Source organism: Marinobacterium sp. YM272 (genome assembly GCF_050908845.1).
Lineage (GTDB): Bacteria > Pseudomonadota > Gammaproteobacteria > Pseudomonadales > Balneatricaceae > Marinobacterium_D.
This window is the reverse complement of record NZ_CP194171.1, coordinates 3,401,673-3,632,358: the sequence shown is the minus strand read 5'-3', so window position 1 is coordinate 3,632,358 and position 230,686 is coordinate 3,401,673. Positions and strand designations below refer to the sequence as shown.

The following is a 230,686-nucleotide window of genomic DNA, read 5'->3' as shown; positions in this document are numbered from 1 at the left end:
CCGGGATTCCTTTCCCGCTGCATTGCAACTTTTCAGAACTGTTTGTCAGTGAGCAGGACACCAGTGCCCTTTCGGGCCAGCAATGGCCCCTTTTTTTCCGGCAAACAGCAGAAGGATAAAAATAATATGTTTAACGGTCAGGCAGTTAGCCTAAAACCTCTTGAAGACGGCCTGGTTGAGCTGGTGCTCGATCTGCAGGGTGAGGCGGTCAACAAACTGAACACGCTGACGATGGCTGAACTCGACGCCGCGGTCACCGAACTGGAACAGGCTGAAACTGTACGCGGTCTCTTGATCAGCAGCGCCAAGGACGCCTTTGTTGTCGGTGCCGATATCACCGAGTTTCAGCAGATGTTCTCGCTGCCGGAAGCGCAGCTGGAGCAGCTGATCAGTCGCTCCCATGCGCTCTATTCCCGCATTGAATCCCTGCCTTTTCCGACCCTGTCCGCGGTCAACGGCATGGCGCTCGGCGGTGGCTGTGAACTGGCGTTGAGCACCGATTTCCGTGTGCTCGATAAAACCGCGCGCATAGGCCTGCCGGAAGTGACACTGGGTATCTGCCCGGGCTGGGGCGGCACCGTACGCCTGAGTCGTCTGATCGATGCCGGTACGGCGCTGCAGTGGATGATGACCGGCAAACCGCAGAAGGCCGCTGTAGCACTGGCCACCGGTCTGGCAGACCAGGTGGTCGATAGCGCTGAACTGCGCAGCGCAGCACTGGAGCTGCTGCAGCAGGCGGTGCAGGGTAAGCAGGATTATCGTGCCAAACGGGCGCAGAAACAGAATGCCCTGGAGGATACAACGGCGCTGGAGGCGGTTGCCGAGCAGGCTGGCTGCAAGCTGGATCCCAACTACCCGGCGCCCGGCACGATCCTGGAGCTGGTTCGGCGACACGCCAAGCTGCCGTTTGAGCAGGCACTCGCCGCCGAGGTGGATACCTTTGTGAAGCTGGCAAGTTCCGATGTGGTGAAAAGCCTGGTCGGGCTGTTCCTGAACGATCAGCTGCTGAAGAAAAAAGCGCGTGGCCTGGGCAAGCAGGCGACCCCGGTAACCAAAAGCGCGGTTCTGGGCGCCGGTATTATGGGCGGCGGTGTTGCCTTCCAGTCTGCGTCTACCGGTACACCGATCCTGATGAAGGATATCCGTGATGAGGCGCTGGAGCTGGGCATCAAGACAGCCTCTGGCCTGCTCAATAAACAGATCGAAAAAGGGCGTCTGGACGAGGCCGGCAAACAGGCGGTTCTCGCCGGTATCACGCCGACGCTGGACTATGACGCCTTCGGCGGCGTCGACATCGTGGTTGAAGCGGTGGTGGAAAACCCGGCGGTCAAGGCCGCGGTACTGGCGGATGTTGAGCAAAAGGTGGCTGATAACACGGTGCTGGCCTCCAACACCTCCACCATCTCCATCGACCAGCTGGCGAAAAGCGTCAGCCGTCCGGAAAACTTCTGCGGCATGCATTTCTTCAACCCGGTGCATCTGATGCCGCTGGTGGAAGTGATTCGCGGCAGCCAGACCAGCGATGCCACCATCGCCCGTACCGTCGCCTATGCCACGGCCATGGGCAAAACCCCGATCGTTGTTAACGACTGCCCGGGCTTCCTCGTTAACCGCATTCTTTTCCCTTACTTCAACGCGTTTAACCGGCTACTGCTGGATGGCGTTGAATTTGAGCGCATTGACCGTGTCATGGAAGCCTTTGGCTGGCCGATGGGCCCGGCCTACCTGGCCGATGTGGTCGGTATCGATACCCTGGTACACGCCGACCATGTGATGCAGGAAGGCTTTCCGCAGCGCATGGGACATGACGGCGAAGTGATCGCCGAAGCACTGCTTGGCGCGGACCACCTGGGGCAGAAAAACGGCAAGGGCTTTTACGAATACGGTGTCGATGAAAACGGCCGCCGCTTCAAGAAGGCGCATGAAACCGCCCAGCAGTTGATCAGCAACCGGGTCAAGGTGGATGTGGAGATGAGCGATCAGGAGATTATCGATCGCATGATGATCCCCCTGTGTCTGGAAGCCGCGCTTTGTCTGGAAGAGGGCATTGTCGAGTCCCCGGCCGAAGTGGATATGGGGCTGATTCTGGGCCTTGGCTTCCCGCGTTTCCGCGGTGGCGCGCTGCGCTACATCGACACCCTGGGTCTGCAGGAGTTTGCAGACCGTGCTGAATCCCACCAGTCGCAGGGGCCTCTGTACCAGCTCACCCCTGGCTTCAGGGCACGCCTGGCCGAAGGCCGCACTTACTACTGATATCAACTGCTGACAAACGGATTCCGACCGCCGCTGTGGCCGGAGCCGCCAATAACAAAAAAGGTTGCAGCCCCGGGCTGAAACCGAGGAGTAGATGAGAATGAGCGAATACAAACACCCGCAGGTCGATGCCGAGTTTATCCTCAACGAAGTGGTCGGGTTCGACGAACTCTGTACTGACCACGGCTTCGATGAAGCCAATAGCGAACTGGCCTCCGTTATCCTGACGGAAGCGGGCAAGCTGGGTTCCGGTGTGCTGTCACCCCTCAATGTGATCGGTGATACCCAGGGCGTAAAACTGACCGACAAGGGTGTCGAAGAGACGGCGGGTTTCAAGGAAGCCTACCAGCAGTTCGCTGAAGGCGGCTGGAGTTCACTGATCGCCGAGGAGGAGTTTGGCGGCCAGGCTCTGCCCAACGTGCTGGGCACCGCCGTTAACGAAATCTGGCAATCCGCCAACATGGCGTTTGCCCTGTGCCCGCTGCTGACCCAGGGCGCGGTGGAAGCGATCGCTCATCACGGCAGCGAGGAACTGAAACAGACCTACCTGCCGAAGATGGTGTCCGGCGAGTGGACCGGCACCATGAACCTGACCGAGCCGGATGCGGGTACCGACCTGGCAGCGGTAAAAACCAGGGCGATTCCCAACGGCGATCACTACCTGATCACCGGCCAGAAGATCTTTATCACCTGGGGCGATCATCAGATGACCGACAACACCATTCACCTGGTGCTGGCCCGTCTGCCGGATGCACCGGCCGGTGTGAAGGGCATCTCCCTGTTCGTGGTACCCAAGTTCCTGCTCGATGCCGATGGCAATCCGGCTGTGCGAAACGATGTGAACTGTGTCTCTGTGGAGCACAAGCTGGGTATCCATGCCAGCCCGACCTGCGTCATGAGCTACGGCGATAAGGAAGGGGCTATCGGCTACCTGGTGGGCGAGGCCAACAAGGGTCTGGCCTACATGTTCACCATGATGAACTGCGCCCGTCAGGCGGTGGGTTTGCAGGGCGTGGCCATTGCCGAGCGCTCCTACCAGCAGGCACTGGAGTATGCCAAGGAGCGTCTGCAGGGCACTAACAAGGACGGCAGTCGCTTTGCCATCATCAAGTTCCCGGATGTGCGCCGCATGCTGATGCAGATGAAGTCCGCCACCGAAGCGATGCGTGCTCTGGCCTTTGTCGGCGCCGCAGAAGTGGACCGCGCCGGCCGCGCGCCAGATGAAGCGAGCCAGCGTAAACATCAGGCACGCCTGGAGCTGCTGACGCCGATTGTCAAGGGCTGGATCACCGAACTCTCCCAGGAGATCACTTACCTCGGCACCCAGGTCAACGGCGGCATGGGCTTTATCGAAGAGACCGGCTCGGCGCAGCACTACCGCGACGCCCGCATCCTGACCATCTACGAGGGCACGACCGGTATCCAGGCGCTGGACCTGGTTGGTCGTAAAACCCTGCTCAACAAGGGCGAGTCGCTGGCGGAGCTGCTGGTCGAGATCGAAGAAACCGTGATCGCACTGGAAGGCCAGTCCGCCTTTGCCGAACAGGGCAAGGCACTGCGCGAGGCGCTGGAAGCCGGGCAGGCCGCGCGCACCTGGCTGCTTGAAAATGGCGCCTCGGATCCTGCGGCCGCGGGCAGCGTCAGTGTTCACTTCATGATGCTGTTTGGCTACCTCTGTGGCGGCTGGCTGATGGGTAAATCAGCACTGCGCGCCCAGGCGCAGCTCGACGTCGGCAACGGTGACCCGGAATACCTGAAGGCGAAGCTGGTGACAGCACAGTTCTTCTCCGAACACCTGCTGCCGCGTGCCAAGGCCAGCCTGGAAACCGTGCAGAAGGGCAGTGCCAGCATCATGGCGCTGAGCGAAGAGCAGTTCTGAACGCCGCAGTAAGCATCAGCGACCCGGGCCTGGCCCGGGCGCTGTTCCCGAAAAGAGCAGGCCTCAGGTTCGATACCAAGGCCACACAATAACAAGAGAGACAATGCCGGATTCGATCAGCGCATCGCCGGCATAAAAGAGGTTAACCATGAAAGTACTCGTCGCCGTAAAGCGCGTGATCGACTACAACGTCAAAGTGCGCGTTAAAGCCGATAACTCCGACCTTGACCTGGCCAATGTAAAGATGGCCCTGAATCCCTTCTGTGAGATTGCCGTTGAAGAAGCCGTGCGCCTGAAAGAGGCCGGTACCGCGTCCGAAGTGGTGGTCGTCTCCATCGGTCCCAAGGCGTGCCAGGAGCAGATTCGTACCGCCCTGGCGCTGGGCGCTGACCGCGGTATCCAGATCGATACCGAAGCGATGCCGGAATCCCTCTCCGTGGCCAAACTGCTGGCCAAAGTGGTTGAGGCGGAACAGCCGGGCCTGGTGATTCTCGGCAAGCAGTCGATCGACTCCGACAACAACCAGACCGGTCAGATGCTGGGCGCGCTGACCAACATGCCTCAGGGCACCTTCGCCTCGGCGGTCAAGGTGGACGCGGAGCAGGTTGAGGTGACCCGCGAAGTGGACGGCGGGCTGCAGACCGTTGCGCTGAAGCTGCCGGCGATCGTGACCACCGACCTGCGTCTGAACGAGCCGCGCTATGCCAAGCTGCCGGACATCATGAAGGCGAAGAAAAAGCCGCTGGAGGTCCAGACCCCGGCCGACCTGGGTGTGGAGGTTAAAGCCCACACCCGCCTGCTGAAGGTCACACCGCCGGCCGAGCGCCAGGGCGGCATCCGCGTAGCCAGCGTGGATGAGCTGATCGAGAAACTGAAAAACGAAGCCAAGGTCGTGTAAGGGGAGATATCTGATGGCTATTCTGATTATTGCAGAACATGACAACAGCACCCTCAAGGGTGCAACCCTGAACGCCGTGACTGCGGCCGCTCAGATGGGAACTGAACTCCACCTGCTGGTGGCCGGTGAGAACTGCGCCAGCGTGGCAGAGGCTGCGTCCCAGATCCCCGGTTTGAGCAAGGTGCTGGTGGCTGATGATGCGGCCTATGCATATCAGCTGGCGGAGAACCTGGGCAAGCTGGTATCGGAGCTGGGCAAGGACTACAGCCATGTGGTGGCGCCTGCGACCACCACCGGCAAGAACGTGATGCCGCGGGTGGCGGCGCTGCTGGATGTGGCGCAGGTGTCCGATATCACCGCGGTGGAATCCGCTGATGTTTTCCAACGCCCGATCTACGCCGGCAACGCGATCGCCACCGTCGAGTCTCTGGACCCGATCAAGGTGATCACCGTGCGCGGTACCGCCTTTGATGCGGCCGCCACCACCGGTGGCAGTGCCAGCGTTGAAGCGGTGGCGGCCGTGCATGATGCCGGGCTGTCGAAACTTGTCAGTGAAGAGATCGCGCAGTCCGACCGTCCCGACCTGACCGCCGCCCAGGTGGTTGTCTCCGGCGGTCGTGCCCTGGGCAACAGTGAAAACTTCGCCCTGCTGGAGAAACTGGCTGACAAGCTCGGTGGTGCTGTGGGTGCGTCCCGCGCCGCGGTCGACGCGGGCTTTGTGCCTAACGACATGCAGGTCGGACAGACCGGCAAGATCGTGGCGCCCGACCTGTACATCGCGGCAGGTATCTCCGGGGCGATCCAGCACCTGGCCGGCATGAAAGAGTCCAAGGTGATCGTGGCGATCAACAAGGACGAGGAGGCACCGATCTTCCAGGTGGCCGACTACGGCCTGGTCGCTGACCTGTTTGAAGCGATTCCCGAGCTGGAATCCAAACTCTGAGCAGGAGTGTTTGCCATCCACCCCGCCTCCTGACGTGAATCCCGCACAGTGCCCCGATCCCTGATCGGGACGGGGCACCTGCTAAAGCATCCCTTCAAAGCCGCATCAGGTTTTTACCTTTGCCAATGGCTGGCCCTAGGGTTGGTTTCACGATCAGGGCGCCGGGTTAAGGCTAAGAGAGGTTTATATGCGTGAATCGATGGAGTTTGATGTCGTCATTGTCGGTGCCGGGCCTGCGGGTCTTTCCACCGCCTGTCGTCTGATGCAGCAGGCGCAGACACATGAGCAGGAACTGACGGTGTGTGTGGTGGAGAAGGGTTCCGAGGTTGGTGCTCATATCCTCTCCGGCGCGGTGCTGGAAACCCGCGCCCTGGATGAGCTGTTCCCCGATTGGAAAGAACAGGGCGCACCGCTGAACACCCCGGTCACCGAAGACCAGGTGTATCTGCTCAAGAATGCAGAGAAGGGCAGCCGTATTCCCAATGCGCTGGTACCCAGGACCATGCACAACCAGGGTAACTATATCGTCAGCCTGGGTAATCTGTGCCGCTGGCTGGCGGAGCAGGCGGAAGCGCTGGGCGTCGATATCTTTCCGGGCTTTGCCGCCGCGGAGCTGCTCTATGATGACCAGGGCCGGGTCAAGGGGATCGCCACCGGCGACATGGGTGTCACAGCGGACGGTGAGCAGGGGCCCAACTACACCCCCGGTATGGAGCTGCACGCAAAATACACGATCTTTTCCGAAGGCTGCCGCGGTCATCTCGGTAAGGAACTGAGCCAGCGTTATAACCTGCAGGCCGAGGCCGACAGTCAGCATTACGGCTTGGGTATCAAGGAGTTGTGGGATATCCCCGCGGAGCAGCATCAGCCGGGTCTGGTGGTTCACGGTTCCGGCTGGCCGCTGGAGGCCGACACCAGTGGCGGCTTTTTCCTCTACCACACCGACAACACCCAGGTGGTGGTCGGATTGATCGTTGATCTGAACTATACCAACCCTTACCTGAGTCCCTATGACGAGTTTCAACGCCTCAAGCACCACCCGGTCCTCAAGCGTCACCTGGAGGGCGGCAAGCGCGTCTCCTACGGCGCCCGTGCCATCACCAAGGGTGGCTATAACTCGCTGCCGAAAATGACCTTCCCCGGCGGCCTGCTGGTGGGCTGTGATGCCGGTACCCTGAACTTCAGCAAGATCAAGGGAAGCCACACCGCGATGAAGTCCGGCATGCTGGCGGCAGAGGCGGTGTTCGAAGCGCTGCAAAGCGGCGATCAGGGAGGCAGCGAACTGCACCGCTACAGCGAGCTGTTCAAGCAGTCCTGGCTGTATGACGAGCTGTACCGCTCGCGCAATTTCGGCCCCGCGATGCACAGGTTTGGTCAGATGCTCGGCGGTGCCTTCAACTATATCGACCAGAACTGGTTTGCTGGTCGTATCCCGCTGACGCTGCATGATAATCATCCCGATCATGGGCGCATGAAACCGGCCAGCGAATGCCAGCCGATCGAGTACCCCAAACCGGATGGCAAACTCAGCTTCGACAAGCTGTCCTCGGTGTTTCTGTCAAACACCAACCATGAAGAGGATCAGCCCTGTCACCTGAAGCTGAGCAACGCGCAGATTCCGCTGCAGCAAAACCTGACCAGGTTCGCCGAACCGGCGCAGCGCTACTGTCCTGCCGGCGTCTACGAGGTGATCGACGAGAGTGCCGGTCCACGCTTCCAGATCAACGCGCAGAACTGTTTGCACTGCAAAACCTGCGATATCAAAGACCCGGCACAAAACATCACCTGGGTTACACCTGAAGGTATGGGCGGGCCCAACTACCCCAACATGTGATCCCTGCGCAGTGATTGAAAACGGTTAACTGAGAACTCTTATATCCAGGGGATAGCGATGTCGGAACAGGCGCAACGCAAACTTCTGCATACGCGCAGCGTGGAGTGCAGGGGCTACCAGCTTGATGGCGGTTTGTGGGAAATAGAGGGAAGAATGCGGGATCTGAAAAGTTTCCCCATGGAAAACGAGGATCGCGGCGGCATAGCAGTGGGAGAACCCCTGCATGATATAGCGCTGACACTGACGCTGGATCGTACGCTGCTGATCCACAGGGTCGAAGCGACAATCGATGCCTCACCCTTCCGCCAGTGCCCGCGCATTACCGGCGCATTCAAGGTGCTGGAGGGGATGCGGCTGAAATCCGGTTTTACCCGCGAGGCCCGCGATAAACTCGGCGGCGTGAATGGCTGTACCCATCTGCTGGAGCTGCTCGGGCCGATCGCGACAACGGCATTCCAGACGCTGTGGCAGTCCGAAAATGGATACAGCGGTGATGATCCCGGGGTCATTAACGCCATCGTCGATACCTGTCATACGCTGGCGCGTGATGGCGAGGTGATGCAGCGCGTGCTGCCGCAGTCTGCAGGGGGTGACCCGTCAAAAACAGAGCCTGGAAAGGGGTTTGGAACATGAATCAGAACATCGGCAAAGAACTCGCGGACGGCGTGCTTTATCTGACGCTGGAGCGCCCGGAAAAGAAAAATGCGCTCACCCAGTCGATGTACCAGACGCTGACACAGACACTGGCTGCGGCGGACGAAGACCCCGAGGTACGTGTTATCCACCTGACCGGCAGCGGTGACAGCTTCTGCGCCGGTAATGACATCGCCGATTTTATCGCGGCCGGCCAGTCGGACTACCGTGATCTGCCGGGGCTGCATTTTCTGCAGCAGTTACATCGCCAGCGTAAGCCGGTGGTGGTGGCGGTAAATGGTATCGCGGTGGGTATCGGTGTGACCCTGTTGCTGCACTGCGATATCGCCTATGCGGTGGAGAGCGCCAGGTTCCGGCTGCCCTTTGTCGATCTCGGTGTCGTGCCTGAAGGCGGAAGCAGCCAGATCCTGCCGCAGATGCTGGGACACCGGAAAGCCGCAGAGCTGCTGCTGGCCTGTGAGCCCTTTGATGCCGGCGAGGCCGAACGCTACGGCATCATCAACCACAGTTATCCTGCTGAACAGTTGCTGTCGAAAAGTCGTGAGATGGCACTCAAGCTGGCTGCTAAGCCTGCCGTGGCGCTGCAGCAGGCCAAGCAGATGTTGAAGGCGAATACAGGGAAGCCGCTTGATGAGGTTCTGCCGGCGGAAGTGGCTCTGTTCATGGAAAGACTCGGCTCCGAAGAGACGCAAAAGATCCTGCGCAGTTATCTTTCCCAGTAGCTCGAGTTCTGGCGGTTGACGTGACGAACGGCCGGTCCCCGAGTGGGGCCGGCCGTTTTATCATGGAGCGGATTAGTGCTGGAACGCGCTCAGCAGCGGCGGCAGACCGGGGAACATGCCGATGCCTGCCATCACCAGGCAGAGGATGCCGAAGGTGAGGCCGGGAATGATCCAGCGGCCGGTATGGCCGAGGCTCTTGCCGCGCTCCTTGCAGCCGATCAGGCCGAGGTTGTCCAGCAGTACCGTCAGTGACCAGCCGAACACAGGGTTGACCAGTGCTGATGAGAAGATCACCACGGCGGCAGACTGGGTGGTTTTCCCCTCGCGGGTCATCTGCATGCCCGCTTCCAGCAGCGGCAGGAACACGCCGACAATCAGCGCCACACTCAGCACCGGCTGCCAGATCGCCAGGTCCATCGGATAGCCCCAGAGTGCTGCGATTACGCACAACAGGCCGGTGAGTACCGCGCCGGCAGCGATAGGGCGGCGCGCGATAGCAGCGGGGACGATATAGGTGCCCCAGGAGGAGGCCAGGTTACCGCCACCGAGCAAACTGCCCACCGCCTGCCGGGTCGCCGCGGAGACCATGGTGTCGTCGATGTTCATCAGTACCCGCTCGGTCTTGGGCGGGTAGCTGATCTCCTGAAATACCCGGTGGCCGAGGAAGTCCGGCGACCACATGGCTACAGCCAGTACCGCGAACGGCGCCACGGCGATGAAGTTCTCAAGAGTCGGCAGGCCGAGCTGCCAGCCGCTGTTCTCGCCCCACCAGTAGGCCGGGTTAAGGTTGGGGATGCCGGGCTCGGTGCTGAATTCGAACGGCGCGCCAAGCGCAAAGGCGATTACGCCTGCCAGCACGGAACCAAGCGGAATCGCCAGCCAGCGCAGCTGCAGATGCTCCAGCCAGGCATACATGACGATGGTGCTGATGATGATCACAAAGGCGATATAGGCCATATCGAAGCCCTCCGCCCAGGCGAACAGCTTGCTGATCTGGCCGGTAATGCCGATGAAGCCTAGGTAGAGCAGCAGCCCGCCACAGACACCGTTACTGGTGAGCCGGGCCAGCAGGCTGCCGCCCTTGGTGATCCCCAGAATGAAGCCGAATACACCGATCAGAATACCCAGCGCCATGGGGTGGCCACCGGATGCAACGATCAGTGGAATCAGCGGAATCAACGGGCCGTGGGTGCCGGCCAGGTTGGCGGTCGGGTTCATAAAGCCCGATACCAGCACGACGAACAGCAGTGCAGCGATCAGCAGCTCAAAGCGGGAGTTCTCCACCACGAACTCCGGCGACAGGCCGAGGGGCGCGGCAAAGGCGCCGACCACTGCGGCCACCATGACGATCTTCCCGATCGTCGCGGCCATGGCGGGAACCCAGTCCTCCAGTTCGAAGCGGTAATCGCGAAACGGCAGGTTAGGGCGCCAGCGTCGCGGCGCCATCACCTGCAGTTCATGTTCGAGGTATTCGGTACGGCTGGAAAACGCGGAACGGGGTTTGTGTTGGGATTGGTAGCTAGTGTCATTGCTCATGTCGGCTCTTATCCTGGTTGGGTCGACTTGGTGCGAACGCAGGATTCTAGGTAGGGGGATAGGCCGGCACAATTGAGCATTAGGCTAACGCACCTGCAGCAAAATCGAGCGAGCAAGCCTTAAGAAAGGGTTGGACTGCGGTGGATTGTGGTCGCGTTAATCGGCCTGCGGCTGCAGCATCTGGAGCTGCTGCACAACCCAGTCCGGGGCGTCGTGGGGCAGATCATGTCCCGCCCAGGGGTGGGATCTGAGCTCCACGCCCCAGCGCTCCGCTATCGCCTGACTGCAGCCGGGGTTCACCAGTTGATCGCCCAGCGCATTGAGGATCAGGGTCCTGGCGACGGGTGGGGTCGAGGGGGCCCGGAAGCGGGCCGCAGCGCTGAGCTGACGGATGAAGTTGGCGCGGGATAGCGGTCGTTCGCTGGCATAGCGGGACCACTCCGCGATACGTGTCTCGCGGTCTGCCTTGTATTGGCAGGTGAGCTCGAAAACCTGGGCTTCACGCTGCTCGGTCGGCTGTGTCAGCGATCGCATCAGGGTAAAAAACGCAGCCGGCCAGAGCCGGTTCCAGGGTGAACTGAAGTTGCCAAAGCTCGAGTTGACGAGCACCAGAGCGTTAACCTCCTGCGGATAGCAGCGCGCCCACTCGGTGGCGATCATGCCGCCCATGGACAGGCCAAACAGATTGATCGGCCCGCGATGACCTATGCCTGAACGGACCTCCTCCATGGCGCTGTTGATCAGCAGTGGGCTGGCTTCGCTATTGAGCTGACCGTTGCCGGGCGTATCGGGGCAGAGCACCTCGACGCCCAGGGTCTCACCCAGGCGCGAGGAGAAATCGCCCCAGTGGCGTTTTTCTCGCGCCAGTCCGCGCAGCAACACCCAGGCAGGGGCGCTCTGCCTGACGTCAGTGGCGCCGCGCTGGCTGAGTTCCGTGGTCATTCCTGCGGCTCTCCCTTCAGCCAGCGTCGCTCGGCGTGACGCTGATGGCGTTCCCGTGCCTGCTCGTCCGGCAGCCAGTTCTGCCAGGAGCGGACCGCGTTGATCATGAATTCGAGCAGCAGGTAGTGACGTCTCAGGGTTCGTCGCTGGCGATGGGGCACCATGGGGTTGAATAGCCCGGTATAGCTGGTGAGCTGTCTGAGGTTCTTTTTCACCCAGAGCCAGGAGCCCATCTCCAGCGTCAGGGGCAAAAAGGCGTGTTCGGAACGGCCCAGGTGCTCGCTATAGAGGTAATCCCAGAGGTCGCCATGGGTGCTGTAGTGATGGAACTGGGGCTCGAACAGGTAAGTGTGGTGCGGGTGGGCTTTCTCGAACAGCCTGAGCATGGCGTGCAGCTCGGGGGTGTGCTCCATCATTCCGCTGCCGCTGGCATAGGGAAACCAGACCCGGTCACGCATGCCGAACCCGGAATGGCAGTCCAGCGCCAGGGTAAAGGGGGAGTGCAAGGTATGTTGTCTGACCAACGCGCAGAGTGCAGCAGCTTCCGCCTCCATCGGATCACCCTTGCGGCCGCGGTACCAGGGCAGCCAGCGCCCGAGCCGGTGCCCCGCGACGAGCCAGGGGCGGGGGGCTATAGCATCGATCGGCGCGTTGCGCATCAGGTCCACGCCGCGGCCATTACTGCGCAGGCCCCGGGCCATCCCCACCGGGTTGACCAGTGGCAGCATCACCAGCCGCATTTGCGTCAGCGCGTGGGTCAGCCCCTCATCCCAGTGCAGGCGGCTGACCAGGGTGGCCAGCTGGGCCAGCAGTAGCTGGGTACCGATCCGTTCAATACCGTGCACGCCACCACAGAGGATCAGTACCGGCGCCTCTTTGGCCGTGCTGCCAAGCTCCAGCGCATAGACCGGCAGGGCCAGCTCGCCATCGAACACCTCGGTCAGAACCTGGACTCTGAGTCTGTCACCTCCCTTATGCAGCAGCTTTTCCAGCAGACGCATCTCCGGTAGCCGGTCACGGTAGTATTGCTGCCGCAAGAGTTGCTCGGGCTCCGGGAGGGACTGCTGGTTGGTAAGAGTATCCATACTTCCGGCCAGGTGATTGCTTCTACGATTGTTCATCCAGTGTAGACGCCGGCTGTTACGAATGTTCGGACAGCCGGCTCGTCGTTGTGAATTATGCAGCCGCCTGTTGGCCGCCAAACCCTGGCTCAGGGGAATGTGTAAGAGGGACAGTGCCCGGGTGCCACCAGTGACCGCCAGGATTAAGGGGGGAACAGCACCGGTAGCAGGATAACCGGTGCAGGATCCATTGCCGCTGTCAGGATCTTAGGGCTCCAGGTTATTTGTTGCGCTCATCAACGCTAAGCGCACCGGGACCGACCGCTACCAGTACCAGCAGGCCGCCGATCATCGAAATCTCTTTCCAGAAGGTGTTCCATTCACCCTCGACCCAGAAGGGGTGGAAAATGAAAGCGGTACCCAGAGTGAACAGTATCAACAACAGTGCGGCTATCCGTGTCAGGAAGCCGATGATAACGGCGAAACCGCCGAAGAGCTTAATCGCAAACCCTATCCAGACAGCGAAGGCGGGAACTCCCTGGCTCGCGGCATACCCGGTCGGCACATCGCCGGTAAGCAGGGCAAAGCCGCCCATGAAATAGATAAGTACCAGCAGGATGCGTCCTACCAGCAGCAGATATGGGTTGTTCGCTGTACCAGTCATCGGTATCTCCCCCAACAACGTCAGTGGATTGGTACGACTAACTATAGCAGTAGAGAGGCGAACTCGAAGGAGCGGGTGCAGCAGGGGAAGGGGGACATCAGGGATTCAAACAGCTGCAGGAAAGGTGAAGAAGGGGCGTAGGGCGGCGCCCCTAAAGGGGGAAGGATGTGGCGGTCGTTTCAACTCTCATGCTCGGAGCCCGTGCCTGACTCCATCACCGGATGACTGGCAGAAGCGGGCTCATCCTGCTGGCATAGTTGGTCCAGGTCTTCAATGCAGACCTGAAGAAACTGGTGGAAATCGCGGAACAGGGGGCTGGTGGGCCCGGTAACCTGGCAGTTCTGGCGGTTATTTTTCATGACTTAGTCCTCTGGTTGATTTGTGATCAATGGGGCATTTTAGTCATGCGTACCAACGCGGTTTCGGCTACAGCGTCCTTTTATGGGTTCTGAGCGACATCCTGTGGCTGTTCGCGGCTTTCATAGATCAACCGCCGGCCGCGCGGAAGCGAAGTGCCATGGGGGATGGCGTTGACCCACCGATTCCAGTCCTGTCCGGGATTCAGCTCCTCAGAGCTGGTCCTGGTTATATAGAGGCGGAATTAGAAGGTGCAGGGCTGGGGTATACGCTGAGCAGTAGCTATTTGAGCACAGGGATTATTTATAACGAGTATTGTTTTGTGCTGTATCGGTTAAAAAAAAGATTCGCTGATTTTAAAAGCAGATTAAACGCTTTGCTGAAGAGTAATGCGGATTTAATAAGGCAATATGCAACTAAGTACCTGACGATCTATGCGGGCTGAAATCAGCAGCAAGAGGCAGGATGTCAACTGACATCCCTGGGCGCCTGACCGCCGGCTTTTTTGCAAAGACCTCAGCATGGGATATCTCTGTTTCAGGTTTGCGCCTCGCCGCGCTCTCTGATCCTCAGGTGATTCTCCTGCCCTGCAGCTGAGCCGGTAGGTCGCTACCTATGTATTTTTGTTCATAGGTTAGGGGCCGGACAGTGCAGTTAATGATCCACGTCAAACCAGGGTTCATAACGTCGGCAGCCTGTTTTAAAACGTAGTATTTCACATACACTATATATATAATTGCGCGTTACTAAATGTTTTATATTTTTAGATATATTTAATAATACTGTCATGCGAAGGGCGTGAGCGTTTTATTAAAGATGTTGCTTTTAAAATATAGTGCTTGTTTGACATAGATGATTTGTCGGCTATTTATAAAGACATTTACTTTATGTTTTGGCCGGTTATATAAACTCCTTGAGATGTCGGTATGAAAAAGAATTTGCCAGTTACAGAGAATGAGGTGCAGTTTCCGCAAGGGAAAAAGCTGGTTTCGGCAACCGATGTCAAGGGTGTTATTACTCACTGTAACCAGGCGTTTATCGATATCAGCGGCTTCAGCAAAGAGGAGCTGATCGGCAGTTCGCACAATATCGTGCGTCATCCGGATATGCCGCCAGAGGCATTCGCGACCGTGTGGGGATACCTTAAAGCGGGTAAACCCTGGATGGGGCTGGTGAAGAACCGCTGCAAAAGCGGTGATTATTACTGGGTCAACGCCTATATCACTCCGGTGACCGATAACGGCGAAATCGTGGGTTATGAATCGGTACGTTCCTGCCCTTCGCGGGAGGATGTGGCGCGTGCGGAAAAGCTTTACGCCAGGGTCCGTAATGGCAAGACAGCTGTACCGATCTGGAGCAGGTTTTCGCCGAGCGCCTGTTTGCTCACGCTGCTGTTTGCGCTGGCCGCGTTCCTGTTTTACGCAGGGGAGGTTATCTGGTCTGAAACGGTTCTGGCGGCAGGCTTTGTCGCTTATCTGGCCTGGAACCGGGTATCCAGAACACGTATGCGGGAATCGGTCATGACGCTGATGGGCAAGACCTTTTCAGATGATCTGGCCGCGCTCAGTTATACCGATGATGATCTGGAGCTGGGCAGGTTGAAAGTCGCGGTGCTGGCGCAGCAGGCGCACCTGAATGCGGTGCTGACGCGTCTGGAAGAGTGCGCCGACCGGGTGAGAGATGAATCGGTTCAGGGGCTGAATATCGCCAACCAGGCTCAGGGAACCCTGCGCGAGCAGCAGGTCGAGACCGAGAAGGTGGCCGGGGCGATGGACGAGATGTCCCGTGCGATCGCAGAAGTCTCCTCGAATGTGCAGGATACGGCGGATAAATCATCAACCGCGCGGTCGGTGGCCAGCAACGGCTCTGCCGTGATCGAGGGCACCCGGGCAGCGATCGAGAACCTCAAATCGACGGTTCACAATATCAGTGACTCGGTGGATGAGCTGGCGCGTGAGACTCAGGTGATTGCCGAGGCCACCAAAATCATCGAGGTTATCGCCGAGCAAACCAATCTGCTGGCTCTTAACGCTGCGATCGAGGCTGCACGGGCAGGGGAGCATGGCCGCGGTTTCGCCGTGGTTGCCGAAGAGGTGAGGAACCTGGCGCAACGCACCCAGAACTCCACCCGCGAGATCCATGGCATCATCGAGTCTTTGACCCAGCGCTCCGAGCAGTCCGTGCAGGCCGCCACCCAGGGCAACGAAGTGGCCGAAAGCGGTTTGCAGCGTGTGCTGGAGGCGGAACAGACGCTCTATGATATCGAGGAGTCCGTGTCGCATATCGCGCAGATGGCGATGCAGATGGCTGCAGCGGTGGAGGAGCAGTCACAGGTGTCCGATGAGATTAACGGACAGGTTTCCCAGATCTCCAGTCTGGCTGCCTTCAACCTGCAGGAAGGCGAAGAGTCCAGCGCCAGTGCCCAGCGCATGGGTAACATCGCCCACGAACTGCATGAGCTGGTAGTCCGCTTCAAATAAACTTAACGGTTTATGCCCAACAGGCCCGCCCAGCACCGCTGGAGCGGGCCTTTTTGATGTTTTTCCCTGTTCCCCTTCGGGCGAATCGGCCGGCGGAAATATATCTGGCATTGAAGGCCGCTAAATTGGACGGCCTGAGTCGCATCATTTATACCGAGTATTACGCGACGCAAGGTCGATCCACCGGTCGATACCGAACCGGTGCAGAACAAGGAGCATGTTGTGAGACCCTTACTGGCTGCTTTTGCACTGTTATTTATCTATGTCCCGCCATCATTCGCTGAGGATGCGCCTCTGCCCAGCGTAATAGTGCACCAGGTTGAGGCGAGCGATCTCACGCCGGGCTTTAAGCTGACCGGGCGGGTGGAAGCCCGCGAGAGTGTTGATCTGCTGGCGCGGGTCTCCGGCTTTCTCGAGGAGCGCGCCTTCACTGAAGGTCGCAGTGTCGAGCAGGGCCAGGTGCTGTTTCGCATTGAAAAAAACAGTTACGAGATCAGCCTTAAAGAGGCGCAGGCGAACCTGCTATCTGCCCAGGCGGTGTTGCAGAACGCACGGAGTAACCTGAGTCGCATACAGACGCTGAGTGAGCGTAAGGTTGCTTCGGAATCGCAGCTGGATCAGGCGCGCTCGGAGAGTGATCAGGCCCGGGCGGCGCTGTTAAGTGCTGAGGCGGGGCTGGCGCGGGCGCAGCTGAACCTGGAGTACACCGAGGTCAAGGCACCCTTTACCGGGCGTATCGGCAAGTCCAACTTCTCCGTGGGTGATCTGATCGGACCGGAGTCGGGGCCGCTGGCGACCCTGGTCAAGCTGGACGAGGTCTATGTCAGCATGGCGGTCAGCGTGAAGCTGATGCTTGATGCCCGCAAGCAGGGGATCGATCTGGATAACCCGCCGTCAGCCCCTTCGCTTATTCTTTCCGATGGCAGTGCCTATCCCTATGAGGGCCGCTTCGACTACATTGCGCCGGAAGTGGATACCCGCACTGATACCCTCTCGTTGCGAGCGGTGTTCCCCAACCCGGACGGGCTGCTGCTGGCCGGCGAATTTGTCAATGTAGAGGTGCGCAGCAAGACTGCAGAGAGCGGTATCCTGATTCCTCAGTCCGCCGTGCAGCGTGACAGCGGAGGCTATTTCGTCCTCCGGGTTGCCGACAACAACATCGTCGAGATGACTCGCGTTGAGCTTGGCCGCCAGCTTCAGGGCAGCTGGCAGGTGCTTGCCGGACTCTCGCCGGGCGACACCATCATCACCCAGGGGTTGCAGAAAGTCAGACCGGGTATGCCTGTCGATGCGATAGAGGAGTAGAGCATGTTTTCTATCTTCTTTATCGGCCGTCCCAAGTTCGCGATGGTCATCGCGTTGCTGCTGATGATTGCCGGTGCTATCGCCGCACTCAACCTGCCCGTGGCTCAGTTCCCCGATATCGTGCCGCCCAAAATCCAGGTGAGTGCCACCTATCCCGGTGCCAGTGCCGAGATTGTGGAGCAGGCGGTGGCCACGCCGATCGAGGCGCAGGTGAACGGCGTGGACAATATGACCTCCATGTCGTCCAGCTCCAGTAATAACGGCAGCTACTCGTTAACGGTTACCTTTGCCGTGGGCACGGATGCGGATCAGGCTGCAGTTAACGTGCAGAACCGGGTGGCACTGGCCGAGCCATCGCTGCCTCAGGAGGTGGTGCGTCAGGGGGTGGTCAGCCAGAAGCGGGCAACCAATATCCTGATGATGGTGAACCTGCTGTCGCCCGGGGGAACCTATGATGACCTGTTCCTGAGCAATTACTCCACGCTGTATCTCGAGGACAGCCTGGCGCGTATCGATGGCGTCGGCTCCGCCTCGCAGATGGGGCCGATGGAGTACGGAATGCGGATCTGGCTGGATCCGGATCGCATGAAAGAGCTGGATCTGGCGCCGGCCGAGATCAGCAGCGCGATCCAGCAGCAGAACCTGCAGGCGGCCGTGGGGATAATCGGCCAGCCGCCGATTACCGAAAACCAGCAGTTCCAGTACACCCTGACCGCCAAGGGGCGTCTGGAATCGGTGCAGGAGTTTGAAAATATTATCCTCAGAACCGGCGACGATGGCGCCGCTATCCGCCTGCGCGATGTGGCCAGGGTGGAGCTGGGGTCCCAGAGTTACAGCGGCAGAGCCACAGTGGATGGCCTGCCGGCGGCCACTATCGCCATCTATCCAAGCCCCGGTGCCAACGCGCTGGCAGTGGCTGACCGGGTTTATGCTGAGCTGGACCGGTTGAGTGCGCAGTTCCCGGACGATGTGGAATACGCGATTCTGTACGATACCACCACGGCGGTGAAGGTCTCGCTGCAGGAGGTGGTGCAGACCCTGTTTATCACCTTCACCCTGGTGGTGCTTGTCACCTACCTGTTCCTGTCTGACTGGCGCTCGACGTTGATTCCTGCAGCGGCGATACCGATTTCGCTGATCGGCACCTTTGCCGCGCTCTATGCGCTTGGTTTTACGATCAACACCATCTCCCTGTTCGCGCTGATCCTGGCGATCGGTATCGTCGTTGACGATGCAATCGTGGTGGTTGAAAACGTCAGGCGTCATATCCAGGAGGGGCTGGCGCCCCGTGAGGCGACGGCGCAGTCCATGCGAGAAGTGACGGGGCCGGTAGTCGCCACTACCCTGGTTCTGCTGGCGGTGTTTGTGCCGGTTGCATTCATGCCGGGTATTACCGGGCGCCTGTATACCGAGTTTGCCGTCACCATCGCGGTGGCGGTGTGTATTTCTTCGCTGAACGCGCTGACGCTGTCGCCGGCACTCTGTGCCCTGTTATTGAAACCGGGCGAGCAGTCGGCGGCTCTGTTTCGTCAGTTTGATCGCCTGATTCAGTGGGGGAGGCGGGGCTATCTGAGGCAGGTCCGTGTGCTTACCCGGCGCCTGCTGTTGAGTATGGGGTTGCTGGCGGCCATGGGAGGTGGCGTGATTTACCTGTTTTCGGCCACGCCCACCGGCTTTTTACCCTACGAGGATAACGGCGCGTTTTTCATTAACGTACAGCTGCCAGATGGCGCCTCGCTAAACCGTACCGAGGAGGTCATGGAGCAGATTGACGCTATCCTCGACAGCCAGCCCGGCATAGAGCACCGCATCTCGATCATGGGGTTCAGTATTCTTGGCGGCGCTGCACCCAGCGGCGGTCTGGTGATACCGGTGCTGACGCACTGGGATGAGCGTACTGACAGTTCTCTCGCCTGGTATCGCATACTGGCGCAGGTGAACGCCAAGCTGGCCGCGATACCGGGGGCAAATATCTTTGCCTTTCCAACTCCGCCGCTGCCGGGTGTCGGGGTGGCTGCAGGGCTTGAAGCCAACCTGCTGGATCTCAGCAGCGGCTCCCCCCAGGAGCTGGCAGAGGTCACCAACGGGTTTCTCTACGCGCTTAACCAGCGATCGGAGATCAGTGATGCCTACTCCACTTATTCCGCCAACATTCCGCAGTATCAGCTGATCGTCGATCGCGACAAGGCGATGGCGCTGGGTGTCGCCATCAGTGATCTGTTCAGCACCCTGCAGACCCAGCTAGGTTCCCAGTACGTCAATGACTTTACGCTGTACGGGCGTAACTACCGCGTCATGCTGCAGGCGGATACGGAGTTTCGCGACAACGTGGAGGATCTGCGCCGGCTGGATGTGAAAAGCGCGTCGGGGGATCTGGTACCGATCAGCGCCATTGTCGATGTTCAGCCCGTGCTCGGGCCTCAAGTGTTGAACCGTTATAACCAATATCGGGCGGCTGCTCTGACCATATCGCTTGATGCCGCGGTGGCGACCGGGACCGGTATTCAACTGGTGCAGCAGGTCGCCGATGAAACCCTGCCGGAAGGCTATTCGATACAGTGGACCGGCAACACCGAACAGGAGATGGAGTCGGGCCAGTATGTGATTTTGATAATCCTGCTTGCCGTGCTCTTTGCCTATCTGTTTCTGGTAGCGCAATACGAAAGCTGGACGATTCCGGTGGCAGTGATGCTGTCGGTAATCGTTGCGCTGCTTGGCGCTCTGCTGCCGCTTTGGCTGATTCCCGGGCTGGATAACAACCTTTATGCCCAGATCGGCATGGTGATGCTGATCGGTCTGGCCAGCAAGTCCGCCATTCTCATTGTCGAGTTCGCCAAGACGTTGCGCGAGGAGGGAAAAGAGATTCTCGAGGCGGCTTCAGAAGCGGCGAATCTGCGTTTTCGCGCGGTACTGATGACAGCGGTGTCGATGATCATGGGCCTCCTGCCGCTGGTGATGGCTACCGGCGCCGGGGCGGCCAGCCGTGTCTCGATCGGTGTTGTCGTGCTCGGTGGAATGCTGCTGGCAACGGCGCTGGGGATCTTCTTTATTCCGCCGCTCTTTGTACTGATACAGAGGTTCAGGGAGTGGGCCAAGCAACGTCTGTCAGACGCCGCCCCGGACAAATAGGCAAGAATCAGCGAGGAATCGGCGTTTAATCTGGGCCGGCCCTGTTCTATTTTGTTATCAGCCTAAATTTATGTAGCGGAGATCTATCTTTCAGCGGAGGCAGAAGATCTGCCCCCGGTTTTCCCTACTAAACTGGTCAAGATGGTCGGGCCGCCTGGATGTCGGCTCACTAGCCGTTTGGACCTATAAGAACTTACCCAACAGCCTGTCAGCCAGCCCCTGCTAAAGGGAATGGGAAGCGGAGGAAAGAACCGATGATAGAAGTTACAGTCAATGGCGAACCCCGGTCGCTGGATGTTCCAGCGGACACACCGATCCTATGGGTTCTGCGCGATACGTTGAAACTCACCGGTACCCGTTTTGGTTGCGGCATGGCACTGTGCGGCGCCTGCACTGTGCACCTGGATGGCAGTCCCACTCGCGCCTGCCTGACTCCTATTTCCATGGCGGAAGGTAAAGAAATCACCACCATCGAAGCGATGGAAAATGACCCTGTTGGCCAGGCGGTTCAGCAAGCCTGGATGGATGAAGCGGTTGCCCAATGCGGTTATTGCCAGAGCGGCCAGGTGATGAGTGCTGTCTCGCTGCTGAAAAACCATCCGAACCCCACCGATGCAGAGATCGACAGCCAGATGAGTGGCAATATCTGCCGCTGCGGTACCTATCCTCGTATCCGCAAAGCGATCAAGCGCGCATCTGCAAATAGCACCGCCGCCATCGACGAGTCCCTGTTTACGGAGGTGAAGGCATGAGCACTTCCTTTTTCCTGCGCAAATTTGACCAGGCTGCAAGCGACGATGTGCAGCTGGCCAACGTCAGCCGCCGTGGTTTCCTCAAGGGGCTGACCGCAGCCGGCGCCCTGGTGTTAGCAGCTCGCTGGACTCCGGCATTTGCCGAAGAGGAGAAAAAATACGGTGGGGATGCCATGCCCCACGGCACCGTTGATAATCCCGATGTCTTTATCAGCATTGAGCCCGATGGCACCGTTACGCTGATCAACCATCGTGGCGAAATGGGCCAGGGGATCCGCACCAGTGTCGCCATGGTGATGGCCGACGAGCTGGGTGCCGACTGGGACCAGGTGGTGGTTACCCAGGCGATCGCCAACGAAGAGAAGTATGGCAACCAGAATACGGACGGCTCGCGTTCCATGCGCCAGTGGTTCGACTCGCTGCGTCGTGCCGGTGCCGCCGCGCGCACCATGCTGGAACAGGCAGCCGCCAATCAGTGGGGTGTGCCGGTCAGCGAGTGTAAGGCCGGCGTGCATCTGGTGATGCATACACCGACCCAGCGCTCACTGACCTTCGGTGAGCTGGCAACCGCCGCAGCCGACCTGCCAGTGCCGGACCGTGACAGCCTGACGCTGAAATCCCCCGAAGAATGGCGCTACATCATGCGCACGCCGCAGGCGTTCCCTCAGGGCGAGAACAAGCAGCCGCTGGCCGCGGATGGCATGGATATTCTTACCGGTCGGGCACAGTACGCCGCTGATGTGAGCTGGGACAACATGCTCTACGCCGTGATTGCACGGCCGCCATCTTACGGCTCTGCCGTGAAGTCCTATGACGCCAGCGCAGCGCTGGAAGTCCCGGGCGTGGTCAAGGTGGTGGAGATGCCGACTGCGACCCAGCCTTCCGGTTTCGAGCCGATGGGCGGTGTTGCCGTGCTGGCGGAGAACACCTGGGCGGCGATCAAGGGCCGCCGGGCGCTGAGCATCGAGTGGGATAACGAACCTGCCGGCGCCAACGCCAGTTACGATTCCAAGGCGTTCCGCGAACTGCTCGAGAAGCGCTCCCAGGAACCGGGCAAAGTGGCCCGCTCCAGCGGGGATATCGCCGCGGCCAAAGCGGGGGCGGCCGATGCCCTGAGCGTTAACTACTATGCGCCGCATATGGCCCAGGCACCGATGGAACCGATGGCGGCCATCGTCCGGATCAACGCTGACAGCGCCGACGTCTGGACCTCGGTACAGAACCCGCAGGCGGCCCGTGACGGTGTTGCCAAGCGTCTGGGGCTGGCGCCGGAAAATGTCACCGTGCAGTGCGGCCTGATGGGCGGCGGCTTTGGCCGTAAGGCCAAGCCGGATTATGTGTTTGAAGCGGCGGACCTGTCCAAGGCGATGGGCGGTCGACCGGTGCGGGTGCAATGGACCCGCGAGGATGATCTGCACAACGGCTTCTTCCATACCGTTGCACTGGAACATCTGGAGGCCTACTTCGACGATCAGGGTAAGGTCAGTGGTTGGCTGCACCGCTCCCTGTCGCCGAGTATCAGTTCGCTGTTTGCTCCGGGCGCGGAGCACAAGTCCGACTTCGAACTGGGGATGGGGATTCGCAACATGCCGTTCGATATCCCGGCGATCCAGCAGGAGAACGGTGAGGCGGAGGGGCATATCCGTATCGGCTGGTTCCGCGCCGTGTACAACATCCCGCACGCCTTTGCGATCCAGAGCTTTGTGGCTGAGCTGGCGCATCAGGCGGGCCGCGATCACAAGGAGTTCCTGCTGGAGCTGCTCGGCCCTGATCGCAAGATCGATCCGCGCAGCCAGGATGATGTGTTCAACTACGGTGAAGATCCGGACAAGTACCCGATCAACACGGCCCGTTACCGCGCGGTGATCGAGCGGGCCACCCAAGAGGCCGGCTGGGGCAAAGAGATGCCCGCTAACCGCGGACTTGGCCTGGCGGTTCATCAGAGCTTCGTCTCCTACTGCGCCGTGGTGATGGATGTCGAGGTGACCGACGCCGGTGAGGTGATTATTCACCGTGCCGATATCGCCTTCGACTGCGGCCCGCAGGTCAACCCGGACCGTGTGGCCGCCCAGCTAGAGGGGGCCTGTGTCATGGGTACCGGTATCGCGATGATGTCGCAGATTACCGCGCAGGATGGCGTCATCCAGCAGAATAACTTCGATACCTACCACGTGCCGCGCATCAACCAGATACCGAGGGAGATCCACACCCATGCGGTGAATAACAGCATGGATCTGCCGATGGGCGGTGTCGGTGAGCCTGGTCTGCCACCGGTGGCGCCGGCACTGTGTAACGCTATCTTTGCGGCATCCGGCAAGCGTATCCGCAGCCTGCCGGTTGCAGATCAGCTGAAAAGCTAACCAGCTAAAAAGAGAGGTTAATCGAAGCATTTAATGCAGCATCTTGATCTACAGGTGGTGGAACAGGCGCAGGACTGGCTTAACGCCGGTGAGACCGTCTGGTTTTGTACTGTGCTCTCCACCTTTGGTTCATCACCCCGCGAGCCGGGCTCGATCATGGTCGCCAGGGCCGATGGCCGGCATCTGGGATCGCTCTCCGGCGGCTGTGTCGAGGAGGACTTCCTTGAGCGGCTGCAGGCGGGCGAGTTCAGCCAGCGGGTGTGTACCGAGAGGTATGGTCAGCGTCGCGAGGATAACCGACCGCAGATTCAACTGCCCTGCGGCGGCATCCTCGATGTACTGATCGAGCGACTCGAGCCGGATGAGAGCAACCGCTGTCATCTGGCCGAGCTGCTGGCGGTGATGCGTGGTCGGGAGCAGAAGTGGCGCTGGGTATCGCTGGTCGATGGTTCCTGTTCATTGACGCCGGTGGACAGTGCCGGCGGTGCCCGAGTGGAGGTCGCGGTCGATAGCGTCAGTGTCCGCATGGGACCGTCGCTGCGGCTGATCATCGCCGGCCTTTCCAGCGTAGCCAGGGCCTGTGCAGAGTTCGCGGTCAGTCTCGGTTACGAGGTGATCGTCTGCGAGCCGCGTGAAGAGGAGTATCGTGACTTTCATATGAACAAGGATCTGGAGAACGTGCGCCTCGAAAAAATACTGCCGTCGATGTTTATTGCCAGGCCCGGTAACTGCCATCAGCAGACCGCCGTGGTGGCGATGACCCATGACCCGCGTATCGATGATCTGGCGATGATCGAGGCGGTGTATACCGACGCCTTCTATATCGGCGTGATGGGCTCGCGTCTGACCTCCGACAAGCGGGCGGCGCGGCTGATGACCACCGGAGGTCTGAATCCGGATCAGCTGGCGCGGATCAACATGCCGATCGGCCTGGCACTGGGCAGTAAAACCCCGGCGGAGATCGCACTGGCGGTGATGGCCGATGTGCTGCGCGTGCAACGCGGCATCAAGCGCGATGAGCTCTGAGGCGCAGCAACGGGTTCTCGGGCTGGTGATGGCAGCGGGGTTTTCCCGGCGCTTCGGCAGTGCCGACAAGCGTCTGGCAAAACTTGCTGACGGCTCCACACTGCTTGGCGCGACCCTTGCGCAACTCCAGGCAGAGTTTTCAGCCCCAGGTTCGGGGGGGCGTCTTGCCGTGGTGATCCGTCCCGATGATGATCCCGCCTGCCTGGGTATCTCCGAGCAGCTCGATCTGTTGCGTGCACCCAACGCCGGGGCAGGGCTGGGGGCCAGCATTGCCGATGCGGCCAGGGCGGTGTCTGCCGATCCTGTCCTTAACGGGTTCGACAGCCTGGCGATCATGCTGGGCGATATGCCCGGGCTTAAGCCCGATACGATCCGTGCACTGGTCAGTGCCAGTGGCCGGGACCGGATTGTTCGGCCGCGATACCGGCAGCAGCCCGGACATCCGGTGCTGTTTGGGCGTGATTTCTGGAGTGGCCTGTGCAACCTGCAAGGGGACGAGGGCGCACGGGCGGTTATCGCTGCGAACCGCGCCGCGTTGCGGCAGCTGGATCTCGATGATGCCGGTGTTATTGCCGATATCGATACGCCCGCGCAGCTGCGCTAAGCCTGTATTCGCTACTGCACTGGGTAGGGCGTGAATACTTGCCTGGGCCAATGAGATACAATCTCATCTCTCCCGCAGTTTATCTGTTCAGTTATTCCTGCAGGTATATTCCGGGTGTATTCAAAGGTGTCGCAACGTCCGGTACCTGTCTCTCATACAAAGATCACTCATGCTGATAATTCTCAAGACCCTGGCTGTGGGCCTGGCGGGCGGCTGGCTGGCCACGCTGTTACATCTGCCATCACCCTGGTTGCTCGGGGCGATGCTGGCGGTACTGCTGGCGATTGCCGCAGGCGTCAGGGTGCAGATGCCTGACGCGTCCACCACGCTTATCTCGCTGTTTCTGGGGGTATCCATCGCCAGCGGCATCGATGCTGGTATTGTGGATCACCTGCGGGACTGGTCCGCCACGCTGATACTGATGATCGCCATGCTCGGGATGCTGGTCCTGATGCTGTTCAGCTTTTACCGCTACCGATGCCGCTGGAGCAGCAGTGATGCGCTGTTAAGCTCTGTGCCGGGAAATCTGGCGGTGGTGATGCTGTTCGCGGCCCAGGCGGGTCTCAGCATCAGGCGCATAGCGCTGGTGCACAGTGTGCGGCTGTTCTTCCTGGTAACCGCCTTGCCCCTGGCTTTCCCCATCACCCAGCCGGCCGATGAGGCGCTCTCGCAGGCGCAGCCCGATTACCTGCTGCTGTTGCTGGTGTTCGGCTGTGCCACTGCCGGTGGCTGGTGCGCGCGGCGTCTTCGCATTCCCGCCGGTATGCTGACCGGCGCACTGTTCACCACCCTGGCGCTGAAGTTTCTGCTCGGGCTTGAGCTGCATATTCCCCAACATTGGTTCAACGGCGTGCTGGCGGTTCTCGGGACGGCGGTCGCCGTGCGCATGGCGGGGCTGGATCTACCGCTGCTGCGGGCAACGCTGAAGGGCGCGCTCGGTGGTCTGTCGCTGGCGCTGGTGACCTGCGGCTGTTTCGCGCTGGTGCTGCATTTCGGTTTCGATATCCCGCTGTTGCAGGCGCTGCTCGCCTATATGCCGGGTGGCATCGAGGTGATGGTGGCGATCGCCTTCAGCACCGATGTGGACCCGGTATTCGTGGCGACTCACCAGCTGGTGCGGGTGTTGGTGATGTGTTTTGCATTGCCGCTGATGTTCAAAATGGTTCAGCGCCCGGCAACAGAGTGCCGGGCGGATTCCTGACTCTGCAAACCCTGACTCTGTAAACAAAGGTGCGACTCGGCGCCGGACCCTGTAGAATTGCGCGCCATCATTGTCCCGTTTCTGGCGGGTAGTTACTTGAGGCGCGGGGAACCTTAACCCCGAGGAGAGAGGTGTGAGCGAAGCACAGACGACTGTGGATAAACGTATCGATGGCAAGGCGGTAGCAGCCGAGCTGCGTCAAGAGATCGCTGGTAAGGTGAAAGCTCGTCGTGAAAAAGGCCTGGTGGCTCCGGGACTGGCTGTTGTGCTGGTCGGAGAAGACCCGGCTTCCCAGGTTTACGTGGGCAGCAAGGTGCGCGCCTGTGAAGAGGTGGGTTTCCTGTCCCGAAGCTACCGTTTGAGCGTGGAGACCGAGGAGGGCGAGCTGCTTGCGCTGATCGACGAGCTCAATGCCGATCCGGAGATCCACGGTATCCTGGTACAGCTGCCGCTGCCCAAACAGATCACCGTTCAGTCCGTCATCGAACGTATCGACCCGAAGAAGGATGTAGACGGTTTCCACCCCTACAACCTGGGTCGTCTGGCTGGTAAAGCACCCACTCTGCGTCCCTGCACTCCTTACGGCTGCATGCGCCTGCTGAAGGCCTACGGCGTCGATCCCATGGGTAAAAAGGCCGTGGTGGTCGGGGCTTCCAACATCGTCGGTCGTCCTGTCGCGCTTGAACTGCTGATGGAGCGCGCAACCGTTACTGTGTGCCACTCCAAGACCCAGGATCTGCCGGGTGAACTGGCCCAGGCCGATATCGTTATCGCGGCGGTCGGTATTCCCAAGTTCATCAAGGGTGAATGGCTCAAGAAGGGCGCCGTTGTGATCGATGTGGGTATCAACCGTCTCGAAACCGGCAAGCTGGTTGGCGACGTGGATTTCGATTCTGCCTATGAGAAGGTGTCGGCGATCACACCGGTTCCGGGCGGCGTCGGCCCCATGACCATCGCCTGCTTGCTGCAGAACACGCTTGAAGCCTGCGAGGCGATGGAGGCGCAGTAAGCGCTTCCTACAACGAGATCCACGAAAAGCGCCGACAGGCGCTTTTTGCTTTCTGGCGTTTATTGTCGCTGGTCAATGCAGGGGTGTTGAGGCTCGAATTGCAGCCTTTACCATGCAAGTTAACTGATCAACAGGCTTGAAACCTGGACGGTTTACGCTAAGAATCGGTGTTCTGTGAATAAGGATGTTTCAACGCGAAGTTCCTGTCCTTGAGCAGCCCGTATAAAGGCAAGATGCGGGCAGAGAGCGATGAAATGAGGAAGTAAAATGGCTGAGTACAAGATACTTTTCACCGGTTCGGTTGCCTCCGGCAAGACGACTGCCATTCGCTCGTTGAGCGATATCGAGACAATTGATACCGACGCAAGTGTCAGTGATTCGGCGATCAGGCGTAAGCAGAAAACCACCATTGCCATGGATTACGGTGTGCTTGAACTGTCGGACGACTCCAAGCTTCACCTCTATGGCACGCCGGGTCAGGAACGTTTTCGTTTCATGTGGCAGCTGATGATGAGCGACCTGGTCCATGATGCCAAGGCGCTGGTGCTGCTGGTGGATAACACACGCAACGACCCGTTCAAGGATATTCGCTTTTACCTGGACGAGTTTCGTGAGTATATCGTCAAGCGTCAGCTGATCATCGCCGTCACTCACTCCGATCAGCAGACCCACCCCGACCAGGCTTATTACATGAATGAGCTGAAGAGTATGGGGATTTTTACCTCCGTGCTGTTTATCGATGCACGCTATCCCGACTCGGTCATCGAGGTGGTTAAAGCGGTGCTCAGCGATTATGAGCCGGAGCTGGACTGGGATGGACTGGGACAGCGGCTCATGGCGCATCGCCCGCCGGTGATTGAAGACGAGCCGGACGATACAGCCGAACAGACCGATGCTGCCAAGCCGGTGAAACTGTTCAACGCTGTGTCCCTGATGGATGCGGCCATGAACACCCGCGGTATCACCGGCGCCATGCATCTGGGGCCCGACCGCAAGGTGCTGGAAACCAATATCAACAGCATGCAGAGCCAGGCGATGCTGAAAACCATGGTGAACCTGGTAGCGGCGCTGGAGAAGAAGGTGGCATTCATGGGTAATATCGACAACCTTGTGCTGTGCGGCCCGGAACACGAGACCCTGTCGGTGTTTGTCGAAGAGCGGCAGGCGCTGGGGTTGTGTTCGGAAAAAGAGTTGAGTTTGACTGTGGTTAAACAGCAGGCGCAGGATCTGCTGCAATGGAGTGGAGAATGAGGGAGTTACTTGCGCAGGTTGCTAAGCCTGGAATCGTCGATAACTGCTGTATCCTAGAGGGTGCGGAGATCACCGTCTCCACCTTTTCCAGTCAGCAGCGCAACCATGAAACGGTTGCCAAGAAAGCATTCAGCTACGTGTTTCAGAACGTCAGCAAGATCAGAACCAACCATAATGAGGCGCACCTGGAGATCGGTAGCAAGCGTCTCAGTGGATTTATTCTGCAGGATGGCAGAATTCTGATCTGCATGTCCGGTAAAGAGACCAACGTGGGGTTGGTGCGGGATCATGTGGCGCTGATCAAACCCAAGTTTGAGGCGACTGAAGAGAGTCTGTAACCGGCAGGGGCGCACGTAAAAAAGAGCGAGCGCCCAACCTCCACCCGGAAGGGCACTCGCCCGGTGCTCTTTGCTTAAACGGGACCGCGAGCGGTGTGTTTAACCTCAATCGTCTGGTCCAGGGCTTCTTCCAGCGTTACAACACTTGCGCCTCTGGGTTTAAAGCCTTTCATCTCGTTATACAGCGTGACCAGTTTGTCGCCGGCGGACTGTCCCTTGAAGTCGCTTTTTTCCAGCGCCAGTTCCTCGATCGCCTCGTTCCAGGGGATCCCTTCATCAAGCGGCAACAGATTGAATGTCTTGCCACCGGTCTCGACCAGCATCGGATTGCCGATGTTCCGTACGAAGATCATCGCCGCGAGATCATCCGCCAGATCCTTGCCGTACTTCTCCAGCAGCAGCTCCAGCTGACTCAGGTCGTTCAGCAGGCCAACCACCAGTTTCAGTTTTTCACTCTCTTCCAGCAGAACGGCGCCGAAGAGCAGGGCAACGGGCGGTTTGCGGCGGCCCTTGGCGTCGGCAACCTCTCCCTCTTCAATCACCAGCTCACCGCGATAGGCGAATCCACCGCTGCTGGTATCTTCCAAAAAGTTGGTGTTGAACAGCAGCGACTGTTCGTCATAGGTCTTCAATAACATCGTCGTCGTCCTCATTCGATTACCAAGCTGTGGTAGCAAGAATGTGGCCGACTTTGAGTTTTTGGATAATTCCCTTAACTATCAATGAGGTGGGTATATTGTCGCAAAGGCTTCACGACGCTTGGGCGTCTGTTTTGTCGGCTTTGTCACAGTGTATGGATGGTAAGTTGTTGCAGGCGGACCAAAGTGATGCCGGATTGAGCGGGAAGACAGGAGGATTGGTCTAGGGCATTATCTAAGACTTAAGTATAAGTCGCCCTATGGATCAGATTGAATGAGAACACATCCGCTGCGTCATCAGATTATCGGCGAAGTTCACGCCCGCCCGTTCCAGAAGCTTTATTCCCCAGTCTCTTTGATTCATGTGGCGGTGACCGTCGATGACCAGACCCACCTGGACCGTGTAAAACGGGAGGTGGTTAAACTGGCGCAGGAGATGGGGCTGTACGATGCTCCGCTGGGATCGTTCTTTTTCTGCCGCAACGAACTCTGCGCCCTCAGGTTCGAACTCCACAACGAATTTTATACGCTGACCGCCTACCGGTTTGGCAGTGAAGATCTGCCGTCAGGCTTTTTGGAGCGTATTCAGAGCCTGGACGGTGCCTTTCTCTGTGGCTGCGAGCTGGTGTGTTCTGGCGGTCCCGAAGATGTGGACACCTGGGTCCGGGGGCAGTTCAAGCACCAGATAGCCGGCTCTGAAATGATGGGTGGGGCGGCCAGGGCCTGGACCGATTTCCATCACCGTGATGATAGTGGCCTGACCCGGATACTGGTCGAGGATATATCGCTTGGCTCCTATCAGCGTGGGCGTCTGCTGCAGCGGTTATGCGAGATCGAGGTGTATCGCCACATGGCACTGCTGGGCCTGCCTGAAGCGCACAGGGTGATGCCGCAGGTATCGCGGTTTGATCAGTCGCTGGCGCGTATCAGTTCACGCTTGTCGTCAGAGCCTGCCGCCGATCTTCTCGATGAACTGACGGTGCTGGCGTCCGGCGTCGAAGCGCTGGCGGCATCAACGGCTAACCGCTTTGCCGCCACCGAGGCGTATTTCGCACTGGTGGACAGCCGCATCGATGAGCTGCGTGAGGCGCGAATAGAGGGGCTGCAGACGATCGCCCAGTTTATGGAGCGGCGCGCGGATCCGGCACACCGTACCTGTCGGTCAACAGGTCAGAGGATCGAGAGCCTGTCGCAGCGCATCGCCAGAACCAGTGAGTTGATCCGTTCGCAGGTGGATCTGTCCACCGAGCAGCAGGTGCGTGACCTGTTGAGCACGCTCAGTGGCCGCGCGAGATCCCAGCTGCGTCTGCAGGCGAAACTGGAAGGCTTTACAGTGATCGTTGTGACCTACTACGCCTTCGACCTGATAGAACGCACCCTGCGCAACACTATTCAGGTCGATCGCCTGCTGGATATGGCGCTGTTGATTCTTGGCGGCGCTGTACCACTGATCGCACTGGTGTTGTGGCTTTATGTCCGCAGGATGCTGCGTGGCATCGAAGACGACTAAGCGGCTGGCTCAGAGCCATCCCTTGCTCTTGAAGTACCAGTAGGGGGCAATGCCGGACAGCACCATCAGGCCCAGGGCACCGGGATACCCCAACAGCCATTCAAGTTCAGGCATATGCTCGAAGTTCATGCCGTAGATGCTGGCGACCAGGGTCGGCGGCAGGAACACCACGGCAGCGATCGAGAACGTCTTGATGATCTGGTTCTGCTGAATATTGATAAAGCCCAGGGCCGCATCCATCAGGAAGTTAATCTTCTCAAACATGAAGTTGGCGTGGGACATCAGGGTATCCAGGTCGCGCAGCAGCTCGCGGCAGCTCTCCTGTTCCTGGGGAAACTGGCGGATATGTCTGAGCAGGAATGAAATCGACCGCTGGGTATCCATCAGCACCAGCCGCATCTTGCCGTTGCTGTCCTCCAGGCGGGACAGCTTGTCGAGCGACTCTTCCATTTCACCGCTGTCGCGTTTTTCCAGCACCAGGGTGCTGACCGATTCCAGATTGCGGTGCAGGTCCTCCAGCTGGTCCGCCAGGTTATCCACCTTCTGGTCCATCACGGAGGTCAATATCTGCAATGCCGAGTCTGCCTCGATCCGGCCACGCCGGGCACGCAGGCGCATCAGGCGAAAGTCGGCCAGCTCCACGTCGCGGATGCTGAGCAGCCGGTCGGGCTTGAGCGTAAACGCCACCGTAGATGTTTGATGCCGTCCTTCCGACTGATACAGAAACAGGGAGTGGACGTGGATATCCGAGCCTTCGATAAAATAGCGCGCACTGGACTCGATCTCCTCAACCTCGTGGGCATCGGGCAGGCTTTCCGGGTACATCGACTCGACCAGCCAGCGCTCCTGCTCGTTGGGCTCCTGCAGGTCGATCCACGCCACCTCGCGCAGTGTCGAGGCGGCGGTTTGGGGCTCCAGTTCACATTCGACCAGGTGTTCCTTTTCGATCGAATAGGCTCGCATCATACTGATGGGTTCCTTAGCCGACGGCGGTTTGTACGACGGTATAGATCAGGTAACCAGTATAACCGGCATAGGCCAGTGTCAGCAGCCCACCCTCAAGGCGGTTGATATGTCCGGCTTTGCGCATGCCGTAGCCGAGAATGAACAGAGAGAGGGTCAGTGCCGCCATCACGATCCAGTCGCGGTAGAGTACTTCAGGCTCCACGGCCATGGGGTGAATGGCGCCGGCGATACCCACAACCGCCAGGGTGTTGAACATGTTGGAGCCGATGACGTTACCCAGGGCCAGGTCGTGCTCGTTCTTGCGTACAGCGACGATTGATGACGCCAGCTCAGGCAGGGAGGTACCGATGGCGACCACGGTCAACCCGATGATCAGGTCACTGACGCCCAGAGCAGATGCGATATCCACCGCGCCCCAGACCAGCAGGCGGGAACTGGCAACCAGCAGTACCAGGCCGATGAAGAGCCAGATCAGCGCATTTTTTATCGGCATGAGGTTCTCTTCCATCTCATGCTCAAAGTCATCACCGAGCGCATCGCCGCGCTGTTTCATGCCCAGCCAGATCGACCAACCCATACTGATGGCAAACACCACCAGCAGCACGATGGCGTCCATGCGGCTGATATGTCCGTCGATCAGCTGATAGCCGGCCAGCAGTGTGACGCCCGCCAGTACCGGCAGCTCCTTGCGCAGAATCTGCGAATGCACGGCAATGGGACAGAGCAGGGCGGTAATACCGAGAATCAGCGCTATGTTGGTGATGTTGGAGCCGTAACCGTTACCCAGTGCCAGGCCAGGATTACCTTGCATGGACGCCAGTGCAGAAACCACCATCTCCGGGGCCGAGGTGCCAAACCCGATGATCACCATGCCGATCAGCAGCGTGGGCATGCCCAAATGCTTCGCCGTGGCCGCGGCCCCATCCACAAACCTGTCAGCGCTCCATACAAGCAGCGCTAATCCCGCAACGACGGCCAAAATTGCCAGCAACATCTATCCACTCCCGGAAAATCATTGAAAACTCAGGGCGTTACTATATCAGTTAAGGGGGGCTCTTCTCAGACTCGAGACGTCGTCGAATAACGATTTTTTCGACCTGCCACTAAGGATTTTTCGATTACCGCACCAGGCGGTAAGCCGCCGCACAGGGGCGTTTGGGAGCACCGTATAAAATGATCTGAAAGAAAGTTTAATTCAGCGCTTGTTCTTTCAAATCAGTCTGATAGAATGCGCAGCCACTTGAGTCGGCGCCCTCAAAAAGCGCGATTCAGGGGATTAAGGTCAGGTGTCCGAGTGGCCGAAGGAGCACGCCTGGAAAGTGTGTATGTCGAAAGGCATCGAGGGTTCGAATCCCTCCCTGACCGCCATCATTCAGAAGCCCCGTCACGTTGTGACGGGGCTTCGTCGTTTCAGGGCCAGAGAAACTCGACAGGGAGGGGGGAACCCTCGAACGGGGTTCGCGACGGCTGCCCTGAAGGCGCTAAGTCATCTATCCCTGGTTGCCATCATTTTGATAGTCGTTCCAGCGATTCAGTGTTTTGGTTTCAGTGAAGCTTCTGTGCTGTGAATAAGGCGGCCTTCGAGGGCCTTCTTCTGCTTATGTAATTACGCCTTTCAACGCCTGAAATCCGCCCAAGGCTGATACTTTTGGATGGCCTGGAGCTGTGCGTCAATTTTGTGTGCTGTCAGCTGGAAGCCCTTCTGGTAGCGGGATAATCACCAGCGCGTATATCGACTTGATTGGGGGGCAGTAGCTGTCATTTAGGCACAAGCCCGCCTCCGACCGTCGTTAAAGTCCGCTATGTGCTGTGGGTTTAATCGATCGACGCAACGCATTGGGAATAACGTTGAAATAATAGTGCTAATCTCGCGATTCTGAATCGAAAAGTTGAGTCCATTCGCGGATGAAACGTTCCCGTTTCATTTGATCCTGAAAGGCCATGATTGGTAGGCCTATCTTTATCGGGTGGAAGCGGAGCTGCTTGTTTTCGCTAATTGCTTTGATCGATGAGGTGCCTGAGGCTTCGCCGCGCAGAGCGATCAGGTTGCTGGAGTTGGCGATGATCTGTTGTCCATGGGGCGATACCAGGAAGCGGACAAACGCCTGTGCCGCTTCGAAGGAGTCGGTCCACTTGGGTACCAGGGCGATACGTGACATCACAAGGGTATAGTCCTCCGGCATGATCACGCCGATGCGATCATCGGTGCGGGACCGAGCCAGCGCGTAGGAGCCAAGCAGGTTGTAGGCCAGGATCAGTTTGCCGCTGGCCAGGTCGTCCAGCATGGAGCTGGTACAACAGTAGGTGCGGGAGTTGGCGCGGGCCAGACTCTCCAGCATGCGGCCGGAGACGCTGGAGACCACGGTATCCTGGGTGGCGAAAAAGTACCCGGTGCCGGATAGGCGCACGTCGTAGCTGCCCACCCGCCTGTAGTAACGCTCGGGCTCGTTGCGCAGGGCGTTTACCAGGTTTTCATGGCTGCTGGGTACGGGATCATCGGCACTGAAAGCCGCTTTGTTGTAGGCGAAAACGACCGGTTCAAAAGTGAAGCCATAGGCTTCATTGCGCCAGTGAGCCCAGGTGGGCAGAGATTCGGCTTCGGGAACACTGAGCGGCTGCGCGTAGCCATCATTGACCAGCTTGATCTGCAGATCCATTGCCGAGCTGAGTATCACATCGGAATCTCTAAGCTCACCTGTGGTCACCGCCTGATACAGGGTGGTGGACTCGTATTCGTTGTAATGAATATCGATAGAGGGATGTAAGCGCTCGAAGGCTTCGATCACCGGTGCGATGGCCCGGGTATCGGTGGCGCTGTAAATATCCAGCCGCTGGCCGCTGTTATTGGTTGTGAACTGCTCAAAAGCGGGTTCCGGAACACTGGTGTCATTGGCTGCGTTGAGAGCCGTGGATAACGATAGCCAACTGATTGCAGCAAGGATGTTTTTTATCATGCTCGCTCCCAGGGCATTCTAAGTTCGACGCGCAGCCCCTTGGGGGAGCGGTTACTAAGATGAAGTGAGCCGCCGTGTGCTTCGGTAACGGTTTTGACGATGGCCAAACCCAGCCCGGAACCCAGTGCATTGTTCTCGCTGTCTATGCGCTCGAATCGTTGCACCGCGCGGGTGAGCATATCCGCAGGAATCCCTGGTCCGCTATCATCCACAAACAGGACGATCTCTCCTTTATTGACGTCTACGCCAAGCGTTATGTTGTTATCCGCAGGGCCGTATTTGATGGCGTTATCTATCAGGTTGCGCAGGCATTCACGCAGGCTGACGGCGTCGGCTTCGATCGTTATTTCACGGTAGCTGTTCTGGTAGTTGAACTCGATATCCGAGTCGGCATGGTCGCGTACTTCGCTGGTCAGAATCGAGCTGAGCAGCTTATTCAGGTTAACCGGCTGGAACTGATGCGTATCACGGCGGTGCGCTACCAGTGCATGGGTCAGCAACTGGTTGGTCAGGCGGCTCAGGCGACGGTGCTGGTTGCGGATCTGCGAAAGACGGGACCTGAGCATCTCCGGTTCCGGCTCCATTTCTGCAATATCGAGCTGGGCCTGAACACCGCTGAGGGCTGTGCGGATCTGGTGCGAGGCGTCGGCGATAAATACCTGCATGCTATCCAGGTTGGACTGCAGCCGGGTACGATACTGGTCGATGGAGGCAACCAGCGGTTTGACCTCGCGGATGTGAGTGTCGGGCAGAGGGCCCATTTCTTCGACGCGACGTTGGCGCAGGTTACGGGACAGGCTGTTCAGCGGCGCCAGGGTGCGGTTGATGCCAAAGGCGAGGCAGGCAAGCGCCAGGGTGATAACGAGCACCAGGGTGGCCATTTCGCCAAGCAGAATCTCGTGGGTCAGTGCATTGCGAGCTTCACGACTGTGCCCGATATGTACTTCTACCCAGCCCGATACCCCAGGGTCGTTAAGTCGTTTAGCCACCGCTACGGCGCGGATCGGCTCGTCGAGAAATTCGGTGTCATAAAAGCGGGGTGTGCTGGAAGGTGCGTAGTCCGCGGGTACGGGAAAACTATCGTAGCCGGTCAGGTACAGGCTGTCGGGTCCTCGGACCTCGTAGTAGACCTTGTCATCGGGGGCGAGGGAGAGAATCTCCAGCGCGGCGTAGGGCAGGTCGACCTCAACCGCGCCGTTACGGGAGCGGATACGTTCTATAACGGCCAGCGCCGAACCGGTTAGCAGTCGGTCATAGGACAGGTCCGCCGTATGACTGGCGTACTTCCACACGCCGGCGCTGAGCAGCAGAAGTACGCCGAGCATCAGGCTAGCAGTGCCGACCAGCAGCCGTCTGCGTAGCGAGTAGTTGGCGTTAGTCATCCACATGGGCGAGGTAGCCGAGGCCACGGATGGTTTTGATCTTCAGGGACGAATCGGTCAGCTTTTTGCGCAGGCGGGTGAGCACCTGTTCGATGGCGTTGGGCGTATAGGCTTCTTCGAATCGGTATAGGCGGTCGGCGATCTGCTCCTTGGTCAGGATGTGATCCAGGTTGTTCAGCAGAAGCTCCAGCATCTGTATCTCGCGGGCACGCAGGTCGATCCTCTCATCATTCAAGGTGACAGATGCAGAAGCCGCATCGTAGATCAGGTTACCGCAGACCATCAGGTTGCTGGCGTTGCCGCGTTCGCGCCGCAGCAGTGCCCGGCAACGCGCGGCAAGCTCGCGAAAATCGAACGGTTTGACCATGTAATCGTCGGCACCCAGGTCCAGTGCGCTTACGCGGTCGTCCACCTCTGCCCTTGCAGTCAGCACCAGTACGGGGATCTCCTTGCCCTGGTTACGGAGCTGTTTGAGCAGCTGAAAGCCGCTCTTGCCCGGCAGATTTATATCCAGAATCAGCATATCGAAGCCCTGGTGAGCCAGGAGTCGCTCGGCCGCCTCGGCTGATTCGCACCAGTCGAGCGGATGGCCTATGTGGCTGAAATATTCACTGATGGCACTGGCCAGTTCAGTGTTGTCTTCGATCAGTAGAAGGCGCATCTGCAGCGAGTCCCGTGTAGCAGTTCAACGGCTGCCAGTTAATTCGAAGTTGCAATATATGTCCAGAGCGGTGCATCAGTGCAAAGAAGTAGTGCAGTAATCAGGCGTGTCAGGTTTGGGTCAGGTTAGACATTTACTCTCCACCATTAACCCCATCCAAGCGGGCTAACTACAACAACAACGCGCGGAGAAATACGCATGAAATCGATGACTCGCTCTCTTCTGATGGCAGTGGGCCTCGCCACTTCCGTATCTGCTTTTGCTTTTGAACCAGAGAAACCCGAATGTATCGCGCCGGCCAAACCCGGTGGTGGTTTCGACCTGACCTGCCGTATTGCCTCCAACGGTCTCGGTGATGCCGGTCTGCTGCCTTCACCGATGGCGGTGACCTTTATGCCGGGCGGCGTTGGCGCCGTGGCCTACAACCATATCAATGCTAACCGTCGCGATGATGCCGATACCCTGGTGGCATTCAGCTCCGGCTCTCTGCTGAACCTGGCGCAGTCCAAGTGGGGCAAGGATCTGGATGAGAACGATGCACGCTGGGTAGGCGCTGCAGGCGTGGATTACGGTGCCGTTATCGTCAAGGCCGATGCGCCCTGGAACACGCTGGGCGAACTGGTTGAAGACATCAAGGCGGACCCCAGCAGCTTCGTGCTGGGCGCCGGCGGTGGTGTCGGTAGCCAGGACTGGATGAAAGCGGCGATTCTGATGAAGTCTGTCGGTGTCGATCCGAAAGAGATGCGCTACGTCGCCTATGAAGGCGGTGGTGAAGCGATCGCAGCGCTGATGGGCGGACACATCAAGGTTTACCCGGGTGATATGGGTGAGATGAAAGGTCAGCTGGAAGCCGGTCGTCTGAAGGTTCTGGCGTCCATGTCTCCGGAGCGTCTGGACGGCGAGTTCAAGGATATCCCAACCGCTGTTGAGCAGGGCTACGACGCCGAGTGGGCGATCCTGCGTGGCTTCTACCTTGGCCCTGATGTAAGCGATGAAGCCTACGACTACTGGACCGAGACATTCAAGAAAGCTTACGACAGCAACGTATTCCAGCAGACCGTTCTGGATCAGGGCCTGGTGCCTTACAAATCTGCCGGTGCCGAGCTGGATGCCGACGTGAAGAAGCGCGTTGCGCTGATGCGTGAGCTTGCCAAAGAAGCCGGTCTTATCAAGTGAGGCTAGCCGTGTACGATCGTATCTTTGCAGGTACGCTGCTGCTGCTGTCCGGGCTCGTCGCCTGGGCAGCCGCCCAGTTCGAAGTACCTTTTCAGTATGAGCCCCTGGGCCCCAAGGCCTTTCCCTACATTCTGTCGGCGCTGCTGGCGCTTGCCTCGCTCTGGCTGATCTTCAAGCCCAGTGCAGATGACTGGCACCCGTCAAAACAGGTTCTTCTGCGTTTGGTCGGTGCGTTGGTGCTGATGTATGTCTACGCGCTGATGTACGAGCCGATGGGCTTTATTGTAGCGACGACGATCGTAGGCGCGGTCTTCTCCTGGAAGTTTGGCGCCAAGCCGGTGGTCGCGGGCGTGTATGCGCTGGTGATGAGCATCGTTTCCTATTTCATGCTGACAGATCTGCTTCAGCTAAATGTTCCGGCAGGCGCCATTTTCGGAGGCTGATCGATGGAAGTTTTATCTGCACTGGCGACCGGCTTTTCGGTTGCCTTCACTCCGCTTAACCTTTTTCTGGTCCTGCTTGGCTGCTTTACCGGTACGTTGATCGGTTCACTGCCGGGTATCGGCCCGATCAACGGCGTAGCGATTCTGCTGCCTCTGGCCTACTCGATCGGCCTTCCGCCGGAGTCTGCCCTGATTCTGCTGGCAGGTGTGTACTACGGTGCCGAATACGGCGGCCGTATCTCCAGTATTCTGCTGAACGTGCCGGGCGATGCCGGTGCGATCATGACCACGCTGGATGGTTATCCCATGTCGAAACGGGGTGAGGGCGGTCGCGCACTGGCGATCTCTGCAGTCTCCTCCTTTGCCGGCAGCATGGGCGCGTTGATTCTGATGGTCGCCATGGCGCCGCTGCTGAGTGACCTGGCGATCAAATTCGGCCCGGCGGAATACGTCATGCTGATGGTCTTCGCCTTTACCTGCCTGGCCACCATGGTAGGAAGCCGTCCGATCAAAACCCTGGTCGGTACCCTGATTGGCCTGCTGCTGGCTACTGTCGGTATAGATTCAGGCACCGGTGTGCTGCGTTTCACCCTGGGTATACCCAATTTCTTTGATGGCGTGGATTTCCTCGTTGTTGTCATTGGCGTTTTTGCGATCAGTGAAGTGCTGGTGCTGCTGGAACAGTGGGTCAACAATGATCTTAAAGTGACACCGGTTGGCAAGAGCTTTGTGACCTTTGCTGACCTGGTGAAAGTGCGTTGGGTTGTGCTGCGTTCCACCGTGGTTGGATTCTTTATTGGCGTACTGCCAGGCACTGGCGCGTCAATAGCGAGTGCGGTCGCCTACGGTGCCGAGAAGCGTATCGCCGAGGGGGATGGCGAGCAGTTCGGTAAGGGTGATGTGCGTGGTCTGGCGGCTCCTGAAGCAGCGAACAACGCCTCAGCTGCCGGTGCGATGGTGCCGATGCTGACCCTGGGTATTCCGGGTAGCGGCACCACCGCGATCCTGCTGGGTGCACTTCTGATGTTCAACATCACACCGGGCCCACTGTTGTTCGAACAGAAGCCTGAGATCGCCTGGGGTCTGATCGCCTCCATGTTCCTCGGCAACATTGCACTGCTGGTAATGAACCTGCCGCTGATCGGTGTATTCGTCCGGTTGCTATCGATCAAGCAGTCGTACCTGATTCCGGTAATCGTGATGTTGACCTTCGTTGGTATCTACTCGATCCACGGTGATAGCTTCGATCTGTTCTTCATGGTACTGCTGGGACTGTTCGGCTTCATCCTGCGCAAGCTCCACTTCTCGCTGGCGCCGGTGATCCTGGGTCTGGTACTCGGTGAAGTGCTGGAAGAAAACCTGCGCCGCGCTCTGTCGATGAGCGGTGGTGACTGGTCTGTTCTGTTCCAGGGCGGGATGACGATTACCCTGGCTGCTGCTTCGGTTGTTGCACTGTTTGCGCCGCTGCTGATGAAGCGGATTAAGGCTAAAAGCAAACGGACCGCGATGGCACCGGAAGTGGACGACTGATCTGACGTCAAAAGATGCACCCTTAAAGGCGGTCTCGCGGCAGTGAGTCCGCCTTTTTCTCTACAGTGAGCACCTATGGTAAGGACTCTTTTAACACTGGCTGTCGGTACCGCGGGAGGCGGTCTCGCAAGCCTCGTTGGTTTACCCTCTCCCTGGCTCCTGGGAGCCCTGTTCGCGGTGCTTGCCGCCAGCGGTTGTAAAGTACCGGTTTATATGCCGGCCAGCACGACGACCTGGATTTCACTTTTCGTAGGGGTCTCGATCGCTTCTAGTATCGAGGCTGACATATTTGAGCATATCAGTGACTGGTATCTGAGCATCGTTATGATGATCGTTATGCTGGGGCTGGTTCTTACTTCCCTCTACTATTTCTACCGCTTCCGCTGCGGCTGGAGTGGCAGCGATGCACTGCTCTGCTCAGTGCCTGGCAATCTGGCAGTGGTGCTTATATTTGCAGCCCAGGCCAAGCTCAGCGTCAAGCGGATCGCGCTGGTTCACAGCGTGCGCCTGTTCTTTCTCGTTTCGGTGCTGCCGCTGCTGTTTCCGGTGGTGGACCGGCAAAGCAACGGGTTAGCAGTAGAGGTCGCTTACACCGATCTGGCACTGGTTTTTGTCGGAGCGGGTGTTGTCGGCGGGGTATTCCGAAAGCTGAAGGTGCCGGCCGGGATGTTGGTCGGTGCGATGGCCGGTGCGCTGGTATTGAAGTTCGGTTTGGGGGTAGAGCCGCGTATTCCGACGGAATGGTTTCGGGCGGTGCTGGTGCTGCTGGGAACGGCAACAGCGGTACGTATGGCCGGGCTGGACCTGGCTCTGCTGCGGCAAACCATATTTGGCGCGGTAGGCGGTTTAACGCTGGCGCTATCGATCTGCGCAATGTTCTCGCTGGTGCTTTATTTCTGCTTCGATGTACCGCTGCTACAGGCATTGCTCTCATACATGCCAGGCGGTATCGAGGTGATGGTGGCTATCGCGTTCAGCACCGATGTAGACCCGATCTTTGTCGCAACCCACCAACTGCTGCGGGTACTGATCATGTGTTTTGCGCTGCCGTTGCTGTTCAGGGCATTAGGGGGTGACGGGGAAAGTAAGCCTATTTGATCGCTGACCCTTGGTATAAGCGGTTACTGAAGCAATTGAGACATTCCGTTTCGGTTGCCGATATATCCTGTGGATGTCGGGTATATATCTGAGGAGGCTAGGGTTTCGTCGTTTCAGGGGCAACGAAACTCGACAGGGAGGGTGAAAATCCTCGACCGGGGTTCGAGTCGGGCCACGTTGGTCTCGCGACGCGAGACAATGCTGAGCTGGTGACGGCGGTCCCGAAGGGGCTAAGTCACCCCTCCCTGACCGCCCCGCGTCTCAGGAAAAGGCCTGTTCGCCCACGCCGTATCCGAGGCGTTCGGAAACGCTTTGGGCGGCTTGCCGCAGTTGGTTGGCTATGTCGCCATCCAGCGAAGCATCGAAAGCCCCCGCTGGTCCCATCGCGGTCAGAGCCAGGACTACATTGCCATCGTGATTAAATATCGGAGCGCTGAGTGCGTTTATACCGGGAACAGGGCAGCCGAGAGCCTGCGCAACCATATGGGTACGGATGTCATTCAGTGACTGCTCGAATTCCTTCATGATATGCCCCCGTTTTGTTTCATCTTCGGGGTTGAGTCTTTTATTTTCCTCATGCGCCAGCTTTTCTGTCATTTTCGGCGGCAGGAAAGCACCAAATACGCGACCGGTGGCGGTGTCGAGAATTGACATCACGGCACCTACCCGAAGGTTTACATGAATCGGGTAGCTCGATTCCTCCATTGCGACAACGGTGGGGCCCATGTTTCCCCATATGGCAATGGCTACGGACTGACCGGTTTTCGCAGCCAGATCTTTGAGTTCGGGCCTTGCCTCCTGAACCGCATCTAAGCGCTGAAGGCAAACCAGTCCTAACTGAAGGGCGAAAGGGCCGAGCTCATAAAGACCGTTATCGGGATCCTGCTTAACCAGGCCCAGGTTGCAAAAGCTGACCATATAGGGATGGGCTTTTGCTGTAGTCATATCAGCCTGTTTTGCCACATCGCGCAATGCCATCGGTTTACCACAGGTGACTAGCACTCGGAGAAGTTGTCCTCCGACCTCTATCGACTGAATTCCGCGCCGTGTTTTCACTCAATTCCTACCTTGGATATGTACACAGAAGGCTTGAATGATATCAGAGATACAGGACGTATTGGTTAAAATAATGATGTATTTATATGTTTATGATTTTATATTAGCTAATGATATATGCATTTGCTAATAACAAATGCCGGTGGTATGGTCATACTCGCTCTTGAAAAATAGGTGAGGGGCGGTCTGTAGGTGAAGGACACAACAGCTGGGTTTTGCGTTGTCAGTAACCCCGGGGTGTCATCAGGCAGGCGTCTCGCCAGGGTTATCTGATAGGCAGAGCTCTGGCTTATTCAGTCTTTTGCGGAGCTTCTAAGGCTCAATTTTCGGTTGAGCGAAGGCCTGCAAGGGTTGGCGAACGTTTGTTCAAATAACAACAAAACACGAGGGTTCGAATAGCATGACTAACGACAGTAACAACCAATTGTTGTCGGGGCGCATTGCGTTGGTAACTGGAGCAGGGCAGGGAAACGGAAGAGCGATAGCTCTCGGACTTGCCGCGGCTGGTGCGCGAGTAATTGTGACTGATTTGAACAACGATACGGTTCAGGAAACAGCTGAACTGATTCGTCAGGACGGAGGCGAAGCCTGGGCTTTTTTACTTGATGTCAGGTCTTCAGATGCGTGCCTGGCGGTTGCAAAAAGCGTTGGCGCTGATATCGGGCTTGTCGACATCATCGTCAATAACGCTGGAATTATCATTCGCGAAGGGATTGAAAGTGAACGAGCCGTTGAAAACTGGCAGAAGGTTATTGATGTCAATCTGAATGGTACGTTTAACGTTACCTATGCTTGGCTTAACGCCTTGAAGGAAACGAAAGGCACGGTTATCAATGTAGGTTCTATCGCCTCTTTTGCGGGTGTTGCTGACACTCTGGGATATTCGCCCTCCAAAGGCGGCGTCAAAATGTTTACTCAGGCACTGGCACGAGAGCTGTCTGCCTACGGTGTACGGGTAAACGCCATTGCACCGGGCGTCATCGAAACCCCGATGACCGAAGCGACGCGAAGCAACCCTCAGCGCCTGGCCGGCTTTTTGAGCCGCACCCCGGCTGGCCGAGTGGGTACTCCGGAAGAGCTGATCGGGCCTGTTGTGTTCCTTGCTTCGTCAATGTCCTCCTACGTTAATGGCGTAACGCTGCCGGTTGATGGTGGCTTTCTGGCTGCCTGATGGTTTCACGCCGTTTGTTAAGTACGCTTCACCTGAGCATGAGGGCTTGGCCTGATGCTCGGTCATTTTAAGTGAGAGCTTCATGCTTTTAAGCCTGGACTCTCGCTCTTTTTTGCTGAATTTAATGCATGGCGTTCAATTTGAAGGGAAAAGCAGATGTGGGTTTTCCGGCGACGCGGTGTGTTGGCATCGAATTGCGTGGTAGTCCTGTGCAGAAATATAGTTTTCGCTCTTATCTGCTTTAAAAAGGGAAGAGCCTGGTGAGGCGGGTTAGATGCAGCAGGGAGCAATGCAGACCAAACTCTTCCAAAACCAGACGTTAGTTATTTATTGAAAATTTCCTGCAGCTTTTCGTATGCCAGGATAGAGGACAGGTCGGCATCGACAGGTGCCTGTTTATCGCACTTGGGTTCCAGGCCAGTAGTGCTATCCGCATTCAGGAACGCCATGACACCCTCGGTTTCGTCATTCTCGGTGCCCTGATAGGCCGCAACCCCGCGTCGAATCGCAAAACGTACCAGAGTAGTGGTGCCATCGAGGGAGAAATAGGGAAAGCTGTCAGCGGTTTCTTGGCGATCCATGTAGGCGCAGTTCAACTGGTTGTTGCTCGATAAAGTGGACAGCGCCGGCACCGGCAGTCCTGCCTGGTCGTAGGCTTTGATTACGGCGTAGGCGGTGACGCCGTAGTCAGTGACGATGCCATCGATATCTGGATATTTAGCGATCAATCCGCTCACCGCTTTCTGTGCATCCACAGGGTTCCAGTTACCGGCGATAAAGTTGTCTTCAAGCAGCTTCAGGTCGGGATATTTTTGTAAACCGGCTTTAAAACCATCAAGCAGATTTTGCGAGATGGCATTGCCCGCCGAGCCGCCGATGAAGATCAATTTGCCCGATTTCAGGTTCTCACCGTACCAGTCGGCCCAGGCGGCGGAGATTGAGGCCGAGTCCAGGTAGAGGTTGGCGGTGTAATCCTTGCCGGATTTTCCATCCAGTCTCGCGTTATAGGGTACGACGACGACGCCGGCTTTGGTGGCCTTGCGCAATGCCGGTAACTGCGCGGCGCCGAAGTCGGGGAACACGATCAGGATATCGACACCCTGGGCCACAAGGCTGTTGATATCGGCGTTGCCCTTCTGCCGATCGCCATTGGCGTTGGTATACATCACTTTCGTAACGTTTGAGCAGTGGCTGAGTTCATCTTTGAGTTCCTCCCAGGCAATCCGGCGCCAGGTGTTGCCGCCGAAGCCATCGGCTAATCCAACGGTCATCGGCTTGGTGCCGCACATGGAGGAGATATCAGCGCCCTTGCCCAGCACTGACAGAGTATTCGCGGTTGCAGCCGTCGATAGCGTCATAGCCGCGACGAGAGCGGAGGTAGTAACCATTCCGCGGGAAAAACCAGGGAGCGTAAGTTTTTTATTGTTAATCATTTTAACTCTCCAAAACTCGGTGTTTTTTATGGGGTGAAAAGGGCAAGGGTAAAGCTCCCGGGTCGTGGCAATGGCATTGCAACGCATCAACCACAAACCCGGGTGACTTACCGCTTGTTCAGAGCGCTATCGACAGTCGCTCTTTGTGCTTATGGGGGGCGGTTAAGCAGGTTCCAGTTCCTGCTCCCGATAGTTGGGGTAATCGGCATAACCCTCGGGTAGACCGGTGTAGTAGGTGTCCCAGTCGGACTCGACGAGAGGCCAGCCATTCTTCAGACGCTCTGGAAGATCCGGGTTAGAGATGAACCAGCGCCCAAAGGCGATGGCGTCGGCAATGCCGTTTTCGATCAGGCTGTCGGCAAGCTCCACGTCGATACTGCCGGCGACAATGATCTTGCCCTTATAGCGCTCACGGATTTCCGGCAGGGGATCGGCGTAATCCACTTTCACGTCTTCGTTGCCGGACACGACCGGTCGAATGACATGCAAGTAGGCCAGGTCATAATCGTTCATGCGCTCTGCAACGTAGCGATAGATCTGCTCCGGTTCCGGATCCTGTATGTCGTTAAAGGTGCCGTAAGGCGAGATGCGCAGGCCAACACGGTCGCTACCGATCGCCTGGGTCACAGCCTCTACGGTGTCGCACAGCAGGCGGGCCCTGTTCTCGAGGCTGCCGCCGTATTGGTCGGTACGCTGGTTGGCGGAGCGGTTCAGGAACTGCTCGAAGATATAGCCGTTGGCACCGTGGATCTCGACGCCCTCGAAGCCGCATTCGATCGCCCAACGTGCCGCCTGGACAAACTCGTCGGTGATCATCTGGATCTCCTTCTCATTCATCGCTTTTGGCTGAGGCATGCGGTGGGTCGTAAGATCCGGCGTAATGATCTCCATATCCGCCGCAATCTCGGAGGGGCCGCGGGCATAGGGGAAATCTTCAGTCACGTTGCCCTGAATATTATCGGGATGCCATACCCGACCGCAGTGCCAGAGCTGAAGGAAGATCTTGCCGCCGGCGGCGTGCACTGCCTGCGTCACCTTCTTCCAAACCGCACGCTGCTTCTCGTTATGGATGCCGGGCGTGTTGAAGTAACCCTGTGCAGCTTCGCTGGTCTGGGTGGCCTCCGCGATGATGAGGCCGGCACTGGCTCGCTGGGCGTAGTAGGTGGCCGCGAGGTCCATCAGAACGTTACCGTCTTCAACGGCCCGGTTGCGGGTCATCGGGGCCATAACGATGCGGCTGGGAAGTTGGTAACGACCAATCTGGATAGATTCAAACAGTCTGCGTGGTTTGGGTTGTGCTGGTATTGGCATCTGATTCACCCTATTTCTTATAAATAGACTCAAACGTTTGTGCGAAGGCCCAGATCGACAGTCGCAAACAAGACTCAGGCTTGGGCGCGACCGTTTACATAACCTTCAGCAATGCAGTTGCTTCGGTCTCAGTTCTCGGACGAACAGGTAGGTTTACAGGGTTCGACTATTTGAATCCGAGGCCTTCGTCTGAAGCACCTCAATCAGACTAATGCTCTGCTAGTGTCTGTGCTTTACTTCAGAGGCCAATATGAGTTGTATATAGGTGCCAGTTTTACAGGGGAGAATAACTAGGCGTTATTGAAAATTGATTTTTAGAAGGTGGTGGGGGATTAGGTTTGTGTATCCGATTCAGACCTATGTGAGGGGTATTTATTTTTCTTCTGATTATTATCAGGTTTGAAGTGTAGTGGTCAACTAATCCCGGACACGGTTTTAAGTTTTTCTTCCGCCGCCACCGGACTGATGCCGCCATTGGCACGATGTGGCCGCTGGCGGTTGTAGTAATCCATCAGATACCGACCCATATCCATTTTGGCGACCATTAGCGAGGAATAACCGGTTTCTGGCACCCATTCCGTTTTCAGGCTGCGGAACAACCTCTCCATCGGCGAGTTGTCCCAGCAATTTCCACGACGGCTCATGCTTTGCTCCATGCGGTAGCGCCAAAGCCGCTGGCGGAACTTCAGACTGGTGTACTGACATCCCTGATCCGAATGGAACATGATGCCTTCAGGGTGCCCACGCCGGTTCCAGGCGTCATCCAACGCCTTGATGACTAGACTCGCGTCGGCTGTCGTGGAGACTGCCCAGCCAACAACTTTGCGGGCGTACAGATCCAGAACGACGGCTAGATAAGACCACTGAGATCCTGTCCAAATGTAGGTGATGTCACCGCACCAGACTTGGTTAGGGTGTAACACATCAAATTCACGGTTCAGCCGGTTGGGTATGTCCACATGCTCAATGGTCGTCCGTTTGTATTTATGGCGGCCTGGCTGCTTACACACTAAGCCGGACTCTTTCATCAGGCGACGGACTAAATAGCGGCCGGCAACGATCCCTTCTGAAGCCAGAAAGTCACAGATACCCCGGCTTCCCAGCGCGCCACGGCTGAGCTTGAAAGCACGGTTTACGTGGGCTTTAAGCTCAAGGCGTTGCGGCTTGATACGCCGCTTTGCCTTCCTGTAGTCATAATAACTGGAACGTTTGATACCAAATGCCTGACAGACCAGATCAACAGGCTTTAACTCTCTCAAACGGTCTATCAGCGCATACGTTTGAACTCGTCTGACATTAAGAGAGCGGAAGCCTTTTTTAATATGTCCTTTTCTTGCTCCAGGCGTTTAACCCTGGCTTCCAGTTCCTGGATGCGCTTCTGCTCGGGCGTCATAGCTTTGCTGGCGGGCGTTTCCCCGTCACGTTCGGCACGTAACTGATCCACCCACCGACGCAGTGCGGTATCACCGATACCAAGTGACCGGCAGGCCTCAACGATGGAATAGCCCTGATCCAGTACAAGACTGGCGGCTTCCAGCTTGAACTCGGGCGTGAAGGAACGACGTTGTTTTTTCATTGAACACCTCTTGGGTGGCAAGGTTACCACCTATCTGGGTGTCCGGAATCATTGAACCACTACAAAGTGAGTATTTTCATTGAAAAGGCTAAGTAAAAAGGTGCCTGCCCATAAAGAGCAGGCACAAATTTCTACTAGGGTTCGAGGAATCTAAGAAACTGCTGAAAAGGAAACGTGACTTAACACGGCTGTTTACCAGCAGTGCTCAATCTGGATACCAACGGTTGATGAGTGAGTATCCCCACCTGCGGGCCCTGTTGCCGACAGTGCGCTGCCAGGTACCGCAGCATCGCGTGCCGCTTCGTTCCATGTCGCATAGGTGTAGTAGAGTTTGACCTCAGGACGGGTCCAGAACCCCGGCCCTTTTGGAGACCAGGTAGGCGCCAGGGTGAACTTGCCCAGGTACATGTCGTCAGTGGTGGTATCGACATAGTCGACGCCCGCTTCAAAGCTGACTTTGAAAGTATCCGTGACCGAGTATACCGGGCGGAAACCCAGGTTCACCCAGGTTTGGTCTGCAGAACCGTTCATGTCCGCTTTTTCATAGACGAACTGGTAGGCGGTCTGGAGCCTGGGTGAGTGGGTCCACATGCCGTGATCAACTACGCGCCACTTATTGGCATCGTTATCCAAAGAAGTATCACCGGTGTAGCCGAGCCCGGTACCCGGCCCCACGCCGTATTGGAAGGCCAGGGTATTGACGATATCTTTGCCGAACATGCCACTCTGTACGTGCTGCAGACCCACTGACCAACCGCTGTGCGCGTCGGCATCGTTTGAAGGCTTGTCGACGTAGTTCACACCGACTTCCAGCTCGCCATCGGTATTGGTTTTGAATCCGGCGACGTTAAAGTCATGTCGGGTGACCCAGTTGTCCTGAAAGGGACTGTCTTTGCGTGAGAATACATAGCTGTATTTAAGGTCGCCGATTTGAACACTGTCTAAACCGAAACCTGTGGCGCTCTGATTCCAGTAAAAGTAATCGGACAGGTATGAGAACTTACGTTTGTAGTAAAGTCGACCCGCCCAGATATTACCGCCGTTAAGAGCGCTGACGTTGTTCCAGTAAGCGTAAGCCTGGGCCCACTTGAAATATCCGCCGTCATCGGAATCGAACGTGAGCTTTTGGTTCCACGGGTTTGAGGCGGCAGGCATAGTGTAGAAGCCCATCGTGGAGCCATCATTAAGCGTAAAAAAATCCTGTTTAAAGCCTACTTCTATATACTGATCACATTCGTTGCCTAAACGAAATTTTCCTCCCGTACCTGTCAGTTGGTAACAGCTTTGTGCACCGCTCCAGTCGGTAGAACCAATACCGCCGCGCGCGTATCCGTCAAGCATCTCTAAAGCGCTGACCTGCGTCGACGCAAGTAATCCAAAAAGGGATAGAATGGTTGAAGTTTTTATTGTTCTGTTCACTTTTTGTCCTTATTTTTATGTCGTTGGTTTTTTGCGTTTGGCTAAATGCCTTCCCATCAAATAGGAACTCACGCGTAATTTAATATTCCGGCCTCGGTAACGTCGGCACGAGAAGTGCCGGCTCAGCTGTAAATGCAACTAAGCGAGGTGCGGTAACGGGTGGATCAACTCTGCCCTCGGTTGCCACCGAAGGGCAGAGTCATCTGGGGTTAGCGGTTCTTAAACAGGTCCGGCAACATGCGAATCGTGACGGCGAGCAGTATTGCCAGCGCCTGCACCAGCAGCTGCATGGAGGGTCCCGCGCCGAGCGCCAGTACCAGCTGCGCGAGCTGGGCCATAAACAGGGCTGCTACTGCGCTGGCAACGACACTGCCCTTACCGCCGGTAAAGGGCGTGCCGCCAATTACCACGGCGGCGATGGCCGGTAGCAGGTAATCGTTACCGGCTGTGTGGGAGGCATTGCCGATATAGCCGGCAAGCAGGATGCCGCCGAGGGCGAAGCAGACCGCTGACAGTACGTAGGCTCCAACCTGATAACGCAGGGTCATAATGCCGGCGGCGGTGGAGGTGCGTGGATTGATACCCACAGCCACAAAGCGGCGTCCTACAAGTGTGCGCTTGGTAATGACCGCCACGATCACAACGAAGAGCACGGCCAGCCACAGGCTGCTGGGCAGACCCAGGAGATCTTGCTTGGCAAAGGCCTGTACACCTTCCGGCACGGCTACCGGAGAGTTGCCGGTAATCGCACGCACACCGCCGATGAGTAGCGCGTTCACGGCCAGGGTTGCGATAAGCGGTGTGATGTTGACGCGGGCGGTCAACAAACCGTTGATCATCCCTACCGCTGCGGCCATGGCAAAGGTCGCGACCAGCGCAAGCACCATGGACCCGGTGGCGAATCCGACCTCGGCGGCCACGATGCCGGCAAGGGAGACCATGCCCGGGGCGGACATATCGAGTCCACGTTGCTGGATGACGACGGTCATGCCGACCGAGACGATCGCCAGGATGCCTGCGAACGGCAGCATCGCGAACAGGGCGCCTTTGGTTACCGTTCCCGGCGCGACAATCGCGCTGATGGCGAACAGGATCGCGGTGCCGACCCAGACCCAGGCGAACTCATCGATATGCAGGCGCAAACCCTGTTTACCTGCACGCTTTTGATCGAACGGAGTCGCAGTGCTCCGGTTTAGACTTGCTGCTGTATTCATATTCATTTTGCCACCGCCATTTGTCGACTCTTGGAATACAGGGCGACTGAAATCAGGATCATTCCACCGAGCAGGTAGGACTGCCAGGCATCAGTCACGCCAAGGAAGCTGGTCACCACATTGACCTGGGTGATCAGCAGGGCACCGAGCAGTGCTCCGAGGAAGGAGCCCCGCCCGCCGAACAGGCTGGCACCGCCGATAACAACCGCCGCGATGCTGGTCAGGGTATAGGAGGTACCTGAGTTGGGGTCCCCGGAACCCACCTGGGACATCATCGGTATGGCTGCCAGGGCAGCCAGCAACGAGCAGCCGATATAGGCGCTTACCCGTGTGAGGCGAGGGCTGATGCCGGCGACACGGGCAGCTTCCGGACGTGAACCCAAACCGCGGAATGACAGCCCCCAGCGGCTGCGGAAAAGCACATACTCAAGCGCGAAAGCGAGGATCACCGCTGCGATGAGTGTCATCGGGATGATGCCGATGGTGGAATCAATCGACTCCAGAACACCGTCAGAGAACAGCCCGCCTGGGATCGGTCGCAGCAGCAGTGAGATCGCCTGCAGCGCCATAAACGTCACCAGTGTTGCGACCATGGGGTGCATTTTTAATGGGTCCACCAGTATCCAGTTGGTCAACCCGACCAGAACGGCAACGCCCAGAACAATCACCCAACCCAATACCTGGGTTTCCATGGGGGCCCCGTCGATGAGGAAGAAGGATTGCACGACAAGGACCAGCCCCATCAACGGACCGACCGAGAGATCAATTCCCCCGACCAGCATCAGCATCTGTTGTCCAAATGCCACTAGCGCCAGCGTTGCGATCAACGGCAGAACGCCAATAAGGTTGCGTTCGGTAAAGTAGTACTCGTTCACCGACCCGGTGTAGGCACCAAGCAATGCCACGGCCAGGGCCAGCATCACAATCGGCGCCATATCTCCCGCCGTCCATTTCCAGATTTTGGAGGTGCCACCTTCTTTCCGCTCACGGGTGGTGGTCGAGGTCAGCACGGCGCTGGTGATTTTGTTCTCCACCACATCGGCGCCACTGAGCTCCTTGACCACGTGGCCACGGGAGAAAATCATGACGCGATCACAGAGCCCTGCGATCTCCTGTTGATCGGACGACACTACAATCACCGCAACGCCCTTAGACGCGGTCTCCCTGAGTACCTTGTAGATCTCCATGCGGGTGCCGATGTCGACCCCCTGCGTGGGTTCATCGACTAGCAGAACCTTGGGGTCGCCGGCGAGAACGCTCGATAGCACCAGCTTCTGCTGGTTACCACCGGACAGCGAGCCGATAGGCGTTTCAATGCTGGGGGTTTTGACATCGAACTGTGCAACAGCCTTGGTCGAACGCCGGGCCTCGCTGCGGCGGCTGGAAAACAGACCGCCGCTGAGATCCTTGGCCAGACTGCGCAGGGAGAAGTTCTCACGTACAGATAACTCCGCGAGGATACCCTCGCGGTGGCGATCGCCCGGTAAGTAGCGAATGCCGCTTGAGGTCGATTTGATCGGGCTGGCGATCGATACCTTCTGCCCGTTGATGCTGACATCCCCCGAGTTGTGCAGGATGCCCGCCAGAGCGCGCATGAACTCGCGTTGACCGTTGGCGTCGATACCGGCAAGTCCGACAATCTCGCCGCTTCTTACTTGCATCGATACATTGGAGAATCCGGGGCCGCGCAGCTCTTTGACATCGAGGACGACGCGGCCGGACTGAGCATCGGTCGCCTTGGCAGGAAACTCACGGTCCAGCTCACCGCCGACTATGAGCTCAACGATGCGATGTTCGTCCATGCTGCTGGCGTCATAGGTACCCTGTCCCTGGCCGTCACGCAAAACGGTCAGTCGATCCGATACCCGCTGTACTTCGCGGATACGGTGCGAGATATAGACCACAGCGCTGCCGCGGGAGGTTACCTGCTTGATACGCTCGAACAGGCGCTCGACATCTTCCCCGAGCAGGTGTTCGGTGGGTTCATCAAGGACCAACACCTTCGGCTCTGCCGCCAGGGCTTTAACGATTTCAACGATAAACCGCTGTTCGGGGTTCAGCGTGTCGACGCGGTCGCTCGGATCGATGGCGACATCGTCGCTCCAGTGCCGGAGCAGGTCGCGTGCCCACTCCTTGGATTGGCCGACCGCCGGTCGGCAACGCGGTGGAACGCCAAGATAGAGGTTTTCGGCAACGCTGAGATCGGGCATCAAGGCGGGCTCCTGGCGCACAATGGCCAGGCCCAGATCCCGGGCGACCTCTGGGTCGCCCTTAACCTCTGTGCCGCAGATGGTTACGCTGCCGCCATCGGCGACTAACGCGCCGGACGCCACCCCCATAAGGGTGGATTTGCCGGCACCATTCTCACCCACCAGCGCGTGAACTTCGCCGGCTTTAACTTCAAATGTAACCTTGTCCAGAGCGCGTACGCCGGGAAATAGCTTGGTTACACGATCGACTTTTAACAGGATAGGACTGTGCATAATTTTGCTCCCCTAGACCTCATCACAGTTTGTTCTTGAATATTTCCTGCAGCTTTTCCGCTGACAGGATTGACGATAGATCTGCATCCAGTGGTGCTTGACGATCGCATTTGGGATCGATGTTCGTGCTGCTGTCGGCATAGAGGAACGGCATATAGCTGTCGCTTTCCGGATTGTGGGTGCCCTGGAAGTCAGCAACACCGCGGCGCGCCGCAAACCTTATCCCTGTGGTGGTGCCGTCCACTGTGTAATAGGGGAAGGCGCTGCCCTCGGACTTGCGATCGATATAGCCGCAGTTCAGTTCGTTGTTGCTCGCCACCGTCGCCAGCGCCGGTACCGGCAGTCCAGCCTGTTCATAGGCTTTTACGACGGCATAGGCGGTGACGCCGTAGTCGGTCGCGATACCATCGATTTCAGGGTATTTGGCGATGAGGCCGGTGGTGGCTTTCTGGGCGTCGACCGGGTTCCAGCTGGTAACGATGAAGTTCTCTTCCAGCAGGTTAAGGTCAGGGTATTTCTTCAACCCCTCTTTGAATCCGTCGAGGAAGTTCTGTGATGAGGCGGCGCCTGGAGTACCGCCCATAAAAACGAGATTTCCGGATTTCAGCGTGTTGCCGTACCAGTCAGCCCAGGCTTTAGCGATTTCGAAGGTGTCCAGCGAGATATTGGCGGTGAAGTCCTTACCGGGAGCTCCTTCCAGTTTTGCGTTGTAGGGGATGACAGTGACGCCCTGCTTGATCGCTTTACGCATCGCGGGTAACTGGGCGGCGCCGAAATCGGGATAGACCAGCAGGACGTCCACGCCCTGTGCCACGAGGCTGTTTATGTCTGCGTTTGCCTTCTGCTGGTCTCCGTTGGCATTGGTATAGAGGATCTGCTTAACATTCGCGCAGTGGCTGAGCTCCTCTTTAAGTTCATGCAGCGCGATACGCCGCCAGGTATTACCGCCAAAACCGTCAGCCAGGCCGACAGTCATCGGTTTGGTACCGCACATCGCGGAGATGTCGGCGCCTTCACCCATGATCGAAGGTTTGGCGGCAACGGTTGTCGATATCGCACCGGCCGCCGCCAGGATGGCGCTGCCACGCAGCAAGCACGACAAAGTGTTGGAAAGCGTTTTCTTATTATTCATGGCTCCAGTCTCCAAATAGACGGGTGTAGTTCTCGGTCTTACAAGCGATGGAGAGCTCCTGTCGATCGTCACAGAGCGCAGCGAGTGTGCTCAGGTCGACCTTCGCTATCGTCTGAAAGACCCTACAGAGTGAGTGATGGATGCAGCTGCCAGCCTTGGCGCGTATCTGTGACACTCAAGGCCCTAAGCTAACGGCTTGGCAGTGCTCTCGCTTCGCTAGCGCGGACAAGCTTTGTTGACCGGGAGCGCCAAAATGTCATTGAAGGAAGTGTGTGAGTGTCGGTCGTGGAAGGGCTGGTATAGAGAGGGATAAATCTTAAAACTAGCCAGTTGCTTAAGGAACTAAGGGTAGAAGAGAGCTTTTTACATACATTCAACATTGACGTATGCATTAGTCGTTGACAAATAGTTGGATGCGGAATAGGGTCTTTTTTAAATCCCGTTCAGCGGGTGGTGCCATCGGTATCCTTGGGTTCCTCTTTGGGAGGGTCTATTGAGGTTTTTAATGCCGATGTTGGCGCCGGTTCAGGTGAGGGTTAGATCGCTGTTAACGGCATTTGAACGTTTTTAGCGATATTTGGGGGCAAGATATAAACCAGTAAAGATTCTTGAAACTCATAACGGGCATTGTCCCACAGGTATGAGTTAGCTCACGTTAAGATTCATAAAAAAAATAAAAGGGTTAACAACCCAGGAGACAATATGTGTGCTTTATTTGAGTTGGATTCTGTAAGAGAAGAGGAGCGTTACTCCTACTGGCATGAGTTGATTTCACGCTATTTTTGCCAGGTGGAAAGTAAGCCTCTGTTGGATAGTTTTTCGCAGGCATCCTTGGGCTGGAACCAGCTGGGATGTCTGGGGATCAGCGATATCCAATGTGAAGCGATACGTTACAACAGATCTTCAGGCATCCTGAACTCATCTCCCAGCGAGGACTTTTTAGTCAGTCTGATGTTGGCAGGCGAGGCCAATATGTCCCAAGGGGGCAGGCATACAAAGCAAAAGCCGGGCGATATCGTCGTATATGATAGTGCGCGTAGCTTTACCTATGAATTTCTCAAGCCCTACCGAATTCTTCTGCTGCGGATTCCGCGGCGGTCCATGTTGAGTCGCTTTCCCAATGCTGAACATATCACATCGATCTCGATGAGCAGTGCGACCGGTATGGGGGCGCTTGTCAAAGATATGATCAGCAATGCTCTTTCCATAGAGATGCCCGGTGATACTTCCGCCGCATCCCGGGTGGGTGGATCCATTATCGATGTCATCTCGGCCGCTGTCGAAACGGGACTCTCCGGACGAGAGGTGGTAGGTGATCGGCATGCCTCTCTGTTGCTGCGGGCTAAGGATTATATCCGTGCACATATGGATGATCCTGATCTCAATGTGGAGTCTGTGGCCAGCGCTATAGCCGTTTCACCGCGGACATTGACCCGTCTTTTCGCTTCGGAGGGAACGCCGGCAATGCGCTGGTTATGGAAAGAGCGGCTGGAGGAAAGTCGGCGGGTACTCAGTGAAGGTCGAGCGGCTCAGGTGACGGAGGTGGCGATGAACCTGGGATTCAAGAGCGTGTCGCACTTCAGCCGAACCTTTAAGGATACCTACGGCGTTACGCCAAATGTAATGCTGCGCTCGCGGGCGCACTGATAACAGTGCGGCGAGGGGGTGGTGGCCGGCATTAACGGACCACTCGAGTCTGGTATCGGCCACCGCTGATCCTCTCGCCCGCTTTGACGCTCTGGCAGCTGTCGTTGACGGTTTAGCTTGGCCTGATATCGATCCTGTGTGTGGGGAGGCTTCTTCTCCCTACACATAACCCCTTTCCCTGTTCCCCTCGACCCTGTCGATATTCCCATCTCGAAATCACTTTTGCACTCGTCCCGATGGTCCGAATTAAAGGGCGTTATCCAGGCTTGGTGTCAGCAAGTTCTGGCGTCCCTGTATGAAAAAATCCTGGCGTATTCAGTCAAGCAAAGATGGCGCTGGCGGGCGAGCCGTCAAAAATCGCGCTCCATATACTGAACTTCCTGACAAGTTTTGAGTTATGTGCCTGTTACGGGCGTGTTTGTGGCAAGGCTTGGATGCGGTCGCGGAATTGGATCGCTTTTGGGTATCGGCTAATGGCAGGTCAGCAAACTCAGTACGCATAAGTATCAGAGTTAAGAGCTATCAAATAAGTATAAGGAGTGACCATGACTGACTACATTATTATCGGGGCCGGGTCGGCAGGTTGTGTTCTTGCAAATCGTTTATCGGAAGATCCCAACGTCAATGTGACCCTGGTCGAAGCGGGCGGTTGGGACAAAAGCCCCTTCATCCACATGCCGGCGGGTTATTTTCGGCTGATGCAGACGGGGCAGCTGGATTGGGGGTATCACACCGAGCCCCAGCGTCACGCTAATAACCGAGAGATGTTTATACCCAGGGCGAAATCGATCGGTGGCTGCACAACCGTTAACGGCATGATTTACACCCGGGGTGACCGCACCGATTACGATCACTGGGCGGCGCTGGGCAACAAGGGCTGGAGTTACGACGAGATCCTGCCTTATTTCCGGAAGGCGGAGACCTGGGGCGGCGGTGCGACACCGGTGCATGGTGGTCATGGTCCGCTGAAAACCAGTCGTTTCGGTATTAAAAATCCGGTGGCCAAGGCGTTTATCGAAGCCGGTGTGCAGCTCGGATTTCCGTACAATGACGATCTGAACGGCGGCCGTCAGGAGGGGCTTGGTCCTTGCGACAGCACGGTGGCAGATGGCATCCGTTCCAGCGTTTCACGCTGCTACATCTCCAATATCAAAACCCGCAGGAACCTGAACGTCATCACCAAGGCGCTGGTGTCACGGATTCTGATTCAGAACGGCAGGGCTGTCGGCGTCGAGTATATTCAGGGAAATGAAATTAAGAAGCTGATGGCTTCCACGGAGGTGATTCTCTCCGGTGGTGCTTTCAACTCTCCCCATGTACTGCAGGTCTCCGGCATCGGCGATCCGGAGCACCTGCGCAGGATTGGCGTCAAGGTCGAACATGAGCTCCCGGGCGTCGGTCAGAACCTCCAGGATCACACCGGCTGTGGCCTGAAGGTGCGCCTCACCAAGCCGCTGTCGATGTTGAAGTACCTCTCCCCCTGGCAGACGGCTTTGGCTGGTGCCGAGTATTTCCTCAACAAGACAGGGCCCTGCTCATATCACGGTGTTGAGGCCTGTGCTTTCCTGCCCACCCGCGAAGGCCTGGAGGCACCGAATATCCAGTGGCACATGAACATGGTCATGTATGAGGACCATGGGCGGAAGATCATCTGGGAAGAGGGGGTGATGCCTTACTTCAACCTGTCTCGCCCGGCCAGCCGCGGCACGGTATTGGCCAAATCGGCCGATCCCCGGGCGCTGCCCGCTATCGATCCGAACTTCTTCGCCGAACATGACGATCTGGTCCAGATGCGTGAGGCGCTGCTGCTGTCTCGTGAAATCGTGGCGCAGTCCGCATTTGATGAATTCAGGGGCGAGGAGTATGGGCCCGGCAAGGAGGCGCAAACCTCGGCCGAAATTGATGAGTATATCCGTCAGAAGTGCGAAAGCGTTTATCACCCGGTGGGCACCTGCAAGATGGGCTCGGATGATATGGCGGTGGTTGATGATCAGCTGCGCGTTCACGGTATCGAGGGCCTGCGTGTTATCGATGCCTCGGTTATGCCGACGCTGACCAGCGGTAATACCAATGCGCCGACCATCATGATCGCCGAGAAAGCGAGCGATCTGATCCTGGGTCGAACCCTGGATACAAGCAATGACGCGATGATGAATCCGCCGACACGGGGCGGCGTCGCTGAAGCGCAGCGCAGATCAGTCGTGGCTGCAGCACTGCGCAAAGAGGTCGAAACGGTCGTTTAAGGCTGCACCTGGCTATTCAAAAAGCAACTTGAATGCGAAGAGTACGTTATGAATCAGATATTTACTTTTGACAATCCGTTGGCTGGTATTTCCGATGAGGCGAAGCAGTTTCTCGCACGTAAACACAGTCTTTTTATCAACGGTAAATGGGAAGCCCCGGTTAACGGCGGCACCCGCAATGTAGAAGATCCGGCAACCGGGCAGATTATCTCTACCATGGCCGAAGGGGACGCAGCCGATATTGATATCGCGGTCCGCGCAGCGCGAAAAGCGTTTGAGGACAGTGAGTGGAGCCGAATGTCCACCAACGATCGGGCCAAGATCCTCTGGAAAATCGGTGAGTTGCTCGATGAGCATTCGCAGGAGCTGGCAGAGCTCGAGACTCTGGATGAGGGCTCACCCTTCGGGATCTGTAAGAACTTTTACGTCAAGCTGGCCGCGGACCATTTCCGCTACTACGCCGGTTGGGCGAACAAGCTTAATGGCAGCGCTATCCCCACCAATATGCCGGGGCAGTGGCATAGCTACACGATCCGTGAGGCTGTTGGTGTGGTCGGGCAGATTATCCCCTGGAACGTGCCGCTGTTGATGGCGGCCTGGAAAGTCTCTCCGGCGCTGGCGGCGGGCTGTACCGTTGTGCTTAAGCCCGCTGAAGACACCCCGCTGACGGCGCTGCGCTTTGCCGAGATCTGCCGTGAAGCCGGACTGCCGGATGGTGTTCTGAACGTAGTGACCGGTGCAGGTGCTGCTGGCGCCGCGCTGGTCGAGCACCCGGATGTCGACAAGATTGCCTTTACCGGCAGCACCGAAACCGGCAAGGCGATCGTGCGGGCCGCGGCGTCCAACCTGAAGCGCGTGAGCCTCGAGCTTGGCGGCAAGAGCCCGGTCATCGTGTTCCCGGATGCTGACCTGGACCGGGCGATTCCCGGTGTTGCAGAAGCCGTGATGCTGAACACCGGACAGGCCTGTACCGCGGGCTCCCGCCTCTATATCCACGAGGATATCTATGACGAGGTTGTTGCAGGTGTCGCCGAATACACCTCTTCACTGAAAATGGGTCACGGTCTCGATCCGAATACCAACCTGGGGCCGCTGATCTCGGCGCGGCAACATGCCCGCGTCAGCGCATTGCTGCAGTCTGGTATCGATGAAGGCGCCAAGGTGATGCAGGGGGATGCGGCCATGCCGGGCACCGAAGGCTACTTCATACGCCCCACGGTACTGGCCAACGTCAACTCCCGCATGAGGGTTTATAACGAGGAGATCTTCGGCCCGGTTATCTGCGCCATGAAGTTTGACTCCAGTGACATGCAGGGGCTGGTTCGCGAGGCTAACAACTCCGAGTACGGTCTGGCGGCAAGTATCTGGACCCGCGATATCAGCATGGCGCATCAGATGGCTGCCAAGGTGCGTGCCGGCGTTGTCTGGATCAACAACCATAACCAAACCGATGCTGCACTGCCGTTCGGCGGATACAAACAATCGGGTTGGGGACGCGAGATGGGGCTTGCCGGCCTTGAGCAGTACACCGAAAACAAATCGGTCGGTGTCTACCTGGGCGAGTAAATAGCAGCCCAAAGTAGACCCTGGTGGTCATCATCTAGCCGCGCTACCCCTGCTGCAGATGATGCCCACCGCGTCTTTCAGGTTCCCGCGGCACCAATCCATTCAAAGGCGGAATAAAAAGGTTATCAAGGACTGAGTTCCTGGTGATTGATGCTGTGTGTATGCAGCGCTGAAGCTCTGGTATGAGCTGCCAAAGGCTGACCCAAATAACGATAAAAAAAGACACGTTTGGAGATACAAGATGACCCATCCCAAGAAAAAACTTTCCTCGCGTATAAACCAAATCCTGATCTCCGCTGTGCCGATGGTTGCGACAGTGTATGCCGGGACAGTGATGGCCAGTCAGGCACCGGCAAATATGCTGGAGGGGGCCGATATCACAGCGATGTGCGGTACTAAACCGATGAAAGTGGGTCTTTCGGACGGTTACGGAGGCAATACCTGGCGCCGGATCGCCCTGGCAGAGTTGAAGGATGAACTCAGCAAGTGCCCGAATGTTGAAAAAATTATGTACACCAACGCCAATGGCGACCAGCAGAGAGCCAAGTCAGATATCAACAGTCTCGTTGCACAAGGGGTGGACGTACTGTTGGTTTTTCCTGATTTCGGTGCAGCCCAATTGCCGGCTATGCGCTCAGCGACCAAGTACGACATTACCGTCGTTCCCTATCTGGCCAAAATCGACGGCAAGCCCGGCAAAGATTACAGCGCCAACGTCTACGAAGACACTTATCAGATGGCTCAAGTATGGGCTGACTGGTACGGCAAGAATTTGAAGACCGGTAATGTGGTGATGTTGGGTGGCAGTGCCGGTGCGAGCTCTTCGCAGAACTTCTTTGAGGGTTTCAGGGACGGTTTGGCCAAATACCCCGGTCTCAATCTCATCGAAGAGAATTATATCGTTACAAACTGGAACCCCGTTGACGCACAAAAGGCTGTCAGTGGCTTGATCGCAAAATATCCTGATATCGACGGTATCGCCACTGATTTCGGTGTAACGGCGACCTCTGTTGTGAAGGCTTACGAGCAGGCCGGGCTGGAGATTCCAGCGTTGGCTACCAATGCAAGTAATAATGAATTGAACTGCAAGTATCTCGAGAAAAAGGCAACCGGAAACGGCTTCTCCTATTTTTCGCTCGACGGTACAACCTCAACAGTACGCTTTGCTGCGCGCCGTGCGGTTGCCAATTTTCAGGGCACGGAAAATCCGGAGCCTTTGAGCGTAATGCCCTATGTGTACGCAGATAGCGCTGCCGGCATCGATCCGAAATGCAGCAAAGATGCCCCTCTGGATGCAGATTTGTCATCCAGCCTGCCTGCCGAAAAGCTCAATGAAATCTTCACAAATTGATCGGCGAGGGCGCTAGCGGGCGTCGCAGATGTTGCCATCCAGCCATAGTGGCCAATAACAACGCTTATAAGGCTCATAGGCCACGAGTGAAATCAGGGAGTAACAACGAATGAGTGTTATGAATAAGGTTGTACTTATCAGCGGCGCCGCCAGAGGAATGGGCGCTCACGAGGCTCGCTCTTTTGTCGCAGCGGGCGCCAAAGTTGTGCTTGGCGATGTTGCTGATGAAGCGATGCAGGCACTGGCCGAGGAACTGGGTGAAGACTCGGCGCTGGCGGTCCATTTGGATGTTAGCAAAGCTGAGGACTGGACCCTGGCCGTGCAAGCGGCGATGGATCGTTTTGGCCGGCTCGACGTGCTTGTGAACAATGCGGGTATCCTGCGCTTCTCGATGATCGAGGAGTGTTCGGATGAGGAGTGGGAGCAGGTTCTTGGCATTAATCTCGGGGGCTGTTTCAAGGGGATCAGGGCCGCTATTCCTGCGATGAAGGCGGCGGGCGGCGGATCCATCGTCAATATATCCTCGACGTCCGGACTCAAGGCGTTTTCGGGTGTGCCGGCTTATATCGCGTCCAAATTTGGTATACGTGGTCTGACCAAGGCGGCCGCGATTGAGCTGGCGCCGCTCAATATACGAGTCAACTCGGTGCACCCAGGTAATATCGAAACAGATATGGTCGACGGCCTCTATGAGAGCCTCAAGCATGTGCCGATGAACCGTCTTGGCAAGCCTGAAGAGATCAGCAAACTTGTCCTGTTCCTTGCAAGCGATGACAGCTCGTTCAGCACCGGTGCTGAATTTATTGCTGATGGTGGAGAAACCTGCGGCATGCCGAATCTGTTCTGATTGAACGGATGAATTTCCGGAGAGCTTTCACTCTCCGGTAGTAAAAGAACAGCGGGAATAGTATTACCGCCTGTAATATCGACTTCTGAGTCGGTAAAGCAAAAAAGCGCACCCATATGTTATATCGGTGCGCTTTTTTTTGTCTGAATAGACTCATTATTCCTGTCAAATATTGGCATTGCAGGGCAATTAATACTGTCTTGGAAAGTAAAGCGCAGAGCAAGCAAGAAACTTACTCTTAGGAAGGTGCTTAAAACAATTGCTCGAAGCACCCCAGGCTAAAAGAGCTAGAGTTTTTAATAAAAAAGGTGAATAACATGTCCACAGAAAAACAAACCAAGCCCCGCAGACTGTTTGAACCCGTCCAGCTCGGCCGCTTCCAGCTCCCGAATCGCATGGTTATGGCACCGATGACCCGTATTCGGGCGGAGGAAGATGGCAATGTTCCAAGTGACCTGTCAGCGACCTATTACGCGCAACGGGCAAGCGCTGGTTTAATCATTGCCGAGGCTACACAGGTTAGCGAAGCTGCGCAGGGGTATTTCAACACCCCTGGTATTCACAACGAGAAGCAGCACGCGGTGTGGCGTAAAGTAGCCAAGGAAGTACACGACGCAGGTGGCAAGATCTTCGTTCAGCTTTGGCACTGCGGACGCATTTGGCACCCCAATAATATTCAAGGCAACGTCACCGAAGATTTTCCCTACGGTAGAGCGCCTTCGGCGATAGCGGCAAACATGGAGATCGTCACGCCTGGACTGGAGTCTGTACCGATGCCAGTACCCAAGGCGTTGTCTGTCGCCGAAATGGGGATGATCGTCGAGGAATTTGTTCAGGCCGCTCGCTGGGCGATTGAGTGCGGACTGGATGGCGTTGAAATTCATGGCGCTAATGGCTACCTGCTTGATCAGTTTTTGAATCGGTCAAGCAACCAGCGCACAGACCAGTATGGCGGCAGTATCGAGAACCGGGCGCGTTTTCTGTGCCAGGTCGTTGAAGCCGTTACAGAGGCGATCGGCAGTGATCGTGTCGGTTTGCGTATCTCTCCCTACGGTACCTTCAATGATGTGCATGATCCGCAACCGGAAGAGATCTATCGCCACGTCGCCGAACGCATGAACGATTACGACCTTGCCTACCTTCATGTCATTCAGCCGATCGTCACCGGAGACCTTAATAACTTCGGTGAGGCAGACAAGAATCCACTGCCCGAAATTCGTGCTCGTTACCACGGCAAGATAATCGTAGCGGGCGGCCTTGATGTGGAATCCGCCGACAATCTCATCGACGCTGGTTTAGCGGATGTGGTCGCATTCGGGCGCTGGTTTATATCGAACCCTGATCTTCCAGAGCGGTTGAAAAACGGCTGGCCTTTAGCTGAGTCCAATCGTGATACCTATTACATGGGTAATGAGGTTGGGTATATCGACTACCCGGTCTATCAGGAACTTGAACTTGCCTAATTAGTAATACGGTTGAATTTATAACCGTTATTAATTCAACCGTTATTTATCGTAAAACCAAGGAGAATAAAAATGAGCACTGATGGTAAATTTAAGCATGTTGGTCTTCTGTTCAAAAAAGAATCTCAGACCTATGACGAGTTCCTGGATCATTGGATGAATGTGCATGCCAAACTGGCAGAAAAGGTGCCGGGTTTACGTGGCTATGTGATCAATCCTATCGATCGTAGAGAGTTTCCGGAATCTCCCATCGATGGTTTTTCAGAGCTCTGGTTTGACTCTGAGGCCGACCTGATCTCTGCCTTTGAAACCACTCCGGAGGGGCTTGCCTGCATCGAAGATGTGCCTAACTTTATGGAGCGCGTCGTGATCACCAACATCAAGGAAGCGCGGGTTAAGTAAAACACTTGTCTTAACCCCATGCGTTGGCGAGCTTTGCCGGATAGATGATTGCTCAGCTGGTGAACCTGGCACCGGTCGCACCAGCTTCTTAAGCATTCAGTCGATTCAATGTGAAGTAAGCCAACGCACATTATTGCCCAAAGTTGACCCGCCCGCCTGCGACAGCAACTACACATCTATGCCTGGCATCTCCCAACTGGACGGGCTTCAAAAAGCCGTTATGGCAACGCTCTCTCAACTCGAAACAGCCTCGATCAAACCCTACCGGTCGCGTGGATGACAGGTTGTGCTACCCGCATTGGCACAGCGCGAAAACAGACCGTCAATCCTGTCTGTCATTACCTGGAGACTCATGGACTTGATAGCCATGCGGATATCGACGCCTGTAGCCATGGATGACCGCCGTCGAATCCCTCTTCGCGATAACGGACCCATTGAAATTAGATAGCAGGAAATCAGCATGATTAAAGAGAACAGCCTACCGCTTAGCGTGCTTGATTTAGCACCGATCACGGAAGGGGGCTCCCCCGGCGAATCGCTGCGTCATTCGGTCGAGCTGGCACAACTGGCCGAGACCGCTGGATACAAACGTTACTGGGTAGCGGAGCATCATAATATTAAGGATGTCGCCTGCGCAGCGACCGGGATTGTCATTAGCCACATCGCGGCCCATACGCAAAAGATTCGCGTTGGCTCCGGTGGGATCATGCTGCCGAACCACGCGCCCTATATGGTGGCCGAGCATTTCGGTACGCTGGCGGCTTTGCATCCGGGCCGGGTCGATCTCGGCCTGGGGCGGGCTCCCGGTACCGATTATGCCACTGCTCAAGCCCTGCGCAGGCAGGCCTCTGTGCACGACGATGAGTTCCCCCGAATGTTTGAGGAGCTGCGTCATTTCCTGGCGCCGGCCAAGCCGGGTCAATCAGTAACGGCCATTCCCGGCGCCGGTGCGGATCTGCAACTCTGGTTACTTGGATCCAGCCTCTATGGTGCTCGTCTGGCCGCTCACTGCGGGCTACCGTTCGTGTTTGCCGCGCACTTTGCGCCGGCTCAGATGGAGGATGCACTGGAGATCTATCGTCACGAATTCAGGCCTTCGCAACAGTTGCAGGCGCCCTATGTGATCGTCTGTGTGAACGCCACGGTTGCCGACACTAAGGAGGCGGCGGAACGGCTGGCCACAACCGAGTATCAAAAGTTTCTGGGGCTTGTCCGCGGCAAGCGCTTCCTGCTTCCGGCGCCGGTTCCGACGATGGCAGGGCGCTGGGATCAACGGGAAGAGCTGCATGTTCGACATATGTTGCAGGAGTCTATTCACGGCGATCCGGTAAACGCCAAGGCTCGCCTGCAAGACCTGCTTAAGCGGACGAGGGCCGATGAAATAATGGTGAACTCCTGGATATATGATCATCAGGCCAGGCTGGATTCATATCGCCTGTTGGCGAAGATAGCAGACGAAATATCGGTTTAATGCTGAATAGTTCGTGCTGGGCCGGAGGGGCAGGGCGTATTGAGGCGGTAAAAAACCACTGAACGTGATGGGAGGTCACGTTCAGTGGTAAGGGTGGGGCGCGTATAGGTTAGGCCGAGGCAGATCGACCGATAGATCGGTTGCCAAACAGTGCTTTTCCAGCGTCTGTACGGGACCAGATAATGAAGAGTGATAGCGTCAGCAGCACGATATTGAGCGGCACGATGCCCGGTTCTCCCTGAGTCAGGTGATAGACGATTGCCACTACCTGCTTCGACGCGCAGCCAATAGCGGCATACCTGATCAGTTTTGGCACCCGGCGGAACAGCGATGGCAGCAGGATGCCAATGCCGCCGGCGATATCGATCACGCCGAGGGAGCGAGTGAACCAGAGTGGATGATCCGCTACCCAGGGCAGAATATGGCTCATCTCCGGTACGGGCATTATTAATTCGATTATGCCGACGGTGCAGAACACTATGGCAACAAATACCAAGGCGATCCATAACGAAATTTTTAATAACAGATGTTGAGTCCAATATGGGTTATAGGCTGACATCTAGGCCTCTCTTTCATTTGACTTCAGTTTTAAAATTAATACTTACAATATCTATGGATATTAGAGAGGAGGTTATTGGGCTGCTCTACTGCCAGCGACAATCTGATTTATCTTTGTAAGCCAAGCAACGATTGAACAAGTTCAGTCAAGCTAGGTGTTTCGACATAGGTCGATAATCGGTGGGTTTATAGTGCCAAGTGGCGTGTCACTGTTAGTTGAGTCTGTGAATCGATTATTGGCTGCATAGCGTTGTTGCCTGGCACGCCTATCCTCCGGGATTGGGGATCAAAACCGATCGCTCCATCTATGGTTAATCGATGGTTAAAGCGCTGCAGGCAATTTGGCAATAAACGGGAGGCAATCTTTTGCGTCGGCCCCCCGGTTGTGCAACGACTTAGACGACGCTGCTTGTTTCGACAAAGAAGGGTGTAATTTCGTCGAGGAATTCCAACGCGTGCTGCTGCGTGCGCATCACGATATCACTGGTGTAGAGCTCGGCCGCCTCCTCTTTATTCCGGAACCAGAATTCGACAATTCCGTCGAACGGCACATCATCATAATCTGCACTGTCGCTGCGGGAGTTGTAATACCGGTCAATGACGAGATTCTGGGTATAGCCCAACACATTGGGCCACTGGGATACCCACTCTGCGTGTTTTACCAGCCATTCATGACGGAACTCTTCCGGGGAGACGCCCGGCAACCGCTTGAGCAATGTCATCCGCTTGATATAAGGCTGGTCACCAAGGTTAAGTGGAACGACCCTATGCTTTTCACAAACGACTAAATGCAGATCATCGAGGAAAGCATCCTCATCGGACTGAGCGCTTAAGAACGCGCTGGAGTCGATCGCTTCATGCATCGCCTCCATGCTGTCGAACTGCAGCTCTGAGAAACCATCCAGATCCCAGGTGCCGCGAGTGTGATCGATGCCGAAATGCTCTTTATTGGTCACTCGGTGTTGATCGTACTTTCTTAACCCCGGGAATTGGGCGGCCAGAGGTCCATGCGAGTTTTTCCAGTGCTCATTGAAACTGGACGTTGTCATACCGGCTTTGCGTTTAAGCAAGCCAAAACGACTTATCATTTTTATTCTCCCGTTTGGATAGACAGTAGTGGGGGGGCTTGCCTGCCGCAGACAGGCAAGGCACTTCAGTTGGCTTCGTCACCCACAAAACGGCGCAACATCGGCTGACGTTTATCCAGCCAGGCGCTATGGCGTTCTGGCCATGCCTCGAAACCGTCCGAATCACTGAGCTTTCGATAGGCTTCGGCCGGCCAGTAAGGGTTACGTAATGCGGCGCGTCCCACGGCGATAAGATCTGCCTGCCCTGTCGCAATGACCTCATTGGCATGCTCGGGGCTTACGATCAGGCCGACCGCTTGAGTCACAATCTCTGCGCTGTTTCTGATCTCTGCCGAGAACGGAACCTGGAACCCAATCCCCCGCGGGACATTGCTGCGTTTGACCTCTTCAGATAGCCCTCCGGATGAGCAGTCGATCACATCGATACCGGCCGCTTTCAATTCGCGGGCAAGGATGACCGAGTCATCTAGATTCCAGCCTCCCTCAACGCCATCGATGCAGGAGAGACGGACAAAGAGAGGTTTGTTAGAAGGCCATACCGCCCGCGTGGCCGTAGCAATCTCAACTGCGTAGCGCATGCGGTTTTCACGTGTTCCACCGTATTCATCCTGGCGATGGTTCGCATGAGGCGATAGAAAACTGGCAACGAGATAGCCGTGACCGTAGTGCAGCTCGATGGCGTCCATACCTGCTGCATCTGCGCGCCGTGCTGCGTCAACAAACTGCTGACGGATCTCCGCCATTTCAGCAACGGTCAGGGCGTCGGGGGTGCTCCACTCACTGCTTGCTGCTATGGCACTGGGCCCGACGCGACGCCAGCTGATTTCAGACCGAGTGATCTCATCCGGGGACAGGGCGTGTCCGCCTTCCCACAAAGGCGCAGAGAAAGCTTTACGTCCTGCATGGGCCAACTGCACCCCCATCAGGGCCCCATTGCTATGGGCAAAGTCGGCTAACTTGCGTAGACCATCAATATGCTCGTCGCTCCAGATACCGAGATCCGCGATACCGACCCTTGAGTCGGAAGCGATAGCCGTACTTTCGGTCCAGACAAGTGCGGCGCCGCCGAGAATGAACTTGCCATAGTGGACCAGATGCCAGTCCTGAACCTGTCCGTCTATTGCCGCATGCTGGCACATCGGAGATATGACCATGCGATTCTTGAGTGTCAGGCCACGCAGAGTGAAGGGTTGAAGTAACGTGTTTACCGGCTGGTCGCTCATGACTGGTTTCCTGCAGTTGTCTTCACGTGGCACCTTCTCGGTTTGTTTTTGGGGTTTGTTTCTTGCTTCAGTACGGAGGTGCTGAACGCACCTCGATACGTAATTTCTGTATGATAATAGCGAATAGATTAAATAATATATAACGACCGTTTCAAGTCTGTTTCTGAAAGAACTGGCTTCGCAGCCAGGGTAGAAGGGTTAGAAGTATCGAGTCAGGAGCTGGGCTGGGTTGTGGAAAGCAGGAAGAGATGTAGTTTAACTTCATGTTTTATAAGGAAGTATGTGTTTCTCAGGTGGGCGGCCGTATTCTTGACTACTCAATCAGGGGTGTTTATCTGGCAGAAAAGCGTTTTCGACAGTTTTCTGGGAATCGGGCTACAGATGCGCCAGGAAACGCTTCACCAAGATAGCCGGCGTCCGAAAGGGCTTGTGTTAGTATCTCTCTTAGCCGAAACACGCTGCGTAATCAGCCTGGTCTCAGGGTAAAGGGGCAGTGGAAACCTTTTCGCCAGCCCGGCCTATGGCCATATCAATCGAAAGCTATTCAGTAAGGGGTAGGGAGTAGTCCTGCCGCACTATGGAATGAATGACCGGAACATTATCACCAAACTCGAGCTTCTTGAGTTTTTCCCTTACCGCTTGTCTATTCTCGAACAGAGAGTCAGTCAGTCCGTCGCCAAGCCCTACAAGGACCTGCATAACCTATCCAGAAACGACTGGCGTGCGATGGCGACTCTGGCGTTGCTGCAGCCGATAACGGCGACCGATATAGCCAGCTTTACCAAGTTGGAGAAAATGCAGGTCAGTCGTGCTGTACAGCGTTTGAAGTCCGAAGGGTTGTTGGTTTCACAGCCAGATCCGGAGGACAAACGGGCGATCTATTATCGCTTGTCGCCCAAGGGGGTGGAGATCTACAACGATATCGTCCCGAAAGTGATCGATAAGGAGCGTGACATACTCTCCTGTCTGACGGCCAGCGAACGGTCGACACTCAAGCATCTGCTCGACAAGGTTGATGCCCACCTCGCCGATCAGGATCGCTAAAGCGACGAAACGGGACAGTATCCCTCCCCGTTTCGTATAACTCTGAGCCGATATTCAGGGCCTGTTTTCCGGTCGAAGGGGCGCTTTATCGCCGCCAGGCGGCCCACCGATTTCCGTGTTTCTCGATTTTTATACCGCCTGAAGGATGAGCTTGATCGACACAAGCAATAGACCAACCTGAATCAGTCTGGAGAACCAGGCATCGGCGAGACGTTTAATCAGGAACACTCCCAGAAAAGTGCCCGCAAGCGCTGTCGGGATCAGCCAAAGAGCCAGCGTAAGATCCTCAGGGCTATAGGGCCTTAGGTTGGCGTAAGGAATGACCTTCGCCAGATTAATAGCTGCAAACACCACCGCGGTGGTGCCAACGAAAGTCAGTTTCTCCAGTCGCTGAGGGATCACGTAGATCTGGTAAGGCGGCGATCCGGCATGAGAGATAAAACTGGTAAATCCCGCCAAGCCACCCCACAGAATGCCTCTGCCAAACGTAGGTTGTTTCGGCGTCATCAGGTAAGTCTTGCCGAACCAGGTGTAGCAACAGAAGGCGATACCCAGCGAGCCAATCAGGATCGAAACGACCTGATCCGAGATCAGTGAAGCTGTGGCCCAGCCAACAACGACACCCATTAATCCGGCAGGGATCAGAATCTTCAGGTTAGGCTTGGAAAATGAGCGCCGGTAGAGCCATACGCTGACCATATCGGTGAGTATGAAAATGGGCAGCAGAATGGCGGCTCCCTTGATAGGGGACACTGCCAGCGAAATCACGGGAACTGCCAGCATGCCGACCGTCGGCACACCTCCTTTTGCCATCCCAACGCACATAGCCGCCAGGCATGCGATCAGGAAGGGTGTACTGCCAATATTCTGCAAGATCTCACTGCTTGTTGTCAGTTGCATCTCTGATCCTTCACTTTTCGGGTGATCATTTAGCCCTCCACCTGCAATAGGTCAGATACAGGGCGCCGTTCCTCTGTTCTGACTGTTCGCGCGGTTGGCCACTGCGCAGTTCCCATTCGTAGCTAAAGAATCCACACCAACCGACAAAAGCCTGAGCCAACACCGGCGCCAAGTACTTCGGATACCCAGTGATGGCAAGGATTTCAGTGGGCCTCGGATCATGTTGATCCAGGCACTCAGGACGCTGCCATCTCGGTTGGGAGCTAAGTCTCCGAGCAGGCAAAACCCTCCAAACCTTGCCGCTGGCGGAAGGACCGCAACGAAATTATCGCTTGCAAAGTTCGTTATTGGCAAATACATTTGCAAATAACGAACGGCAACACTATGGTTAATGCGTTCTTCTAATGCTGTTACCTCTACCCTAATCAGCGCGTTAGGTGAGGTAGCGAAGGACTTGAGGGACGTTGGTAGGGCTAGAAGTCGCAAGAAGTGCACAACAGCTCAACACACTTTCTTGATTCCAGGAGTAGTCAGGTGAAAACAATAAAATACGAATGTGATGTGTTGGTCGTGGGTTCTGGAGCCGGCGGTTTGTCAGCCGCTGTATCGGCAGCCCATCGCGGTTTGAAGGTCCTCGTCGTCGAAAAAGAACCGGTATTTGGCGGCACCACCGCCAGATCAGGTGGATGGATGTGGATTCCCGGAAATGCGCCGGGCAAGCGAGACGGGGTAAATGACTCGGCTGACGCGGCGAGAACCTATCTGAAGCATGAAACCGGTGCTTTTTTCGATGAATCACGCATCAATGCTTTTCTCGATGCGGGACCGAAAGCCGTCGACTTCTTCGAGAAAAATACCAGCCTTCAGTTCGATCTCGGTCCGACCTTTTCTGACTATCACCCCCTGGTAGAGGGTGGGATGCCGGGCGGTCGTTCCATCGTCGCAAAACCCTTCGACGGCCGTGATCTCGGTAAGGAGATAAAACGCCTGCGTCCACCGCTGAAGGAAATTACGGTCCTGGGCATGATGATTGGATCAGGCAAGGAACTGCTGCATTTCTTTAATGCGACAAGATCCGTTATATCCGCAAGTTATGTTGGTTATCTGTTTGCGAAGTTTATGCGGGACGTGACCTTCCACGGGCGCGCCATGCGACTGATGAACGGTAATGCGCTGATCGGAAGACTTGCAAAGTCCTGCTTTGAAAAAAATGTGCCTATCTGGACGCGCTCTCCCGTCGCGAAACTGATCCGGACAGAGGATGGTGAGATCCAGGGCGCGCTTGTGGATACGGTGAAAGGGCGGGTAGAGGTTGTCGCCCGTAAAGGTGTCGTCCTGGCTTGCGGTGGCTTCCCACAGGATGCCGTGCGCAGGAAAAAGCTGTTCAGGCATGCGCCAACCGGTCATGAGCATGCATCTCCGGCGCCCATGGGTAATACCGGTGACGGTCTGCGTCTGGGCGAGTCTGTTGGCGGGACTGTCAATGAAGACCTGCCTCATCCCGCCGCCTGGGTACCGATCTCTCGCCCAGTCTGGTCTGACGGAACAACCGGAACATTCCCGCACTTCGTGGATCGCTCAAAGCCGGGAATCATCGCAGTGACGCGTTCTGGTCGCCGCTTCGTTAACGAGTCGAATTCATACCATGACTTCTGCCAGGCGATGTATGACCGCTGTACGGAAGAGGAAAGCGAAATCTGTGCATACTTTATCGCCGACCACAAAACTTTCCGCCGTTACGGCCTGGGATTTGCGAAGCCCGCACCTATGCCCTATCGCAGCCAGTTGAAAACAGGTTACCTGATGCGCGGTAAAACGTTGCGTGAACTGGCTGAGCAGATCGGTGCGAATCCAGCCCAGCTTGAAGCAACAGTAGCTGAATTTAATAAGCATGCGGTTAACGGTGAAGATCCTGAGTTCGGCAAGGGTACCACCGCGTATAACCGTTCCTTGGGTGATCCTGACCATAAACCGAACCCCTGTGTCGCGCCGATACGGAAAGGGCCGTACTACGCCGTCAAGCTGGTCATCGGTGATTTGGGCACGTTCGCTGGTTTGCGCTGCAACGAAAATTCGCAGGTTCTGGATGAGGAAGGTGCTCCGATTAAAGGCCTGTACGCATCGGGTAATGATGCTGCGAGCATCATGGGCGGCAATTATCCAGGCGGCGGCATAACACTGGGGCCTGCGCTGACCTTTGGCTACATCGCTGCGAGTCATATGGCTGGCGCTGAAGCCTGATCCAAACACCGGGCACCGAAATGGGAGATCTCCGAATCGGTGTCCGATGCAAAAACTCTCAATGCATACACGTTTTCGGTAGCCGTTTTCCTGGACGATAGAAGCCATTAACCGGCGCTTTCTATACGTTTATTGGATTTTTATCGGCCTGAAAAATTTAGCAAAAATAAATATAGGTGACTTTTATCATGGCTAAAAAACCTTTTGCATCCTCAGCAGATCTCGGTGAAAAGACAGAAACTCTAGAGGTACTGGCTGATGGTGTGTACGCCCTTACCGCTGAAGGTGACCCCAATGTCGGCGCGATAGAAGCCGAAGACTTCATTATCGCCTTCGAGGCCCGCGCGACACCGAAGGCGGGTAGTGACTGGCTGGAGATGCTGCGCGAGCATACCGATAAACCGGTCAAATATCTGGTGCTTTCCCATTACCACGCGGTGCGTGTTTTGGGTGCTGCCGCATTCAATGCTGAAAGCATTATTGCCCACGAAAAAACCAAGTTCCTGATCGAGGAGCGGGGTATGGAAGACTGGCACAGCGAATATGGCCGTATGCCCCGGTTGTTCCGCGAGCCCGACAGCATCCCTGGCCTGACGCATCCCGATATTGTGTTTAACGATCGTCTTGAAATTCCCCTCGGAGGGGATCGCGGCAGCCTGGTGCTGGAATATTGTGGTCGCGGTCACACGGCTGGCGACATTGTTGCCTGGCTGCCGAAGCAGAAAATCCTCTTTGCAGGCGACCTGGTAGAAGCCGCGGCTGCTTTGTACACCGGTGATGCATTCCATTTCGACTGGTCCACCGAAACCCTGGACAAGGTCAAGAGCCTGGGGGCTGAGGTGCTGGTTGGCGGACGCGGTGCGGTTGTTCACGGTCGTGAAAATGTTGACGCGGCTATTGAACAGACCCGCGGCTTCCTGAACGGGATGAAAGAGAAAGTCGGCGAGGTTTACAACCGAGGCGGCACCGTGAAGGAAGCGTTTGAAGCGACGCATGAGCACCTGGCGCCGCAATACGGTAAGTGGCCGATCTTTGAACACTGCCTGCCATTTGATGTTCAGCGTATCTGGGACGAGTTTGACGGTATCGACTGGCCGCGGGTCTGGACAGCGGAGCGAGATCAGGAAGTCTGGGACAAGCTGCAGAGCTGATCTGCTGGTAACAGATGTCTGGTGCTCCCTCGGGGGGATCGGGCATCTGTGAGGTATGGCTCTGCACAGCTCTACAAAAAGAGCGAGAAGGACCAGGCCTGCACTTGAAATTAGTAACAAGCGTTACTAGTATCCTTGTTGGTGGTAACGTTTGTTACTAATTAATGTTCCGAATAATAATTAAGACCGGAGTGACTAATGATCAACATCAAGCAGATCCATCATGTGGCCTATCGTTGCAAAGATGCGAAAGAGACCGTCGAGTTCTACCAGAAGATGCTGAACATGGACTTTCTCGTGGCGATCGCAGAAGACAGAGTGCCCTCCACAAAAGAGCCGGATCCTTACATGCACCTGTTCCTGGATGCTGGTCAGGGCAATATCCTGGCGTTTTTCGAGCTCCCGAACTCACCCGAAATGGGGCGTGACGAGAACACTCCGGAGTGGGTTCAGCACATCGCGTTTGAAGTGGCGGACAGAGAGGCGCTGCTGGAGGCGAAAGCCGAGCTCGAAGCCAAGGGACTGGACGTGCTGGGTATTACCAACCACGGCATTATTCACTCCATCTATTTCTTTGACCCGAACGGCCACCGTATCGAACTGACCTACAAGACGGGGACCAGCGAGCAGATGAAGCAGCTGAAAGAGGTTGCACCGGCGATGCTGGCAGAGTGGTCGCAAACCAAAAAGGCGCCCGCACACGCGGCCTGGTTGCACGAAACTGAGTTCGCTGACTGATCAATATGGCAGGGGGCGATGAGTAGGCCCCCGCGTCTTTTTAGTGAAAATGGCACGGGTAGTTAAAAATAATGATTAGCTTGAATGAAACCCACGATATCGGATTAACCAGCTGGGTTAGTTCGGCCAATGAACCCAATACCGACTTTCCAATTCAAAACCTGCCCTTCGCAGTATTCCGGCGCCAGGGTAGCGGCGAAGCCTTTCGTGGCGGCGTTGCCATCGGAGACCAGGTACTGGATCTGAAGGCGTTGAATGCCAAGGGCCTGTTCTCAGGACTGGCCGCAGAAGCCTTGCAGGCCTGCAGTCGCGATAGCCTGAATCGATACATGTCGATGGGAGCGGCTGCCTGGTCGGCACTGCGTCTGCAGTTGTCGCGGGCGTTGCGTGAAGGGGCTGTTGAGGAAGCGAGCCTGGCTTCCTGCCTCGTGCCACAGGCTGAGGTGGAATACAGCCTTCCCTGCCATATCGGTGACTACACCGACTTTTATACATCGGTCTACCATGCCACCAGCGTGGGATCGCTGTTCCGACCCGATAATCCTTTGCTGCCCAACTATAAATGGGTGCCTATTGGTTACCATGGCCGCTCCTCCTCGATACAGGTTTCCGGACATGAGTTCCGTCGTCCTCAGGGCCAGACCAAGGCCCCCGACGCTGCGGAACCAAGTTTTGGTCCCTGTCGCAGGCTCGACTATGAGCTTGAAGTGGGCATCTATATCGGGGCCGGTAATGAACTGGGTGAGCCGATCAGCCTGGATGCAGCAGATCAGCACGTTTTTGGACTCTGTCTGTTCAATGACTGGTCCGCGCGCGATATTCAGGCCTGGGAATATCAGCCTCTGGGGCCTTTCCTGTCCAAGAACTTCGCATCTACCGTCTCTCCGTGGATCGTAACGATGGAAGCACTGGCGCCATACCAGACGGAATGGACGCGTGAGGCCGCAGATCCGCAGCCATTACCCTATCTCGACTCCGACGCCAACCGGGCAACGGGCGCGCTGGATATGGCCCTGGAGGTGTATCTGGAAACCGATGCCATGCGCAGTTCCAGCCTGCCCGCACACAAACTCTGTGACACCAACTTTCGTCACTCCTACTGGAGTATCGGACAGATGGTGGCCCATCACACCGTCAATGGATGCAACCTGCAGCCTGGAGACTTCTTCGGCAGCGGTACCCAGTCGGGACCTGCACAGGAGGAAGCAGGGTCGCTGTTGGAGCTGAGCCGTGGCGGGAAAGAGCCGATCTCATTGGCAAACGGAGAAGTGCGCACCTTCCTTGAAGACGGCGATACGGTGATTTTGAAAGGCTATTGCCAGCGTCCCGGCGCTGCGCGCATCGGCTTCGGTGAAGCGACCGCCAGGGTGCTACCGGCAAGATAAAGCGACGGCTTATCGTCGGCTTGGGATTAACCCTTGCGTGCTGCTCTTGAGGCCCTGTGCAGCAGGGCTTCTTTTTTCGATCGTTGTAGATGCCAGGAACAGGATAAATGACTTCAGAATTAGATTTGTACACTTATTGGCGATCTTCCGCTGCCTATCGAGTGCGCATAGCGTTAAATCTCAAGCAGGTTCCCTATAACGCTAAAAGCGTCAGCCTGATCGCAAACGGCGGTGAGCAAAAACTGCCGGAATATGCGCGTATCAATCCGCAAAAACTGGTGCCGTCATTAGTGGCGGGTGATCAGGTACTGACGCAGTCAATGGCTATCCTCGAGTATCTGGATGAGGTTCATCCGCAGGTGCCGATTCTGCCGGAAACCGCGCTCGACAGGGCCAGAGTGCGTTCCCTGGCACAACTGATCGCCTGCGATATCCATCCGGTCAATAACCTGCGAGTGCTTCAATATCTTGGCAGTGAGCTGAACGTCGATAAGGAGGCGCGCGATACCTGGTACCGGCACTGGATCACCGAAGGCTTTACTGCCCTGGAGACCCTGCTGAGCGGTGCTAAAGAGACCGGCACGTTCTGCCACGGCGATACGCCGACCATGGCGGACATCGCGCTGATACCTCAGATGTATAATGCGCGCCGCTTCGACGTCGACCTGTCGGCTTTTCCAACACTGGTCCGTATCGAGGCGGCCTGTAATAGGTTGGACGCTTTTATTGATGCGTCCCCGGAAAAACAGCCAGATGCTAACTGAGGCGTCGTGATGACTCGTTCTAACTCCGTTAGGGGTTCGCTTTGATGTGTGGCCCTAACCTAAGGTGGCCCGGTTTTGCTTTGGCCGCGTGTTCGCGGGCCTGGTCGGGTGCAATCCATAGCATCCAGGGCTAACCCAGAGGTCGGAGGCGGTCCTTGTTGATCAGGGCAGGCTGTAGCTCCCGGTGGTGGGTTTAGCCGGATTAAGCCGCATCAGCAGTTCGGCCTGCAGGACCGCACAGCTCACACCATCCAGAACAGGTACGGGGCATTCGCTGGACAGGCTTCGTGCAAGGCCGGCGGTTACTGCGCCGCCCAGCACAATGACCTCGGCGCCGTCCTGTTCGATCGCCTGCGTGATTAATTCCCGGATCGCGTTTTCACGGCTTGAGGCATTGTCGGCAAAGCCGAGCACCGTGCAATCCAGCGCCCGGATACTGGCCAGCCGGGAGATTAATCCATAGGCGTGAACCAGCTCCTGCAGAGGCGCGATCATCCGTGGGCCGATCGTCACAATCGAAAACCGGCTACCCAGCATACAGGCGCTGAGACAGGCGGCTTCGGCAATACCGACGACTGGAAAGGGCATGGACTCACGACAGGCGGCCAGGCCCGGGTCACTGAAACAGGCGATTATGCCGGCATCAAAACCCTCACTATGCTTTTGAAAAGCCTCCAGCGTTGCGTGGGCGGCAACGGTTGCCTGTGCCCGGCATTCTATGGCGCTGGCGCCGAAGGGGGCTGAAACCGCAGCGATCTCTGTACCCGGTGAAGCGCTAGCCTGCGCCTCCTGGCGAACTATTTCGGTGACTTTATCCGAGGTGTTCGAATTAACGATCAGTAGTTTCAATGGGTTTTGCCTTTTACCGATTATCAGCCGATTGTCCGGTCTAGCCTACCATCAGCGAGGCTAGATAGGTGACCTGCCAGATGCTCTGCCCTGTCATCGATTGCAACACGGCGGGAGCGCTCATCCGTCCGGAAAAAAGCGTGGCGCCTCTTCTGCCCCTTGGATACAGTTAGCTCACCCTTAAGAGTTCTTGCAGCTTGGTGCAGCAGTCGATTTTCACTGGCGCAACAGGTCTGGCTGGCTTGCCTAATTTTCTGACCATGTGAACAGGATTGGCTGTGCTACTTAGAGTGCTACTGTTTATTCCTCTGCTGATCTTCAGCGTCTGCGTGGCTGCAGATCCGATTCAGCTCGATCGGGGGTGGGAGTTCCGCTGGGGCGATTCCCCGGTCGGGTCTGATGGCGTGCCGGAATGGACGCGCGGGGATTCCGCCGCGGCCTGGACGCCTATCGCTTTTCCGTCCAACCCTCCAGATCGCCATGGGGCGGAGAATATCTGGTACCGCACAACCCTTCCTGAGGGCCAGTGGCGCGATCCCGTGCTCTACATCTCCAGTGTTGATCTGATTGTTGATGTTTACGTGGATGGTCGGCGCATCTACGGCTTCGGTCATTTCGATGAGAACGGCAAGGGCCGGTTCGAGGGCTGGCCCTGGCATATGATCACCCTGCCTCCTGAAAGCACGGGTAAACCGATCTATTTCCGCATTTTCTCCGACTACATCGACATCGGGCTCTGGGGAGAGGTCAAGGTGATGGAGCGCGGGGAGCTGCTTGGCAAGATCCTGCGCGACTCCACGGAAGGGGCTGTTGTGGGTGTTTTCAGCCTGATTGTCGCGCTTCTGGCGCTGGCGTTTTCCTGTATTCAGGGAAAACGGCGCATGTTTGTCGCTATCGCCCTGTATGCGCTCGGTGCGGCCAGTATGGTGATCTCCGCAAGCCCTGCGACTCAGCTTATGCTCAATGCGCCGCTGCTTTGGGATTACATCGGTGCCTTGGGTTATTTCGTCATGCCTGTGGCGATGGCGCTGCTGATGGAAACCTGGTTTGGTAGCGGTACCGGTCACCTGTATCGCTGGATCAGCCGATTCTTCGTTGCTTATATTCTTGTCGCCATGGCAGCGAGTCTCGGGGGACTGGTCGGCCTGGCGTTAACCTATCCCGTGTTCGACCTGCTGTTTGCCGCCGCCCTGGTGTTGCTGTTTGTCCCAGCGGTGCGGGGGCTGTCGATGCTCAGTAGAGAGCAGCTGGCGATTCTGTGCACCTATGTGCTGTTCGCGGTTTTGCTGCTGATCGATATGGGCGTGGCACACGGCTTTCTGCCCTGGGGCAAGGTGCCGCTGGCCTGGGGCTCGCTGGCGTTTTCCTGTGCGGTGGTGGTTATCGCACTGGTGCATTTCTCGCGCAGCCAGGCAGAACTCAGGGCGCTGAACATGTCTCTGGATCAGCAGGTGAAAGCGCGCACTGCCGAGTTGGAGCGCCTCTCCTATGAAGACCCGCTGACCGGGCTGAAAAACCGGCGCTTCTTCAACGAGCTGATTGCGCGGGAGAGCGCCCGGGCCCGGCGCCAGGGGTATCCGTTATCGATGCTGATCTGTGATATCGATCACTTCAAGCAGTTTAACGATACCCATGGCCATGAAGCGGGTGACGAGGTGTTGCGTCAGCTGGCGCTGAGGATGAAGCAAACCTTCCGGCAGACCGACCTGGCCTGCCGCTACGGTGGTGAGGAGTTTGTCGTGACCATGCCGGGTGCAGGCCAGGAGGATGCCTTGATGCGTGCCGAAGAACTGCGCCGTGATATCGCGGCGACAGCGCTGCGCTATGCCGGGAAATCTCTGCCGCGGATCACCATTTCCGTGGGCGTCGCCAGCTGGCCCGGCAGTGTGGCCAGCGTTGATGAACTCTTCAACCGAGCCGACAAGGCTCTCTATCGTGCCAAGAGTAAGGGCCGGGATCGGGTCGAGGGTGCTGATTTTGAAATCAACCGGGCGCTCAAGTCGGCTTCAGATTGATTCAATACAGGTTCAACCGCGGCTGCTTTCGCTGTGGTGGATCTGTCGCTGGCGCGCATCACTGCGTTTCAGGTGGCCAGCCAGGGCATGGTCCTGCTCCATTAAGCGGTCCAAACTCTCCCGGCTCAGCGCGTACAGGCGGGCGGGGGTCTGGGCAACCACGGAAATATCCGGGTTGCGCAGTTCGCCCATCAGCGCCGACTCGCCAAAGGAATCGCCTGCGATCAACGTACTCAGGTGGTGTTCATCGCCGTTTACGCGGCTTTGCAGGCGAACAATACCGCGGCTGACGATATAAAGACGGTCACTGCGTTTGCCCTGGTGTATCAGGTGGTCATGTTTTTCCAGCGTCACCGCTTCGCACTGGGCTGCGATACGCTCGATAGCGGAGTGGGGCAGGCGCGCAAACAGGGGCACACGCGGTAACAGCTTGGCCGGATCATCCTCAAGGATCGGGATCGGCAAACCTCGCAGGGCTTTTAGCTGACGGTAGAGCTCCAGTTCTATCCGCTCGGCAGCGCCCTTCGGCAGGGTACCCAGGCGGGCTTGCTCCCGCGTGGTCTCCACCTCGGCCAGCAATACGATCCGTTTACCAAGCCGCTCCTGCAGCAGCCGGGCCAGCTCGGGGAAATCCTGGTTCAAGCGGTGCAGTTTGTCGGAAGCGAGGCTGTTCCAGTGGCGAAACTGTTCCAGTACCTGATCGACGATATCGCGCGGCGTGGATTCCAGACGGGCCAGCTCCTCCAGTGAGTTGAGCACATGGCGGCTGCCCTGGAAGTGCCCCCAGGTAATCTCGTAGTAACGGTTGATATGGGTGATGCGCAGGCGCTCCACCAGGGGCTTAAGCGGTGTTTCTTCACCCAGCAGGCGGAACAGCCAGTGCTCGATATACTCGTAGCTGTGGTGGCCGTTGACGTTCTGAAAACCGCCGTTGTACTTCAGCGTATCCAGCTGGTGATCCAGCACCATCAACAGGCGGCGGATACTGCTCTCGCTGATATGACCGGCGTCATACATCTCCAGGTAGTAGCTGCGCTCCTCGGCCAGCGCGCGGATGAAAAACAGGTTGAGTTCCTGGTCGTGGCGCAGCTCCCGTTTACGCAGGCGCTTTATTTTCCGCTTGGCCTTGTTGATCGCCTGCCGGCTGTGCAGATGCAGACGGTGGGCAATGCGGCTGGAAAACATGCCGCCCTGCTGCAGCGCCGGCAGCCGGTCGATGGCGTGCTGGTGGGCTTCAAGATCACGTTCAAACAGCGCCAGTCGGTCGGCGATGGGGGGCTGATCCAGCTTGAGCAGTTTCAGCACCGGTTTGATCGTCAGCCCCTGCACCAGCAGGGTAAACAGTACGGCCCCGGTGACCATGGCCACGAACAGGTCCTTGAACGGGTAATCGGTGAGGCTGAGCACGATGGCCAGCGCGATCGCTCCACGCAGCCCGCCCCAGAACATGATCACGCGGTAGCCCAGGCCAACCGGGCGTACGCCGGGTACGCGGTCAAGCAGTGGCAGCAGTACGAAGACGACGATCGCCCGTGAGACCAGCATCGCCAAAACCACCCAGAGTATCAGCTCCCAGGCGCGGGCCAGCTCCAGCAGGTTGACTTCCATGCCGAGCAGCAGGAACAGCAGTGCGTTGGAGGCGAAGGCGAGTACCTCCCAGAAATGTTCCATGTACACGCGCACTGAGGCGCTGACGCGAAGCCGTCCCCAGGTGCCAAGGGTCAACCCGGCCCCGAGCGTGGCCATGATACCGCTGACGTGCATCAGCTCCTCGGCGATCAAAAATGCCAGGTAGGCAACAGCCGTGGTCAGGATGATCTCCAGCACGGGATCCGAGTCCAGCCAGCCGATCAGCAGCCCGCAGAGGTAACCCAGCAGTGCGCCGAACGCCAACCCGCCGGCGAACAGGATGAAAAACTCGACAACACCCCCGGCTAGCTGGCTGCCGGTGATAGCGCCGGCAGCAAGGATGCCGAGCAGTATTTTCGATAGCACCAGTGCGGTGGCATCGTTGAACAGGCTCTCGCCTTCGATCAGCGTGGAGAGTCTCCCTGGCGCGCCGATCTGGCGGAACAGGGCGATAACGGCGACCGGGTCGGTGGCGCTGAGAATGGCGCCCAGCAGCAGCGACGCCACCAAGCCGATATCCAGCGCCTGCCAGATAATCACTCCGATCAGGCCGGTGGAGAGCAGCAGTCCTGGCACCGCCAGGGTCAGAATCTGCACGCTGTTGCGCTTCAGCAGACCTGCGTCCAGGTTGTAACTGGACTCAAAGATCAGCGTGGGCAGGAACACAAACAGGATCAGGTCTGGCGAGATACTGAGCGTGGACTCCATGTTGGCCAGCGACGGCACGTTGTCGCTGAGCAGGCTGATGCCCATGCCGACCAGTACCAGCAGCACCGTGAACGGGAGGCCGCTGCGTCGGGCGATCAGGTTGACGCTGAGGGCGATCAGCAGCAGGGCGAAGAGAACCGCGACCAGCTGCGGAACCGGGTGCATGGCTTCCAACGCCTGAGTTCCTCGAAGCAGTCCGCCACCCGTCGGTTGCGGAGAGTGATAGCTGGCCCGGGCGTTGCCGGACCAGAGGCCCGGTTATTCAGGCAGAGACAGAAGGGTTCAGTGTATAAACGCCGGTGATCGCAGCGCCATCCAGCACATGGCTTTCAACCGCGTCATAGACTTCCTGTCCGCTGGCGCTTTCCGGGATATCAACCTTTTCAACATCCAGCGCGTAGATGCTGAAAACGTAACGATGCGGGATCTCATCGTTCCAGGGCGGGCAGGGGCCGTCGTAACCGAAGTACTGGCCTTCCATATCCGCATCACCGGCAAACCACTGGGTGTAGTTATTGATGCCGTGGGTCATGCCGCCCGGCGCTTCGGGGCCGCTTTTACCCTGCGGTGTCACGCCTTTGCACTGGCTGCCTTCAGCGATTTCGGTCACCGAGGCGGGAATATTGAACAGCGACCAATGGAAGAAATCCGCCCGGGGCAGTGAGGCAGAGACGCTGCGGCCCTCCTGGTTGGCATCGTCGGCGACGCTGGGAGCATCGGGGTCGACGCAGATCAGCAGGAAAGATTTGGTGTCTTCAGGAAACTCGCTCCAGGCCAGGTGCGGATTGAGGTTTTCCGCCAGCTCGATATGGTTTTCAGGCGCGATACGGGCAAAACAGTAGCGGCTGGGAATGGCGGCACCATCGGTAAAGCTGTTGCTTGAGATTTTCATTGTTGTCCACCTAAAGTTATCGGGTCCTTGAAGCGCTTGGGCAGAATCGGTGCTAGGTTATTTACGGAAACCATTGAATTGTTCATGGCTCCTTGGGGCTAATGTAGCATTTGAGTCCGGTTGTCGTAACCACGCAAGTGGTTGTAAATCGGGTCGATAAGTCTGTTAAAACGGGGCTTGTCGATGGGCCTGGCCGGGCTTCTCAGGAATTGAATCAGAGGGAAGAACGATGGGCATAGAAGTTTCAGGATTGTTTGGTCTGATCGTGCTGGTATTGGATGTACTGGCTATCTATAAAACGGTACAGAGCCCGGCCGCCACCGGCACCAAGGTGCTGTGGATCGTCGTTATACTTCTGCTGCCACTGCTCGGAGTCATTCTCTGGTTTGTGGCAGGCCCCAAGGGCAAGTAGCCGAAAAACGCACACTGCCCGGGTGTGGAGGTAATCTCCAGGCGCGGGCAGCCTCAGTCCGGCGGCAGCGCTGCAAGGAGTGATGCAAAGCCGTCGGGATCTTCCTTTTTCAGCCGCGACAGCGCCGTTTTCAGAGCGTTGATTTCGGTGTTCCGGTATTTGCGTTTTTCCTGATCAATCTTTTCCGCCAGGGCTCTCAGCTTTTGCAGCGTCTCGCTGTCCCGGTCTCCCGCCAGCTCCAGAACCGCATCGGTCAGGGTGCCTAGCTGGCTGCCGTAGCTGGCAACCTCGGCAACAATTTTTGCTTCCAGTTCCTCATTACCCGCCATATTGAACTCGACCCGGGGAGACCACCAGTGGGTGATCGGGGCGACGATCTGATCGAAGCTGGAGCGCTGTGGCGATTTCAGCATCCACCACCAGGGATTCATCCATTCATTCATGAGGCGATCTCCTTTTTTGCGGGTCACCCTTCCGAGTGCCTGCATGGAGTCTGGGTCAGAATATCCAGAGCTTCCAGTATTCCGCTCGTTGTTTATCGTGTTTTTTCGATATGGCATCATGTCAGGCCAAGATAAGGATGCGAGCGATGAATTTACTGCAAGAAACGCCTTTCTCCCTGCTTGAGCTGGCACCCGTGCGTCTGGGTGAAACCGCTGCGGATACGCTCAAAGGCACCCTGGCGTTTGCGCGCCATGCAGATCAGCACGGCGTGCATCGTTTCTGGCTGGCCGAGCATCACAATATGCGCGGTATCGCCAGCTCCGCCACCTCGGTGTTGATCGGCGCTGTCGCAGGTTGCACCGAGCGTATGCGGGTCGGTTCCGGCGGGATCATGCTGCCGAACCATCCGCCGCTGGTGGTGGCCGAGCAGTTCGGTACCCTGGATGCACTCTATCCCGGGCGCATCGATCTGGGGCTGGGACGGGCGCCGGGTACCGACCCGCTGACCTCAAGGGCATTGCGTCGCGACGATATGCGCGCCGAACAGTTCCCGCAGGAAGTGGAGCAGTTGCAGAAACTGCTCGGTCCCGTTGATCCCGGGGCCAGAGTTCATGCCGTGCCGGGGGAGGGGAGCCAGGTCGATATCTGGATTCTCGGTTCCAGCCTTTTCAGCGCCCACCTGGCCGCAGCGAAAAGCCTGCCCTACGCCTTTGCCGGTCATTTCTCGCCCCGTTACGCCCGCGATGCGCTGGAGTTGTACCACGCTAATTTTACAGCGTCGGAGGCGATGCCCGAGCCCTACGCGATTCTCTGCCTGCCACTGATCGCAGCAGAGAGCGATGAAGCGGCGCGCTTTATCGGCACCAGCTCCCAGCAGCGAATTCTGGCGCTGCTGCGCGGCGATCCGCTCTGGCTGAGACCGCCGGTGGAATCGATGGATGGGCTCTGGAATCCGCGCGAGCGCGCCGGGGTGGAGGATTTCCTTGGGTTGCAGGTTAGCGGCGGCCCGCAGACGCTGAAGTCCAAACTGTCGAAAATTATCGAGACCTACCCGGTGAACGAGCTGATGTTCACCAACGATATCTACGATCAGCAGCAGCGTCAGGACGCCGTATCAATACTGATGTCGCTGAAGGATTTAGGTTGATCGATAGGAGCGACGACCCCGTCGCGATCATCCGCCGCGGCAAAAAATCACCGCCGTGCGAGTTTCAAGCTGCGGCGAGGCGCGTCTCCTGCCTTCTGTGTTCAAAGCAGCGTTCAGTGCTCCATTTCACCGCTGCGTGGCGCAATGCCCCAAAAGACTCCGCTGACCAGGGTGATCACAGCTCCGCCGATAATCCAGCCCCAGCCCATGCCGAGCATGCCGGTAAAGGCTATTCCCAAGCCTGCAAGAAACAGTAGTGCGGTCAGGTAGATCATGCTATTTCCTTTATCGCTTGTTTTTCTTTCAAGCCTAGCAATCAGATGTCGGATTCGCCGGAAAGAATCTCGTCCGGCATACAGATTTCCCCGCTGTCCTGTGCCTTGTAGCCGGGGAGTTTATCGACCTCGGCCGCAAAGGCTTCGCTTTTCAGGTTATCCAGCAGCGCCTGGACGCTGGGCATACTGAGGGTGCGCTGGTGGCAGGCCAGCAGGTACTGCTCCTGGGCGAGGGGGATAAAGTCGAGGCCGAACTGACTGGCAGCGGCCTGTACACCGAACCCGGTGTCGGCCATGCCTGCGGCTACGTGGGCTGCAATGGCAGAGTGGGTGTACTCCACGCCGCTGCTGTCGAGCCATTCGTTCACCTCTATGGATGCCCGTCTTAACAGCGCTTCCAGCAATTGCCGGGTACCCGAGCCGGGTTCGCGGTTGATAAAGCGGATATCGTCCCGGGCCAGATCGGTTATCGAGGTGATACCGAGCGGATTGCCGGGCTGGACCATCAGGCCCTGCTGGCGGGTGATAAAGCGGATGATGCGGTGGGCGCGGGGCTTGAGCAGTTTTTGCGCCTGAAGGCGCATCTCTGAATCGATCATCTCCACCGGCAGATGAAAGCCGGCCATATCGCACTGCTCCCTGGCCAGGGACGCCAGCGCCTCCTGACCGTGGCGATATTGCAGATCCAGTTCAAAGCCCTGGGCGAAGCGCGGCAGCAGCTCCACAGCGTAACCGTGGCTGGCATGCAAACGCAGGCTTGGCCTACTACCCTCTAGTAGTCGGGAAAGCTCCAGGTTGAGTTCAGAGGTGATGTTGTCGAGCTGGGGCTCCAGCCGGGCAATCACTCGTTTTTCCGCCCAAAGCAGCTTGTCGCCCAGCGGTGTCAGGCGTGCGCCGCGACCTTTTTCCAGCTCCACCAGCGGTGTGCCGAAAAAATCCGCCCACTTGTTGAGCTGGTTCCAGGCATGGCGATAGGAGATTCCTGCTTTGGCGGCGGCGCTGGTGAGCTTTTTATCCTTCTCTATGTGTCGCAACAGGATAAATAGCTGCGGATCGAGTGTGCGACCCTGATCATCGCGAAAAGACCAGGTAGGAACGATATCGATTTTATGTGCTGTTTTTGAAATAGGCATTATTTTTCATATTTGGAATATCTACCCTAGATGGTAATTTGGCCGCCACTATAAGAGCAATACTTCCGTCAAAATATGCAGTGTGGTTCATATTTTGCGGTTGGAGGAATAATCATGAATACACCGGGAAGCGTTAGCTGGGAGCCGACAGCAGCGCAAGCCATCATCGATGAGCTTAAGTCAAAGCCGGGAGCACTGCTTCCGATTCTCCACGCGATTCAGAACCGCTTCGCTCATATACCGGAAGAAGCCGTGGCGCTGATTGCGCCGGCGCTGAAGCTATCGCGTGCCGAAGTACACGGCGTGATCAGTTTTTACCATCACTTCCGTACCCAGCAGCCGGGCCGCCATGTGGTGGAGGTCTGCCGTGCCGAGGCGTGCCAGGCCCAGGGCTCCCGCGAGCTTGAAGCTCATGCCAAGGCGACCTTGGGCGTGGATTACCACGGTACCACCGCTGACCGTGCAATCACGCTGGAGCCGGTTTACTGCCTGGGCAACTGCTCCTGTGGCGCGTCCGTGCGTGTAGGTGACGAAATCTACGCCCGCATGACACCGGAGAGCTTCGACGAACTGGTCGAAGAGCTGCGTACTGAACGGCTGGAGGTGCAGTGATGGCTACCCGTATTTACATTCCCTCCGACACCACCGCGAAAGCGCTGGGTGCGGATCGCGTTGCCCGTCTGATCGCGGCAACGGCACAAGGGCAGGGTGTTGAGCTCGAAATCGTCCGTAACGGCACCCGTGCGCTTTACTGGCTGGATCCGCTGATCGAAGTGGATACGCCGGAAGGCCGCTTCGGTTACGGCCCGGTGACCGTGAAAGATGTGGATTCCCTGTTTGCCGCCGAATTCTGGAAGGGCGAAAGCGCGCATCCGCTGGCCGTAGGTCTGGTTGAAGAGATTCCCTACCTGAAGCGTCAGCAGCGCCTGACCTTCTCCCGTGCCGGTATCACCGATCCGCTGTCGCTGGCCGATTACGAAGCCTATGACGGCTACAAGGGCCTGCGCAACGCGCTGAAACTGGACGCCCAGGGTATCGTCGACACGGTGAAAGAGTCCGGCCTGCGTGGCCGTGGTGGCGCGGCATTCCCCACCGGTATCAAGTGGCAGACCGTGCTGGATGCCAACTCGCCGCAGCAGCAGAAGCAGAAATACATCGTCTGCAACGCAGACGAAGGTGACTCCGGAACCTTCGCCGACCGCCTGGTGATGGAGTGCGATCCGTTCATGCTGATTGAAGGCATGACTATCGCCGGTCTCGCCGTCGGTGCCACTCAGGGTTATATCTACCTGCGCTCCGAATACCCTCTGGCCGACAAGAACCTGAACGCGGCCATCGAGACCGCTTACGCCAACAACCTGCTGGGTGAGGATATCCTCGGCAGCGGCCGTCACTTCGACCTGGAAGTGCGTGTCGGCGCTGGCGCTTACATCTGCGGTGAGGAAACCTCGCTGCTGGAAAGTCTCGAAGGCAAGCGCGGCCTGGTCCGTGCCAAGCCGCCGCTGCCGGCCATCGTCGGTCTGTTCGGTCAGCCCACAGTGGTCAACAACGTGCTGTCACTGGCGGCCGTGCCGTTCATCCTCGATAAGGGCGCCCGCGCCTACGCCGACTGCGGCATGGGCCGCTCCCGCGGTACGCTGCCGTTCCAGGTGGCCGGTAACGTGAAACAGGGCGGTCTGGTGGAGCTGGCGTTCGGTCCTACCCTGCGTGAACTGATGTTCGATTTCGGCGGTGGTACGCGTAACGAGCGACCGCTGCGCGCGGTTCAGGTCGGCGGCCCGCTGGGTGCCTACCTGCCGGAAAGCCAGTGGGATACGCCGCTGGATTATGAAGAGTTTGCCAAGGTCGGTGCCGTTCTCGGTCACGGTGGCGTGGTGATGTTCGACGATAGCGTCGACATGGGCGAGCAGGCACGTTTCTCCATGGAGTTCTGTGTCGCCGAGTCCTGCGGTAAGTGCACCCCCTGCCGTATCGGTTCCACCCGCGGTGTCGAGGTGATCGACCGTATCCGCGCCGGTGAAAACGTGGATGCCAACCTGGAACTGCTCTCCGACCTGTGCGAGACCATGCTGGACGGTTCTCTCTGTGCCATGGGCGGCATGACTCCCTTCCCGGTTCAGAGTGCGGTTAAGCACTTCGGGGAAGACTTCGTTAAACACTCAACCAGTGAGCACCTTAACAGCGTGCTGGAGGAGGCCTGATCATGTTGCAGCATTTTGATCCGAACAAAGACTACGGTACCCCGGCGTCACTGAGTGAAAAGCTGGTGACCCTGGAGATCGACGGCGTTGAGATCAGCGTGCCGGAAGGCACCTCCGTCATGCGCGCCGCCGCGCTGGCCGATATCAACATCCCGAAACTCTGTGCCACCGATAACCTGGAGTCTTTCGGCTCCTGCCGTATCTGTGCCGTGCAGATCGAAGGTCGTCGTGGTACGCCGGCCTCCTGCACCACGCCGGCCGAAGCCGGCATGAAGGTGACCACCCAGAACGACAAGCTGGCCAAGCTGCGTCGCAACATCATGGAGCTGTATATCTCCGATCACCCGCTGGACTGCCTGACCTGTCCGGCCAACGGCGATTGCGAGCTGCAGGACATGGCCGGTGCGGTTGGTCTGCGTGAGGTGCGCTACGGTTTCGATGGCGAGAACCATCTGGATGCGCCCAAGGATACCTCCAACCCGTACTTCACCTTCGATGCCAGCAAGTGCATCGTCTGCTCACGCTGCGTGCGTGCCTGCTCCGAAGTCCAGGGTACTTTCGCTCTGACCATCGATGGTCGCGGTTTCGATTCCAAGGTTGCCGCCGGTCAGGATGAAGACTTCCTCGATTCTGAGTGTGTCTCCTGTGGTGCCTGCGTCCAGGCCTGCCCGACCGCCACGCTGATGGAGAACTCCGTCATCGAGATGGGGCAGCCGGAACACAGCGTCGTCACCACCTGCGCATACTGTGGTGTGGGCTGCTCATTCAAGGCCGATATGAAGGGCGATCAGGTCGTCCGCATGACCCCCTACAAGGGCGGTGAAGCGAACCACGGTCACTCCTGCGTCAAGGGCCGTTTCGCCTTTGGTTACGCGACTCACAAAGACCGTATCCGTGCGCCGATGATCCGTGACTCCATCGATCAGCCATGGAAAGAAGTCAGCTGGGAAGAGGCGATCGGCTTCGCCGCTCGCCGTCTGAAAGAGATCCAGGCTGAGCATGGTCGCGAGAGCATCGGTGGTATCACCTCATCCCGTTGCACCAACGAAGAAACCTACCTGGTGCAGAAACTGATCCGCGCCGCGTTTCTTAACAACAACACCGATACCTGTGCCCGCGTCTGCCACAGCCCCACCGGCTATGGCCTGAAGCAGACTCTCGGTGAGTCCGCCGGTACCCAGACGTTCGACTCCGTAATGCAGTCCGACTGTGTGCTGGTGATCGGTGCCAACCCCACCGACGCCCACCCGGTCTTTGGCTCGCTGATGCGCCGTCGTCTGCGTGAGGGCGCCAGCCTGATCGTGGCCGATCCGCGTCATATCGATCTGCTGGATACGCCGCATCTGAACGACTCCATGCACCTGCCGCTGCGCCCGGGTACCAACGTGGCGCTGGTCAATGCGCTGGCGCACGTAATCGTGACCGAAGGTCTGGAAGATACCGACTTCATCGCCAGCCGCTGTGAAGGCGATGCCTACAGCAAGTGGCGTGACTTCATCTCCGATGAGCGTCATTCACCGGAGCAGATGGAAGCGATCACCGGTGTGGCTGCTGCCGATATCCGTGAGGCTGCGCGCACCTACGCCACCGCCAAAAATGCCGCGATCTACTACGGTCTGGGTGTTACCGAGCACAGCCAGGGTTCCACCATGGTAATGGGTATCGCCAACCTGGCTCTGGCCACCGGCAACATCGGCCGCGAAGGCGTGGGTGTGAACCCGCTGCGTGGTCAGAACAACGTGCAGGGCTCCTGCGATATGGGCTCCTTCCCGCACGAACTGCCGGGTTACCAGCACGTGGCTGACCCGATCGCCCGTGGCCGCTTCGAAGCTGCCTGGGGTGTTCAGATCGATAACGAACCGGGTCTGCGTATTCCGAACATGTTCGACGCGGCTATCGCCGGCCAGTTCCGCGCCATGTACGTGCAGGGCGAGGATATCGCACAGTCCGACCCGAACACCCAGCACGTCGAGCAGGCGCTGCGTTCTCTGGATTGCCTGATCGTGCAGGATATCTTCCTCAACGAGACAGCCAAGTTCGCACACGTACTGCTGCCGGGTTCCACCTTCCTCGAGAAGAACGGTACCTTCACCAACGCCGAGCGCCGTATTAACCGCGTTCGCAAGGTGATGCCGCCGATCGCCGGCAAGGAAGACTGGGAAGTGACCGTCGAGCTGTCCAACGCGCTCGGCTACCCGATGAACTACAGCCACCCGTCCGAGATCATGGACGAGATCGCCAGCCTGACACCGAGCTTCAAGAACGTCAGCTACGAAAAACTGGAACAGGAAGGCAGCCTGCAGTGGCCGTGTAACGACGAGCATCCGGTGGGTTCACCGATCATGCACGTTGAAAGCTTCCCGATCGGCGATGGCAAGGCGCAGTTTGCGATCACCGAGTTCGTGGCCACCACCGAGCGTGCCAGCCGCCGCTTCCCGCTGCTGCTGACCACCGGTCGTATCCTCAGCCAGTACAACGTCGGCGCACAGACCCGTCGTACCGACAACCAGGCCTGGCATGACGAGGATATTCTGGAAGTGCATCCGCACGATGCCGAAGAGCGGGGTATCAAGGATGGCGATTGGCTGGGTATCTCCAGCCGTGCCGGCCATACTGTACTGCGCGCACTCGTCAGCGAGCGGATGCAGCCGGGTGTGGTTTACACCACCTTCCACCACCCGCACAGTGGCGCCAACGTGATCACCACCGATAACTCCGACTGGGCAACCAACTGTCCGGAGTACAAGGTGACCGCGGTGCAGGTCGAGAAGGTGACTCAGCCGTCCGAGTGGCAGAAGAACTTCCACGACAACCACGAGCGCCAGAACAACTTCCTCAAGGAAGCGGCTGCCGCGGCGGCGGAAAGCCACTAATGAGCGTCAGCGAAGGCCGCAGGGCTTTCAGCGTCACCCGCAGGCAGGGAGCTGAGTCGGAAACGGCTCAGGACCTGCTGGCGGAAGAGGTCGCGGTAGCGCTTGTCTACAACGGCCTCTCCCATGTGGTGATGATGGCAAGCCCGATGGATCTGGACGACTTTGCGCTGGGTTTCAGCCTGTCGGAAGGGATCATCGAGCGGCCGGAACAGCTCTACGGTGTGGAGCAGGTGACGCAGAAACTGGGTGTCGAGCTGCATATCGAGATCGCCAGTGAGTGCTTTGCCCGGCTTAAGGAGCACCGCCGAAACCTGGCCGGCCGCACCGGCTGCGGTCTCTGCGGTGCCGAGTCGCTGCAGCAGGCGGTGGCCACACCGAAGCCGGTGGATGCGATCGCTCTGCCTGAAGGCGAGGTGATCGAGAATGCACTGGCGCAGCTGCGCAAAAACCAGCCGTTACAGTCGATCACCGGTGCCGTGCATGGCGCGGCGCTGTGTGACCTCGGCGGTAACATTCTGCTGCTGCGCGAGGATGTGGGCCGTCACAACGCCCTGGACAAGCTGATCGGCGCCCGCGCCGAGGATCGCGAAGACTATCCGGCCAATGCCGAAAGTTTTGTGCTGATCTCCAGTCGTGCCAGCTACGAGATGGTCAACAAGTGCAATGCCATGGGGATCTCAACCCTGGTCGCCGTATCGGCACCCACCGCGCTGGCTGTGGAGCACGCCTCAATGGCAGGCATGAACCTGGTGGGCTTCGCCCGCACCGGCCGTCACGTGGTTTACACCACCAGTGAAGCCGGGCAGGGCGCCAATAATGAAGAACAACCAAGCTTAGCGAGAGCAAAATAATGTCGCAGAGTGAACTGGATCGCCTGATCCAAATGATCAACCAGATCGCTATCAACAACATCAGCGCCGGTGACGAAAACGCGGTAGCAGAAGTGATTGCCAGCCACGTCCAGAAGTTCTGGTCCCGCCGGATGAAAGCGATGCTGTCCGACTACGTAGAGAAAAGCGGTGAGGAACTGCATCCTGCTGCCAAGCTGGCGGCTGAAAAACTGCTTAGCGAGGCAGCTTGATCAAGCTTGTCTTAATAGACTGAAAAGGCCGCATTGAGCGGCCTTTTTCGTTTTGGAAAGCTTTTGAGCTGTAGAAAGGGTGGATCAGTTGACCCCTTGATACCAGGCATCCAGCAGCTGGTGCGCGTTTTCCTGGTCCGCGACCAGCGGTGGGCGCCCGAGGGCGGTTGCTGCGAGCCCCGTTTCGGCCTGATAAACGACCTTGCCAGCCTTGATCGTCATTAACACCTGGAGTTGATCCAGAGTTTCCGGGTCGATGACTGTCGGGTCCGCGGAAAGGATTACAAAGTCGGCGACCTTGCCTTTTTCGATGCTGCCTTTGCTATTCTCCTCGAACTGCTGCCAGGCGGGCCAGATCGTCATCGCCTTTAACGCGGTCATCACGTCAACACGCTGTGTGGGGCCGAGGATGTCGCCAGAGCGGGTGCGCCGGGTGACGGTGGCGTCGAGAATACGCATGCTGTCGGGGAAGGCAACGGGCGCATCATGGTGGGAGCCGAACATCATATCGCGCTCACGTACCCAGCCAGTTGGTGAGATGTTTTCTGCGTTAACCGGGCCGACGGTGTGGTCCCGGTGCCAGTCACCCCAGTAGAAGGTGTGCATCGGGAACAGCGACATAAAGACGCCCAGCTCTTTATAGCTGTCCACCTGGTCCTCGCGCAGGAACTGGCCGTGAATCAACACCGGGCGGTTATCCGGATCGCCGTAGGCTTGTTGGGCATTCTTCAGCGCATCGATAAGCATATCGGATGCGCCCTCGCCGTTGGCGTGGGTGATCACCTGCATGCCATGCTGGTAGCACCAGTTTACCGAGTCCTGTACCTGCTCCATGGTCACCGCAGCATAGCCGGCATAACCTTCCGGGTAGTCGCCCACGGGGTCGTAATAGGGGCGGTCACGCAGGGCGGTGAATCCCTGGGGAGAGCCATCGATGGTCAGCTTGCAGCCGCCCACCCGCACATGGCCGCTGTAGTCCATGGAGACATTGGCTTTCAGGTAGTCTTTGGCTTCGAGGACATCGGGAAAGGCGATAACGTCGATCGGCAGATCGCCGGCCTGGTCCACCGCTTTCAGCGCCTCAACGACTCCGCCGGAAGAGCGACCATCCTGGGCAGTGGTATAGCCGAACTGTGCCCACATCTCTGCGCCGGCTTTGGCAAAGGTCTGTAGCCCCTCGGGCCCAAGTTCGGACAGCATCGGTACCAGCGCTGTGAAAAAGGCGTACTCTTCCAGCACGCCGTTCGGTTCACCGTTGCTATCCCTGCGGATGACGCCACCGGCAGGATTCTCCGTAGCCGCGGTGATACCGGCTATCTCCAGGGCCTTGGAGTTAGCCACCCCCAGGTGACCGGACTGATGCACGATCATTATCGGGTATTCGCTAGAGACCGCATCCAGATCTTCACGGGTGGGGTGTCTGAGCTCCTTAAGCTGGGCATTGTCGTAGCCGAAGCCGATGATCATTTTGACCTGTTTAACCGCCTCGGCATTGGCATCGGCCCAGCTGCGCAGGGTCTGCTGCAGGCTGGTGATGTCGGTGACCTCGCCATCCGGTGGTGCGAGCAGGTTGGCTGAAAGGGCCTGAATGCCGCCCATTACTACATGGCCATGGCTGTCGACAAAACCGGGCAGCAGTGCACGACCGTTAAGGTCGATGAGTTCGGTAGTATCGGTCTGAAAAGAGGTGATATCGGCAAGGTCACCGACAGCCAGAATCTGACCATCTTTGACGGCAACCGCTTCAGCGGTGGGTTGGGCATCGTTGATTGTCAGGATTGAACCACCCATATAGATGGTGTCTGCGGTGTTTTGTGCCGCCGCTATGCCGGACAGAACAAGACCACTGCCGAGAAGAAGAGTTGCACACGCTTTGGTGATCATGCTGATCGTCCTCCATGATAGATGCTATAAAAATTAGACAAGATCACCTGAAACGCAAAAAATCCTTTTTGCTCAAACTCCTATACCTTAGGGAAAAGTGGCGTTTGACCTGACCCCAGGGGTAAAAAGAGTGCCCAAACAGGATGGGGAGCTGTGCTGAAGCGGTTGTTCTTATTGCTGTTCAGGCAGGAGCTAATCAACTGAAAACGTGCGGAACCTTGGTGACGGTCCGCTTTTCCGGGATAGAACTACACTGCTATCCAGCACAGCCATTCAACATCCTGTTGGCCTATAACTGCAGAGGTTCGAAGTATGAACAATCCACGTACCGGTATGGCTCTGACGACCGACTCGGAGCAGGCGGCGCAGGATTATCTCGATGCCGTAGACCGGATTCTGGGATCGGAGTCCGGTGCCAGAGAGTTGCTGGATCGCGCTCTGGAACAGGATCCGAATTTCGCGCTGGCCTGGGTTGCCCGGTACATGCTCGCGAAGGACGGCAACGATCCCGCGGCTGAGGATTTTCGCGTAAAGGCCCAAGCCCAGGCTGAGCAGGCGGCGCCCTGGGAGCAGGTCCATACCGAAGTGCTGATCGGGTTGCTGGCGGACCCCTACGGGAATTTGCAGCAAACCGAGGCCTATGTTGCCGCTAACCCCGCTGATCTGCTGATCATATCCCAGTTATCCGGTTATCTGATTTTTTATGGAGGTCCGGAAAAACTGACTCGGGTTTTGAATATTCTCAAAGCCTCCGAGGAGACTCTGGCCGATGACTGGGCGTTCCTGGCCCGGCTGGGGTTTGCGATAAGTGAAGCAGGTGATCCGGCGCAGGGCCGCAAAATTCAGGAAAGGGCGCTGCAGCTGCGCCCTCAATCCCTGTATACCATCCACGGCTATGCTCATATTCTCCATGATCTGGGTGTGCCGGATGAGGCCGAAACACTGATCCACAGCTGGCTTGATCTGCATAAAACCACTGCAGAGGGCGGTGCTCTTTACGGTCATCTGCAGTGGCATCTGGCGCTGGCGGAGTGGCAGGTCGGCAAGCGGGATGAAGCCTGGGAGCGTTATCAGCGTTACTGTGCGCCCGAAACCACGACCTGTGGCCCGGTGCTGACACTGGCGGACTGCGGCGGATTTCTGCTGCGTGATTATCTGAAAACGGGAAAAACGTCCGCTTTGACCCCTGCGGTAAAAGAGCTGACTGCTCGGTTTGAAGGAATGCTGGCGCACCCCTTTATTGCGTTACATATCGCGGGTATTCACGCCGCTACAGGTAACTTATCGGGCCTGGAAAGCTGCGAAGCGCTTATCCGCGGGAAGGATGTGAACAGCAATCGCGATCTGGCGCTGCTATTGGTGGAGGCCGTCAGCCACTTTGCCCGCTCCGATTTCCAGCAGGCGGCTCAACTCCTGGGCGGGATAAGTTCAGCGCAGCGGATCGGCGTGGGCGGAAGCCGTGTCGAGCGCATGTTGATCGACCTGCTGGAGGAGAAGGCTCGGGAGCGCGCCGCCTGAATCGGGATCCGCGATAAATTTCTGACCTCAGCGTGACGGCGCAGGGTCCAGTAGCCGGCGCCAGGCAAGTCTTCGCCGTCGGCGCCGGTGCGTGTCTGGGTCAGATCCGCTGCAGAAGCTCAAGCTTCTTGGCGTTGAACTCCTCGTCGGTGATGGCGCCGGCATCGCGCAAGCGGGCAAGCTTCTCGATCAGGCCGATGATATCGTCGGTTGAGGCATTGTTGGACAGATCCGGCATAGCACTCTGGGTATCAGGTTGCTGCGGTTGAGGTTGCGGCTGCGATTGTTGCGGCTGGGGTGGCTGTGGCGGCGCGGCAAAGTTGGTCTGCGGCGCTTGGGCCTGGCCCGGACCTGAAATCAGCGGCAGACTGCTGACCGCCAAGGTGCCGAACTGACTGCTGAAGGTCAGCGAGTCACCGCCGCCCTGCTGCTGGCTGACTCCACCGATATTGTGATTAAGGGTGTCGTAGATCGATACCTGTCCATTGGTCTCCACCGCAAGCCGGTTGGGGAAGATCGCATAGCGGACGTTGTTCTGCGCGCCGCTGCTGAACGGGCTGCCCAGCTCCGCCGGCCACCAGTTCTGGCTTGACCTGCTGCCATGCGGCACCGGGGGGAAAATCTGCGTGTTGGCCAGGGCCGCCGAGAGTTCGCCGCAGAGGTTGTCAACGGTCATCTTCAGGCCGTGGTTGAACATGTCGCCGACCATGGTCATGCCACCTTGCATCCACTGTCCCGAACCGCCCAGCTCCGGACAGTTGAATTGCGCCATGGTGCCGCCGCCGTTGTTGACCGCGACCAGCATATGCACAACGGCATCCTGGCTGAGGTTGTAGCGATAGGCGAGATCGTTGACCAGATTCTGGCCCGCTTGGGTCAATTGCTGCATGGGTTGTTTTCAGCTCCGCGCTGTATGCTTGGTGGCGATGTTGGAGGTGCTATGGGTGTGCTGCCGGGGTAGATCCGGTAAGTGCGTGAGGATATCACTGCGCCGATGACGCTCCCGTGACGGTCGAGCCACCCAGGGGGCGCCTGGTTAAATCTCGCCCTCCACGATCAGTGTACAGGAACCAGCGTGCGCATACACTTGAATCAGTCATTCCGGGGATCAGGGGCGGGGTTAGTGGACGAACGCATTTAGAGCGGTCTGCGAAATGACACAGCGCTCTGCTGATTTGCCACTAGAATTAGAGACAAGCAACTAACGGCACCAATGACTTGGCACTATAGAGGCGTGGGATATTGGGCTCGGCCTGCTGAAGAGTGCGGCATATAACGCCTGATGCGTGAGTACCTAAAGCCGCTTACCGAGGGTGTCGCCACCGCAATAACCGACAGGAGCCAGCGTTGGCTGATAGTAATAAGCGAACAGACAGAAGTACCTGGGCTATCGGCGGGGGCGTAATTCTCGGCCTGGGCGTGGGACTTGTCTTTCTTCAGCAATCCGCGCTGGCCTTTGTTGGCTGCCTGCTGGGTGGACTTGGACTGGGCCTGATGGTGACGGCGATCATCTCAAGCCGTAGTGGCGGTGAGTCATAGCTGCAGTGTGCGGCAAGATCACTTTCGTGGGGCGGATACTTGCAGGAGGGTATGCGGTGAGACTGGTCATACTGCTAATCGCTGTATTGTTAGTCGGTCTGCTTGTTTACAAGCAAATAAGTCCTCGTGCAGTTCAGCAATCTGAAGAGATTAAAGAGCTTTCAAGCTCAGGTGCCCCTCAAGTGCCGACAAACCCTGAAGACGTTAAAGAGTTCCGTACCCAGATCAACGAGTACATCAACGAAGAGGCGGAAAAAAGAGCGGCCGCACTTGAAAAAGCCACGGCTCAGTAAGGGAAAGTTTCAGGTCTTTGCCGCTTTCTTGGCCGCTTTTTCTATTCACCCGGCAGCAGTCGTCGGTCTCAGTGTATGGCACGGGTGTCCGCTCTGAATCTGGCCAGCAGTCCAGTTATGCATCCAGGCAGTTCTTACTCCGGCTGCTTATCCTGCTGCAGTCGCCACATCTCTGCATAGCGCCCGTTCAAACTCAGCAGCTGCTGATGCGTGCCGCGTTCAATAATTTCTCCGCTATCCATCACCAGAATCTGGTCGGCGTCGATAACGGTTGAAAGCCGGTGGGCGATCACCAGGCTGGTGTGGTTCTTCGCCAGCTTGTTCAGCGCCGCAAGAATCGCCTGCTCCGTGCCGCTGTCCAGGGCCGAGGTGGCTTCGTCGAATAGCAGAATCGGCGGTTTTTTCAGGATCACCCGGGCGATGGCGATGCGCTGTTTCTCGCCGCCGGAAACCTTCAATCCGCGCTCGCCAACCCGCGTCTGCCGTCCTTCCGGCAATGCGGCGATAAAGCGATCCAGGTTGGCCAGGTGTATCGCCGCGTTGATCTCTTCCGCTTCAGCCTCCGGACGACCATAGGCAACGTTGCTGAAAATGCTGTCGTTGAACAGCACGGTATCCTGAGGCACGACACCGATCGCCTGGCGCAGGCTCAGCTGGGTGACGCTGTTTATGGGCTGGCCGTCAATCAGAATGTCGCCGCTATCGAGATCGTAAAAACGGAACAGCAGCCGTGCCAGGGTGGATTTGCCCGATCCACTGGGGCCGACAATGGCGACTTTCTGGCCGGGTTCAACGCGAAAACTCAGGTCCCGGATGATGGGGCGTTCAGCATGATAAGCGAAGTTCACCTGGCGAAACTCGATCGCGCCTTCGGTGACGCGGAGCGGTTTGGCGTCGGCCGGATCTGACACGCTGGGTGTTTTCTTCAGCAGCGCGAACATGTTCTCTATATCGGTCAGTGCCCGGCGCACTTCACGGTACACCATGCCGAGAAAGTTCAGCGGCAGAAACAGCTGCAGTATGTAGGCGTTGATCATCACCAGCGAGCCCAGCGTCATGTCATCGTTGACCACATCACTGGCGGCCAGCCAGAGCAGCAGCACCATGCCGGTAGCGATAATCAGTGCCTGGCCGCTGTTCAGCAGCATCAGGGTGATGCGGGTTTTCAGGCGGGCGGACTCCCAGCGCGCCAGGTTGTCGTCATACTGCTGTGCCTCGTAGGCCTCGTTATTGAAGTATTTTACGGTTTCGTAATTGAGCAGGCTGTCGATGGCGCGGGTGTTGGTTTCCGAGTCGAGCTGGTTCATCTCGCGCACGAAACGGTTACGCCATTCGGTGGTAATGATGGTGAAGTAGATGTAGATACCGACACAGACCAGGATGATCAGCGCATACCAGGCGCTGAAGTTGATCAGCAGGATACCGGCCACCAGGGCCAGTTCGATCAGCGTGGGTACGATATTGAACACCAGCATGCGCATCAGAAAGCCGAAGCCGTTGCCGCCCCGGTCGATATCGCGCGAGATGCCGCCGGTCTGGCGGGACAGGTGAAACTCCAGCTCCAGCGCATGCAGGTGCCGGAACACTTTGAGTACCATGCGACGCATGGCGCGCTCGGTAATACGGCTGAACACCGCGTCCCGCGCTTCGCTGAAAAACACCGAGCCGAACCTGAGCAGGCCGTAAAAGGCGAGCATCAACAGCGGCACGAAGATGATCTGGTGTTGAGTGCGGTCGAGGCTATCGACGATATGCTTCAACGCCCAGGGCATGGTCACTGTGGCGACCTTGGCCAGAACGAGCAGGACAAAGGCTACGCCCATGCGGGCACGAAACTCCCACAGGTAGGGCCAGATGGTTTTGAACACATCCCAGGCCTCGTTAAGGCCGGCCGGCTCTTTGGCGGGGGAGAGATGATGATGACTGCGGCGCGAGCCTCGCGACATGAATCTTACCTACCCTTTAACGTCCGGGGATGAGTTCGGGCCAGGCCCGAAACGCTTATTTTTGCAGTTTCTGCAGTTTCTGCAGTTTCTGCAGTTGTTCGTAGAGTTTTCTTTCTTCATCGCTCGGGTGTTCAGGTACATGCAGTGTCAGGCGCAGGTTCAGGTCACCACGACCGTAGCCGCCAAACTTGACCAGTCCCTTGCCTCTCAACCGCAGCACTTCGTCGGCCTGGGTGCCGGGCGGGATTTTGACATCCACCTGGCCATCCAGGGTTTCGACGCGGATTTTGCTGCCGAGCACCGCATCGGGTATCGCCAGCTTCACGTTGTGCCAGAGATCGGCTCCCCGGCGCACAAAACGTGGATCCGCGGCGGTGCGCACGATGACGTAAAGGTCGCCGGGTTCGCCACCTGCCTCGTCACTGGGCAGGCCATGTCCGGGAATACGTAGCGCCATGCCTTCGTCGGCACCCGGTGGAATGGTGACCTTGAGTTTGTCGTCTTTCTGGATACGCCCACTACCGGCGCAGCTGGGGCAGGGGTGGTCGATAAATTTGCCCTGGCCGTGGCATACAGGGCAGGTGGTGATCTGCTGTACCTGGACCCTTCCCTGGTCTTTCTTCTGCTGGCGGATCTGAACCTGACGGCCGCTGCCGCCGCAGGCTTCACAAGTGCGCGCAGAGGTCCCGGCCCTGGCGCCACTGCCGTTGCAGTCCGGGCACTGCAGCGGGCGCTGGAAATGGACGATCTCTTCGCTGCCGCGGTTGATCTTTTCCAGCGGGACGGTCACCTGAACCTGCAGATCGCGCCCCCGGCTGGGGCGTGCAGCTTGGCCGTGATGTCGGAACAGATCGCCGAACATTCCGCCGCCCAGACTGCCCAGGCCTCCGAGTCCGCCAAAATCGACGCCGGAGTCGCCAAAGATCTCTGACAGGTCGATACCGGAGAACAGGTCTTCCGCGGAAAAGCCCTCGACGCCGGCAAAACCGTGGGCGTCATACTCGGCGCGCTTGTGCGGATCGGAAAGAATGGCGTAGGCCTCGGCGATCTGCTTGAACTTCTCTTCCGCCTCCGGCGCCTTGTTGCGGTCGGGATGATATTTCATCGCCAGCTTGCGAAAGGCGCTCTTGATCGCCTTGGTATCAGCGTCCCGGGGTACGCCAAGTACCTCGTAGTAGTCCTGTTGCGGTCCGGCCATGGATGCCTGTTCTCCCTGCCAGCGGGTCTGTTTCAGAGTATAGATACACTTTTCGGCTTGCTGCTGCCGACAGGCGGCAAAGGGGGAAGGAAGTGATAGGGTGGCGTTAGGAGGTTTAGTGAGAGAAGGCTGCCTTGGTTGGGGAAGGGATCTACAGCAGCCACGTTATCCTTCAGAACGAGTTCGGCCATCTCCATTATATATCTCCCAACTGATCGTCCACTGACGCTCCGTAACAATCTAAGCCCGGCTTTCAATCAGCCGGGTTTTTTGTGTCGATAGCATCTATCTTTAACTATCAGTGCATAACCGGACCGGGTATATCTTTGTGCTCAAGAATGGGGCTTGCTGCCTCAGAAAAGTGCATCTTTCCTGCCCCGGTCAGGTTGTCCTTTGAGGCTGGCCGCCTTTGAATGGGGCGAATCGGCCGAACTCCCCGGCTGCGTAAAACTGGTCTGCTTGTTGCATTTGTTTCATGGTCTATATTTATGAATCATTAGTAACATCGCTGAGGCGAAGAGAGCGCTAATAATGACTATGACTCAGTCAACGGTTAACACCAGTTCAACCGAGATGGATCTGCACAACGACTCGCTGGCGCCCGTGCCCAAGGAGCAGCGCACCTGGGGACGCTTCGAGATCTTTAATATCTGGGCCAACGATATACAGAGCCTGTTTGGCTACTCCCTGGTAGCCTCGCTGTTTATCTCTTACGGCGTTACCGGCTGGACCGCTTTTGCCGCACTGATTACAGCAGGCCTGCTGGTGATGGTGCTGGTCAATATCTCGGGTAAGCCCGGTGTCGATCATGGTATTCCCTATCCGGTGCTGGCCCGTGCGAGCATGGGTGTTGGCGGCGCGCGGCTGCCGGCGATTCTAAGGGCAACGGTGGCGGTGTTCTGGTACGGCGCCCAGACCTATTTTGCCTCCACGGCGCTGGAGTTGCTGCTGGTTACTCTGACCGGTGCCGACAGTGGCGGCGAGACATTTCTGGGGCTGACCAGCCTTGGCTGGATCTCTTTCCTGTTGGTGTGGGCGTTCCAGATCGCCATCTTCTCTCATGGCATGAACTGGGTCGGCACCTTCCTGAACGTGGCGGGACCGTTCGTCTATGCGGTGATGATCGGCCTGCTGGTGGTGCTCTGGCAGAAATCGGATGGCCAGCTCTGGGAGGCGGCGCAGACCATCTTCGCGCCGGAAAACCCCACATTCAGCAGTGAAGTGGCCGGCTTCGTGGCAATCGTAGGTACCATGGTGGCTTACTTCGCGGCGGTGATGATCAACTTCAGTGACTTCTCGCGTTATTCGAAAGACACCAAATCGATGGTGCAGGGCAACCTGGCCGGCTTGCCGCTCAATATGGTGCTTTTCTCTGCGCTGGCGCTGCTGATCACCGCAGGGGCAGCGGTTATCTACGGTGAGAAGATCGTCAATCCGACCGACATCGTTGAAAAGGCGGACAGCACCATCCTGTCGATTGTCGCGGCGATTACCTTCTTTGCCGCCACTGTCGGTATCAACCTGGTGGCCAACTTCATTCCGGCGGTGAACGGTATTGCCAATATGGCGCCGAGAAAGCTCGACTTTAAACGGGCCGGCTGGATCACTTCCCTGTTTGCGCTGGTGATCGGCGGTCTCTGGGTGAGCTTTATCAGCGAGGTCGGTATCAGCGGCTTTGTAAACACCCTGGGTGCAACCCTGGCGCCGCTGTACGGCATCATGATCGTGGATTACTACTGGGTTAAAAAGCAGCGCCTGAAAGTGGCGGAGCTCTACAGCAACGATCCGGATGGTGCCTACTATTATGCCAAGGGCTGGAACCGCACCGCTCTGATCGCCTTTGCCATCGGTGCCGTGTTCTCCGTGGCGACCGTATGGGTTGCGGCGCTTAGCGACCTGTCCGGTTACGCCTGGCTGCTCGGTGCTCTGCTGGGTGGTGTTATCTACCGTGTGCTGTCACCGAAAGCGGTCTAACCGCTGATTTCAAGCTTGAATCTGGCACCCGGGTTACAGACCGGGTGCCAGTGGCGGGGCTGTTGGTTTCGTCACCGGGGCGCGTTGAGCGCTCTGCTCCCTCCTGAGTCTCCCCCGTATAACTGATATATCCCATTGCTCGCTCGGGGCTTATCCGGCGTCGGGTCATTCCCTCTGGTCCTTTCCATCCTGGCCCATGTTTGCGCCGGCTTAATAGTGCTGATTAAAGAGCGGTTCTCTGACAGCTGTGTTCACGTGCGCTATACCGTCAGTGGGGGTATCCATTATGAAGTACTCGATTCAACTGTTTCTGCTGGCAAGCGCGCTGGCTTTGACGCTGTCTCAGGCCAGGGCCGAGAAAACGGTGCTGGCGGGGGGCTGTTTCTGGTGTATGGAAGCTGATTTCGAGAAGCTCGACGGTGTCACTGATGTCGTCTCCGGGTTCACGGGCGGTGAGCTGGAAGATCCGACCTATCGAGGTAATCATCAAGGTCATCTGGAGGCGGTCGAGATCAGCTATGACCCGAAGCAGGTGAGCTATGCCCAGCTGCTGGAGCATTTCTGGGTCAATATCGATCCTTTCGATGAGGGCGGTCAGTTCTGTGACCGGGGACCAAGCTACCGCAGTGCCATATTCGTAGCGACTGATCAGGAGCGGGAGATCGCGGAGCAGTCCAGGGCCGAGGTGGAGGCGCTGTTTCCCGGCAGGGAGATTGTCACTCCCATCCGCGCTGCTTCCCGGTTCTGGCCCATCAAGGGCGATGAAAGCTACCACCAGGACTATTACAAGAAATCTCCACTGCGCTACAAATTCTACCGCTGGAACTGTGACCGTGATGCACGGCTTGAGGAGATCTGGGGAGACAAGGAGCTAAATTGACCCAGGATCAGCTGCTGATTGTTTTCATCCTGCTGGCGACCATGCTGATGTTTATCTGGGGCCGCTGGCGTCACGATATGGTGGCCGGTGGCGCACTGCTTGCCTGCGTGCTGAGCGGTCTGATCGCGGCTGAGGATGCCTTTCTCGGTTTCGCCCATCCAGCCGTCGTGACGGTGGCCTGTGTGCTGGTGCTCAGCCGGGCGCTGCAATACTCGGGGGCGGTCGATGTGCTCGCGCGGCATGCGTTGCCGAAGAACGCGAATATAACTTTCAGCCTGATTGCGCTGACCGGACTCGGCGCGTTGCTGTCCGGTTTCATGAACAACGTCGGCGCCATGGCACTGCTAATGCCGGTGGCAATGCAGCTGTCGAGCCGGCTGGAGCTCACCCCGGGGCAGGTCCTGATGCCGCTGGCATTTGGCACCATTCTGGGCGGTCTGACGACGCTCATCGGTACCCCGCCCAACCTGATAGTGTCCGGCTTTCGCAGCGAAAGCCTCGGCAGCGGCTTTGCCATGTTCGACTTCACGCTGGTGGGGCTGCCGGTGGCGCTGCTCTGTGTGCTGTTTACCGCGCTGTTGGCCTGGCGCCTGGTGCCGGCACGAAAGCAGCCGGGGCGTGAGGGATTCGAAACCGGCGCCTATGTGACCGAAGCGCGGGTCAACGAAGACAGCAAGGCTGCCGGGATGCGGCTGGGGGAGATCGAGAACGCGCTGGAGCAGGCGGAGGCGCAGATCATCGGCCTGGTGCGTAACGAAGTCAGGTTGAATGTTCCGTCGTCCGGACGGCTTATCAAGGCTGGTGACATCCTGGTGATCGAAGCCGAGGTTGAGGCACTGGGAGAGGTGCTCGGAAGTCTCGGGCTGGCGCTGGAGGAGGCGGAACCCCCGGAGAGTGAAAAGCCGGAGGATGATTCGGCCGGCAAAAAGTCCTCTGTCGATAAAAAGACAGAGGCTGACAAGGATAGCGCCCGCAATGGCGGTGAGGGGATGATCATGATGGAGCTGGTGGTGCGTCCAGAATCCCGGCTGCAGGGGCGCTCCGCCAAGGATATTCAGCTGCGCGAGCGCTACGGCCTGAATCTGTTGGCCATATCCCGCGAAGGGTCGCGCATGAAGGTGCGTCTGCGCACGCTTAAAATACGTCCCGGCGATCTGTTGCTGATGCAGGGGGCGGAGGCCGCGCTGGCTGATTTTGCCGCCGACAACAGCTGTGTACCCCTGGCGGAGCGCGAGCTGCGTATTCCGGATAATGGCAAGGCGCTGGCGGCGTCTCTGGTCATGCTGGCGGCTGTGCTCGCTGCTGCGTCGTCATTGCTGCCCACGGCGATCGCGTTCGGGGCGGGAGTGCTGGCGACGATGGCGCTGCGCACGCTGCCGCTGCGCTCGGTGTATGACGCCATCGACTGGCCGGTGATTGTGCTGCTGGGGGCGCTGATGCCGGTGGCCGGTGTGATGGAGGAGACGGGCACCGCGGCGCTGATCGCACGGTTGCTGCTCGAGCATCTGGCCCAGGGGAGTGGGGCGGTGGCGCTCGGCCTGATCCTGACCCTGACGATGCTGGTTTCCTGCGTCGTTAACAATGCGGCGACCGCAGCGGCGATGTGCCCGATCGCTCTGGGTACTGCCGCTACGCTGGGCGCCAGTAATGATGCGTTTCTGATGGCGGTGGCGATCGGCGCGTCCTGTGCGTTCCTGACACCGATCGGCCATCAGAACAACACGCTGATCCTCGGCCCCGGTGGCTTCCACTTCAGTGACTACTGGCGTCTCGGGCTACCAGTTTCGCTGCTGGTGCTGGTGGTCAGTATCCCGCTGCTGCTATGGGTATGGCCGTTATAAACAGGGGGGCGCTCTCCATCTTGGAGGTGACGTCTGCCAACGGATCAGTGGATTCTGCGATAAACCCAGGCGGTGATGCCATCAGATAGCTGGATCTCGACACGCTCGTAGCGGATGCCCAGGCGCTCGTAGCGATCCAGGCGCTTCAGCTCATCGGCACTTACACGGAGTATTTCTCCACTGACCTTATTGCCAGGGTCCGCTTCCAGATCGAGCCCGGTTTTACGATATCCCGCCAGTGAAGCCGGTTGGGTTTCAGGATCCCGTCCGATCACCAGCCAACGAACCAGGGGATGTCTCAATGTGCCGTAAACAAAGACGTCGTGCGTTCGAGTCGGATCTATGGCTAAAAGACCGGGCGGCGGGTTATAGCCCCAGGGGCTGAGCAGGGTGAGCCAGAGGTAGGCGGGAACAATAATGCTCATGGCGGCTACAGCGAGCAGCAGAAAACGCAGTGTCTTTTTAACCATGGCAGCAGTTTCTCAGATAGGAACGGGCTGTGCCAGGTTTAGGGCTGGAGGGGAGGGGCTGTATCAGGGCTGGAACAGAGCCTGAGCACAAGGTTTATTCTCGGGTGATTAGACCTTTGGCTTATTGCTGAAAGCCTGAAACGGGTAGCGGCGATATTTAATAAATGAAATGCACATAAGAAAAGTAGAAAAGGCCCGCCGCTTGACCAATTACGGACAATTAAATCTGCGCTAAGTTTTATCAATGTACAAAGATTACACTATTTGTATATCCCGGGTTTCGGCCCTCTGGGATATTACTGTTGAAACATACAACGATAATAACGAGGGCCAAACTCAGATGATGATTCGTAATAAGCTTGCACTGGCGGTCATGGTCGCCGGTATCTCCGCTCAGGCGTCCGCAGTGGACCTGGGTGAATACAACGGTACTTCTTTCAGCATCGGCGGTTACGTCAAGGCTGAAGGTATTTTCACTGATCCGGATAATGATGATAGCTCTTTTGAGGGTAGTGTTCGTCAGTCCCGTGTGAACTTCTCTGCAGCACGCGAAGTAGAAGGTCATAAGGTCCGTGGCTTTATCGAAGGCGACTTCTGGGATAACAACACGCAAGATGACGGATCTTACGCGCTGCGTCTGCGTCATGCTTACGTAAATGTTGATAACGTTACCCTTGGTCAGACCTGGAATGGTCAGTTCTTCGCCAACGCGCCATTCGACGTAGAGATGATCAACTTCTTCGGTCTGGGTATCGGTACCATTGCCGGTAACGGTGCGGTAATCCGCCCTGACCTGGTGATGCATTACGCCAACAAGGGCTTCCGCCTGACCCTGCAGGATCCTGTAAACACCGATGCTGATGTGCCTGATATGGTTGGTGCGTACACCTACCGTACGCAGAGCGGTCACGCATTTAACGTCGCTTTGACCGGTCGTGAAGTTGATACTCGGGATGGTGATTCTGAATTTGGTGTTGCATTCTCCGCGGCAGCTAAATTCAAGTTCGGCGACAGCGCCCTGGCGCTGAGTGGTTATACCGGTGAAGGTAACAACGTCTACTCCGGTTGGGGTTACCTCGGTGCAACCGGTGGCTCTGGTGTTGCAGACGTCAACCTGGCAACAGGGGACCTGGTGAAGACTACCGGTTTCTCCGCGGGTATCAGCCACAAGTTTACGCCGAAGCTGCGCGGTAGCCTGCGCTACGGCCAGGTTAAAGCTGATGAAGTTGCAGCGTCTATGACTGAAGATACTCTGAAGCTCACCACAGTGAACCTGATCTATACTTACCTGCCGAACCTGGATATCGGTATTGAATTCCGCGATCAGAATGCCGGTAACCGTCCGCCGTCTTGTGGTAGCCCCTCAGCTGGCGCGGTTTGCTCGGACAGCAGTTCCCTGCGTCCGGCTGGTCAGCAGGTTGAAGTTATGGCGATGTACAAGTTCTAATTTAACTTAGAACATTTAAAAAACCCGGGACCCCTTCCCCGGGTTTTTTTATGTCTGAAATCTGGCAGTCAACGGCAGATCTGTCCAAATAGCTCCCATACCTGGTTGCCTCCTAACGGACTGATTTCCCGTAGGAGCGACGACCCCGTCGCGATAGCCCACCGTGGTTTTGAATCACTCTGTGTCTGCTCCAATCGGCGCTGGGGTACGCACCCAAAGGGCATAAAAACCTCGTGCCGATTGAAGCTAGAGTAGCGGTGATTCAGAGCCTCGGCGGTTGATCGCGACGGGGTCGTCGCTACTACTGTTACTTATGCAGGAGGTATGGAGGGGAAGATAAAAAAGGGGGGGGCCATTCCTTGGCCCTGATGAAAAATCAGTGGCTCTGCCGACGCAGGGTTTCGGAGGGCAGTTCGCCAATATGGTCGCGATACTGGGCGGAGAAGCGGCCCAGGTTGGTGAAGCCGTATTTCAGCGCCACTTCGGTGACGTTACGGATGTTGCGATCATCGCCGCTAAGCTCGGTGTAGATGGTTTCAAGCTTCAACTGGCGGATATAGGTGGACGGGGTTTGTCCGGTCTCTTTTTCAAACAGGTTGTACAGGGACTTACGACTGATGCGGCAAAGCTCTACCAGATCGCCTATGGCGATATCCTCGGTCAGATGATCAAGCACGTAGTTGCGGATCTGGGCGATATGCCGGTGCTCGGACGGGTTCACCCGGTCATTGAGGCAGATGCCGCTTTCGTGGCTCTGCAGAATGCCGTGGCAGAGCAGTTTGGCGTAATAAAGCTGAGCGCGTTCGCTGGTATCAGCGCTGTCGAACTCCAGAATATCACGTAGCAGGTGGCGCAGCGGTCCTTCGTTGAGAACATTGACCCCCTGAGGGATAAAACGGATAGGTCCGCCGGCGGTGAAGTAGCCGAATTCACGGGCTGACTGGTGCAGAAAGTCCAGTGGGATACGCACGCTGAGCTGGATGCAGTGACTGGAGTAGGCCAGGGAGTAGTCCGTGCCCGGCGTCAGCATGATCGAATCCCCAGCCTGCATCGGCAGGCTGGTGCCATCAGATATGCAACGGCCTTCGCCGGAAAGAACGATCTGCAGATGGTAGGCGTCATCCAGCGAGGGGATGCGTACTTCCATGGCATTGCCGCTGGAGTATTCAGCGATCTGCAGCGGCCCGAATGCTTTGTATCTCAGGCTGGAAGTGTTTGAGCAACCCTTGTCCCGCTGAATTAAACGGTGATCGGCAAAGCTTTTATTTTTGAGAAAGTTGGATATTTCGAACGCGGAAACACCCATAATTTCCTGATCAAAGCGCGATAAGGAAAATGTCATTTCTCACCTCTTAATTATTATTGTGAGATGAATCTTTAATTAGATGAAAGCCTGGTTGTTAAATGTACTGTATAAAAGTTTAACGCTGTAACATTTTTTTAAACAGATCCCAGGCCATTCATTTTGCTGCCCAAGCTATCACATATTCGGATAGTTGGGGCCGCCCGCACCCTCGGGTACCACCCAGGTGATGTTCTGCGCCGGGTCCTTGATGTCACAGGTTTTGCAGTGCACGCAGTTCTGCGAGTTGATCTGGAAGCGCGGGCCTGACTCCTCCTCTATCACCTCATACACGCCCGCCGGGCAGTAGCGCTGCGCCGGTTCCGCGTAGGTGGGCAGGTTCTGGCTGATCGGGATAGCGGCGTCTTTCAGTTTCAGGTGACAGGGCTGATCCTCTTCATGGTTGGTGTTGGAGATAAACACCGAGGAGAGCTTGTCGAAGCTGAGCTTGCCATCCGGCTTGGGGTAGTCGATCTTGGTGCACTGGTCCGCCGGTTTCATCTGGGCATAGTCCGGCTTGTCATCGTGCAGGGTGATCGGCAGTTTGCCACCAAAGATATTCTGGTCGACAAAGTTGAACGCACCGCCGAGGATCGGGCCGAACTTGTGCATCGCCGGGCCAAAGTTACGGGAACGGAACAGCTCGTCGTAGGCCCAGCTGTCTTTGAACTTGGCGCTGAAGCTGCCGAGTTCTTTGCCGCCTTCATCGCCGGCCGTGATCGCCTCGAACACCGCTTCGGCCGCCAGCATGCCGGATTTCATCGCGGTATGGGTGCCCTTTATCTTGCTGAAGTTCAGGGTGCCGGCGTTACAGCCGATCAGCAGGCCGCCCGGGAAGCACATCTTCGGCAGGGCGTTAAAACCGCCCTTGGTGATGGCGCGGGCACCGTAGGCCACGCGGTTGCCGCCTTCCAGATGTTCGGCCAGCACCGGGTGATGCTTGAGGCGCTGGAACTCGTCGAACGGGCTCAACCAGGGGTTGGTGTAATTGAGATCGACGATCAGGCCGACCACCGCCTGGTTGTTTTCCAGGTGGTAGAGGAAGAAGCCTCCGGTTGTATCACCTTCAAGCGGCCAACCTGAGCCATGCACCACCAGACCCGGCTGGTGCTTGGCGGGATCGATATCCCAGAGTTCCTTGATACCGATACCGTAATGCTGGGCATCGGCCTCATTATCGAGTTTGAACTGCTCGATCAGCTGCTTGCCGAGATGACCACGGCAGCCTTCGGCAAACAGGGTGTACTTGGCGTGCAGCTCCATCCCTTCCATGTAGTTCGGGCCCTGCTCGCCTTCGGCGGTGATGCCCATATCGCCGGTGGCGATACCTTTAACGGAACCATCGTCGTTCAACAGGATTTCAGCGGCGGCAAAGCCCGGGAAGATCTCCACGCCCAGGCCTTCCGCCTGTTCGGCCAGCCAGCGGCAGACGTTGCCAAGGCTGACCACGTAGTTGTTAAGACCATGCCCGGTGTTGTGCATGGTCTTGGGAATCAGCGCGTTGGGCAGCTTTTTCGCTGCCGTATCGCTTTTGAGCAGATAAAGCTCATCGGAGGTCACCGGCGTATTCAGCGGTGCGTCCATGTTTTTCCAATCCGGGAAGAGTTCATCCATGGCGCGGGATTCGATGACAGCGCCGGAGAGAATATGGGCACCCACCTCGGAGCCTTTCTCTACGACACAGACGGTAAGCTCCTGTTCCGCTTCCTGAGCCTGCTGCATCAGGCGGCAGGCGGCAGAGAGCCCGGCAGGGCCGGCACCGACGATAACTACATCAAATTCCATGGATTCGCGCATGTGAAAACCTCGTTCACGGATAGGTAGGGCGCGTGATTCCGGCGGGCTATTCAATCAGGCTCTTCAGCCGGGGAAGGCCGCCCGCCGGTCACGTCTGTTGTTATGGTGTGTTTTTGGTGAATCTTGTTTCTTAAAACGTGTTTTACAGTTTGGCTTCCAGCTCCGGCAGGATCTCAAACAGATCACCTACCAGACCGTAATCGGCCACCTGGAAGATCGGCGCTTCCTCATCCTTGTTGATCGCCACGATCACCTTGGACTCTTTCATGCCGGCCAGGTGCTGGATCGCACCGGAGATACCCACGGCGATGTACAGCTCAGGGGCAACGATCTTGCCGGTCTGACCGACCTGCAGATCGTTGCTGACAAAGCCGGCATCCACCGCGGCACGAGAGGCACCGATGGCGGCGCCGAGCTTGTCGGCCACTTTTTCCAGTAGGGCGAAGTTTTCACCGTTGCCCATACCGCGACCACCAGAGATCACCACGCCTGCGGCCGCCAGATCCGGACGGTCGGATTTGACCATCTCTTCGCTGACAAAGCTGGAGGTACCGGCATCGCAGGCGGTGCCCACGGCTTCAACGCCGGCACTGCCACCTTCGGCGGCGGCCTTGTCGAATGCCGAGGTACGTACGGTGATCACCTTGACCGCGTCCTGGGACTGCACGGTGGCGATAGCGTTACCGGCGTAGATCGGACGCTTGAAGGTATCGGCAGACTCAACGGCGATAATCTCGCTGAGCTGGCCCACGTCGAGCAGGGCAGCGACGCGCGGCATAGTGTCTTTGCTGGTGCTGCTGGCCGCTGCAACGATGTGGCTGTAGCCGGAGGCCAGTTCCACGATCAGGGCGCTGAGGTTTTCCGCCAGGCCTTTCTCGTAAGCGGCGTTATCGGCCAGCAGGACCTTGGATACACCTGCAACCTTGGCGGCTTCATCGGCCACGGCCTGGCAGCCGTTGCCTGCCACCAGAAGGGTAATGTCGCCACCGATCTGACTGGCGGCGGTGACTGCACTCAGGGTCGCCGGGTTGAGTGCGCTGTTGTCGTGTTCAGCAATCAGTAAAATGCTCATCCCAGCCTCCTTAAATGACCTTGGCTTCGTTCTTCAGCTTATCGATCAGCGCATCCACGCTGTCCACCTTGATACCCGCTTCACGCTGGGCCGGTGTTTCCACCTTCAGCTGAGAGATATGCTGCTTGAGCTCGACACCCAGGTCCGCCGGGGTCTTCACATCCAGCGGCTTGCGCTTGGCTTTCATGATGTCCGGCAGCTTGGCGTAGCGCGGCTCGTTGAGGCGCAGGTCGGTGGTGACGATGGCCGGCAGGTCCAGGGAAACGGTACGCAGACCGCCATCCACTTCGCGGGTCACCTGAGCCTTATCGCCGTTGATTTTCACTTCAGAGGCGAAGGTACCCTGGGGACGACCGGTCAGGGCTGCCAGCATCTGGCCCACCTGGTTGTTGTCGGAATCGATGGACTGCTTGCCGAGGATCACAAGGCCCGGCTCTTCCGCTTCAACCACCTTGGCCAGTAGCTTGGCCACGTTCAGCGGCTCGGGCAAGTCATCGGTCTCAACCTGGATGGCACGGTCGGCACCCAGGGCCATGGCGGTACGCAGCTGTTCCTGTACCGCTTTCGGGCCGATGGAAACCACGATGACCTCGGAGGCCACACCGGCCTCTTTCAGGCGGATCGCTTCTTCAACCGCGATCTCGCAGAACGGGTTGAGTGCCATTTTGACGTTGGCCAGATCCACGTCGGAGTTATCGGCCTTGACGCGTACCTTGACGTTGTAGTCGATGACGCGTTTTACGCTAACGAGTATTTTCATTGTCTAGGTCCTTCCGGAATCCTGATCTGTTCTTTCATTATCAGCGCTGGTCAGCAGGGCGACCACCTCAGCGGGGATCGCCTTTGGTCTAATCCTGTCGCCCGTTTGAGTCACCCAGACCCGTTTTTCGTGGCACAGGATCGCCAGTTGTCCGTCGCTCTTCAGTAGCCGGTGTTCGATGCTGAAACTGGTTGTTCCAACCTCGCACACCCTTGTTTCTATGCTGACCGTTTCGCCATACCGCGATGGGATCTTGAAATCCGCATCGGTGTTAACCATGGGAAAGCCGAGAATGTCGTGACGCCTGCGCAGTTCAAACTTGTCGAGCCCCGCCACCTTGAACAGGTTTGCGGTGGAGGCATCGAAAAACTCAAAGTAGCGCGGGTAAAACACAATCCCGGCGGGGTCGCAGTGACCCCATTCAATTGTCAGTTCACGCTTTGCCGTTAACATTCAGCGTACTCCCTGCCGGTACAGGATTACCTGCTGAGGATCATAACCTCGTCGGAAGGCTGCTCGCTGTAAAGGTCTTTGACCAGCGCATCGCGGTTTTTCAGTACCGCACGCTGGTTGATAGAGCCCTTGTCGGTGACCTCGTTGAGGTCGATCGACGGTGCTTCCTCCAGCAGGCGCAGGCGGCGGATGCAGGTAGAGCTGCCGGTGGCGGTCTGCGCCATCTCGTTCAGCAGGCGCTGGAAGGTTTCGCGCACACGCGGTGAGCGCAGTACTTCCAGGTCGGACAGCTTGTCGCCGTCATGGATCAGCTTGCGGCAATGACCAATATCGGCGAACACCATGGCGGAGACGTAATCGCGGTCATGACCGGCGATCACCACATCCTGAATGTACGGAGCGAAGAAGTGGATGATATGCGCACGCAGGGTGCCGACGCTGACCCAGGTGCCTGTATCCAGCTTGAAGTCTTCCGATACACGGCCGTCGAAACGGAAACCACGGCTGGGTTTTTCCGGGTCGATATATTTCACCGCATCGCCGAGGCAATAGAAGCCTTCCTCGTCGAACGCCTTGGCGGTCTGTTCTTCCGCACGCCAGTAACCAGGGGTCACGGACGGAGCGCGAACACGGGCTTCCAGCTTGTCGCCGTTGGGAATCAGCTTGATCTCAACGCCCGGCAGCGGGGTACCGATTACACCGGATGCGCACTCTTCGATGGAAGCGAACAGCGCCGCGGGTGCGGTTTCGGTGGCGCCAAGGCCTGTTATCATCGGTACTTTCTTGCCGGTGTGCTCGATTGCCAGCTCGTCGATCGCATCCCAGATATGCTGGGACAGACCGGCCGCCGCGAAATGCATCATCTCCAGACGGGAGAAGAATTTCTTCGCCACTTCCGGGTTGGCGCGCAGCTCCTTGACCAGCAGCTCGTAACCCTTGGGTACGTTGAAGTACACGGTGGGTGCCACGTCGGTGAGGTTCTTCAGCGAGATATGGAACGCCTTAGGTGTCGGCTTGCCCTGGTCGATGTAGAGGCTGCCGCCGTTGTAAAGAGCGATGCCGATGTTGTGGTTACCGCCGAAGGTGTGGTTCCACGGCAGCCAGTCGACCAGAACCGGCGGCTCGTCACGCAGGAACGCCATGATGGCGCTCATCATCACCTGGTTCGAGCAGATCATGCGCTGGGTGTTGATGACCGCCTTCGGCATGCCGGTGGAGCCGGAGGTGAACATGAACTTGGCGATGGTATCGCCATTGACGGCATCGCGGGCCGCATCGGCAGCGGCGGAGGCCGGCGTGTTCAGCAGTTCAGAGAACAGGGTTACCGGATTTTTCAGGCCATCTTCAGCATGTTCGCTGGAGACTGCAACCAGCGGTACGTCCGCCGGCAGTACGGCATCGATGGCATCGCGGTAGGGACCCAGATTATCGGCAAACACCAGGCCCGGAGTCAGCAGATCGACGACATGGCGCAGTTTGCCGAAGTCGGTGGAGATCAGTGAGTAGGCGGTGGAGATCGGCGAGTAGGGCACGCCGATATACATGGAAGCCAGGGCCAGCAGCAGGTGTTCGGTACTGTTGCCCGAGAGGCACACCACCGGACGATCTGCGCTGAGGTTCTGTTCATTCAGCCAGCTGGCGACGGCGCGAACCCGAGCCAGGGTCTCGCGGTAGCTGAGCTTTTCCCATTCGTCCTCTTCGTTGCGCTGGGCAATGAAGACTGCGTCGGGGGTTTTCTCCGCCCAGTATTCCAGGCGGTCGGTCAGTCGTACTGCGTAATCTTCCAGGGGGTGAGGGCAGCGAACAACCTGCTCTCCGTTGTCGCGATACTCTACTTCAACCCCAAAGTCGTTCACATTCACCGGATGAAAGTCGGCTAGCATAGTTGCATCTCCCTCTCCGGCCGTTTTTTCTAGTTATCACGACCGGAGGTTTAAGAATTTTGTTGTTGTAATCTTGCTGTCGGCTACCGCTTAGAGATCGAAGCGGTAGCGACCCACACCCTGGTGCGCCTGGTTGAACGTCTTCAGGCCAGCTTCGATGTTGGGGACCGAATAGCTGAAGTAGAACTCTGCCAGAGCAACCAGGTTGGTGTGGTAATCCGGGTCTTCGCCCGCTGCGGCCTTGGCTTCTGCGGCCAGCGCGATATCTGCCAGCTGCCAGGCGCAGCACAGGGTGCCCAGCGCATCCATAAAGGCAACACCACCGGCGTTTAACTGCAGCTGGTCAGCATTTTCCCTGTCAGTAATCTGATCAAGTGCTGAACGCATCTGTGTGCAGGCGTTGTTCAGCTGGGCTGCCAGTGAAGCGATCGCTTCGTTCTCGCTCAGGCGCGTGGCAACGGCCTCGATCTCATCCAGCAGGGCGGTGAGCGCGGCGCCTTTGTCGGCCTGGACCTTGCGGAACACCAGGTCGCGAGCCTGGATGCCGGTGGTGCCTTCGTAGATGGTGGTCACCCGGGCATCGCGCATCAGCTGTGCCACGCCGGTTTCCTCAACGAATCCCATACCGCCGAAAATCTGAATGGTGGTACCGGCCATCAGGTTGGCGCGCTCGGTGGCGCAGCCCTTGAATACCGGTGTCAGCAGGGCGATACGTGCTTTCAGTGCCTGGCTTTCGTCAGCGTCGCACTGCTCGGATTTATCGATCAGTGCCGCCAGCAGGTAACCCAGCGAACGCAGCCCCATCACCTCAGCGCGGATCGACAGCAGCATGCGTGCCACATCCGGGTGCTTGGCGATTGCAACGCGCTCGCCGGACTGGTAGTCAGCGCCCTGGGTACGTTCGTGGGCGTATTCCAGCGCGCGCTGGAAGCCCATCTCGCCCAGTGCCACACCCTGCATACCGCAGCTCAGGCGGGCTTCGTTCATCAGGATGAACATAGCCATCAGACCACGGTTTTCCTCGCCGATCAGCTCGCCGTAGCAGGCGTCGTTTTCGCCGTAGCTCATGGAGCAGGTGGGGCTGCCGTGCAGGCCGGTTTTGTGTTCGATGCCGGTGCAGACCACATCGTTGGCCTCGCCAAGGGTGCCGTCACTGTTGATGCGGTGCTTAGGCACGGCGAACAGGGAAATTCCGCGGCTGCCGGCAGGAGCGTCAGGTGTACGAGCCAGTACCAGGTGAACGATATTCTCGGCCAGATCGTGTTCACCGTAGGTGATGTAGATCTTCTGTCCCTTGATCAGATATTGACCATCATCCTGCGGGATCGCCTTGGTGGTCAGGGCACCCAGGTCAGAACCGGCGTTGGGCTCGGTCAGTGCCATTGCGATGGTCCACTGACCGGTGATGATCGGCTCCAGGTAGCGCGCTTTCTGCTCGTCGCTGCCGAAGTGCAGCAGGATCTCGCTGCCACCCTGGGCCAGTGCCTGGAACATGACGAAGGCCAGGTTGGCAGACAGCCACATTTCATTGACCGGCTGCGCGATGAACTTGGGCAGGGACTGGCCGCCGAAATCCGCCGGCAGTGCCAGACCCATCCAGCCTGATTCGCTGAACTGCTGGAACGCTTCCTTCCAGCCGTCCGGCGTGATCACCTTGCCATCTTCGAAACGACAGCCCTGGGTGTCTCCGACGCTGTTGAGCGGGGCGAGCTCGCCACCGGCAAACTTGCCGGCTTCGTCCAGAACCGCCGCGATCAGTTCGTCATCGAACTCGGCAAATTCAGGAAGATCACGAACGCCGGAGCGCTCCAGCGCGTGCTGGAGCAACAGCTGCATATCTTTCAGTGGTGCCTGATACAGACTCATGCTGAACTCCTCCGATGCTTACTTGGCGGCCATGCGGATGGCGCCGTCGAGGCGGATCACCTCTCCGTTGAGCATGCGGTTTTCGATGATGTGCTGTGCCAGAGACGCGAACTCGTCCGGATCGCCCAGGCGCTGCGGGAAGGGCACGGACTGGCCAAGAGACTGCTGCACCTCTTCCGGCAACACGTCCATCATCGGGGTCTTGAAGATACCCGGTGCAATGGTCAGTACGCGGATGCCAAAGCGGGCCAGTTCGCGGGCGATCGGCAGGGTCATGGCGCAGACGCCACCCTTGGAGGCGGAGTAGGCGGCCTGGCCGATCTGACCGTCGAAGGCGGCAACGGAGGCGGTGTTGATGATCACGCCACGTTCGTTGTCTTCACCCGGCTCGTTGCTCTGCATCTTGTCGGCAGCCAGACGGATCATGTTGAAGGTGCCCATCAGGTTGACACGCAGCGCACGCTCGAACGTGCTCAGGCGGTGCGGAGCTTCGCGACCGATGACGCGCTCGGCGCCCGGGATGCCGGCGCAGTTAACCAGGCCGTTGATCGGGCCGAAGGCTTCGACGGCGTTGTCCATGCAGCTCTGTGCGGAGGCTTCGTCGGAGATATCGGTGCGCTGGAAGCGAGCGCGCTCGCCCATGGACGCAGCGACCTTCTCACCGTTCTCCTCGTTGATATCTGCCAGGGTAACCTTGGCGCCAAGGGAGTGCAGACGGCGTGCTACCGCTTCGCCGATACCGGAGCTTGCGCCTGTTACGATAAAGTGGCGATCCTGAAAGTTCATGCTCGGTTCCTCTTTTTTATTCTGGCTAGGTTTTATGTTGCCGTGGGGCACGGTTATGACTTTTTGCGGTTAAGGAAAGAGTCGATGCGCTCTTTGACTTCGCCGCTGGTCTGGGTGATACCGGTGATCAGGGATTCGGTATACAGGCCATCGTCGGCGGACATGCTGTCGATGCGGGACAGGCCGGTTGCCATTGCCCAGTTGGAGTAGGCGGAGTTGGTGGCGATGGTCGCCGCCAGTTCTTTGGCTTTCTCCAGCGCGGTGCCTTTCTCGACCACGTAGTGGGCCAAGCCCAGACGCTCGCCTTCTTCAGCGCGAACGGTGCGGCCGGTCAGCATCATTTCGGTCATGCGGCTGGCACCGATGACACGGGCGACGTTTACGGATGCACCACCGCCGACGAAGATACCGTGACGGCCTTCCGGCAGGCGGTAGAAGGTGGTTTCGTCGGATACGCGGACGTGGGCGCAGATCGCCAGTTCCAGACCACCGCCGATTACGGCGCCGTGCATGGCGGCAACAACGGGGATGCCGGAGTTGCGGATGTAGCTGAACACGCGGTGCCACATGCGTGAGTGCTGTACCACTTCAAACGGCTCGCGCGCAGTGTGTTCGGACAGGTCCAGGCCAGAGCAGAATTCCGGGCCGTTGCCAGCGAACAGGATGACTTTCAGGCCCTCGGGCAGGTTACGGAACACATCTTCGATTTCGAGGCAAAGGGTGTCGTTGATGGCGTTCTTTTTCTCGGGACGGTTCAGTGTCAGGTAGCCAATGCTGTCTTCGACCGAGAATGTCAGGTGACGATAATCACTCATGTTGTTCTGCCTCTTTCTTGTTTTTCTGGTTGTGGCCCGGGCTGTCTGTTAGTGAGCACCCGACTAGCTCGAACCAGTCTTGTTTGTGTTGATAATAGTTGTAACTCACAACAAATGTTATTTCAAACAGTTTATGCAGCTATTTCGACTAAAGCATAGATCTGTGGCGCGAATTGGTGGGGCGGTGTAAACGATAAACGCCACAGATCGGCAGCGGGTCCGGTCTGTGGCGTGTTTTCAGCGGATGCTCGTGGTTATCAGCGGTCGCCGACGTGAATAACCACGGCCATACCCTGGTCACCACCGGCACAGCCGGTGAACAGGCCGTAGCCTCCGCCCTGGATCACCAGTTCCTCGATCATCTCGATGATGGCGCGCATGCCGGTCGGTCCCTGGGGATGACCCCAGATCATGGAGCAGCCGTAGTTGTTCATGTTCATCACATCGACACCGGTGGCCTTGGCGAAGGCCACGTCGTTCACAGCGAACGGGTTGTGGGTCTTGATCGCCTTGACCTGCTTCACATCGATGCCGGCCATCTTCAGCGCGTTGTTGGCCGCTCCGATCGGTGCTTCCGGCATGTGAGCCAGCTCGGTACGGGACTGGCCGAATCCGCAGACCTGGACGCGGATGCTGGCATCGGTGGCGTAGGCCTGGGCCTTGTCAGCAGTGGTCAGCACGACGGATGCGTTACCGTCTGCCGGGTGGGTCATGTTGCCGAAGGTGACGACGCCGCCTTCATTAACCGGACGCAGCTTGGCAAGACCTTCCGCTGTTGTCGGGAATACGCCTTCGTCACCGGTCAGTACCGCGGCTTCCTTGCGGAAGTTCGGCGTCGGTACGCTGAACGGCAGGGTCATGTAACGCTTCTGGAACGCCTGGTCATCCGCCAGCGCGTCCTGGTACTGCTCGTAGCGACGCAGGGCAACGGCATCCAGCTCTTCGCGGGTGATGGCGAATTTCTTCGCCACGTTTTCACCGGTCTGGATCATGGAGTGGCCGGCGATGGCGTCGTGTTGCATGTTGTAGGTGACCTGATCTTCCGACTGGCCGTAGCCGCCGGGGCCGCCCGGCGCCGGGTAGTAGATGTGGGCACCGTTGGAGCAGCGGTCAGCGGTCAGCAGCAGGGAGGTTTCTGCCATGCCCAGGGCAATTTCCGAGGCGCTGGCAAACAGGCCGCGAACGCCGGTGGCGCAGACCTGGCTCAGAATGTGGCCTGGGGTCTTGGTGGCGCCGATCTCGTACAGCGGCCAGGGCGCGCCGTAGAAAGACTGGTACTGGGCGTTGGTCATGCCCAGTACACCGGAATCAAAAGTGGTCGGGTCGATATTGCGTTTTTCCAGCTCGCTCTTGGCGACCCAGGCGGCGAATTTCATCGCGTGCAGGTGCTGCAGGCTACCCTGCCACTTGGTGAACGGGGTGGACCAATACGCGCCGTAGGGGATCTCAACGTTACTCAGAGACATCATTTCGCTCCTGTTATTTTTTATGTAGCGCTTATTCTGCGTCAGCCATGATCTGTTTCAGGCCACCCCAGGTTTCCTGGAACAGCTCGATCGGCATGGTTTTCAGGTCATCGGCGATCTGCGGACGGAAGTCCATGGCCGCCAGAACGTCTTTTTCCAGGTCCAGTCCTGGTGCGATCTCGGTCAGAGTGATACCGCCTTCGCGCAGTTCGAACACCGCACGCTCGGTGATATAGACCACCGGCTGCTCGTTCTGCAACGCGATATCGCCGCTGAAGGTGATCTGATCCACCGCCTCGACGAATTTTTTCGCCTTGCCTTCCTGGGTGATGCGGATGCCGTTGTCGCTGAATTCGAACTTGGCACCGGCGGTCAGGGTGCCGCAGAAGACAACCTTCTTGGCGCTCTGGGTGATGTTGATAAAGCCACCCGGACCCACGACTTTCGGGCCGAACTTGCTGACGTTCAGGTTGCCCTTGGCGTCTGCCTGGGCCAGACCCAGGAAGGCGATATCCAGGCCGCCGCCATCATAGAAATCGAACTGGGCGTGGTGCTCGATAATAGCGTCGGCATTCCAGGCTGCACCGAAGTCGCCGCCGGAGGCGGGGATGCCGCCATAGGTGCCAAGCTCGGTGGTCAGGGTGAACTGCTTCACCACGCCTTCTTCGGCAGCGACGGAGGCGACGCCATCGGGAACGCCAATACCCAGGTTGACCAGGGTGTCTGGGCGCAGCTCCATGGCGGCGCGACGGGCGATCAGCTTACGCTCGCTGAACGGCATCGGCGGGATCGCACCCAGGGGTACGCGGGTGTTACCGGCCAGGCCCGGGTTGTATTCGGTGGTGATGGTCTGCTTGTGGTTTTCCGGCTTGGCGACGACGACGTAGTCCACCAGTGCGCCCGGGATCTTCACGTCTTTCGGGTGCAGGCTGTGCGCTTCAGCCAGGTGTTTGACCTGGGCGATAACGATACCGCCGGTGTTGTGAGCGGCCTGAGCCATCGGCAGGGCTTCGCTGATCTGCGCTTCCTCTTCCACGGTCAGGTTGCCGTTCTCGTCGGCGGTGGTGGCGCGGATGATCGCTACGTTGACCGGGAAGCTCTTGTAGAGCAGCCACTCGTCACCTTCGATCTCGATCAGCTTCACCAGATCTTCGGTGCAGAGGTCGGTGACCTTGCCGCCCTGCAGGCGCGGGTCAACGTAGGTGCCCATGCCAACCTTGGTAATTACGCCCGGCTTGTGGCCGGCAATCTGGCGCCAGAGTGTGGCCAGCACGCCCTGGGGCAGCAGGTAGGCTTCGATCTTGTTGTCGGCAACCATCTGCGCCATTTTCGGTGCCTGGCCTGTGTGGCCGGAAACCAGACGTTTGACCAGTCCTTCGTGGGCGAGGTGCGCCATACCGGCTTCCTGGCCGTTGCCGCAGCCACAGTCATGAACGGGGGTGATGTTTTTCGGGGAGCCGGTGTCGACAAAGCGCTTCTCCAGCGCCTGTGCGATCTCTTCGGCGAAGTAGGACATGCCGATGGTGGTCCAGGCGACGGTGTCACCATCATTGATCAGGCCAGCAGCCTGGTCGGCGGTAATCAGTTTTTTCATCAACGAAACCTTTTTATTGTCAGGGTCGCCTCAGGGGCGGGCGCGGGTAGTGATCGTTCGTATGATGTAGTTTATAGCGCTAATTGTTTAAGTGCGCAACTATTGGAAAGTCTAATCTAATCTGTTCTTCGGATATGATTAGAAGATAGCCAAACGCACAAATTGATACTAATAATAGTTTGTGTCTCTAATTAATGTGCTTGTAACAGTACGCGAGGCAAAGGACCTGTTCCTAGCTTCTAAAAATAACAACAGTGACGGATCTTAAGTGAAAGCATCAGACAACCAGGCCTTGAAGGAAGGCGAGGTCGACTTCGGCATTCTCAACCAGCTTACCGGTTATTGGCTGCGCTGGGCCCAGCTCAACACCTACAAAAATATCCGCTGCGTGTTTTTCGATGAGTTCGATATCACCCCCGGCCTGTTCGGGGTGCTGGAAGTGGTCGGCTGTAATCCCGGGTTAACCCAGACGGCGGTGGCACGCGCCATCGGCAATGACCGTTCCGCCATGGTGGCTATCGTCGATAAGCTGGAGAAACGAGGGCTTATCGAGCGCAAGCCATCGGAAACCGATCGTCGTTCCAATGCTCTTTTTCTGACGTCTGCCGGCAAAGCGTTCCGCGACCGGGTGGCAGGGCGTGCCTGGGATCACAACGAACAGTTTTTCTCGATGTTGACGCCGGAAGAGCATCAGCAGTTTGTCAGCCTGCTCAAGCGTGTTGCGTTGGCGGAAGGCTAGACCTGCGACGGCCGCTACTTTCGATTTATAGAGATGGAGGTCAACTTCTCATAAGTTGGCAGCAGCGGCAGTTCAACTTTGCGCTAAAGGGCAGGTGAGCGGTTGGGCAGGTAAAAAATGGGGTGTCGCGTATTGAACTTTAGTCGGTGTCGGGCGACAGCCTCCCGCAGCAGGCTAAAGTGAGTGCGGAGGGGGTAACCTGGCGCAAACGCCGGTTTTATCTGAGGTTGCGGCCCCTGTTTGGATGCAGGTGCCGGTCAAAGGAGGAAAGGCCTATCGGAGAAGATTGATGGAATCAATAAAAATTGGATGGTTAATCTGTTGTCCGTATAAACAATTTATGTAATAACTATAACCAAGCAGGTGCTTGTGCCCGTCACAACGCCCTTGGCATTCAAGAAACGCAAAACAATAACAAGGTGCTGATCATGCGTATCAAAACACTTGCGGCAGCGGTAACGCTGTCCGTTGCAGGACTAACCCTGGCCTCTCCGAGTTTTTCCGCAGAAGCGGAATACACCTTCAAGCTGCACCACTTCCTCCCGCCCATGTCGATGGCGCATTCCAAGTTTCTTCAGCCCTGGGCTGAGAAAATCGAAGCCGAATCGGATGGACGTATCGATATCGAGCTCTACCCCGCCATGCAACTCGGTGGCAAGCCGCCACAGCTGTTTGACCAGGCACGTAAGGGTATCGCCGATATCACCTGGACCGTAGGCGGCTACACCCCGGGCCGTTTCCCCAGTGCCAGTGTCTTCGAGCTGCCGTTCATGCCGGCCAGCGCCAAAGCCACCAGCATGGCGATTCAGGAGTATGCAGAGAAAGAGATGGCTGATGAGCTGAAAGATGTTCATCTGCTGGCGATGCATACCCACGCACCGGGTTCACTGCACTCCCGTGAAAAAGAGATCAAAACCGGTGCCGACCTGGCGGGCATGAAGCTGCGTGCCCCCAACAAGGTGATGGCCGAGGCGTTCTCAACTCTGGAGGCGAGCCCGGTATTCATGCCGGTACCGCAGATGCCAAGCGCACTCTCCAAGGGCGTTCTGGATGTGGCGGTGCTGCCGTTTGAGGTAGTTGCCCCGCTGAAGATTCATGAGCTGGTCAAGCACCACACCGAGATCAAGGGTGATCGCGGCCTGTACGCTCAGTTCTTCCTGTTCAGCATGAACAAGGATGCGTATGAGTCTCTGCCCGCGGATCTGCAGAAGGTGATCGATGATAACTCCGGCCTTGAGCTGGCGGGTCATATCGGTGCCCTTTTCGATGAGTACGAGGCAGTTGGCCGTCAGGCTGCGGTGGATCAGGGCAACAGTTTCTACACCCTGACCCCGGAAGAGACCGCGAAATGGAAACAGTCGATGCAGTCTGTCACCGATGAGTGGATCGAGGACACGGACGAAGGACAGCGTTTGTACGACGAAGCGGTTGACCTGATCAAGAAATATGAAATGCAGGTTAGCGAAGAGTCATGAGTTCTAATACGCCGAATCAATCTGCCGGTCAGGACCGGATCGGCAGGGGATTGGCATGGGTATCCCGCCAGTTTGCGCTGGTGGGAGGCCTGATTATGCTGGCGCTGGCAACGATGACCGTTGTCAGCATCGTCGGTCGCGCCACCATCGGTGTTTCGGTGGAGGGCGACTACGAGCTGGTGGAGTTGGGCCTGGCCGCTGCCGTATTCCTGTTCCTGCCGGAGTGCTATCTCAGGCAGGGTCATGTGGTTGTGGACCTGTTCACGGCTGGATGCAAACCCTCCACGCTGAGGGTGCTGGACAAGATTGCCGATGTGCTGTTCCTGATCGTCTCAGTGGTGCTGGTATGGCGAATGAGTCTCAGTGGTCTGGAGTCACGGGATTACTTCGAACAGACCATGATTCTGAGCATGCCGTTGTGGTGGGTTTACGCCGTTGGGGTGGTCTGCACCGGCCTGATGGCGCTTTGCAGTCTGCACAAGCTGATCTTTTTCCGGGGGCAGCCTAAATGAGTGATATACAGCTTGCCTTCACGATGATGGCACTGCTTCTGGTGCTGATGGGGTTCCGTATTCCCATCGCGCTGTCGATGCTGGGATGTGGCGCACTGGGATATACCCTGCTGGCCGGCGCTCCGGCACTGCTTGAGTATCTCGGTACCGCGCCGGTCGACAAGTTTTCCACCTACGACCTGTCCGTGGTGCCGCTGTTCCTGCTGATGGGCGAACTGGCCACCCGCGCGGGTATTACCGCGGAGCTGTTCCGCACCTGTAACAAATGGGTTGGCCATATGAAAGGTGGCCTGGCCATGGCTGCCGTGTCTGGCTGTGCCGCGTTCGGGGCGATCTGCGGATCTTCCCTGGCGACCGCATCCACCATGGGCAAGGTGGCGCTGCCGGAGATGAAACGCCTGAACTATTCCGGCGGACTCGCGGCTGGCTGTCTCGCGGCTGGCGGTACCCTGGGTATTCTGATTCCGCCGTCCATGGTGCTGATTATTTTCGCCGTGTTGACCGAACAGAATATCTCCAAGATGTTTATTGCGGCATTTATACCAGGTTTCCTGGCTGCGTTCGGCTACATGCTGGCGATCGCCATCTACGTACGTCTGTTCCCGAATACCGGCCCGCGTGGTGAAAAGACCAGCTGGGGCGAGAAGCTGCGTTCGACCAAGGATGTCTGGCATATCTCGATCATCTTCGTGATCGTGCTGGGCGGCATCTACCTGGGCATCTTCACGCCCACGGAGGCGGCCGCTGTCGGTGTCGTGCTTACCGCAGTGCTGGCGTTCACCCACGGTAAAATGAAGCTGGAGGCTTTCAAGGACAGCCTGATCAAAACGGCTGTATCCACGGCGATGATCTTCTTTATCGTTTTCGGTGCAGACCTGTTCAGTGTGTTTATCGCCCTGTCGCAGCTGCCGCAGGCGGGCGTAGAGCTGATCGAGAGCTCCGGCCTGTCACCGTACACGATCCTGATCCTGATGCTGCTCACCTACCTGGTACTGGGCTGCTTCCTGGACAGTCTGGCGATGATCCTGCTGACCATCCCGATCTACTTCCCGATTATCATGTCGATGGACTTCGGTCTGCCAGCGGCGGATGTGGGGATCTGGTTCGGTATTCTCGCGCTGGTGGTTGTAGAGGTCGGTCTGATCACGCCGCCGGTGGGAATGAACGTCTTTATCATCAAGTCGTTCGATCCGTCGCTGCCGATGAAAGACTGCTTCAAGGGCGTGGTGCCTTTCCTGATCTCGGATATCGTCCGCGTCGGGCTGCTGGTGGCTTTCCCGCCGATTACCCTGGCTTTGGTTCATTTACTCTCATAGTAGATGCCCATCCCTAGCGACAATTAAAACCTCGTGTCGCCTTTCAGGGGGAGCTTTGGCTCCCCTTTTTTTCGTGCACCTGGCGAGCCGCTTATTCTGTGCAGGAAAGTAATAGACTTGTGCTGAAAATTTATATGTTTAAACTTAAACAGTTGAGATTGAGATATATAGAATTTTTGCCTTTCTAAAGGCGCGGAGGTGGGATGAGCGGCTCAAACGGAGCAGGAGATGAAATCAAATTCGGGGCGTTGGGAGACATGCTGGGTTATCGGCTCAGGCGTGCCCAGCTGACATTTTTCAGTAACTTCTCGGCAGTCTGTTCCGACCTGGGCGTGAGTCCCGGTCTCTTTGGGGTTCTCTCCATCGCCAAGGAAAATCCCGGCCTTACGCAGACCGCCGTGGCGCAGGCGCTGGGCAATGACCGCTCCGCCATGGTGGCGGCCGTGGACAAGCTGGAAAATCTGAATCTGATCGAGCGCCGCCCCTCCAAGCGTGACCGCCGCTCCTACGCGCTGTATCTGACCGACCACGGCCAGGAGTTCTATCAACAGCTGGTCGATCGCGTTATCAAACATGAAGAGAAACTCTGCGAGCGACTCAAGCCCGGCGAAAAAGAGTGGCTGGTCGAGGTACTGGGACGTTTTTCTGACTAAGCCCGCAACGCTTCACCTCAATTCCAGGCTTCGGCGCCGCCGCTATTAACGCAGGCGTCAGCCGAAGCTTTGCCTATTTCCCTGCCTGCCACAGCATCAGTCGTAAGATGTTTGTCATCTCATTGAAGTAACTTGTGCGATGCCTCTTTCTGTCGAGGTGGCAATAAACCGGGTTTCAGGATGCAGGTAGGGCTTGAGCTCATTTAATTCTATTCAGTCGGCAACGGCCGCGTTTGGCGTGGTGATAATCGGCTTTATCTGGTCGTTCACCTACCATCAGCTGGATGGCATCCGCCAGGAAACACTCGACGCCAAAGCGGCGGAGCAGCGCAATCTGGTCACCATCGCTGCCGAGAATCTGCGCCAGGTGACCGCCCGTGCCCGCCTGATCACTCAGGTGATCGATCCCACCGGCGCGCAGCAGGGTGAGCGTCAGGATACGCTGCAGCTGATCCTGGCCAGCGACCCGGTGTTTACCCGGCTGTCCCTGTTCGATGAGTTCGGATCCCTGCTCTATACCAGCACCTACGGTCGCGGTTCCACGCTACTGCCCAGCGAACTGGAGCGGTTGCAGATCCAGCGGGCGGGTTTTGGCGACCAGGCGATGGTGCTGCGAAGCCCGCGACAGCTCGAAGATCCCTACAGGCCACCGGACTGGCAACTGCCTTTCCTGGCCATGGTGGCCAGATCCGGCGCTACGTCTGCGCGGAATATTGTACTGCTGGAACTGGATCTGGGTTATCTGCTCAGTGTCTACCAGCGCATGGAGTTTGGTCGCAGCAGCCTGATTCAGATCTATGATCCGGAAGGGCGCGAGCGGGTGCGCGCCAGCGCTGCCGGCCTGGTGGTCGGCGGCCAGTCTTTCCCGTCACTGCCGGATACCGGCGCCGGTGGAACCGTGCGGACTGAACAGGCATCAGAGGCGGGAATTCCCTACCAGACCCTGGTGCTGCCAGTACCGGAGCTGGGTCTGAGCATTGTCGTACGCCAGAGTGTCGAAGAAATTCTCACCAGCTTTCGGGCAACTGAGCAGCGTTACCGCAGCGTACTGTTACTGACCACGCTGTTGATCGCAGTGGCGCTGATCTGGCTGCTCTGGATGCAACAGCGGCGTCAGCGCAATCTGCGCGAACTTAGCCGCGCCCATGCAGATAACAACCGCCTGATCGCAAACCTTGAGCAGGAGCACCGGCGCAGCAGCCATGCTGCCTCCACCGACCATCTTACCGGCCTGCTTAACCGGCGCAGTTTTATGCAGCAGGCGGAAGTTATGATGGAGCAGCTGCCCGACGGCCAGCCGTTGGCGGTGCTGTTTATCGACCTGGACCGGTTCAAGTCGGTGAATGACTCCCTCGGCCATCGTACCGGCGACCTGCTGCTGACCGCCGTGGCCTCACGTATTGAAAGCTTTCTTACTGATCAGGACCGCGCCGCCCGCATCGGCGGCGACGAGTTCGTGGTGCTGCTCGGGTCGCGACCGGCCCCGGACGAACTTCCGGCGTACGTGGCGGCGCTGAGAGATCGTCTTAACACAACCTACCAGCTGGAAGATGAACGGGTACATATCAGCCCAAGTATCGGTGTGGCCTGGGCGCCGGATCACGGAGACAGTGTCGAAGAGCTGATCCGTCATGCGGATGTGGCGATGTATGCGGCTAAAAAAGCGGGGCGTGGGCGCTATCGGGTGTTCGAAAAATCCCAACGCAACCACTCGGCGGAGGGGTTCCTGTTGGAACAGCGGTTCGAGCAGGCGCTGCAGCAGCGCGAATTCCGACTGCATTATCAGCCGAAAATGGATCTGCACAGCGGAAAAATTGTCGGTTTTGAAGCGCTGGTGCGCTGGCAACATCCGCAGCTTGGGTTGTTATCGCCGGACCGTTTCATCCCGCTGGCAGAGAGTAGCGGCTTTATTGCCGATCTGGGAGCCGAGGTGCTGTCCATCGCCTGTCATCAACTGCGTCGCTGGCGCTCCATGGATCTCGAAGTGGGGCATATCGCGGTGAACGTGGCGCCACGACAGTTGCAGCAACCGGGCTTTGCAACACAGGTGCTGGCGATTATTGAGCGCGAACGGTTACACCCCGCAGATCTCGAGCTTGAGGTGACCGAAACCGCCATCCTCGATGAAATTCCCCTGGTCATGGAGCAGTTGGATCAGCTCAGCAGGGCTGGTGTGGGCATCGCCCTGGATGATTTCGGCAAGGGTTACGCCGGCTTTGCTCATCTGCAGAAACTGCCGATCAGGACGCTGAAGATCGACCGCGAACTGATCAACGAAATAGGCGTTGCCGGTGACGAACCACCGATTCTGGCGGCCACCCTGGCACTGGCTCAGCGCCTGTCGCTGGTCGTGGTGGCCGAAGGCATAGAGACCGAGGGGCAGCTGGGTTGCCTGCAGCGTCTGGGGTGCACCCTGGGTCAGGGGTATCTGTTTTCAAAACCCCTGGATCTCAGGGATGCGACCCCGTTGTTGAGTATGCTGAGCATGAACTCGGATCAGAAGGAACAGGGGGCCTGATATGATCAAGATCGCACTGCTGGCAATGGCTCTTTGGGTTCAGCCCGTCCTTGCGGCGCAGCAGGATAGCTGCGCAGTGGAACGGCTGCATTTCTCCATGGTGCCGAAAGCGGACCTGGATGGAGAGGTGGAAATTTTTGCCAACCTGGCAGCGCTGCTCTCCAGCGAACTGGATATTCCGGTGGATATAGTCCGTCCGGTCTCCTACGAGTCGGTAGTAAGGGGCGTGGTCGATGGCGGACTGGATATGGCGGTGCTGGGACCGGCGTCCTACGTCCGTGCCCATGAGCAGAATGACCGGGTGGAAGCGTTTGCCTCGATCTCATACGCCGACGGTGTTTTTACCCCGGAAGGGGCCTATTACCAGTCGATCCTTATTGTGCGCGGGGATTCGAACTACCAGCAGGTTGACCAGTTGCAGGGGGCGAGTGTTGCCTTCACCGATCCCGGTAGTACCTCCGGTGAGCTGATACCGTCGACCCAGTTTGCTCGACTGCTGGATATGCCTCTGGATCGGTTTTTCGCTTCGCGTATCTACGCAGGCTCTCACGACCGCGCCATGGAGGCGCTGCTGTCCGGGCAGGTAGCCGCGGCCTTTGTCTCCAGCCGCCGGGCGGATGATTTTCTCGACCAGGGAATCATCGGGCGAGACAGTTTTCGGGTGCTCTGGCGTTCGGAGCCGATCCATTTCGATCCCTTCGTGTTTGGTTCGAAACTCTGTGAGCCGATGCGCAGGCGGATCAGCGAACTGATGCTGTCGGGACATCCTGGCCTGCAGGCCTACCTGGATTCCGAGGGAGCCGAGGCGATTATCCCGGTCGACAACGATGCCTACCGGCCGATCGCCGAACTCAGCCGCTGACCGGGTGGCCGTGGCACTCTTCAAGTGCTGACAGAAACTCCCTTACCAGCCGTGTCGGCGCCGGCGATTTGCGGTACAGGGCGGCAAAGTCGCAGTGGTAGTGGAAGCCGCCCTGTTCCAGGCGGCGCATCTTGCCAAAGCGGATAAAACGTTCGGCATAGTGGTCGGGCAGAAAGCCGATATAGGCGCCGGAGCTAATCAGCGTGGCGATCCCTTCCTGGTCGTTGGCGACGGCGCTTTTCTGAAGATCATGCTGACGCGTGGTTTCCATATTGGGGCTGTGAAAGCTCAGTCCGGCGTAGCGCTGCCGGCGGATCTCATCCGGACTTGCCGTATCGGCGCGCTCAAACAATGGGTGTCCCTCGCCGCAGTAGAGATACATCTGCTCGCCAAACAGCGGGATATACTGGAGGCTGCTTGACGGGCGGTGGGTTGGAATCACGCCCACATGGTAGCGCCCGTCCAGTACCCCTTTTTCGATCAGGTTTACCGGCACTACATGAATGTCGATCTGCACCTCCGGTGCCTGGGAAATAAACCGGTTGATGGCAGCTGGCACCTGGCACTCCGGGTTGCTGACCGTTTTATCGAACATGGCGATCGACAGCTGCCCCTGCAGCGTGCGGTGCATATCGTTCACCTGGTGACGGAACTCCTCGATGGAGGTGATCAGGCGCTGGGCGTATTCGTATATCTGCAGACCTTCCTGGGTCATCGAAAAACCGCCGCGACCGCGCCGGCACAGGGTCATGCCTAGGCGTATCTCCAGGTCCTTGAGGTGGCGGCTGATGGTGGATCGGCCGATATTCAGCTCCAGCTCGGCGGCGCTCAGGCCGCCGGCTTCAACCACTGCCATGAAGATTCTCAGCAGGCGGATATCCGCGTCGCTCAGGTTGCCCAGTAGTGCTCTCATCGAGGCCCTTTTAAAGTTTCGTAAAAATGAAAGTTTGTTTCGATAAAATGTAATTTATCAAACATAAGTGGTTGTCTAAAGTGCATTCCCATCAAGCGATTGCCCATTAACCATTCGGGAATGAAAAGCGATGAACCAGGCTGAACTGGCAGGGCTGACCCAAGCACAGCTCGATGCATACTGGATGCCTTATACATCCAACCGTGAATTCAAGGCCGACCCACGTATCATCACGGCGGCGGAAGGCTGCTACCTGATTGATGCGGAAGGTCGCAGGATCCTCGATGGTCTGTCTGGCCTGTGGACCTGCGGAGCCGGTCATAGCCGTCCCGAAATTCAGGAAGCTGTTGCCAAACAGCTGGGTACCCTGGATTACGCCCCGGCGTTCCAGTACGGCCATCCGCTGGCGTTTCAGCTGGCCGAGAAGGTCGCTTCTCTGGCGCCTGAAGGGCTGAATAAGGTGTTTTTCACCAACTCCGGTTCCGAGTCGGCCGATACCGCCACCAAGATTGCCCGCGCCTACTGGCGGCAGAAAGGCGAAGCGACCAAGACGCGTATCATCGGCCGTGCCAAGGGCTATCACGGTGCCAGCTGGGGCGGTATCAGCTTTGGCGGTATCGGTGGCAACCGCAAACTCTGGGGCCAGGCGATGGAGGCGGATCATCTGCACCACACCTGGCGTCCGGAAATGGCATTCACCAAGGGGATGCCGGAGCAGGGAGCCGACTTTGCCAATGAGCTGGAAGACCTGATCGCGCTGCACGATGCCTCCAACATCGCGGCGGTGATGGTGGAGCCGTTCTCCGGTTCCGCTGGCGTGATCATCCCGCCGGTGGGGTACCTCAAGCGTCTGCGCGAGATCTGTGACCAGCACCGCATTCTGCTGATCTTCGATGAGGTCATTACCGGCTTTGGCCGTGCCGGTGCCATGTTTGGTGCCGACGCCTTCGGCGTGGTGCCGGATATGATCAATGTGGCCAAACAGATTACCAACGGTGCGATTCCGATGGGGGCCGTCATCGTCAAAGACGAGATCCATGATGCGTTTATGGACGCCGGTGGTGCCCATTACAACGTGGAGCTGCCGCACGGCTACACTTACTCGGGGCATCCGGTGGCCTGCGCTGCGGCACTGGCGGCGCTGGATGTGCTGGAAAAAGACAAATTGGTCCCGCGCGTTGCCGAGCTGGCGCCGATCTTCGAAGAGAAGGTGCACAGCCTCAAGGGCAGCAAGCATGTCACCGATATCCGTAACTACGGTTTTGCCGCCGGTCTTACCATCGCCGCGAAACCGGGCGAGCCAACCCGACGTCCCTGGGAGATCGCCATGCAGTGCTGGAAGAAGGGACTCTACGTACGTTACGGCGGCGATACCCTGCAGCTGGGGCTGCCGTTCATCATCGAGACCGATGAGATCGATCAGATCATCAACATCCTCGGTGATGCGATCAACAGCGCTGACTGAGTCGGCGCTGCGCAAAGATCAGGATAGATAAAATTCATATAAGAGTTATCAGAGCGACAGGAGATTCAGGGTGACTAACACAGTTGGACATTTTATCGGTGGCGAAACGGTGTTGACCGGTGGTCGCACCCAGCCGGTTTATAACCCCTCCACCGGCGAAGTCAGCGGAGAAGTAGAGCTGGCCAGTGTTGAAACCGTGGAGCAGGCGATTGCCAACGCCGCGGCGGCCTATCCGGAGTGGCGTAACACTCCCCCGGCCAAGCGCGCCCAGGTAATGTTCCGCTTCAAGATGCTGCTGGAAGAGAAAGCGGATGAGATCTGCGAACTGATCAGCACCGAGCATGGCAAGGTACTGCACGACGCCCGCGGCGAGCTGCAGCGCGGTATCGAAAACGTCGAGTTCGCCTGCGGTATCCCGCAGCTGCTGAAAGGCGAGCACAGCAAAAACGTTGGTCCGAACATCGACAGCTGGAGCGAGTTCCAGCCGCTGGGCGTCGTGGCCGGCATTACGCCGTTCAACTTCCCGGCCATGGTGCCGCTGTGGATGTGGCCGGCGGCGGTTGCCTGCGGTAACACCTTCGTCCTCAAGCCGTCCGAGCGTGATCCCAGCAGTGTGCTGATGATCGCCCAGCTGGCGATGGAAGCGGGTCTGCCCAAGGGCGTGCTGAATGTGGTCAACGGTGACAAGGAGGCGGTGGATACGCTGCTGCAGTCTGACACAGTACAGGCGGTAAGCTTTGTCGGCTCCACGCCGATCGCCCAGTATATCTACGAGCAGGCCGCCGCTAACGGCAAGCGCTGCCAGGCCCTCGGTGGTGCCAAGAACCACTCCGTGCTGATGCCGGATACCGATCTGGATAACGCCGTTAACGCCATGATGGGTGCCGCTTACGGCTCCTGCGGCGAGCGCTGCATGGCGCTGTCTGTCGCTGTCACCGTGGGTGATGAGATCGCTGACAGGCTGGTTGACGCGCTGAAAGAGCAGATTGCCGGCCTGAAAGTGGGTTCCGGTCTTGATAACAGCAACGAGATGGGCCCGCTGATCACCGCTGAGGCGCGTGACCGCGTCAAGGGCTATATCGATGCGGGTGTAGCGGAAGGGGCCGAGTTGGTTGTTGACGGTCGTGACCTGGTGGTCGAGGGGCATGAGAACGGCTACTTCGTCGGTGCGACCCTGTTCGACAAGGTCACCCCGGAGATGAGCATCTACACCGACGAGATCTTCGGTCCGGTGCTGGTGGTTGTCCGAGTCGACAGTCTGGAAGAGGCGATTCAGCTGATCAACGATCACGAATACGGTAACGGCACCTGCATCTTCACCCGTGACGGTGAAGCGGCCCGTTACTTCACCGATCAGATCCTGGTCGGCATGGTGGGCGTCAACGTACCGCTGCCGGTGCCTGTCTCCTACCACAGCTTCGGTGGCTGGAAGCGTTCCCTGTTCGGTGATCTGAGTGCCTACGGTCCGGATGCGGTGCGTTTCTACACCCGTCGCAAGACCATCACCCAGCGCTGGCCTTCCAGCGGTGTGCGCGAAGGCGTGGTTTACTCTTTCCCGAGCTGAGGGCTCCTTCCTCGCTTAGGAAAGGAAGGGCGATAGCGGCGTACAGCCCTGGCAGGTATACTGTGAGGGCGAATTTCGACCGTTTCGGTTGTCCTTCGTAACTTCTGAAGAGGGGGCCTTAGGGTCCCCTCTTTCACGTCTGAAGGTCCGACGTTTATTTCAGAGCGGGCTGATCAGCCCACCTTGCGCTGCGGCGCCGGTGACACTACCGGTGTAATCCTTTCGCGGGATGCGAGAAATTCCGGGCGTGGTTTGCCACCACCGAATGGCTCGACAACCTGGTTGCTGAGGGCGTTGTAGACAAAGAACAGGTTGGAGCGCGGGCTGGCGGTGATATTGCTGTTGGAACCGTGCATCAGGTTGCAGTCGAACAGCAGCACCGAGCCCGCTTTTGCGGCGCTGGAGCGCAGACCGTAGCGCTGCTGGAACTGCTGCAGCGATGCCGCGTCGGGTGTACCCAGGGTCTGAGCCTTCAGGGACTCAAGGTAGTAGTCTTCCGGGGTCTCGCCGACGCAGGCGATATATTCGCGATGGGAGCCGGGCATCACCATCAGCGGGCCGTTGAACTCGGTGTTGTCGGTGAGCAGAATCGATGCGCTAAGGGCCCGCATCCGCGGCATGCCGTCCTCCACGTGCCAGGTTTCAAAGTCGGAGTGCCAGTAGAACTCCTTGCCGCTGAAGCCGGGCTTGAAGTTGAGCCGTGACTGGTGAATATACACCTGGTCATCGAGGATAAAGCGGGCGATATCGGCAATACGCGGGTCTGCGGCCACGCTGGCGTAGAGTTCATTGTTATGGTGAATCTGGAATACCGAGCGCAGGGCGTTGCCGTTGGGCTCGGTGATGGCGGTCTCGCTGGCCAGCAGGTCCGGGTCCTTCTCCATCTGGCCCATTTCGGCGAGAAAGCGTTTTACCTCGGCCTGGCTGAACAGGTCGGGCAGCAGGATGTAGCCGTCCCGCTCGTATTGTTTTAGCTGGGCTTCGCTCAGCGGGGCGTTGTTGAAATTCTGGTTGTACAGCGTCGGATCCTGACGCTCGATGATCTGCGGCTCTTCCTGCTGTCGGGACGGGTAGAGATCTGCAGTGTGGCTCATCTATATCCTCCTTTTTTGTCGGGCGCAGGCAGTGGGCGCACCAGGACTGGGCGGTTGCCGCGCCGGTTTTCAGGTTAAGTCATGAGTCTGTGGGCCTGCGTTTATCGCCGTCAGTCGCGCAGCCGGCATCGACAGCTAAGGCTGGCGATACAGCGGCGGAGCAAAATACAGGGGCAGCGAAATAAATGCCCGGAGCGGAGTTGGTCTGCGGTTTTTCAGTGTTTGCGTTGCCGATTCAAGCGCTGTAATCGACGGATTGACCGGAGCCCTGGCTCCAGAATGATCGCCATCCGAGGCGGCTGAGGGGGGCGGTCGACGGGTCACCGGCGTGGGTGAAACCGACCCGCTCTTGGATTGGTTCAAGAGCTCAGCGGTGCGCCTCAGAGTCAGCAGTCGGGTCAAAATACCGCTGCATCAACTCCCTGACTCGCCGGGTATTCTGAACAGTTAAACCCGGAGAGTCAAAGTGGCGCAGGGCTGGGCCGGCGTCAGTCGTCGATGGTTTCGACCTGAATCGCCATCTTCAGGCAGTGGCTCTCCTCCGGCGCCAGGCGGATGACCCGTTCCCGGGCGTTGCCCGCCTCGATACAGATGAAACCGGTCTCTTCACCGCTGCCCACATCGGCCATGCCGGCGGCGATGTCGGCACCCGGGTTCCAGACGATGGTGGAGGCGCTGGATGACTTGTCGATGCGGATGCGGCGTTTCAGCAGCGGATCGATCAGCGTCACCGGCTGGTCGGTATCGTAGACCCGATCCAGTGGTGGCTGGGGTGCGAGTTCCTCTTCCTGGGTTTTGACCGCGAAGTTCTCCAGCTTGTCCTGGTAACGGTGCGCCCTGAGCCCCTCGATCTGCAGGTTGTCGGCAGCGCCCACCGCGTAATAGGTGTGCAGCGCCTCGGTGATATTGAATGTCTGAGAGCCGGTGTTGCTGGTGGTCAGAGACAGCACCAGTTGTTCGCCCAGCTCGATATCGAGGATCAGTTCGAAGTGGCCGGGCCAGAGCTGCTCGCTGCTGGGCGAGTCGGTCAGGCCCAGCTGCAGGCGCGTTACCTCGGTGTCGGCGAAGCTGGAACGGACCTCCCAGAGTGAGGTGCGGGCAAAGCCGTGAGCGGGCAGCTCCGGGTTTTCAGGGTGATCGCCAAACCAGGGCCAGCAGACCGGAATACCGCCGCGAATCGCTTTACCCAGCTGGTAGCGGCTTGTCGAACTGACCCAGAAAACATCCTGTTTGTATTCGGGTTCGTAACTCAACACCTGGGCTCCCTGAAGGCAGATACGTACGCGCCCGCCAGGCCCTGTCATCTCGCACTCGGGCAGCTGGCCTTCGCCGGCATAAAAACGGATTCGATCCGGCAGGGTGAATGGTTCGAACATCTGTAAGCTCCCGCACTGGCTGTGTCAGGCCTGTGGCCCGATCGGTGGTGGCTGTTTTCGCGCAGTATAACAAAGGCATCGAGCACTGCTTGTGGCTTTGTTCAGTTCATTGTGCAACGCGGCAGGCTGAAAAAAGCTGTGATACTGTCTAATAAACGCAGGAGACAGGAGTGCTGCAGGTATGATTGATCTGGACAAGGCCTATCCCACCGATTTTGTTCTGTTTGGTGCCCGTGGCGACCTGTCGATGCGCAAGTTGTTGCCGGCACTGTTTCAGCTGCATCGCAACGAGCTGCTTAATCCCGATACGCGGATTATCGGTGTCGCCAAGGATTGCAGCAGTGTTGCTGCGTTTCATGATGAAGTCAGCGCCACGCTGAACCGCTTTGTTAAACCGGCGGAGCTGAAAGGCAGCGCCGGACGCGAATTTCTTGAGCGCGTGGAGTTTGTCGGGCTCGACTTCACCGAGGATGCGGGTTACCAGAGACTGGCGCAGCTGGTTGATCATGAGCAGCGGGTGATGGTGAACTACCTTGCCACGCCTCCGGCATTTTTTGGCGAGATCTGTCACCGGCTCCAGGCGGCAGGAGCCATCAGCGATACCAGCCGTATCATTCTGGAGAAGCCGATCGGGCATGACCTGGAAAGCTCTATCAAGATCAACGATACGGTCTGCCAGTATTTCGATGAGAGCCGGGTGTATCGGATCGATCACTATCTTGGCAAGGAAACGGTGCAAAACCTGATAGCACTGCGCTTCGCCAACAACCTGTTCGGCTCTCAGTGGAACCAGAGTCATATCGACCATGTGCAGATCACCGTGGCGGAAACCGTCGGTATCGAGGGGCGCTGGAGTTACTACGACAAAGTGGGGCAGATGCGCGATATGGTGCAGAACCACCTGCTGCAGCTGCTCTGCATGGTGGCGATGGATCCGCCCAGCCAGCTGACCGCCGACGGTATCCGTGATGAAAAGCTCAAGGTGCTTCGCGCGCTGCGTCCGATCGCCGCCGAGGATGTGCATAAAAGCGCCGTGCGCGGCCAGTACACCGCCGGTGCCATCCAGGGGCAGGCATGTCCCGGCTATACGGAGGAAGAGGGCAGTCGGGGACGCAGTAACACCGAGACCTTCGTTGCCCTGCGCCTGAAGATCGACAATTGGCGTTGGGCCAGCGTGCCGTTCTATCTGCGCACCGGCAAGCGGATGCCCACCAAGATGTCGGAAATCGTCATCGTCTATAAGAATCAGCCGCACTACATCTTTGATCCGAAACAGAAAAGCGTGGTGACCAACAAGCTGATTATCCGTCTGCAACCGGACGAGGGGATCCGCCTGCAGGTGGTGACCAAGGAACAGAGCCTGGATAAGGGGATGGCGCTGCAGAGCCGTGGCCTGCATCTGAATTTCTCAGAAGGGGAGGAGGATCACCGCACCCCCGATGCCTACGAGCGGCTTATTCTCGAAGCGTTAAGAGGTAACCAGTCGCTGTTCGTGCGTCGTGACGAGGTGGAAGCGTCCTGGCGCTGGTGCGATGCCCTGATCGAGGCCTGGTCGGATAGCGGCGATGAGGTCAGACCCTATTCGTCAGGCAGCTGGGGACCGATCGGCTCCATCGCACTGATTGAACGCGACGGCCGCTCCTGGCATGAGGGTTAGGCTTGTGTGCCTTTCCCGCCTCGGTGCGGCGGGAAAGGTGCGGGTTTACTGATTGGAAAGCCAGATACTCTGATAAGGCGCCAGGCAGATGGTCGCGCAGCGGTCTGTATAGACCTCGCCGCCTATCAGGTCGGTCCAGTGTGTGGCATTGGGCAGGTTAACCGAAGCCAGGGAGACCTGCTGAGGTCGGTTGGTGATGTTATTGATGGCGAAAATATGCTGGCTGCGGTCGATGCTCTGGCGCCAGAGGGCCACGATTTCGTCACCCAGCTGAAGTGAGTACTGCGACGCGTTGGGATGGAAGGCACGCTGCTTGCGACGCAGTGCGATCAGCACTTTCAGGCTGTTCAGCACCCGGGCGTGGTGGCTTGTTTCATCATCCAGCTGTGCCTCGAGCAGGTCGGCATCCCACTGGTGGCGGTTTATCGCCCGGTTGTGCTGTGACAGTTCCACCCGGCGATAGTCGTTTTCGGTACCCAGGAAGCTGTGGATGTAGAGCGCCGGTATCCCTTCCATCGCCAGCATGATGCTATGGGCGCAGAGGAAACGCTCGACCTGGAACTCATCCTCGCCGGCCTGGGTGCCGCGCATGGCGTCAAACAGCGCCACGTTGATCTCATAGGGGCGCATCTGACCCGTTGCCAGGGTACGCCAGGAAACCTTCGCACCGAACCCTTCCAGGGTGCGTACCAGCTGGTTTACGTCATATTCGCTCAGCAGCCCCTCCACCGGTCTCAGGCCGATGCCATCGTGGGAGGCGATGAAGTTCAGGTAGCAGGTACCCTGTTGTGTCGGCGGCATGGTCATTAGCCAGCTGCGCAGGGCATGGCTGTTGCCGGTGACCAGGGTGTTCACCAGTAGCGGTGGCAGCGAGAAGTTGTAGATGCTGTGCGCTTCATTGGCGTTGCCGAAGTAGGAAAGGTTCTCCAGATTCGGGATGTTGGTTTCTGTGATGATGATCGCACCGGGTGCGGCGTGCTCGATCAGCAGACGCAGCAGACGGATCATCTCATGGGTTTGTGGCAGGTTGATGCAGGGGGTTCCCAGCTCTTTCCACAGGAACGCCACCGCATCGAGACGGAAGATGCGCACACCGTGGTCCAGGTATTTGCGCACTATGCCGGCAAACTCCAGCAGCACATTGGGGTTGGCAAAATCCAGGTCCACCTGGTCATGGCTGAAGGTACACCAGACATAGCGTGTACCGTTGATCGTCTCCACCTCTTTCAGCAGGGGAGAGGTGCGCGGGCGCACCACCTGGGACAGGTCCAAATCCGGTGACGACAGGCGGAAGTAATCCTGGCCCGGATCCTTGCCCGCCTTGAAGTTCTCGAACCAGAGGCTGCGACTGGAGCAGTGGTTGATCACCAGGTCGGACATCAGGTCAAACTCGCCGGCGATCGACTCCACATCGGCCCATTCACCGAGCGCGTCGTTGACCTCGGCGTAGTTGATGACGGCAAAGCCGTCATCGGAGCTCCAGGGGAAAAACGGCAGAATGTGAACCGCCGATATCGAATCGTGCAGACGCTCATGCAGGAAGCGCTTGAGCGTTTCCAGCGGCTTTTTGTCCTTGCGCAACAGGCTGTCACCGTAGGTGATCAGCAGTACATCCTTTTCGCTCCAGAGGTTTTCATGGGGCGCGGGCGGCTCACAGCGGCTGGTCAGCTGCATCGCGTTGAGCAGCTGCTCGCCAAGCAGTTCGTTGTTGCTGCCCGGGTAGATGAAGTTCAGGTGTGCAAGAACGCGCTGGCGCAGCACGTCGAGATCGGACTGGCTCATTCAAAGAACTCCTTGGTGTCAGCCTCAACCGCATCGATCAAGCGATCAAACACATCGGGCATGGCGCTGATGACACGGTTCCAGGAGGGGATAAATGGAGTTTCCATCGGCTTGCTGAGGAAATCCTCGCCGGCACGCATTACGTTGCGGGCAAACATCTCCACGGCCAGTTCTTCATTGTGAATATCGAAATCCAGGCCGTTGATCAGCGCATCGTTGCGGTAGGTTTCAACGAAATCCAGCGCGATGCGGAAGTAGGTCGCCTTCAGCGTGCGGAAGGTCTCGGTGTTGAAGACCACGCCCTGGGTGGCGAGCTTGCGGAACATCGACTTGCTGATGTCGATCGACATCTTGGACAGCCCGGCCTCGGCGTTCTCCGCTGACATCGGCTGGTGCTTGTGGTCGTAGGTGCGGGCGATATCGACCTGGCAGATGCGGTTGTGGGAGTAGTTGCGGTTCATCTCCGACAACATGCCTACTTCCAGCCCCCAGTCGCTGGGAATACGGATGTCGTTGATGACATCACGGCGGAAGGAGAATTCGCCGGCCAGCGGGTAGCGGAAGGAGTCCATGAAATCCAGGTAATCGGTAGGACCAATCACCTTTTTCAGGGCGCGGATCAGCGGCGTGACCAGCAGGCGGCTGACACGACCGTTGATGCGGCCGTCGGCAACGCGGGCGTAGTAACCCTTACAGAACTCATAGTTAAAGTTGGGGTTGGCCACCGGGTAGATGAGCCTTGCCAGCAGGCCGCGGTCGTAGGTGAGGATGTCGCAGTCATGCAGCGCCACGGATTCGCCGCGTCCGGTGGCCAGGGCATAGCCGAGGCAGTACCAGACGTTACGGCCCTTGCCGGGCTCCCGGGGGGCCAGATCCAGATCGCTCAGTTGCTGGTCGATCGCCCGCAGGCGGGGGCCGTCGTTCCACAGCACCCGGTGATGCTGGGGCAGGCGCTCAAAGAACTTGAGTGCACTGCGATACTGCTCTTCATTGGCGCGATCCAGACCGATGACGATTTCGTTGAGGTAGGGGACTTCGCAGAGATCGTCGAGAATCCTCGGCAGTGCCGGGCCCTCCAGTTCGGAATAAAGTGAAGGCAGGACCAGGGACATGGGCCTGCGGCGGCCGTAGTCGGCCAGCTCCTTCTCCAGTTCTGCGACCGGGCGGTCGCAGAGGTTATGCAGGGTGGTGATCACACCGTTCTGATAAAAGTCGCCCATACCTATCTCCTGTATGGCTGAACCTGTTTAGCGGACCTCGAATCTGTTCAGCAGGGTCTGGATAACTTCGTTCCACCCTGCCGGCCCGCTGGCTTTGGAGTAAATCACTTCCGGTGCATTCACTTCCGGCGTTTTTGACGCCGGGTTGGCGATGATGACCGCGATATCGGCGGCGTTGAGCATCGCCTCGTCGTTATGGCTGTCGCCGAGGGCGATCACCGTTGGGGTATCGCCGAGCACGGGTCGATACAGCTGTTTGAGGCGCTCAAGAGCAGCTCCCTTGTCGGCCTCGGCTCCCAGCACGCTGAGGAAACGGCCTCCCTGCAGCGCGTGCAGGCCCTGTTTTTTCAACTCCTCGATAAACAGTTTTTTGTTGGCGTCGCTGTCCTTCCACAACAGGGCCTCACTATAGCGGCGCAGAGCGGCGGCTTCGGCTTCTTCGCGGGCAAGGCCTGTGTTGCTGACCAGTTGATCCAGGCTCCAGTCGGCGAAGGTTTCAAAGCTGAACCGCTCCCGCAGCGGAGTAAGTATGCTGCGGATTTCGTCGAGCTCGACGCCCAGCGGTAACTCCACGAACCCCTCGTTGAAGCTGGTATCCTCGCCGTGCAGCTGGATCTGCTGCTCCGGGATACAGATGGCAGAGCCGTTTTCAATGACAAAGGGGTCGCTGCTGTCGAGCCGGTCACGCAGCAGCATCAGCTCGGCGCGGGTTTTACTCGTATTGGGCACCACAGGCAGCGCGGCAGCGCGGCAACGTTCAAGTGCAGGCAGAGCCGCCTCGAAACTGTAGGTGTCGTGGTCGAGCAGAGTGCCGTCGAGATCGGTCACGATCAGCAGGGGAAGGGGGGCTGGTATCTGTGTCGTATCAGTCATGGGCTTTCGCTGATGACCCTTTTAAGGCACATCGGCTGGTCTCCTGACGGTTTGTTGTTGGCATAAATAAGCGATCTTTGTGCCAAGGGGCACGAATTTGCCGCATTCCCTACTGGTTATAGCAATTTCTACTGCCAGGCGACACCGCACCGGGTTTATGGCTTTGCTTTAGGCCGGTGCAGAAGCCCCGATAGGATTTTTTGATGCACTGAAGTGGTGCGATTATGTGGCTCCGGTTAGCCAAGAGGCTTATAAGTAATTGAACATAAAGTCTGATATATTTTGTTTCTTGGCCGGAATCTGAGCTAACCAGGGAGCAACATGTCGCCATACAATCTAATCCGGGAAATAGACGCCGCACTGGAAAATCTGAATCGTTCGGAGCGCAAGGTGGCGGATGTGATCCTGGCTGACCCCGAGGCGGCGACCCGTGCCTCCATCGCCGTGCTGGCAAAGGCGGCGGATGTCAGTGAGCCCACCGTGAACCGCTTCTGCAAGCGTTTCAACACGGCAGGTTTCCCCGATTTCAAACTGCACCTGGCGCAGGCCCTGGCCAGCGGCGTTCCCTATGTGACACGCAGCGTGGAGCCGGGTGATACGGCAGAGGTCTATACCCCGAAAATTTTCGAGGCGACCATGGCAAGCCTGTCCATCGCCAAGGAACTGATCGACCCGGCTGACGTGAATCTGGCCGTGGACCAGTTGATACAGGCCAAGCAGATCGCCTTCTTTGGTCTGGGCGCCTGTGGTCCCATCGCCAACGATGCGCAGCACAAGTTCTTTCGCTTCAATATCCCCGTGGTGGCCTACGACGACGTACTGATGCAGCGCATGGTGGCGGCGGCGGCTTCCACCGGTGACGTGATCGTTATCTTCTCCAACACCGGCCGTACCCGGGAACTGGTGGAGATCGCCGAGCTGGCCCGCGAGGGCGGTGCCACGGTACTGGGTGTAACCGCTCCCGGTTCGCCCCTGGCAGAGCACTGCAGCGTGGTGCTCGGTATCGATGAGCCGGAGGATACCGACAACTACATGCCGATGATCTCGCGCATCATCCACCTGGTGGTGGTGGATATTCTTGCCACCGGCGTCACTCTGCGCCGTGGTCCCGATTTCCAGTCGCACCTGAAGCGGATCAAGGAAAGCCTCAAGGGTACCCGCTACCCGCTCGACTGAGCGCGACCTGTTGCATCGCGACTTCCACCCCTCAGATATGATTGAATGAGTCTATACCGGTCTTAATTCATGGAGGGGTTTATGCCTACCGTTGTCGTCAATACCCACGCGACCGCTGATGGTCATCGCGTCATGGAAGTGGTGCTTAACGCGGAGCGCTCGTTGAATGCGCTCAGCCAGGTGATGATCGAACAGCTGACTCCCTGCCTCGACGAATGGGCCACAGCGGAGGATGTCCGTGCTGTGGTGCTGCGGGGTGCCGGCGAGAAAGCCTTCTGCGCCGGTGGTGATGTGGTCAGCCTGCACAACCAGATCAAGGATGGCGATCTGGGCGCGCCGCGGCGCTACTTCGAGGCGGAGTACCGGCTCGACCATCAACTGCATATGTTCCCCAAACCGATTATCTGCTGGGCCGACGGCTTCGTTATGGGCGGTGGTATGGGGCTGATGAACGGCTGCAGTCACCGGGTAGTGACGGAGCGGACCCATATGGCGATGCCGGAAGTGACCATCGGCCTGTTTCCGGACGTGGGCGCGAGCTGGTTTCTGAACCGCCTGCCGGGCCGGCTCGGATTGTTTCTGGCACTGACCGGCAACCCGATCAATGCCGCCGATGCGCTTTACCTGGGACTGGCCGACCGTTTTGTCGCCAACGAGCGCTACCAGGATCTGCTGTCACAGCTGATGGCGGCCAGCTGGGACAAACTCAGCGCCGAGACGGTGGTGACGAGCGTGTTAACCGGCCTGGAAACCGAGTCCGAAGTGCTGATGAACCCCCATTCCCCGGTGCGTGACCATTTCGATCTGATCCAGGATATTACCGATCAAGCGGGTGTTCCGGCGCTGGTGGAGGCGCTACTGGCCACCGAAACCAACGATAAGTGGATTGAACGGGCCCAGTCGGCCGTGCAGCACGGCAGTCCGCTGTCGCTCTGGATTATCGAGCGTCAGTTGCGGATCTGCCGCTATCTTTCACTGCGTGAGTGCTTTGCGGCCGAGCTGAATCTGGCGGTGCAGTGCGGTCTTCACCGCGAATTCCCCGAAGGTGTGCGTGCGCTGCTGGTGGACAAGGACAGGACACCGGCCTGGACTTTCCCGTCCGTCGCGGAAGTCGACCCGGCCGCCGTGGACCAGTTCTTTATCCCGCTCTGGGATGAGAACCCACTGGCTGACCTGCCGATGCCGGCGAATGTGCCGGTCTAACCCGGTAAGGTTTTTGCTAATACCAGGCATTGGTCAGTCATTAACAGAGTGTTTGTCAGCCTGTGGTTGCGACACTGCAGATACTTTTTGAGCCGCCCGGTGATCGCCGGGCGCTTACCCGGAGAACCCATCTAAGCGATGAAACGTTTGCGCCTGTCACTGTTGTTGATGTTGCTGGTGCTGCTCAAACCCTTTGATGCAGTACTGGCCGAGCAACTGTGCCCGCAGGCCGTAAGCGAAGCCGTTGTCCAGTGTGACCGGGCCGCTGTGGCCCGCAGCCTGGCGTGCGTGGCCGGCTGCTGCCAGGCTGGATGCCATTTTCAGGTATCACTGATCCCGGCTGTGCTTTCTGAAGGTCCGGGGGGCGATTCGTCCTGGTGGGGCGAAGACCCCGGGGCGGCGACTCTGGCTGGTTATCTCTCTCACCCCCTGCATCCGCCTGCGATCTGATAGTCGTGCCCGGCGATTATCACTTTGTTAAGGACAGGAGTTTTATTGTGAGTAAACAGACAGAACAGCCCCTCAATGTGGAGTTTATCCTGAAACGTCGGCTTAAGCTGACCGGACTATCCGTAGACCCGGAGATAGTGCAGGCCCGCCTGACAGAGCTATCCGGAATAGCCGCGGTTAAATGGCGAGAGCAGCGGCTGGAGCTTCGTTACGACGCTTCCCGGTTACAGCTGGACCAGGTGCTGGAGGTACTGGCTGGCTTTGGTATCAGTCCGCACCGGGGACGTCTGGAGCGGTTGCGCCTCAACTGGTACCGCATGACCGATCGCAATACCTGGGATTCGTCGCGTCATGTGCCGCACTGCTGCAATAAGTCGCCCCGCTAGGCTTTAAAGCCGGCACTTGAATCCCGTGCATACCATCGGGCGGTGGAGGGGCGACCCATCCGCCCGGCTTGGTGCAGAGCGCAACTTTATGCAGTCAGGCCCTGTGTGCAGGGCCGATAAAAGGCTTCAGTGTTGGCCCGCGAGCGGCTACACTAGGGTCCACCTTATCCTGAGCGACATTCTCCGTCGCCGCTACGGTACAACATCTCACTACACATGAAAGAAGACGATATTACTGTTTACCTGCAGCAGTTTTCGCTTGAGCAGCTGGAAAACATCAAGCAGTTGGTCGAGAAGAAAGCGGAAGAAAAGAAGCGTCGTCGCACCGAACCCATGCGTTCGACCAGCGGTCTTCCGCCCAGCCCACCCAAGGATCTGGAAGCACTGGCTGACGCCGCGGACCTGGATATCAGTGGACTGATGCGGGATATCGGGCGTCGCAAACGCTGACATTTCAATCTTCCCAGAGCCAAGCCCCCCGGCTTGTCTTTAAATCCGGCGATGTCGGATAGGCCTCATTGCGTCTTCTTGCGCCTTTTTACCACCTGTGCGTTTTGCTACAAAACGGCGCGTTTTGTCTTGTTTTCGGCCAGGCCTGGCTGGAGGCTATTTCCTAACTATATGAAATAAAGACAAAAAGTGTCTGGAACGAGGTTTGCACCTGTCTAACTGACAATCCAGTTGGATTACAGGGGTAAACCAGATGACTCAAACCAAGCGCAAGGTCGTGATCAACGACACTACACTGAGGGATGGTGAACAGACCGCCGGTGTAGCTTTCAATGCGGATGAAAAGCTCCGTATTGCTGCAGCGCTTGCGCGGGCTGGCGTACCCGAGCTGGAGGTGGGCATTCCCGCCATGGGCGCGGCGGAACGCGATGTGATGCGTGCGATCGCCGCCCAGAGACTCGGTCCCCGCCTTATGGCCTGGTGTCGCATGTGCGACAACGATCTCGACTCCGCGACCGGTACCGGTGTGGATCGAGTCGATCTCTCCATCGCTGCCTCAGACCAGCAGATCTCTCACAAACTGCGCCGCGACCGGCACTGGGTGCTGGCCCAGATCGACCGCCAGGTACGCAGAGCCCTGGACCTCGGTTTTGAGGTCTGCCTCGGTTGCGAGGACGCCTCCCGTGCCGATATCGACTTCCTGCGCGAGATGATGACGGTGGCCGAAAAGGCCGGTGCCCGTCGCATCCGCTATGCCGATACCCTCGGCATTCTTGAACCCTTCTCCGTCCTTTCCCAGATGCAGACCCTGAGAGCGCACAGCGATCTCGAGATCGAGATGCACGCCCATGATGACTTGGGCCTTGCCACCGCCAATACCCTGGCGGCGGTGATGGGCGGGGCGACCCATATCAACACCACCGTAAACGGGCTTGGTGAGCGCGCAGGCAATGCGGCGCTGGAGGAGGCGGTGGTTGGTCTGCATCAGCTTTACGGTATCAGCACAGGTGTCGATATCGCCCAGTTATCGAGCCTGTCCGCGCTGGTCGAAGCGGCCTCTGGCCGCGCTGTGCACTGTCAGAAAAGTGTTGTGGGCAGTCATGTCTTTACCCACGAGTCAGGCATCCACACCGATGGGCTGCTGAAGGATTTTCGCAATTATCAGGGGCTCGATCCCGTGTTGCTCGGTCGCTCCCATGAGCTGGTACTGGGCAAACACTCAGGTACCAGTGCAGTGATCCATGCCTACGGCCTGCTCGGCATCACGCTGGATCGTGACGATGCGGCGGGTCTTCTGGAGCAGATCCGCACCTATGTCACCCGCACCAAGAAGGCGCTTACGCCGATGGAGCTGCAACAGCTGCACCTTAATTCTCTCAATGCCGAAGGAGGACTTCAGTATGAAGCCGGAAACTGAACGCACCGAAGAGCAGAAACGTCACCAGGCCGAAGATCAACATGCGGCGGCCATGAAGCGCCACCTGATTCTCAGCGGCTTTGTCATGGGGCGGGGTACGCCGGTGGCGCACCCGGTTCATCGCCGCCCGGGCAAGTAAGGAGCCCGCCATGAACGCCGGTCTGAACACAGTGCCCGTGGTAAAGAAGAGTCTCTTTTCCAGCTGGAAAGAGGATGTCGGATGCGTCTTTCAGCGCGATCCCGCCGCGCGTAACCGCCTGGAGGTGCTGACCACCTACCCGGGGGTGCATGCAGTGATCATGCACCGTCTGGCACACCGGCTCTGGTGCTCGAACTGGCGCTACCCGGCACGGTTGATCGCCTATCTGATGCGGTTATTGACCAACGTGGATATTCACCCGGGGGCGAAGATCGGTGACCGGCTGTTTATCGATCACGGTGCCTGCGTGGTGATCGGTGAGACGGCCATAGTCGGCCAGGATGTGACGCTCTATCACGGCGTGACCCTGGGCGGTACCAGCTGGAACAAGGGACGGCGTCACCCCACTCTGGGTGACCGGGTGCTGATCGGAGCCGGCGCCAAGATTCTGGGGCCGATCACCATCGCCAGCGATGCGCGGGTGGGGGCCAACTCGGTAGTGGTCCAGGATGTGCCCGAGGGCAGTACCGTGGTTGGCATTCCCGGTCGGATTGTGTCTGACCAGCCGGTTAATAGCGGTGAGGGCGGCATCAACCTCAATCATCACCTGATTCCCGATCCTGTAGGTCGCGCAATCGCCTGCCTGCTGGAGCGTATCGACACACTGGAGGCGCGGCTGGAAACGGATGGCCGCCTCGAACCCGACTACCAGGCCAGGTATTTCAGCAACTGCTCGCCCGCCAGCGAGATCTGCGAAAACGACTGTGCCGGTGGCAAGCAACACTTTTCCTGAGGGGATAGCGATGGACCTGCATGATTTCGACGTGAACGACCTGTACTTCGAGTCACCACCGCAAGCGCGTGTTCTGGGGCTGATTGAACAGGCCGCCGAAGCCTATGGCGAAGGCGAGGCTGAGCCCTTCCTGCTCGAAGCCCAGCAGCTGGCACCGGAAAACCTGATGGTCCATGTGGCGCTCTATCGCTTCTATTACTACCAGCACCGTTACGCCGATGCCCTCACTATTGCCGAAGGTGCCATCGATCTGTCCGGCCGGATGTTCGGATACCGCGGCCACTGGCGGCAGATGAACCTGGATATTCTCGCCCACGGCATGATTCAGTCGTTCAGCATGGTGCGTTTTTATCTGTTGGCGCTGAAAGGCTCGGGCTATCTGCAGATGCGCATGGGCGAGATCGAATCCGGCATCGAACGTCTGGAAAAGGTGCGTGAACTGGACACCGCCGATCGCCTCAATGTCGCCATGCTGCTCGAGGTGGCCTACAACCGCATGGGAATTTATTCACTGTCACAGCGCATGAGCGCGTAAGGGGAACCGTTATGAGCGACTTCGAATTTATTGAAGACCTGGAAGAACTGAGCTCGGCGGAAGAGTTTCTCGAATATTTCGAGATCGAGTTCGACCCCAAGGTCGTGATGGTCAACCGCCTGCACATCATGCAGCGTTACCACGACTATCTGCAGAAGATGGAAAAGGCCGGCAACCTGCCTGAAGACGAAGCTGCCTTGAAGGACGCTTACCATCAGATGCTTGGCCAGGCCTATCAGGACTTTGTCGAGTCCGATGCGTTGACCGAAAAGGTGTTCAAGGTTTTCCGCATGCATGAGCCGCAGACCACCTTTGTTCCGCTTGATCAGCTGTTGGGGTCCTGAAGCCTATGCGTCCGAGATACGAGTACGGCGATTCTGTGCGCCTGACCCGCAACGTGCGTAATGATGGTACCTACCCCGGGCTGGAAGTGGGCGAGCTGCTGCTGACCCGCGGTGCCACCGGTGTGGTGTATGACGTGGGTACCTACCTGCAGGATCAGCTGATCTACCGCGTGCATTTTCTCGACAAGGATAAAACCGTGGGCTGCCGTGAGGAGGAGCTGATCCCCGCTGATGCGCCCTGGGTACAGAACCGTTTTGAGTTTCGCGACAAGGTTCGTGTGCGCTGCACCCTGAAGATGGATGGTGAGGTGATCGCCAAGGCGGGCGATCTGGGTGAGGTCGAGAATGTTCTCCGTGATGGCGATGGTGGTAGTGACATTCACTACAACATCTTTATCAACGGACAGGCAATTGAAATTCCCGAGGTGGCGTTGCAAGCCGCTGAACCGGAGGAGCAGACAGATGAGCCCCAGCACTGATAACCCTCATGCGGTCTACGCCCTGTTTAAACTGGCCTGGAGCCATTACGAGTGCGCGCCCAATGACCTGGAAGGCGATAAGGCCACTGAAGCTGCCGCTCGTGTGGCGCATCAGCTAAATATAGAAAGCGCGATTCTCTATGCCGACGAGAACCAGGGAATCGTTGTTCCTGAATCCCAGGTGGAATCGGCGCTGAAAGAGATCCAGAGCCGCTTCGAAAATTACGCCGCCTTTCTTCAGGCGGTAGAGCAGGGCGGACTTTCGCAGGAACTGCTCAGGGAAGGGCTGCGTCGCGAGCTTCAGGTCGAAGCAGTGTTGGACCGGGTCTCTGTTGGCCAGTGTGAGGTCAGCGACGAGGATGCCGAGCTCTTCTATTACATGCATCCGGAGCGTTTTGCGGTGACCGAAAAGCGCGAGGTGCGCCACATCCTGATCACGGTGAACGATGAGTACGCTGAAAACAGCGAGGCCGGTGCGCTGAAACGGATCGAAGAGATTCGCGACCGGGTCAGCAGGAAACCTTCCCGCTTTGAAGAGCAGGCTCAGAAACACTCGGAGTGCCCCACCGCCTTCCATGGTGGGCTGGTCGGGACCGTGGAGCGTGGCAAGCTGTTTGCCGAGCTGGATGCGGTGCTGTTTAACATGCAGCGCGGCGAAATCAGTGCTCCGGTGCGTTCGGAACTCGGTTTTCATCTGCTTCTCTGCGGCGATATACAGCCGCCCCGCCAGGTGCCTCTGGCGGAAATCCTACCCAAACTGCGGCAGAGCCTGGAGGAGCGTCAGCGCTCCCAGTTCCAGCGTCAGTGGATCGCTGATCAGCTCAGCCGTCTGAATACACCGGCCAAAGTCGTCAACGCATGACCAGGGGTGAACGCATGACCGAAAAATCCAAGCTAAACTGCTCGTTTTGTGGTGTTGAACAGTCCGCCGATACGCCACTGATTTCAGGTAACGAGGGGTTCATCTGCTCGGCCTGTGTTGAACTGGCGCACCAAGTGGTGAACAGCTGGGGGCAGAGCGCCAAGCGCGCTGACCTGGCGGAATCCCTGTTGGCGCCGAAAGAGATCAAGTCCCACCTGGATCAATACGTGATCGGTCAGGATGGTGCCAAGGAGATCCTCGCCGTTGCCGTCTACAACCACTATCAGCGACTGATCAATACCGGTAAGAGCGAGAGCCTGCATGAGTCTGATCAGGCGGTGGAACTGGAAAAGTCCAATGTGCTGATGGCCGGCCCCTCGGGCACCGGTAAAACCCTGCTGGTGAAAAGCCTGGCGCGGGTCATCGGCGTGCCCTTTGTGGTGGCAGATGCGACCACGCTGACCCAGGCCGGTTACGTAGGTGATGATGTCGATACGATCCTGCGGCGCCTGGTGGATGCCGCCGATGGCGACGTGCAGCGTGCCCAGTGGGGCATCGTCTATGTCGATGAGGTCGATAAACTGGCCAACAAGGGCGCGGGTGCCACGGCGACCCGTGACGTCTCCGGTGAAGGGGTGCAGCAGGCGCTGCTGAAGATGGTCGAGGGCAACGAGGTCAAGCTGCCCAAGAGCGGTCGGCGCCATGAAAATGGTGATGAGCTGATCGATACCACCAATATTCTTTTCATTGTCGGTGGTGCCTTCCCGGGACTGGAAGAGCTGGTGCGTCAACGGTTGAAGCCGAAAAAAGGCGGCATCGGTTTCCAGGCTGCCTTTGTGGAGGACCCGGAGCATACCCATGACCAGCTGCTGGCCGCGCTGCAGCCCGACGATCTGCAGGGCTTTGGTCTGATCCCGGAGTTCATCGGCCGTTTCCCGGTGATCACCTTCCTGCATGAACTGGATACCGAGGCGCTGGTGCGGGTGCTGAAGGAACCGCGCAACTCCCTGGTCAAACAGTACAGCCAGCTGTTCGCCTACCAGGGGGTGGAGCTGACCTTCACCGAGGATGCGCTTAATCGTATCGCCGAACTGGCCTGCACCCGCGGCACAGGGGCACGCGGTCTGCGTTCGATCATGGAGTCGGTGCTGCGCCGTACCATGTACGAAATGCCCTCCAACCCGCAGTTGAAGAAAGCGGTGGTTGACCGGGAGCAGGTCGATGATGCCAGCGAGCTGATCGTGCGCGAAGTGCTCGGTGACAGCGAAGAGTTAGATCCGGTCGAGGTGCCGGCAGCCGGCGAATCGGCCAACAGTGGCGCCCGGTAATTACCAGCCCCTGTGCCATTCGGCGCGGGGCGCGCCGCTTGCAGCGAATGATACGCCTCATCTGCGCCGGTATTCATCCGGTGTGACGCCCATCAGCTTTCGGAACATTCCGATAAAAGCGCTGGCACTGGAGTAACCCATCTCCAGTGCCACGCTCTCCACCCTTTCCCCCGCTTCGAGTTTCGGCATCGCCTTGACCACCCGCAGGCGCTGTTTCCACTCGGTGAGTGACATACCCAGCTCTCTTTGTGCCCGTCGCATCAGCGTGCGTTCGGTGGTGTGGGTGATTTCAGCCAGCTCAGACAGCGGGCGGGTATCGCCGGGGTGGTTTTCAAACTGGGTGAGTATCGGCAGCAGCAGTGGGTCCTGAGAGCTAGGCAGGTAGCTGTCCAGGGGCGCGGCTACCGCCAGCTGGTCGGTCAGCACACGCAGCAGCCTCGTTTCCTCTTCATTGTACGGCGGCTGAAACGGATTCTCTCTGAGGTGAGTCAGCAGGGCATTAACCAGCGGACTGACCTGCAGGGCGCAGGCCTGTCCGGGAAAACCACGCATCAGGTCGCCGGCTATATACAGCGAACAGTGGGTCGACTCATAGCGGCTCAGGCCCTGATGCTCCTGGTCAGGTGGCAGCCAGAGTCCATACTGGGGCGGGGCCAGGTAGGTTTTTCCGCCCACACGCACCTCCATAACGCCGCTGAAGGAGTAGACGAACTCGCCCCAGGCATGGGTGTGGGCCGGGTAGGCGGAGTTGTCCGGAATGCACGCGGTGCGAAAAAGCAGCGGCGCATCCGGGGCCGGCTCAAACGTCGGCGCAATGAGTTCATGGGTGGGAAAGGCCATCTGCTGCACTCTGTCAGTTTGTCGCTAAGGGTTGTCAGGATAGCGCTATATCAATAGCTAACGACAGTGCGAAAATCCGCGTCGCTAATTTCAGTTATCGATCGGGGATAGGATGGATACGCGCAGGTCAATAGATGGTCAGGCGATGGGGCTGATGCTGCTCTTCTGTCTGTGCCTGGGGATGCAGCAGGTGGTGCTGAAGATCGCAGGGCAGGATGTGGCCCCGGTGTTGATGCTGGCGCTGCGCTCGGGTATCGCCGGCTGTCTGGTCGCCTGCTACATGAAGTGGACCCGCGAGCCGCTGGACCTGGGCGGGCGAAACTGGCGCCAGGGGCTGGTCGTGGGTGTGCTTTTTTCCTTCGAGTATCTGTTCCTCGGCGAGGCCGTGCGCTATACCACAGCCTCCCATGCGGTGGTTTTCCTTAATACCGCGCCGATATTTGCAGCGCTGATTCTCCACTTTCGGGTCAGGGAAGAGCGCATGGCAGCTGCCCAGTGGGTTGGCATTCTGCTGGCGTTCGGCGGCATTGCGCTGGCGTTTCTTGGCAATCCAGAAAATAGTGTGGCCGCACCCGATATGCTGCTGGGCGATTTTCTCGCGGTCATGGCCGGCCTCTCCTGGGCGCTGACCACGGTGGTGATCCGCTCCTCCCGGTTGGCACATAACTCGGTTCGGCAGACGCTGCTCTATCAACTCCTGGTCGCCTTTGTACTGCTGACGCTGGCCGCTGGTCTGACCGGCCAGTGGGGCTTTAACCCGACACCGCGTGCGTTCGCGAGCCTCGGCTTCCAGTCGGTTATCGTGGCTTTCGCCGCGTTCATGGTCTGGTTCTGGCTGATCCGGCATTATCAGGCGTCACGCATCGGTGTGCTGGGCTTTATGACACCGCTGTTCGGTGTGGTGTTGGGCAGCCTGATTCTTGATGAACCGATTGAGCCGAACTTTCTCTTGGGTGCACTTCTGGTGCTTGCGGGAATCCTGCTGGTGAACGGATATGGCTGGATGAAACAGTTGATATTCAAGCCCAGGCCCTGAGGCGCCGATCAGGACGTGACAAGCTGCGGGGAAATGGACGAAGATTAGCGGCACTCACCAAGCGATAAAGTGACCTGGCCGGATGGATCTGCACAACCTGAAGCTTAAGCTGAAAGACCCTTTCCCCATTGTGGTGATCGAAACCCACGACGAGCGCCGCGTCGTCGAGCTGCTGCGCAAGGCAACCTTCGAGGACAGTTCGTTGGGCAGCCTGAAAATCTGGAGTGCTGCCGACGGGCTCGATCTTTATGGCGGCAGCGACTCTTCCAATTGGCAGGTCGAGGGCATCGACGCTAGCCGGGGGCGGGCCGAAGAGGCGGATCTGACCGATCCGCTGGAGATGCTGAAAAAAGCCAGGGAGCAGCTGAAGGATTGTGTGCTGCTATTGCCGGATTTTCATGGCTATCTGAACAACCCGATGATTCTGCGGCTGGTCAAGGAGATCGCCCAGCAGTATTTCGTCAACAACACCGTATTGGTGTTTGTCAGCCACAGCTTTGAGGTGCCCGCTGAAATCGAGCGGATGTGCACGCACTTCGAACTGGCGATGCCCTCCACCGAAGAGATCACCGCGCTGGTCAAAAAGGAGGCGCGGGCCTGGTCGTTGAGCTCCAATGAGAAGCTTAAAGGCGATCCTCAGGCGGTGGATCTGCTGATCCGCAACCTGATCGGCCTGACCGAGGACGATGCGCGCCGTTTTATTCGCGGTGCCATCCATGACGATGGTGCTATCACCCACAGTGATATCAAGGCGGTGATGGATGCCAAGTACCGCATGCTCTCCCGCGGCGGTGCCATCAGCTACAGCTTCGATCTTGGGGATTTTGCCCAGGTGGGGGGCTTTAAAAAACTGAAATCCTGGCTGGAGCTGCGCAAGCCATTTTTTGTCGGTGCGAACAAGCAGAACGGATTCGATCTGCCCAAGGGGGTAATGCTGATCGGCGTTCAGGGCTGCGGCAAGAGCCTGGCCGCCAAGGCGATCGCCGGAGTTTGGGGGGTGCCGCTGCTGAAGCTGGATTTTGGCGCCCTGTTTAACAAGTACATCGGCGAAACCGAAAAGAATCTGCGTGACGCGCTGAAGTCCGCCGAGATGCTGGAGCCCTGCGTACTCTGGATGGACGAGATCGAAAAAGGGATCAGCTCGGGTCAGGATGAGTCGGGCACCTCCAGCCGGGTGCTGGGCACACTGCTGACCTGGATGGCGGAAAACCGCCGCCGGGTTTTTGTGGTCGCTACCGCCAACGATATCGAGAAGCTGCCGCCGGAACTGCTGCGCAAGGGGCGGCTGGACGAGATCTACTTCGTGGATCTTCCGGGCCTGGATGCCCGCGAACAGATTTTTGTCGCCCATCTGCAAAAGCGCGACTACCGGCCGGAGCAGTTTGAGCTGGAGCGTTTGTCCGAACAGGCTGAGGGGTTTTCCGGTGCGGAGATCGAACAGGCGATAGTGTCCGCAGGTTACTGGGCTCATTCCCTGGGGGAGCCGCTGAATACCGCCCATATATTCCGTGAGTTAGGCAATACCCAGCCTTTATCCGTCGTTCGTGCGGAGTCTGTGGCGGCACTGCGTCGCTGGGCTGAGGGTAGAACTGTCTCTGTTGATTAACGAATTACCTAAATTGTCCGCATGTTTAAGGTGGTTATTTTCGGGTGTCGTGAAAGCTGTATACCTATCAGCCGCGTCTCTCGTATGGGTAAAACACCGGTTTGGCTGCTCAGGCTCTCAGAGAAAAGTTTTGACAATAAATCGGATCAGGGCTTTATAATTCGCGCTGTCCTTACATAATGGGGCAGGCAGTGGGTGTCGCTGGCAATGAAAAGGGTATATGAAAGCCACTTTTCAGGTTGACGACGTTTTGATGAAAGGAGTCATCTATGGCTGTACGCGAGACCCCCGCAAACAGGCGAGTTCAGGATGAGCTGCGCCTTGCGTCATTTCTCCCGGTTTCCAGCAGGGCCCCAGGTGCTCGCCTGGCTGCCATCGGGATGCTCCCTTTCTGTGTCGTTGGCGAATGGCCGCGACCCGTTTTCTTATCTATGCTATTTCCTGTGCCTGGTCAGTTGGCTGGCTACCCTGCGGGGTTAAAGACAGAGGGAATAGTCTGCTTTTAAATAGTTCTTTATCTAAGGAAATAAATGGCAGTCTTTTAACCTGGGTGTTCAGGGATATTATTCCGCAACGGGAAGCGGGCTGTTAAACAGGAAGGGTGATGGAATATATGAATATGTTTAAAGGAAAAAGAGCTGTTGATGGCGGGGTGATAAATGGATCTGCCAGAATCCTGACCCTATTGTCTCTGGCGCTATTACCCTCAGCGGTATTTGCGCAAAGTGCCGATGAGCTGGCGAAAAAGCTGGCGAACCCGGTCTCTAACCTGATCAGTGTGCCTTTCCAGTTTAACTTCGATTATGGCGGCGGCATTGATGATGATGGTTTCCGTTCCACGCTGAATATCCAGCCGGTTATCCCTTTTAGCCTCAATGACGACTGGAACCTGATCTCCCGCAGCATTATGCCGCTGGTGTACCAGGAGGATTATGTCGACGATGACGGCCTGAGCCAGTACGGCACCGGTGACCTGGTACAGAGTTTCTTCTTCTCACCTAAAGAGCCCACAGCCAATGGCCTGATCTGGGGTGTGGGCCCGGTGATCATGGTACCCACCGCCAGTAACGACAGCCTTGGCTCCGAAAAGTGGGCGGCGGGCCCCACCGGCGTAGTGCTCTATCAGCACGGCCCCTGGACTTACGGCACCCTGGCTAACCACCTGGAAAGCTTTGCCGGTGAAGACGACCGTGCCGATGTCAGCGCAACCTTCGTGCAGCCCTTTGTTAATTACGGTGCCGGCGGCGGGTTGACCTATGCGCTTAACCTGGAAGCGACCTACAACTGGGAGACGGAGCAGGAATCGGTGCCGATGAACCTGATGGTCACTAAGGTGATGCAGCTGGGTAATCAAACGGTCAGTGTCGGCGGTGGTGCCAAGGCCTACCTGGCGGGCCCGGATAACGGCCCGGACTGGGGGCTTCGCTTCGTATTCACCCTGCTGTTCCCTAAATAGGATTTTTTTGCCACGAAGCAAGCAGTCTCGCGGCTTTATGTAGCAAGTGAGTTGAGATATTCACGGAGGATCCATGAAAACCCTAACCAACCTGAAACGGCTTTGCTCAGTGGCACTGGTTGCTACTGGCCTTGCGGCGGCACCTTTGGTGCAGGCGGCCGAAGAGAGTGAAAAGCCCAATATCCTTGTGATCTGGGGCGATGATGTCGGCATGTGGAACATCAGTGCCTATCACCGCGGCATGATGGGCGGCTCCACGCCGAACATCGACAGCATTGCCGATGACGGCATGATCTTTATGGATCACTACGCCCAGGCATCCTGCACCGCTGGTCGTGCGGCCTTCCTGCTTGGACAGTATCCGATGCGAACCGGCCTTAGCACCGTGGGCCTGCCGGGGGCGAAAGAGGGGATTCAGGAATCCGATCCGACCCTGGCTGAAATGCTCAAGGCGCAGGGCTACACCACCGGCCAGTTTGGCAAAAACCACTTGGGTGACCGGGACGAGCACCTGCCGACTAACCACGGCTTCGATGAGTTTTACGGCATCCTTTATCACCTCAATGCCGGTGAGTATGAAGAGCAGTATGACTACCCCAAGGATAAGGAAACCCAGGAAAAGTTTGGGCTGACTCTGCGTGGCATTGTTCACTCCAAGGCGCTGCCGGATGGTGGCCAGGAGATCGAGGACCTGGGGCCGTTTGGCAAGGAGGTTCAGCGTCACCTGGATCAGGATGTTCTCGAACAGTCCAAGCGCTTTATCACCGATGCCGTAGAAGCGGACACTCCGTTTTTCGTCTGGCACAACACCACCCGTATGCACTACCAGACCAACCTGGGCCCAGAGTATGACGGTGTTACCGGCTATGGCCTCTATGCTGATGGCATGAAAGAGATGGACGATGATGTGGGTGAGCTGCTGGGTCTGCTGGATGACCTGGGCGTAGCTGAAAACACCATCGTCATGTTCTCCACCGATAACGGTGCAGCCTCCAACTCCTGGCCGGACGGCGGTAACCAGCCGTTCCACGGCGAGAAAGGTGTTGGTGGCTGGGAAGGTGGCTTCCGCGTGCCGATGGTTGTTAAGTGGGATGGACATATTCCGGCGGGCGTTGCCACCGGTGAATTCATGACCATGGAAGACTGGATGCCGACACTGATGTCCTGGCTGGGCGAGAAAGATCTCAAGGAAGATCTCCTCGATGGCAAGAAGATCGGCGGCAAAAACTACAAGGTTCACCTGGATGGCTATGACCAGAGCGACCTGTTGCTGAATAACGGCAAAACCAAGCGTAAGGACTTCTACTACTTCACCGAAACCACCTTCCACGGTATGCGCTGGGGTGACTGGAAGCTGATCTTTACCGATCAGGAAGAGTGGTTCCGCGCGACTCAGGAAGGGATGACAAGCCCCTACATCATCAACCTGAAGCTGGACCCGTTCGAGCGCTTCGTTGAATCCCGCGGTTATGATGAGTGGGCGGAAAACCGCACCTGGATCCTTGGCCCTGCCGGTAAACAGATCGCCGAGTTCGTGCAGACCTTCAAGGATTTCCCGCCGAGTCAGAAAAGCATGTCCACCTCGGTGGATGCTGTAAGCACAATGATCAATCAGCAGGCAATGAGCCGGTGATCGATCGCAGCCAGTAAGCTGGCTAAAGAACAGACCCGAGCCGGGAGCGGGCGGGTCTGTTCCTCTTTATTCGCCACAAGCAGTAGATTGAGTCGTTAATGAAAAGAAAAAACTGGTTAAATGGATTTTTTCTCTCCCTGCTGCTGAGTGCAGGTTTGAGTCAGACAGGGATAGGCAATGCAGTAGCCAGTGAACAAACTGCTGACAGCGAAGATTCAGTGCTCGAGTCGGAAGCGACCGAAGCGATAAAAAACGCCACCTATGTTGGTGGCGATACCTGCGCCCAATGCCATGAGCAGGAGCACGAGGACTGGACAGGTTCCTACCACGATCTGGCGATGCAGCCGGCGACTGATGAAACAGTATTGGGTGATTTCAACGATACCCGTTTTGATTATTTTGGCATTACCTCCGAATTCTATAAGCGCAACGATACGTTTTACGTCAAGACCGACGGCCCGGACGGCCGGTTGACCGAGTATCCCATCGCTTACACCTTTGGCGTCTACCCCCTGCAGCAGTACCTGATTGAGTTTCCCGGTGGGCGGCTTCAGGCGCTGAATATTGTCTGGGATACCCGCACCGCCGAAGAGGGTGGGCAGAAGTGGTTCCACCTCTACCCTGACGAAAAGATCACCGCTGACGATGAACTGCACTGGACCGGTCTTTACCAGAACTGGAACTACATGTGCGCCGACTGCCACTCCACCAACCTGCAGAAAAACTACCAGCTGAAAAGCGATACGTTCGACACCACCTGGAGTGAAATCGATGTCAGTTGCGAGGCCTGTCACGGCCCGGGCTCCGAGCATCTGCGCTGGGCGAAAAATGATGAGCTGAAAGCCTCTATCCCCAACCAGGGATTCCCGGTCAGCTTCGATGAACGCGAAGACGTTGCCTGGACCATCAATCCGGAAATCGGCATTGCCGAGCGCAACAAGCCAAGAACCACGCAGAAAGAGATCGAGACCTGCGCCACCTGCCATTCGCGCCGCTCAACGGCGCACCCCGGCGCCCGCCCCGGCGATCCGTTGCTGGATCACTTCCAGGTCAGCCTGCTGGATGATCCGCAGCTTTATCATGCCGATGGTCAGGTCAACGGCGAGGTCTATGTCTACGGCTCCTTTGTGCAGAGCAAGATGTACCAGGCCGGTGTGACCTGTACCGACTGCCACCAGCCGCACAGCCTGAAGCTGCGTGCCGACGGCGATCAGGTTTGTGCCCAGTGTCACTTGCCGAGCAAGTTCGATACCGAGTCCCACCATATGCACGAGCCTGGCTCCGAAGGTGCCAGCTGCAGGAACTGCCATATGCCGGCTAAAACCTTTATGGGTAATGACTCCCGCCGTGATCACAGTTTCCGTGTTCCGCGTCCGGACCTTTCTGCCAGTATCGGTGTACCCAATGTTTGTACCGACTGCCATAACGACAAATCCAACGAGTGGGCGGCCAAAATCTTGAGTGATAAGTTCGGTGAGCCTGATCAGACCCACTATGCCTACGGGTTGGCGGCGGGGCGTATGGGCAGTCCCCATGCCGAAGCGCTGCTATCCAGGTTGATTCTGGACAAAACCCAGCCGGAAATCGTCCGCGCCACGGCGGCAACGATGCTGCCGGACTATCTGTCACAGCAGTCTGCGCAGGTGCTGCAGATGGTAGCGCAGAGCGATGAGCCATTACTGGGGCTGGGGCTGTCATCGGCGGCGGAGCGTATACCCACTCAGTACCGGCCGATTTTTACCGTGCCACTGCTGTACGACGACAGTCGTATAACCCGTGGGCTGGCGGCGCAGTCCATGGTCGGGTTGCCGCTGAACCAATATCCCGAAGAGGTGAGAACACGTTACGAAACCGGCCTGGATGATTTCGTGCATTCCAACCTGTTTAACGCCGATCGACCTGGGTCACTTACCAATCTGGCCAATTTCTACGCGCGCCAGGGGCTGACGACCGGTGCCGAGGAGTATTACCAAAAGGCGATAGTCAAGGCGCCGCACTACCTGCCCGCTCATGTGAATCTAGCCGAGCTCTATCGTAACCAGGGCGATGAGGTGCGTGCCAGGCAGGTGCTTACCGAGGCTCTGGGCCGCGTGCGTGAAACAGCGGTTGTCCAGCATGCACTGGGGCTCTCCTATGTACGTGACAAGCAGATGGACAAGGCGCTGGAACACCTGGCGCTGGCGGCGCAGTCGCCCAACTCTCCAGCACGCTATATTTACGTCTACGGCGTTGCGCTAGATTCCATCGGCCAGAGTGAACAGGCACTCAGCGTTCTGGAAAAAGGACTTGCGTCTTATCCAGGCAGCGTTGAGATCCTGTCTGCTCTGGTGTCGATAAACACCAAGCTCGGTAACAGCGAAAAAGTGCGCATCTACCAACAGCAAATGGGACGCCAATAGCAACGCTATCGATCTGCTCATCGCTTCTCTGATGCAACAGAACCGGTAAACAAACTGAAAGGTGCTTGATATGAAAGGATGCATAACCCTGGCTGCTTTAACCAGAAAACTCCCGGGTGTTGAGTCGACGGTGCTAAAAGGAGCGCTGCTGGCGCTGGCGATCGGTGCCGCAGCGCCTGCCTACGCGGCGTCTGCTGACCCGCTGCCGTCCTGGAACAGCGGCGTTGCGAAAGCATCGATCATCGAATTTGTCGATAAGGTCACCGACCCGGAATCGGGACAGTTTCTGCCACCGGCCAAACGTATCGCCACGTTTGATAATGACGGCACGCTCTGGTCGGAAAAGCCGCTCTACTTCCAGTTTTACTTCGCCCTGGATCGCCTGAAAGCCCTGGCACCCGAACACCCCGAATGGAAAACCACCGAGCCCTTTGCCGCATATCTGGCGGGTGATGTGGACAAGATCGCCGCCTATGGTGAAGAGGGCGTGCTTGAGGTGGTTGCGGCCACGCACTCCGGACTTACCACCGAAGAGTTCAACCAGGTGGCCCGTCAATGGTTGGCAACGGCGCGTCATGGCAGTACTGGCAAGCGTTTTACCGAAATGGTGTTTCAGCCGATGCTGGAGCTGCTGGCCTATTTAAGAGAGAGCGGCTTCAAGACGTTTATCGTCTCCGGCGGTGGTATCGATTTTATCCGTAATTTTTCCGAGGAGGTTTACGGCATTCCCGCGGATCAGGTGGTTGGTTCCAGTATTAAAGCGACCTATGAAATCCGGGATGGCAGGCCCGTCATCATAAAACAGCCTGAAATCAACTTTATCGATGACAAGTCCGGTAAGCCGGTGGGTATCCATCAATATATCGGCACGCGCCCCGTGCTGGCCTTTGGTAACTCCGATGGTGATTACCAGATGCTGGACTGGGTGACCTCAGGCGATAACCCGAGTCTGGGACTGCTGCTGCACCACACCGATCCGTCACGCGAGTGGGCCTATGACCGAAAATCGCTGGTGGGTAGCCTGAATCGGGGCCTTGATGATGCCGATGACAAAGGTTGGGTGCTGGTCGATATGAAGGAAGACTGGAACAGCGTGTATCCGGTGCAGCCGATTGATCCGGCCCAGGCCGAGTTGCTGGGGCATCGCTGGCAGGTCGAATATATCGACGGTCGTGGTGTCGTCGATAACAGCCCGGCCGCTATCGATTTCGCTGCGGACGGCGGGGTCGCCGGCAACTCCAGCTGCAACCGCTTCACCGGCCAGTACAGCATCGAAGGTGAGGATCTCTCCTTTGGCGCGCTGGCCTCGACCCGCCGCGCCTGTATCGACTCGCTGATGGAGCAGGAGCATCGTTTTCTCGCTGTCCTGGGTCGGGTGCAGCAATGGCATATCAGTCCAGAAGGCTGGCTTTTCCTGATGGATGAGACCGGCTACGTAATCATGAGAGCTTCGGCCCTCTCGAAAGAGGCGAGTGAATAATGAATATGAAACTCCTGACGACTGCTGTTGCTGCAGGGCTCATCGCTGTGCAGGGTACTTCAAGTGTTTATGCCGAAGAGGGCGGTGCCGGCCATTACGTGCCGGGAGCTCTGGCCACGATTATCGACCTTCCGCCCAACAAGCCCGGCAAGGTGTTTGAGGTCGCCTATCTGAACTACCAAGGGGATGTGGGCACCACCCTGGCGGGCGGTCTGCTCAGTACCGATCTGGAGGCGGAGAGTGACGCGCTGCTGTTTGGCGGTTTCTACACCTTTGAAGAGAAGGTGCTCGGAGCCTGGTACAGCGTCGGTGCTCTTGTCCCCTACGTGGACATGGAGGTAACGGCGACGGTGAGCGCCGGCGGCCGAACCGTCCGCCGTACCGACCAGGCCGACGGGTTGGGGGATATCACCTTTATGCCTCTGATGATGGCCTGGCAGAAGGATGCCTACCAGTTCAACGCCGTTTTGCCCGTCTACGCGCCCACCGGCGACTACGAGCAGGGGCGTCTGGCCAACCCCGGTAAAAACTACTGGACCTTCGACCCGACCGTCGGTGTGTCCTATTCGGGGCCAAGTTTGCTGAACTGGGCCGTGCATACCGGTTTTGCGATTAACACCGAGAACGACGATACCAATTACAAAAGCGGCACCGTCTGGCATGTGGAGGGCAGCGTGCAAAAACTGTTTCCGGCGGGCTCCGGCCTGATCGGTGTGGGTGCCAACGCTTTCTATTACGACCAGATCACCGGTGACAGCGGCAAGGGAGCCAACCTGGGCGACTTTGAAGGCAAAACCCTGGGGGTGGGTCCGGTGCTGACCTACCTGAAGCCCACCGCTACCGACTCTCTGGTGTTTGAGCTGCGCTGGTTGCCGGAAATGGATGTGGAGCGCCGTCTTGAAGGGGATTACCTCTGGGCGAAGCTCGTCTACCAGTTCTAAACACGCAACGCCCCTGGCCAGAGGCTCCGCAGAGTGTGGAGCCCTGGTTTTTACCCCTCCTGAGCAAGTATCAGACGGGCGAGTTTGGTGGCACACTGGGAGCGGTGAACTGCGTTTTCACGTTTTGGGCGTAAAGACGCGTTAAATGATCCTTTTCCCGGTGTGTTCGTACAAACCTGAGCAGATGAATAGTTTGAAAAAGATTCAGGCCGTAAGGCTCTTTCCAATGGCCGGCGCCGTAAGAGCACTGGCCAGACTTTCACTGGGCAAAAATTTGCCCAACACGCTGAATACCCTCCTCAGGCAGTTTGGGCTGGGGTTGGCGGGCGTTACGTTTTCGTCAACACTCTGGGCCGCATCGCAAACGGTTGGAGAGTTCACGCAAAGTAATGCCACCAGCAAGGACAGTGTAAACCTGACAAGCGGTGGCAGCTGGGTGGTAGCGCCGATCCCCAAGGCCAGCCCAACCTTGGGAACCGGACTACAGCCCGTGGTGCTCTATATGCACCCACCCAAGGAGGATAATCCGGATGGCGAGCCAGCGATTACCGGGGTCGGCGGGCTCTATACCGATAACAACAGCTACGTGATCGGCGCCTTCCACAAAGACTATCTGTTTCAGGGGCGGCTCAGAACCATGGCGGCCCTGGGTAAAGGCAAGCTCAACCTGAATTACTTCGGTGTTGGCGACACTGGCCTGCTGACAGAACACCCGCTCAGCTACAGCATCGATATGAATGTGCTGTACCTGGGGGTGCAGGCTCGCATTCCGCATACCGAGCACTGGTATTTCGGGCCTAATTTTCTCTACACCGATGGCACCGTGTCCTTCCGGCTGAGCGAGCTGGCACCGGTGTTTCCGGATGTGGGACGCAGCATCAGTATTGCAGCCCTGGGGCTGGATCTTTCATACGATAGCCGGGATGACAGCCTCTACCCGAAGAGCGGTACCTATTTTACCGCGTCGATCTCTGATTACGGTGAAACCTGGGGCAGTGATTACGACTATCGCAAACACGGCCTGTCGCTCAGCCACTATTTCAGTCTGGGGCCGAAACTGGTGCTGGCCGCCAATGGTGAGCTCAAGGGCAGTAGCGGTGATGTGCCATTTTTCGATATGCCCAACCTCGCCATCCGCGGTTATGAGAGCGGCCGCTTTATCGATGATTACACCTTTATGGCCAGGACAGAGCTTCGCTACCAGTTCCGCCCCCGTTGGGGCTTTGTCAGCTTCGTTGATGGCGGCACGGTCAACGACTCGGTGTCCGGCCTGCTGAGTGGTGAAGCCGGTCTTGGCTACGGTGTCGGTGTCAGGTACCGGGCGTCAGAGGGTTCGACGCTCAACCTGAGTCTGGATCTGGCGAAAACCTCTGAGGATACCGGCATCTACATAAGAGTTGGGGAGATGTTCTAGCAGCATCTGAACACTGACTTTGGGGATTTGAAAGGGAGCGACAGATGAAGATAACAACAGTGCGCGAGGGTGTCAGATTCCCGGGGCGGTCCGGTTGGCAGCCGGTGGCGCTTGCCGCATGTCTGCTATTTATGCTGGCCGGCTGTGCCAGCAGTGCGACCAGTGTTCAAGTCGATCGACCTGAAAGCTCCGCACTGATCGATTACCGTTCCACGAAAGCCTTTGCCTTTATCCAGGAGGCGGCCAACGAACATCCCGGCAAGTCCGGCTTTACCCTGGTCCGGGAGGGGCAGGCGGCGTTTACCGCCAGGCTGGCGCTGGTCGATCTGGCCAGGCAGACGCTCGATCTGCAGTACTATATCTGGTCCTCCGATGCCACCGGGAAAATCCTCGCCGAGCGCCTGGTGCGTGCCGCTGATCGCGGCGTCCGGGTACGGGTGCTGATAGACGATAACAACGACGCCGGTCGCGATTTGATCCTGGCGGCTCTGGATGCGCACCCCAATATCGAGATTCGCCTGTTCAACCCGTTTGAGAACCGGGGTTTTCATCTCTGGGATTTCGCCACCGACTTCAAACGTGCCAATCACCGTATGCATAACAAGATTCTGGTGATGGACAATACCCTGGGCATCGTCGGTGGCCGCAATGTGGGCGACCATTATTTTAATGTGGATGAAGAGTCCAATTTCCGTGACCTGGATGTGTTTGCTGCCGGGCCTATCGTTCCGGAGGTGTCGAGGACATTCGACAGCTTCTGGAACGGAAGCTGGGCGGTGCCGGTCAACGAGCTGGTTGAAGAGGCCTCCGGTGCTGATGAACTGAAGCAGCAGGTTGCCAGCCTGCGCGCTAACATCGCGACGATCGATTACCCCTATCCACTCGAAGCCAACATCGAAGCGTTGAAATCCGAGCTGGACAGCATTCTGGACAGTCTTTCCTGGGCCAGGGGTATGGTCGTTCATGACAACCCGGAACGTCTGCTGGAAAAGCCCGATGGCAGCAACATTATCAGCCGGCTGAATAACAAGCTGTCTAATCTGGATTCCGCTCTTTTTATCGAGTCGGCCTACTTTGTACCCACCGATATAGGGGTGGCCCGGTTGAAGGAGCTTAGCGACAAGGGAGTGAAAGTACGTATCCTCACCAACTCGCTTTCCACCAATGATGTGTTGGCTGCCCACGCCGGTTATGCCAAATACCGCAAGGATCTGCTGGAAGCAGGGGTGGAGTTGCATGAGCTGAAGACCGAGTCCGATGAAAGCATGAGCGACCCGGCGCTGTTCACCCTGGGCGAATCCAAGGCGGCACTGCATACCAAGGCGTTTGCGTTTGATTCCAGTTCGGTGTTCATCGGCAGTTTCAACCTGGATCCGCGCTCTGCGCTTATCAACACTGAGCTTGGGCTCTATATCGAGAGTGAAGAGGTCAACCGGCAGCTCAAGGAGTTCATGGAGCTGGGATTGTCGCCGGCCAGCAGCTACCTGCTGGCGCTGGACGAAGATGAGGACCTTGTCTGGCTCACCTATGAAGATGGTGAAGCGCACTCCTTTGATCGGGATCCCAATACCAGCTTCTGGGAGCGTTTTCTGTCCGGGTTTATCGGCCTGTTCCCGGTGGAGTCTCAGCTCTGATCCCGTGATCCGCTGCGTGGAGCAGTAAAAAGCCACCTGCATAGCAGGTGGCTTTGCATGAAGCTCCCTATAAGGGAGCCTGGGTAGACCTACCGACTAATGCCGGGATCACCCCTATCCGCTTCCTTTTCGAGGCCGGTTTCGGCTGCTGCCGAGCAAAGGGACTTGTACGGACAAGTCCCTTTGCAATCCCAAACCGCCCCTATGGCTTGGTCGGCTACGCCGACTACCCTGTGCTTCTCGCCTGAAAGAGCGGGACAGGAAACTCGGCTACGCCGCAAACAGCCTGTCCCTTGTCTCTCTTTCCGCCTGCGATGCTCGGCTGCGCCAAAGGGGATGGATTGCTGCGCTCAGGCAGCCATGAGACATCGAGCCCAGTCTTCACCAAGGCACAAAGAAGGCCTAGCCTCTATTAGACGATCACCACCTCCATAGGAGGTGGTTTATGAGCGATAAAAAAAAGGCGCACCGAAGTGCGCCAGACAATAGGGAACGTGATGATGTGAGCTGGTACGCCAGCTCAGAGGTTGAGGTCGAACGGCGAGGCGATCTGGGAAAGCCAGGTGTTCAGACGCTCTTCGGTCAGGTTGGACTGATTGTCCAGATCCAGAGCCAGACCGACAAAGTTACCGTCGTCGCCAACGGCTTCAGAGTGGTTGAATTCGTAACCCTCGGTTGGCCAGCTGCCGACCAGGCTGGCGCCGCGCTCAGAGAAGAATCCGTGCAGCTCGCCGAGTGCATCGACAAACTCGTCCGGGTAGCCTTCCTGGTCGCCCAGTCCGATCAGTGCGATGGTCTTGCCGGCAAAGTCCTTGTCGTCGATTTTCGGCAGAAACTCTTCCCAGCTTTCCTCTTCCATGTCAGCGGAAACGCCCGGCAGCAGGCCTTCGCCCAGTGTCGGTGTGGCGAGGATCAGGAATTCGTAACTGGCGAATTCGTCGGGATCCGCGCGGTTGACGTTGAGTGGCTTGGCCATGGTCTCATCGTCAAACTTCTTCTTGATCATTTTGGCAACCTTGCGGGTTTTGCCGGTGTCGGTACCAAAGAACAGTCCGATACGTGCCATGATGTTCTCCTTCAGGTCATCAGCTTCAACAATTCAGCGATCCCGGCGGGGCGGGGATGTTTTAACAGGTGTTGTTACAGGCTGGCTGCGAATTTCGTACCAGTGGCCGGAAATGGCGCAAAGGGTTGAATCTCGGGGGCTCTGATGTGCTTATCGGAGGCGGAAAGCTGAGGTTGTCGCAAAACGAACAGCTCCCATCGGGGAGGTTCTGTCCGCTTTGCTACATCCAGGCCGGCGGGAGTGTCGCTGTTTGCAGGCCGTGATTTTATCACTCGCAGGTGATCAACGGCGTCATCTGCTGCTGACGCGGTTTGTTGGTAGTACTGGAGCCCAGTAGCGATGCGCCTTTGATCTGGGCATAGACGTTCTGGCCGGGCTTGAGGCCCATCTGTTCCACCGATTTACGCGTCACACTGGCCAGCAGAGCGCTGCCTTCGCCCATATTGCCGATACGCAGCAGCACATTGAGGCTTGGACCGTCGGTGGGCAGAATTTTCCAGATCACCGCCGGCAGCCGGTTAAGAATGGTGCTGGGTTGATCCGTGCTCAAGGCCAGGCTGACATCGGTGGAGGCGATCCGCAGGCGTTTGTAGACGCCGGTGGGGCCCAGGGTGTCGGGAACCTCCAGCGTGCCGCCGTCGATCTGCAGTGTACTCAGGCCGTAGCGGGCGTCGTAATGGCGTACCCGGCCATCGAGCACGGTCACCGCATCCTGGGAGCGGCCGAAGGGTAGATCCGGGTTGGTCAGGATTTCGCCGATCTCGCCCTGGGCGATCAACTCGCCTTTACGCAGCAGCAACAGTTGATCCGCCAGCCGCTCCACCTCGCGGCGGTCGTGGGTGACGTAGATCACCGGTATCTCCAGCTGCGAGTGCAGTTGCTCGAGATAGGGCATGATTTCGTTCTTGTTATCCTGGTCCAGTGCCGATAGCGGCTCGTCCATCAGAAGCAGGCGGGGGCGCATCAGCAGGGCGCGGGCGATGGCGACGCGCTGCTTTTCACCGCCGGACAGGGCGGTGACACCACGTTCCAGCAGATGCTCTATCCCCATCAGGGCGGTCAGTTCCTGCAGGTGTTGCGAGTCGCGGCTGTTGACCCCGGCGCGCTTCATGCCGTAGGTCAGATTTTTGCGCACACTCAGGTGAGGAAAGAGTCCCGGCTCCTGGAATACATAGCCGATAGGGCGTTTGTGGGTGGGCACGAAGGTGCGCCCTTGCTGCCAGATTTCGCCATCCAGCGACAGCTCCGCGCCGGGCAGGCGGTTCAGTCCCGCGATACACCTGAGCAGAGTGGTCTTGCCGCAGCCCGAGGGGCCGAACAGGGCGGTGACGCCCCGTGCGGGAATGGTGAACTCCAGGTTAAGCCGGAAGCTGCCGATATTGCCGTTAAAGCGTGCGTTCAAGGTGGACATCAGTTCAGCCTCCCCCAGCGTTTTTCGATCAGAATCATCAGGAATATCAGCAGGAAGGAGCTCACCAGCATACCGCCGGAGAGTATGTGCGCTTCGGTCCACTCCAGGGATTCCACATGGTCGTAGATGGCGATGGAAAGCACCTTGGTCTCGCCCGGTAGGTTACCGCCGATCATCAGCACCACGCCGAACTCACCTACCGTGTGGGCAAAGCCGAGCACGGCGCCGCTGAGAAAGCCGGGCCTTGCCAGCGGCAGGGCCACGGTCAGGAAGCGGTCCAGCGGCGAGGCGCGCAGGGTTGCGGCCACCTCCATCGGTGCCTGGCCGATCGCCTCGAAGGCGTTGCGGATCGGCTGCACCACAAAGGGTAAGGAGTAGATCACCGAGCCGATCACCAGCCCTTCGAAGGTAAAGGGCAGGGTGATATCGAAGTTGTCTTTAAGAAAACCACCGAAAGCATTCTGTGGCGACATGGCCAGCAGCAGGTAGAAGCCCAGTACGGTGGGTGGCAGCACCAGCGGCAGGGCCACCATCGCATTGATGATCTCCTTGTACCAGGTGCGGTTGTGAGCCAGCCACCAGGCCAGTGGGCTGCCGATCAGCAGCAGGATCAGGGTGGTAATACCTGCCAGTTTGATAGTCAGCAGAATCGCTTCGGTCATTCTCACTACTCCGTTGCCGTCGCGGATTTATGGGTGGGTTACTGCTCCAGGCCGTAGCCGTAACGCTCGATGATGCCCCGGGCCTTATCCTCCTGGAGGTAATCGATCCAGGCTTGAGCCGCCTCGTTATCGATACTTTCAGTGAGCAGCACCGCCTGCTGACGGATGGGGCTGTAAAGCTCCTCGGGAATCACCCAACTTGAACCGCTGTCATCCAGGGCGATCTGCGCCCGTGCCACCAGGGCGGCAGGCACGGCGCCGGTATATGCCATCTGATAGGTCTGGGCGATGCTGTCACCGCGTACGGTGGTGGCTTCTATAGCGTCCCAGAGGCCCAGGGCGGTCAGGGCTTCAACGGCCGCGGCACCGTAGGGTGCGGTTTTCGGGTTGGCGATGGCGATCCGCTCCAGTGCGCCCTCCCTGAGAACCCCGCCCTGGTTATCAACCAGGGTGTCATCGGCACTCCAGAGCACCAGCTGGCCCACGGCGTAGGTGAACAGGCTATCCGCTACCGCATCGCCGGAATCGACCAGTTTCTGCGGGCGGGCGGCATCGGCGGCGAAGAACACGTCGAAAGGTGCGCCGTTGAGGATCTGCGCGTACAGCTTGCCGGTGGAAGCGAAACTCAGCTTCACCTCATGCCCGGTATCCTTTTCAAACTCAACGGCAATCTCCTTGGCAGCAGCGGTGAAATTGGCGGCCACGGCGGCCTGAACTTCGCCGGCCTGGACCTGGCTGTTCAGCGATGAGAGCAGCAGGAGAGAGGTTGCCGCCAGTATGGTGTCGATCCGTTTCATTCTGGATTCCTTTCATGGTTGTAAAAACAAAAGCCTAAACGGGCGCGCTCAGGCGCTGGTCGCCAGCATGATCTCTTCCGGTTCAATCAGTGCGTACACCCGGGCGTTCTGAAAGATCCAGGCGTCCTCGTTCAGATCGAAGGGTCGCGCCAGTGCCAGGGTCAGCCCGTCAGCCAGGCTAAGCTCCAGTTCGCGGCCGTGACTGCTGCTGTTGCTGCGGCTGATCCGCGCCGCCAGGCAGTTGCTGCCGCTACTGGGGGGCGGTTGGTCGTCGGGCATCAGCTGGATGGTGCTGGCCTTGATGATGGCGTAGACGCCGGAGCCCGGGGCCAGCTGCAGTCGCTCGATGCTGCTGCTGGTGATATGGCAGCGCATCTGTACGGGGCCCAGTGACAGTTCGACGCGGGCGATGACCCCGCTGGTATCGATGCTTTTGATACGGGCGGGCAGCTGATTGCGCGCACTGAAGCGCAGCGCCGGGACTTTTTCGGCCAGCCGGTGCTGACTGCCGGTGCGTTGAATCCGCAGCAGGCTGGCAAGCGCCTTGCCGGTTTCGCTTAGCCGGCTGCCGCCGCCCTGAACGCCGCCGGTCTGAGTGTCCAGCACCGGACTTTTGCAGTGCTGGTTCATCTCACGGATATGGTTCCAGGCGGTCTTGTAGCTGACACCTGTCAGTCCCGCCGCGGCGCTGAGAGATCCGGTGTTGTGAATGGCATCAAGCAGTCGCAGGCGTTTTTCAAGCCGGCCGCGACGCTCAAGCTCGGCAGCGAACTGTTCAAGTAATTGGCTTGGATGAGTCATGACTTGGCTACCGTTATGTAAATAATGCCTGTTACCGGGTAAGAGCGGTTTCTGTGCCATTTATCTAAGGCTATGAATTAAAAATAGAAAATATCAGAGGGTTTGCCAGATGTCGTTATGTAAAAAATGTAGGAATCGACACAATGTCGTTTCTGTGACAGGGCAAAAGCGGTTGTCGGTGGATAGCTTTCCAATGGACCTTCGCCCTTATCCCGCGACCGCTTTTCCGTTAGAATCGATCTCTTATACGTTAAGCGAATGGACCCGATTTCAGTGCTGTTCAACAAGCTACCGGATGATATTTTTCTGCCGCTCTCGGGTCAGAACCGCCATATCTATGAAGTGGTGCTGCTGGAGCTGGCGGATCTGTTTTTCGATGAGGATCTGATCGATCCGTTTATTCCAAAAGACCTGGTGCGTTCCACCATCGAGAATGCCGTGGTGCGCTATGGTGTGCGTCGCTGGGCCGCCGAAGGGGATGACGAAAACGAGAACGATATTCCGCTCTCCAGTGCCGATTACACCAACCGGATCTACCGCCGGCTGGTACAGACCGGCTGGCTCGAAGAGGAGCAGCGGATCTACCGCACCTATGTGTTGCTGTCACCGGCTAACAGCTATCTGCTGCGCTCGCTGACCTCCATCGCGCGGCTGGAAAAGCGCAGCTATGGTGGTGCCGTGCTGAACGTGCTGAGCTCGCTGGAATCGGCCATTGCGGACCCGGAAGGCCGCGGTATTACCCTGGCCGAGGCGGCACAGACCGCGGCGGATTTCAGCGCCCACCTGACCGATATGCTGCTGGGTCTGCGAGAGCTGAAGATTACGCTGTCCGGCAGTTCTTCGCCGCAGGAGGTGGTGCGCGGCTTCTTCGACCGCTTCGTTGAGCATATTCTGGTCTCCGATTACAAAACGCTGAAGACCAAGAACAACCCGTTCCGCTTCCGCCGCAAGATCCTGGCGATGATGCGCGACCTGCAGTTTGACCCGCTCAAGGTGGATCAGCTCAGTGAGCACTACCAGATGCAGTACGAGCTCTCGGCCGACGAGGCCGACGCGCTGGTGCAGCAGCATATCAACCGCATCATCCGCATCTTTGAATCGGTGGATCAGCGCCTGGCGGCGATCGATGACTTCCGCTACCAGCTGGAGAAGCGTGTTGCAGATACGGTCCGCTATATGGACAAGACCACCCCGGGCATGGCTGCGCGCCTGTCCCGCGTGATCGCCGAGCTGGCCAAGAAAGAGAACGCGGAGATTCCAGTGCTCTCCACCCTGGATGAGGTCGGTTTTCTGTCGCCGTCCAGCGTGCGCTCGCCGATCCGCCGCCGTATCGAAACCAAGCCGCGCATCATTACCCAGGCGGAAATCGATCCCAAGGTGCTGGAGCTGCGTCAGCTGTTCAAGGAGTGGAAAGAGCGCCGCGAGGTCAAGGTGGATCGCATCGAGGCGTATCTGGAAGAGCAGTTTGCCGGTCGCAGCGAGCTCAACGCCACCGAGTTCCGCATCGACAGCATCGAGGATTACATCTGCTTCAGCTATGTGCGCCATCTGAATTCGCTGGGCAAAAAAGCGCGCAAAACTACCGAGCGCTACCAGATCAAGTTTGAGGACCGCTACGTCAACGTGGCCGATATGGTCGAGTGTCGTGGCTTCGTGATTCACAGGAATACCGGAACCCATAATGCTAGGTGATCTGCAAAAAGTCGTTTCCCGCAACGATCAGCACCAGGCGGACGATTTCGTTCGAGCCGCCAACCAGTTGCTGACCAGTCAGTTTCTGTATGCGGACCGCCCGTCCCACCGGGAGCACTACTTCCTGGTGGCCGGCAATGTGGAGTATTTCCGCAACCTGTTCGACGCCATCGGCTGGAGCCTGATCTACCAGCCGGATGAGGCGTATCTCGGCATCCTGCCCCAGGGCGAGGAGCGCGTGCTGCGCCTGCGCCTGGACGAGTCGCTGCTGCTGCTCTGCCTGCGTCAGCAGTACGAGGCCAAGCTCGAAGCGTTCGAGGTTGAGGATGGCAAGGCGTTCACCAGCTCCGACGAAATGCTGCGGTTGTACGATAACCTGACCGGCAAGGAGATTCCCAACGAGACCCGTCTCAAGGAGATCCTCTCCCTGTTTACCCGCCATGGTGTGATCGAGCGCGGCAAGCCGGAAGAAACCGCGCCCAAGAATATCCCGATCCGTATCAATCCGACGATCCGCCAGGTGGTGGTCGAGGATTACATCGGCCAGCTCGAAGCGCTCTGCGACATCGAGAATCGAGACGAGGCTGATGCCTTTATCGAGGAAGAGCAGGAAGAGCATAACCGGCGTGCCGAAGATCGGGTCCAGGCTGAAACGGCTGAGCCGGCTGCGTCTGAGCCAGAGGTTCAGGCTGAGTCGGTAAACGACACGAGCGAAGACGCTACCGAAGAATCCACCGACGAATCTACTGACGTCTCAACCACGGAGCGCAGCGATGAAACAGCTTAACCGCATGGTGCTGGTCAACTGGTATGTGCTGGGGGCCATGGAGATTCCGATCAAGGGTAATGTGGCGATTGTCGGGCCCAACGGCTCGGGCAAGTCCTCGTTGCTAGATGCGATGCAGACTGTGTTGATGGGCGGTCACAAGCGCCACCTGAGCTTCAACGCCTCCGCCGGTGAAAAGAGCGAGCGTTCGCTGCGTACCTACTGTCTTGGCTTCCTCGATGACCAGGGCAAGAAAAACAGTGCCCGCGAGGATTCCATCACCTACCTGGCGATGAGTTTTTTCGATACCGAAACCGCGCAGGAGACCTGTGTCGGTATCGCCATCAGCGCCTCTACCGCAAGCCCGGATGAAGAGATTCTCGGCCGTTTTATCCTGCCGAACTTCTCCGTCACCCTCGATGACTTTACCGTAAAGCAGGGCAACGGCCGTATGCCGAAGGCCTGGACCGAGGTGCGCGACAGCCTGATGAAACAGTGCCCGGAAATGATTCTGGAAAAGCGTGCGGCACGTTTCGTCAAGGATATGGTCAGCCATCTCAGCCATGATCCGCAGATGCCCAACGATGACGACAAGTTTGTCAAAAACTTCAAGAACGCATTGAAGTTTGTGCCGATCGACAGCCCGACCCGCTTCGTGCGCGAGTTCGTTCTCGATGAGAACATCGTCCACGTCGGTGCGTTCCGCAAGTCGCTGGATGAATACCGGGTCATGGAGCAGAAGACCCAGGAGGTCGCCAACCGTATCACCGAACTGGAGAAGGTCCAGGAGATGTGTAACGGCATCGCCCGCAACCTGCGTAACTCCGTCGAGTACGAGTGGGTGGTGCACGAGTCCCGCTTTGAGCAGGCCGACCTGAAGAAAGAGGACGCCGCCGAGCGTCTTGAAGACTCACAGGAAAAAGAGGAAAAACTGCAGACCGAGCTGTCGCAGACCAGCGAGGCGCTGAACCAGGCGATTCAGGATCTGGCCAACGCCCGTGCCGAGTTGAACACCTCCGACTCCGCCCACCAGATCAACGCACTGGAATCCTCCATTCGTGCCCATCAGCACGAGCTGAACGTGGTCAACGACCGGATCCAGAAAGTCTATGGCCTGTTGCGCACCACCGTAGGCTTCTCGGACCATATCGACATGTTGCCGGATGAGTTCCGTCCGGTTGTCGCTCAGTCGGTGGAGCTGTGGCGCTCCGGTGAAAATGTACTCGCCGATGCCTGGCCGGCGTCGCCGGTGGAGGTGGATGCCACCGTCGAGCAGCTACGCAACAATATCGACCCGGTACGCAAGGCGGTGTCACGCCGCTACGAAGAGTCGGTGATCCGCCTGAACGAGCTGCGCTCGACCATCCAGAGCCAGAAAAGCGCGGTTGAACAGCTGCAGCAGGGGCGTGCGCCGATCCGCCACAACACCCGTGAACTGATGGAGCTGCTGGAAGAGTACGGCATCAAATCCACCCCGATCTGCGAGCTGGTGGATATCAATGATGACAAGTGGCGTATCGCTGTCGAATCCTTCCTCGGCGCCCGTCGAGAGGCGCTGGTGGTAGCACCGGACCGGGTCAAGGAAGCGATCACGCTTTACCGTCGCAAGGGTCGTCACCTCAAGGGCTGCCGTATTATCAACACCACCAAGAGCGATGACTGGCTGCGCCGCAGCAAGCCTGGCTCGCTGGCGGAGTTTATCGATACCGATGATGACCACGCCCGTGCTTACATGAACCGGGCGCTCGGTGGCGTCATCGCCGTGGAAACCGAGCAGGAACTGCTCAGGCAGGAACGCGCGCTGACCTATGACTGCATGCTGCAGAGCGAAGGTTCCACCACCTCCATCAACGAGCTGAGCCCGATCATGGGTATCCGCCGTCGCGGTGATCAACTGGCGCTGCAGGGCAAGCAGGTGGACGAACTGATCGCCGAGTTTGCCTCCCTGGGTAAAAAGCACGAGTCCCTGGAGAAACTGCGCGACTCGCTGATCAGCCTGGCCAGTGGTCTGGTAAGCGCTAATGAGCCTGTCTACGACCTGTGCAACCAGCGTGCACAGCTCGGTGGCGAGATCCAGGGCTTTGAGCAGGCGATCCACGATCTGCGCAACCATGATGATTCCGGTATCCAGGCGCGTATCGTCGAGCTTGCCGAGCATCACAAGGCGATGGAAGCCCGCCAGAAAGCGCTGATGGACAAGTTGCAGAAAGTGCGCACCAGTATCATCAAGGACAACGCTTCCCTGGAAGTGCTGGAAAAGGATCTGGTCGATCACGCCCAGTCCCGTACCCGTTGTGAGGAAAACCGCAACTTCGATGCCCAGGCGGCGCAGGAGAAGCGTGATTACCTCGATGAGTCCTGCGGTGGTGAGCTGGATCGCATCATCTTCGAAGCGGCGAAGAAGGCCCAGGCCGAACTGCAGCTGCACGAGAAGAAGAAAAACGGCGTGCGTGACGCCGTGGCGCAATACAAGGCGACTTACCACGGCGGTGGCATGAGCCATCAGGAGCTGGACAAGATCGGGCCGGATTCCACCCACGAGGATCTGGAAACCTTCGTCGACAACACCGTCGCTGCGCTGCGTGAATCGGAGCTGGCCGAGTACGCCAAGAAAGCCGAGCGTGCCCGCCTGGAAGCGGAAACCGCGTTCCGCTCCGACTTTGTCGCGCACCTGAATGACCAGATCAACAAGATCCGTGACCTGATCCGCGAGCTGAACAGCCACCTGAAGAACCGTCCGTTCCACAAGGAGATGTACAGCTTCGAGATGAGCCCCAACCCGGAGCTCAAGGATATCCTCGAGCTGGTCGAGGCCTATACCCGTATGGATCAGGCCAACGTGGGCTCTCTGTTCGATCTCAAGAACGAGAATGACAGCGGCCACCGCGATGCGCTGGCCCGTATCCATGACGTACTCAAGGATGAGGGCGAAAGTAGCCTGTTGCAGGATTACCGCAACTTCTACAATTTCGAGCTGGTCGTCAAGGATCTGCAGGGCAACCGCAAAACCACCCTGACCCAGCGTATCAAGACCGGTTCCGGTGGTGAGCACCAGGTACCCTTCTACGTGGCAATGGCGGCGGCCCTCGGCGCTACTTACCGCCTCAAGGAGGGCGGCGATGGCCGGCCGGTGGGTGGTTTCAGCCTGTCGGTGTTCGACGAGGCGTTCAACAAGCTCGACTCCGAGAACACCGTTACCTCGCTCGGTTTCATGTCCGATCTGGGGCTGCAGACGATTATCGCCGCGCCGGATGAGAAGTACTCACTACTGTCATCCTGCATGGATACCATCATTAACGTCTGCCGTGATGGCCGCGTCGTGGATGTGGATGTGGAGTTCCCGACCGATAGAGGCAAGGAGTTGCTGGCATCGGATCATCCCTACAAACTGATGCCGCGTGAAGAGCTTGAGGAGAGCGACGCCGAGCTGGTGTAAGCCGGCTCAGAGCGCCGGTTCAGCCAGCCTGGGGGCGGGTTGAACCGGGTCGGGGATAAAGCTGACCAGCGGTTTGCCCTCGCGGCGCAGAAACAGGCGTTCGCCCTTGCGGGCGACCTGCCAGAGCGGCAGGTGCTGCTGCAGCTCCAGCAGCAGTGCCCGGGGGCTGATCGGCTCGTCACTTTCGCTGCGCCAGTCGCGCCACTGGTCGTTAGCGAGCAGCTGGCACAGGCTTTCGCCGGACCACTGGGCGGGCAGGGCGCTGAGCGGCTGCAGCAGACCGGTGAGGGCGGGGGATACCAGCCGCGACTCGTTGACAAAACGTTTGCGTACGCTGAGGTCGGTGTGGCCGCGCAGCAGTTCGTTATCACGCACGTTGCTGCTGAAATCGAGCGCACTGAGACCTGTAACCAGCGTTTTGAGCGACCAGTTGCACCCCTTGATCAGCGCCCAGGCCGGTTGCATCGCACTGCGCGAGCCCAGGGTGTAACGTTCGGCATCACGATGGTCGTTGTTGAACAGCGTGAGCTGTAGAAAGGAGGTCTGGAAATCCACCAGGCATTGCGGATCTTCCACCAGGCAGTAGGGCTGTTCCCGGCGGATAAACGCGAGCCAGGCCTCGCGGCTCTCAAGCGCTGGTAGTACCCTGATATTCATGATGAATCACCCTTAACCATTCCCATATTGTATATAACGAGTGTCCCGATGACGATCAAGCTACTGAATCGCTCCGCGCTGGTGATACGTCCCAAACAGCCCATGGCCGACTGGGCGGCAGAACAGGCGCCGGAGGAAAATCTCGACCTGGAGTCCCTGCGTCAGGAGGGCACTGTCTATCTGATCGATGAAGCGGAGCAAGAAAGCAGCTTTGCTGAGGCGCTGGAGAGCGGCTGGCGTACCATCTTCGAGAACGAGCTGGGTGCCTGGGATGAGTTTGGCGATCACTGGCCGATTCTCGAGCGCAGCCTGTTCGATCAGTGGTTCGACGTGGAGCCGCAGATCCTGGCCTTCGATCTGTCGGAGCAGCCTTTGCTGCGAGCCAATCTGGAATAACACCAGCCCCCGGCGTTGAGGATTCAGCCGGCTGACGGAGTAATAAAATAATGAAAGATGTGATTCAGCATCTCGAGACCCATCCGCTGCGCGACATGCTCTATGACGAGCTCCACTCGCGCCCCTTCCAGGTGATTCCGAGCCCTGCGCGGGTGACCCATCTGGCACTGCAGGTCGATGAAGCGCAGCGGGCGGAGCAGTTCCGCCATCTGCAGAAGTTGCATGAACTGCTCGGCTACGAGGTGCCCCAGGTGGAGACCCAGTGCTATGAGCAGACCTTCGGTAAGCTGCGTATCCGCTGGGAAAAGCACCTGGAGTTTACCAGCTACACCTTTATCAACCTCGCCCCCCGATCCCAGGCTAACCCCTTTGCCGAACAGGGTATCAGCGAGCTGCCATTCGGTTGGCTCGAAGCGCTGCCGGGTACAGTGGTCGCGGCCTTCCATGTGGCAATCGAAGATGCCCGGGTTAATCCCGAACCCGAACCCAACGAGGTGAAGCCCTGGTTTGAGCAGATGCGCCTGGTGGGTTCCAGCCCGCAGAGCGGTGATGCCCGGGTCTGGACCGCATTTCAGCTGCACGCGGATGGTTTCGGCCGCATGCTGATCTACAACAAGCAGATGAGCGACTCCCAGCTCGGACGTCTGGTGCAGCGGTTGGTGGAGATAGAAACCTATCGCCTGATGACGTTGCTGGCGCTGCCGGAAGCGCGCCGAACCTCGCCGGCGCTTGGCGATATGGATGCCAAGCTGGCACATCTGACCGGTGTGCTGGCGGATAACCACCAGGTGGATGATCGCACCGTGCTGTCGGAGTTAACGCAGATGGCCGCTCAGATCGAAGCGTTCAGGGCGCAGACCACCTTCCGCTTTACCGCCACCCGCGCCTACGCCGACCTGATCATCAGCCGGCTGGCAGAACTGCGCGAGGATGAGGTGTCCGGGCACCTGACGATCAACGAGTTTCTCAGTCGTCGTCTGCTGCCGGCGGTGCGCACCTGCAACGCTGTCAGTGAGCGGCTCGATGACCTGTCGCGGCGTGTGGACCGGGTATCCGACATGATGCGCACCCGTGTGGAAATGGCGATTCAGCAACAGAACCGGGAGCTGCTTAGCTCCATGGACCGGCGCTCCCGTATTCAGCTGATGATGCAGCATACGGTGGAGGGGCTGTCGGTGGCTGCAATCAGCTATTACCTGGTGGGTTTGTTTAAATATTTGCTGGAAGCAATCTACGGTGCGGGCGTAGCGTTCGATAAAACGCTCGCAACCGGTATGATGGTACCCATAGTGCTGCTGGCCGTCTGGCTGGCGACACGGCGTATCCACCACCACTTCCACGCGCTGGCTGAAGATGAGCTGGCGGACGGTAACACAGGAAAGAAGCGCAATGAGCGTCGAAAACGAGATTGAAAAACGCCTGAAAGCGGGCCTGGAGCTGGTCGAGTACCGTCTCGAAAACGAGAGCCATATGCACTCGGGTGACCGTACCGATACCCACTTCAAACTGGTGGCGGTGAGCTCCGCCTTTGAAGGCAAACGCCTGGTACAGCGTCATCAGCTGATTTATGGACTGTTGTCTGATCTGATGCAGAATCCGATTCACGCCCTGGCGATGCACCTGCATACGCCGTCAGAGTGGGAAAAACAGCAGGGTTTTGTGCCGGCGTCGCCCAACTGTATGGGCGGTTCCAAGGCCGATAAGTAAGCCTCAGCTCCATTCCCTGAAAGCAGTCCGCAGGAGAAAGCCTATGACCGAGCATGAATTTCGACGCGTAAAGGAATCCCAGACCACGCTCAAGGAGCTGATGGTTCCCCATTACGCCAACTTTGGCGGCAAGGTGCATGGCGGTGTCATCCTGTCACTGATGGATAAGATCGCCTATACCTGCGCGGCCTCCCACGCACGGGGATACTGTGTGACGGCCTCCATCGACTCCGTGGATTTTCTGAACCCGGTGGAGGTGGGTGAGTTGCTGACCCTGCACGCCTCGGTCAACTACGTGGGGCGTTCCTCCATGGAGGTGGGGATCAAGGTGGTCTCGGAAGATTTCCACAACGGCATCGTCAAACCGACAAATACCTCCTATTTCACCATGGTTGCGGTTGATGAAAAGACCCGCAAGCCGGTACCGCTGCCGGGCCTGATACTGGAAGAGGATGTGGAGGTAAAGCGCTTCCTGGAAGGGATGATGCGACGCCAGTTCAAGCAGCATCACCGCGAAGAGATGCGCCAGGCCCGCGCTGAGCTCGATATCGAGCGAGAGCTGCCCAAGCTCGACGGGCAGAACTGCAGGCTGGCCCGGCCGGTCTGACCTGGCTCTGCGCAAACAGGCGGGTTTAAAGCCCGCCCGTTTGCGATCTGTTTTCTAAATCCCCAGCCTCAACCCTGCTGTTCCCCTCTGTATTTTTCGGGACTCGCGCGCGTTCCCGTCACTGCATAGTTTCTAATCCCCGACTTCTTCTGCTTCCGGTCAGCTGCCGGAGCCTGACGCTTTCGATCCGTCGGCGGCAAAGCTATTGATTTGTATGCTTAGTAATTTTTATAATGCAAATAAGATTAGTTATCATTAGTATTACCGTATAGTTTTTTTGCCAGATAGCGAGCAGGGGGTCGACGTGAGTACGGAAACTGAATTAATGGCCGCGGGCGGCAAGCCTCAGCAGTTGGGTGATGAGACGCTGGCGGCAGACGCTGGCGATGCCTTGGCTACTGGCGATGCCTTGACTGCCGGTGGCCCCGGGGCTGCAGACGAACATGCCAGAGTATCGGGCGAAACCGGCGCGAACCCGCTTCAGTCAGCGCTGGCCGACGATCCATCCACAGCTACCCTGCCGCTCGATCCTTCGCTGGGCGAAACGCCAGATATGCCCCTGAGCCTGGTCGATCAGGTGATCGATTTTCTGGTCATGGGCGGGCCCGTGGTCTGGATTCTCTGTGCCTTCTCCGTGGTCGCGCTGACCATCGTTCTGCTGAAGCTCTGGCAGTTTGCCGTTATGCGCGCCGAGTCAGCGCGGGAGATTGACCGGGCGTTGAGTCTCTGGTCCGTGGGCGACCGTCAGGGCGCCATTAAGACGCTGAGGCAGCATCGCCCGGTCACCGGTCTGGTTGGGCTGGCCATGAAGGGCGTAGAAGCGGGGCAGGAATCCACTCTGCTGCGTGAAGAGCTGAGCCGGGTAGCGACCCAGCGGTTGGGGCAGATGCGTTCGTTCCTGCGTCCATTGGAGGTGATCGCGACGCTCAGCCCGCTGTTGGGTCTGCTCGGTACCGTGCTGGGGATGATTGTCGCGTTTAAACAGATGGAAGCGGCGGGCAGTCAGGTGGATCCCTCGGTGCTGTCCGGCGGTATCTGGCAGGCGTTGCTGACAACGGCGGTGGGTCTGGCGGTGGCGATCCCGGTGATGACCATCCACAACTGGCTGGAGCGCAAGGTCGAGCGTGTGGCTGTGTTGATGAACGACTCGGTGACCCGCGTATTTACCAGTGCGCTGTCAAAGCAGCATGCAGCGGCAGAGCCTGAGGTGTTCCGCCATGCTGCTTGATCTGGGCACTGCGCGTAAGCCCGCCAAAATCAGCCTGACCCCGCTGATCGACGTGGTCTTTATTCTGCTGCTGTTCTTTATGCTCACGTCCAATTTCATGCAGTGGCGACAACTGGATCTGCCGATCCCCACCGCCAGCGACACGCCGGCCGCAGCGTCCGAGGTAATCAGGGTGCGGCTGCTCGGTAATAGTGGCGATGTGCGGATTGCCGACACCACTTTCAACATTGCGGCCGGCGTGCCACAGGCCCTGATCGGTGATAGCGAAACGCTGATCGCCATTGAAGCCGAAGAAGGGGTATCGACCCAGTCGCTGGTATCGCTGGTGGACGCGTTAAGGCAGGCGGGTGCGGAAAAGGTTTCGCTGGCGGGAGTACTGCAATGATTGTTGATCCGGGGGCAGGCAGCCGCTCGAACAGCGCTGATGACAACATGATCCCGCTGATCAACGTGGTATTCCTGATGTTGATCTTCTTCATGATCGCCGGACAGATTTCCAAAACGGATGCGCTTGAGACCTCACCGCCGGAGTCGGTTAACGAGCGAAAACTCTCCGACAGCGAGTCGATTGAGCTGCTGGTATCCGCTGACGGGACCCTGTTTATCGGTGATCAGCCGGTTAGCCGGGACGAGCTGACCGAGGCGCTGAACCAGCGCGTCGAGCAGGTGGAAGACGTCAGCAGTCTGACGGTGCGGATCAAGGCAGATGCCGACCTGCCCGTAGCGGAGCTCAAGCCGCTGCTGTCCCGGGTGCGTGATGCGGGGCTGGTCAAAGCCTCGCTGATTACCCGTCTGCAGCCGGAGGAGCCGTCATGACACTGAGCAGCAGACACTGGATCTTTGCGCTGACCCTGGCGTTGGCACTTCATGCCGGCGGCGCTGCCCTGGTGCTGGCTCGGGACAGTGACTCCGAGGGCGCCAGGGATCTGGGTGAGAACGGTATCGAGATCGACCTGGGAATGATGGGCGACCTGGGCGCGGCCAGGGAGAGTCAGGAAGAGAGTGCGCCGGAGCCGGTGGCTGACGAGATCGCTGAGCCCGAACCGGTTGAACCGCCGCCCGAACCTGAAGCTGAGCCGGTCGTGGAGGAGCCTGAGCCGGTGGAGCCGCCACCACCGCCCCCCAGACAGAAACCGGTGGTGCAGGTTGAAAAAGAGCCGAAGCCGGAACCGCCCGAGCCTGAGCCGACCGTGGAACGGCAACCGGTTGAGTCACCCCGGGAGCCGGTGACAGAAACGGTTGCCAGTGCCAGGACCGCTGAAAAGGTTGCTGATGAAACGGCTGATGCCCAGCGTAAGCAGAGCACCGGTTCAGCCAACGCTCAGACTCAGGGGGGATCTCCGGCAGCCAGGCAGACCTGGTTCGGTGAGTTGGCCGCCCATCTGGCGCGGCATAAACGCTACCCGATCTCCGCCCGTCGCCGTGGCCAGGAGGGCGTTGCCAAGCTCTATTTTGTCGTCAACCGGCAGGGGCAGGTGCTTGAATTTAATATCAGGGAAAGTTCAGGCTTTAATTCGCTGGACGATGCGGTGATTGCCATGCTGGAAAAAGCCGAGCCCCTGCCGCGTTTCCCTGTTGAAATGGTACAGGATACCCTGAGTATTACGGTGCCAGTCGCATTCGCTATTAAAAACTAAGAGTCGATTATCGAGTTATTTAAAAGCCGTCATAGCTGATCCGTATCGGATAATAAATCAATAACTATTAATTAACTCCCGCCTTGACGTTCGTTCAAGGTGAATAGACCACTATGCTTAAAAAAGGAAGAACAATGGCTGAACAACCCAGGATTGCTGCAGGATTGGCTGCGGATGAAAGCTCTCGCTATTCTAAAATGGCAGCTGGAACGCTTACGCTGGCAATTTCTTCCGCGATGATAGGATCCCTTCATGCGGAAGAAGTTTCACTCCATACGCTTTTAATCGAGGATCAGAAAATTGCAGCTGATGCGAATCCCTACGCTGAGCCGGAAGCACCTTATAAAGCAAAACGTACCTCCGATACACGTAAAGTCCGTGATATCGCTGATACACCGCAAACTATGACGGTGCTGACGAAAGACAGTATTGAAGACTCGGGTAAAACCGAACTCAAGGATATTCTGAGTGCTCAACCGGGTATTACTCTGGGCACAGGTGAGGGCGGTAACTCCTTCGGTGACCGTTATATTATTCGCGGTTATGAGGCGCGCAGTGATGTGTTTTCCGATGGTCTGCGTGACCCGGGTCTGATCACCCGCGAAACCTTCGCTCTGGAGCAGGTTGAAATCTCCAAGGGCCCGAGCTCAACCTTTGCCGGTCGCGGTTCGACAGGTGGTGCGGTGAATACCGTCAGCAAGAAAGCGAGCATGGAAGAGGACTTCACCTCCCTGCAGGGCGGGTTGGGTACCGATGACTACAAGCGCTACACCATCGATAGCAACAAGGTGATTACCGGTGATTCGGGTATTCGCTTCAACGGCCTCTATTCCGAAGCCGATACACCGGATCGTGCCCCGGCCGGTGAGCGCCGCATCGGTGCCCTGATCTCCGGTGTTTATCAGCCCACGCGTAACACTCTGTTGTCTGCCGATTATTACTTCTTCCGCGGTGAAGATCGCACCGACACCGGTTATGGGCTGGATCGGCAGAGCGGTGAGTTCAATAAATACGACTACGTCGGCCAGAATGACCTGGATTTCCAGAACAGCGAAGCCGATATCCTGACCTTCAAGGTTGAGCACAACTTTGGTCGCGGCGTGACGCTGGAAAACAAAACCCGCTTCGGCCAGACGGTAAACGAGTATGTGGTGTCCGCCTATGATGGCCGCGGCTTTTTCGACAACAATCTGCGCTCGTTCAGCGGCTGGCAGGAGAACGACTACCTGGGTAACCAGACCAATCTGGTGATCGATAAGGAGCTGTTTGGCAAGCGCAACACCATCGTTGCCGGTGTTGAGATGGCAAGGGAAAACGTCGATGCCGGTAACTACAGCGTCGAGGCGAGCAACAGCTTTGACCTGGACCCGTACGACGCCGATAACGGTCTGTGGCAGGGCTCGGTGGAGCGCAGCGACAAAACCAGTGAACTGGAGCTGAAAACCGTTTCTGCGTACCTGATGGATACAGTCACACTCAGTGAAGACTGGGAAGTGTTCGCAGGCCTGCGTTATGACCATTTCGATTACGCGCTGGATACCGCAGCAAGGAACGGTCGTTTCGGGCCGATACCCGCAGCCTCTTACGCCTTCAGTGATGGCTTCTGGAACGGGCACCTGGGTCTTGTCTACTCACCCTGGGAGCAGGGTAATGTCTACGCCAGCTGGAGCACCTCGTCCAATATCAACGGCGGTGAAGCCGATGCCGGCACCAACTGTGGTTACGGCGGTCTGTGCACCGATTCCGAGGGTAACTACAAAAGTGCAGACCCGGAACAGTCCACTAATCTGGAGCTGGGTACCAAGTGGAACCTGATGGACGAGCAGCTGCTGCTGACGGCGGCGGTGTTCCGTATCACCAAGGATGACGTGATCGAAGGCGGTAACGATTCCTACAGTTCAGGGGGCTCTCTGAATACCGGTAAGAACCGTGTAGAGGGTGTCGAACTTGGCTTGTCCGGTAACCTGACTTCAAAGCTTAGCGGCCAGATGGGCGTGGCGATCATGGACTCCGAGACGCTGGAATCCTATCACCCGGATAACATCGGCCGTCCCAAGGCGAACTTCGCCGAGAAGAGTGCCAATGTCCAGCTGCGTTACCAGGCGACCGAAGCCTTGGCTTTTGGTGGTACCGCGACCTACTCCAGCGAGATCTTTGGTGGTCAGCCGGATGAGGGTGCCAGTGGTAACATCGAACTGCCGGACTACACCGTGTTCGATCTGTTTGCCACCTACGACTTTGACAACGATCTGAGTCTGCGGGCCAACCTGCAGAACGTGACGGATGAAGAGTACTACACCGCGGTCTACCGCGGCGGTAGCATCGTCTATCTTGGCGATGCGCGTGCAGCCAGCCTGACGCTCAGCTACAAGTTCTAACCACTGGCCGGCCCGGGGTTCCCTTCCTCCGGGCCGGCCTTTCCAATTTGAGAGGGTATGTCATTGATACTGCCAATAAAGCAGGTATTTACGGCCGATGAAGTTGCCACCATTAGGACGCATCTCGATCAGGCGAGCTGGGTTGATGGCAGCCTGACAGCGGGTAGCCGGGCGCTTGCGGCAAAGCGCAATCAGCAGCTCGATGAGAATGACCCGCTGGGACAGAAGTTGGGCGACCTGATACTGGGGGCGCTGGCAAAACATCCTGTGTTCATTTCCGCGGCACTGCCACTCAAGACATTGCCGCCGATGTTTAATCGTTACCGCGATGGCGAGACCTATGGCCGCCACGTGGACAACGCCATTCGGGTGGTGCCGGGCACCGCGACGCGGGTCAGGACCGATCTGTCCGCCACGCTGTTTCTGTCCGCCGCCGATGAGTACGACGGCGGCGAGCTGGAGATCGAGGGCAAGTATGGCAGCCAGTCGATCAAGCTGGATGCCGGTGACCTGATCCTTTATCCCTCCACCAGCTTGCACCGGGTCACGCCGGTGACCCGCGGCGCGAGAGTCGCGGCATTCTTCTGGATTCAGAGCATGGTGCGCAGCCATGAGCAGCGCGAGATGCTGTTTGATCTGGATACCAGCATTCAGTCGCTGACCTCTGCCGGTATCCAGGGCGCAGTGCAGGACGAGGATCTGAACCGCTTGACGGCTTTGTATCATCGGCTGATTCAGCAGTGGGCAGACACCTGAGGATAGACCATGAGCGATAAACCGGAACCGCCTCTGAGCGCCATTCCCCCGCAGCTGGTAAGTTTGGCCGATTATGCCGATCGGGCAGCGGCCCATATACCGACTGCGATCTACGAATATATCGTCGGTGGCGGCGCGGATGAGATCAGTCTTAAACGCAATCGCGAGGTGCTGGATCGCACCCTGATTCTTCCCCGGGTACTGGCGGATGTCACCCGGGGCACCACAGAAACCAGGGTGCTCGGCGAGCAATTTCGCCATCCCTTCATGCTGGCGCCGGTGGCGTTTCACCGTCTGGTCCACCCGCAGGGGGAGCTGGCGTCCGCGCGGGCAGCATCGGCGCTTGAGGCGCCGATGGTGGTGAGCACCCTGTCCAGTTACACACTGGAAAGCATCGCGGCGGAGTTGACCTCGCCAGGCTGGTTTCAGCTCTACTTCCAGCAGGACCGGGACTTCACGTTGAGCCTGGTGCGCCGGGCGGAAGCGGCGGGCTACAGCGCCCTGATGATCACCGTCGATGCCTCACTGCATGGCATCCGCAACCGCGCCCAGCGCGCCGGGTTCGAGCTGCCGCCAGGGGTTGAAGCGGTTAACCTGCGCGACCGGCCGCCGCTGCCAGGCGCGGTGCTTGAACCCAGTCAAAGCATTGTCTTCCAGGGCATGATGACCGAAGCGCCGACCTGGGAGGATATCGCCTGGCTGCAGGCGCGCACCCAACTGCCGGTGATTCTCAAGGGCGTGTTGAGCCCGGCCGATGCGGTGATGGCACGCGACCTGGGTATCGCAGGTCTGGTGGTGTCCAATCATGGCGGCCGTACCCTGGACTGCGTGCCGTCCGGGCTTGAGCTTCTGCCTGCCATTCGCCGGGTGGTGGGTGAGGAGATGACGCTGCTGGTTGATGGTGCTATAGCGCGGGGCACCGACGCCTTCAAGGCGATCGCACTGGGGGCCGACGCGGTGATGGTCGGGCGGCCACAGCTATACGCCCTGGCCGTGGCCGGGGCCCAGGGTGTTGCGCATATGTTGCGGATCCTCCGCGAAGAGCTGGAGGTGTGCATGTCCCTGGCGGGAACGCCAACGCTGGCCGATATTACGCAGGATGCGCTTTATCGGCCGGATTAAGCAGCGCTAGCGGCGGCGATAGTTCCTGTCACGGTGATAGTTCCTGTCACGGTGATAGTATCTTTCCCGGTGGTCGTGATAGCGGCTGTACGGGCGGTGCCGCGGCAGGTGCCGGATGGTGACCCGGTGTTTTGGGCGCAGCTCGATATGGTGGGGCAGGACGCGCACACCGAGCCAGCTGTCATGGGGCCGGTAGTAGTAGAGTCCGGAGTTGACCCCCAGGTAAACGCTGACATCGGGATAGAAATAAAAGTCGTCATAGCGGCTGTCGTAGTAGCCGTGCACACCGACGCGGGCCTGGGTGTCATAGGGGCCGTAGGCACAGGCCGTTAGCAGCAATGCAGTCAGGACAAGCGGAATGCTTTTTCGGGCTGACATGATTCACCTCCCAGTGAGGCTTCAGGGCCTCTATACAGCATAAGACACCGGTAGAGCTGAATTGCTGCTTAAGCGACCCTTTAATGCCATCACGCCGACCTTGTTACTTCCACAGGTCGGACACCGGTGTGTCCGGTGAGAAGCGGTTCGCGACCTGGGCCTGCAGCAGTTCGGCACTGGCCAGGGCGTCGGTGAGCGCATCGTGTGGGCGGTAGTGAGGCAGGTTGTAGCGGGAGCGACTCTCCGCCAGCCGGATCGAGACCTTCTTGCGTCCAAACAGCTTATCGAGATAGCGCTGATGTCTGCGCCGGTGCAGGCGCGCTTCGAGCTCAAGCGTATCGATCACTGGAAACTCAATCCCCTCCCTGATCCGCGTCTGCAGCGCCGCATTAAGAAAGTTGCGCTCGATGCCCCGGTGGTGCACCACAATCACCTTGCCGGCCATGATCTCAAGCAGCTCCTCGAGGATGCGTTTGAGGTCCGGAGCGGTTTCAACTTCCGAATGGGTGATGCCATGAATACAGACCGACTTGTGACTGAGGTTGCTGCGTGGTTTTAAAATCCAGTGGCGGGATTTACTCAGGCTGATACGGTTTAACGACATGGCGACCAGGCCGATACTGACGATATCGTCTTTGCTCGGATCGATCCCCGTGGTTTCGAAATCCATGGCGATCATCGGGACCTGGTCGATGGGGGTATCCGCAGCGACTGCACCGGCCTCGTAAAACTCCCGAAGTTTAGGGTGTTTGGTGCGCTCGGCCAGCTCCTTGAACCGCTTGGCCCAGTCCAGAATCGGGCCCTTGTCTGCCTTGCTGCGGCCGTCCTTGGACCCGACATGCTCTTTGCCGATATAGAACATGAAACTATCCTCAGTTGACTCGTCCGGGTTGGTAGCGGTACTTCAGGAATTTCTGCGCATTGCTCAGGATCTGGAACGCATCCTTGAGGTTTTTGCGCTCGAAATCGGAGAGGTTTTCCGGCTCTATCCGGTTATCCGGGTCGTTGCCGGCTTCCAGGTCCAGCGCCTGGTGGCGGATCCGTACCGTGGAGATGAACTCGAGCGCATCACGCAGATCCTGGCCGCGCCCGTGGGGCAGTATATCCGCGTTGATAATATCCTTGAGGCGTTCAAACGAGTTGCGCGATTTTGAGCCCACCGCCAGCGCATGTACGCGAATCAGGTCCGCCAGCGGAGCGGTACCGCGTCGTTTCATATCGATCGACTGGGTGTGCTGGCCCGAAGGCTCCATGACGAAATCCTTGAAGAAGCCCAGTGGCGGCGTACGCAGCAGCGCGTTGCGGGCCATACAGGCAAGGAATGTCGAGTTGTGGCGGGTCTTGCGGATGATCAGCCGGTTAAGGCGGTCCGCCCATTCGGTTTTACCCCAGACGCCGTCCAGATCGAAGAAGATCGAGCTGTTTAGCAGGCTCTTCGGCGTCGGCTTGTCGATCCATTCGGTGAAATACTCCTCCCACACTCGCAGCGGTTTACGCCAGGTGCGGTTGGTGGCCATGATGTCGCCCTTGCAGTAGGTGTAACCGCAGGCGGCGAGACCGTCGGAGACGAATTCTGCCAGCTTCAGGAAGTAGGCGTCATGCTTGTCGGGATCGAAGCGGTTGTCCAGGATCATGGCGTTGTCCTGGTCCGAGACGATCAGCTGTTCCTGGCGTGCCATGGAGCCCAGCGCGAGGAAGCAGTAGGGCACCGGTGGCGGTCCCAGTTTCTCTTCGCCCAGCTCCAGCAGTCGCTGTTTGAAGCTGCGGCCGATCACCGCCATGGCGCTGCCGATCATGCGTGAGTTGGCGTCCTCGCGCACCATGCGGGTGAAGCAGGCGCGTACTTCGCTGACCAGTGCCTTGAGCTCCTCGACGCTTTGGGTACGGAAGATGCTGCTGACCACGAACAGGCTGTTTTGTGATTCGTAGCGGATGATATCGGACAGGGCGATAACGCCAATCGGCTGCTGGTGCTTGAGCACCGGCAGATGGTGGACGTTGTACCTGAGCATCGCCAGCATCGCTTCGAACACCAGTTGCGTATGCTCCACATGGATCAGGTCGGTGGTCATGATCTCCGTGACCGGGGTGTCGTAGCTGAGCCCCGGCGCAACGAGGCGGTTGCGCAGGTCGCGGTCGGTAATCAGTCCGGCCATCACCGGGTGGCTGGGCGAATCGGCGTCGTCCGGGTGTCCCGGCGCGTCGTTGTGGTGCAGGATCAGCAGCGAGGAGACCCCCTCGTCACTCATACGCCGTGCGGCTTCCTTGGCCGTTGCCCGGGTATCCATCATGATCGCTTCGCGGCTGATCAGCACGTTGATCTCGGAGGTCATCAGCTCATTGGCGTCCTCCTTGCGGGCCACGGTCTGGCGCAGCCGCGTGCGGTCCTCTATCTCGACAAAGTCGGCGAACAGCTCGTTCTCTTCAAACAGCCGGTTAAAAGTCTCCTCGGGGATCAGATAGATCAGGCTGTCTTCAAGCGCGACGGCAGGAAAACGGGTGCGCTTGTGGCGCAGCAGGGCGAATTCGCCAAAGAAGCCGCCTTCGCTAAGCCTGTTATAGAGGTCGCCGTTACGTCGGTAGATCTCAACCGCGCCGCTGCGCAGCACATAAAGCGCATCGGTGAGCTGTCCGAACTCCAGAATCTGGGTGCCGGCCTTGAAGTAACTGATCTCCACCTCGGTGGCCACCCTGGCCAGGGTCTCTTCCGCCAGATCGGCGAAAGGGTGATGGCGGCGAAGAAAGTCGATAATTTCCAGATGTTCAGCCTGCATATTCTTACCTGATAAGCGGCGTTGGAATTAAAAAAGGGCGGATAGTCGTCACTACCCGCCCCATCACACTCAAGCGTGTTTTACGCCTCTGGGCGCGGCTCGGAAGCCAGACCCTTGATCACCGACGCAGTTGCTATCAGCAGTACGATGGTGAACGGGAAGCCGGTGGATACGGCCATGGCCTGCAGGGCGACCAGTCCGCCGCCGAGAATCAGGGCGATAGCCACCAGACCCTCGAAGGTACACCAGAACACGCGCTGCGGAGTCGGTGCATCCACCTTGCCGCCGGCGGAGATTACGTCGATAACCAGTGAGCCGGAGTCGGAGGAGGTCACGAAGAACACCACAACCAGGATGATGGCGATGAACGAGGTGATCTGCGACATCGGCAGCGCATCCAGCATAGTGAACAGCTGCAGCGGCAGTTCTGCGTCCGCAACGGCGGTGTAACCGTCGTTGACGTACTGGCTGATCGCGGTACCACCGAACACGGTCATCCAGAGCACACAGGCCAGGGACGGGATGATCAGTACACAGACGATGAACTCACGTACACTGCGGCCACGGGATACGCGGGCGATGAACATGCCGACGAACGGTGACCAGGAGATCCACCATGCCCAGTAGAAAGCGGTCCAGCCGGAGGCGAAGTTGGAGTCTTCGCGACCTACCGGATTTGCCAGGGCGGGCAGGTGCTCAAGGTACGACAGCAGGTTCTGGAAGAAACCGGTAGCGATCGCCAGCGTCGGTCCGACAATGATAACGAAGGCCAGCAGCAGAACTGCCAGTATCATGTTGATCTCGGACAGACGCTTAACACCCGCTTCCAGACCCGCCAGCACCGAAATCATCGCGATCGCGGTAATACCGATAACCAGAATGATCTGGGTGGTCTCGCCCAGCGGTATGCCGAACAGGTAGTTCAGACCTGATGCCGCCTGGGAAGCGCCCAGACCCAGGGAGGTCGCCAGACCAAACAGGGTTGCCAGTACCGCCAGGATATCGATGATGTGACCCGGCCAGCCCCACACGGATTCACCCAGCAGCGGGTAGAATACGGAGCGCATGGTCAGCGGCAGCCCCTTGTTGAACGAGAACAGCGCCAGGCCCAGTGCCAGCACGGCATAGATCGCCCAGGGATGCAGCGCCCAATGGTAGATCGTAGCGGCCATGCCAAGCTCAGCGGCAAGCGCAGCGTTACCCTCTGCATCACCTACAGCACCACCCAGCGGCGCCCAGTCGCTGCCGCTAAAAGAGGTGGAGAAGTGAGTCAGCGGCTCGGAAACACCGTAGAACATCAGGCCGATACCCATGCCTGCAGCGAACAGCATGGAGAACCAGCCGGCGTAGGAATAGTCGGGTGTGGCCTCGGTACCGCCCAGGCGTACTTTGCCCAGGGGAGAAAACGCGATAATCAGGCAGGCGAGAACAAAAATATTACCGGCACCGATGAAAAACCAGTCCAGGTTAGTGGTGAGCCAGCCGCGAATGCCGCTGAACATCGGTTCTACCTGGTTCTGGAAAGCGAGTGTGAGAAATACGAAGGCAATGATGGCTAGGCCTGAAACGGCGAATACCCGGTTATGGATATCCAGGCCAAAGGGGCCTACATTGACAACGATGTTGTCCTGTCCGACCTGGTAGTCGGTATCGTAAGGATTGACCTCCCCGTCGGGAATCATCGGATCTTTCGAATCCGTCATAGCGACTCTCTCCTTAAGATTGCTTCTGGCTGTTTTGTGGTGTCCAAGTTCTGAACGGTTGGCCGATAACCAATTCGGGAGTTAACAGACCCTATATCTTGCAGAATACGGTCGTTAGTATCCCGGTCGAGCGCTGATGACGCAACCCGAGTCCCTCTGAGGGCAGATGGGCTAAGTGAATGAGGTTGTGGGACTTTTCTATCCTTGAGGGTCATCGGCGGGCTGTGCTTCAAGTTTAAGGAACACTTTTCTAGCATAGACCAGAAGATTCTGTTGTCGCCATCAACTACGACATTTACTGTCCGCTGTGCGCCACATAACTGTCGCCTTAACAGGGATGCAATAATGAGTTTTGCCAATGCACTGAGTTTTTTGTTCGCCATCTTCATCTTTGGTATTACGCCGGGCCCGGGTGTGTTTGCGATTGTTGCCAGGGCGTTGCAACGTGGCTGCTTGAGCTGTCTGCCGCTGGCGCTGGGTATGATTCTCAGTGACGTGATCTACCTGGTACTGGCCTGCCTGGGGCTGGCGGCGCTGGCGACACACTGGGGAGAGGTGTTCACACTGATCCGCTTTGTGGGTGCCGCTTACCTGTGTTACCTGGGCTGGAAAATGTGGACCGCGGCGGTAGAACCGGTCACCTCGTCGGAAAAGCCGGACCGGCGTGATGCCCTGCACGCCTTTGTGCAGGGGTTTCTTATCTCTGCCTCCAACCCCAAGGTCATTCTGTTTTATATCGCGTTTCTGCCGACATTTATGGACGTAACCGCGCTATCCGGTGAGGGGGTTGTGATAGCGTCGCTGCTCACGCTGATCGGCCTGCTGGCCGGGTTGATGTTGATAGCCGCCACAGCAGCGCAGGCGTGCAGGTACCTGAAGTCCCAGCGTGCGGCCCGCACCATGAACCGGGTGTCGGGTTCTATCATGGCATTCGCCGGCCTCTATCTGGCCGGTCGACAGTAAATAGCAGGCAGCGGGCGGTATTCGTCGTCGGCCCGGCTGGCTCGGCAAGAGAAAATCCCGGGATGAACCAGCAGGGCCACTTATGCAAGCACTGCCCGGGTGGATGTGCCGCTGCGGTGCGCTTTTGACTCGTTATAGTGCGTTACTCCCCCTGTGTTTGTCGTCCTGCTTGCCGTGATTCCGCGACTCCGGCGAAACAGTTGTTGACGCTCTTTATGGTCAGTTTTTTGCTATAAAAACTTGTCCATCTGGACAACTAGCGTATTGGCAGGCACCGTATTGTTCGGAATTCCTGACCGTTCCAACTTTTACTAGGCGCTTGGATTTGGCGAATATGCACAGGTTTGCACTGACGAACGTGACCATCTTCACCGTGGATCCCGAGGATCGCGTGATCGCCAATGGCACTGTGCTGATTGATGATGGCTGTATCAGCGCCCTGGGGCCAAAGGCGGAGATCGAGATTCCCTCCGACATGCCCAGCATCGATTGTGGCGGTCGCAAGGCGCTGCTGCCAGGCCTGGTGGATGCTCACAGTCACTCCAGCCTGATGCGCGGAATCTCCGAGAATATGCAGCTGATGGAGTGGTTACCCTATTACCAGCGGGAGTTCCGTGCACTGACGCCGGAGGACGCCTACCACGCCGCGCGGCTGTCTTACCTGGAGGCGCTGAAAAACGGCACCACCTGTGTCATGGATATGTACCGTATTATGGATCGCTGCGCTGAAGCGGGGCGTGAGATCGGGCTAAGAGTGAACCTGGCGCCCTATGTCGCAGACAGGCCGGGGCTCGACTTTTTTGCCACCCTCGACGAAAACCGGCGTCTGATCGATAGCCATCACGGCGCGAACAACGGCCGTATCCAGGTCTGGATGGGGTTGGAGCATCTGTTTTACTGCTCAGCAGACGCCTACGCCCATGCGCTTGCCTGCGCCCGGGAGTTCGGTCTGAAGATCCACACCCACGCCTGCGAGCAGAAAGAGGAGGAGGCGGCGGTTACCCGCCATTTCGGCAAGCGCTCCATCGCCATGCTGGACCAGTACGGGGTGCTGGGTGAAAACACCCTGCTGGCGCATTGTGTCTGGTTAAACGATGACGAGATCAAGCTTCTGGCTGATACCGGCACCCGGGTGGCCCACTGCCCGGTCAGCAACGCCAAGTTGGCCAGCGGTGTGGCGCGGCTGCCGGAGATGCTCGATGCGGGCATTCCTGTCGGGCTGGGGACCGATGGTAATGTCTGCAACAACAGCCTGGACCTGTTTGAGGAGATGAAGTTCGCCTCGCTGATCCAGAAGGCAACCAGGCTTGACCCCATGTCGCTGCCGGCCTCTCAGATGCTGCGCCTGGCCACCCTTGGTGGCGCCGAAGTGCTGGGCCTGGATGATAAAATCGGCTCCCTCGAGGTTGGCAAGCGCGCCGACATGATTCTGCTGGATATAGGCGCCCCCAATCTCACCCCTTACTGCCTGGATGAAAAGGGCGGCAACCTGTTGTGGAATCTGGTGTTCTCCGCCCGCGGCAGCAATGTCACCGATGTCTGGGTGGATGGTGAGTGCCTGATCAGCGATGGCGAACCGACTCGCGTCAGTCAGAGTCTGATCGTCAGTCAGGCCCAGGTCACCGCGCATTCGTTGATCGCCCGCTGTGATGAGCTACCACCCAACCCCTCCGTTATGAACTGAAACCTGAAGGTAAATGTTGTGGATGCCCTGCCAATCATCTCTCTTGCAAAGCTGAACAGCGACGATCCTGCCGAGCGCAAGGCTGTGGCCGATGAGCTGGGGCGCGCCTGTCGCAAGGTCGGCTTCTTCTATGTCACCGATCACGGTATCGCCCCGGAAACGGTTGAGCTGGTTTTCAGCGAGGCGCGACGCTTTTTCGCGCAGCCGCTGGAGGCGAAAGAGGCGCTATCGATCAAGCGTTCGAAGCATAATCGCGGCTACGTGGCGATGGCGGATGAACAGCTTAATCCCGCGGCCGGCGCGGATATGAAGGAGGCGTTTAATATCGGTGTTGAGCTGGCGCCGGATCACCCGGACCTGGTAGCGGACAAACCGTTTCGCGGTCCCAACTTCTGGCCGGAACTGCCAGAGTGGGGTGACGAGTGGCGGGAGCATATGCTGACCTATTTCCATGCCTGTGAAGAGTTGGGACGCCTGATCCACCGTGGTCTGAGCCTGGATCTTGGCGTGGACGAGCATTTTTTCGACCGGCATCTGGCCAGGCCGCTGGCGACGCTCAGAATGCTGCGTTATCCGGCATCGGATGATGCCGTGACCCGGGACGACGGTGGTGCCGGTGCCCATACCGATTACGGCAATATCACTATTCTGGCCACCGACGGTGTTGCCGGCCTGGAGGTCGCCAACCGCGAGGGGCAGTGGGTACAGGCGCCGAGCGTCGACGGCGCTTTTGTCTGTAATATCGGTGACTGCCTGATGCGCTGGAGCAACGATACCTACGTCTCGACCCCGCATCGGGTGCGCCCGCCCCAGAGCGAACGCTACTCCGTCGCGTTTTTCATGGAGGTGGATCCGGAGTCCATCGTCGACCCGCGGCAGTTGCGCCCGGATGAGGCACCCAAGTACGCTCCGGTGCGCTTTGTTGACTACCTGACAGAGCGGCTTAACGCCACCTACGGTTATCGCAGCGACGATAATTGATGTCAGCCTGACCCGGAAACACAGATGCAGTTTGATCCACCGCTGGAAGGCGTCACCCTGCTGCGCCGCTACAAGCGTTTTATGGCCGATGTGCGCCGTGCCGATGGCAGCGAAATCACCGTTCACTGTCCCAATACCGGTTCGATGAAGAACTGTGTGCTTCCTGGCGTCGAGCAGGCGGCACTGATCTCCGACAGCTGCAACCCCAAACGCAAGTACCGCCATACCCTGGAGGCGGTGCAGGTGGCGCATGGCCATTGGGCCGGTGTGAACACCAGCCGCACCAATGCGCTGGTCGAGGAGGCTGTTCGCAGCGCGCTGATCCCGGAACTTGACCCGGTAAGCGGCGTGGAGCGTGAAGTGAAGTGCGGCGACAGCCGTTTCGATCTGGCGCTGGGTGAGCGCTACGACCCGCATACCTTTATCGAGGTTAAAAACGTCACCCTCGGGCCGGGGCCGGGTGATCCCGATGATGGCATTATCGCCTTTCCCGATTCGGTGACGGAGCGGGGCCAGAAACATCTGCAGACCCTGATGCAGGTGGTCGCATCAGGCAAGAGGGCGGTACTGTTCTTCTGTGTTCAGCACAGCGGCGCCAAAGCGGCGCGCCCCGCCGATGAGATCGACCGGCGTTATGGCGAACTGCTGCGGGAGGCCAGGGAAAAAGGCGTTGAGATCCTGGCCTGGCAGGTAAGCCTCGAGCCGGAAGAATTTGTTTTAGCGCGTAATCTTCCGATATTACTCTGATGCGGTTGCAGATTTGTTTCTGCGCCCTTTTCTGTCGCATTCAGGCATAACCCCGAATCCTCTCTATCTCCCGAAATCGCTGGGCTGTAGCGAATTCACAAAGTTTCCCGCTTTTTGTCGCAAATCGACATTGTCGGGACGTTGATAAACATCAGGTTCCGCAAAGCCGCCTATAAGATCGCCCTTAAGTTGCACATTCCTTTTTCGGCGTGGCTGTCCTTAGGTCTTGTAGGAGAATAAAAGATGTTTTCAAAGAGTGATGAAATTCAGGGCTTCGATGATGCTCTGTGGGCGTCGATCCAGCGTGAAGCGGTGCGTCAGGAAGAGCATATCGAGCTGATCGCTTCCGAAAACTATACCAGCCCGCGCGTGATGCAGGCGCAGGGCAGCGTTCTGACCAATAAGTACGCCGAAGGCTACCCGGCCAAGCGTTACTACGGCGGTTGCGAATACGTCGACGAAGTTGAGCAGATGGCGATCGATCGTGCCTGCGAACTGTTCGGTGCTGATTACGCTAACGTTCAGCCGCACTCTGGCTCCCAGGCTAACGCCGCTGTTTACATGGCTCTGTGCGAGCCGGGCGACACTGTTCTGGGCATGAGCCTGGCACACGGCGGTCACCTGACTCACGGTGCCCACGTTAACTTCTCCGGCAAAATCTACAACGCGGTTCAGTACGGCCTGAACGAAGAAACCGGCGAAATCGATTACGCTCAGGTTGAAGCACTGGCCGTAGAGCACAAGCCGAAGATGATCGTTGCCGGCTTCTCTGCCTACTCCCGTGTAGTTGACTGGGCCAAGTTCCGTGAGATCGCCGACAAGGTAGGTGCTTACCTGTTCGTCGACATGGCTCACGTTGCAGGTCTGGTTGCTGCTGGCCTGTACCCGAACCCGCTGCCGTTCGCAGACGTGGTCACTACTACCACTCACAAGACTCTGCGCGGTCCGCGTGGCGGCCTGATTCTGTGCAAATCCAACCCGGATCTGGAGAAGAAGCTAAACTCTGCTGTGTTCCCGGGTGGCCAGGGCGGCCCGCTGATGCACGTGATCGCTGCCAAGGCCGTTGCCTTCAAGGAAGCGCTGGATCCGGCATTCACCGAATACCAGACTCAGGTTTGCAAAAACGCCCAGACCATGGCTGACGTGTTCATCGAGCGCGGCTTTGATGTGGTTTCCGGTGGTACCGACAACCACCTGTTCCTGCTCAGCCTGATCAAGCAGGGTCTGACCGGTAAAGCGGCCGACGCAGCTCTGGGTCGTGCAAACATCACCGTGAACAAGAACGCGGTACCGAACGACCCGCAGTCACCGTTCGTGACTTCCGGTCTGCGTATCGGTTCTCCGGTGATCACTACTCGTGGCTTTAAGGAAACTCATTGCCGCAGTCTGGCCGGTTGGATCGCCGACATCCTCGACGTCCTGAATGACGAGGAGAAGCTGGAAGCGAAGATCGCCGAGGTGAAAGCACAGGTTCTCGACCTCTGTGCAGACTACCCGGTCTACCGCTGATCACTTTGAGGGCTGTGCGGACTCTTCGGGTTCGCACAGCGTTCGAAGCGCTCTGAATTAGTTAAAAAGCCGCGAATGCGGCACAGGTGTGGAGCTGACGTTATGCAGCGTTATTCAGGATTTGGACTGCTAAAGCACAGTCTGAGCTATCACGAAAACTGGCAGCGGGTTTGGCGTAACCCGACGCCGAAGAAAAAGTATGACGTCATCATCATTGGCGCGGGTGGTCACGGTCTGGCGACCGCTTACTACCTGGCCAAAGAGCACGGCATCACCAACGTGGCCGTACTGGAAAAAGGGCATCTGGGTGGCGGTAACATCTGCCGTAACACCACGATCGTCCGTTCCAACTACCTCTGGGATGAGTCTGCTGCCCTGTATGAACACTCCATGAAGTTGTGGGAAGGCCTGTCTCAGGAACTGAACTACAACCAGATGTTCTCTCAGCGCGGTGTTTACCACACCTGTCATACCCTCGGTGACCTGCGTACCAACGAGCGACTGGCTAATGCCAACCGCCTCAAGGGTATCGATAACGAAATGGTCTATGGCGACCAGCTGCAGAAAGAGATTCCGTCTCTGGACTGCTCTAAAGACGCTCGTTACCCGGTTATGGGCGCATCTGTTCAGCGTCGTGGTGGTAACGCTCGTCACGATGCGGTGGCCTGGGGTTACGCGCGTGCAGCAGACTCTCTGGGTGTCGATCTGATCCAGAACTGCGAAGTTATCGACATGGAGATCAACGACGGCAAGATCACCGGCGTGAAAACCAAGCAGTACGGCGTTATCAAGGCTGACCGTGTTGGTTGTGTCACTGCAGGTAACTCCGGCGTGATGGCCAAGATGGCCGGTTTCGAGCTGCCGGTTGAATCTCACCCGCTGCAGGCGCTGGTATCCGAGCCGATCAAACCGTTCCTGGACACCGTTGTCATGTCTAACCACGTACACGGTTACATGAGCCAGTCCGACAAGGGCGACCTGGTAATCGGTGCCGGTATCGACGGTTGGGTTGGTTACGGCCAGCGTGGTTCCTACCCGATCATCGAGCACACCATCCAGGCGATCGTCGAGCTGTTCCCGTGCACCAGCCGCGTGCGCATGAACCGTCAGTGGGGCGGTATCGTCGATGCTTGCCCGGACGCCAGCCCGATTCTGTCCGAGACTCCGGTCAAGAACCTGTTCTTCAACTGCGGTTGGGGTACCGGTGGCTTCAAGGGAACTCCGGGATCCGGCAACGTGTTCGCGCACACTCTGGCGCACGGTAAGGCGCACCCGCTTGCGGAGCCTTTCTCCATCAACCGTTTCAACACCGGCGCACTGATCGATGAACACGGCGCCGCTGGCGTTGCTCACTGAGGACTGACGAAATGCTGCATATCTATTGTCCGCACTGCCGCGAGCTTCGCGAAGAGGAAGAGTTCCACTCCAAGGGGCAGGCGCACATCGCGCGTCCGGCCGATCCGGATAACTGCACCGACGAGGAGTGGGGGGCTTACATGTTCTTCCGCAAAAACACTCGCGGTGTACATCACGAGATCTGGGTTCACAGCACTGGTTGCCGCAAGTTCTTCAACGTGACCCGTGATACTCAGACTTACGAGATCAAAGAAGTTTACAAGATTGGCGAGCAGCCCGAAGTGGTTGCTAAAGGTTAAGGAGCGGAGAAAATGAGCCAGAAAAACCGCCTCCAGTCCGGAGGCCGCATTGACCGTTCCAAGGCAGTGACTTTTACCTACAACGGTCGTCAATACAAAGGTTACAAGGGCGACAGCATCGCCTCGGCACTGCTGGCCAACGGCGTTGATATCGTTGCCCGCAGCTTCAAGTACAGCCGTCCGCGCGGTATCGTTGCCGCCGGTGCTGAAGAGCCGAATGCTGTACTGCAGCTGGGCGCCACTGAAGCGACCCAGGTGCCGAACGTTCGTGCTACCCAGCAGGAGCTTTACGACGGTCTGGTCTGCAGCGCCACCAACGGTTGGCCGAGCGTTGACACCGACCTGATGAGCTTCATGGGTAAGGTCGGTGGCAAGATGATGCCTCCCGGCTTCTACTACAAGACGTTCATGTACCCGCAGTCCATGTGGAAAACTTACGAAAAGTTTATCCGCCAGGCCGCAGGTCTCGGTCGTGCGCCGAAAGAGCGTGACCAGGATGAGTACGATATCGTCAACCAGCACTGCGACCTGATGGTTGTAGGTGCAGGTCCTGCCGGCCTGATGGCTGCACTGACTGCTGCGCGCAGCGGTGCCCGTGTCATCATCGCCGACGAGCAGAGCGAATTCGGTGGTCACCTGCTGTCCAGCCGTGAGCGTATCGGCGGCAAGCCGGCGGCTGACTGGGTTGCAGAGATCGTTGCTGAGCTGGCTAAACTGCCGGAAGTCACCCTGCTGCCGCGCTCCGTTGTGAACGGTTACCACGATCACAACTTCCTGACCATCAACGAAAACCGCACCGATTACATGGCGGATAAAGCGCCGTCCGGTCAGGTTCGTCAGCGTATGCATCGCGTACGTGCACACTGGGTGGTCCTGGCTACCGGCGCACACGAGCGTCCGCTGGTCTTCGGTAACAACGATGTGCCGGGCTGCATGGTTGCAGGTGCCGTATCCACATACGTTAACCGTTACGGCGTGGCTCCGGGCAACAAGCTGGTGCTGATGACTACCAACGACAGTGCTTACCAGACCGCTCTGGACTGGGCTGACGCAGGTCGTGAAGTTGTCGCGGTTGTCGATACCCGTGCCAACCCGCAGGGTGAGCGCATCGAAGCGGTTCGCAAGCGTGGCATCAAGGTCATGACTGGCAGCGCTGTTATCGATGTTCAGGGCAAGAAGCGCGTTAGCGGCGTTTCCGTCGCCAGCATCGACGCCAAGGGCGAGAAGGTCACTGGTTCCGTACAGAGCCTGAGCTGCGATACTGTTGCCAGCTCCGGTGGCTGGAGCCCGGTTGTTCATCTGTCCTGCCACACTGGCAGCCGTCCGGTCTGGAGCGACGAAGCGATCGGCTTCCTGCCGGGACCGACCGTCCAGAAACAGCTGACAGCAGGTGGTATCAACGGTACCTACACGCTGGACAAAGTGCTGAGCGAAGGTGTTAAAGCAGGCCAGGAAGCTGCCTCCCGTCTGGGTCTGAGCCCGGCCGAGACCAAGCTGCCGAACGTTCGCACTGTGAGCGAAGGCAAGCCGATGGCGCTGTTCCACATCCCGCACACCAAGCCGACCAGCCGTGCGCCGAAGCAGTTTGTCGACTACCAGAACGACGTAACCGCCGCTGGTATCGAGCTGGCGACCCGTGAAGGCTTTGAGTCTATCGAGCACGTCAAGCGTTACACCGCGATGGGCTTCGGTACCGACCAGGGTAAGCTGGGTAACATCAACGGTATGGCGATCACCGCCAAGGTGCTGGGTCAGACGATTCCGGAAACCGGTACCACCGTGTTCCGCCCGAACTACACGCCGATCGCGTTCGGTGCCATCACCGGTCGTAACTGCGGCCCGTTGTTCGAGCCGAAGCGTTTCTCCTCCATGCACCAGTGGCATGTAGAGCACGGCGCTGAGTGGGAAGACGTGGGTCAGTGGAAGCGTCCCTGGTACTACCCGAAAAACGGCGAAAGCATGCAGCAGGCACTGGATCGCGAATGTAAAGCGACCCGTGAAAGCATCGGCATTCTCGATGCCTCTACTCTGGGCAAGATCGATATCCAGGGTAAGGATGCGCGTGAGTTCCTCGGCCGTGTCTACACCAACGCCTGGGCTAAACTTGCTGTTGGCAAGTGCCGCTACGGCCTGATGTGTAAAGAAGATGGCATGGTATTCGACGACGGTGTGACCTCATGCCTGGCCGAAAACCACTTCATCATGACCACTACCAGTGGTGGTGCTGCAGCGGTTCTGGAATGGCTTGAGTTCTACCATCAGACCGAGTGGCCGGAGCTGGAAGTTTACTTCACCAGCGTAACCGATCACTGGTCAACCATGACCATCTCTGGCCCCAACAGCCGCAAGCTGCTGGCCGAGCTGTGTGATGATATCGATCTTGATAAGGACACTTTCAAGTTCATGGACTGGCGTGAAGGTACCGTGGCTGGCGTTCCGGCCCGTGTATTCCGAATCTCCTTTACCGGTGAGCTGTCCTTCGAGATCAATGTTCAGGCTAACTACGGTCTGTACGTCTGGGAGAAGCTGTTCGAGCACGGTGCCAAGTACAACCTGACGCCGTACGGTACAGAAACCATGCACATCCTGCGTGCTGAAAAAGGCTTCATCATTGCCGGTCAGGATACTGACGGCTCTGTGACGCCGCACGACCTGGGTATGAGCTGGTGTGTATCCAACAACAAGCCGTTCAGCTACATCGGCAAGCGCGGTATGGCTCGCGAAGACTGTGTCCGCGACCAGCGCAAGCAGATGGTTGGTCTGAAGACCAAGGATCCGAAAGTTGTGCTGCCGGAAGGGGCTCAGGGTGTGTTTGATCCCAAGCAGCCGATTCCGATGGACCTGGTCGGTCACGTCAGCTCCAGCTACTGGAGTGCTGTTCTGGACCGCAGTGTCGCACTGGGCTTCGTCAAGGGCGGTCACGACCGCATGGGCGAAAGTGTTTACTACCCGCTGGCCGATGGCCGCGTGATCGAAGCTGAAATTTGCAGCCCGATCTTCCTCGATCCGAAAGGGGAGCGTCAGAATGTCTGAGACAATTACTCCGGAAAACGAAGTCGCCAAAGTGGCGGTTATGAATCAGCTGCCGAGCGGTAACGCTCGTGTCGAGTCCCCGCTGCATCACGCGGAACTGGACAAACTGGCCGCGAGCAACCCTCGCGCCGGCGGTGTTCTGCTGCGGGAACTGAAGCTGCTGGGTCACCTGACCCTGCGTGGCTCCCAGGACAACAAGAGCTTCATGGATGGCTGCGCCGCAGTATTTGGCGTGGCTCTGCCCACCGAGCCGCTGACCTCCGTCGAGAAGGGCAGTGTCTCCATCCGCTGGATCAGCCCTGACGAGTGGCTGGCCGTGGTGCCGGGCGACCAGGCCTTCGAAGTTGAGCGCAGCCTGCGTGCAGCGATCGAAGGTCACTTCCAGGTCGTGAACGGCAGCGGTGGTCAGACTATCCTGGAACTGTCCGGTCCGAACGCGGTGGACGTGCTGAAGAAAAGCACCATCCTGGATCTGCACCCGAGTCAGTTCCCGGTGGGCAAGGTAGCCGGTTCCGTGTTCGCCAAGAGCACTGCGCTGATCCGCCGTAGCGGAGAAGACACCTGGGAACTGGTTATTCGCCGCAGCTTCGCGGACTACATCTGGCTCTGGCTGCAGGACGCAAGCCGTGAGTACGGCCTGGTAGTCAAAGCTTAAATCCGTTTCAGGCGCGCCGGTTTGTTACCGCCAGACCACCCGGCGCGCCTTTTTCTGATGTGTAAGGAGATAGCCATGAGCTCTCTGCCCGATTCCTGGATCTTTACCGCCAACTGCCCCAGCAAGCTGGGAACAGTGGATGTGGTGACCCGCTTTATGGCGGACTCACATAACTACATCAACGAGATCCACTCTTTTGATGATCGCGTTAGCGAACGTTTCTTTATCCGTATTGAATTTCAGCCGCAGGACGAAAACTTTAGTCGCGAAGCGTTCGACGAGCAGTTTGCGCCCCGTGCCGCCGAGTTTGATATGGAGTGGGAATTGACCGAACCCGGTCATCGCGAGCGGGTGGCGATCCTGGTCTCCAAGTACGACCACTGTCTGAACGACCTGCTGTTCCGTCACCGTACGGGTCAGCTGAATATCGAAGTGCCGGTGATCATCTCCAACCACCCGGACCTCCAGCACCTGGCAGAGTGGCACGGTATCCCGTACTACCATCTGCCGATCACCCCGGATACCAAGCCGCAGCAGGAAGCGCAGATTCTGGAGCTGCTGGAGAAGTACGATATCGATCTGGTCGTGCTGGCGCGCTACATGCAGGTACTGTCACCGGACATGTGCGAAACCCTGGACGGTTGGGCGATCAATATCCACCACTCCCTGCTGCCGGGCTTCAAGGGCGCACGTCCTTACCACCAGGCCTGGGAAAAGGGTGTGAAAATGGTCGGCGCCACCGCCCACTACGTGAACAATGACCTGGATGAGGGCCCGATTATTACCCAGGGCATTCAGTCGGTCGATCACGCTCACTACCCGGAAGACCTGGTGTCCAAGGGACAGGATATCGAGCGCATCACGCTGTTCAATGCGGTCAAATACCATGTTTCCAAGCGCGTCTTCCTGAGCGGACGACGCACTGTGGTGTTTAGCAACTAAGACGCACCCCGTCGTTGTTGTGTTGTCTTTTTAACCGGGCTTTGCCCGGTTTTTTTTGCCTGTCTGAAACCTTTACCGTCACGCGGCCAGCAATGGTCAGAGTGAAGGATGCCGGCGAAGAGCTCAAGTACGGCTAGATCATCGGCAAGTACACCGAGAAGGAAAGGTTCGGCGAGACCATCAGGCGCTATCGCTATCTGAAAATAACCGACTAACTCAGGCCCGCCCGGCGCCAGGCGGCGATCTCCTGTGCTCTTTTAGGAAGCGCTAGGCGGGTGCTGAAAGCGGTCAACGCATCGCTGTCTCCGTGCTTGATCTGTTGCGCGAAGCGGCAGCAGGAGTCGGCATCAGCTTGCGCCTTACCCGCTGGTAAGGCTGTTCTTGCCTTGAGTGTTCTGCGTTGAGCGCTCCTGCCAGCAGGTAAACTGCGGACAGAAGGGGTTGAGGTCGTCTTCCAAAGGCTGGAAAACGGTTCAGATAGCGAATCCTTGCGCTATCTGGCTAGCGTTCGCACTGTTCGGATGGCTGCGGCCCCGTAACTATTGCATGCTTGTCTCAATCCGCATCCGATGCGCAGCTGTAGTCGGAGCCAGATCGAATAGAGATAAAGAAAGGTCATCGTCATGTTGTCAAAGTCGGGGTGCTTCCTAGAGCAGGAGAATATGGCCTTTCGCGACTCTTACGGTGTCAGCGAGCATAATGCGCCGTTCAAGTTCGTACCTGCGTTTCAGGATGCTGTAAGCGGCAGGGTGGAACTTTCCCGGTTTCGCGATGGTCGGATAGCGCCTTTTCATACGCTGGATGGCGTGCCTGAAGAGTGGATAGTCAGTCGCAATAAAAAGGGAAAGGTCGAGTCGGTTAAAGCAAGCGTAGTATCGGGCTTTCTTTATCAGGAACGTTTTTTAAACCGCGAAGAGGCTGTCAAGTTTATCGAGGATATTCGATTTATAGAGGATAGGTGATTATAGTTGGTGGTGTTTTAAGCGGGATTGTAATTCTATTCTTCTATTTTAATTAAATTATACGCCTAACCTCTAATCTGAGTTTTAATTATTGTTTAAGCTATTTAGCTCTATGTGAAATTCATAGGGCTTTTTGTGCTTTTTACGGGCCTGTTTTTAGTTTTTGAATAGAGGTGGAATAGGCGTTTAAAGGGATGTTTTTGCCCTGCTCTGCGTTTCTGATGGAGTTTCGCTGAACAGCTTTTTGTAGTCTGATGAAAATCGACCGAGATGACTGAATCCCCAGTTCATAGCAATTTTTGATATGCTTTCCTGTCCGCCGGTTTCTACTATTTCATTGCGAACACCTTCAAGCCTGACCCGTTTAAGATAGGCGGTAGGTGGTTCGCCAAAATGGGTTTTGAAGTCCGCATACAGCTTGTTTCTTGAGACCCCCGCAACCCACTCAATGTCCTCAATGTGTAGGTCGTTCTTTGCATTGGTACGGATGTAATCGATGGTCTTGATGATATAGCCCGGCAGCTTCCTCTTGAATGCATCCTTGAGTGCATCGGTGTAGTTGTGGGGCTGGGAGGTCAGCAGTCCCTTTATCAGTGCTTGCTCGATATCGCGGATAAACGGGGCAAAGTTGTACAGGCTGTCCGTTTGCGAAACCTCCTGTTCTATGAGCCGTATCGTCCGCCACCAGGCACTGGAAGCTCCGACTCTGGCATCCATTTTTGTTTCGAAAATCAACGGCTTGTCTATTGCTCTGCCGAGCGCCGACTGAAGTGAAAGCTCCATTTCCCTACGTGAAATTCTGACCAGGCTCTTGCGGCAGTTACCACTGATGTTGAGCTCGCAGGGAGCCGAGGGAGAGATGATTATGCCGCTGGTGATATTGGATTCTATTTTGGAATCACCCGTGGAAAGCTCCTGGAACCCACTGATCGGCAGACTGATGCTGTAACTGTTCTGCAGATCCTCTATCTGGACCGTGACATCGGTACCGTATTCGATATGCCCAATCGCGGTCGTGGTGGAATTTAGAATATTTCCTTCATGCCGGAAGCGCATTTTTCGCGCGTTATAGACTTGAAGCTCATGGGGGCCGCAGATATCAGACATCCAGGAAACGGCATCGGCTGCGTCCTGAATATCGGCCAAAATTTTTTTCGATGAATCAGCTTCAAACTGAGTATGTTTTTCAAACATGGCATGAACCGGGTGTAATAGACCCTGGGTTTGGTTGTCGTTGGATAGTAGTTAAACTCTGAAATAATAGGTTAGCAGAACTAAACCTAACAAAAGCTCTATCATTGGTCAATTTATTGTCAGTTACGCAGCGGTTTTGGATGAGAATCTTTTAGTGATTGTTCGGAGTGAAGATAAATTTTTAGCGGAATTTTGAAAGAAATCGTAAAAGTTATTAATTTTTCTGATTTTTGTTTTCGCCGCTTTTTGGGGCGAAGTTTTCTTTTGAATTAGCTAAATGTTTGAAATTTATAGTGCGAAATCTGATGGGTTTTTGCCCTTTTTTGAGGCTTTGTGTTCGGTTTTGGTGCGGATTAAAAAGGGGATAGTGCTTCTAAAAAAAGTGGATAGGCGTGCCCAATGTCGCTCTGGTTTTATGAATGCATAAACCAACCGGCGGGGGTGAACGCTCCGCCTTGACCGGAGGCTGTCGCCATGACAACGCATACAGAAATGCTGGAGATCTGGAGAGAGAAGATCGAGTCAGCGCTTGATTTCCGTCCAGAAGACAAGGTCTACAAGGTAGCGAGAGAGATGTTCACCGAGCGTGAACTCTTCGACCTTGAGATGGAGCTGATTTTTGAAAACACCTGGATCTACGCCTGTCACGAAAGTCAGATCGCCAATACCCACGACTTCTTTACCATGCAGGCTGGCCGTCAGCCGATGATCATCACCCGTGACGCCAAAGGCGAGATCAATGCTCTGCTCAACGCCTGTCAGCACCGCGGCGCCACGCTTACACGCGTCTGTAAGGGTAACCAGTCCACCTTTACCTGCCCGTTCCATGCCTGGTGCTACAAGACCGATGGCAAGCTGGTGAAGGTCAAGGCGCCTGACGAATATCCGGCTGACTTCGACAAGTCGACCCGCGGCCTGCGCAAGGCGCTGGTCAGCAGCTACAAGGGCTTTGTTTTCATCAATTTGAACACCGAGTGCAAGCAGTCCCTGGAGGAGTTCCTCGGCGATGCGCGGATCGCCTTCGATATGATGGCTACACAGTCTCCGGATGGTGAGCTTGAAGTGCTGCCTGGATCTTCCAGCTACACCTTCGATGGTAACTGGAAGCTGCAGAACGAGAACGGTCTCGACGGCTACCACGTCAGCACTGTGCACTACAACTACGTGGCGACCGTGCAGCACCGTCAACAGCAGGATGCCCAGAAAGAGGGTGGTGCCAACAAGACCCTGGATTACAGCAAGCTGGGTGCCGGCGACAAAGAGACCGATGACGGCTGGTTCGCGTTCAAGAACGGTCACACCATTCTATTCAGTGATATGCCAAACCCGGAAGTGCGGCCCGGCTACGGTTCGGTGATGCCGCGTCTTATCGAAGAGTATGGCCAGACCCGTGCCGAGTGGATGATGCACCGCCTGCGCAACCTCAACATCTACCCGAGCCTCTTCTTTATGGATCAGATCAGCTCCCAGCTGCGTGTGATCCGTCCCGTCGCCTGGAACAAAACAGAGGTTCACAGCTTCTGCCTGGGCGTGAAGGGCGAGTCCGATGCGGATCGCGAAAACCGTATCCGTCAGTTTGAAGATTTCTTCAATGTTTCTGGCCTGGGTACCCCCGATGATCTGGTGGAGTTTCGCGAGGCGCAGAAAGGCTTCGAGGGACGTGCCGAGCGCTGGAACGATATCTCCCGGGGTTGCGATCGTTGGATCACCGGTCCAACCGCCAATACCGAGGCACTGGATATTCAGCCGGTAATGACTGGAGCCGAATTTACCCACGAAGGGCTTTATGTGAACCAGCATTCGACCTGGCAGCGCTACATGCTGGAAGGGCTGGCAGCTAAAAAACGCAAGGCGCAGGAGGTTTAAGCGATGAGCAACGTAATCCAGAGTATTGAGCAGTTCCTGTTCCGCAAAGCCGAATACTGCGATCGCCAGCAGTGGGACGAGTACCTGAATCTTTTCGACGCGGAGGCGGAGTTTCATATCCCGCAGTGGGATTCGGAGCACGTTTACACCACCAACCCGAAGCGCGAGATGTCGCTGATCTACTACCCGACCCGGGCAGGCCTTGAAGACCGTGTGTTCCGTATTCGTACCGGCAAGAGCGCCGCCTGCACACCGATGCCGCGCACCATGCACCTGGTCGATAACGTACAGGCGCAGCAGGAGGAGGATGGCACCTGGCTGGTCAAGGCCAACTGGGCGACTCACTTCTTTCGCTTCGGTGAGTCGGAATGCTTCTTTGGTTGGTCCGAGTACCGTCTGCGCGCTGATGGGGATAGCTGGAAGATCAAGAGCAAGCGTTCAATCGTGCTCAACGACAAGATTCGTCACGTGCTCGATTTCTATCACGTCTAAGTTCGGGCCGGGAGGTAATCAATATGCATAAGGTTGCACTGAGTTTTAACGATGGCCGCACCCACTTCATCGGCATCAACAGCAATGAAGTGTTAATGGATGCCGCGTTACGCCATGGGCTGACGCTGCCGGTGGATTGTCGCGAGGGGGTGTGTGCGTCCTGCAAAGGGACCTGCCAGTCAGGTGAGTATGATCTTGAATATGTGGATGAGGATGCGCTGAGTGAGGGAGACCTGAGCAAAGGTGCAGTTCTCACCTGTCAGATGCGGGTCAAGAGCGACTGCGCGGTAAGCTTCGATTTTGATTCGTCTATCTGCACCAGTGCCGGGCCGGAAGTTGTGGAGACAAGGGTCTCGCGGGTTGAAGTGCTATCCGATTCCACGGCCACCCTGCATCTGGATGCCAGTGCTCGCGATGGGCAGCTCGATTTCCTTCCTGGCCAATACGCTCATGTGCAGGTACCCGACACTGAAGAGTGGCGATCCTACTCCTTCGCCTGCGAGCCCAACGCTGACAACCAGCTGCAGCTGCTGATTCGGCTGCTGCCCGATGGCGTGATGAGCAACTACCTGCGTGATCGTGCCAAGCCCGGCGACCGCATAAGCCTGAAAGCGCCGCTGGGGGCTTTCTATCTCCAGCAGGTCAAGCGGCCGCTGATCTTCGTGGCCGGCGGCACCGGGCTGGCGGCGTTCCTGGGCATGCTCGACCAGATGGCGTCCAACCCGGAGAAAGCACAGCAGCCGGTGAGGCTGTTCTACGGTGTCACCCGGCCCGAAGATCTGTGTGAGCTGGAGCGACTGAAAAGCTATGAGCAGAGCATCGCGGATTTTTCATTCCATACCATCGTCATGAATGGCGACGAAAGTTGGCAGGGCGAAACCGGAGTGGTGACCGACCTGTTTGACGAGTCCCACTTTAATGGCGGCGAGGTCGACGCTTATCTGTGCGGGCCTCCGCCGATGGTTGAGGCGGTCAAGTCATGGCTGGACCAGCGCAACATGGAAAACAGCCGTATCTACTTCGAGAAGTTCTCCGCCAGTTAATACTGAAAGAGCCAGCACGGGAAATAATCAAAAACAAAAGTGGCGTGGTTTTTGCGCGGTGTGTACTGTGCAACGATGATTTGCGGTAGTGGCTATTTAAGGATGGGTCGCTTCTATGGTTGGCCGGTAATGGCTGGAGCGTCCTGATCGCCTGAAAACATATTTATCGGATGACCCGAAGATAATTACAGCGAGAAAAATGGAGTTAGAGATGTCGATGAAAGGTTTAATGACTTCCGTGATGGCGGGCGGCTTGGCCCTGATGATGACGGTGCCGGCACAGGCCCGTGATTTCCGCCTTGGACTGATCACCCCGCCGCCGCACCGTTGGACTCAGGCTGCAGAAGCCTTTGCCGAGGAAGTGAAGGAAAAGTCGGGTGGCGCGCACAGCATCGCTGTTTTCCCTTCCCAGCAGCTGGGTAACGAAGCGCAGATGGTGCAGCAGTTGCAGACCGGCGCGCTGGATATGGCTTTTCTGACCGTGGCTGAGATCTCCAACCGTGTGCCTGATTTTGGTGCGCTTTATGCGCCTTACCTGGTCGACAATATCGATCAGGCGGCTGCTCTGCTGAAGTCTGAAGCCGCGACCGATCTGCTGAGCCAACTGCCTGCGGAAGCGGGTCTGGTCGGTGTGGGTTACGGCATGGCGGGCCTGCGTCAGGTGATGAGCCGGGATACGCTGGAAAGTCCTGCAGACCTGGAAGGCAAAAAGCTGCGTATCACACCTTTCGAGCCGATTCGTGATTTCTACATGGCGACCGGTGCCGCTCCGACGCCGATGCCGCTTCCGGCGGTCTATGATGCGTTGGCCAATGGCCAGATCGACGCCATCGATATGGACTTCGATTCCATCCTTATCTTCAAGTTCTATGAACGCTCCGACAAGATGCTGATCTCCAACCACATGATGTTCCCGATGGTGGGCGTGGTATCTGGCCGGGTCTGGAAAGATCTGAGCGCGGAAGATCGTGAGCTGCTGCAAACCAGTATGCGTGCTCAGCTCGATGCCGTGATCGATCACTTCCAGGCACTTGAGAAGGAGCAGGAGAAGGAGCTGCGCGGCCTGGATATCACTATCCATGAAGCCACCAAGGAGGATTTCGCAGAGGCGATTGCCGAGTGGGAGACGATCTGGTCCGAAAAGGCAGCATCCCTGCCTAACTTGAGAAAAGCGGCTGCCGAGATCAAAGGTAGCTGATCCTTAGAGTCAGAACCCCCGCAGGCTTCAGGCCTGCGGGCAAGGAAGTCCGATGTTAGGATTCATTTCAGACCGGCTGGTCCGTATTGAGATGGGGCTGGCCGCGATCATGGCCGCTGCCGTTACCCTGCTGATTCTGTTGAATATCGCCAGCCGTTCATTGGGCATGGCGATTTACTGGGTGGATGAGTTGGCGATCTACGCCATGATCTGGACCACTTTTCTGGCCACATCCGTTGCTCTCAAGCGACGCCAGGTCGTGGCCGTTACGTTGCTGGTTGAACTTCTGGGGCAGCGTACCCAGGCCTGGGTGCAGGTGCTCTCCGACCTGATGATTCTCACCTTTGCGGTAGCAGTACTGGTGCTTTGCTGGCGCTGGCTTGATCCAATGACATTTGCAGGTTTTGGTTTTGACATCAAAAAGTTTCAGGGGGATACCTTTAACTTTGTATATTCGGAAAAGACCAACACCATCGGTGTCAAAAAAATATGGCCCTGGCTGATTTTGCCTATTTTTTCTATTTCGCTGACCTTGCACACGCTAAATAATATGTTGGGCAGTCTTAAAAAGGCGGTGTTTGCCAAGGAGGCTGTAGAATGACATTTGCCGTATTTTTAATTCTTCTGTTTGTCAGTGTGCCAATTGCCCTCGTTCTGGCACTGACAGCGCTGTGGTATATAGCGACATCCGGTAATTCAGTACTTTTTGACTCTTACCCTCAGCAGCTGTTTGGTGCCATTGAAAGTTATGGGCTTTTGGCTATTCCATTGTTCATGCTGGCCGGGGAGTTGATGAATGAGGGAGGTCTGACGAGTCGCCTGATCAATCTTGCGCGTATCCTCGTGGGTGGCTTCCGCGGTGGCCTGGCCTACATCAACCTGGTGGCCAATATGATGATGGCAGCGATCATGGGATCGGCGGCTTCGCAGATTGCGATCATGTCCCGTGCCATGGTGCCGGCGATGGAGAAGGAGGGTTATTCTGGGTCCTATGCTGCGGCGATTACGGCCGCCGGCGGACTGCTCTCTCCCATCATTCCGCCCTCCATGCTGTTTGTGCTCTTTGGCGTGCTGGCGCAGATTCCCATCGCCGAAATGTTTATCGCCGGTATCCTGCCGGGCCTTCTGATGTCACTGCTGTTCTTTATCGTGATCGCCGTGGTGGGGCTGGTTCAGCAGTACCCGAAAGGGGAATGGCCGGATCGCGAACAGCGCCGGAAATTCCTGGTGATGGGGCTGCCTGCGGCCTCGATTCCCATCGTCATTATTGGCGGTATTCTGACTGGCCTTGCGACACCTACCGAGTCTGCTGCACTGGCATCTCTGGCGGCGCTGCTGATCGGAAAGTATATCTATAAGGACCTTAAGTTCTCGCATCTGCCAGAGATCCTGCGGCGAACGGCGCTTAACGCGGGTATGGTTATCATGCTTATCTCCGCCGCCGGGGTGTTTGGCTGGGTGGTGGTCTATGAGCAGATTCCGCAGGCAGCGGCTGCATGGATTGCCGAGCAGACCTCCGATCCCTTTGTCTTCATGCTGATGGTGATCGGGGTGCTGATTCTGGTCGGCATGGTGATCGACGGCATAGCGGCTTTGATTCTGGTGGTGCCGATTCTTCTGCCCATCGCCCAGGACCAGTTTGGTATCTCGCCTTATCAGTTTGGTGTGGTCGTCTGCCTGACGCTGGTGATGGGGTTGTTGACTCCGCCTGTCGGTGCCGGGCTGTTTATCGGCTCGTCGATGACCGGGATCCCGCCGATGAAGATATTCCGCTCGCTGCTGCCTTTCCTGCTCGCTACGCTGGTCACGCTGCTGCTGCTGGCAGGGGTACCTGAACTGGTGCTGGCGCTGATCTGATCAGGTGATGCTTCAGGTGCAAAGCGGGGCTGTTCAGCTCTTGAATTCAGCTTCGCGCTTTGCGCAGCGTTTCGCTGGGCTTTTCGCCGAACAGCTGCTGGTAGGCCTGGCTGAACCGGCTCATGTGGCTGAACCCCCAACGGCTCGCAGCCGCGGTGACTGTGAGGGTTGAGGTCGGAGCCATCAGGGCCTTCCTGACCCTTTGCAGGCGCACATTGCGCAGATATTCCATGGGCCCGGTTTGGCGAAACTCCTGAAAGCCGTAGTAGAGGCTGCGTACACTGACTCCGGCGATATCAGCCAGGTCTGAGGGGGTCAGTGGTTGGTCCGCGTGAGCCTGGATATATTCCTCCACACGTTTGACGTGGCGCGGCACGGGCTGCGGGCGTTCATCGGCCAGTGGCTCCGAGTAGTTGTGCGGTTGTTCGCTTAGCAGCGTCGCGATCAGAAGCTCCTCCAGCTGGGTCAGAATCAACGGCTGCTGCAGGCTGTCCGGGCTCTCCTTCTGCAACCGGGTGATATATTCCAGCGCATATCTCCAGGCGGGTATCTCCAGCCAGTTGAAGCCACTCTTGAACACCAGTGGCTGTTTCAGCGGGTGGCCCAGGTGGCGGCTACAGAGCTGCTCCAGCTTCACCCGGTCGATGCGTAACATCAGCTGGTCGCAGTCATCGTAGTAATGCATTCTGAGCTGCTGTGTGGGGCTGATGATCACACCTTTTCCGCTGCCGGTCAGGATGCTGTCATTGTCGCAGATGATCTCGGCACCGCCCGTAATCGGCATCTGTACCAGAAAAAACTCCTCCAGCCGGTCCGGGTCCACCCGTACTTCGCCGCCATATCTGAGACGGTGTACGGAGAGTGCGGCCAGTGAAAACTGATGCAGGCGTGAGTGCTGCGCACCTGCAGCCCGCAGCCATTCAAGCTCATGCGGCTTGAATGAAAGGCCAACCTGGTTTTTAACCTCTTCAGCGTCGTCGGAATCCAGCACTTTTAAATCGGGCTGATCCAGTAAGGCACCGATCAATATTTCTGATGGCGAACTTTTACCTGACATTTGCATCGTCTCAATAGCAGGATGTCCATTTATTTAAATTTATTGTGTGGCCGTTTTTTAATTGTCCCAACTGTTAGTTCCAAGTTTATACCCTTATTTGATTAACCGGTATGTGTTTTCCGCACTAAGTGGATAGTCGCTGCCATATTCGGCGCGTAAGGGGTAAAGGCTTTTGCTTAGTATGAATTCATCGTCATTCAACATTCAAAGCAGAGGCACCTGATGAAAAGATCGATAAATATTTCGGCAAAAGACGGCAGCGGTGAATTCAGCGCCTATGTATCTGTACCGGCATCTGGCAAGGGGCCGGGTCTGGTCCTGTTGCAGGAGATCTTTGGCGTCAATGAAAACATGCGCCAGGTCGCTGACTACTATGCGGAAGAGGGCTACCTGGTTGTGGTGCCTGACCTCTTCTGGCGTCAGGAAGCCGGGGTCGAACTGGCCTATGACGTGGAATCCTGGAAAAAGGCGTTCGAGTTCTATCAGGGCTTCGATCAGGACAAGGGTATCGAAGATATCGCCGCTACCATCGATGCGCTGAAAGGGCTGGAAGAGTTTACCGCTGGTGTCGGTGTGCTCGGTTTCTGCCTCGGTGGTCGACTGGCTTACCTGACCGCCTGCCGCTGTGATGTGGATACCGCCATCGGCTACTACGGCATGGGGATGGAAAACCATCTGGACGAGGCAGACAACATCAAGGGCAAGCTGGTGCTGCACTTTGCCGAGCTGGATGAATACTGCCCGGCTGAAGCGCGTGACCAGCTGTTCGCCGCGCTGCAGTCCCGCGACAACATGGAGCTGTATCTCTACCCGGAAGCGGACCACGCTTTCGCCCGTTCCTGCTCCGAGCACTACCACAAACCCTCTGCGTTGATGGCGCATCAGCGCTCGGTTACCGCACTGCGCCGGACTATCGGCCCGAACTACGACCTGTCCTATCTATGGGACAAGCATTGCGAGTATGAATTCGCCACCCGTAACGTGGACGACACCATGGCAACCATGGTGGCAGAACCCTACGTGAATCACATTCCGACACTGACCGGTGGTGTTGGCTACAAGGAGCTCTACCGCTTCTACAAGCATCACTTCGTAGATTCCAATCCGGCCGACACCAAGCTGGTGCCAATCTCCCGCACCATCGGTGATACCCAGATCGTTGATGAACTGCTGTTCTGCTTTACCCACGATCAAGAAATCGACTGGCTGGTGCCCGGCATCGCCCCCACCGGTCGCTACGTGGAGATCCCGCTGCTGGCGGTGGTCAAGTTCCGCGGCGACAAGCTGTATCACGAGCACATCTACTGGGATCAGGCGTCCGTTCTGGTTCAGCTCGGTGTGCTGAATCCGGAAGGGCTGCCGGTTGCCGGACGGGAAACCGCCACCAAACTGCTCGACGAAAGCCTGCCCTCCAACGAACTGATGGCCAGCTGGTCCAGCAGTGAAGGCAAAGCCTAAGGGGGCGTGTCATGAGCATGTTTGAAAATTCTGTGGCAGTTATTACCGGTGGTGCAACGCTGATCGGTGCAGAGCTGGCAAAAGCCTTTGTCGCCGAAGGCGCCAGGGTCGCGATCCTTGATCTGGACGCCGATAACGGTGCCAGACTGGCGGATGAACTGGGCCCGTCGGCTCTGTTCATCGAGACCGATATCACTGAAGACGACCAGCTGAAGGCGGCTGTTGAGCGCACCGCCGAGCAGTTCGGTCAGATCGACCATCTGGTCAACCTGGCCTGCAGCTATATCGATGAGGGCGTGGAGTCCAGCCGCGGCGACTGGCTCAAGGCACTGGATATAAACCTGGTCAGTGCCGTGATGGCCGCCAAGCTGTGCCGTCCCTTTATCCAGCAGAGCGCTGCCGGCGCCATCGTCAACTTCACCAGCATCTCTGCCCAGGCGGCACAGACCGGACGCTGGATCTATCCGGCCAGTAAGGCGGCGATGAAGCATCTGACCCGCAGCATGGCGCTGGATTTTGCTGCCGATGGCATCCGTGTGAACTCGGTGTCACCGGGCTGGACCTGGTCCCGGGTGATCGGCGAAGTCAGCGGTGGGGACCGTGAGAAGGCCGATCGGGTTGCCGCTCCCTTCCATATGCTCGGCCGGCTCGGCGATGCGCAGGAAGTTGCCCAGGTGGTGCTGTTCCTCTGCTCCCCGAAAGCCAGCTTTGTCACCGGCGCCGATTACGCGGTGGATGGCGGTTACTCGGCGCTAGGACCGGAACAACAGGAACCGGCGATCCCGAAGCTCGCTGAATAACCCAACAGATCAGAAAAATTACGCATCAGGAGTCATCCAATGACACGCAAAATCGCAATCGTAGGTGCGGGCCAGTCGGGCCTGCAGACCGGGATCGGCCTGCTCAAAGCCGGTTATGAAGTATCTATCCTCTCCAACCGTACGGGTGAACAGATCAAGGCCGGCAAGATCATGTCGAGCCAGTGCATGTTCGATATGGCGCTGCAAAACGAGCGCGACCTGGGTATCGATTTCTGGGAGAAGGATTGCCCGCCGGTTGAAGGTATCGGCCTGCGCGTGCCAGATCCCGCTAATGCCGGCAGCAACCTGATTGAGTGGGAAGCGCGTCTGGACAAGCCGGCGCAGTCGGTGGATCAGCGCATGAAAATGCCGGTGTGGATGGACGAATTTGTGCGCCTCGGCGGCGACCTGCAGATCCGCGACGTGGATCTGGACGTGCTGGAAGAGCTGGCCGTTGCCTATGATCTGGTGCTTGTTGCCGCAGGTAAGGGCGACATCGTCGGCATGTTTGAGCGTGATGCCGAGCGTTCCACCTTCGATAAGCCGCAGCGCGCACTGGGGCTGACCTATGTGCACGGTATGAAACCGATGGAGCCGTTCTCCCGTGTCTCCTTTAACCTGATTCCCGGTGTCGGTGAATACTTTTGCTTCCCGGCGCTAACTAATAGCGGCCCCTGCGAGATCATGGTGTTCGAAGGTATTCCCGGTGGCCCGATGGACTGCTGGGGCGATGTGAAAACCCCGCAGGAACATCTGGCGCGCAGCCTGGAGATCATCAAAAACTTTGCGCCCAGCGAATTCGGCCGCTGTCAGTCGGTGGAGCTCACCGACGATAACGGGGTTCTGGCGGGCCGCTTCCCGCCGACGGTGCGCAAGCCCGTGGCCACCCTGCCGTCCGGTCGCAAGATCATGGGTATCGCCGATGCGCTGGTGGTCAACGATCCGATCACCGGGCAGGGCTCCAACAACGCTTCCAAGTGCAGCCGCATCTATCTGGACGCGATCATGGAGCAGGGCGACAAGGCTTTCGATGAAGCCTGGATGAAGTCCACCTTTGAAACCTACTGGTCCTACGCAAATGGGGTGGTGGACTGGACCAACAGCCTGCTGCTGCCGCCGCCCGAGCATATCCTCGAGCTGTTGGGCGCTGCCGGGCAGGTGCCTGAGCTGGCTTCAATTATCGCCAACGGCTTCAACGACCCGACCCAGTTTATGCCCTGGTGGAAAGACCCCGTCGCCTGCGGCGAGCTGATCAAAAAGCACATGGCTTAAGGAGGCGAAGATGACGACTGCAAACCTGGCTGTTGCCGAACGCGCCGAAGCGATGCCTGCCAATGAGATCGATCCTCGTGAACTACGCGACACCCTGGGTCTGTTTGCCACCGGTGTCACGGTTGTAACCGCGCCGGGCAGTGATGGTTCTCCGGTGGGGATCACCGCCAACTCTTTCTCTTCACTGTCCCTGGATCCGCCGCTGGTGCTCTGGAGCCTGGCGCTGAAGTCGAAAAACGCTCACCTGTTTCAAGAGGGCAAGCCCTTCGCAATCAACTTCCTGGCGGCTCAGCACCAGGAGCTGGCGCTGCAGTTCGCGCGTCCGGTGGCGGACAAGTTTGACGGGGTTGCGCATACCACCAACGCACGCAACGTGCCGCTGCTTGACGGAGCCCAGGCCCAGCTCGAATGCACGGTCAGCTTTACCAAGGAGCTGGGCGATCACCTGCTGATCGTGGGGCAGGTGGATGCCATGCGATCCGAGCCTGCTGACCCGCTGCTGTTTTACCGCGGTGCATTTGCCAGCCTGCAGAACTAAGCGTTGCCGCCAGCCCGGTTCTCGGGCTGGTGCCGATCACGCCAACCTATTTAGGGAAACACTTTGATGAGAGTCCGTATACCGACAAAGCTCACGCTCGCAGTAAGCATCGCCATGCTGTGTTCCAGCGCCGCGCAGGCCACCGAAGGTGGTGGTTCCAACTACCCGATGGGCGCCGAAAACTACCTGGTCGGTGCACTGCCGCCGGCCGGGGTTTATCCGCTGATCTACGCCCAGCATTACAGTGCCGATGATCTGAACGACGACTCCGGTAACAGCCTGCCGATCGATTTCAGTCTGGACGCCAATGTGGTTGCCCCGCGTCTGCTCTGGGTAACCGATAAGACAATCTTCGGTGGTCAGTTCGTTGCTGCCGCACTGCTGCCTCTGGTGGATCTGGATGTGTCCGTGAATGGTCTCAGCCAGAGTAATCAGGGTGTCGGAGACCTGGATCTGACAGCGGCTCTGGCCTACCACCACAGTCCCAACCTGCATACGGCTGTTGGCATCGATCTGTTCGCGCCCATCGGCGAATACGACAAAAATGACCTGGCCAATATCGGCCGTAACTACTGGGCTGTGCAGGCGGTCTATGCGGCATCCTGGGTGGATCCAACGGGTCTGAATGCCGATATCAAGTTGATGTATGACTACAACTTTGAGAACGATGACACCAACTATAAATCCGGCCAGGAGTTTCATTTCGATTATTCCCTCGGCTGGGGCGTTACACCGAACTGGACCGTTGGTGTCGGTGGTTACGGCTACAAGCAGGTGACCGGTGATGAGGTCAATGGTGTAGATATCGGTAACAAGGGCCAGGCGTTCGCCTTCGGTCCAAGCGTGAAATACGCCAATGACCAGGGCTTCTTCATCACGATGAAATATCAGAAAGAGTTCGCGGTCGAGAATCGTCCTGAAGGCGACGCTTTCTGGGTCAAGGCTATCGTTCCCTTCTGAGCTATCTCCCCCTTCTGACAGTTCCTTTTGATAGTCCTTTTTTAACCGGCCTTCGTGGCCGGTTGTTTTCCTCTTCTGTTTCGCACTCTCCCTTGTTTGACGGGCGCTTGAGCAGGCCTTCATGTGTCAGTGGCTGAGACGCTGTTGCGGGCTGCATTCGAGAGCTCAATATCCGCTGAGTGCAGGGAGTATCCGGATAGTGCCGAAATATTCCTGCTAATACTCGAACTCTCTGTTTTATCGGTATAGTGAAGAAAAAATATCAAGCCCCTCGTGCCTATATGCTGATTAAGCGCAATAAAAAAGTGGGAGATCTGTATGTCCCCAGGCACGAATCCGTCTTCCTGTTTAGAGAAGGCGCTAATAGACGACGTAAATCGACAGCTGTTTCACTCAATCAGCCTTGAAGAGGTCAGAGATGAGGTGGCAGCAGCCTACAGGCCGCACCGTCTCGATGCCAAAGCCGGCAGCATGCTGGATGCGCGCATGCACTCGCTGCCGCTGGGCCAGGTGAAGTTCAACCGCCTGAAGTACGGTGCAGACGTCAATATCGACCCGAAACACCTGGAGCAGTTTTATCTGATTCAGATGCCGGTGGTGGGTCGCGCCAATATCACCAGTGGTGACAGCCGTATCACCTCCAACCAGCAGGTGGCCGCGGTGTTGAACCCGACAGACCCGCTGCGCATGGAGTGGAGCGGGGACTGCGATATGTTGATGTTCAAAATCGAACGTGAGGCGGTGGAGCGCGCCTGCAGTCAGGAGCTGGGCCACTCACTCAATGCTCCCTTGTGTTTCCGGTCCGAGCTGCGCTGGCAGGCTGATCCGGTCTGGCACAACATGATGCTCTACCTGACCAGCCTGTTGCAGCAGTGCCCCTCTGCCACTGACAGGGTTCTGGTGCGGCAGCAGCTCGAGCAGATGGTGATCAGTACGCTGTTGGCGGTCCAGCCACACAGCTATACCGATGCGATGAATCAACCCCAGGCATCGCTGGCGCCGCGATATGTGAAGCGGGTAGAAGAGTACATTGAAGCCCATGCCGGCGAGGCGTTAACGCCCGGGCAACTGGCAAAGCTGGCAGGTGTCAGCGTACGCACGCTGTACGCGGGCTTTCACGACTTCCGCCAGACGAGTCCCATGGAGCATGTGAAGCAGATACGGCTCAAAAAGGTGAGATCGGCTCTGGAGGAGCGTTCGACCGGCGTATCGGTTACCGATACCGCATTGAGCTGGGGCTTCACACATATGGGGCGTTTCAGTCGTGAATACCAGAAAGCCTTTGGCGAGAAGCCCAGTGAAACCCTGCGCCGGATGCAGCAGTGGTAGAGGTTAAGGGCCGGGTCAGGTTCGGTCCGCACTCGGCGGACCGCGATACCGAACCCCACAAAACGGTTGCTCGCCCGAGGCTCAATCCTGCTTACAGCTGCTCGGCCAGAAACTCCAGAGTACGGCTGCGGGCCAGGATCGTGACAGGGATTCGTTGAAGCTGATTAACCGCCGGTGCTCAGGTTCAGTGTCATCTCGTGCCAGTTCAGCCCGCCATGCTCGGAGTCCGAAACACAGCGGTACTCAAAGCCGTACTTGGCGTAGAAGTCGATCAGCTCCGTCTGGCAGATCAGGTGGATTTCCCGCTTGTCCATGGTGCGCATGCGGTCGATGAATGCGCTGAGCAAGCGGCCCGCATACCCCTTGCCCTGATGGGCGGGGGCAACCGCCACCGACATGATAACGATATGCCTGCCTGCCGGGTCGTGGCCGATCAGCTCCTTGAACGCCTCGTCGGACATCTCCACCTTGTCGGTGGCGCCAGCGTTGACCAGGGCGACCACTTCGTCGTCGAGCTCCAGTACCAGGAAGCCCTCGGGGTAGGTCAAAATGCGCTTCTCGATTTTCTCGCGCGTGGCGGCTTCATCACCGGCGTAGGCGCTGGTTTCAATCTGGTAGCAGGTATCCAGGTCGTTGAGGCTGGCTTCTCTGATCAAAGGGATCTCCACTGGGTTCACTCCGCTTTGGCGTCTGCACCATGCTCCGAGAGTTGCGCGCCAAACCAGCGGTGGATCGCCGTCAGCAGGTGAATGTCATCGGTTTCAAAGGTGATTTCCGCGCCATTGGGCAGGGGGCTGTAGTGTATCCGGATCTGTTTGGCGCCTTTCTGCAGAGCCTGGAGTCCGGGCATCATCTCACCGTGCAGTCTGGCCGGATCGCCAAAGTCACCCTGCTGAAAGCGCATCGCTTCATGCTTGAGGTGGCGCTGGATCAGCGCTATTTGCTCCGGGTCCTGGCCTTCACGCAGAACCACCCGCTGGCGGCCTCCGGTTTCCGTCATCTTGAACAGGTGAATGCTGGCACCGAGTTCGAATGGCATTACCTGGTGCGCCATTTGATGGACGTGCTGCTGTTGCGTCGGCTCGGCCAACGCAGCAGAGTGTGCGAGGCTGAGCAGCAGTGCTGCAGCCAGACCGAGAGGGGTGGGGTTTAGCTTGGTCATCGGTTACCTCATTCGTTCAGCCGTTGGCGCTGACCAGGTTGCTGGGGTGCCCCTTTGCGTAGGCCAGCAGGTTTTCAAACGCGACGCGGAAATAAAGCTCGTAGCTGTTTTGTTCCACGTAGCCGATGTGCGGCGTACAGAGCACGTTGGGCAGTCTCATCAGCGGCTCGTTTTGCGGTGTGGCCGGCTCGGCCTCAAACACATCAAGCGCGGCGTACTTATCGGTCCGCTGCGTCATCTCGGCAAGCAGGGCGCCGGGCTCGACCAGTTCGGCGCGGCTGATATTGACGAACAGGGATCCGGGCTTCATCAGTGCCAGATCCTCGCGGGTGACGATCGCTCGGGTGGCGTCGTTAAGTCGCAGATGCAGGCTTAGAATATCAGCTTCGCTGAAGAATTCGGTTTTACTTTCGGCGGCGGCGAAACCATCTTCAAACGCTTTCTGCCGTGACGTCTTGCTGCCCCAAACCAGCACGTTCATACCAAACGCCCTGGCATATTGGGCGATACGCTGGCCGATTTTACCGTAGCCCCAGATGCCCAGTGTCAGCCCATCAAGGCTGCGCCCCAGCCCGGGGGTAGCACACTGCTGCCAGTGGTTAAGCTCCAGTTGTTGAACATACTCCGGGATCCGGCGCGAAGCGGCCATGATCAGTGCCCAGCAAAGCTCAGAGGGAGCCACCGGCGAGCCGATCCCTTCGGCCACGGCAACGCCGTGTCGGGCGCACAGGGCCGGGTCGATATGGTTGCTCACCTTGCCGGTCTGGCTGATCAGTTTCAGGTCGGGAAGGTAGGACAGGAGAGCATCGGTGATCCTTGTGCGCTCGCGAATAAGCACCAGGGCTTCGACGCCAGCGAGTTTTGATGCCAGCTCTTCTGGATCCTCGTACGTCTGGGTCAGCACCTGTACGTCGTGCTCTGCCAGCAGGTCGAAGCAGTCGAGTTTGCTGACCGCATCCTGATAGTCATCCAGTATCGCGATTTTCACGGCTGATACCTCTTACCGGTTAAGCCTGTGCAGTTCTGGCTCAGGCAGCGCGAGCGCGGTTCAAGCGGCGAGCGCAAGGGGATCAGAGTGACTCGGCCAGAAATGTCAACGTACGGCCGTGGGCCAGTGCCGCGGATTTCTGATCGTAGGCGGGGCGTCCCCAGCAGTTAAAGCCGTGGTTGACGCCTGGGTAGTCGAAGAACTGTGCCTCGGACTTATCGCTGAACGCCGCTTTCACGCTGGCTACGGCGTCGGGCGGTATCATCTTGTCCAGCTCGGCGTAGTGGAACAGGATCGGCTGACTAATGTCAGCCGCCAGCTCCAGGCTGTCCTGAATACCGCCTCCGTAGTAGGCAACGGCTGCATCAACTTCACCTGCCGCGGCAGCGCGGTAAGCAAGCTGGCCGCCAAGGCAGTATCCGATGGCGGCCACTCCGCCGTCTACTTCGGGCAGGGTTTTCAGATGCGCGGCGGCCGCGGTCAGATCGGCACCGGCCTGGGCATCATCAACGGCCTGGCGCAGGGCCAGGGCCCGGGTGCTGCCGGTTTCGTCATAGTCGAGGTCGACCTGTTTTTCCTGACGCCAGAACACATCCGGTGCGAGCACCACATAGCCATCCAGGGCGTATTGATCAGCTAGGGCGCGGATATGGCCGTTTACGCCCCAGATCTCCTGGGCGATAACGATGCCGGGGCCTTTTCCGGTCGGCGGCAGGGACAGGTAGCCGGTAAAGCCCTGCTTTTCGACCGTTGGGATATCGATCCATGTGCCTTTCATCCTTTGCTCCTCCGTTTTGGGGTTGGCGGGTCAGTGGTATGGAGATGAAAAATAACTGATCTGGCGACTGTCTGACAGTGCCTGATACCCGCTTGCTGGTCTCTGAGGGGGGGCAGGCATCTGAAGGGGGCAAGGAGAGGCCGGAACCGGCCTCTGGCGGGCTTTAGATTAAGCCCTGTCAGGCTTCGGCAGCGGTGACGGTCATCTCGACGAGAATTTCCGGGCGTGCCATGCGCGCTTCAACGCAGGCGCGGGCGGGCTTGGGCAGATCGGCCACCCAGGCGTCCCATACCGCGTTCATGGCGGCGAAATCCTTCATATCGCGAATATAGATAGTCACCGAGAGGATGGAGGCGGTGTTACTGCCGGCCTCGGTGAGCAGGTTCTCGATTTTGCTCAGGCATTGGCGGGTCTGTTCGGCGATATCCCATTCAGCCTGGCCGGCGGTCTGGCCGCACAGGTAGACGGTACCGTTGTGTTTGACGATACGGCTCATGCGATCGGTGGAGTGGATGCGTTCTATAGCCATCGGGGCTGTCCTACAGGTTCTTGAAAAGGTTTGAGTTTGGTAGGCGATAGTGCAAAACAGAATCGCGCAGAAAGCAGATTCTACGATAACAGGAACGGTGGTTGTAGTTGTTTATTTATTTTAATGTAGGTAAAAACACTAAAAATAATAAAAAATACAAAAATAAAAACCTGTAAAAATAAAACAAGGCAGGTGATTATATTTTCACAAAATAAACCGATAAACGTTCGAGGTGTGTCATGGCGGTTCTGGTGATGGGTGCAGGGGTCGTTGGTGTAACCAGTGCTTGGTATCTGGCGAAAGCGGGTCACGAGGTGACGGTGATCGACCGACAGGTGGATGTGGCGCTGGAGACCAGCTATGCCAATGCCGGGCAGATTTCACCGGGATATTCTACACCCTGGGCGGCGCCTGGCGTTCCTCTGAAGGCAGTGAAGTGGATGATGCAGGATCTGGCCCCGTTGATGATCAGCGGTAAAGAGCTGGATCTGCAGACCCTGGGCTGGATGGGGAAAATGCTCTCCAATTGCAACGAGGCTTCCTATCGCGTCAATAAGGCGCGGATGTTGCGGATCGCCGAGTACAGCCGGGACTGCCTCAAGGCGCTGCGTAACGAAATCGGTATCGAGTATGACAACCGGGCCCGGGGGCTGACCCAGCTGTTCCGCAGTGAAAAGCAGGTCGAGGCGGTTCAGGAGGATATGGCGATTCTCGATCAGTGCGGTGTGCCTTACCAGGCGCTGGATGTGGATCAGCTGGTTGATTACGAGCCGGCGCTGGGCTTCGTCAAAGAGAAGCTGGTGGGCGGTCTGCGCCTGCCGGGGGACGAGACCGGTGACTGCTTCCTGTTTACCAATCGCCTGGCGGACGAGTGTCGCAGAATGGGCGTCAAATTCGTCATGAAGACCGATATTCTCGGCCTTAATACCGAGGCGGGCCGCATCACCAGCGTATCCACCTCCCGTGGCAAGATGACGGCGGATCACTACCTGCTGGCGCTGGGCAGTTACTCCCGACAGATGCTGGCTGGTATAGGTATTCAGGCGCCGGTGTACCCGATCAAGGGCTACTCGCTGACGCTGCCGATTACCAATGCGGATCACGCGCCGACGTCTACGGTGATGGATGAAACCTACAAGGTGGCTGTGACCCGTCTCGGTGATCGCATCCGCGTCGGCGGTACCGCCGAGATCGCCTCCTACAATAAGGAGCTGACCGAGAAGCGGCGCCGCAATATCGAGTTTGTGGTCAGCGATCTGTTCCCGGGGGCCGGGGATCTAGCGCACGCCGAGTTCTGGACCGGTCTGCGGCCGATGACGCCGGATGGTACACCGATTCTTGGTGAAACCGCGCTTTCGAACCTGTTCCTGAATACCGGTCACGGCACCCTGGGCTGGACCATGTCACTGGGCTCGGCGAAGTTTGTGGCGGATGTGATCAGCGAACGCCAGACCGATATCGACCCCGAGGGGCTGTCGATCCGCCGCTACGCCTGAGGGCTGATCTATCGTCAGCGGTAGAGGCGCAACTCAGAAGTAGAGGGGTAACTCAGAAATAGAGACGCAAGACCGCATCGGCGACGCAGACGATGCGCTTGGAGCCCTCTACCTCCACCTGAATGCGGTTGACCATATCCAGGCTGCGTTTGCCAGGCTTCATCGATTTCAGCGTGGTGCGGGCGCGGATGCGGCTGCCGCATTTCACCGGGTGCGGAAAGCGCACCTGGTCCAGGCCCAGGTTGACCACCATGCGTGCCTCGGGATAGGGCGGTTTGTCCGGATCGACGGTGTCGGTCAGGTAGGGCAGCAGCGACAGCACCAGAAAACCGTGGGCGATAGTATCGCCGAAGGGGGATTCCTCGCGGGCCCGTGCCGGGTCCGTGTGGATCCACTGCTGATCGCCGGTAACGCCGGCAAAGCTGTCGATGCGCGCCTGGTCCACGGTCATCCATTCGCCGACAAACACTTCTTTATCCAGCCTGTCCTGCCAGTTGCGATAGAAACTGATCACCTTGGGGTTCATCAGTCCCTGAAACGCCTGCTCATCCTCCTGCTCGGAGAACAGCTTGATGCGGGAAACCCAGGCGTTGTTGAGGGTATTGTTGAGCGAGTGACTGATGAAATAGGTCAGCTGGCGCAGATGCTCGCTGGACGAACCTTTCAGGTCCAGCGCGGTGATGCGTGTCTTCAGTGACCGCTCTTTTTCTTTAAGAAACTCGATGACATCCATCGTCAGATCCTGCTCGGGTGAAGCTGAAACCAGTGAATCATAACATCCACGATTATCTTGCGAGTATGTGACAACTGACATTTCCCGGCAATGTGAGGGGAAATAATCGGTCTGGGCAGGAGCTTGGGACAGACGCAGGGCTGATTTGTTCAAGCGGGGAGCGGTAGGGCGGGTAGGGCAAAGCGAACAGCACCGCCGGGCGGCGGTGCTGTGGGGGCGCTATCAGGCCGCAACGGTACCGTGCGGATCGATAACGAATTTCTTCGCGGCGCCACCGTCGAAGTCGGCGTAGCCGTTCGGCGCCTGGTCCAGGTTAATCATCTTGACGTTGACCGCGTCGGCAATCTTGATCTTGTCGAACAGGATCGCCTGCATCAGCGGACGGTGGTACTTCATGACCGGGCACTGGCCGGTATGGAAGGAGTGGGACTTGGCCCAGCCCAGTCCAAAGCGCATGCTCAGTGCACCGTGCTTGGCGGCATCGTCAACCGCACCCGGATCTTCGGTCACGTACAGGCCCGGAATACCGATCTGACCGCCGGCACGGGTGTGCTGCATGGCAGAGTTCAGTACGGTGGCCGGCGCTTCCTTGCCGTGGTTGCAGCCGCAGGCGTGGGCTTCAAAGCCTACGCAGTCAACGAATGCATCCACTTCACGCTCGCCCAGGATCGCTTCAAGCTTGTCAGCCATGTCGCCATCTTCGGTCAGGTCGATGGTTTCGCAACCGAAGCTTTCGGCCTGTTTCAGGCGGTCGATGTTCATGTCGCCTACAATGACACAGGCAGCGCCAAGCAGGTGGGCGGACGCCGCAGCGGCCAGACCGACAGGACCGGCACCAGCGATGTAAACGGTGGAACCCGGGCCTACACCTGCGGTAACGCAGCCGTGGAATCCGGTGGGCAGGATGTCAGACAGCATGGTCAGATCCTTGATCTTCTCCAGCGCCTGATCCTTGTCCGGGAATTTCAGCAGGTTGAAGTCAGCGTAAGGCACCATGACGTATTCCGCCTGGCCACCGACCCAGCCGCCCATGTCGACGTAGCCGTATGCGGCGCCCGGACGGGCCGGGTTTACGTTCAGGCAGATGCCGGTGTTGCCTTCTTTACAGTTACGGCAGCGGCCGCAGGCGATGTTGAACGGTACGGATACGATATCGCCGACGCTGAGGAATTCCACGTCGCGTCCGCATTCGATGATCTGTCCGGTGATTTCGTGGCCCAGTACGAGGCCTGAGGGGGCTGTGGTACGACCGCGGACCATATGCTGGTCAGATCCACAGATGTTGGTGGTTACGACTTTCAGGATGACACCGTGGTCGCATTTGCGCTTACCCAGTGACAGTTCAGGGAAGGCGATGGACTCGACGGCAACCTTGCCCGGTTCCTTGTAAACGACGCCCCGGTTGTTTGCACTACTCATGTAGAGGTCTCCATTAGCTTTATTGTTTTTGTGTAGTTATAGGGTAATTCCGTTCCAGCGGATTGGAATAACGGCAACCCTACGCCCCGGGGTATAGCACAACATGTTCAATTGAGACATCCATATGTCTGTGAAAGACATGGCGGTCGAAACCGTATCAGCAGGCGTCGTTATGTGACATGCCGCGTTTGCGGGGCGACCAGATAATGGCGTTTCGACTAGCTAGTCAGTCATAACAATTCAGCAACACCCAGCAGCAGGCCTGGCGCCTCGGAGTGAGTCATGAGTATCAGTGTATTTGATCTGTTCAAGATCGGGGTCGGCCCCTCCAGTTCCCACACCGTAGGTCCAATGCGGGCGGCGCTTACTTTCGTCGAACAGCTTGAAGAAGCCGGTGTGCGCGATCAGGTGAAGCGCATCCAGGTGGAACTGTTCGGTTCACTGAGCGCCACCGGTGTTGGCCACGGAACCGATAAGGCGACGCTGGTGGGTCTGATGGGTTATTCCCCGGATACCATCGATCCGCGTGTGATCGAGCCGGCCGTGAAAGCTGTCTGTGAAACCGGATTCATGACCCTGGCCGGCGGTGCCGGTATCGAGTTCGACTGGAACAGCGACATGCTGTTTATCGACGAGGTGCTGCCGTATCACCCCAACGCCATGCGCCTGACCGCCTACGGCAGTGACGGAGAGCTGTTCCAGAATACCTATTACTCGATCGGTGGCGGTTTTGTTCTGGATGAAAACGAAGCCACGGCATCTGCGCACCTGGTGCCCCAGGTGGCAGTGCCTTACGACTTCAACAGCGCTGAAGAGCTGCTCAAGCTCTGTCGTGAAAACGGCCTGCGAATCAGCGAGCTGATGCTGGAAAACGAAAAGGTATGGCGTAACGAGTCGGAGATCCGCGCCGGTGTCGACAGCATCTGGAAAGTGATGCAGGAGTGTGTCGCCAACGGCCTGGAGAACGAAGGTATTCTGCCGGGTGGTCTGAAGGTTCGCCGTCGTGCACCGTCGCTGTACCGCTCACTGAAAGAGGCCACCGCCGGCAACGTGATCAGCTCTACGCTGAGCGCCATGGACTGGGTCAACCTTTACGCCCTGGCGGTCAATGAAGAGAACGCGGCCGGTGGTCGTATGGTTACCGCGCCCACTAATGGTGCAGCAGGAATCGTACCGGCGGTGTTGATGTACTACATGCGCTTCAAGGAGCAGGCCTCCGATGAGGATGTGGTGAACTTCTGTCTGGCGGCGGCAGCCATCGGCGCGCTGTGCAAGAAGAACGCCTCCATCTCCGGTGCTGAAGTGGGTTGCCAGGGCGAAGTGGGCTCCGCCTGTGCCATGGCAGCAGCCGGTCTGACCGAGGTGCTCGGCGGTACGCCGGCTCAGGTGGAAAACGCAGCAGAGATAGCCCTGGAGCACAACCTCGGCCTCACCTGTGACCCTGTCGCCGGTCTGGTTCAGGTACCCTGTATCGAGCGTAATGCGATTGCAGCGATGAAAGCGATCAACGCGGCTCAGATGGCGCTGCGGGGTGACGGCGAGCACTTTGTTTCGCTCGATAAAGTGATCCGCACCATGCGCGATACCGGTCGTGATATGCAGGACAAATACAAGGAAACCTCCCGCGGCGGTCTGGCCATTAATGCGATCGAGGTGGGTGTAAACGCCGTCGAGTGTTGATTTGAAATTGGTTTTCGGGATTAGCTGATTTATCGGTCAGAATTCCTTGTTCCGAAACGGAGCATGCATGTAAGAAAAAGGTGCAAAAAACGACACATTTACGGTCGCGTTTTGCGCAGATTCAGTTATAGTGCGCGAGTCTCTAGAGCCGATGGGGCAAGGGTTTGCGGCGAATTGAAGTGATTCCGCCGCATCTATTAAAAATTGCGACATCGGCTCTGAGCAACCCAACGATAAGTATAAGAAAGGCACACTGTTTGCTGTGTGTGCCGCATAGTAAAAATGGGGTTAGCGCAATGTCTGAATTCTCTTCTTCCTGTCATGCTTCGGCAGTCAAAAACAAGTCCCGCAACATCGGTTTCCTGTTGCTGGATAATTTCACCATGATTGCTCTGGCGTCGGCGGTAGAACCGCTGCGGATGGCGAACCAGCTGAGCGGCCGCGAGTTGTATAACTGGCATACGCTGACCGAAGATGGCGCCGAGGTGATGGCCAGTGATGGTATCCGCATCACGCCGGACAGCTCCATTGCCGATGCGCCGCCACTGGACACTCTCATCGTCGTTGGTGGCGTGAATATCACCCGCAGCTTCAGCCGTCGCCAGGTTAGCTGGCTGCAGTCCATGGCGCGCAAGCATATCCTGATTGGCGGTGTCTGCACCGGTCCTTACCTGCTCGCCGAGGCGGGTCTGCTGGACGGTTACGACTGCAGTGCCCACTGGGAATGTATCGCATCGCTGCAGGAAGCTTTCCCGAAGGTGCGCTGCACCAATCATCTGTTCGTGATCGATCGTGATCGCATGACCTCCAGTGGCGGAACCGTGCCGCTGGATATGATGCTGAACATGATCAAGCGCGATTTCGGCTACCAGCTGACCGCCGGTATCTCCGAGATGTTTATCTGCGACCGTGTGCGTAACGAGTCTGACTACCAGCGTATCCCGCTGCGTCATGTGCTCGGCACCACTCAGCCGAAGCTGGTCGAAGCGGTATCGCTGATGGAGTCCAATATCGAAGAGGCGATCGAGCTGGATGAGCTGGCGGGTTACGTCGGTCTGTCCCGTCGCCAGCTGGAGCGCCTGTTCCAGAAGTACCTGCAGTGTTCGCCCTCCAAGTACTATCTGAAGCTGCGTCTGTTCCGCGCACGTCAGCTGCTCAAGCAGACCTCCATGTCGATCATTGAGATCGCTGCAGCCTGTGGTTTTGTCTCCACGCCGCACTTCAGCAAATGCTACCGCGAGCACATCGGTATCCCGCCGCGTGAAGAGCGCAGCGGTATGCGTAGCCAGGAGCGCTCGCAGACCGTAACCCCGCTGGTCACCACGGCGCTGCCGGGGCTGAACCAGAAGGGCGAGCAGCTGCAGCGTAGCAACAGTGAACTGGCGCTGCGCGCGCTGAGCGAAGCGCAGTTCGAACCCACATACGGCTCCGTATCACTGCAGTAACAGGTGATCCGGTTCCGGCAGAAAGCCGCGTCCTTTCGGGGGTGCGGCTTTTTTTGTGGCGGATTGTAGGAGGCGCCCCGCGCCGATCGGTATTGGCGCGGCCGTGATTCAACCCCCGGGTGGTTGATCGCGACGAGGGCGTTGCTCCTGCCATCAGTCGATACCTGGTCTGCTGGGATCGCTGCGTTATAGGTCAGTCGGATGCCGCTTTTAGAACAATCGCCGGCGTGCTTTAGTCCTATTCTGAATGGCATTGAAGGCACCAGTAGCCGGTTCCAGTAACAATAGGTGGAAAGATGAACGCAGCAGAGTTGCACAAAGACGCCATCGTCATCGATGGTCTGGTTTGCGGAAAGATGAACCTTGAGCTGTTCCAGGATATGCACAAGGGTGGTGTTACCACCGCAAGCTGCACCATGGCGTTTTGGGAAAACTTTCAGGGCACGGTGAATAACATCGCCGGCGTTAACAAGATTATCGATGAAAACCCTGAGATGTTGCTCAAGGTCCGCACGACCGATGATATTCGTCGGGCAAAGGCCGAAGGCAAAACCGGCGTTCTGATGAGCTTCCAGAACACCTACGCCTACGAAGACCAGATCAGCTACGTGCAGATCTTCAAAGAGCTGGGCGTGGGCATCGCGCAGATGTGCTACAACACCCAGAACCTGGTCGGTACCGGCTGCTATGAGCGTGACGGTGGTCTGTCCGATTTTGGTCGCGAGATCATGTGGGAGATGAACCGTGTCGGCGTAATGTGCGACCTCTCTCACGTAGGTTCAAAAACCTCTGAAGAGGTGATCCTCGAGTCCAAGAAGCCGGTGTGCTACTCGCACTGCCTGCCCAGCGGTCTGAAAGAGCATCCGCGTAACAAGTCCGATGAAGAGCTGAAATTCATCGCTGACCGCGGCGGTTTTGTTGGTGTGACCATGTTTGCACCGTTCCTGAAGAACGGCATTAACTCCACCATTGAAGACTACGTTGAAGCGATCCGTTACGTGTTCAATATCGTTGGTGAAGACCAGATCGGTATCGGTACCGACTTCACTCAGGGTCAGGGCCAGGACTTCTTTGAATACCTGACTCACGACAAGGGCTACGCCCGTCGTCTGACCAACTTCGGCAAGATCATCAACCCGAAAGGTATCCGTACCCTGGGTGAGTTCCCGAACCTGACCGAAGCACTGCTGAACGACGGTTTCACTGAAACCCAGGTCCGCAAGATCATGGGCGAAAACTGGGTGCGCATCCTGGGCGAGGTCTGGGGCGAGTAATCCCTGCGAAGCCCGGTGACGGGCTTCCTGTCCGCAGCTTTTGTGCGACATGCCGCTTTGGGCGGCTAAAATTTTAA

The 230,686-nt window shown here is 57.8% G+C and carries 198 protein-coding genes and 1 tRNA gene; 128 read left to right on the top strand and 71 right to left on the bottom strand.

Annotation, left to right across the window (positions count from 1 at the left end):
- The first annotated feature begins 126 nt into the window (after positions 1-126).
- The 7 genes from fadB to ACQUQP_RS16195 all read left to right on the top strand — a co-directional run bounded on the left by fadB (position 127) and on the right by ACQUQP_RS16195 (position 9,183).
- Positions 127-2,253 (top strand): fatty acid oxidation complex subunit alpha FadB, encoded by a 2,127-nt coding sequence (gene fadB / locus ACQUQP_RS16225; protein WP_432696074.1) that lies wholly within the window; start codon positions 127-129, stop codon positions 2,251-2,253.
- Positions 2,254-2,353: 100 nt separating this feature from the next.
- Complete coding sequence (locus ACQUQP_RS16220) at positions 2,354-4,132, top strand: acyl-CoA dehydrogenase (protein WP_432696073.1); 1,779 nt, start codon at positions 2,354-2,356, stop codon at positions 4,130-4,132.
- Positions 4,133-4,280: 148 nt separating this feature from the next.
- A complete protein-coding gene (locus ACQUQP_RS16215; protein WP_432696072.1) occupies positions 4,281-5,030 on the top strand; it encodes an electron transfer flavoprotein subunit beta/FixA family protein in 750 nt (249 codons plus the stop codon).
- A gap of 13 nt (positions 5,031-5,043) precedes the next feature.
- The gene (locus ACQUQP_RS16210; RefSeq protein WP_432696071.1) at positions 5,044-5,973 is read left to right on the top strand and encodes an electron transfer flavoprotein subunit alpha/FixB family protein; all 930 of its coding nucleotides are present in this window, start codon (positions 5,044-5,046) and stop codon (positions 5,971-5,973) included.
- A gap of 187 nt (positions 5,974-6,160) precedes the next feature.
- Entirely contained in the window at positions 6,161-7,807 is a 1,647-nt protein-coding gene (locus ACQUQP_RS16205) for an electron transfer flavoprotein-ubiquinone oxidoreductase (RefSeq protein WP_432696070.1), read from the top strand.
- Positions 7,808-7,864: 57 nt separating this feature from the next.
- Positions 7,865-8,440 (top strand): DUF2889 domain-containing protein, encoded by a 576-nt coding sequence (locus ACQUQP_RS16200; protein ID WP_432696069.1) that lies wholly within the window; start codon positions 7,865-7,867, stop codon positions 8,438-8,440.
- On the top strand, positions 8,437-9,183 hold the full coding sequence (locus tag ACQUQP_RS16195) for an enoyl-CoA hydratase (protein ID WP_432696068.1): 747 nt from the start codon (positions 8,437-8,439) through the stop codon (positions 9,181-9,183). The genes ACQUQP_RS16200 and ACQUQP_RS16195 overlap by 4 nt, the downstream gene beginning before the upstream one ends.
- A 72-nt stretch (positions 9,184-9,255) precedes the next feature.
- Here ACQUQP_RS16195 and ACQUQP_RS16190 read toward each other — a convergent pair whose 3' ends face one another.
- From ACQUQP_RS16190 to ACQUQP_RS16170, 5 genes are all read right to left on the bottom strand, one after another.
- On the bottom strand, positions 9,256-10,719 hold the full coding sequence (locus tag ACQUQP_RS16190) for a DUF3360 family protein (protein WP_432696067.1): 1,464 nt from the start codon (positions 10,717-10,719) through the stop codon (positions 9,256-9,258).
- Positions 10,720-10,875: 156 nt separating this feature from the next.
- Entirely contained in the window at positions 10,876-11,661 is a 786-nt protein-coding gene (locus ACQUQP_RS16185; RefSeq protein WP_432696066.1) for an alpha/beta fold hydrolase, read from the bottom strand.
- On the bottom strand, positions 11,658-12,746 hold the full coding sequence (locus tag ACQUQP_RS16180) for a M14 family zinc carboxypeptidase (protein WP_432696065.1): 1,089 nt from the start codon (positions 12,744-12,746) through the stop codon (positions 11,658-11,660). The genes ACQUQP_RS16185 and ACQUQP_RS16180 overlap by 4 nt, the downstream gene beginning before the upstream one ends.
- A gap of 256 nt (positions 12,747-13,002) precedes the next feature.
- Entirely contained in the window at positions 13,003-13,386 is a 384-nt protein-coding gene (locus ACQUQP_RS16175) for a DoxX family protein (RefSeq protein WP_432696064.1), read from the bottom strand.
- A 179-nt stretch (positions 13,387-13,565) separates the two neighbouring features.
- Positions 13,566-13,745 (bottom strand): hypothetical protein, encoded by a 180-nt coding sequence (locus ACQUQP_RS16170; RefSeq protein WP_432696063.1) that lies wholly within the window; start codon positions 13,743-13,745, stop codon positions 13,566-13,568.
- Positions 13,746-13,903: 158 nt separating this feature from the next.
- Between ACQUQP_RS16170 and ACQUQP_RS16165 the strand changes: the two genes are divergently transcribed.
- From ACQUQP_RS16165 to ACQUQP_RS16110, 12 genes are all read left to right on the top strand, one after another.
- Positions 13,904-14,188, top strand: a complete 285-nt coding sequence (locus tag ACQUQP_RS16165) for a hypothetical protein (protein WP_432696062.1) — start codon at positions 13,904-13,906, stop codon at positions 14,186-14,188.
- A gap of 514 nt (positions 14,189-14,702) precedes the next feature.
- Positions 14,703-16,223 (top strand): methyl-accepting chemotaxis protein, encoded by a 1,521-nt coding sequence (locus ACQUQP_RS16160; protein WP_432696061.1) that lies wholly within the window; start codon positions 14,703-14,705, stop codon positions 16,221-16,223.
- Between the two features lie 222 nt (positions 16,224-16,445).
- A complete protein-coding gene (locus ACQUQP_RS16155; protein WP_432696060.1) occupies positions 16,446-17,528 on the top strand; it encodes an efflux RND transporter periplasmic adaptor subunit in 1,083 nt (360 codons plus the stop codon).
- 3 nt (positions 17,529-17,531) lie between these two features.
- The gene (locus ACQUQP_RS16150; protein WP_432696059.1) at positions 17,532-20,657 is read left to right on the top strand and encodes an efflux RND transporter permease subunit; all 3,126 of its coding nucleotides are present in this window, start codon (positions 17,532-17,534) and stop codon (positions 20,655-20,657) included.
- Positions 20,658-20,911: 254 nt separating this feature from the next.
- Positions 20,912-21,409, top strand: coding sequence for a (2Fe-2S)-binding protein (locus tag ACQUQP_RS16145; protein ID WP_432696058.1), 498 nt, complete (start codon positions 20,912-20,914; stop codon positions 21,407-21,409).
- Positions 21,406-23,769, top strand: coding sequence for a molybdopterin cofactor-binding domain-containing protein (locus tag ACQUQP_RS16140; RefSeq protein ID WP_432696057.1), 2,364 nt, complete (start codon positions 21,406-21,408; stop codon positions 23,767-23,769). Before ACQUQP_RS16145 ends, ACQUQP_RS16140 begins: the two co-directional genes overlap by 4 nt.
- 33 nt (positions 23,770-23,802) lie before the next feature.
- Entirely contained in the window at positions 23,803-24,795 is a 993-nt protein-coding gene (locus ACQUQP_RS16135; protein WP_432696056.1) for an XdhC family protein, read from the top strand.
- Positions 24,785-25,399, top strand: coding sequence for a nucleotidyltransferase family protein (locus ACQUQP_RS16130; protein WP_432696055.1), 615 nt, complete (start codon positions 24,785-24,787; stop codon positions 25,397-25,399). The genes ACQUQP_RS16135 and ACQUQP_RS16130 overlap by 11 nt, the downstream gene beginning before the upstream one ends.
- Positions 25,400-25,568: 169 nt before the next feature.
- Positions 25,569-26,600, top strand: coding sequence for an AbrB family transcriptional regulator (locus ACQUQP_RS16125; protein ID WP_432696054.1), 1,032 nt, complete (start codon positions 25,569-25,571; stop codon positions 26,598-26,600).
- Between the two features lie 133 nt (positions 26,601-26,733).
- Positions 26,734-27,609 carry a bifunctional methylenetetrahydrofolate dehydrogenase/methenyltetrahydrofolate cyclohydrolase FolD gene (gene folD, locus ACQUQP_RS16120; RefSeq protein ID WP_432696053.1) on the top strand — a complete coding sequence of 292 codons (876 nt, stop codon included), beginning with the start codon at positions 26,734-26,736 and terminating at the stop codon, positions 27,607-27,609.
- A gap of 267 nt (positions 27,610-27,876) precedes the next feature.
- Complete coding sequence (locus ACQUQP_RS16115; protein ID WP_432696052.1) at positions 27,877-28,860, top strand: GTP-binding protein; 984 nt, start codon at positions 27,877-27,879, stop codon at positions 28,858-28,860.
- Positions 28,857-29,198: a hypothetical protein gene (locus ACQUQP_RS16110; protein WP_432696051.1), complete on the top strand. Its 342-nt coding sequence runs from the start codon at positions 28,857-28,859 to the stop codon at positions 29,196-29,198. Before ACQUQP_RS16115 ends, ACQUQP_RS16110 begins: the two co-directional genes overlap by 4 nt.
- Positions 29,199-29,272: 74 nt before the next feature.
- Here ACQUQP_RS16110 and ACQUQP_RS16105 read toward each other — a convergent pair whose 3' ends face one another.
- On the bottom strand, positions 29,273-29,836 hold the full coding sequence (locus tag ACQUQP_RS16105) for a hypothetical protein (protein ID WP_432696050.1): 564 nt from the start codon (positions 29,834-29,836) through the stop codon (positions 29,273-29,275).
- Positions 29,837-30,110: 274 nt separating this feature from the next.
- Between ACQUQP_RS16105 and ACQUQP_RS16100 the strand changes: the two genes are divergently transcribed.
- On the top strand, positions 30,111-31,346 hold the full coding sequence (locus tag ACQUQP_RS16100; protein ID WP_432696049.1) for a DUF3422 family protein: 1,236 nt from the start codon (positions 30,111-30,113) through the stop codon (positions 31,344-31,346).
- A gap of 9 nt (positions 31,347-31,355) precedes the next feature.
- On the opposite strand, the gene corA is transcribed toward ACQUQP_RS16100, so the two are convergent.
- Both corA and ACQUQP_RS16090 read right to left on the bottom strand, forming a co-directional pair.
- The gene (gene corA / locus ACQUQP_RS16095; protein ID WP_432696048.1) at positions 31,356-32,312 is read right to left on the bottom strand and encodes a magnesium/cobalt transporter CorA; all 957 of its coding nucleotides are present in this window, start codon (positions 32,310-32,312) and stop codon (positions 31,356-31,358) included.
- 13 nt (positions 32,313-32,325) lie between these two features.
- Positions 32,326-33,306: a calcium/sodium antiporter gene (locus tag ACQUQP_RS16090; protein ID WP_432696047.1), complete on the bottom strand. Its 981-nt coding sequence runs from the start codon at positions 33,304-33,306 to the stop codon at positions 32,326-32,328.
- Between the two features lie 286 nt (positions 33,307-33,592).
- On the opposite strand from ACQUQP_RS16090, the gene ACQUQP_RS16085 reads away from it, so the two are divergent.
- Positions 33,593-33,680 (top strand) — tRNA-Ser (locus ACQUQP_RS16085).
- 494 nt (positions 33,681-34,174) lie between these two features.
- Here ACQUQP_RS16085 and ACQUQP_RS16080 read toward each other — a convergent pair.
- The 3 genes from ACQUQP_RS16080 to ACQUQP_RS16070 are packed head-to-tail and all read right to left on the bottom strand — an operon-like array spanning position 34,175 to position 37,309.
- Positions 34,175-35,266: an ABC transporter substrate-binding protein gene (locus ACQUQP_RS16080; protein ID WP_432696046.1), complete on the bottom strand. Its 1,092-nt coding sequence runs from the start codon at positions 35,264-35,266 to the stop codon at positions 34,175-34,177.
- Positions 35,263-36,654, bottom strand: a complete 1,392-nt coding sequence (locus ACQUQP_RS16075; protein WP_432696045.1) for a sensor histidine kinase — start codon at positions 36,652-36,654, stop codon at positions 35,263-35,265. The genes ACQUQP_RS16080 and ACQUQP_RS16075 overlap by 4 nt, the downstream gene beginning before the upstream one ends.
- Positions 36,641-37,309: a response regulator transcription factor gene (locus tag ACQUQP_RS16070; RefSeq protein ID WP_432696044.1), complete on the bottom strand. Its 669-nt coding sequence runs from the start codon at positions 37,307-37,309 to the stop codon at positions 36,641-36,643. Before ACQUQP_RS16070 ends, ACQUQP_RS16075 begins: the two co-directional genes overlap by 14 nt.
- 198 nt (positions 37,310-37,507) lie before the next feature.
- On the opposite strand from ACQUQP_RS16070, the gene ACQUQP_RS16065 reads away from it, so the two are divergent.
- The 4 genes from ACQUQP_RS16065 (at position 37,508) to ACQUQP_RS16050 (ending at position 41,556) form a co-directional block, all read left to right on the top strand.
- Positions 37,508-38,485, top strand: a complete 978-nt coding sequence (locus tag ACQUQP_RS16065) for a Bug family tripartite tricarboxylate transporter substrate binding protein (protein ID WP_432696043.1) — start codon at positions 37,508-37,510, stop codon at positions 38,483-38,485.
- A gap of 8 nt (positions 38,486-38,493) precedes the next feature.
- A complete protein-coding gene (locus ACQUQP_RS16060) occupies positions 38,494-38,928 on the top strand; it encodes a tripartite tricarboxylate transporter TctB family protein (RefSeq protein WP_432696042.1) in 435 nt (144 codons plus the stop codon).
- A 3-nt stretch (positions 38,929-38,931) separates the two neighbouring features.
- Positions 38,932-40,458 (top strand): tripartite tricarboxylate transporter permease, encoded by a 1,527-nt coding sequence (locus tag ACQUQP_RS16055; protein ID WP_432696041.1) that lies wholly within the window; start codon positions 38,932-38,934, stop codon positions 40,456-40,458.
- 75 nt (positions 40,459-40,533) lie between these two features.
- The gene (locus tag ACQUQP_RS16050) at positions 40,534-41,556 is read left to right on the top strand and encodes an AbrB family transcriptional regulator (protein WP_432696040.1); all 1,023 of its coding nucleotides are present in this window, start codon (positions 40,534-40,536) and stop codon (positions 41,554-41,556) included.
- Positions 41,557-41,817: 261 nt separating this feature from the next.
- Here the strand turns inward: ACQUQP_RS16050 and ACQUQP_RS16045 are convergent, their stop codons facing one another.
- Complete coding sequence (locus ACQUQP_RS16045) at positions 41,818-42,534, bottom strand: IclR family transcriptional regulator (protein ID WP_432696039.1); 717 nt, start codon at positions 42,532-42,534, stop codon at positions 41,818-41,820.
- 478 nt (positions 42,535-43,012) lie between these two features.
- Here ACQUQP_RS16045 and ACQUQP_RS16040 point away from each other — a divergent pair, with 478 nt between their 5' ends.
- Complete coding sequence (locus ACQUQP_RS16040; RefSeq protein ID WP_432696038.1) at positions 43,013-43,783, top strand: SDR family NAD(P)-dependent oxidoreductase; 771 nt, start codon at positions 43,013-43,015, stop codon at positions 43,781-43,783.
- 323 nt (positions 43,784-44,106) lie between these two features.
- On the opposite strand, the gene ACQUQP_RS16035 is transcribed toward ACQUQP_RS16040, so the two are convergent.
- From ACQUQP_RS16035 to ACQUQP_RS16005, 7 genes are all read right to left on the bottom strand, one after another.
- Positions 44,107-45,216, bottom strand: coding sequence for a substrate-binding domain-containing protein (locus tag ACQUQP_RS16035; RefSeq protein ID WP_432696037.1), 1,110 nt, complete (start codon positions 45,214-45,216; stop codon positions 44,107-44,109).
- 162 nt (positions 45,217-45,378) lie between these two features.
- Positions 45,379-46,527 (bottom strand): alkene reductase, encoded by a 1,149-nt coding sequence (locus ACQUQP_RS16030; RefSeq protein WP_432696036.1) that lies wholly within the window; start codon positions 46,525-46,527, stop codon positions 45,379-45,381.
- A gap of 413 nt (positions 46,528-46,940) precedes the next feature.
- Positions 46,941-48,103, bottom strand: a protein-coding gene (locus tag ACQUQP_RS16025) for an IS3 family transposase (protein WP_432695585.1) whose coding sequence is annotated in 2 segments (ribosomal slippage) — positions 46,941-47,848 and positions 47,848-48,103 — 1,164 coding nt in all. Because the reading frame shifts where the segments join, the coding sequence is not laid out codon by codon here.
- A gap of 192 nt (positions 48,104-48,295) precedes the next feature.
- Positions 48,296-49,522, bottom strand: a complete 1,227-nt coding sequence (locus tag ACQUQP_RS16020; protein WP_432696035.1) for a maltoporin — start codon at positions 49,520-49,522, stop codon at positions 48,296-48,298.
- Between the two features lie 209 nt (positions 49,523-49,731).
- Positions 49,732-50,742, bottom strand: a complete 1,011-nt coding sequence (locus ACQUQP_RS16015; RefSeq protein ID WP_432696034.1) for an ABC transporter permease — start codon at positions 50,740-50,742, stop codon at positions 49,732-49,734.
- The gene (locus tag ACQUQP_RS16010) at positions 50,739-53,219 is read right to left on the bottom strand and encodes an ATP-binding cassette domain-containing protein (RefSeq protein ID WP_432696033.1); all 2,481 of its coding nucleotides are present in this window, start codon (positions 53,217-53,219) and stop codon (positions 50,739-50,741) included. Before ACQUQP_RS16010 ends, ACQUQP_RS16015 begins: the two co-directional genes overlap by 4 nt.
- Before the next feature lie 22 nt (positions 53,220-53,241).
- Positions 53,242-54,351 carry a substrate-binding domain-containing protein gene (locus ACQUQP_RS16005; protein ID WP_432696032.1) on the bottom strand — a complete coding sequence of 370 codons (1,110 nt, stop codon included), beginning with the start codon at positions 54,349-54,351 and terminating at the stop codon, positions 53,242-53,244.
- A gap of 702 nt (positions 54,352-55,053) precedes the next feature.
- Here ACQUQP_RS16005 and ACQUQP_RS16000 point away from each other — a divergent pair.
- The 8 genes from ACQUQP_RS16000 to ACQUQP_RS15965 all read left to right on the top strand — a co-directional run bounded on the left by ACQUQP_RS16000 (position 55,054) and on the right by ACQUQP_RS15965 (position 65,341).
- Positions 55,054-55,998: a helix-turn-helix domain-containing protein gene (locus ACQUQP_RS16000; protein WP_432696031.1), complete on the top strand. Its 945-nt coding sequence runs from the start codon at positions 55,054-55,056 to the stop codon at positions 55,996-55,998.
- A gap of 545 nt (positions 55,999-56,543) precedes the next feature.
- Entirely contained in the window at positions 56,544-58,241 is a 1,698-nt protein-coding gene (locus tag ACQUQP_RS15995; protein ID WP_432696030.1) for a choline dehydrogenase, read from the top strand.
- A gap of 48 nt (positions 58,242-58,289) precedes the next feature.
- The gene (locus tag ACQUQP_RS15990; protein ID WP_432696029.1) at positions 58,290-59,807 is read left to right on the top strand and encodes an aldehyde dehydrogenase family protein; all 1,518 of its coding nucleotides are present in this window, start codon (positions 58,290-58,292) and stop codon (positions 59,805-59,807) included.
- A 241-nt stretch (positions 59,808-60,048) separates the two neighbouring features.
- Entirely contained in the window at positions 60,049-61,158 is a 1,110-nt protein-coding gene (locus tag ACQUQP_RS15985; RefSeq protein WP_432696028.1) for a substrate-binding domain-containing protein, read from the top strand.
- Positions 61,159-61,267: 109 nt separating this feature from the next.
- On the top strand, positions 61,268-62,005 hold the full coding sequence (locus tag ACQUQP_RS15980; protein WP_432696027.1) for a glucose 1-dehydrogenase: 738 nt from the start codon (positions 61,268-61,270) through the stop codon (positions 62,003-62,005).
- 317 nt (positions 62,006-62,322) lie between these two features.
- The gene (locus tag ACQUQP_RS15975; RefSeq protein WP_432696026.1) at positions 62,323-63,468 is read left to right on the top strand and encodes an alkene reductase; all 1,146 of its coding nucleotides are present in this window, start codon (positions 62,323-62,325) and stop codon (positions 63,466-63,468) included.
- Between the two features lie 72 nt (positions 63,469-63,540).
- The gene (locus tag ACQUQP_RS15970; protein ID WP_432696025.1) at positions 63,541-63,870 is read left to right on the top strand and encodes an EthD family reductase; all 330 of its coding nucleotides are present in this window, start codon (positions 63,541-63,543) and stop codon (positions 63,868-63,870) included.
- 460 nt (positions 63,871-64,330) lie between these two features.
- On the top strand, positions 64,331-65,341 hold the full coding sequence (locus ACQUQP_RS15965) for an LLM class flavin-dependent oxidoreductase (protein ID WP_432696024.1): 1,011 nt from the start codon (positions 64,331-64,333) through the stop codon (positions 65,339-65,341).
- Positions 65,342-65,450: 109 nt separating this feature from the next.
- On the opposite strand, the gene ACQUQP_RS15960 is transcribed toward ACQUQP_RS15965, so the two are convergent.
- The 3 genes from ACQUQP_RS15960 to ACQUQP_RS15950 form a co-directional block, all read right to left on the bottom strand.
- Positions 65,451-65,786, bottom strand: a complete 336-nt coding sequence (locus ACQUQP_RS15960; RefSeq protein WP_432696023.1) for a DoxX family protein — start codon at positions 65,784-65,786, stop codon at positions 65,451-65,453.
- Between the two features lie 508 nt (positions 65,787-66,294).
- Positions 66,295-66,987: an EthD domain-containing protein gene (locus ACQUQP_RS15955; RefSeq protein ID WP_432696022.1), complete on the bottom strand. Its 693-nt coding sequence runs from the start codon at positions 66,985-66,987 to the stop codon at positions 66,295-66,297.
- Between the two features lie 65 nt (positions 66,988-67,052).
- Positions 67,053-68,210: an NADH:flavin oxidoreductase/NADH oxidase gene (locus ACQUQP_RS15950; protein WP_432696021.1), complete on the bottom strand. Its 1,158-nt coding sequence runs from the start codon at positions 68,208-68,210 to the stop codon at positions 67,053-67,055.
- Positions 68,211-68,792: 582 nt separating this feature from the next.
- Here ACQUQP_RS15950 and ACQUQP_RS15945 point away from each other — a divergent pair.
- Positions 68,793-69,254: a MarR family winged helix-turn-helix transcriptional regulator gene (locus ACQUQP_RS15945; protein WP_432696020.1), complete on the top strand. Its 462-nt coding sequence runs from the start codon at positions 68,793-68,795 to the stop codon at positions 69,252-69,254.
- Between the two features lie 129 nt (positions 69,255-69,383).
- On the opposite strand, the gene ACQUQP_RS15940 is transcribed toward ACQUQP_RS15945, so the two are convergent.
- Positions 69,384-70,154 carry a sulfite exporter TauE/SafE family protein gene (locus ACQUQP_RS15940; RefSeq protein ID WP_432696019.1) on the bottom strand — a complete coding sequence of 257 codons (771 nt, stop codon included), beginning with the start codon at positions 70,152-70,154 and terminating at the stop codon, positions 69,384-69,386.
- Between the two features lie 534 nt (positions 70,155-70,688).
- Between ACQUQP_RS15940 and ACQUQP_RS15935 the strand changes: the two genes are divergently transcribed.
- The 5 genes from ACQUQP_RS15935 to maiA all read left to right on the top strand — a co-directional run bounded on the left by ACQUQP_RS15935 (position 70,689) and on the right by maiA (position 76,433).
- Positions 70,689-72,395 (top strand): FAD-dependent oxidoreductase, encoded by a 1,707-nt coding sequence (locus ACQUQP_RS15935; RefSeq protein ID WP_432696018.1) that lies wholly within the window; start codon positions 70,689-70,691, stop codon positions 72,393-72,395.
- Positions 72,396-72,583: 188 nt separating this feature from the next.
- Positions 72,584-73,546, top strand: a complete 963-nt coding sequence (locus ACQUQP_RS15930; RefSeq protein WP_432696017.1) for an MBL fold metallo-hydrolase — start codon at positions 72,584-72,586, stop codon at positions 73,544-73,546.
- A gap of 198 nt (positions 73,547-73,744) precedes the next feature.
- Entirely contained in the window at positions 73,745-74,284 is a 540-nt protein-coding gene (locus ACQUQP_RS15925; RefSeq protein ID WP_432696016.1) for a VOC family protein, read from the top strand.
- A gap of 71 nt (positions 74,285-74,355) precedes the next feature.
- Positions 74,356-75,669: a fumarylacetoacetase gene (fahA, locus tag ACQUQP_RS15920; RefSeq protein WP_432696015.1), complete on the top strand. Its 1,314-nt coding sequence runs from the start codon at positions 74,356-74,358 to the stop codon at positions 75,667-75,669.
- A 107-nt stretch (positions 75,670-75,776) separates the two neighbouring features.
- Positions 75,777-76,433, top strand: coding sequence for a maleylacetoacetate isomerase (gene maiA, locus ACQUQP_RS15915; RefSeq protein ID WP_432696014.1), 657 nt, complete (start codon positions 75,777-75,779; stop codon positions 76,431-76,433).
- Between the two features lie 162 nt (positions 76,434-76,595).
- Here maiA and ACQUQP_RS15910 read toward each other — a convergent pair whose 3' ends face one another.
- Positions 76,596-77,282, bottom strand: a complete 687-nt coding sequence (locus tag ACQUQP_RS15910) for an aspartate/glutamate racemase family protein (protein WP_432696013.1) — start codon at positions 77,280-77,282, stop codon at positions 76,596-76,598.
- 278 nt (positions 77,283-77,560) lie between these two features.
- On the opposite strand from ACQUQP_RS15910, the gene ACQUQP_RS15905 reads away from it, so the two are divergent.
- Complete coding sequence (locus ACQUQP_RS15905; RefSeq protein WP_432696012.1) at positions 77,561-79,297, top strand: diguanylate cyclase; 1,737 nt, start codon at positions 77,561-77,563, stop codon at positions 79,295-79,297.
- 12 nt (positions 79,298-79,309) lie between these two features.
- On the opposite strand, the gene ACQUQP_RS15900 is transcribed toward ACQUQP_RS15905, so the two are convergent.
- Both ACQUQP_RS15900 and ACQUQP_RS15895 read right to left on the bottom strand, forming a co-directional pair.
- Positions 79,310-81,799 carry a cation:proton antiporter gene (locus ACQUQP_RS15900; RefSeq protein ID WP_432696011.1) on the bottom strand — a complete coding sequence of 830 codons (2,490 nt, stop codon included), beginning with the start codon at positions 81,797-81,799 and terminating at the stop codon, positions 79,310-79,312.
- Between the two features lie 97 nt (positions 81,800-81,896).
- Entirely contained in the window at positions 81,897-82,526 is a 630-nt protein-coding gene (locus ACQUQP_RS15895) for a YbhB/YbcL family Raf kinase inhibitor-like protein (RefSeq protein WP_432696010.1), read from the bottom strand.
- Positions 82,527-82,755: 229 nt separating this feature from the next.
- Between ACQUQP_RS15895 and ACQUQP_RS15890 the strand changes: the two genes are divergently transcribed.
- Positions 82,756-82,938, top strand: coding sequence for a PLDc N-terminal domain-containing protein (locus ACQUQP_RS15890; protein WP_432696009.1), 183 nt, complete (start codon positions 82,756-82,758; stop codon positions 82,936-82,938).
- A gap of 53 nt (positions 82,939-82,991) precedes the next feature.
- Here ACQUQP_RS15890 and ACQUQP_RS15885 read toward each other — a convergent pair whose 3' ends face one another.
- On the bottom strand, positions 82,992-83,381 hold the full coding sequence (locus tag ACQUQP_RS15885; RefSeq protein WP_432696008.1) for a hypothetical protein: 390 nt from the start codon (positions 83,379-83,381) through the stop codon (positions 82,992-82,994).
- Between the two features lie 146 nt (positions 83,382-83,527).
- Between ACQUQP_RS15885 and ACQUQP_RS15880 the strand changes: the two genes are divergently transcribed.
- Positions 83,528-84,529 carry an LLM class flavin-dependent oxidoreductase gene (locus tag ACQUQP_RS15880; protein WP_432696007.1) on the top strand — a complete coding sequence of 334 codons (1,002 nt, stop codon included), beginning with the start codon at positions 83,528-83,530 and terminating at the stop codon, positions 84,527-84,529.
- A 113-nt stretch (positions 84,530-84,642) separates the two neighbouring features.
- Here the strand turns inward: ACQUQP_RS15880 and ACQUQP_RS15875 are convergent, their stop codons facing one another.
- On the bottom strand, positions 84,643-84,804 hold the full coding sequence (locus ACQUQP_RS15875) for a hypothetical protein (RefSeq protein WP_432696006.1): 162 nt from the start codon (positions 84,802-84,804) through the stop codon (positions 84,643-84,645).
- Positions 84,805-84,845: 41 nt separating this feature from the next.
- Entirely contained in the window at positions 84,846-85,937 is a 1,092-nt protein-coding gene (locus ACQUQP_RS15870) for a substrate-binding domain-containing protein (RefSeq protein WP_432696005.1), read from the bottom strand.
- A gap of 114 nt (positions 85,938-86,051) precedes the next feature.
- Between ACQUQP_RS15870 and ACQUQP_RS15865 the strand changes: the two genes are divergently transcribed.
- From ACQUQP_RS15865 to ACQUQP_RS15845, 5 genes are read left to right on the top strand one after another with little or no spacing between them, the layout of a single operon-like run.
- Positions 86,052-86,549 (top strand): formate dehydrogenase subunit gamma, encoded by a 498-nt coding sequence (locus ACQUQP_RS15865; protein WP_432696004.1) that lies wholly within the window; start codon positions 86,052-86,054, stop codon positions 86,547-86,549.
- Positions 86,549-88,138: a formate dehydrogenase beta subunit gene (locus ACQUQP_RS15860; protein ID WP_432696003.1), complete on the top strand. Its 1,590-nt coding sequence runs from the start codon at positions 86,549-86,551 to the stop codon at positions 88,136-88,138. The genes ACQUQP_RS15865 and ACQUQP_RS15860 overlap by 1 nt, the downstream gene beginning before the upstream one ends.
- A gap of 2 nt (positions 88,139-88,140) precedes the next feature.
- Positions 88,141-91,011: a formate dehydrogenase subunit alpha gene (fdhF, locus tag ACQUQP_RS15855; RefSeq protein WP_432696002.1), complete on the top strand. Its 2,871-nt coding sequence runs from the start codon at positions 88,141-88,143 to the stop codon at positions 91,009-91,011.
- Complete coding sequence (gene fdhD, locus ACQUQP_RS15850) at positions 91,011-91,862, top strand: formate dehydrogenase accessory sulfurtransferase FdhD (RefSeq protein ID WP_432696001.1); 852 nt, start codon at positions 91,011-91,013, stop codon at positions 91,860-91,862. The genes fdhF and fdhD overlap by 1 nt, the downstream gene beginning before the upstream one ends.
- Positions 91,862-92,092, top strand: a complete 231-nt coding sequence (locus ACQUQP_RS15845) for a formate dehydrogenase subunit delta (RefSeq protein WP_432696000.1) — start codon at positions 91,862-91,864, stop codon at positions 92,090-92,092. The genes fdhD and ACQUQP_RS15845 overlap by 1 nt, the downstream gene beginning before the upstream one ends.
- Before the next feature lie 84 nt (positions 92,093-92,176).
- Here the strand turns inward: ACQUQP_RS15845 and ACQUQP_RS15840 are convergent, their stop codons facing one another.
- Positions 92,177-93,976 (bottom strand): amidohydrolase, encoded by a 1,800-nt coding sequence (locus ACQUQP_RS15840; RefSeq protein WP_432695999.1) that lies wholly within the window; start codon positions 93,974-93,976, stop codon positions 92,177-92,179.
- 312 nt (positions 93,977-94,288) lie between these two features.
- On the opposite strand from ACQUQP_RS15840, the gene ACQUQP_RS15835 reads away from it, so the two are divergent.
- Positions 94,289-95,494, top strand: coding sequence for a tetratricopeptide repeat protein (locus ACQUQP_RS15835; RefSeq protein ID WP_432695998.1), 1,206 nt, complete (start codon positions 94,289-94,291; stop codon positions 95,492-95,494).
- Positions 95,495-95,594: 100 nt separating this feature from the next.
- Here the strand turns inward: ACQUQP_RS15835 and ACQUQP_RS15830 are convergent, their stop codons facing one another.
- Positions 95,595-96,383, bottom strand: coding sequence for an SHOCT domain-containing protein (locus tag ACQUQP_RS15830; RefSeq protein ID WP_432695997.1), 789 nt, complete (start codon positions 96,381-96,383; stop codon positions 95,595-95,597).
- A 458-nt stretch (positions 96,384-96,841) separates the two neighbouring features.
- Between ACQUQP_RS15830 and ACQUQP_RS15825 the strand changes: the two genes are divergently transcribed.
- Positions 96,842-97,033, top strand: a complete 192-nt coding sequence (locus tag ACQUQP_RS15825) for a hypothetical protein (RefSeq protein WP_432695996.1) — start codon at positions 96,842-96,844, stop codon at positions 97,031-97,033.
- Positions 97,034-97,089: 56 nt separating this feature from the next.
- Entirely contained in the window at positions 97,090-97,326 is a 237-nt protein-coding gene (locus ACQUQP_RS15820; RefSeq protein WP_432695995.1) for a hypothetical protein, read from the top strand.
- A gap of 134 nt (positions 97,327-97,460) precedes the next feature.
- On the opposite strand, the gene ACQUQP_RS15815 is transcribed toward ACQUQP_RS15820, so the two are convergent.
- Together ACQUQP_RS15815 and ACQUQP_RS15810 are read right to left on the bottom strand one after the other, a co-directional pair.
- Positions 97,461-99,272: an ABCB family ABC transporter ATP-binding protein/permease gene (locus ACQUQP_RS15815; protein WP_432695994.1), complete on the bottom strand. Its 1,812-nt coding sequence runs from the start codon at positions 99,270-99,272 to the stop codon at positions 97,461-97,463.
- A gap of 55 nt (positions 99,273-99,327) precedes the next feature.
- On the bottom strand, positions 99,328-100,470 hold the full coding sequence (locus tag ACQUQP_RS15810) for a DnaJ C-terminal domain-containing protein (RefSeq protein WP_432695993.1): 1,143 nt from the start codon (positions 100,468-100,470) through the stop codon (positions 99,328-99,330).
- A 531-nt stretch (positions 100,471-101,001) separates the two neighbouring features.
- Between ACQUQP_RS15810 and ACQUQP_RS15805 the strand changes: the two genes are divergently transcribed.
- From ACQUQP_RS15805 to ACQUQP_RS15795, 3 genes are all read left to right on the top strand, one after another.
- Positions 101,002-102,444 (top strand): NCS1 family nucleobase:cation symporter-1, encoded by a 1,443-nt coding sequence (locus ACQUQP_RS15805; RefSeq protein WP_432695992.1) that lies wholly within the window; start codon positions 101,002-101,004, stop codon positions 102,442-102,444.
- 286 nt (positions 102,445-102,730) lie between these two features.
- Entirely contained in the window at positions 102,731-103,324 is a 594-nt protein-coding gene (gene msrA, locus ACQUQP_RS15800) for a peptide-methionine (S)-S-oxide reductase MsrA (RefSeq protein WP_432695991.1), read from the top strand.
- Positions 103,321-105,165, top strand: coding sequence for an SLC13 family permease (locus ACQUQP_RS15795; RefSeq protein WP_432695990.1), 1,845 nt, complete (start codon positions 103,321-103,323; stop codon positions 105,163-105,165). Before msrA ends, ACQUQP_RS15795 begins: the two co-directional genes overlap by 4 nt.
- Positions 105,166-105,209: 44 nt before the next feature.
- Here ACQUQP_RS15795 and ACQUQP_RS15790 read toward each other — a convergent pair whose 3' ends face one another.
- Positions 105,210-105,635: a gamma-glutamylcyclotransferase family protein gene (locus ACQUQP_RS15790; protein ID WP_432695989.1), complete on the bottom strand. Its 426-nt coding sequence runs from the start codon at positions 105,633-105,635 to the stop codon at positions 105,210-105,212.
- A gap of 340 nt (positions 105,636-105,975) precedes the next feature.
- Here ACQUQP_RS15790 and ACQUQP_RS15785 point away from each other — a divergent pair, with 340 nt between their 5' ends.
- Positions 105,976-107,082, top strand: coding sequence for a hypothetical protein (locus tag ACQUQP_RS15785; protein ID WP_432695988.1), 1,107 nt, complete (start codon positions 105,976-105,978; stop codon positions 107,080-107,082).
- Positions 107,083-107,458: 376 nt separating this feature from the next.
- Here ACQUQP_RS15785 and ACQUQP_RS15780 read toward each other — a convergent pair whose 3' ends face one another.
- The 11 genes from ACQUQP_RS15780 to ACQUQP_RS15730 all read right to left on the bottom strand — a co-directional run bounded on the left by ACQUQP_RS15780 (position 107,459) and on the right by ACQUQP_RS15730 (position 120,916).
- Positions 107,459-108,424: an AraC family transcriptional regulator gene (locus ACQUQP_RS15780; protein ID WP_432695987.1), complete on the bottom strand. Its 966-nt coding sequence runs from the start codon at positions 108,422-108,424 to the stop codon at positions 107,459-107,461.
- 138 nt (positions 108,425-108,562) lie between these two features.
- Positions 108,563-110,221 (bottom strand): electron transfer flavoprotein-ubiquinone oxidoreductase, encoded by a 1,659-nt coding sequence (locus ACQUQP_RS15775; protein WP_432695986.1) that lies wholly within the window; start codon positions 110,219-110,221, stop codon positions 108,563-108,565.
- Positions 110,222-110,363: 142 nt separating this feature from the next.
- Entirely contained in the window at positions 110,364-111,293 is a 930-nt protein-coding gene (locus tag ACQUQP_RS15770) for an electron transfer flavoprotein subunit alpha/FixB family protein (RefSeq protein WP_432695985.1), read from the bottom strand.
- A gap of 10 nt (positions 111,294-111,303) precedes the next feature.
- A complete protein-coding gene (locus ACQUQP_RS15765; protein ID WP_432695984.1) occupies positions 111,304-112,053 on the bottom strand; it encodes an electron transfer flavoprotein subunit beta/FixA family protein in 750 nt (249 codons plus the stop codon).
- Between the two features lie 3 nt (positions 112,054-112,056).
- On the bottom strand, positions 112,057-112,506 hold the full coding sequence (locus ACQUQP_RS15760; protein ID WP_432695983.1) for an acyl-CoA thioesterase: 450 nt from the start codon (positions 112,504-112,506) through the stop codon (positions 112,057-112,059).
- A 26-nt stretch (positions 112,507-112,532) separates the two neighbouring features.
- Positions 112,533-114,389, bottom strand: coding sequence for a feruloyl-CoA synthase (locus tag ACQUQP_RS15755; RefSeq protein ID WP_432695982.1), 1,857 nt, complete (start codon positions 114,387-114,389; stop codon positions 112,533-112,535).
- 90 nt (positions 114,390-114,479) lie between these two features.
- Positions 114,480-116,255 (bottom strand): acyl-CoA dehydrogenase, encoded by a 1,776-nt coding sequence (locus ACQUQP_RS15750; protein ID WP_432695981.1) that lies wholly within the window; start codon positions 116,253-116,255, stop codon positions 114,480-114,482.
- Between the two features lie 18 nt (positions 116,256-116,273).
- Positions 116,274-117,041, bottom strand: coding sequence for a 3-hydroxyacyl-CoA dehydrogenase (locus ACQUQP_RS15745; RefSeq protein WP_432695980.1), 768 nt, complete (start codon positions 117,039-117,041; stop codon positions 116,274-116,276).
- Between the two features lie 53 nt (positions 117,042-117,094).
- Positions 117,095-117,856: a crotonase/enoyl-CoA hydratase family protein gene (locus ACQUQP_RS15740; protein ID WP_432695979.1), complete on the bottom strand. Its 762-nt coding sequence runs from the start codon at positions 117,854-117,856 to the stop codon at positions 117,095-117,097.
- 257 nt (positions 117,857-118,113) lie between these two features.
- The gene (locus ACQUQP_RS15735; protein ID WP_432695978.1) at positions 118,114-119,322 is read right to left on the bottom strand and encodes a thiolase family protein; all 1,209 of its coding nucleotides are present in this window, start codon (positions 119,320-119,322) and stop codon (positions 118,114-118,116) included.
- 31 nt (positions 119,323-119,353) lie between these two features.
- On the bottom strand, positions 119,354-120,916 hold the full coding sequence (locus tag ACQUQP_RS15730) for an acyl CoA:acetate/3-ketoacid CoA transferase (protein WP_432695977.1): 1,563 nt from the start codon (positions 120,914-120,916) through the stop codon (positions 119,354-119,356).
- Between the two features lie 268 nt (positions 120,917-121,184).
- Here ACQUQP_RS15730 and ACQUQP_RS15725 point away from each other — a divergent pair, with 268 nt between their 5' ends.
- The 7 genes from ACQUQP_RS15725 (at position 121,185) to ACQUQP_RS15695 (ending at position 128,991) form a co-directional block, all read left to right on the top strand.
- Positions 121,185-121,655: a MarR family winged helix-turn-helix transcriptional regulator gene (locus tag ACQUQP_RS15725; RefSeq protein WP_432695976.1), complete on the top strand. Its 471-nt coding sequence runs from the start codon at positions 121,185-121,187 to the stop codon at positions 121,653-121,655.
- A gap of 428 nt (positions 121,656-122,083) precedes the next feature.
- Positions 122,084-123,130, top strand: a complete 1,047-nt coding sequence (locus ACQUQP_RS15720; protein WP_432695975.1) for a TRAP transporter substrate-binding protein — start codon at positions 122,084-122,086, stop codon at positions 123,128-123,130.
- Positions 123,127-123,642: a TRAP transporter small permease gene (locus tag ACQUQP_RS15715; RefSeq protein ID WP_432695974.1), complete on the top strand. Its 516-nt coding sequence runs from the start codon at positions 123,127-123,129 to the stop codon at positions 123,640-123,642. Before ACQUQP_RS15720 ends, ACQUQP_RS15715 begins: the two co-directional genes overlap by 4 nt.
- Positions 123,639-124,958, top strand: a complete 1,320-nt coding sequence (locus ACQUQP_RS15710) for a TRAP transporter large permease (protein WP_432695973.1) — start codon at positions 123,639-123,641, stop codon at positions 124,956-124,958. The genes ACQUQP_RS15715 and ACQUQP_RS15710 overlap by 4 nt, the downstream gene beginning before the upstream one ends.
- Before the next feature lie 203 nt (positions 124,959-125,161).
- Positions 125,162-125,611 (top strand): MarR family winged helix-turn-helix transcriptional regulator, encoded by a 450-nt coding sequence (locus tag ACQUQP_RS15705; protein WP_432695972.1) that lies wholly within the window; start codon positions 125,162-125,164, stop codon positions 125,609-125,611.
- A gap of 193 nt (positions 125,612-125,804) precedes the next feature.
- Positions 125,805-128,129: a putative bifunctional diguanylate cyclase/phosphodiesterase gene (locus ACQUQP_RS15700; protein ID WP_432695971.1), complete on the top strand. Its 2,325-nt coding sequence runs from the start codon at positions 125,805-125,807 to the stop codon at positions 128,127-128,129.
- Between the two features lies 1 nt (position 128,130).
- Positions 128,131-128,991, top strand: coding sequence for a phosphate/phosphite/phosphonate ABC transporter substrate-binding protein (locus ACQUQP_RS15695; RefSeq protein WP_432695970.1), 861 nt, complete (start codon positions 128,131-128,133; stop codon positions 128,989-128,991).
- On the opposite strand, the gene ACQUQP_RS15690 is transcribed toward ACQUQP_RS15695, so the two are convergent.
- Positions 128,981-129,904: a LysR family transcriptional regulator gene (locus tag ACQUQP_RS15690; RefSeq protein ID WP_432695969.1), complete on the bottom strand. Its 924-nt coding sequence runs from the start codon at positions 129,902-129,904 to the stop codon at positions 128,981-128,983. The two genes, ACQUQP_RS15695 and ACQUQP_RS15690, sit on opposite strands and share 11 nt — an antisense overlap.
- A gap of 130 nt (positions 129,905-130,034) precedes the next feature.
- On the opposite strand from ACQUQP_RS15690, the gene ACQUQP_RS15685 reads away from it, so the two are divergent.
- Positions 130,035-131,369: an aspartate aminotransferase family protein gene (locus tag ACQUQP_RS15685; protein ID WP_432695968.1), complete on the top strand. Its 1,335-nt coding sequence runs from the start codon at positions 130,035-130,037 to the stop codon at positions 131,367-131,369.
- A 70-nt stretch (positions 131,370-131,439) separates the two neighbouring features.
- Positions 131,440-132,933 carry a CoA-acylating methylmalonate-semialdehyde dehydrogenase gene (locus ACQUQP_RS15680; protein WP_432695967.1) on the top strand — a complete coding sequence of 498 codons (1,494 nt, stop codon included), beginning with the start codon at positions 131,440-131,442 and terminating at the stop codon, positions 132,931-132,933.
- Positions 132,934-133,106: 173 nt separating this feature from the next.
- Here ACQUQP_RS15680 and thpD read toward each other — a convergent pair whose 3' ends face one another.
- Together thpD and ACQUQP_RS15670 are read right to left on the bottom strand one after the other, a co-directional pair.
- Complete coding sequence (thpD, locus tag ACQUQP_RS15675; protein ID WP_432695966.1) at positions 133,107-134,027, bottom strand: ectoine hydroxylase; 921 nt, start codon at positions 134,025-134,027, stop codon at positions 133,107-133,109.
- A 488-nt stretch (positions 134,028-134,515) separates the two neighbouring features.
- Positions 134,516-135,403: a D-hexose-6-phosphate mutarotase gene (locus ACQUQP_RS15670; RefSeq protein ID WP_432695965.1), complete on the bottom strand. Its 888-nt coding sequence runs from the start codon at positions 135,401-135,403 to the stop codon at positions 134,516-134,518.
- A gap of 181 nt (positions 135,404-135,584) precedes the next feature.
- Between ACQUQP_RS15670 and zwf the strand changes: the two genes are divergently transcribed.
- Positions 135,585-137,060 (top strand): glucose-6-phosphate dehydrogenase, encoded by a 1,476-nt coding sequence (zwf, locus tag ACQUQP_RS15665; RefSeq protein ID WP_432695964.1) that lies wholly within the window; start codon positions 135,585-135,587, stop codon positions 137,058-137,060.
- Positions 137,061-137,105: 45 nt separating this feature from the next.
- Here zwf and ACQUQP_RS15660 read toward each other — a convergent pair whose 3' ends face one another.
- The 3 genes from ACQUQP_RS15660 to ACQUQP_RS15650 are packed head-to-tail and all read right to left on the bottom strand — an operon-like array spanning position 137,106 to position 140,935.
- A complete protein-coding gene (locus tag ACQUQP_RS15660) occupies positions 137,106-138,842 on the bottom strand; it encodes a sugar phosphorylase (RefSeq protein ID WP_432695963.1) in 1,737 nt (578 codons plus the stop codon).
- On the bottom strand, positions 138,839-140,062 hold the full coding sequence (locus ACQUQP_RS15655) for a glycosyl transferase (protein ID WP_432695962.1): 1,224 nt from the start codon (positions 140,060-140,062) through the stop codon (positions 138,839-138,841). The genes ACQUQP_RS15660 and ACQUQP_RS15655 overlap by 4 nt, the downstream gene beginning before the upstream one ends.
- 27 nt (positions 140,063-140,089) lie before the next feature.
- Complete coding sequence (locus ACQUQP_RS15650; RefSeq protein ID WP_432695961.1) at positions 140,090-140,935, bottom strand: HAD-IIB family hydrolase; 846 nt, start codon at positions 140,933-140,935, stop codon at positions 140,090-140,092.
- Positions 140,936-141,256: 321 nt separating this feature from the next.
- On the opposite strand from ACQUQP_RS15650, the gene ACQUQP_RS15645 reads away from it, so the two are divergent.
- From ACQUQP_RS15645 to clpX, 13 genes are all read left to right on the top strand, one after another.
- On the top strand, positions 141,257-142,111 hold the full coding sequence (locus ACQUQP_RS15645; protein WP_432695960.1) for a MurR/RpiR family transcriptional regulator: 855 nt from the start codon (positions 141,257-141,259) through the stop codon (positions 142,109-142,111).
- Positions 142,112-142,192: 81 nt separating this feature from the next.
- Entirely contained in the window at positions 142,193-143,314 is a 1,122-nt protein-coding gene (locus ACQUQP_RS15640) for an enoyl-CoA hydratase/isomerase family protein (RefSeq protein WP_432695959.1), read from the top strand.
- A 138-nt stretch (positions 143,315-143,452) separates the two neighbouring features.
- Positions 143,453-143,764 (top strand): hypothetical protein, encoded by a 312-nt coding sequence (locus tag ACQUQP_RS15635; protein WP_432695958.1) that lies wholly within the window; start codon positions 143,453-143,455, stop codon positions 143,762-143,764.
- Between the two features lie 47 nt (positions 143,765-143,811).
- The gene (locus tag ACQUQP_RS15630) at positions 143,812-144,150 is read left to right on the top strand and encodes a hypothetical protein (RefSeq protein ID WP_432695957.1); all 339 of its coding nucleotides are present in this window, start codon (positions 143,812-143,814) and stop codon (positions 144,148-144,150) included.
- A gap of 216 nt (positions 144,151-144,366) precedes the next feature.
- Positions 144,367-144,600 (top strand): hypothetical protein, encoded by a 234-nt coding sequence (locus ACQUQP_RS15625; protein ID WP_432695956.1) that lies wholly within the window; start codon positions 144,367-144,369, stop codon positions 144,598-144,600.
- A gap of 253 nt (positions 144,601-144,853) precedes the next feature.
- A complete protein-coding gene (nifV, locus tag ACQUQP_RS15620) occupies positions 144,854-146,017 on the top strand; it encodes a homocitrate synthase (protein WP_432695955.1) in 1,164 nt (387 codons plus the stop codon).
- Positions 146,001-146,156, top strand: coding sequence for a hypothetical protein (locus ACQUQP_RS15615; RefSeq protein WP_432695954.1), 156 nt, complete (start codon positions 146,001-146,003; stop codon positions 146,154-146,156). Before nifV ends, ACQUQP_RS15615 begins: the two co-directional genes overlap by 17 nt.
- Positions 146,157-146,166: 10 nt before the next feature.
- Positions 146,167-146,949 (top strand): serine O-acetyltransferase, encoded by a 783-nt coding sequence (cysE, locus tag ACQUQP_RS15610; protein WP_432695953.1) that lies wholly within the window; start codon positions 146,167-146,169, stop codon positions 146,947-146,949.
- A gap of 10 nt (positions 146,950-146,959) precedes the next feature.
- On the top strand, positions 146,960-147,484 hold the full coding sequence (locus ACQUQP_RS15605) for a hypothetical protein (protein WP_432695952.1): 525 nt from the start codon (positions 146,960-146,962) through the stop codon (positions 147,482-147,484).
- An 11-nt stretch (positions 147,485-147,495) separates the two neighbouring features.
- Entirely contained in the window at positions 147,496-147,828 is a 333-nt protein-coding gene (gene nifW / locus ACQUQP_RS15600) for a nitrogenase-stabilizing/protective protein NifW (protein WP_432695951.1), read from the top strand.
- A gap of 5 nt (positions 147,829-147,833) precedes the next feature.
- Entirely contained in the window at positions 147,834-148,307 is a 474-nt protein-coding gene (locus tag ACQUQP_RS15595; RefSeq protein ID WP_432695950.1) for a nitrogen fixation protein NifZ, read from the top strand.
- Positions 148,291-149,169 (top strand): nitrogen fixation protein NifM, encoded by an 879-nt coding sequence (gene nifM / locus ACQUQP_RS15590; RefSeq protein ID WP_432695949.1) that lies wholly within the window; start codon positions 148,291-148,293, stop codon positions 149,167-149,169. The genes ACQUQP_RS15595 and nifM overlap by 17 nt, the downstream gene beginning before the upstream one ends.
- Positions 149,166-150,497: an ATP-dependent Clp protease ATP-binding subunit ClpX gene (clpX, locus tag ACQUQP_RS15585; protein WP_432695948.1), complete on the top strand. Its 1,332-nt coding sequence runs from the start codon at positions 149,166-149,168 to the stop codon at positions 150,495-150,497. The genes nifM and clpX overlap by 4 nt, the downstream gene beginning before the upstream one ends.
- Positions 150,498-150,554: 57 nt before the next feature.
- Here clpX and ACQUQP_RS15580 read toward each other — a convergent pair whose 3' ends face one another.
- Positions 150,555-151,337, bottom strand: a complete 783-nt coding sequence (locus tag ACQUQP_RS15580) for a helix-turn-helix domain-containing protein (protein ID WP_432695947.1) — start codon at positions 151,335-151,337, stop codon at positions 150,555-150,557.
- Between the two features lie 112 nt (positions 151,338-151,449).
- Here ACQUQP_RS15580 and ACQUQP_RS15575 point away from each other — a divergent pair, with 112 nt between their 5' ends.
- The 9 genes from ACQUQP_RS15575 (at position 151,450) to ACQUQP_RS15535 (ending at position 164,936) form a co-directional block, all read left to right on the top strand.
- A complete protein-coding gene (locus ACQUQP_RS15575; protein ID WP_432695946.1) occupies positions 151,450-152,373 on the top strand; it encodes a DMT family transporter in 924 nt (307 codons plus the stop codon).
- Positions 152,374-152,455: 82 nt separating this feature from the next.
- A complete protein-coding gene (locus ACQUQP_RS15570; protein WP_432695945.1) occupies positions 152,456-153,979 on the top strand; it encodes an AAA family ATPase in 1,524 nt (507 codons plus the stop codon).
- Positions 153,980-154,592: 613 nt separating this feature from the next.
- Positions 154,593-155,435, top strand: coding sequence for a hypothetical protein (locus ACQUQP_RS15565; protein WP_432695944.1), 843 nt, complete (start codon positions 154,593-154,595; stop codon positions 155,433-155,435).
- A 73-nt stretch (positions 155,436-155,508) separates the two neighbouring features.
- The gene (locus ACQUQP_RS15560; RefSeq protein ID WP_432695943.1) at positions 155,509-157,068 is read left to right on the top strand and encodes an arylsulfatase; all 1,560 of its coding nucleotides are present in this window, start codon (positions 155,509-155,511) and stop codon (positions 157,066-157,068) included.
- Between the two features lie 98 nt (positions 157,069-157,166).
- Positions 157,167-159,467: a multiheme c-type cytochrome gene (locus ACQUQP_RS15555; protein WP_432695942.1), complete on the top strand. Its 2,301-nt coding sequence runs from the start codon at positions 157,167-157,169 to the stop codon at positions 159,465-159,467.
- Between the two features lie 70 nt (positions 159,468-159,537).
- Positions 159,538-160,947 carry an META domain-containing protein gene (locus tag ACQUQP_RS15550; RefSeq protein WP_432695941.1) on the top strand — a complete coding sequence of 470 codons (1,410 nt, stop codon included), beginning with the start codon at positions 159,538-159,540 and terminating at the stop codon, positions 160,945-160,947.
- On the top strand, positions 160,947-161,888 hold the full coding sequence (locus ACQUQP_RS15545; RefSeq protein ID WP_432695940.1) for a SphA family protein: 942 nt from the start codon (positions 160,947-160,949) through the stop codon (positions 161,886-161,888). The genes ACQUQP_RS15550 and ACQUQP_RS15545 overlap by 1 nt, the downstream gene beginning before the upstream one ends.
- Before the next feature lie 193 nt (positions 161,889-162,081).
- Positions 162,082-163,302 carry a BamA/TamA family outer membrane protein gene (locus tag ACQUQP_RS15540; protein ID WP_432695939.1) on the top strand — a complete coding sequence of 407 codons (1,221 nt, stop codon included), beginning with the start codon at positions 162,082-162,084 and terminating at the stop codon, positions 163,300-163,302.
- A 44-nt stretch (positions 163,303-163,346) separates the two neighbouring features.
- Positions 163,347-164,936, top strand: a complete 1,590-nt coding sequence (locus ACQUQP_RS15535; RefSeq protein WP_432695938.1) for a phospholipase D family protein — start codon at positions 163,347-163,349, stop codon at positions 164,934-164,936.
- A gap of 520 nt (positions 164,937-165,456) precedes the next feature.
- Here the strand turns inward: ACQUQP_RS15535 and ACQUQP_RS15530 are convergent.
- The 5 genes from ACQUQP_RS15530 to ACQUQP_RS15510 form a co-directional block, all read right to left on the bottom strand.
- On the bottom strand, positions 165,457-166,002 hold the full coding sequence (locus ACQUQP_RS15530) for a flavodoxin (RefSeq protein WP_432695937.1): 546 nt from the start codon (positions 166,000-166,002) through the stop codon (positions 165,457-165,459).
- A gap of 268 nt (positions 166,003-166,270) precedes the next feature.
- On the bottom strand, positions 166,271-167,413 hold the full coding sequence (modC, locus tag ACQUQP_RS15525; protein WP_432695936.1) for a molybdenum ABC transporter ATP-binding protein: 1,143 nt from the start codon (positions 167,411-167,413) through the stop codon (positions 166,271-166,273).
- A complete protein-coding gene (gene modB / locus ACQUQP_RS15520) occupies positions 167,413-168,075 on the bottom strand; it encodes a molybdate ABC transporter permease subunit (protein WP_432695935.1) in 663 nt (220 codons plus the stop codon). Before modB ends, modC begins: the two co-directional genes overlap by 1 nt.
- Before the next feature lie 38 nt (positions 168,076-168,113).
- Positions 168,114-168,872, bottom strand: a complete 759-nt coding sequence (modA, locus tag ACQUQP_RS15515; protein WP_432695934.1) for a molybdate ABC transporter substrate-binding protein — start codon at positions 168,870-168,872, stop codon at positions 168,114-168,116.
- 48 nt (positions 168,873-168,920) lie between these two features.
- Positions 168,921-169,673 (bottom strand): TOBE domain-containing protein, encoded by a 753-nt coding sequence (locus ACQUQP_RS15510; RefSeq protein WP_432695933.1) that lies wholly within the window; start codon positions 169,671-169,673, stop codon positions 168,921-168,923.
- Between the two features lie 258 nt (positions 169,674-169,931).
- On the opposite strand from ACQUQP_RS15510, the gene ACQUQP_RS15505 reads away from it, so the two are divergent.
- Genes ACQUQP_RS15505 through ACQUQP_RS15495 form a run of 3 tightly spaced genes read left to right on the top strand, consistent with a single transcriptional unit; the run spans position 169,932 to position 175,567 of the window.
- A complete protein-coding gene (locus ACQUQP_RS15505; RefSeq protein WP_432695932.1) occupies positions 169,932-171,365 on the top strand; it encodes a Wadjet anti-phage system protein JetA family protein in 1,434 nt (477 codons plus the stop codon).
- Positions 171,355-172,152 (top strand): DUF4194 domain-containing protein, encoded by a 798-nt coding sequence (locus ACQUQP_RS15500; protein ID WP_432695931.1) that lies wholly within the window; start codon positions 171,355-171,357, stop codon positions 172,150-172,152. Before ACQUQP_RS15505 ends, ACQUQP_RS15500 begins: the two co-directional genes overlap by 11 nt.
- Entirely contained in the window at positions 172,139-175,567 is a 3,429-nt protein-coding gene (locus ACQUQP_RS15495) for an SbcC/MukB-like Walker B domain-containing protein (RefSeq protein ID WP_432695930.1), read from the top strand. Before ACQUQP_RS15500 ends, ACQUQP_RS15495 begins: the two co-directional genes overlap by 14 nt.
- 6 nt (positions 175,568-175,573) lie before the next feature.
- On the opposite strand, the gene ACQUQP_RS15490 is transcribed toward ACQUQP_RS15495, so the two are convergent.
- Positions 175,574-176,224 carry a hypothetical protein gene (locus ACQUQP_RS15490; RefSeq protein ID WP_432695929.1) on the bottom strand — a complete coding sequence of 217 codons (651 nt, stop codon included), beginning with the start codon at positions 176,222-176,224 and terminating at the stop codon, positions 175,574-175,576.
- Positions 176,225-176,272: 48 nt separating this feature from the next.
- On the opposite strand from ACQUQP_RS15490, the gene ACQUQP_RS15485 reads away from it, so the two are divergent.
- The 11 genes from ACQUQP_RS15485 (at position 176,273) to ACQUQP_RS15435 (ending at position 186,055) form a co-directional block, all read left to right on the top strand.
- A complete protein-coding gene (locus tag ACQUQP_RS15485) occupies positions 176,273-176,620 on the top strand; it encodes a hypothetical protein (protein WP_432695928.1) in 348 nt (115 codons plus the stop codon).
- A gap of 50 nt (positions 176,621-176,670) precedes the next feature.
- A complete protein-coding gene (locus ACQUQP_RS15480) occupies positions 176,671-178,032 on the top strand; it encodes a DUF3422 family protein (RefSeq protein WP_432695927.1) in 1,362 nt (453 codons plus the stop codon).
- A complete protein-coding gene (locus ACQUQP_RS15475; protein ID WP_432695926.1) occupies positions 178,010-178,327 on the top strand; it encodes a BolA family protein in 318 nt (105 codons plus the stop codon). Before ACQUQP_RS15480 ends, ACQUQP_RS15475 begins: the two co-directional genes overlap by 23 nt.
- A 43-nt stretch (positions 178,328-178,370) precedes the next feature.
- Positions 178,371-178,934: an acyl-CoA thioesterase gene (locus ACQUQP_RS15470; protein ID WP_432695925.1), complete on the top strand. Its 564-nt coding sequence runs from the start codon at positions 178,371-178,373 to the stop codon at positions 178,932-178,934.
- 304 nt (positions 178,935-179,238) lie between these two features.
- On the top strand, positions 179,239-180,162 hold the full coding sequence (locus ACQUQP_RS15465; RefSeq protein WP_432695924.1) for a MotA/TolQ/ExbB proton channel family protein: 924 nt from the start codon (positions 179,239-179,241) through the stop codon (positions 180,160-180,162).
- A complete protein-coding gene (locus ACQUQP_RS15460) occupies positions 180,152-180,547 on the top strand; it encodes an ExbD/TolR family protein (RefSeq protein WP_432695923.1) in 396 nt (131 codons plus the stop codon). Before ACQUQP_RS15465 ends, ACQUQP_RS15460 begins: the two co-directional genes overlap by 11 nt.
- Positions 180,544-180,978, top strand: coding sequence for an ExbD/TolR family protein (locus tag ACQUQP_RS15455; protein WP_432695922.1), 435 nt, complete (start codon positions 180,544-180,546; stop codon positions 180,976-180,978). The genes ACQUQP_RS15460 and ACQUQP_RS15455 overlap by 4 nt, the downstream gene beginning before the upstream one ends.
- A complete protein-coding gene (locus ACQUQP_RS15450) occupies positions 180,975-181,799 on the top strand; it encodes an energy transducer TonB (protein ID WP_432695921.1) in 825 nt (274 codons plus the stop codon). The genes ACQUQP_RS15455 and ACQUQP_RS15450 overlap by 4 nt, the downstream gene beginning before the upstream one ends.
- A 410-nt stretch (positions 181,800-182,209) precedes the next feature.
- Positions 182,210-184,177, top strand: coding sequence for a TonB-dependent receptor (locus ACQUQP_RS15445; RefSeq protein WP_432695920.1), 1,968 nt, complete (start codon positions 182,210-182,212; stop codon positions 184,175-184,177).
- A 57-nt stretch (positions 184,178-184,234) separates the two neighbouring features.
- Complete coding sequence (locus ACQUQP_RS15440; protein WP_432695919.1) at positions 184,235-184,933, top strand: Fe2+-dependent dioxygenase; 699 nt, start codon at positions 184,235-184,237, stop codon at positions 184,931-184,933.
- Between the two features lie 9 nt (positions 184,934-184,942).
- Positions 184,943-186,055 carry an alpha-hydroxy acid oxidase gene (locus ACQUQP_RS15435; protein WP_432695918.1) on the top strand — a complete coding sequence of 371 codons (1,113 nt, stop codon included), beginning with the start codon at positions 184,943-184,945 and terminating at the stop codon, positions 186,053-186,055.
- Between the two features lie 6 nt (positions 186,056-186,061).
- Here the strand turns inward: ACQUQP_RS15435 and ACQUQP_RS15430 are convergent, their stop codons facing one another.
- From ACQUQP_RS15430 to ACQUQP_RS15415, 4 genes are all read right to left on the bottom strand, one after another.
- Complete coding sequence (locus ACQUQP_RS15430; protein WP_432695917.1) at positions 186,062-186,433, bottom strand: hypothetical protein; 372 nt, start codon at positions 186,431-186,433, stop codon at positions 186,062-186,064.
- Positions 186,434-186,536: 103 nt separating this feature from the next.
- Positions 186,537-187,295 (bottom strand): 3'-5' exonuclease, encoded by a 759-nt coding sequence (locus tag ACQUQP_RS15425; protein WP_432695916.1) that lies wholly within the window; start codon positions 187,293-187,295, stop codon positions 186,537-186,539.
- A gap of 10 nt (positions 187,296-187,305) precedes the next feature.
- On the bottom strand, positions 187,306-189,207 hold the full coding sequence (locus tag ACQUQP_RS15420) for a DUF294 nucleotidyltransferase-like domain-containing protein (protein ID WP_432695915.1): 1,902 nt from the start codon (positions 189,205-189,207) through the stop codon (positions 187,306-187,308).
- An 80-nt stretch (positions 189,208-189,287) separates the two neighbouring features.
- The gene (locus ACQUQP_RS15415; protein ID WP_432695914.1) at positions 189,288-190,910 is read right to left on the bottom strand and encodes a BCCT family transporter; all 1,623 of its coding nucleotides are present in this window, start codon (positions 190,908-190,910) and stop codon (positions 189,288-189,290) included.
- A gap of 345 nt (positions 190,911-191,255) precedes the next feature.
- On the opposite strand from ACQUQP_RS15415, the gene ACQUQP_RS15410 reads away from it, so the two are divergent.
- From ACQUQP_RS15410 to ACQUQP_RS15360, 11 genes are all read left to right on the top strand, one after another.
- Complete coding sequence (locus tag ACQUQP_RS15410; RefSeq protein ID WP_432695913.1) at positions 191,256-191,873, top strand: LysE family translocator; 618 nt, start codon at positions 191,256-191,258, stop codon at positions 191,871-191,873.
- 334 nt (positions 191,874-192,207) lie between these two features.
- Positions 192,208-193,557 carry an amidohydrolase family protein gene (locus tag ACQUQP_RS15405; protein WP_432695912.1) on the top strand — a complete coding sequence of 450 codons (1,350 nt, stop codon included), beginning with the start codon at positions 192,208-192,210 and terminating at the stop codon, positions 193,555-193,557.
- Between the two features lie 18 nt (positions 193,558-193,575).
- A complete protein-coding gene (locus ACQUQP_RS15400; protein ID WP_432695911.1) occupies positions 193,576-194,538 on the top strand; it encodes an isopenicillin N synthase family dioxygenase in 963 nt (320 codons plus the stop codon).
- A gap of 24 nt (positions 194,539-194,562) precedes the next feature.
- Positions 194,563-195,285, top strand: coding sequence for a DNA/RNA nuclease SfsA (gene sfsA / locus ACQUQP_RS15395; RefSeq protein ID WP_432695910.1), 723 nt, complete (start codon positions 194,563-194,565; stop codon positions 195,283-195,285).
- A gap of 243 nt (positions 195,286-195,528) precedes the next feature.
- The gene (gene glyA / locus ACQUQP_RS15390) at positions 195,529-196,794 is read left to right on the top strand and encodes a serine hydroxymethyltransferase (RefSeq protein ID WP_432695909.1); all 1,266 of its coding nucleotides are present in this window, start codon (positions 195,529-195,531) and stop codon (positions 196,792-196,794) included.
- Positions 196,795-196,896: 102 nt separating this feature from the next.
- A complete protein-coding gene (locus ACQUQP_RS15385; RefSeq protein ID WP_432695908.1) occupies positions 196,897-198,150 on the top strand; it encodes a sarcosine oxidase subunit beta family protein in 1,254 nt (417 codons plus the stop codon).
- An 11-nt stretch (positions 198,151-198,161) separates the two neighbouring features.
- Positions 198,162-198,449 carry a sarcosine oxidase subunit delta gene (locus tag ACQUQP_RS15380; RefSeq protein ID WP_432695907.1) on the top strand — a complete coding sequence of 96 codons (288 nt, stop codon included), beginning with the start codon at positions 198,162-198,164 and terminating at the stop codon, positions 198,447-198,449.
- 12 nt (positions 198,450-198,461) lie between these two features.
- Positions 198,462-201,482: a sarcosine oxidase subunit alpha gene (locus tag ACQUQP_RS15375; RefSeq protein ID WP_432695906.1), complete on the top strand. Its 3,021-nt coding sequence runs from the start codon at positions 198,462-198,464 to the stop codon at positions 201,480-201,482.
- Positions 201,475-202,137 (top strand): sarcosine oxidase subunit gamma, encoded by a 663-nt coding sequence (locus ACQUQP_RS15370; RefSeq protein WP_432695905.1) that lies wholly within the window; start codon positions 201,475-201,477, stop codon positions 202,135-202,137. Before ACQUQP_RS15375 ends, ACQUQP_RS15370 begins: the two co-directional genes overlap by 8 nt.
- Positions 202,138-202,212: 75 nt before the next feature.
- Positions 202,213-203,079 carry a formyltetrahydrofolate deformylase gene (gene purU / locus ACQUQP_RS15365; RefSeq protein WP_432695904.1) on the top strand — a complete coding sequence of 289 codons (867 nt, stop codon included), beginning with the start codon at positions 202,213-202,215 and terminating at the stop codon, positions 203,077-203,079.
- Between the two features lie 662 nt (positions 203,080-203,741).
- Positions 203,742-204,041, top strand: coding sequence for a hypothetical protein (locus tag ACQUQP_RS15360; RefSeq protein ID WP_432695903.1), 300 nt, complete (start codon positions 203,742-203,744; stop codon positions 204,039-204,041).
- Positions 204,042-204,227: 186 nt separating this feature from the next.
- Here the strand turns inward: ACQUQP_RS15360 and ACQUQP_RS15355 are convergent, their stop codons facing one another.
- The gene (locus tag ACQUQP_RS15355) at positions 204,228-205,235 is read right to left on the bottom strand and encodes an AraC family transcriptional regulator (RefSeq protein ID WP_432695902.1); all 1,008 of its coding nucleotides are present in this window, start codon (positions 205,233-205,235) and stop codon (positions 204,228-204,230) included.
- Between the two features lie 474 nt (positions 205,236-205,709).
- Here ACQUQP_RS15355 and antA point away from each other — a divergent pair, with 474 nt between their 5' ends.
- From antA to ACQUQP_RS15325, 6 genes are all read left to right on the top strand, one after another.
- Positions 205,710-207,101 carry an anthranilate 1,2-dioxygenase large subunit gene (gene antA, locus ACQUQP_RS15350; protein WP_432695901.1) on the top strand — a complete coding sequence of 464 codons (1,392 nt, stop codon included), beginning with the start codon at positions 205,710-205,712 and terminating at the stop codon, positions 207,099-207,101.
- Between the two features lie 3 nt (positions 207,102-207,104).
- Positions 207,105-207,593 carry an anthranilate 1,2-dioxygenase small subunit gene (gene antB / locus ACQUQP_RS15345; protein WP_432695900.1) on the top strand — a complete coding sequence of 163 codons (489 nt, stop codon included), beginning with the start codon at positions 207,105-207,107 and terminating at the stop codon, positions 207,591-207,593.
- Positions 207,594-207,616: 23 nt separating this feature from the next.
- Positions 207,617-208,636, top strand: a complete 1,020-nt coding sequence (gene antC, locus ACQUQP_RS15340) for an anthranilate 1,2-dioxygenase electron transfer component AntC (protein ID WP_432695899.1) — start codon at positions 207,617-207,619, stop codon at positions 208,634-208,636.
- Between the two features lie 217 nt (positions 208,637-208,853).
- Positions 208,854-209,834 (top strand): TRAP transporter substrate-binding protein, encoded by a 981-nt coding sequence (locus ACQUQP_RS15335; RefSeq protein ID WP_432695898.1) that lies wholly within the window; start codon positions 208,854-208,856, stop codon positions 209,832-209,834.
- Positions 209,835-209,886: 52 nt separating this feature from the next.
- Complete coding sequence (locus tag ACQUQP_RS15330; protein WP_432695897.1) at positions 209,887-210,435, top strand: TRAP transporter small permease; 549 nt, start codon at positions 209,887-209,889, stop codon at positions 210,433-210,435.
- Positions 210,432-211,691: a TRAP transporter large permease gene (locus tag ACQUQP_RS15325; protein ID WP_432695896.1), complete on the top strand. Its 1,260-nt coding sequence runs from the start codon at positions 210,432-210,434 to the stop codon at positions 211,689-211,691. Before ACQUQP_RS15330 ends, ACQUQP_RS15325 begins: the two co-directional genes overlap by 4 nt.
- A 46-nt stretch (positions 211,692-211,737) precedes the next feature.
- On the opposite strand, the gene ACQUQP_RS15320 is transcribed toward ACQUQP_RS15325, so the two are convergent.
- Positions 211,738-212,748: an AraC family transcriptional regulator gene (locus ACQUQP_RS15320; protein WP_432695895.1), complete on the bottom strand. Its 1,011-nt coding sequence runs from the start codon at positions 212,746-212,748 to the stop codon at positions 211,738-211,740.
- A 222-nt stretch (positions 212,749-212,970) separates the two neighbouring features.
- On the opposite strand from ACQUQP_RS15320, the gene ACQUQP_RS15315 reads away from it, so the two are divergent.
- From ACQUQP_RS15315 to ACQUQP_RS15290, 6 genes are all read left to right on the top strand, one after another.
- A complete protein-coding gene (locus ACQUQP_RS15315) occupies positions 212,971-214,206 on the top strand; it encodes a dienelactone hydrolase family protein (protein ID WP_432695894.1) in 1,236 nt (411 codons plus the stop codon).
- An 11-nt stretch (positions 214,207-214,217) separates the two neighbouring features.
- The gene (locus tag ACQUQP_RS15310) at positions 214,218-215,006 is read left to right on the top strand and encodes an SDR family oxidoreductase (RefSeq protein ID WP_432695893.1); all 789 of its coding nucleotides are present in this window, start codon (positions 214,218-214,220) and stop codon (positions 215,004-215,006) included.
- A 39-nt stretch (positions 215,007-215,045) separates the two neighbouring features.
- Entirely contained in the window at positions 215,046-216,278 is a 1,233-nt protein-coding gene (locus ACQUQP_RS15305; RefSeq protein WP_432695892.1) for a styrene monooxygenase/indole monooxygenase family protein, read from the top strand.
- A 10-nt stretch (positions 216,279-216,288) separates the two neighbouring features.
- A complete protein-coding gene (locus ACQUQP_RS15300) occupies positions 216,289-216,816 on the top strand; it encodes a flavin reductase family protein (protein ID WP_432695891.1) in 528 nt (175 codons plus the stop codon).
- 66 nt (positions 216,817-216,882) lie between these two features.
- Positions 216,883-217,776, top strand: coding sequence for a SphA family protein (locus tag ACQUQP_RS15295; protein ID WP_432695890.1), 894 nt, complete (start codon positions 216,883-216,885; stop codon positions 217,774-217,776).
- A 423-nt stretch (positions 217,777-218,199) separates the two neighbouring features.
- Entirely contained in the window at positions 218,200-219,105 is a 906-nt protein-coding gene (locus tag ACQUQP_RS15290) for an AraC family transcriptional regulator (RefSeq protein ID WP_432695889.1), read from the top strand.
- A gap of 164 nt (positions 219,106-219,269) precedes the next feature.
- On the opposite strand, the gene ACQUQP_RS15285 is transcribed toward ACQUQP_RS15290, so the two are convergent.
- From ACQUQP_RS15285 to ACQUQP_RS15265, 5 genes are all read right to left on the bottom strand, one after another.
- Positions 219,270-219,761, bottom strand: coding sequence for a GNAT family N-acetyltransferase (locus ACQUQP_RS15285; protein ID WP_432695888.1), 492 nt, complete (start codon positions 219,759-219,761; stop codon positions 219,270-219,272).
- 17 nt (positions 219,762-219,778) lie between these two features.
- The gene (locus ACQUQP_RS15280) at positions 219,779-220,267 is read right to left on the bottom strand and encodes a hypothetical protein (RefSeq protein ID WP_432695887.1); all 489 of its coding nucleotides are present in this window, start codon (positions 220,265-220,267) and stop codon (positions 219,779-219,781) included.
- A 16-nt stretch (positions 220,268-220,283) separates the two neighbouring features.
- Positions 220,284-221,255 (bottom strand): D-2-hydroxyacid dehydrogenase family protein, encoded by a 972-nt coding sequence (locus ACQUQP_RS15275; RefSeq protein WP_432695886.1) that lies wholly within the window; start codon positions 221,253-221,255, stop codon positions 220,284-220,286.
- An 82-nt stretch (positions 221,256-221,337) separates the two neighbouring features.
- A complete protein-coding gene (locus ACQUQP_RS15270; protein ID WP_432695885.1) occupies positions 221,338-222,033 on the bottom strand; it encodes a dienelactone hydrolase family protein in 696 nt (231 codons plus the stop codon).
- 178 nt (positions 222,034-222,211) lie between these two features.
- Positions 222,212-222,562 (bottom strand): RidA family protein, encoded by a 351-nt coding sequence (locus tag ACQUQP_RS15265; RefSeq protein WP_432695884.1) that lies wholly within the window; start codon positions 222,560-222,562, stop codon positions 222,212-222,214.
- A gap of 239 nt (positions 222,563-222,801) precedes the next feature.
- Between ACQUQP_RS15265 and ACQUQP_RS15260 the strand changes: the two genes are divergently transcribed.
- Positions 222,802-224,058 carry a D-amino acid dehydrogenase gene (locus tag ACQUQP_RS15260; RefSeq protein WP_432695883.1) on the top strand — a complete coding sequence of 419 codons (1,257 nt, stop codon included), beginning with the start codon at positions 222,802-222,804 and terminating at the stop codon, positions 224,056-224,058.
- A 52-nt stretch (positions 224,059-224,110) separates the two neighbouring features.
- Here ACQUQP_RS15260 and ACQUQP_RS15255 read toward each other — a convergent pair whose 3' ends face one another.
- Together ACQUQP_RS15255 and fdhA are read right to left on the bottom strand one after the other, a co-directional pair.
- Positions 224,111-224,791, bottom strand: coding sequence for a MaoC family dehydratase (locus tag ACQUQP_RS15255; protein ID WP_432695882.1), 681 nt, complete (start codon positions 224,789-224,791; stop codon positions 224,111-224,113).
- A gap of 222 nt (positions 224,792-225,013) precedes the next feature.
- A complete protein-coding gene (gene fdhA / locus ACQUQP_RS15250) occupies positions 225,014-226,210 on the bottom strand; it encodes a formaldehyde dehydrogenase, glutathione-independent (RefSeq protein WP_432695881.1) in 1,197 nt (398 codons plus the stop codon).
- Between the two features lie 282 nt (positions 226,211-226,492).
- Here fdhA and ACQUQP_RS15245 point away from each other — a divergent pair, with 282 nt between their 5' ends.
- The 3 genes from ACQUQP_RS15245 (at position 226,493) to ACQUQP_RS15235 (ending at position 230,609) form a co-directional block, all read left to right on the top strand.
- Complete coding sequence (locus tag ACQUQP_RS15245) at positions 226,493-227,890, top strand: L-serine ammonia-lyase (protein ID WP_432695880.1); 1,398 nt, start codon at positions 226,493-226,495, stop codon at positions 227,888-227,890.
- 296 nt (positions 227,891-228,186) lie between these two features.
- Positions 228,187-229,335 (top strand): GlxA family transcriptional regulator, encoded by a 1,149-nt coding sequence (locus tag ACQUQP_RS15240; RefSeq protein ID WP_432695879.1) that lies wholly within the window; start codon positions 228,187-228,189, stop codon positions 229,333-229,335.
- A gap of 296 nt (positions 229,336-229,631) precedes the next feature.
- Positions 229,632-230,609 (top strand): dipeptidase, encoded by a 978-nt coding sequence (locus ACQUQP_RS15235; RefSeq protein WP_132297709.1) that lies wholly within the window; start codon positions 229,632-229,634, stop codon positions 230,607-230,609.
- Positions 230,610-230,686 lie beyond the last annotated feature (77 nt).

Bases quoted from the DNA above. Each gene is read 5' to 3' on its own strand.
- fadB (WP_432696074.1), top strand. From the start codon at position 127: ATGTTTAACGGTCAGGCAGTTAGCCTAAAACCTCTTGAAGACGGCCTG.
- ACQUQP_RS16220 (WP_432696073.1), top strand. From the start codon at position 2,354: ATGAGCGAATACAAACACCCGCAGGTCGATGCCGAGTTTATCCTCAAC.
- ACQUQP_RS16215 (WP_432696072.1), top strand. From the start codon at position 4,281: ATGAAAGTACTCGTCGCCGTAAAGCGCGTGATCGACTACAACGTCAAA.
- ACQUQP_RS16210 (WP_432696071.1), top strand. From the start codon at position 5,044: ATGGCTATTCTGATTATTGCAGAACATGACAACAGCACCCTCAAGGGT.
- ACQUQP_RS16205 (WP_432696070.1), top strand. From the start codon at position 6,161: ATGCGTGAATCGATGGAGTTTGATGTCGTCATTGTCGGTGCCGGGCCT.
- ACQUQP_RS16200 (WP_432696069.1), top strand. From the start codon at position 7,865: ATGTCGGAACAGGCGCAACGCAAACTTCTGCATACGCGCAGCGTGGAG.
- ACQUQP_RS16195 (WP_432696068.1), top strand. From the start codon at position 8,437: ATGAATCAGAACATCGGCAAAGAACTCGCGGACGGCGTGCTTTATCTG.
- ACQUQP_RS16190 (WP_432696067.1), bottom strand. From the start codon at position 10,719: ATGAGCAATGACACTAGCTACCAATCCCAACACAAACCCCGTTCCGCG.
- ACQUQP_RS16185 (WP_432696066.1), bottom strand. From the start codon at position 11,661: ATGACCACGGAACTCAGCCAGCGCGGCGCCACTGACGTCAGGCAGAGC.
- ACQUQP_RS16180 (WP_432696065.1), bottom strand. From the start codon at position 12,746: ATGGATACTCTTACCAACCAGCAGTCCCTCCCGGAGCCCGAGCAACTC.
- ACQUQP_RS16175 (WP_432696064.1), bottom strand. From the start codon at position 13,386: ATGACTGGTACAGCGAACAACCCATATCTGCTGCTGGTAGGACGCATC.
- ACQUQP_RS16170 (WP_432696063.1), bottom strand. From the start codon at position 13,745: ATGAAAAATAACCGCCAGAACTGCCAGGTTACCGGGCCCACCAGCCCC.
- ACQUQP_RS16165 (WP_432696062.1), top strand. From the start codon at position 13,904: ATGGGGGATGGCGTTGACCCACCGATTCCAGTCCTGTCCGGGATTCAG.
- ACQUQP_RS16150 (WP_432696059.1), top strand. From the start codon at position 17,532: ATGTTTTCTATCTTCTTTATCGGCCGTCCCAAGTTCGCGATGGTCATC.
- ACQUQP_RS16145 (WP_432696058.1), top strand. From the start codon at position 20,912: ATGATAGAAGTTACAGTCAATGGCGAACCCCGGTCGCTGGATGTTCCA.
- ACQUQP_RS16140 (WP_432696057.1), top strand. From the start codon at position 21,406: ATGAGCACTTCCTTTTTCCTGCGCAAATTTGACCAGGCTGCAAGCGAC.
- ACQUQP_RS16135 (WP_432696056.1), top strand. From the start codon at position 23,803: ATGCAGCATCTTGATCTACAGGTGGTGGAACAGGCGCAGGACTGGCTT.
- ACQUQP_RS16130 (WP_432696055.1), top strand. From the start codon at position 24,785: ATGAGCTCTGAGGCGCAGCAACGGGTTCTCGGGCTGGTGATGGCAGCG.
- ACQUQP_RS16125 (WP_432696054.1), top strand. From the start codon at position 25,569: ATGCTGATAATTCTCAAGACCCTGGCTGTGGGCCTGGCGGGCGGCTGG.
- ACQUQP_RS16115 (WP_432696052.1), top strand. From the start codon at position 27,877: ATGGCTGAGTACAAGATACTTTTCACCGGTTCGGTTGCCTCCGGCAAG.
- ACQUQP_RS16110 (WP_432696051.1), top strand. From the start codon at position 28,857: ATGAGGGAGTTACTTGCGCAGGTTGCTAAGCCTGGAATCGTCGATAAC.
- ACQUQP_RS16105 (WP_432696050.1), bottom strand. From the start codon at position 29,836: ATGTTATTGAAGACCTATGACGAACAGTCGCTGCTGTTCAACACCAAC.
- ACQUQP_RS16100 (WP_432696049.1), top strand. From the start codon at position 30,111: ATGAGAACACATCCGCTGCGTCATCAGATTATCGGCGAAGTTCACGCC.
- corA (WP_432696048.1), bottom strand. From the start codon at position 32,312: ATGATGCGAGCCTATTCGATCGAAAAGGAACACCTGGTCGAATGTGAA.
- ACQUQP_RS16090 (WP_432696047.1), bottom strand. From the start codon at position 33,306: ATGTTGCTGGCAATTTTGGCCGTCGTTGCGGGATTAGCGCTGCTTGTA.
- ACQUQP_RS16080 (WP_432696046.1), bottom strand. From the start codon at position 35,266: ATGATAAAAAACATCCTTGCTGCAATCAGTTGGCTATCGTTATCCACG.
- ACQUQP_RS16075 (WP_432696045.1), bottom strand. From the start codon at position 36,654: ATGTGGATGACTAACGCCAACTACTCGCTACGCAGACGGCTGCTGGTC.
- ACQUQP_RS16070 (WP_432696044.1), bottom strand. From the start codon at position 37,309: ATGCGCCTTCTACTGATCGAAGACAACACTGAACTGGCCAGTGCCATC.
- ACQUQP_RS16065 (WP_432696043.1), top strand. From the start codon at position 37,508: ATGAAATCGATGACTCGCTCTCTTCTGATGGCAGTGGGCCTCGCCACT.
- ACQUQP_RS16055 (WP_432696041.1), top strand. From the start codon at position 38,932: ATGGAAGTTTTATCTGCACTGGCGACCGGCTTTTCGGTTGCCTTCACT.
- ACQUQP_RS16050 (WP_432696040.1), top strand. From the start codon at position 40,534: ATGGTAAGGACTCTTTTAACACTGGCTGTCGGTACCGCGGGAGGCGGT.
- ACQUQP_RS16045 (WP_432696039.1), bottom strand. From the start codon at position 42,534: ATGGCATTGCGCGATGTGGCAAAACAGGCTGATATGACTACAGCAAAA.
- ACQUQP_RS16040 (WP_432696038.1), top strand. From the start codon at position 43,013: ATGACTAACGACAGTAACAACCAATTGTTGTCGGGGCGCATTGCGTTG.
- ACQUQP_RS16035 (WP_432696037.1), bottom strand. From the start codon at position 45,216: ATGATTAACAATAAAAAACTTACGCTCCCTGGTTTTTCCCGCGGAATG.
- ACQUQP_RS16030 (WP_432696036.1), bottom strand. From the start codon at position 46,527: ATGCCAATACCAGCACAACCCAAACCACGCAGACTGTTTGAATCTATC.
- ACQUQP_RS16015 (WP_432696034.1), bottom strand. From the start codon at position 50,742: ATGAATATGAATACAGCAGCAAGTCTAAACCGGAGCACTGCGACTCCG.
- ACQUQP_RS16010 (WP_432696033.1), bottom strand. From the start codon at position 53,219: ATGCACAGTCCTATCCTGTTAAAAGTCGATCGTGTAACCAAGCTATTT.
- ACQUQP_RS16005 (WP_432696032.1), bottom strand. From the start codon at position 54,351: ATGAATAATAAGAAAACGCTTTCCAACACTTTGTCGTGCTTGCTGCGT.
- ACQUQP_RS16000 (WP_432696031.1), top strand. From the start codon at position 55,054: ATGTGTGCTTTATTTGAGTTGGATTCTGTAAGAGAAGAGGAGCGTTAC.
- ACQUQP_RS15995 (WP_432696030.1), top strand. From the start codon at position 56,544: ATGACTGACTACATTATTATCGGGGCCGGGTCGGCAGGTTGTGTTCTT.
- ACQUQP_RS15990 (WP_432696029.1), top strand. From the start codon at position 58,290: ATGAATCAGATATTTACTTTTGACAATCCGTTGGCTGGTATTTCCGAT.
- ACQUQP_RS15985 (WP_432696028.1), top strand. From the start codon at position 60,049: ATGACCCATCCCAAGAAAAAACTTTCCTCGCGTATAAACCAAATCCTG.
- ACQUQP_RS15980 (WP_432696027.1), top strand. From the start codon at position 61,268: ATGAGTGTTATGAATAAGGTTGTACTTATCAGCGGCGCCGCCAGAGGA.
- ACQUQP_RS15975 (WP_432696026.1), top strand. From the start codon at position 62,323: ATGTCCACAGAAAAACAAACCAAGCCCCGCAGACTGTTTGAACCCGTC.
- ACQUQP_RS15970 (WP_432696025.1), top strand. From the start codon at position 63,541: ATGAGCACTGATGGTAAATTTAAGCATGTTGGTCTTCTGTTCAAAAAA.
- ACQUQP_RS15965 (WP_432696024.1), top strand. From the start codon at position 64,331: ATGATTAAAGAGAACAGCCTACCGCTTAGCGTGCTTGATTTAGCACCG.
- ACQUQP_RS15960 (WP_432696023.1), bottom strand. From the start codon at position 65,786: ATGCCCGTACCGGAGATGAGCCATATTCTGCCCTGGGTAGCGGATCAT.
- ACQUQP_RS15955 (WP_432696022.1), bottom strand. From the start codon at position 66,987: ATGATAAGTCGTTTTGGCTTGCTTAAACGCAAAGCCGGTATGACAACG.
- ACQUQP_RS15950 (WP_432696021.1), bottom strand. From the start codon at position 68,210: ATGAGCGACCAGCCGGTAAACACGTTACTTCAACCCTTCACTCTGCGT.
- ACQUQP_RS15945 (WP_432696020.1), top strand. From the start codon at position 68,793: ATGAATGACCGGAACATTATCACCAAACTCGAGCTTCTTGAGTTTTTC.
- ACQUQP_RS15940 (WP_432696019.1), bottom strand. From the start codon at position 70,154: ATGCAACTGACAACAAGCAGTGAGATCTTGCAGAATATTGGCAGTACA.
- ACQUQP_RS15930 (WP_432696017.1), top strand. From the start codon at position 72,584: ATGGCTAAAAAACCTTTTGCATCCTCAGCAGATCTCGGTGAAAAGACA.
- ACQUQP_RS15925 (WP_432696016.1), top strand. From the start codon at position 73,745: ATGATCAACATCAAGCAGATCCATCATGTGGCCTATCGTTGCAAAGAT.
- fahA (WP_432696015.1), top strand. From the start codon at position 74,356: ATGATTAGCTTGAATGAAACCCACGATATCGGATTAACCAGCTGGGTT.
- maiA (WP_432696014.1), top strand. From the start codon at position 75,777: ATGACTTCAGAATTAGATTTGTACACTTATTGGCGATCTTCCGCTGCC.
- ACQUQP_RS15900 (WP_432696011.1), bottom strand. From the start codon at position 81,799: ATGCACCCGGTTCCGCAGCTGGTCGCGGTTCTCTTCGCCCTGCTGCTG.
- ACQUQP_RS15895 (WP_432696010.1), bottom strand. From the start codon at position 82,526: ATGAAAATCTCAAGCAACAGCTTTACCGATGGTGCCGCCATTCCCAGC.
- ACQUQP_RS15890 (WP_432696009.1), top strand. From the start codon at position 82,756: ATGGGCATAGAAGTTTCAGGATTGTTTGGTCTGATCGTGCTGGTATTG.
- ACQUQP_RS15885 (WP_432696008.1), bottom strand. From the start codon at position 83,381: ATGAATGAATGGATGAATCCCTGGTGGTGGATGCTGAAATCGCCACAG.
- ACQUQP_RS15880 (WP_432696007.1), top strand. From the start codon at position 83,528: ATGAATTTACTGCAAGAAACGCCTTTCTCCCTGCTTGAGCTGGCACCC.
- ACQUQP_RS15875 (WP_432696006.1), bottom strand. From the start codon at position 84,804: ATGATCTACCTGACCGCACTACTGTTTCTTGCAGGCTTGGGAATAGCC.
- ACQUQP_RS15870 (WP_432696005.1), bottom strand. From the start codon at position 85,937: ATGCCTATTTCAAAAACAGCACATAAAATCGATATCGTTCCTACCTGG.
- ACQUQP_RS15865 (WP_432696004.1), top strand. From the start codon at position 86,052: ATGAATACACCGGGAAGCGTTAGCTGGGAGCCGACAGCAGCGCAAGCC.
- ACQUQP_RS15860 (WP_432696003.1), top strand. From the start codon at position 86,549: ATGGCTACCCGTATTTACATTCCCTCCGACACCACCGCGAAAGCGCTG.
- fdhF (WP_432696002.1), top strand. From the start codon at position 88,141: ATGTTGCAGCATTTTGATCCGAACAAAGACTACGGTACCCCGGCGTCA.
- fdhD (WP_432696001.1), top strand. From the start codon at position 91,011: ATGAGCGTCAGCGAAGGCCGCAGGGCTTTCAGCGTCACCCGCAGGCAG.
- ACQUQP_RS15845 (WP_432696000.1), top strand. From the start codon at position 91,862: ATGTCGCAGAGTGAACTGGATCGCCTGATCCAAATGATCAACCAGATC.
- ACQUQP_RS15840 (WP_432695999.1), bottom strand. From the start codon at position 93,976: ATGATCACCAAAGCGTGTGCAACTCTTCTTCTCGGCAGTGGTCTTGTT.
- ACQUQP_RS15835 (WP_432695998.1), top strand. From the start codon at position 94,289: ATGAACAATCCACGTACCGGTATGGCTCTGACGACCGACTCGGAGCAG.
- ACQUQP_RS15830 (WP_432695997.1), bottom strand. From the start codon at position 96,383: ATGCAGCAATTGACCCAAGCGGGCCAGAATCTGGTCAACGATCTCGCC.
- ACQUQP_RS15815 (WP_432695994.1), bottom strand. From the start codon at position 99,272: ATGTCGCGAGGCTCGCGCCGCAGTCATCATCATCTCTCCCCCGCCAAA.
- ACQUQP_RS15810 (WP_432695993.1), bottom strand. From the start codon at position 100,470: ATGGCCGGACCGCAACAGGACTACTACGAGGTACTTGGCGTACCCCGG.
- ACQUQP_RS15805 (WP_432695992.1), top strand. From the start codon at position 101,002: ATGACTATGACTCAGTCAACGGTTAACACCAGTTCAACCGAGATGGAT.
- msrA (WP_432695991.1), top strand. From the start codon at position 102,731: ATGAAGTACTCGATTCAACTGTTTCTGCTGGCAAGCGCGCTGGCTTTG.
- ACQUQP_RS15790 (WP_432695989.1), bottom strand. From the start codon at position 105,635: ATGGTTAAAAAGACACTGCGTTTTCTGCTGCTCGCTGTAGCCGCCATG.
- ACQUQP_RS15785 (WP_432695988.1), top strand. From the start codon at position 105,976: ATGATGATTCGTAATAAGCTTGCACTGGCGGTCATGGTCGCCGGTATC.
- ACQUQP_RS15780 (WP_432695987.1), bottom strand. From the start codon at position 108,424: ATGACATTTTCCTTATCGCGCTTTGATCAGGAAATTATGGGTGTTTCC.
- ACQUQP_RS15775 (WP_432695986.1), bottom strand. From the start codon at position 110,221: ATGCGCGAATCCATGGAATTTGATGTAGTTATCGTCGGTGCCGGCCCT.
- ACQUQP_RS15770 (WP_432695985.1), bottom strand. From the start codon at position 111,293: ATGAGCATTTTACTGATTGCTGAACACGACAACAGCGCACTCAACCCG.
- ACQUQP_RS15765 (WP_432695984.1), bottom strand. From the start codon at position 112,053: ATGAAAATACTCGTTAGCGTAAAACGCGTCATCGACTACAACGTCAAG.
- ACQUQP_RS15760 (WP_432695983.1), bottom strand. From the start codon at position 112,506: ATGTTAACGGCAAAGCGTGAACTGACAATTGAATGGGGTCACTGCGAC.
- ACQUQP_RS15755 (WP_432695982.1), bottom strand. From the start codon at position 114,389: ATGCTAGCCGACTTTCATCCGGTGAATGTGAACGACTTTGGGGTTGAA.
- ACQUQP_RS15750 (WP_432695981.1), bottom strand. From the start codon at position 116,255: ATGAGTCTGTATCAGGCACCACTGAAAGATATGCAGCTGTTGCTCCAG.
- ACQUQP_RS15745 (WP_432695980.1), bottom strand. From the start codon at position 117,041: ATGAACTTTCAGGATCGCCACTTTATCGTAACAGGCGCAAGCTCCGGT.
- ACQUQP_RS15740 (WP_432695979.1), bottom strand. From the start codon at position 117,856: ATGAGTGATTATCGTCACCTGACATTCTCGGTCGAAGACAGCATTGGC.
- ACQUQP_RS15735 (WP_432695978.1), bottom strand. From the start codon at position 119,322: ATGTCTCTGAGTAACGTTGAGATCCCCTACGGCGCGTATTGGTCCACC.
- ACQUQP_RS15730 (WP_432695977.1), bottom strand. From the start codon at position 120,916: ATGAAAAAACTGATTACCGCCGACCAGGCTGCTGGCCTGATCAATGAT.
- ACQUQP_RS15720 (WP_432695975.1), top strand. From the start codon at position 122,084: ATGCGTATCAAAACACTTGCGGCAGCGGTAACGCTGTCCGTTGCAGGA.
- ACQUQP_RS15715 (WP_432695974.1), top strand. From the start codon at position 123,127: ATGAGTTCTAATACGCCGAATCAATCTGCCGGTCAGGACCGGATCGGC.
- ACQUQP_RS15710 (WP_432695973.1), top strand. From the start codon at position 123,639: ATGAGTGATATACAGCTTGCCTTCACGATGATGGCACTGCTTCTGGTG.
- ACQUQP_RS15705 (WP_432695972.1), top strand. From the start codon at position 125,162: ATGAGCGGCTCAAACGGAGCAGGAGATGAAATCAAATTCGGGGCGTTG.
- ACQUQP_RS15695 (WP_432695970.1), top strand. From the start codon at position 128,131: ATGATCAAGATCGCACTGCTGGCAATGGCTCTTTGGGTTCAGCCCGTC.
- ACQUQP_RS15690 (WP_432695969.1), bottom strand. From the start codon at position 129,904: ATGAGAGCACTACTGGGCAACCTGAGCGACGCGGATATCCGCCTGCTG.
- ACQUQP_RS15685 (WP_432695968.1), top strand. From the start codon at position 130,035: ATGAACCAGGCTGAACTGGCAGGGCTGACCCAAGCACAGCTCGATGCA.
- thpD (WP_432695966.1), bottom strand. From the start codon at position 134,027: ATGAGCCACACTGCAGATCTCTACCCGTCCCGACAGCAGGAAGAGCCG.
- ACQUQP_RS15670 (WP_432695965.1), bottom strand. From the start codon at position 135,403: ATGTTCGAACCATTCACCCTGCCGGATCGAATCCGTTTTTATGCCGGC.
- zwf (WP_432695964.1), top strand. From the start codon at position 135,585: ATGATTGATCTGGACAAGGCCTATCCCACCGATTTTGTTCTGTTTGGT.
- ACQUQP_RS15660 (WP_432695963.1), bottom strand. From the start codon at position 138,842: ATGAGCCAGTCCGATCTCGACGTGCTGCGCCAGCGCGTTCTTGCACAC.
- ACQUQP_RS15655 (WP_432695962.1), bottom strand. From the start codon at position 140,062: ATGGGCGACTTTTATCAGAACGGTGTGATCACCACCCTGCATAACCTC.
- ACQUQP_RS15650 (WP_432695961.1), bottom strand. From the start codon at position 140,935: ATGACTGATACGACACAGATACCAGCCCCCCTTCCCCTGCTGATCGTG.
- ACQUQP_RS15645 (WP_432695960.1), top strand. From the start codon at position 141,257: ATGTCGCCATACAATCTAATCCGGGAAATAGACGCCGCACTGGAAAAT.
- ACQUQP_RS15640 (WP_432695959.1), top strand. From the start codon at position 142,193: ATGCCTACCGTTGTCGTCAATACCCACGCGACCGCTGATGGTCATCGC.
- ACQUQP_RS15635 (WP_432695958.1), top strand. From the start codon at position 143,453: ATGAAACGTTTGCGCCTGTCACTGTTGTTGATGTTGCTGGTGCTGCTC.
- ACQUQP_RS15625 (WP_432695956.1), top strand. From the start codon at position 144,367: ATGAAAGAAGACGATATTACTGTTTACCTGCAGCAGTTTTCGCTTGAG.
- nifV (WP_432695955.1), top strand. From the start codon at position 144,854: ATGACTCAAACCAAGCGCAAGGTCGTGATCAACGACACTACACTGAGG.
- ACQUQP_RS15615 (WP_432695954.1), top strand. From the start codon at position 146,001: ATGAAGCCGGAAACTGAACGCACCGAAGAGCAGAAACGTCACCAGGCC.
- cysE (WP_432695953.1), top strand. From the start codon at position 146,167: ATGAACGCCGGTCTGAACACAGTGCCCGTGGTAAAGAAGAGTCTCTTT.
- ACQUQP_RS15605 (WP_432695952.1), top strand. From the start codon at position 146,960: ATGGACCTGCATGATTTCGACGTGAACGACCTGTACTTCGAGTCACCA.
- nifW (WP_432695951.1), top strand. From the start codon at position 147,496: ATGAGCGACTTCGAATTTATTGAAGACCTGGAAGAACTGAGCTCGGCG.
- ACQUQP_RS15595 (WP_432695950.1), top strand. From the start codon at position 147,834: ATGCGTCCGAGATACGAGTACGGCGATTCTGTGCGCCTGACCCGCAAC.
- nifM (WP_432695949.1), top strand. From the start codon at position 148,291: ATGAGCCCCAGCACTGATAACCCTCATGCGGTCTACGCCCTGTTTAAA.
- clpX (WP_432695948.1), top strand. From the start codon at position 149,166: ATGACCAGGGGTGAACGCATGACCGAAAAATCCAAGCTAAACTGCTCG.
- ACQUQP_RS15580 (WP_432695947.1), bottom strand. From the start codon at position 151,337: ATGGCCTTTCCCACCCATGAACTCATTGCGCCGACGTTTGAGCCGGCC.
- ACQUQP_RS15575 (WP_432695946.1), top strand. From the start codon at position 151,450: ATGGATACGCGCAGGTCAATAGATGGTCAGGCGATGGGGCTGATGCTG.
- ACQUQP_RS15570 (WP_432695945.1), top strand. From the start codon at position 152,456: ATGGATCTGCACAACCTGAAGCTTAAGCTGAAAGACCCTTTCCCCATT.
- ACQUQP_RS15565 (WP_432695944.1), top strand. From the start codon at position 154,593: ATGAATATGTTTAAAGGAAAAAGAGCTGTTGATGGCGGGGTGATAAAT.
- ACQUQP_RS15560 (WP_432695943.1), top strand. From the start codon at position 155,509: ATGAAAACCCTAACCAACCTGAAACGGCTTTGCTCAGTGGCACTGGTT.
- ACQUQP_RS15555 (WP_432695942.1), top strand. From the start codon at position 157,167: ATGAAAAGAAAAAACTGGTTAAATGGATTTTTTCTCTCCCTGCTGCTG.
- ACQUQP_RS15550 (WP_432695941.1), top strand. From the start codon at position 159,538: ATGAAAGGATGCATAACCCTGGCTGCTTTAACCAGAAAACTCCCGGGT.
- ACQUQP_RS15545 (WP_432695940.1), top strand. From the start codon at position 160,947: ATGAATATGAAACTCCTGACGACTGCTGTTGCTGCAGGGCTCATCGCT.
- ACQUQP_RS15535 (WP_432695938.1), top strand. From the start codon at position 163,347: ATGAAGATAACAACAGTGCGCGAGGGTGTCAGATTCCCGGGGCGGTCC.
- ACQUQP_RS15530 (WP_432695937.1), bottom strand. From the start codon at position 166,002: ATGGCACGTATCGGACTGTTCTTTGGTACCGACACCGGCAAAACCCGC.
- modC (WP_432695936.1), bottom strand. From the start codon at position 167,413: ATGTCCACCTTGAACGCACGCTTTAACGGCAATATCGGCAGCTTCCGG.
- modB (WP_432695935.1), bottom strand. From the start codon at position 168,075: ATGACCGAAGCGATTCTGCTGACTATCAAACTGGCAGGTATTACCACC.
- modA (WP_432695934.1), bottom strand. From the start codon at position 168,872: ATGAAACGGATCGACACCATACTGGCGGCAACCTCTCTCCTGCTGCTC.
- ACQUQP_RS15510 (WP_432695933.1), bottom strand. From the start codon at position 169,673: ATGACTCATCCAAGCCAATTACTTGAACAGTTCGCTGCCGAGCTTGAG.
- ACQUQP_RS15505 (WP_432695932.1), top strand. From the start codon at position 169,932: ATGGACCCGATTTCAGTGCTGTTCAACAAGCTACCGGATGATATTTTT.
- ACQUQP_RS15500 (WP_432695931.1), top strand. From the start codon at position 171,355: ATGCTAGGTGATCTGCAAAAAGTCGTTTCCCGCAACGATCAGCACCAG.
- ACQUQP_RS15495 (WP_432695930.1), top strand. From the start codon at position 172,139: ATGAAACAGCTTAACCGCATGGTGCTGGTCAACTGGTATGTGCTGGGG.
- ACQUQP_RS15490 (WP_432695929.1), bottom strand. From the start codon at position 176,224: ATGAATATCAGGGTACTACCAGCGCTTGAGAGCCGCGAGGCCTGGCTC.
- ACQUQP_RS15485 (WP_432695928.1), top strand. From the start codon at position 176,273: ATGACGATCAAGCTACTGAATCGCTCCGCGCTGGTGATACGTCCCAAA.
- ACQUQP_RS15480 (WP_432695927.1), top strand. From the start codon at position 176,671: ATGAAAGATGTGATTCAGCATCTCGAGACCCATCCGCTGCGCGACATG.
- ACQUQP_RS15475 (WP_432695926.1), top strand. From the start codon at position 178,010: ATGAGCGTCGAAAACGAGATTGAAAAACGCCTGAAAGCGGGCCTGGAG.
- ACQUQP_RS15470 (WP_432695925.1), top strand. From the start codon at position 178,371: ATGACCGAGCATGAATTTCGACGCGTAAAGGAATCCCAGACCACGCTC.
- ACQUQP_RS15460 (WP_432695923.1), top strand. From the start codon at position 180,152: ATGCTGCTTGATCTGGGCACTGCGCGTAAGCCCGCCAAAATCAGCCTG.
- ACQUQP_RS15455 (WP_432695922.1), top strand. From the start codon at position 180,544: ATGATTGTTGATCCGGGGGCAGGCAGCCGCTCGAACAGCGCTGATGAC.
- ACQUQP_RS15450 (WP_432695921.1), top strand. From the start codon at position 180,975: ATGACACTGAGCAGCAGACACTGGATCTTTGCGCTGACCCTGGCGTTG.
- ACQUQP_RS15440 (WP_432695919.1), top strand. From the start codon at position 184,235: ATGTCATTGATACTGCCAATAAAGCAGGTATTTACGGCCGATGAAGTT.
- ACQUQP_RS15435 (WP_432695918.1), top strand. From the start codon at position 184,943: ATGAGCGATAAACCGGAACCGCCTCTGAGCGCCATTCCCCCGCAGCTG.
- ACQUQP_RS15430 (WP_432695917.1), bottom strand. From the start codon at position 186,433: ATGTCAGCCCGAAAAAGCATTCCGCTTGTCCTGACTGCATTGCTGCTA.
- ACQUQP_RS15425 (WP_432695916.1), bottom strand. From the start codon at position 187,295: ATGTTCTATATCGGCAAAGAGCATGTCGGGTCCAAGGACGGCCGCAGC.
- ACQUQP_RS15420 (WP_432695915.1), bottom strand. From the start codon at position 189,207: ATGCAGGCTGAACATCTGGAAATTATCGACTTTCTTCGCCGCCATCAC.
- ACQUQP_RS15415 (WP_432695914.1), bottom strand. From the start codon at position 190,910: ATGACGGATTCGAAAGATCCGATGATTCCCGACGGGGAGGTCAATCCT.
- ACQUQP_RS15410 (WP_432695913.1), top strand. From the start codon at position 191,256: ATGAGTTTTGCCAATGCACTGAGTTTTTTGTTCGCCATCTTCATCTTT.
- ACQUQP_RS15405 (WP_432695912.1), top strand. From the start codon at position 192,208: ATGCACAGGTTTGCACTGACGAACGTGACCATCTTCACCGTGGATCCC.
- sfsA (WP_432695910.1), top strand. From the start codon at position 194,563: ATGCAGTTTGATCCACCGCTGGAAGGCGTCACCCTGCTGCGCCGCTAC.
- glyA (WP_432695909.1), top strand. From the start codon at position 195,529: ATGTTTTCAAAGAGTGATGAAATTCAGGGCTTCGATGATGCTCTGTGG.
- ACQUQP_RS15385 (WP_432695908.1), top strand. From the start codon at position 196,897: ATGCAGCGTTATTCAGGATTTGGACTGCTAAAGCACAGTCTGAGCTAT.
- ACQUQP_RS15380 (WP_432695907.1), top strand. From the start codon at position 198,162: ATGCTGCATATCTATTGTCCGCACTGCCGCGAGCTTCGCGAAGAGGAA.
- ACQUQP_RS15375 (WP_432695906.1), top strand. From the start codon at position 198,462: ATGAGCCAGAAAAACCGCCTCCAGTCCGGAGGCCGCATTGACCGTTCC.
- ACQUQP_RS15370 (WP_432695905.1), top strand. From the start codon at position 201,475: ATGTCTGAGACAATTACTCCGGAAAACGAAGTCGCCAAAGTGGCGGTT.
- purU (WP_432695904.1), top strand. From the start codon at position 202,213: ATGAGCTCTCTGCCCGATTCCTGGATCTTTACCGCCAACTGCCCCAGC.
- ACQUQP_RS15360 (WP_432695903.1), top strand. From the start codon at position 203,742: ATGGCCTTTCGCGACTCTTACGGTGTCAGCGAGCATAATGCGCCGTTC.
- ACQUQP_RS15355 (WP_432695902.1), bottom strand. From the start codon at position 205,235: ATGTTTGAAAAACATACTCAGTTTGAAGCTGATTCATCGAAAAAAATT.
- antA (WP_432695901.1), top strand. From the start codon at position 205,710: ATGACAACGCATACAGAAATGCTGGAGATCTGGAGAGAGAAGATCGAG.
- antB (WP_432695900.1), top strand. From the start codon at position 207,105: ATGAGCAACGTAATCCAGAGTATTGAGCAGTTCCTGTTCCGCAAAGCC.
- antC (WP_432695899.1), top strand. From the start codon at position 207,617: ATGCATAAGGTTGCACTGAGTTTTAACGATGGCCGCACCCACTTCATC.
- ACQUQP_RS15335 (WP_432695898.1), top strand. From the start codon at position 208,854: ATGAAAGGTTTAATGACTTCCGTGATGGCGGGCGGCTTGGCCCTGATG.
- ACQUQP_RS15330 (WP_432695897.1), top strand. From the start codon at position 209,887: ATGTTAGGATTCATTTCAGACCGGCTGGTCCGTATTGAGATGGGGCTG.
- ACQUQP_RS15325 (WP_432695896.1), top strand. From the start codon at position 210,432: ATGACATTTGCCGTATTTTTAATTCTTCTGTTTGTCAGTGTGCCAATT.
- ACQUQP_RS15320 (WP_432695895.1), bottom strand. From the start codon at position 212,748: ATGTCAGGTAAAAGTTCGCCATCAGAAATATTGATCGGTGCCTTACTG.
- ACQUQP_RS15315 (WP_432695894.1), top strand. From the start codon at position 212,971: ATGAAAAGATCGATAAATATTTCGGCAAAAGACGGCAGCGGTGAATTC.
- ACQUQP_RS15310 (WP_432695893.1), top strand. From the start codon at position 214,218: ATGAGCATGTTTGAAAATTCTGTGGCAGTTATTACCGGTGGTGCAACG.
- ACQUQP_RS15305 (WP_432695892.1), top strand. From the start codon at position 215,046: ATGACACGCAAAATCGCAATCGTAGGTGCGGGCCAGTCGGGCCTGCAG.
- ACQUQP_RS15300 (WP_432695891.1), top strand. From the start codon at position 216,289: ATGACGACTGCAAACCTGGCTGTTGCCGAACGCGCCGAAGCGATGCCT.
- ACQUQP_RS15295 (WP_432695890.1), top strand. From the start codon at position 216,883: ATGAGAGTCCGTATACCGACAAAGCTCACGCTCGCAGTAAGCATCGCC.
- ACQUQP_RS15280 (WP_432695887.1), bottom strand. From the start codon at position 220,267: ATGACCAAGCTAAACCCCACCCCTCTCGGTCTGGCTGCAGCACTGCTG.
- ACQUQP_RS15270 (WP_432695885.1), bottom strand. From the start codon at position 222,033: ATGAAAGGCACATGGATCGATATCCCAACGGTCGAAAAGCAGGGCTTT.
- ACQUQP_RS15265 (WP_432695884.1), bottom strand. From the start codon at position 222,562: ATGGCTATAGAACGCATCCACTCCACCGATCGCATGAGCCGTATCGTC.
- ACQUQP_RS15260 (WP_432695883.1), top strand. From the start codon at position 222,802: ATGGCGGTTCTGGTGATGGGTGCAGGGGTCGTTGGTGTAACCAGTGCT.
- ACQUQP_RS15255 (WP_432695882.1), bottom strand. From the start codon at position 224,791: ATGGATGTCATCGAGTTTCTTAAAGAAAAAGAGCGGTCACTGAAGACA.
- fdhA (WP_432695881.1), bottom strand. From the start codon at position 226,210: ATGAGTAGTGCAAACAACCGGGGCGTCGTTTACAAGGAACCGGGCAAG.
- ACQUQP_RS15245 (WP_432695880.1), top strand. From the start codon at position 226,493: ATGAGTATCAGTGTATTTGATCTGTTCAAGATCGGGGTCGGCCCCTCC.
- ACQUQP_RS15240 (WP_432695879.1), top strand. From the start codon at position 228,187: ATGTCTGAATTCTCTTCTTCCTGTCATGCTTCGGCAGTCAAAAACAAG.
- ACQUQP_RS15235 (WP_132297709.1), top strand. From the start codon at position 229,632: ATGAACGCAGCAGAGTTGCACAAAGACGCCATCGTCATCGATGGTCTG.